The following is a 230686-nucleotide window of genomic DNA, read 5'->3' as shown; positions in this document are numbered from 1 at the left end:
AGCAGCTGATTTGTAGCTTATCAACTTAATTTGCAAGCCTAATGGCACGGCGAAATGCGGCTTTTTAACTTTCTCTTTCCCTCTCACTTATATGAACAAACACTACTCGTTTTTAACAAAGATTGCGCTGCTTTTTGCCGTAGCTACCGTGTTGCTCACTGGATGCGAAAAAGACATGGAAACTCCTGCCGCGAGCAAGACCAAGCTACTGACCAGCGGGCCCTGGCACATCACTGCCTACACCCGCACCACGGGTAACAGTGCCGCGGCCGACTACCTGGCCACGGCCTTCCCTACCGCTTGCGAGCGCGACGACCGGTACACGTTCAATACCAACGGCGTCGAAATCCGCACGGAGGGTCCTACTGCCTGCGGCAATAACAGCTCGCAGACCGTGGTGGGCACCTATCCCTGGAACATGGACGCGGCCCAAACCCAGCTCACCATCGGCGGCACTGCGTTCGACATCGTCCGTCTTACGGCCGATGCCATGCAACTGCGCTCGACGCGCACCAGCAACGGTACCACTATCGTCGACAACGTGACTTATGCCAACTAAGCAGCTACCTGCGCGGCCAAATGCGTGGCAATGAGCTGGGCATGGTGCCGGCCGTTCTCGATGAACCAGCGGCTGGTGGCCCGGCCGCCGCACACGGTACCGGCCACGAACAGGCCGGGCCGGGTGGTTTCGTGGGTGTCAGGGTTGAAGAGCGGGGCGCGGGCCTCGTCTTGGGGGTCAGGCTCCACCCCGAGGCGGCCGAGCAGGGCTTCATCCGGGTGGTAGCCGGTGAGGGCGTATACGAAATTGGTAGGGATGCGCAGAGGGCCATCAGGGGTGAGGGCTTCGATGGCTTCAGGAGTGATGGCGGTGACGGTGGTGTTGAAATGCGCCGTGATGCGGCCCTCAGCAATGCGGTTGACAAGGTCGGGACGAATCCAATATTTGACGGAATTGCTGATTTCGGGGCCGCGCACGATGAGCGTGACGTTGGCGCCGGCGCGGGTCATTTGCAGGGCGGCTTTGGCCGAGGAGTTTTTGGCCCCAACGACTACGACGTTTTGTAGCACGTGCTGGTAAGGCTCTTTGTAGTAATGGCTGACGTGGGGCAGGTCCTCACCGGGCACGCCCAGCGGGTTGGGAATATCGTAGAAGCCGGTAGCAACGACGACGTTGCGGGCGGGGATTTCGCCCCGGCTGGTGGTGATGGTGAAGTTGCCCTGCTCGCCTTCCAGCTTTAGCACTGTTTCGTGCAGGCGGATGTCGAGCTTTTCGGAGCGGGCCACGCGCTGGTAGTAATCGAGGGCATCTTCGCGCAGGGGCTTGTAGTGGGCCGTGGGAAAGGGGTAGCCGCCGATTTCGAGCAGCTCGGGTGTGGAGAAAAATTCCATGTTGGTGGGGTAGCCCACAATGGAATTGACCAAGGTACCTTTTTCTACAATGGCCACTTTGAGGCCTTTGCGCTGGGCTTCGAGGGCACAGGCGAGGCCTACAGGGCCGGCCCCGATAATGAGAACGTCGAGCATAATGGTGTGCCAGCTTTGGGGTGGCGAATCTTGGGCGAAGTAGCGCGAACTTTGTAGCTCGCGTCCTCGCGTTGTTGTGTACGAAATTGACCGTGCGGCAACGCGAACTATAAAGTTCGCGCTACTTCCATGCGTACCTGCGACTTGTGCGGCAGCACCGATTTTAAGAAGCTGCCCTTTTACTACGAATTTGAAGGCCAAAAGCTGCAAGGTACCCAGTGCCGCAGCTGCGCCCTGATGTTTTTGGACCCCCAGCCTACGCCTGCGCAACTGGAACGGCTCTATGGTAAGGACTATTTTACCGAGCGCCCCAACTATGACCGGACCCAGCAGGAGGTCGTGTTCATTGAAGAAGGCCAGAAGCAGGCTGCTTTAAACCAGGTTCGGCCCGACAAGTTCACGAACTATATCCTGGCCAAATATCCCGGCCGCAAGTTCCGCTACCTTGATGTGGGCTGTGGCCCCGGCTACACCCTCAAAAGCCTGGAGGCGCTGGGCTGGGAAGCCCACGGCCTGGAAATATCCGAGCACGCCGCTGACTTTGCCCGCCGCGAGCTGCACCTGCCGGTGGTGACGGGCAACATCGAAACCACCGAGGACTTCCACGAAAACCAGTTCGACCTCGCCTACATGGGCGACGTGCTAGAGCACCTCCTGTCTCCCGCCGCCACGCTGGCTAAGTTCCACCACATTCTGGAGCCGGGCGGGCTATTGGTGCTGGCCCTGCCCGCCACGCTGAACCTGCCCACAGTACGGCTGGGTTTCGCCGCCTACGGTGTGCTGGGCAAGGAGCGCAAGATGGATATTCCACCTTATCACCTCTTCGAATTCACACCTGCCACTATCACCAAAATGCTGAAAAAGCAGGGCTTTGAAGTGGTAGAGCTGCTGAACCCGGTGAAGCCGCCGAAGAACATTCGCCTAGGCGGCAGCGTGGTAGAAAAGGTCAGCAAGCTGGCCGGGCAGTACCCCACGTATTATCTGAACAAGCTGACGGGGCGGTTCGGGGACCGCATGTTTGTGGTGGCGCGGAATGTGAAGTAACGCCCCTAACCACCGTGCCCGGCGGAGCCTCCCTACCCCCTACCCCCTCTCCAAAAGAGCGGGGCCCCACGGCACAAGCGGGGTACAATTTAAAAGATGCAATGAAAAGCCCCGGCTCAAAAATGAGCCGGGGCTTTTCATTACGTGTCGTCAGGCTCCTCTCTTGGAAAGGAGTCGGGGCGAGGTTCTGGCGCTAGAGCTTAATCGTACGCTTGCTTACCACCTGGCCGTTCATGGTGACGGCGGCGATGTAGAGGCCGGCGCTGAGACGGCTGCCATCTACGGTCACGGCGTGGGCGCCGGTGCTGAAGTTCTGGTTCGTAACCACACTTTGTACGCGGCGCCCCATTTCGTCGAACAGCTCGACTGTGACGGCACCCGAAGTGGGCAGTGTGAAGGCTACATCGAACTGGTTGAGGAAAGGCACGGGGCTGAGCTGCACGCCGGTTGCTTCATCGGCTTTGCCGGGAAGGGTGCGCAGCGTGATGGTGTTGAAGAAGCTGGTCAGGCCGAGGAAGTTGGCCATGATGGGCGTGATGGAGGTATTATCCAGCAGGCCCTGGCCAGTGATGGCGGCGGCGTAGGTTGAGGTATTGGTGTTGTCCTCGGCGCCTACCCAAATGTCCTGTGGGGTGTGGTTGCCGGGCGTGCCGCCCTGGTTGGAGCCCACACCGGTGCTGGCGCGGGTGCCGTTGCCGTTGGTGAGGGGGTTTGAGCCGTAGGCCACCACGATGCGCTTGCCCGTGGCTGAAGCCGGCTGTGGGTAGTCCTTGCCCTGAAAGTTATTCATCACATAATCAGGAAACCAGCCGCCCGCGCCGCCATCGCCGCGCACCAGGTTGGTGGGGGTGGCGTAGCCAGCTTCGGCTGCTACCGACTTGCCAATCTGGCCCGAGTAGGTCCGGATTTTGGTACCGTTGGTCTGGGCATCGGCCTCATCGTGCAGGCCAGTCACCGCAAAGCCGCCGCACTCGTGGTCGGAAGTACTAAAAATCAGGGTTTTGCCAGTAGTGGAAGGCGTAGTCAGCAGGGCGCGGCCCTCAGCCACAGCATAGTCGAAAGCCATTACCTCCTTAATCATGTAGTCGGAAGCGTACACGTTGGTGGTGCGGACTGTGGTGGGCGTGGCCACGTAGTTGGCTTCGCCGCCACCCGGCGCGTAGGTGGGCTTGTCAGAATCCACCGTGTACTGGTTGCCGCCGGCGGGGTTGGCTACCACCGAGATACCGCCGGTGTTGGCGTGCTCCAGGTGGTCGATGCGGCCGGCCTCCACCATCAGGAAAAAGCCTTTGCCATTGCTCTTGGCCTTCAGCACTTCGATGGCCATGTGGGTCATTTCGGCCAGCGAGGGCTCCCAGGCGGCGCTGGTCTGGCGGTCTTGCTCGTAGTTGACGTGCGAGGCGTTGAACAGACCGAGCAGCTTCTTCCCACCCACGCCGTACTGGCTGAGGTTAATGTTGTTGAGGGCATCGCGGCTGTTCACGTAGCCGTAGTTGCGCTGGTTCACCGCGTAGCTAACCAGGTCCACATCGTCGGCGCGGTTGCCTTTGAGGGTGGCGGCTACGCCGGTTCCGGGGTCGATAATGGCCGTGCCGTTGCGGTCCACGATGGTTTCGTAGGAGCTGGCCGCTGTGCGGGTGCGGGGCATGAAGTGGCGGGCGCCGCCGCCAAGAATTACGTCCAGCTCCACGCCCACTTTGGGGGTCGGCAACACCCAGTCGCGGGCCGCCGTGTAGCGGTACGAGGTGGTGGGGCTGCTATTGAAAATGGCTTCGTACTGCGGCTGGGTAGAGGCAATGTACTGGGCCGCAATGTAGTCCTCCAGGTCGCGGTACCAGATGTGGCTGGCGAAGGCGGCTGGCGTGGCGTGCGTGATGCGGGCGGTACTCACTAGGCCTACTGCATAACCTTGCTTTTTAGCGTTTTCCAGGATGGTTTCGATGGAAGCGCCGGTGGCGGGGTTCAGCGAAATCACCTCATTGTCTTGCTTGCCGGGCTTGCCGCAGGCGTACACCGATGCACCAGGTGCCGAGTCCGTAATCCAAGAGTTCAGCGAGTGCGTGGTAACGGTAGCATTGTATTTCAACTTATCGAGGTTTAGCACCTGAAATCCGGCATCGGACGGGAAGCGCTTGCCCGTGGTGCCCTGGCCCATGGCCATGCGCGCCGCCGTTTTCGGGGCCAGCCCGAAGCCGTCGCCGATGTAAATGATGACGTTGTTGTTGGCCGCCTGAGCGCGGGCTTCCTGCCCGGCCAGCGCCGCCAGCACCAAGCCGCTGCTGAGTAAAATTTTCGCTTTCATAAAAGCCGGTTAAATATTGATGAGTGGAATGCTAACTAGCCGCAAAATTGAGCAACTGTCATGAGGCCCGGGTTACTCATGCATCAACCCTTTATTAAGAATATAGCACAGACGCTTTTCTTTAGTAATGATTATATAATCAACGCCTTGAGCTCATTATTTTACCTTTGCCAGAACCACTCTATTGGCTCCGGACTATGTCTTTTTCCACCAAAAAACCCTTGATTCGTTCGCTCTTTTCGGCGCTACTGCTCTTGAGTTGGTCGACACTTTTGCCCGCTAAGCCACGCCCACACTACGCCGTACCGGGCAACGAAAAACCGGTGGCGCTGCTTCATTCTGCGAAGTCAACCTACCTCGTCACCGCACACAGCGTCTTCCGGCTCGAAGGCCACGAGTTCGTGCGCAAGCAGCAGTTCAACCAGCTCATTCAGTGCGCCGCCCTGGCAGATACCGCCTTATGGCTGGGCACCCGGACGGGCGTGCAAAACGTGAATACGGTTTCCTTCAAAACGCACACCCTGCGCCTGCCCGGCACCGACGCCGCGCCCAGCATTACGGCCGTTTTTCGGGATGCCCGGGGCGCTATGTGGGTGGGTGCCAATGGTCAGGGCGTGTTCCGCTGGGCCAATAATGTCTTCACGCAAGAGCTGCACACACCCGCTATCAATGGCGGCGTGGCCACTGCCGATAGCTCCGTCTGGATTGCCACGAGTATCGGCCTCAGTCGCAAGCAGGGCACCGAGTGGACGCGCTACAACGAGGAAGGCGTGGCCAACCACGAAATCCCCGATAACATCGTGGAGAAACTGCTGCCCGACAATGCCGGCAACCTCTGGGTCATCATGTCCGATGCCATCTGCGTGTTTGAAAACGGCGGGCAGCGCGGCGCGGCCGAAGAAGAATTGCCTACCGTGAAGTTCATCGGCCGGCCCGGCAACGAGGTAACGGGCGTGGTGGCGGTGTCTGGCGCAGGCCGCCTGTTTGCCACTGCCCAGGGCTTGCTTCTGCTCCCCAACGAACCGGCCGGGTTTGCCAGCTTCACCCCTTCGACCGACAAAGTAGAGCCTAAGCGCCTGCTGCGGCCCGTGACACTGCCCACCAACGCCGGCAACCCCATGCTGCTGGAAGTCGATAAGCAGCAGCGTCTTTGGCTGGCCAGCGAATCAGGCATCACCGTACTGACCAATGCCGAGCTGCGCCACCTGCTGGCCGCACCCGTCACCGGCAAAGCCCTGGCTGGTCCATCCGCCCGTAGCGCGAACTAAAAGTTCGCGCTACATGCCAACGACTCAGCGGGCCGCTGGCTATTCGCAGCTTTTGGAAGAGGAATAGGCAATCCCACGCTTTTCCACGCAACTTGCTGCGCCTTATGCCTCCCGCTCATGCGTAGTGGTCACCTCCAACTCGGCCGTCCTCGACCGGGCCGGGGCCTGGCCCAACCTCGCCGACTTGGCTTTAGCGGCAGAGCCACCGAACTGGCTGCTCGATTTAAGCGAGGATGGCAACATGAACTCGTAGGCGCGTCTTAACTCCACCCGGGTGTCGTTCTGATAACGCGAACTAAAAGTTCGCGCTACGGCCCTTACACGAGCACAAAAAAGCACCCGGAGCTATTGCCCCGGGTGCTTCTCCTTATCTGCGACTGAACAGCTTACAGCAGTTCGGTGCTGCGCTTTACAAACTGCGTCAGCGCTTCCCCTTTCAGCATGCCTTGTGCCAGCAATGCTAGGTCGAAAGCTTGCTTGGCAAGCTTGTCGCCACCGTCGGCAAGCACTTTGCTCACCAGCGGGTGGTTGGCGTTCACGGTCACATCGTACGACTCGGGGAAGGCACCAAACATCTGCATGCCGCCTCCGCCACCGGTGCGCTGCATGTCCTTCATACGGCGCATAAACTCGTTTTGAGTAATGACTACCGGGGCATCCTGCGGGCTGAGGGCGGCTACTTTCACGTGCATGGCCGGGTTGGCAATAGCAGTAGTGAAGGTTTCTTCCAGCTTCTTGGTGTCGTCCTCGCTCAGTACGCTTTCGGTGGTTTCGTCCTTTTCGATGAGCTTGCTCAGGGTGTCGGCGTCCACGCGCTTGAAGCTGGTTTTTTCCAGTTTCTGCTCCAGCTGACCTACGAAGTGCGGGTCGAGCACTTGGTCGAAGTTCAGCACGTCGTAGCCACGCTCCTGGGCGGCCGCCACGAAGCTGTGCTGCTGCTCAGCGTCGTTGGTGTACAGCACGACGGTGTTGTCGTTTTTATCCTTCTGGTTGGCCTGGATGTGTTCGGTGTACTCGTTCAGCGTGAAGAGTTTGCCGTCCACATTCTTCAGCAACACGAAGTCCTTGGCCTTCTCGTAAAACTTCTCATCCGAGAGCATGCCATATTTCACGAACATGCCGATGTCAGACCACTTTTCCTCGTAGCCAGCCCGGTCCTGCTTGAAGAGGCTGCTCAGCTTATCGGCTACTTTCTTGGTGATGTAGGTATTGATTTTGCGGACTGCGGCGTCGGCCTGCAGGAAGCTGCGCGACACGTTCAGTGGGATATCGGGCGAGTCAATTACGCCGTGTAGCAGCATCAGGAACTCGGGCACCACGTCCTTCACCTCGTCGGTGATGAACACCTGACGCGAGTAGAGCTGAATCTTGTTGCGCGAGAATTGCAGCTCGTCCTTCACTTTCGGGAAGTAGAGAATACCAGTCAGGTTGAACGGGTAATCCACGTTCAGGTGAATCCAGAACAGGGGCTCGTCCATGCTCATGGGGTAGAGCTCCTGGTAGAATTTCTTGTAGTCCTCATCGGTCAGCTCGCTCGGCTGCTTGGTCCAAATTGGGGTCGTCTGGTTGATAACCTCGCCCTCAAACTCAATCGGAATAGGCAGGAACTTGCAGTACTTGGTGAGGATGGTGCGCAGGCGGGCCTCTTCCAGAAACTCGTCCGAATCTTCGGCCACGTGCAGCACTACGTCGGTGCCGCGCTCGGCTTTTTCGTGCTCGCCGGTGGGCTCATCAAGGGTAAACTGCGTGCTGCCATCGCACACCCAATGCGCCGTCAGGGTGTCGTCCTTATACGACTTCGACCAGATTTCCACCTCCTTGGCCACCATAAAGGCCGAATAGAAACCCAGGCCAAACTGCCCGATAATCTGGTCTTTGGCATTGGCATCCTTCTCTTTATACTGCTCCACAAACTCGGTGGCGCCGGAGAAGGCAATCTGGTTGATGTATTTCTTGATTTCTTCGGCCGTCATGCCCAAGCCGTGGTCGGAAATCGTGATTTTACGGGCTTCTTTGTCCACGGTCACGCGCACTTTCAGCTCGCCCAACTCGCCTTTGTACTCGCCTAGTTGGGCTAGGCTTTTCAGCTTTTGGGTGGCGTCGACGGCGTTCGAAACCAATTCCCGCAGGAAGATTTCGTGGTCGGAGTACAAGAACTTCTTGATAATCGGGAAGATGTTCTCGGTGTGGATGGAGATGGAACCGGTTTCTTGCATGATGCAGGTATCAGGAAAGGTTGAAAGTCAGACGGAATGGCTGGGCACAGCGGTGCGAGCCACAACTTCCGTAGCTTTCAAAGGGCGTTCCAAGGGTTGATTTTCTGTCAAGTTGACAGCGGCATGAGTTGGAGCTGGACCAATCCCTCATCCCATTCAGCTTGCAAACGCTGCACGGCGGCCGCGTCGCCTTCCGTTAGCCAGTCGAGGGCAGCGGGTACGTCTGCAAACACCTGCATCTCGAAGCGCATGAGGTGGCGGCCTACCCACAGCATGGCCTCGATGGCCATTTGGTTGTGCAGCTGCTCAGGCGTGAAAATAACGGCTACGCAGCGCAACGGCCGCCGGGCCACCTTCGGAAACCAATGCACTGACAGCCATAGTTCATCTTGAATATCAATGAGTGGCATGCCGTGAAAGTCTATCAGCGTATGGGTGGGCTTGTTCGCTACCACCATATCACGGCCGTAGGCCAAGCCAGCGCGCAAAGCATGGTTGGCCGGGCCGCCCACCCACTGAAACCGCATCAGGCGCAAGTCAAGGTCGTGCTGAACCTGCAGATTATGAGCAAGTGGAAACACCATCGGACCGGGGAAGCTACGAGTCGTAGGGCCGGTACTGCGGCGAGCGATACTCGGCCGTACCGGGCGCGGGCAGGACACTAGAGCTGTGCACGGCGTCCCATTCGGCCAGCAGGGCGGGCAGTCGCTCGGAGTGGTCGCTGAGCCAGTGCAGACCAGATGCGGGCTGCGGAAAATACTGAATATCACAGCGAATGAACGGCTGGGCGATGTCAATCAGCGCGTCAATGGCCATCTGGTTGTGCAAACGGTGACGGTTGTTGATAAGCACTACGCGCTCCAAGTGAATATGCTCTACTTCGGGCATCCAGTGCGTGCCCAGCCATACCTGGTCGTACACCGAAATGTCCGGAAAGGTGTTCATGTTCAGCAGCAGGTGCCGCACGCTCAGCTGCAGACTTAGCTGCAACAGCTGCTCGGCACTGCTTCGAAAGGTTCGCATGTCGGCTCCGGAAGCCCACTCAACGCGCAATAGGCCGAGTACCTCGTCATATTGCAAAGAAAGGTCGGAAATATTACTAATTATCACAGAAATATAGCGCTTTAACCGCCAAGGGCGAATATACGGTAGGCGCTACGATAAAACTCAACCGCCCAGATTTCGTTCAACGCCGGAATCCGGAATTTTATTCTGCGGCGCAGCTTTTAATTGCTGTGCCCCATCTTTGCACCCGTGTCCGCCCTGCGCTCCCATATTGCCCTCGTCCTGCTGCTCTGCCTCGTGCGGACGCTGCTGCCCGAGGCGTGGGTGCTGGCCTTGCACAGCCACGAACACACCACCGAAGAGCCGGCCCAGGCCCCCGCCTTCCGGCACAAGGGCAAAGCCTTGGTGAGTAAAGAGCATAAGCACTGCCAGGTAGAGGACTTCTACAACGTGCCGTTTGTGGCAAGTGCCCCCGTGGTGGTGCCGGTGCCGGTGGCGCGGCCGTGCTTTGCTACCATGCCCGTGCCCACCGTGGCCACCGCGCCCTGGATTGCGCGGGAACCGGCTCAACTGCGCGGGCCGCCCACCGCCTAAGCGGCACCCCGGCTTTTCGTAATTTAAGCTACGCCCTGCCCCGACTGCGCCGCGGTCTGGGGGCCGGCTTGCGCTTATGCCGCCTGCGGGCGGCCCTCCCTTTTGTTTCATGTTTGCTTTCTTCTCGAAGTCTGGTTTCTCACTAAAAGCCCCTTCTACTTCGCTCACTGTGTTGGGCTTAATTAGCGGTTCACTTACCGTTGCTACTGCCCAGGGCCTGCAGAATGCGGGCATTCCGGCCCCAGCTGCCGCTCGCAGCCGGGCAGCCGCCCCACCCTTCACGGGCCGCGTGACCGATGCCGCCACCGGCGAAGCATTGCCGGGGGCCAACATTCTCTTCACCGACCTAAAGCAGGGCGCGGCAGCCGGGGCCGATGGCAGCTTTAGCTTCAGCAGCCTCCCGCGGGGGCGGTTTACAGTGCAGGTGCGCTCGCTGGGCTACAACACCGTGACGCAGACCGTGGACACCGGTAGCGGCCAGCCACTGGAGTTCAAGCTGACGGTGGCCGCCACCGAGATTGGGCAGGTGGTGGTGACAGGGGTATCCCAGGCCACGCAGCTGCGCCGCTCGCCCATCCCCACCACCGTGATTGACCGCACACGGCTGAACCAGACCTCATCGACCAACATTGTGGACGCCATCGCCCACACGCCGGGCGTGAGCCAGATTACGACCGGCGCGGCCATTAGCAAGCCTGTGGTGCGCGGGTTGGGCTATAACCGCGTCATTACGTTAAACAACGGAGCCAAACAGGAAGGCCAGCAATGGGGCGACGAGCACGGCATTGAGATTGATGAGTTTAGCGTGGACCGCGCCGAGATTATCAAAGGTCCTGGCTCGCTACTTTACGGCTCCGATGCCATGGCAGGCGTCATCAACTTTCTGGCGCCCGAACCCATTGCCGAAGGCCACATTACGGGCCTGGCTACGGCCAGCTATCAGACCAACAACCACCAGCAGGGCTACTCCTTCCAGAATGCAGGCAACCTCAACGGCTTCAACTGGCTGGCACGGGGCACCCGCAAGGTGGCCGGCAACTACCAGAACCGCTACGACCGCCGGGTGTACAACTCGGGCTTTAATGAGTGGGATGCCAACGGCTACGTGGGCTTGAACAAAAGCTGGGGCTACTCCCACCTGACTTTCAGCACCTTCAACCAGCGTCTGGGGCTGACCGAGGGCGCCCGCGACCCGCAAACCGGCCGCTTTCTGAAAGACGTGGCCAGCGGCGACTCGACCCTGAGCGTACCCGTGACCGACGGCGACTTGCGCGGCTACGGCCTGGCCGTGCCCCAGCAGCAGATTAACCACCTGCGCCTGGGCGTCGACAATAGCTTCATTCTGGGCTCGAACGGGGCCCGGCTGGGCCTGCAGGTGAACTACCAGCAGAACCTGCGCCGCGAATACGGCAATGTGCTCGACCCCGCCGAAACCTCGCTCTACTTCCAGCTGCGCACCGTGGACTACGCTCTGCGCTACTTCCTGGCTGAGCACAACGGCTGGAACCTAACCCTGGGCACCAGCGGCTTGCACCAACAAAACCGCAACCTGGGCGTGGAATTCCTGATTCCGGCCTACAAGCTGAACGAAGCTGGCGTGTTTGCGGTAGCCAAGAAAACCATTGGCGCACTGGATATCAGCGGTGGGCTGCGCTACGACGTGCGGCAGATTTCGGCTGATAAGCTGCTGCTCAACGAGAACGAGCAGCCCACCAGCAACCCCGAAGCGGAACTCAAGTTTCCGGGTTTCATCAGCACCTTTCGCAACTACAGCGGCAGCGTGGGCGGGGCATATAACCTGAACGAGAAGCTGACGGTGAAGGCCAACCTCTCGCGCGGCTTCCGAGCTCCGAACATTGCCGAGCTGGGCTCGAATGGCGAGCACGAGGGCACTATTCGCTACGAAATCGGCAACGACAACCTGCTGGCCGAAACCAGCCTGCAACTCGATGCTGGCGTGAGCTACGTGACCGACCACGTCCGCTTCAGCGTCGACGCCTTTGAGAACAGCATTGACAACTACATCTTTACGCGCCGCCTGCTCACGGCCAGCGGGGCTGACTCGCTGCGCGGCGACAACACCAGCGCCTATAAGTACGAGCAGGGCCAGGCCCGCCTGCTGGGTGGTGAAGTCAGCCTTGACCTACACCCCCACCCACTCGACTGGCTGCACTTCGAAAATTCGTTCTCGATGGTGCGCGCCCGGCAGCTGAACGTGGCCGAAGCCGAACGCTACCTGCCCTTCATCCCCGGCGACCGGCTGCAGTCGGAGTTGCGGGCCAACTTCCGCCGCCAGGGCAAGCGCATCACCAACCCCTACGCCCGCGTGCAGCTGGAACACACCTTCGACCAGAACCGCTACTTCTCCGCCTTCGATACGGAGACGGCCACGCCGGGCTACACGCTGATTAACGCGGGCATCGGGACCGATTTGGCCGATGCGCAGGGCCGAACCTTATTCTCACTCTTCATCACGGCCAACAACCTGTTCGACGTCGGATACCAAAGCCACCTGAGCCGCCTGAAATACGCCGATTTCAACTCCTCGAATGGCCGCACCGGCGTGTTTAACCAAGGGCGGAACGTGAGCGTGAAGCTGGTGGTGCCGCTGGCATTTAAGTAATAAAAGACAGTTGCGGCAGCTTTTAGTCGCCCGCGCTTCTAGCCAGAAGCGTGGGCGACTTTTTTTACAGACGAAGGGTGATAGTTGGGCCGGAAATGGATTAATTAGTACATGGCTGCTCCGATGACTGCTTCTCCTCGCCTTCCGAAAACGCCGCCGGCCTCGGCGACTCTCCGCCACGCCCTGCTCACCAACCGCGAGCAGGCCCTGACCCGGCTCTACCACCAGGCCTTCCCGGCAGTAAGCCGATACATCGGCCGCCACGGTGGTTCGGAGCAGGATGCTCAGGACATTTTTCAGGATGCGCTGGTCATCCTCTATGAGCAAGCCATAGGCGGCACCCTTACGCTCACCGCCGCGCCCCGCACCTATCTGATGGGCATCGGCCGCAACCTGTGGCACCACGAGCAGCGCCGCCGCGCCCGCCTGTCATACGAGGCCCTGCCTGATGACTTGGAGCCACTGGTTGCCGAAGCGCCCGAAGAATCCACCTTTGCCGTGCTCGACTACGTAGAGCGCCTGGGCGAGAAGTGCAAGAGCATGTTACTGGCCTTCTACTACTTTCAGCAGCCGCTCACCCAGATTGCCGCTACCAACGGTTACCGCTCCGTGCGTTCGGCCACGGTACAGAAATTCAAGTGTCTGGAACGGCTGCGTGACTCGGTGCGCCGGGCTTTCAAGGCTGAAACCATCGAATTGTAAGCCATGCGCCCCGAGCTCGAACGCCTGCGCCTAATTGAGCAGCAGTTGCTCAACACTCCCGCCGCCCTCCCAGCCGAGGACTGGAACCTACGCCTGCTGCTGGATGGTGAGCTGGCCGTTGATGCGGAAGCCCAACGCCAGCTGTACCAGGGCCTGCGCCAAGCTGGCCGCCAGCAGCTGCGGCAGGAACTCCGGCAGATTCACGCGCAGCTATATGGTGGCTGGCGGGGCTGGCTGCGCCGTGCCTGGGCCATGTAATTACCTTCTTTTTCATAAGGCTCCTCTCTTCTAGGCAGAGGGACCGGGGGTGAGGGTCCGCCGTTTGCCCCAATTCACATTATCTCACTACGGGCCACCAATCCCGTGCTTTTTCAGCACGGCTGGCCCCGTCATGCCTTTTATAACCCCAATAAACCCCATGCTCAACCAAACCGAATTCCGCAAATTTGCCGTACACGGCCAGGGCCTCAATGGCCTGCGCGTCGACCAATACATGGCCCAAGTCGAAGGCCAGGTCCGGCCTTACATCCACAACATGACCCGCTCCGTCATCGAGGAACGGCCGCAGAACTTCCGTGAAATCGACGTGTTTTCGCGCCTCATCATGGACCGCATCATCTTCCTGGGCCAGGCCGTCGACGACCACATTGCCAACATCATCAACGCCCAGCTGCTGTTCCTGGAATCGGCCGATGCGCGGAAGGACATTCTGCTTTACATTAACTCGCCGGGCGGCTCGGTGTACGCCGGCTTTGGTATGTACGACACCATGCAGTACGTGCAGCCCGATGTGGCCACCATCTGCACCGGCCTAGCCGCTAGTATGGGGGCCTTTCTCCTGTGCGGCGGCGCCATCGGCAAACGCTCGGCCCTGCCCCACGCCCGCGTCATGATTCACCAGCCCAGCGGCGGCGTGCAGGGCCCCTCGGCCGACATCGAAATCACGGCCCGCGAAGTAGTGAAGCTGCGCCAGGAGCTCTACGGCATCTACGCCGAGCGCACTGGCAAAACCTACCAGCAAATCCACGACGACTCCGACCGCGACTACTGGATGCGCGCCGACGAAGCCCAGGCTTATGGTCTGATTGACGAGGTGCTGGAGCGGAAGTAGCGCGAACTTTCAGTTCGCGTCCCCGCGCCATTCCAACGACTTTCGTTCCAGGACGCGAACTGAAAGTTTGCGCTACTGCCCACATACCAAGGCATCTGCGGCAACGTTTCCCGCTTTACTTTTAAGCGTCATCCGCTCTGCCATTCCATGCAAGCCCGCCTTCTCCTCTCGGCCCTGTGGCTGCTGAGCCTGTTACCCGTACCGCGCTCGCAGGCGCAAGGCCGGCTGCTGGGGCCGTGGCGGCTCACGTACACAATGCAGGAGCGCTGGGTACATGGCCCCGATACCGTCGCCAAAGAAATGGTGCGAGGATGGGAGCCGGATTGGTCTTATCACGAAGTCCGCTGGGATGTCGAGCCCGATTCCATTCGCCTGTTCCTCAACTGCGAGAATCCACTCATTGCCCCACCCCAGCCGCGCAAAGGGCAGCTTCCCATCCGCTTCACGGCTACCGGGGCCACGGTGCGGCTCGATGCCAAGACCCACCGGCTGCTCATCGCTCCAACAGCAACGACCGTTACGCTTTGGGCGTACCGGGGGCGAGCATTGGTATTCAAGCATCAGTTCATAGCCATTACACCGCCGCTACCCAAAGTAGAAGGAAGTTATGGGGGTGCTATGCCCTCCGACCTCAGACCTGGCGAGGAATGGTATCGTCAGTTATTTTTAAGGGCAGTTCCTTCTGCTGAGTTTTCTTCATTTATGCCCAATGATGCTCACTATCGGGTGTCACAATATCAGGTTAGTTTCTTGCGTAATGATGTTCTAATTAGGCCTACAACTACTATAAAGAGCCCCAGTGATTTCATAGGACTTAAATATTGCGACCTGATTCAAGTGGATGTGCAACTGGTGCAACGTCAAAATTTCCGAGGAGTAGTTGAAACGTTGCCCTTGCGCAAACGCATCATGATTAAGGTTCAGTAATAAAACCCTGAACCTACTACCCGAGCACGCGCCCAACCGCACCGAAAGCCCAGCCGTTTACGTTCTTCGTATAGCGCCAACCGCTTTCCCTCATGCCCCACGACCACTCCCACGCCGGCCATCAGCACGCCGCGCCGCCCGCCGGCGGCGCGTTCAGCGCCGCCTTCGCCATCGGCATCGGCCTCAACCTGGCCTTCGTTATTGCCGAAACTATCGGCGGCTTCTGGGCCCATTCCAGCGCCCTGCTCTCCGATGCCGGCCACAACCTGAGCGATGTGCTGAGCCTGGCCCTGGCCTGGGGCGCGGCTTGGCTAGCGGGCCGCCCGGCCACGCGGCGCTACACCTTCGGCTACCGCGGGGCCACCATCCAGGCCGCGCTGCTCAACACCGCTTTGCTCTACGCCGCGCTGGGCTTCATCCTCTGGGAAACCATCGACCACCTGCGTCACCCCGAGCCGGTGAACGGCCGCTGGGTGATGATATTGGCCGGAATCGGCATCCTCGTCAATGGTGTCACGGCCTTGCTGTTTCGTAGCGGGCAGAAGTCCGACGTAAACGTACGCGGCGCCTACCTGCACATGCTGACGGACGCGCTGGTGAGTGTGGGCGTGGTGCTGGGCGGTGGCTTGGTTATGTACACCGGCTGGACCTGGCTCGACCCCGCCATCAGCTTTATCATCTTGGGCATCATTGCCTATAGCTCCTGGGGGCTGCTGCGCGACAGCCTGCGCCTGGGCCTGCAAGCCGTGCCCGACGGCATCGACCCCGAAGCCGTGCGTAACTACCTGTTGCAGCAGCCACAAGTGCAGTCCGTGCACGACCTCCACATCTGGAGCCTCAGTAGCTCCGGCCACGACGCCGCCCTCATGGCCCACCTCGTGCGCCCCGGTGGGGCCGATGCCCAGTGGCTCGCCACTCTTACCAAAGGCTTGGAAACCGAATTCCACATCCACCACAGCACCGTGCAGGTCGAGGATGGCCCCATGCCCGGCGGCTGCCACAGCGGCTGCCACGAAACCGAGCACTCCGTAGCGGAGGCGGCTCCCGTTCATCATTGACTGGCTGAGGTCAGGGCCATATAAGAGCTGGGCGAGGCAGGTTCCTTCGCCTGTATATCATGATTCTTTGGCTGCCGGCACAGTATCTTTTACAGGAAGTAGGATTTCTTCCACTACCAGTAGGACTTCGTTGGCCACCAACAGGATATCTGCGGCAGGAAGTAGGATATCTTTTATATCCAGTAATCTGTCTGTTCCCACAAGCAGGATATCTTCTATGAGAAGTAGGATATCGGCGGAGTGAAGGAGAATATCTTCAAGCGTCAGTAGGACATCTGCCGGATAGCGCGGCAAATCCATGGCTAGCGCCCATCTTTCGGGCATATTTCACGCCTCTTGCTAATGCCAGCCTCCCTCCCACCCAAAACCACCGTCTTCACCGCCGCCGTTATCGTGGCGGCGCTAGGCTATTTCGTCGACATCTACGACCTGATTCTCTTCAGCATCGTGCGCGTTGCCAGCCTCAACGAGTTGGGCATTACCGACGCCAAAGCCGTCACCGACCGAGGCCTGTTCCTGATAAACATGCAGATGGGAGGTATGCTACTCGGCGGCATCCTGTGGGGCGTACTCGGCGATAAGAAGGGCCGGCTCTCGGTACTCTTCGGCTCTATTCTGCTGTATTCGCTGGCCAACATCGCCAACGGCTTCGTCACCACCATCGACCAATACGCCTGGCTGCGGCTTATTGCCGGCATCGGACTGGCCGGCGAGTTAGGGGCCGGCATCACCCTCGTGAGTGAAAGCCTGCCCAAGGAAAAGCGCGGCTACGGCACCATGATAGTGGCTACCATTGGCGTGAGCGGGGCCCTGTTGGGCTACTGGGTAGGCAACCGCTTCGGCTGGCGCAATGCTTATTTCGTGGGCGGCGGGCTGGGCCTCGCGCTGCTGCTATTGCGCGTGAGCGTGTTCGAGTCGGGGATGTTCCAGCAGCAGGCCCAGTCCGACGTGGCCCGGGGCAATTTCCTCAGCCTGTTCACCAACGCCGCCCGCTTAAGTAAATATCTGCGCATTTTGCTGATTGGGGTGCCGTTGTGGTTCGTGGTGGGCATCCTGGTCACACTGGCGCCCGAGTTTGGCCGGGCGCTGGGCCTCACGGGCGAGGTCACGGCCGGGCTGGCCGTATTCTGGTGCTACTTCGGGCTGGTGTTCGGCGACTTTTTCAGCGGGGCGCTCAGCCAGATTTGGCACTCTCGCAATAAGGCCCTGCAAGTGTTTCTCGTGTTTTGTGCGGTGTTGGTGGGCACCTATTTATTCGGCGTGAAGGATGCTTCGCCCACGGCCTTCTACACCGTGTGCTTCGTGCTGGGCGTGTCGGTGGGATTCTGGGCCCTGTTCGTGACGGTAGCCGCCGAGCAATTCGGAACCAACCTGCGGGCCACCGTGGCCACCACGGCTCCCAACTTCGCGCGGGGTGCCGTGGTGGGCTTGGTGCCGGCCTTCAAATACCTGAGCGGGGCGTTGGGCGGCATTGTACCAGGCGCTGCAGTGCTAGGTGGGCTCTCCCTCCTGGTGGCCTTCTGGGCCGTGCGTACCCTGCCCGAGAGCTACGGCAAAGACCTGGACTACGTGGAAGAATAAGGCAGTTAGTACGGCCGTGGTTAAAGCAAAAAACTGATTAATAAAAACTTTGCTCTGGCCCCTAGCGTAAAACAGCTCAAACCTAACGGGTTGCCCAACCCACTCCCATGAAAAAATTCTTTGGCCTTGTGGCCATTCTCGCGGCTACGGCCTTCTCGGCCCACGCCCAAACCGCTACCCCCGACCCAGCTCCCCTCACCCCCGAACAGCAGGCGCAACGCGCCACCGATGCCAAAGCCACCTACGAAGCTCAAAAGCAGCAATCCAACAACAACGACCAGGCAGTACGCGACAGTCGCAGCCAGCTGAAAGAAACCGCGAGCCAGGAAAAAGACCTCAAGCGGCAGCTAAAAGAGCAGCACGAAGCCGAAAAAACCCAGAAGGCCCAGCTAAAAGCGCAACGCCACGACGCTAGCGAAGCCAAAAAGCAGGAACGTGCCGCCCGCGACATGGCCAAAGCCGAGAAAAAGCGCGCCAAGGAAATGAAGTAACGGCCAGCTTCTTCCGTCTGTCTACAGAAAACTCCGGCTCCAGCCGGAGTTTTTTATTGCGCTCCTTTTCCCACCGAGCCCTACTTTCACCCCCAATCCCGCTCTTGCTTATGGCTACGCCTACCAAAAACACCACCATGTACTACCCGTGGCACCACTTTGTGCTACTGCCGCTGGCCTTTCTCATGGCCGGCTATGCCATCACCCGCTACACCAAAGTAGCCGGCGATGACGACCAGACTGCCCGGCTCTGGTTCACGGTAGCGGCGCTGGCCGTCATTGGCCTGGGTGTGCTCGTGATGCTACGCCAGCACTATGCCCTGCAACTGCAGGACCGCATCTGCCGGCTCGAAGTGCGCCAGCGCTATTTTGAAGTAAGCGGCCAGCGTTTCGCGCCGCTCGAAAAACAGCTCAGCCTCAGCCAAATCCTAAGCCTGCGCCTGGCCGGCGACGCCGAGCTGCCAGCCCTTGCCCAGGCCGCCGCCGCCGAAAAGCTTTCCCCCAAAGACATTCAGGCCCGTATCACCGACTTTCAATTCGACGCCATGCGCGTGTGATTTTTCCAGTTGTTAGTTGCTCGTTGTTACTTGTCAGGCGGCTTAAGCTCGTCTGCTTTTACCCAGGCCCGCACTAACAACCAGCAATACTAACTGACGACTAACTACATGATTCTCTACAACGTTACCAGCAGCATTGAGCCGGCCATCGCCGACGAATGGCTGGACTATATGCGCTCGACCCACATGCCCGAGGTGATGGAAACCGGCTTCTTCATCAAAAGCCAGCTCCTGCGCTTGCTCAATGAGGAGGACAATGGCATTACCTACGCCGCTCAATACTACTGCATCGGCCTGGAGCAACTGGAAGACTATCAAACTGTTTGCGCCCCGGCCTTGCGCGCCGACATGGAAAAGCACTTCGCCGGCAAGTACGTGTCGTTTCGCACCATCTTGGAAGTGGTCGATTAGGTAGTAACAGCCAGAAAACATTATGCGTCGGCTCCACCCGACATGAAGTTTTCTGGTTACTATCTTCCTCTAGTGCGGGCACGAAAAAGCCCTTTGTGCTGTTAAATCAGCACACTATGAGAACCATCATCTTTTTCGGCGACAGCCTCACGGCTGGCCATGGCTTGCCCGCGGCGGCCAGCTTTCCTACGCTTCTCCAACAGCGTCTCGACGAGCAGCAACTTTCCTACAAAGCCTATAATTATGGCGTGAGCGGCGAAACCAGCGCTGGGGGCCGCCAACGCCTCGCCGCTGTGCTAGCCCGGCATTCGGTCGATGTATTCGTACTGGCGCTGGGCGCTAATGATGGTATCCGTGGTATTCCCGTCCGCGAAACCACCCAGAACCTGCAATTCATTATTGATGCTGTGCGGCGGCAGTACCCACAAGCCCAAATTGTGCTGGCGGGCCTGGAGTTTCCCTTCGACCTTGGCCCTCTCGGCGGCCACCGCCTGGCCCATTACGCCACCGAGTTCAAGGCCTTGTTTCGCACTTTAGCAGAAAAAAATAGCCTGCCATTCGTTCCCTTCCTGTTGCAAGGAGTGCTGGGCCACCGCGAGCTCAACCTCGCCGACGGTGTGCACCCCAACGCGGCGGGCCAGAAAATCTTGGCTGAAAACGTGTGGCAAGTGCTAGGCCCTCTGCTGCAAGTCCACGCCTCGTAGACCGAGTACCGCGAAATTCCATTTCGCGGTACTCGGTCTAGCCAAACAAACTTCCCTGTACCGGCTGCGGAATAATAGCTGGTGGCGGCACATCAATCCCCGTCAGCACTTTCACCTTATTCAGTAGATACTGCGTGAGCAGCGGCGCGTGGCGCACGTCCTTTTGGTGAATGAAGAAGTAGATTTCGTGAATACCCTGGGCTACCCAGGCGGCCATACGCTCGGCCCAGGCATCGGCGCGCTGGTAATCAGTGCTGTGCAGGCCGTGGCCGTTGAAGCGGATAAAAGCCGTGGACGTGGTCAGGCGCATGTGCAGCACGTCGCGCCGGCCGGCCACATCGGTTAGCACCAGGGTTTTGTTGAGAGCTTCAAAAGTGGCAAACACCGCATCAGCCAGGCCGTGGTCCGAAAACCAGCGAGGATGGCGCAGTTCCACAGCCAGCGGCACGGTTTCGGGAAAGTCGAGCAGAAAGCGCTCCAGGCGCGGCAGGTGTTCGGGACCAAAGTGGGGCGGCAACTGCAAAAACGCCCAGCCCAGGTTTTCTCCCAGCGCTTCGAAGGCCCGCGCCGTGGTCACCACCAGGTCATCGGCCTGAAACAGCTCCCGCTCATGGCTGATGCTACGCGGCAGCTTCGGACAGAACTTGAAGCCGGATTCTGGTCCCACGGCTTCGCGCCAACGCCGCACCGTGGCAGCATCAGGAATGCGGTAGTGGGTCGTATTCAGTTCAATGCTATTGAACTGCTGGGCGTAATACCGCAGGTAATCCGGCTCCTTGATGCCCGCCGGGAAGTACGTACCCAGCCATTCTTTGTTCGTCCAGATGGGGCAGCCGATGTAGAGCCGCGCCGATGCCGGCTGCGTGGGGCGGGCACGGGCCAGCACACGAGCCGTTTCGGGGTGGTCGGTCGGCAGGCCGAAATCAACGTAACGCAGGTCGGGCAGGCGGCCAAAATCCATGGGGCAAAGGTACTCTCCGCGCTGCTGGCGCGCTATTCGGCGTATACCATGTCGATGCCAATGGCCGCTGCTACAATCATGATGCGGATGGTGTCCGTGGCACTCACTGTGGGCTCAATGTTGATAACGTAGTTATCGGCCGACGTAAAAAGCTCCTTGCCCAGCCCCATCCATTGCTTGGTGAGTAAGGCAATCTGCTGACCGCCGCGCAGAAACTTGTAGTCAAAGTTTGACCACTTGCCTTCCACCGTACAAATAACCTGGTCGTTGGTGTCCAGCACGTCCAGCTTGCCCCCAATGCTGAATACTTTTTGACGAAACTTCCCCACCAAGTGCTCATTGCCATCGAATACTTGCACCGTGGAGCGAAAAATGGACACGCCTCTTTTCAGGCGGAGGACATTTTGGCCCACGCCATCTTTCACCTCCACATTGAACGGTGTATGGCCTTTATACTTAGTAAAACGCAGTATTTTGGTGAAGAAACCCAAATTGGGCTCCCGGCATTCTAATAGAATTTGCCGGGATTCAAGGTCCAGAACGTCGTAGTTATTAGCGGCTTTGAAAATGCCCAGATGCTCTTTCACAAAGAACTGGTTCCTAGTAAGTGCTGCGTTCATCAATAGTTGTTCAAGAAAAAGGGAGAATAAGCCGCAAGTATAGGCTCTTTCAGCTGCAATACGGCTCTGATAACCCTGCATTCGGGCTTCGGCCGCAGCCTAGTCTTGCGCTATTCCCGCGCCCGTGCAGGAACATGAAGTGGCAGCAGACAGCTCCGCAGCCAGCGGCCGAATTGCTGGCTAGGCCTTTACGAAAAAAACGGGACTTATGCAACCAGGTTTCAAAGACGGCTGGCGAGCCAATGCCGAAATTTTATACCCGTCGCATAATCTAATTTCGGTGTCTGCGCAATGGATTGGACTGATTTCGGCAAAATATAGTTTGAGGCAACGCTACGGCTGCTTTTCCAGCCAACATGAAGATTAATTAAATGCAAGTTTTCTTTGTTTTGGACAATTTTTTACCTAATCCAATTAGCAGCGCTCGTTAAAATTTAGCATTGCTTGGATGAATGAGCCTATGTTTGTTTTGCTCACCATCTGCAAATCGCATGATTTTATTTCGCCGCTCCATAGTACTCGTCCTTTCCAGTTGCTTCTTCTTTTTGCTGACTTTTATGGATGCCTCGGCGCGCACTGCTCCTGGCACTTCCACCGCAGCACCTGCCCCTAGCTCAGCTACCACTGTGCTGCGGGGCCGGGCCTCCTGGTATGGCAGTTACTTTCAGGGCCGGCGCACCAGCAGCGGTGAGCGTTATAACCGCTTCAAGTATACCTGCGCCCACAAAACGCTGCCTTTTGGCACCCGACTGCGGGTAACGAATGTGAAGAATGGAAAATCAGTCGTGGTGCGTGTTTCCGACCGCGGCCCATTTCGCCACCAGCGCATCCTCGATTTATCAGAAGCCGCTGCCCGTCCGCTAGGCGTGGTTGACTGCGGTGCCGCTACGGTCATTGCCGAAGTAGTAGCCGACGATGCCCCCCTGGGCCCCGCTACTACTCCCGAAAACTTCGCCACCCTCTACGCCGCCGACCCCAACCCCGCAGCTGCTTTCACAACTTACTCGGTAGCGCCGGAACCGTCAATTAGCCCGGCCGACTCAACGGCGCGGGTAGCTGCAACGGCCACGCTTCTCGCCGCTTCCACCGCCACCAAGGCAGAAGTAATCACCGCCGTCGAATCGGTAAACTGCCCATCGGGCTTCTTCATCCAGGCAGGCTCATTTATTGATGCCGCTAACGCTACCTCAGTGCAGGCCCGCATTAAGTCGCTGCTACCCGAAATTCAGGTGAATATCTCCCAGGATTTAGTGGATGGCCGCCAGCGCAGCCGCGTGCTTGTGGGCCAGTTCGGTGAGCGCCCCGAGGCCGAAGCTGTGCGCCAGCAGTTGCTGGTGTGGGGCATCGGCGGGCTGGTACGCGAAGTCGCCCTTCGATGACGTTATTATAGTTGTTGGTTCTCAATTATCAGTTGCCAGGCGGTTTCAAAGCTTGTGTGCTGATAACGTATTTATTCTAAAAGGCCAATTGACGATATTGTCGTTAATTGGCCTTTTCTTATGCCAGAAGTCCTGACAACGGACGACTAGCAACTGACAACTACCATGCTTAAAGCGCTACTGGCCCTGGCCGCTACCTGCACCCTTGTCTGGGCACTGAATGTACCGCACGGCACCGTGCCACCATTTGGCAAGCTGCTGAGCCCCTACCGGGGCTTTTGGCAGAACGGAGAGCGGCCCGAAGATTTTCCTGCCCACCAGACATTGGCCCTGCCCGGCCTACTGGCGCCCGTAACGGTACGCTACGACGACCGCCGGGTACCGCACGTCTTCGCCCAAAACGACCACGACTTGTACCTGGCTCAGGGCTACCTCACGGCTCGTGACCGGCTCTGGCAGATGGATTTTGTGGCGCACGTAGCAGCCGGACGCCTGGCCGAAATTGCAGGGCCGGAGCGGCTGGAAACCGACCGTTTTTTCCGACGCATGGGGCTGGGTTTTGGGGCGCAAAAATCGACCGAAGCGGCCCTGGCCGACCCGGTGAGTGGTGCCGTGGTGCGGGCGTATTCCGATGGCATCAATGCTTATATCAACAGCCTCACGCCCGCGACTTATCCATTTGAATACAAGCTACTGGACTACGCACCGGAGCCTTGGGAGCCTTTGAAAAGCGCCCTCATTCTGAAGTACATGGCTTTCGACCTGACGGGACGCTCCGACGACCTGCGCATGAGCAACGCTTTGCGCAAGTACGGCCCGGCAGTGATGCGTGACCTGTTTCCGGACTACCCCACCCGGGAGTCGCCGGTGGTGCCAGCTGGTACGCCGCTCGATTTCAAGCCCCTGGCCGTACCACCCGTACCGCAGGCTTTCGCGGCGGCCGAAGCCCCCTACACACCCAACCAGGAACCTGACCGCGAGTTGGGGTCAAACAACTTCGCGGTGAGCGGGGCCCGGTCGGAAACTGGTTTCCCGCTCCTCGCCAACGACCCGCACTTGCAGCTCAATCTGCCCAGCATCTGGTACCAAGTGCAGTTGTCCGCGCCAGGTGTGAACGTGTATGGAGTGAGCATTCCTGGCACGCCGCTGGCCATTATCGGCTTCAACGAGCAGGTGGCCTGGGGCGTGACCAACACCTACGCCGACGTGCTGGATTGGTACCAGATTCAGTTTCGGGATGCCACGCGACGCGAGTACCTATATAATGGTCAGTGGAAGCCGGTGCGCCGCGTGGTGGAGCACATCAAGGTGCGCGGGAAAACCGACCGGCTCGATACCGTGCTCTACACCCACCACGGTCCGGTGGTGTATGAGCGGCCACAGAGGCCCTTCCTGCCCCAAACGCCCATCGGCTACGCCGCCCGCTGGACGGCCCACGACGCAGCCAACGAATTCCTGACCTTCTACCGCCTCAACCGCGCCCGCACCTACACCGACTACACGGCCGCCTTGGCCAGCTACGGTGCACCGGCTCAGAACTTCATTTTTGCCGATGCGGCGCAGGATATTGCGCTGTGGCCCAATGGCCACTTTCCCCTGAAATGGCGTGAGCAGGGCAAATACCTGCTCGATGGCCGCGACCCAGCGCAGGAATGGCAGGGTTGGATTCCGGCCGCGCAGAACCCGCACGTGAAGAACCCAGCGCGGGGCTTCGTGTCCTCGGCCAACCAATCGTCGGTGCGGCCCGAGGACTACCCGTATTACCTGAACTGGGACTACGGCTCGTCGGAGCGTGGCCGGCGCATCAACCAGCGTCTGGAGCAGATGCCCCGCGTGACGGCCGACAGCCTGCGCCAACTCCAGAACGACAACTTCGGGATGAACGCCCAACTGATGCTGCCGCGCCTGCTGTCCCTAGCTGGCAAGCTGCCGCCCGCTTCGCCCGAGGGCCGGGCCCTGGCTGCCCTACGCACCTGGAACTACCAGTACACCGCCGATGCTATCGGCCCGAGCCTGTTTGAATTGTGGTACGACAACTTGGTGAAGCGCCTTTGGGACGACGACTTCCCCACCGACCCCAAGGGCCTAGCCTACCGCTATCCCGCCCGCGACCGCACCAATAACCTGATTCTGAAGGAAGACAGCAGCCGCTGGATTGACGACCGCCGCACCCGCGCCACCAAAGAAACCCTGCCCCTGCTGGCCCGCCAAAGCCTGAGCTGGGCCGTGGACAGCCTCACCCGTAAGTTCGGCGCCCAAAGTGCCAAATGGCGCTGGGCCAGCCAGAAAGGCACCGATGTCCTGCACCTGCTCAAGCTCCCCGGCTTTGGGGTGATGGACGTGGACTGCGGCGGCGGCGCGGGTATCGTGAACGCTACCACCGAGCGCACGGGCCCCAGCTGGCGCATGGTGGTAGCCCTGGGCCCACAGGTGCGCGCCTACGGCGTGTACCCCGGCGGCCAGAGCGGCAACCCCGGCTCGCGCTACTACAACGACATGCTGGAAACCTGGCGCGTGGGCCAGCTCGACGAACTGGTGTTTCTACGCACCGCACAGGAACCAAATACCCGGGCCGCCACCGCCTGGACACTGCAAGGGAAATAACCCCCTTTCCCTCGTTTTATCCGAAGGCTACTGACCATCTTCTGAACGTCTGCTTTCCTTTCCATGCACACTTACCCGCCATTTAAGACAGCTTGCCTTTTTCGTCAAGCGTTGCTTTTCACTGCCCTGCTATCCCCGGGCCGTGCCTTTGCTCAGAAAGAAATTTCACCAGCAAATAACGACTCTATCAATCTAGCTACGAATACTTTTGATAGAGTATACACCGAAGTTGAGCACATGCCTCAGTTAGCCGGCAAAAGTGGTAAGCGCGCTATTATTGACGCCATATACAAAGAGCTACGATACCCCGAGTATGCAATCCGCCAGGGCATTGATGGCATTGTCATGGTCAATTTTATTGTGGACAAGAAGGGATACGCCCGCAACGCCAGAATCGTCAGAGGCATTGGTGGGGGCTGCGATGAGGAGCTACTGCGGGCTGTCGGGCTATTACCCCGTTTTACCCCGGGCACCCAGTTGGGGAAACCAGTAGACGTGGCCATCACCATATCCATCACGTTCCACCGTGATGATTCCGGCCGCACCAGAGGCGAGATGCTGGACACCCTGCGCCGGGTCTACCCGCTGGTGGATGAAATGCCACGCCTTCCAAATGGAGGCGGCAATCCCGCCATTTTCCAGGCTGTTCAGCGGGCCGTCATCATGCCGCCTGAAGTTGCCAATGACACTCTGCCTCGTAAGGTATTCGTTGGTTTCACCGTTGGGCCCAGCGGTGTCATGCGCGATGTCAAAATCGTCAGAAGCCTGAACGCCAACTGCGACGCCGCCGCTCTGGCAGCCGTGCGGCAACTTCCACGGTTTGTCGGGGGTAAGTTGAATGGCCTGCCGGCATCGGTGAGCTTTACCGTTCCAGTGCTGTTTGGGCGGCTTCCTGCAAAGCGCTGACGAACCTAGCTTTACATTCACCGTTGTGGTATCCGGCCAGCTCGTCAAGATGTGGTGCCGTATACAGCCGCACAGCTTATATAAATCCTCGGTTTTTGGAAAAATCGCGCCTGACCTAGCTTTGCGATATGGACACTCGTTTCGTTCCGCTCAGGCAGCCTGATAGCCGTCATTGCTTCTTTAAAAAACGGGTATCGGTGCTGCTTTTGCTCCTGCTTGGCATTGCCGCGCCTGCCACAGCCCAGCGCTACGGCCAATATGCCACCGACACCACCCAGATTTTTAACTACGTAGACCAGATGCCTGCCCTGCCAAACGGCGGTGGCAACCTGGCGCTGGTGAAGGCTGTGCAGCAGCAGTTGAAGCTGCCCATCGATGTGCGCGAGGGCCGCACCGAAGGCCGCGTATTTGTGCGTGTGGTAGTTGGGGTGAGCGGTGTGGCCCGGCAAGCGGCTATTGTTCAAAGTCTCAGCCCAGCTTGCGATGCGGCAGCCCTGGCCGCCGTGAAAAAGATGCCACGCCTACGTCCGGCCCTCTATCAGGGCCAGCCGGTGGCGGTGCTGCTCACCGTGCCGGTCATGTTTCTGTCGCCGCGTCACGTGTATGCCACCACCGAAGTCGCTCGGCAAGCCCAGTTTCCGGGTGGTGATGCGGCACTGGAGCAGTACCTGCAAAAGAACAAAGTGACACCCGAAGAAGTACGACTGCGCGACCTGAAAGGCCGCGTCACGGTTCGCTACGTCCTGAAAGCCGACGGCCGCATCGGGGCCACCGAAGTCCTCAACTCCCTCTGTCCCAGCTGCGACGATGAGGCCCTTCGCCTCGTGCGCGGCTTTCCCCGCTGGCAACCTGCTCAAGGCTACGATGACCAGCCCGTGGCCGTGTCCCAGGCCGTGAATGTGTGGTTTAGCCCGCCTCCGCCGCCCGCCGGTATCGCCGCACCAGTGCCCGAAAACCAAGTATACAGCCAGGTCGAGCAAATGCCGGAGCTGCCCGGCCGTACCAGTGTCAACAGCCTGCAATCGGCCCTACAGGAGCTTATAATTTACCCAGAGCGCACTACCAACGGCACGGGCCAGGTCAGCTTCGTAGTAGAGCCCGATGGTCGCGTCACGCGGCCCGTCATGCTGCAAAGCATCAGCAGCGAGATGGACGAGGCGGTGCTGGCCGCCGCCCTGCGCCTGCCTCGCTTCACGCCGGGCCAGCATCGGGGCCAGCCGGTAGCGGTGCGGCTGGCCGTACCAGTGGTAGTTGAAATCCGCTAACAACTGCGGTACCTGTCAGTGATTGTGCATCGATAAAAATGCAAAAAGGCGGCTTCCTTGGAGGAAGCCGCCTTTTTCATAGCTGCATCGCGCTATTTTTTGTCTTTACGGTCGCTCACATCGTGGGCTTCACCTTCGTGGTCATCGTCGGTGGCACGGTTGATGAGCACCACTGCCACGGCAGCAATAGCCGCAATGCCGAGCACCATCTGGGTTGGGGTGAACCGCTGGGCCGCTTTGCGGAGTAGCACGCCGCCGTTTTTCAGCAGGTCATCAATACGGTCGTGGTCGCCCTGGAAAACGTGGTAGGCACTTTCAAACGTGCGGGCAAGGTCTTCGGGCAGAATTTTTTCGAGTTGTTGTTCGATTTGCGCTTCCATAGAGCAATGGTATTGAAACGAGGAGGTGAATGAGGAAGAGGCAGCCGCCTCGAAAAGCCTGTACGCAAAAGGGTGCAACCGGGCTGCCTTTTTTCGATATAAACACAAAATAACCGACCACCTAGCTCGCCAGCTATTAGGCAGTTAGCAGAACCGACTACCGCTTATTTCCTGATAGTTAACCTGCTTACTCTACCACCACAATGCGCGAACCTGAGCGCTTGGCCTCGCGCACTTGGCAGTAATAAGCCCCGGCGGCCAAGCCGCTCAGGTCTACCGGCAGGAACTGTGGGCCGGCGGCCAGCACCTGGTCCACGGCGCGGCGTACTTCGCGCCCCAACGCGTCGAGCAGCACTATTTGGACGTGTCCACCGGCGCTCTCGTAAGCCACGACGGTGCGGCCATCGCGCGCCACCGGGTTGGGGTACACCGTAAAACTTGCCACCTCGGCCGCTGTATTGGTGGCTGTGCCGGTGCCCGGACGCAACACCGGCACGTAGGGGAAGCTCTGCCCAAACAGCTGCGTGAGCGTGGCCGGCGTCACCTGGAACAGGTCTTTCAGGATGCTGGTATAGATGCTGCGAAAGTCGAACTGCATGGCCACGTTGTCGTTCACGCCGGCGTTGGCGGGCAGCGTGGGGTTGGGGCCGTGCACCATGGGGTTCACCCGCGAGCCGAACACCAGCAGCGGGGCAGCCGAGCCGTGGTCCGTGCCGTAGCCCGAATTGGCCCTGATGCGCCGGCCAAACTCCGAGAAGGTCATGCCCACTACCCGGTCCTGCACGTTGTGCCGCTGCAGGTCGTCCTGAAAGGCACTTACTGCCTCGGCAATCTTGCCCAGCAGCGTGGCGTGGGTGCCACTAGTGGTGCTGCCCGTGGCAGGCACCTGCAGCGTGTGCGTATCGAAGCCCCCGAGCTGGCACACGTAAATGCGTGTTTGCAAGCCCCCGGCTACGAGTTGGGCCACTATCTTAAGCTGGTCGGCCAACGAGTTCTGGCCGGCCGTGGGGTAGAGCGGGGATAGGTTCTGGGCCCGCCCAGCCGCTGCCTGAATAGCCGTGGTGTACACCTGCGTCTGGCTCACCACCTGCCGGATAAACGTCAGCTCATGGCCGGCCGGCGTGTTTGGGGCCACATCCACCCCACCGCTCAGCAGCTGGTAGAACGACGTAGTGCTGGCAATGGCCATGCCCATGTTCACGCTGGGCCCCTGCGCGCAGTTGCTCACTACCGAACCAATACTGATGGCCAACGGGTCGGGGTTCTGGGTATTGGGGTAGCCGGTGGGGTAGCCAGCGTATTCGCCGTCGAGGTAGCGGCCCGCCCAGCCGGTAGTCCAGGTCACATTAGAAGCCGAGCCCGAGGTCCAGATATCGGTGGCCCGGAAGTGCGAGAAGTTGGGGTTGGGGTAGCCCACGCTCTGCACCACCCCTAGTTTGCCGTTCTGAAACAGGTTGTGAAGCGAGGCCATGGCCGGGTGAATACCGGTGTTAGTAGTCAGGCTCAACACTTGGTTTTGGGGCAAGGCAATGTTGCCGCGCGCTGCCATCAGGGCCGGGTACTGGTCCAGCGGAATTATCATGTTCAGGCCATCATTGCCGCCTTGCAGCTGAATAATGACCAGTACCTTATCCGATTGCGTGGCGGCATTGGTGAGCGCCGCCAACTGGGGCGAGTATCCGTAGGCACCAATGGGCAGCCCACTCAAAAAGGCAGTACCAACGGAGGCCGCAGCCGTGGTTTGTAGAAATTCGCGACGTTTCATATTTAAGCTGCTGGCTATTCGCTGTTAGCTAGTAGCCAGCAGCTTGAATTGACGAATGAATATATTGCGCGGTCTAACGGCTTAAGAAAGATGATACTCCGCCAGTCCCATCAGCGCGCGCAGCATGGCCTGCAGCTTGGTGGTGACGGCCGCTTTTTTGGCCGTATTGGTGGGTGCGGCCAGGTACTGCTGCCACTCCACAGTCCACTCAAAATCGGGCAGTCCAGGCAGCAGGGTATTTTTCAGGAAGTCAACCTGATTAGCCGTCAGGCTGATTGGCAACATCAATCGCACAAACTCGTCGATGAGCAGGTTGCAATCCGAAGCTGTGGCGGCGGGCAAGGACTGCGCCAGCGCCAGCACATCAATCACGATTTTGACGCCGCTGCGCGTGTATCCTGTGCTGATGAACAGGTCCGTTACCTGATTGCGGCGCGGCAGTGTCACGGCATTTATCCAGAGCTCATGGAACTGCGGCGTCTGGTAATAGGCGGCCCAGCCGGCCACATTGGGCGGGTCGCCCAGGGTTTGCTGCTGCACGTTGGCCAGGCCATTGATGTAGTCCCACATCACGTACTGGGCCGTCAGGTTGCCGCTGGTCGGAAACACTACCTGCATCTGCCGCAACATACCCACCGTGAAATCCAACGGGCTCTTAATCAAGCAGCCCACGTTGAGGGTATCAAAGAAATGCTCGGAGCTCAGCAAGGTTCGCAGCACCGGCGCAATGTCGTAGTTGTTCTGAATGAGCAGCGTGGCCAGCGGCTGAATGATATCTGTTTCCACCTGTGCATCAATCAGGTAGTACACAAACCAGCGATAGAGCTTGCGCACAATGAAACGCGCTGTCTCTCCCTGCTGGAAAATTAGGTTGATGAGGTTTTGATATTCCGTAGCACCTGCCGACGTAATACTGGCCCCGCCGAAGGCCGACGAAAATACCTTGGTCGTTGTATCGTGGCGGCTGGCAGTAAAGTAGCTGCCCACGGGCGGCGTACTCAGGTCGCGCCAGCCGGTGAGGACTTTGGCAGCGGCCTGCACATCGGCTTCGGTGTAGTTGGTATAGTTGCCGGTACCAATAAGGGGCCCTTTGCCCACCGTGAAGAGTTCCAGCAGCTCGCGGCCGTAGTTCTCGTTGGGGGCCCCACCCGTGCTCTGGTTGCCATTGAGATAGCGCAGAATGGCCGGTGTCACAGTCACATCCTTGGTCAGCTGCCGGAAGTTACCCAAGGCGTGTTGGCGCAGCAGGCGCACGTACTCGTAGCCCATCCGGGCATCATTAATATCGCCGAACTCAACCACAAAGTGGTTGTGCCAGAACAGCGTCATTTTTTCCACCAGCGTGGTGTTCTGGTTCAATAACAGGCCCAACCACCAGTCCCGCAACGATGCCCGGCGCACGCCCTCAAAGCTTTGGTCAAATACCTGCGCCGTCCAAGTGGTGCCGATGGGCACGCTGGTATCGGTGGCCGATACATTCAGGGGTGGGTCGGGGGCAGTGGCTGGGGCCGTGAGCAGCCCGTTGAGCACCGACGTCAGGGTGGAGCCAGCCGCCGTCAGAATCTCGCTACGGGTGGGCCCAAACAGGCTGCGGCGCAACAGGTGCGCGGCCTGCGCGTAGCCCCAGGTGCCAGTGTAGGGCGCCAGGGTGGTAGTGGTGCGGGCCAAGCCAGTGGGTAGCTTGGTATTGGCATAGCGGCTGATTACCTCAGGAGGGTCCTGTTGGGCCTGGGTTGCGGTTGGCGCATCTGGTTGGGCCACTGCGATAGACGACGCGCTTAAAACGGCTGCGTTTCGCTGGAGGAAATGTCTACGATTCATGAGCAGGCGCGTAAGAATAGAACCAAAAGCAGCAAGTAAAACCTCCTGTCAGCCAGTTAATTTCATCTTCTGACCCAGCAGTTTAGCATAGACTGCCAAACTATTTTCAAGTTTAATTCAATTTTTATATCTGCTAATGAATAACCCATGAATACCCAGCCAGTGGCATCATCTGCAAGGCGAATGGAACAAAAAAACGCCCGGCCATGGGGCCGGGCGTTTCGCCTGATTTTTCTTACTCGGAATGATTATTCAGCCGCCGCGACCAGTGCTTGCTCAACGGCGTTCGCATCGGCTTCGGCAGCGGCGGGCACGCGGCCAGCAGCATAGAAGTTGTGGTGGTAGTAAGGCTGGTTGAGTGAGCTCACCATCACGCCACCATTGGTAGCTGAGTGGGCGAACTTGCCATCTTTCAGGTAAATGCCCACGTGATAAATCGGGCCCTTGCCCCGGCGGAAAAACACCAGGTCGCCGGTTTGCATCTCACTTTTGGCCACGCGTTTGGTATTCGTAAACATAGCGCGAGAGGAGTGTATCAGGTTGATGCCATACACTTCCCGGAACACGCGGGTCACGAAGCCTGAGCAGTCGGTGCCGCGACGCGAGTTGCTGCCGTAGCTATAAGGAGCTCCAATCCAATCGGTTACTGTGCGCAGCAGGTCCTTGTTCTCGTTGAAGGCAAGGTGCAGGCCCAGGGTCTGGGCGTAGTAGTGGTACGTGAGCGAGTCGCGCGAGGCGGCCAGGGCGGCGGGAGTGGGCTTGCCAGCGGGTGGGTCGCCAGCCGCGAGCAGTTCGGTAGCAGGTTCTCCTGTCGTCAGGGCCGGAAGCAGCGATGCTTCGGCTACGACCGGTGCCGAGGTGGCACGGGCCGTTGCCGAAGCATCGGGGGCGCGTTCAAAGAAGAAGGAGAGAGCTAGCGAACCAGCGGCGAGGCAATACAGGAGGCTGTTTTTCATTGTCCGTCGTTAGAGGGTTAGGGGCAAAAATCCGGATTCCTTAAAGGCAAGGAAGCGCCGGGATAGTAGCTTTCTTAGGCGATAGGCAAGGCTGGTAAGAGCCGAGTGAAAAAGGTGAGAAAATAAAGCTGTACCCGATAATTTCTATTGGTCATAGAATGGGTCGCTGGGTAAAGCTAGGTTAAACTTTCCATAACCTCCACACTTTTTCTTAAAAAAAAGCAAATTTTATTATATAAACCATATTTTATCGTAAAATATTATCTTTATGACTTGCAACCATGCTGAATTTTGCTTCGTAATAGCGCCGCCCAAATATTTCCATATCTTGCTCGCATGCAAAAGCTCCAAACCTGGACCAACTCCCCTTTAGCATTCATCGCCCGCCGTGTGCTCAAAGCCCAGCGCGTGGCCATGGTAGTGGGGCAAACCGTGCACCTGAGCGGCGCCACCCGCGAAGAATTCCTGGCTGATGCCGAATGGGTAGCCCACGAAGCCGTGCACCTACGCCAGTATAAAGAGCATGGTCTTCTCCCCTTCCTTTGGAAGTACCTCATCGAGTCGGCCCGCGTGGGTTACTATGCCAATAAGTATGAGGTAGAAGCTCGCGAAGAAGCCCGCCGTGTGGTGCTAGCCGACCCCAACCACATCCTACGCCCCTTGCCGCGCCACGCACAGCCCAACGCCGGAGCACCTCAGCCCGCCAAAGCCCAAAATAAAGTAGGCAAATCGCAACTTCCCGGAAGCTGATTACGAATAATCCCCACGCTTCCGGCGCACTGCTGCCGGCGCAGACATTCGTTCTTTCCACTCCCTTTCCCACTCATAATCATGGACAATCCGCAAAACCAGCCCGGGCCAATGCCTGGCGACGACATTCGCGTACAAAATGCCGGTACTAACACGGGCAGCACCGGCCTGGGCAATGATGCAACTGTTTCGGGTGCGACATCGCGCAAGGGGACTAGTGCCCGCGGTGCGCAGCAAGCCTCTGGTGCTACCGACGCCCAAGCCAACAGCCAAGCTGACCAGGCTACTGCCGGAGGCCAGCCGGAAAGCAACACCAACAGCCAGGAAGGCACCCTGCTCGACACCGCGCTGAACAGCGGCAAGCAGTGGATTGAGGATTCCGGCGTTCTTAACAGTGTAAACCAACTGCCTCAGAGCATCAAAGACCTCGGCAACCGTGCCCTCGATAAAGTGAATGGCCTCAGTACTACTCAGAAAGTAGTAGGTGGTGCTATCCTGGCCGCTGGTATTGGCTGGCTGGCTACCCGTAAAGGCAAGTCTTCTTCCTCTTCATCAGAAAGCAGCCCCTATAACTATGGCCGCCAGCGCGACGCTGGCAGCTACGGTCGCCGCAGCTACGGCTACCAAGCCCCCGACGCCTCTACCAGCCGCCGCCCGGAAGCTGGTAGTGGCCGCTCCGACAGCGGCGCACCTTATGGCAACGGCGGCAGCCGCTACGGCAGCAGCGCCAGCTATGGCACCGATGCCAGTTCTGCTAAATCATCGGCTGGCAACACCGGCATTAAGTCGGGCAGTGGCCGGAGCGACAGCAGCTACGGCGGAGCCTCGGCCAGCACCGACCACGGCGCTCAGCATTCGAGCAACAGCTTCCGCTCAAAGGACGATGGCTTTCGCAGCATCGAATAGCCTTTGATAATGTCGCAACAAAAAGCCCCGCTTCTACCTGAAGCGGGGCTTTTTATTTATAGAGGTATTGGTTGAATAATTATCCTTCTGTAATCAGTAAAGCACTACACATAAAGCGGTAAGAATAGAGACTAGATATTCATGGCCGACTCGCGGCGGCGCATCTTGCCGGCCGGAATGCCGAACATCATTTTGAAGCGGCGGCAGAAATAGGCGGTGTCTTTGTAACCCACTTCTTTGCCGATGTCGCGGATGCTTTTCTTGGTGGTACGCAGCAGGAACACGGCGCGCTCCATGCGCTGGTATTCGATGTAGTCCTGTGGGTTGATGTTGGTCAGCATCTTGAAATACTGGCCCACATAGTCCTCGCTCACGTTGGCCACGCCACTCAGAACTTTGTTTGACAGGTCGCCGCCCAAGTTCTCCTTGATGTAGTTGAACAGGTCAATCAGGCGCGGGTCTTTGAAATAGGTGCTGTTTGTGGCCAGCTGCTCTACAAACATGTTGTTGCGCAGCACATAGCGCACCACTTCCACCACAATGTTTTCGGTGTAGATGTTGATGAGGCGCTCGCGGCCGGGCAGGTCCTGCATGCTCTCTTCCACCACCTTAATCACCAAGTTGGCCAGCTTGCTCTGCCCCGAGATGAGGAAGGCCGGCACATCGAGCGAGGCGAAAAAGTTCACCGAGTCGAACACTTTGGCTTCGAAGCTTACGAAGCTGTGGCTTTCGGGTGCCTCGCCAATGAGGTCGAGGTTATCGTTGGAAGTAAAGAACTTATCCTTATTAGAAATGAGGTCATCATTGGTGATAACGCGGTTTTTCTGGTCCACGCCGTAGCTCACACGAGTGGGCCGGCCACCAGGAATGAACAGCATTTCGCCCTCCTCCACCACCATATCTTCCTCGCCAAAGGTGAGATGGCCTTTGTGCAGCAAAATCAAGTTATTGCCGACATCATAAGAATTGCGCACAGTGAAGGGCTGGTGGAGAACCAGATTCTTCGCTTTGATATATCGAACCCCTAGTGACTCGATGACTTTATTGTAATCTTCCATAATTTATCTAACTAAAACGACCAGTTGGAGGGGCAATTGTGAATAGGCAGCATCAATCGCAGTGCAATATAACAGCTTGAAATTCACAAAAACAAGAAACCCAGCCGAAAGTCGGCTGGGTTTTGTGCAATGAATCTGAATTTTAGGCAATTCTGCCTCTATTTCAGGATTTCCCGAGAAATCACAATTTTCTGAATCTCGGAAGTGCCCTCATAAATCTGGGTAATCTTAGCGTCACGCATGAAGCGTTCGACGTGATATTCCTTCACGAAACCGTAGCCACCGTGAATCTGGACGGCCTCTACGGCTGCGTCCATTGCCACCTTCGAGGCGAAGAGTTTGGCCATGGCACCCGACTTGGCGTAGTCGGCACCATTGTCTTTATCGGCAGCGGCTTGCAGGCACAGCAGACGGGCCGCGTCGATGTTGGTCGCCATGTCGGCTAGCTTGAACTGAATGGCCTGATGCTGCGCGATGGGCACCCCGAAAGCCTTGCGCTCTTTGGCGTATTTCAGGCTGAGCTCCAGCGAGCCGGAGGCAATACCCAGGGCCTGCGAGGCAATGCCAATGCGTCCGCCAGCCAGTACCTGCATGGCGAATTTGAAGCCGAAACCGTCGGCCCCGATGCGGTTCTCCTTGGGCACCTTCACGTCGGTGAACATCAGCGAGCAAGTATCAGAACCACGGATACCGAGCTTGTTTTCCTTGGGTCCCTGGACAAAGCCGGGCATGTCCTTGTCAACGATGAGGACATTGATGCCGCGTGATTTCAGCTCGGGGTTGGTTTGGGCAATAACCAGGTAGACCGAGGCAGTGGTGCCGTTGGTAATCCAGTTCTTGGTGCCATTGAGGAGGTAGTGGTCGCCCATGTCCTCGGCGGTGGTGCGCTGGCTGGTGGCGTCGGAGCCGGCTTCGGGCTCAGAAAGGGCGAAGGCGCCGATGATTTCGCCGGAGCACAGGCGCGGCAGGTACTTCTGCTTCTGCTCTTCGGTGCCGTATTTCTCCAGGCCCCAGCACACCAGCGAGTTGTTTACGCTCATAATGACGGAGCACGAGGCATCGACTTTGCTGATTTCTTCCATGGCCAGCACGTAGCTTACCGTGTCGAGGCCGGAGCCGCCGTATTCGGGGCTCACCATCATACCCATGAAGCCCAGCTCGCCCATCTTTTTGATTTGCTCGGCGGGAAACTTCTGGTGTTCGTCACGCTCGATAACGCCGGCCCACAGCTCGCTCTGAGCGAAGTCGCGGGCAGCATCGCGGACGGCTAATTGCTCTTCGGAGAGCTGGTAAATATTCGAGGACGTGGCGGTTTGCATGGGGTGGTGGGAGTTTTGAGTTAATGCTGCAAAAGTACGGACTTGGCGCGGGATGGGGAAAGGTGAACGCTAGTAGACAACGTGGCAGCGGGAGCAATAACAGCCAAGTAGGTGGGAAAGATTTTGGCATTGGGGGTAGTCTCTGGTAGAATCGACGCGATGGGCCTTCGAGCTTATGCATCGCGGCATAGCGTTGTTTCTCTTATCTGCTCAGCTGGTGGGCTAATCATCCGATAAGCTTTAGCCGAAAAAGGGAGATATTTATTCCATGAAGAAGGCGTGAAGGTTGTATCTTTTGCCCTGATTAACAACCCGTTTTCCCTTGCCACATGAAATACCTGTACCGAATGGCGCTGGCAACAGCGCTGGGACTGCCGGCCCTACCCGGCCTGGCACAGCCCATTGCCCCGGCTACCGAACCCTTCGCCTTACGCCTGGCTGTGGGCGACATGGTGCCGGCCGCCAACGCCGACGCCTGGCTGGCTGCCCCCGCCGCTGTGCCCACCGATGCCTGGCAGGGGCGCGTATTTCGCCTGCTGCAATTCACGCACCTGCCCACGGAGGCTCAAAAGGCGACTCTGCGGCGCGCCGGCGTACAGCTTTTCGACTACCTGCCGTTGAAGGCTTACACCGCCAGCTTACCGGCGGGACTGGCACATAGCCAGTTGGCTGGGCTGGGGCTGCGCAGCATCGGGGCCATGCCGGGCCGCTGGAAACTGGCCGGCACCCTGGCTCAGGGCACCGTGCCGGCCCACGCACGCCGCACTGCCGGCCAGCTGGAAGTAGCGCTGACCTACTACCCGGCCCTGACGCCCGCCCAGGTGCGGACAGCGCTGGCAGGAGCCGAATTCCAGGTGCTGAGCCAGGATGACTTTGCGCACCAAATGCGCGTGGTGCTGGCCGAAACGGCGGTGCTGCGACTGGCCGAGCTGCCGTGGGTGAGTACCGTGGAAGCGGCGCCCGCCCCTGGCCAGCCCGAAAACTTCCGGGGGCGTACCGACCACCGCGCCAATGCCCTGGCCACCGACTACGGCGCCGGCCGCCACTACGATGGCCGGGGAGTGACCGTGGGCCACGGCGACGACGGTGCCATTGGCCCGCACATTGACTTTCAGGGGCGGGTGGACGTGAGCACCGCCGGCGTCAGCCGAGGCGACCACGGCGACCACGTGGCCGGCACCATCATGGGGGCCGGCAACCTGGAGCCGCGCAACCGGGGGCAAGCCGTGGGCGCATTCAACTTCTATCAGGATTACCCCAACAACATCAACCAAGCGCCGGCGAACTACGCCAACTCCGCTCGGCGCGTACGCGTGACCAGCTCCAGCTACAGCGACGGCAACAACGCCGGCTACACCAGCTTCGCCCGCTCCCTCGACCAGCAGATGCGCCAGCTGCCGTTTCTGATTCACGTTTTTTCGTCGGGCAATGCTGGCACTTCGGACTTTGGCTATGGCGCGGGCGCAGGCTGGGGCAACATCACCGGCGGCCAGAAAATGGGCAAGAACGTGCTGACCGTGGGCAACGTGGACTACCGCGACGCCCTGGCCAGCAGCAGCAGCCGCGGCCCGGCCACCGACGGCCGCATCAAGCCCGAAGTGTGCGCCGTGGGCACCAACGTAACCTCGACCTACGGCGGCAACACCTACGCTACCATCTCGGGCACCAGCATGGCCTGCCCGGGCGTGTCGGGCGTGACGGCCCAGCTGGTGGGCGCCTACCGCAGCCTCAACGCCGGGGCCGAAGCGCCGGGCGCGCTGCTCAAGGCCGTGCTCATGAACACGGCCGAAGACCTGGGCAACCCGGGCCCTGACTTCCGCTTTGGCTACGGCCGCATCAACGGCCTGCGGGCGGTGCGTGTGCTGGAAGGACACACTTATTTCCTCGATACCCTCACGCAGGGGCAGAGCCGCACCTTCGTAGTGCCGGCCGTTGCGGGCAAGACGCAGCTGCGCGTGATGCTGCACTGGACCGACTACGAAGGCGCAGCCAACGCCCGCCCGGCCCTCGTCAACAACCTCGACCTGGTGGGTACCGCTGTGGGTACGAGCACTCCCATTCAGCCCTGGATACTGGACCACCGCCCCACCGTGGCCCAGCTGAACACGGCTGCCGTGCGCGGGCGCGACTCTATCAACAACGCCGAGCAAATCACCATCGACAACCCCAGCGCACCCGGCGGCTACAGCTTCACGGTGAGCGGACGGGCCGTGCCCCAGGGCCGCCAGGGTTTTTGGCTGACCTATAGCTACATCGACGAAGGCGTAGAACTGACCTACCCGCTGGGTGGCGAAGGCTTCGTACCTGGCGAAACTGAAACATTGCGCTGGGACGCGGCCGACAGTTCCCTACCCTTTTCCGTGGCGTATACCCTCGACAACGGCCAGACCTACGTGCCCATTGCCAGCAACCTAGTTGGTACGGCCCGCTCCACCGATTGGGTGGTGCCCACTGGCCTTGCTGCCGGCAGCGTGAAAGTGCGCGTGACGCGGGGTAGCACGAGCAGCCAGTCGCCGGCTTTCTTCACGGTGGCCCCGCTGCCTACCAACCTACGCTCCGAATACCGCTGCCTCAGCGAAAGCCGGCTGAGTTGGACGGCCTCAGCCGGCGCTACTTCTTATACGGTGTACAAGCTGGGCACGCTCTACATGGATTCGCTGACGACCGTGACGACGCCCTACGTAGTACTGCCGGGCCTGGGCTCGGGGTCTGACTACTGGTTTGCCGTGCGGGCGCGGGGGGCCAACGGCCTGCTCTCGCGCCGCACGCGGGCCATTTACCAGGCCAGTGGCCTACGCGACTGCCCCGGTCCGCCGCTGGCCGGCTTCGAGCCCAGCCTGAAGGTGCTATGCCCGGGCAGTACGTTGCTGCTGAGCGATAGCAGCCAAAGCGCGCCCACTAGCTGGGCCTGGGTTATCAGCCCGAGCGCGGGCGTGACGTTCGTGAATGGCACCTCGGCCACCTCGCAAAACCCGCAGGTAAGCTTTGCCAATCTGGGTACCTACACGGTGAGCCTCACAGCTACCAACAGCTACGGCCCCGGCTCAGCCACCCGCACCAATCTCATCACGGTGAGCAACGGCATGCCACTGGCCTTCAGCGAAACGTTTTCGACGGCCGCAACGGCCTTTCCGCCGGCTGGCTGGCGGGTCGAAAACCCCAGCTCTACCTATACCTGGGAGCTGAGCCCGACGGCCGTGGTAGGCCCCGATAACGTGAGCCGTCGCCTGCCCATGGTCAACGACTTCGATGATGGCCTGCGCGGGGCCCAAGATTTCCTCATCACTCCGCCCCTGAACCTGGCAGGCAGCACCAGCCCGGAACTGACCTTCGCCGTGGCCCACCGGACTTACAGCAGCACCTTTTCGGATGGCCTGCGGGTAGATATTTCTACGGACTGCGGGGCCACCTTCGTGCCCACCAGCTACCTGAAGCGCGGAACTACCCTGGCTACGGTAGCTACTGCCAGCACCAGCGTGTTTGCGCCCACCAGCGCCGCTCAGTGGCGGCAGGAAACCGTAAACTTGAGTGCCTTCCGCACGCCTGGCCCAGCCGCCCAAACGCAAACCGTCCTCCTGCGTTTTGTGAACCTGAACGACAACGGCAACAACATCTACCTCACCAACGTGCGCGTGGCCGAGCGCGTGGCTACCGCCACCACCGCCAGCCAGCGGCTAACGGATGCCTTCACGGCAGCCCCGGTACCATTTGGCAGCCAGTTGCGGGTGACGGTGGCACCCTCTTTGACGGGTACGGCCACCTTGCAGCTCCTCGATGCGTTGGGCCGCGAAGTGCGTCGCCAGCCCCTCATTCTGCGGCCCAGCCCCCAGCAAGTGGCCTTCGATACCGATACCCTGCCCGCTGGCGTGTACGTGCTGCACCTGAGCACTGCGCAAGGCACCCAGCAGTTGAAGGTACTGAAGTAGCAGCCTCTTCTTCCTTGTCAAAGAAAAGCCCTGGCCAAGCGTTGGCCAGGGCTTTTCTTTGACAACTTGAGCCCCTCTGGCTTTCCCTACTTCCTCTTCCAATGGTTTTACTTAGCCGCTACACACTGGCCCTGCTCTTTATCGGGGCCGGCATCTGGCATTTTGTGCATCCGGCCACTTACCTCGCCATCATGCCGCCGGCGCTGCCCGCCCCACTGGCGCTGGTATATGTGAGTGGCGTGTTCGAAATGCTGGGCGGGGTGGGCCTGCTGCCGGCTCGCACGCGGCGGCTGGCGGGTTGGGGACTGCTGGCATTGCTGGTAGCCGTGTTTCCAGCCAACGTGTACATGGCCCTCATCCACGAACAACTGCACATTCCTGGCTGGGTGGCTTGGGGTCGGCTGCCCTTGCAGCTGCCCCTGCTGTGGTGGGTATGGCAGGTGATGCGGCGGTAGTATGCCTTTTGGCAACGCCTGCCATCCACAGCAAGACTCCGGATGACAGGCGCCTATTCCAACCCGGCCAGTAGGTTCTCTAAAACTTCGGCTTCGCGCTCCAGACCCGCTTGGCGCGCGGTGGCCAGAGCCTGAGGACCGGGGCCACACTCGTCGTGCAGCCCTACGCTGGCTTCGAGCTCGAATAGGGAAAGCCAACGAGCCTCCTGAACGGGGTCGGGCACGGGGTCGGTATAGCCACGCAGGGCAGGCAGCGCGGCCAGGCGGTTGACATAGGCCGTGGCGCGGGCCTGCATGGCTGGTCGCTCACTGGCCAGGCGGGCAGCCTGCATACGGCAAGCGGCTATCCGCCGCCGCAGGGCCTTGGTATTGACCGGCGGGGCGGGCAAGGGGGCCGGGGCCGGCTCAATAATGCCGCTTCCCCGTAGCATCTGGCCCACAGTAGCCAGGGTGAAGCGTAAATGCTGTACTCCTTGTCGTAGGTGGCGGCCTAGGGGCAGGTCACGCAACCCGGCTTCGGCCTGTGCCACAACGACGCGGTGGACGCCCAACCACTCGGCCAGACGCTGTTGGGTAAGCGCAAAATGCGCACGCAGGGAATCGGCCATTCGTCCACCGAACGGCCGCTAATGGCCGGAATGGGTTGCTACAAACGTCGGCACCCGGAAAAAAATGTAGCAACGGAGCTGCTACAAAATTCCTGCATCGTAAAAAATGTAGCAGGTTCGATGCTACAGAATTCCAAAATCGCAGGAAATGTAGCAAATCATCGGTGGCTCAATGGTTCGCCCCTACTCCCAACGCACGTCCAGCAGGCGGAGCTGCACGGCGCGCTGGCCGCGGTATTCGTTCAGCTCCACGGTGTAGCAGGCACTAAAGGGCTGGCCCTGCTCAATCTGGGGCAGGTAGTCGGCCAGGCCGAAGCCGATGGCGTCCACCGCGGGACCCTGCGCGTCGGCCGAGGCGAGGCGCAGCTTGAGGTGCCCCTGACCTACTACACGGGCACTGTGCGGCACGGCAATCAGCCGCTGCGAGGCAAATACCGGGTTGGGGTTGCCGGGGCCGAAGGGCTCCATGCGCCGCAATTCGGCAAAAAATTCCTCCGTGATGCGGCCAATGGGCAGCACGGCTGCAATTTCGACGGGCCGCACCAAGTGCTCGGTGGTGAGGGTGTGGGCTACCACTTCCTCAAAGCGCTTCTGGAAAGCGGGCACGTTTTCCACCTTCAGGGTAAGGCCAGCGGCAGCGCGGTGCCCCCCAAACTGGTCGAGCAGCGGGGCGCAGGCTTCCAGGGCCTCGTGCACGTCGAACCCCGCCACGGAGCGGGCCGAGCCGGTGGCTTTGCCATCGCGCTGCGTCAGGATAACGGTGGGGCGGTAGTATTGGTCGAGGCAGCGCGAGGCCACGATGCCGAGCACGCCCTGATGCCAGTCGGCCTTGTAGAGCACGGTGGCATGGGCGTTTTGCAGGGTGGGGTCGCCGGCAATCATGTCCAGCGCCTCCTGAGTGGTGTGCTGGTCGGAGCCGCGCCGCTGCTGGTTCATCTGGTCCACCACTTCGGCGGTGTAGCGGGCCTCCTGCTGGTCGGGTGCCAGCAGCATGGCCACGGCGCGGCGGGCATCGCCCATGCGGCCGGCGGCGTTGATGCGCGGCGCAAAGCCGAATATCAGGCCGCTGATGCCCATTGGGCCTTCACGCAGGGTAGCCAGCTCGCGCAGGGCGGCCAGGCCGGGGCGCAGCTGGGCAATGTCCTCATTAAACCGCCGCAGGCCGTAGGAAGCCAGAATACGGTTTTCGCCTGTGATGGGCACAATGTCGGCTGCAATGCTAACGGTCACCAAATCCAGCAAGTCGTACAACGGGGCATACGGCAACCCCAAATGCTCGCCCAGCGCCTGCATTAGCTTGAAGCCCACACCGCAGCCCGAGAGTTCCTTATAGGGGTATGGGCAGTCGGCCCGCTTGGGGTCGAGCACGGCCACGGCGGCCGGCAGTTCCTCGCCGGGCAAGTGGTGGTCGCAGATGATAAAATCGACGCCGCGGCTACTAGCATAGGCCACCTGCTCCACAGCCTTGACGCCGCAATCGAGCGCGATGATGAGCGCAAAGCCCTGGTCGGCGGCTACGTCAATGGCCTTCTGCGAGATGCCGTAGCCCTCAGTGTAGCGGTCAGGAATGTAGTCGCGCAGCCGCTCTGCACCGAACAGCGGGGTGAGGTAGCTCATCACCGTGGCCACGGAGGTAATGCCGTCCACGTCGTAATCACCAAGCACGAGCACCTTTTCGTCAGCATCCAGGGCATGAGCGAGGCGGGCCACGGCGCGGTCCATGCTGCGCATCAGCAACGGGTTGGGCAACTGGCGCAGGTCGGGGTGGAAGAAGGCGGCAGCGGCTTCGGGCGTGTCGATGCCACGCTGCACCAGCAAGGCGGCTATTTCGGGGGCAATGAAGAGGGCCTGGGTCAGGGAGTTGACCTGGACAGGGTCAGGGTCGGGGATATAATTCCAGCGCTTACCAGCGGATAGGGTCATTGGATACTTCGTCAAAATGGCTTCAAAAGTACGACCAAACCCTGCCTCGTGCCCGCCGGCCCTACCTTTGGGCCCATCATTTCAGTGCCCCGCCCCATGCGCAAGCTTCAGGATTTTTTCCGCCAATACCGCCAGTACATCGGCACCGAGGCGCTGATGTACGGCACATTTATCGTGATATTGGTAATACTGGTGGTGTTTTTTGGGTAGGAATGTTTGGGCTAAGAAGCACGCGAGATGCTTCGGCTGCGCTCAGCATGACGTGCTGCTTTCATTCCACGAACTCCTACTTATCCCCTACTCTACTGCACTCCATCCCCCCGCAATTTGCGGAAGCGCTTGCGGGCTTCCGCCACGTAGATGCTACCTGGGTACTTCACGATAACCTGATTATACAGCTCCTGCGCTTTCACCTTGTCTTTCACATCTTCCTCCTGGATGCGGGCCAGCAAGAACAGCGCGTCGTCGCTCAACACGTCGTATTTGGGGTTGTTGGTGATGCGCTCCAAGGTGGCAATGGCCCCCGGAAAGTCGCCGATACGGCGCTGGAGCTGGGCCTTTAGGTAGTAGGTATCGTCGGAAAGGGCATGGCCGGGGAACTTCTCCAGCAAGTCATCCAGGCCCTTTATCGCTTCCGGAATCTTGTTCTGAAACACCAACTGCTCCACGCTGGCGTAGGCCTTCAGACCGATGCCGAGGGTGTCTTCTACGGTGTTGTCCTGAATCAGCAGCGAGAGCTGCATGGCATCGTTGGCGATTTCGCGGGTGGTAGCTTCTTTCAGGATGTCGAGGTGACTTTGAGACAGCTTGAAATCGCCGGCGTAGTAGCTCAGGCGGGCATTGCGCAGCTTGGCCTCGTAGCCCAGCGGCGAGTCCTTATGCGATTTCTCCACCTGCGAATACAGCAGCGTGGCCTCCCAGGGCTCCCCTTTTAGGATATACAAATCGCCCTGCGTGATTTTGGCCTCGTCTACCACATCGTCGCTGGCGCGCGGCATATCAATTACCTGCTGAAGCAGCGTCATGGCCTTGGCCCGGTCATTCAGCTGGAAAGCGTAGAGGTTGGCCAGGTTGCGGAGCACAGGCGCAGTTTCGGGCGTGCGCCCCAACTCCGCCAGCAGCTGCTCATATTCCGCGACCAGAGCGCGAACCTTCGTCATGTCTACTGGGTAAGTTTCGCGCACCTGAACCTCGCGGGCTTGTAGCAGACGCTGCCGGGCAGCGTTGTAGTATGGCCCATTGCGATATTCCTTGGCCACGTAGCTGAAGCCGTCGATGGCTGTTTCGTAATCCTTATTCTGCTGCGCAATGGCTGCTACTTCCAGCACCCGCACCCCCTCGCTTCGGCCGCGCCGGTCCAATGCCCGCGCCTGCACCAACGCCCCGCCAAAGTCCCGACGCTGCATCTGCAGCCAGAGCAACAACTCACTGTAGGCGGCTTGCTCGGGGTGTTCCTGCGTGGCGGTAAGCAACTGCTTCTCCAGCGCATCGAAATCCTTTTCCTCGTGCAGGGCGTTCTGCAGCATGTTGCGCACGTAAGGCAGCTGCTTGTCATCCTGGGCAATGAGGCGCAGGGTTTCGGCCAGCACCTGGGGCTGGTTCTGCATCTGGGTGTAAAGCTGAATAAGCTGCGGTGCGTACTCGGTGTCGTTTTTAGCCAGCGCCCGGCCGCGCAGATAGGTTTTCTCTGTCCACTCGGGCAGTTCGCGGCGCTCGAAGTCGGTGGCTACGGGCACCACCTGTGCGGGCGTCAGCTGAGCCAGCACCTTGTTCCACTGCTTCTCAGCGGCGGGCGCATCGCCAGCGGCTTTGTATACCCCGCCCAATGCTACCCCCATGGTGGCATCTTCGGGATGCAGCTTGACAGCTTTTTTGGCTACTTTTTCGGCTTCCTTGTATTTCTTAAGTGCCTGCAGCGAAGTCAGGTATACCGGGAATACTGCCAGACTCGTCTGCTCCTCGGCCGATAGTTTTTCAAAAAGAAAAACCACCTTTTCGTGCTCGCCCCGTCGGGCATAGTCCTGCGCCAACGTCGTGCTGCTTACCGGGGACCACGGTTTCGATGGCTGGGCCTGGGCCGATAATGCCAGCAGCAGCGCGGCAGATGCAAAGAGGGAGGGTGAGCGCATAGTGTAAAAGTCGTTTCTCAGAGCAGCGGCCGAATCCTACTGCATCGGTTGCAGGCCCTAAACGTCGGAATTCCAGTGCTTCGTTCAAAGCAGCTCCGCATGGAAAGAAGCATAAAAAAAAGGGCCGCCCCCGAAGGTACGGCCCTTTTCAAATCGAAGGATTGACGTCCTAGAAAAACTTCGTGCGGTTGTCTTTCACGTTGGCGTGGGCCTTGATAGCCTCGTAAATCTTGCCATCCTGTGCCTGGGCGCGCTGCTGTGCCAGCTGCTGGCGGATGGTTTTCAAATCGTTGGCAACGGCAGGCTGCGACACGGTGACGGGCTCAACCACCAGCACGCCCTGCTCACCCTGAATGGGGGCCGACTTCTGGCCGGGCTTCAGTGCGTAGGCTTTGCCCACAGCCAGCGGCTCGAAGCCGACGTTGGCAATGCTGCCCTGGCCGAGTACTACGTTGTCGGCAGTACCTACCTGAGCGGTAGGACCGTATTTCTGGGCCATTTCTTCCAGGGTGCCAGCCTTGGGCAGCTTGGCCATGATTTGCTTGGCCTTCTCCTCGTTGCGTACCACCGCCGACAGCTCGGGGCGCAGGCTGGCCACGGTAGCCGTGCCTTTGGCGCGCTCGTCGGTGAGGGCAGCAATCACGTACTGGTCGCCGATTTCGTACACTTCCGAAATGTCACCAACCTTGGTTTCGGCGCCAGTTGGGCTGAAGCCGAAGGCCCAGCGCACCAGCTCACGGGCGTTCTGCAGGTTGTTCACGGCGCGAGCACCACGGTCCAGGTTTTTGGCTTCCTGCTTTTGCAGGGTTTTGTCCTTGGTCACCAGCTTGCGGAAGCTTTCTAGGTCGGTAGCCTCGCCTTTCAGCTGCTGGGCCTTGGCATACGCAGCTTCGCGGGTGGCATCGCTCGGAGCGATGGTTTTCTTCACTTCAGCAACTTGATAAGTTTGCTTAGTGGGCACGGCCGTGATTTTGATGATGTGGTAGCCGAACGAAGTTTCTACCACGTTGGGCAGCAGCCCCGTGGAAGTAGCGCCAAAAATGGCTTTCTCAAACTCGGGCACCATGCGGCCCTTGCCGAACCAGCCGAGGTCACCGCCCTGGTCTTTGGTACCGTCGGTTCCGAACTGACGGGCCATGGCAGCAAAGTCAGCGCCGCCTTTGATTTTGTTCAGTAGGTCCTGTGCCTTGGCTTTCGCCGCCGCCTTGGCTTCGGGCGTCGTGCCTTCGGCCTTGATGAGGATGTGGCTGGCGCGGGCGGCGGGCTCTTTGCCCGTGCCAACGGCCGACACTTTGTAGAGCGAGTACGTACCGCCTTCCGCATAAGGGCCGTACACTTTACCCTGGGTCAGGGGCAATTGCTTGCGCAGCTCTTCGGGCAAATCGGCGGGGCTACGGAAAGCATTATTGGGCTGCAATTCCGAGTTCTGCATCACAAACAGCGAATCGACCGGAGCCGAGGCAAACTGCGTAGTTAGCTCCGCAATGGAATTTTTCACCACGGCGCTGTCCTCTTTCGAAGCTACCACCGGAATGGTGATGTATTCCACCGAGCGGCCGTCTTCTACCTTGTATTTGCTCTTGTTCTTGTCGAGATAGGCTTGCAGCTGCTCGTCGGTCACCTTAACTGCCGAGTCCGAGATGCTGCCGTAGGGCACAAACAAGTACTTGAGAGTGGCCTTCGTGTTCTGGCTCACGTCGAAGCGCTTGGCTTCGGCAGCCGTCACGTACACCGAGTTCTTCAGCAGGGCGTTGTACTTGTTGGCAAGGCGCTCGGCGGGCAGGTTGGCTTCGAAGTTGTGCCAGGCGGCCTGGTTTTCGGGGGGCAGCTTGTCGAGGTTTTTCAGGTACTCAATCAAGCGGGCCTTGTCAAACTGACCCGTTTTCTGGTCGGTGAAAGCCTGCTTGATGCCGGGGCTGATGTTGTCGCCTTGCACCATATCCACCAGTTCGTCGTCGCTCACGGTCAGGCCCAGCTTCTCCCACTCCGGCTGGAATGCCATGCGGTAGATGGTCTGGTTCCAGGCCTGGTCGCGTAGGTAGCCAAGCGCCTGGTCGTCGGGCTGGCGCTGCTGCTGAGCCACAAAAGCTTGCTTGGCTTGCTCCAGCGCGTTGTTATAATCGGCGATTTCGACCTTCTGGCCAGCTACTTCGCCCACTGTCTGGTCGTTGCGGTTGAAGAGACGGTTTTTACCGCCTACCAGGTCGCCGCCCACAATGAAGAGCAGCATCCCGACAGCCACGGTGCCTACCGCCCAGCCCGATTTTTCCCGAATCGTGTTAATTAAAGCCATTTACTTGTCAAAAGAATCGAATCCGTGTTAGTCAAAAGAGGCGCAAAATAACCAGAATTTGGCCGGGAATCAAAGTTTTACCCGTTTTAAAGTCTAGTGCTCAGCTACCGAAACCATTGCGGCAATGGCCGCACCCATTTCGGTGGGGTTGGCAATGCCAACGTTAGCGGCGCTTTTTAGCCGATTTGGCGGGCGTTTTGGCGCGGGCCTGCTTGGCCAGTTTGGCTTCCTGCTCGGCAATTTTCTCGGCCAGCCGCTCTTGCTGCCGCCAATACAGCAGCGGCATCCAGCACGTCATCGACACCATGAATAGCCAGTAGTTCCGGGCCAGGTCGTTGTAGAAAACCGTCTGGTAGATGCCGATAACCAGCGCCACCACGCCCACGGAAAAGAGAACGGTGCGCAGCAGGTGTTTGTCGAATGTCATAGAAAGAAGAGGCCGCGCTTAGAGGCCGGCCCCGGTTTTGGCCAAGATGCCCGTGGGCCGCTTGATGCTGTAGAGCGAGAAGTTTTGGTTGGCCTTCAGCCCGTAGCCGTCAATATATTCGGTGGGCGTTTCTACTTTCACAAACATGGCAGTGTCGGTGTAAATCAACTGCTTGTTCTTGTCGAAGAACAACTCCTCGGTGCGCATATTCTGCCGCTCGGGCACGTTCACTACATGCACCTTGCCGCGCATGATGTAGAGGTTCTTCCCCTTGTCGGACTTGCCGTAATTAGCGCGGAGGGTGTTGATAACCGTCTTCTTGCCATCGGCCGAATAAAATGTGACCATCATGCCCTTGGGGTAGATGATGTCGCCATTTTCGAATTGCTGCTCCAGCGGCGCAGTCAGCTGAAACTTCAGCTTGGCCGAGTCGCTGACCAGCGTCAGCACGTTGGTCGTCTCCATAAACGGGCCCTTATACACCATCCGGGGACCCGTGACCTTCTGCTTGTCACAGCTGGCCAAGGCCAGCATTGCCAGCACCCCACTCCCCCACCAGATTTTGAATCCGAACAATTCGCTTGAGCTGTTTTGGGATGAGAATTATTGCAGACGGCGCTTGATGAACCAGCGGTTGTTCAGCGTGATGCCCAACTGGCCGCGGATGTAGTTTTCCTGCACATTGCTGGAACCACTAGCGGTTTGGAGCAGGCTCGTATTGCCGCGCATGCCGTAGGTGAATGCCAGACTGAAGGTGGTGGCCTCCAGCGGCGTGGCCGTGGGCAACGGGAAGGCAAAGCCCCAGCTCACCGACCGGTCGTACAGGGTATTGCCGCCCGGTTGGTAAGGCATCTGAGATACGTTGATACCGGCGCGATAGGTCACGCGCTGGAAGTAGTGCTCTACGGAGCCTGGGTCGGGCGAAATTTCGCCCCCCAGCCCAAAGCGCAGGGTGTTCTTAAGCTCCGGTCCGTTGTTGGTGAAGTTGCGAAACTGCGACCACTGTTGCTGCGACACATCTAGGTTCAGGCTCCAGTTCCGGTCGTTATCGAAGCTAACCCCCACTTGGGTCAGGGCCGGTACGAAGACGCTGCCTCGGCCGTCGCTCAGCAACGTAGAGGTTCCAATGAGTGTCCCGTCGGCATTCTCCCGCTCGCGGGTATTGGTTTGCAACCCGTTGAGCTGGTGCGAAAAGCTGTATACGCCACCCACGTTCATGTTCAGGGTCTTGCCCACTTTTTGGCGGTAGTGCGCCCCGGCCCGGAAGGCAAAGTCCGAGTAGCGGGTGTGCTGGCGGTCAACCGATTTCACGGCAGCTTCACTGCTATTGGCAATTTGCAGAGTGGTACCCGTCGTTTCATCCACCGTTCCGAACACGTAGGAGGCGGTGAAGCCCAGCGTAAAGCCTTTGGCAATGCGCACGCCCTGGCCAAAATAAGCCTCCGAAACACCGCCCGTGCCTTTCAACTGAGTCAACTCAGTATCTTCTGGCTTGTTGGCCACGGCCTGCACTGTATTCGATTCATAGTCGACAGAGCTCAACGGCTTCAGGCCCACGGCCGCGCCCCACCGGGTACTCAGCGGCACCGACAGCGCTAGGTAGCCCAAGGTACCATTGCCGCTACGGCTCGATGCCGTAGCATTTTTCACTGTTTTGAACTGGCCGTTGTATCCCGCCTCAAACGTGGTCCGGCTAGTGTAGTACAGCAACGCCGGATTCAGCTCATTCACATTAACCGCATTAGGCGCCGCCAAGCCCACGCCGCCCATGCCCATTTGGCGTACGCCGCCGGTATTGGCATTGAAATCGCCCAAACCGATACGTGAGTACGGCGAGTTGCCGAGGCCCTGTGCCTGCGCACCAGCCGTCACCAACACGCCACCCAGCACCAGTCCCAGCAAGCGCAACTCCATCTCTTTACTTGTCAACATGATAAACTAAAATCCGATTTAGCCCAAGCAGTACCAGCTCGGGGACAACAAAGATACTATTTGGGAGCCGGGTCGCCAGAAAGGCGGCATCCCCTCCGGTCAGCAGCACCGCCAGGCTGGGGTACTGCTGTTGATATTGAGTTAGTAAGCCCCCGATTTCAGCTACCGTGCCATTCACTACGCCGCTCAGCAGGCTCCCGGTAGTGGAGTCACCCACGAGTGGAATCGTTGCATCAGCTGCCGGCAATTCCAGCAGCGGCAGCCGCCCCGTGAAGGCGTGCAGCGCCCGCAGCCGCATGGCTAGACCTGCCGCGATGCTACCACCATGGTAAGTGCCATCGGCCGTCACCAAGTCAAACTTCAGGGCCGTACCTGCATCAATAATGAGCGTATCGCGGCCCGGCAACAGGGCGGCGGCACCTACAGCCCCCGCCAGCCGGTCGGCCCCGAGCGTGTGTCGCGTGGCATAGGCATTGCGGAGGGGTACCAGCGTGGTACCAGGGCTAAAAGCCAAGATTTCGCCCGGCACCACGTCTCGCAGCTCCTCCACGGTTAGCACCGCCGCCTCGGCCACCGAGGCCACAATTACATGCTGGGGCTCCCAGCGTTTCACTAGCTCATGCACTTCGGCCGCCGTGAGGCCGGCCGCCATTGCCCGTAGCACCGGGCCATCAAAACAACCAGCTTTCACAGCCGTGTTGCCAATATCAAGGGCGAGGGTACGCATGCTTAAATGAAGAATGAGGAACAAAGAATGAGGAATGGAAAACGGCGGACGTGCCAATTCTTCATTCCTCATTCTTTATTCCTCATTCCTACTACAGGAAGTATTTCAGACGAATAACCTCTTGCTCGCTTAGGAAGCGCCATTTGCCACGGGGCAGGTCCTTCTTGGTGAGGCCGGCATACTGCACGCGGTCCAGGGCCACCACTTCGTAGCCGAGGTGCTCGAAAATGCGGCGCACAATGCGGTTGCGGCCAATGTGGATTTCGATGCCCACGAAGTGCGCGTTGCCAGCCACTACAGCCACATCATCGACCACGGCTTTGCCGTCTTCCAGCTCCAGACCTTCCGAAATTTTGCGCAGGTCATCTTCGGTCAGAGGCTGGCTTAGCTCAACCTGGTAGATTTTTTTGTTCTGATGCGAAGGATGCGACAGCTTCTGTGCCACTTCCCCATCGTTGGTGAAAAGCAGTAGGCCGGTTGTATTGCGGTCGAGGCGGCCCACCGGGAAGATGCGTTCCTTCGAAGCACTGGCCACTAAGTCCATCACCGTGCGACGACCTTCGGGGTCTTCCGTGGTCGTAATGAAATCCTTCGGCTTGTTCAGCAGCACGTACACCGACTTCTCCCGGTTGAGGTTGGTTTTGCCGTACTGCACGGTGTCTTCGGGCTGCACTTTGTAGCCCATTTCCGTTACCACTTCGCCGTTCACCCGGATTTCGCCGGCTGCAATTAGTGCATCAGCCTCGCGGCGCGAGCAAATGCCGGCGTTGGCGATGTAGCGGTTCAGGCGCGTTTCGTCCGTGCCAAAGTCCTCTTCTTCGCGGCGGCGCTTGTTGCCCCGATTTTTGTCCTGCTCGTAGTGTTTGAGATTTTTATAGTCGGGAGCTTCGCCGGGCTTCTCACCGTAGCGGGGCTTGTCGGCGCGGTTTTCCTGCACTACCGGACGCGCCGGGCGAGGCTTATCTACAGCGCTGCCGTAGCCCGTGCCCGAGCGGCGTACGCTCCGCTCCTGAGCCTTCAGCAATTCGCGGCGCTCGGCAAAGCTGCCGGGGGCCGGCGCCCATTTCTCTTTGGGACCACGCTTCTCATAGCTGCCGGGGCGCTCGCCAGTGCTGCGGCTGGTGCCCGGAGCACCATCGCGGCGACCAAAAGCACCAGGCGTAAACTTCCGGCCAAAAGCAGCTTGGTCGGCACGGTAATCAGCGTCGCCGGCGTCGGTACGCTCACGGCTATAGGCCGGGCGCTCGCCACGCTCTTCCCGCGGCTGTGGCGGGTTCGCCTCAAATGGGCGGGCCGACCGGATGGGCCGGTTGGGGCCGCGTTCCTCGCCACGCTCAGCGTTACGGTCAAAATTTTCCGGTTCGCGCGGTGTGCTGCGGCCGAAGCTGCCGCCCGTGCGTGGGGTACTGTTTTCGGTCGGCTCGAAGGGGTTTTGCTTCTGAAATTTACGGTTGCGCTCGCCAGGCTCGCCTCGGGGCACGGCCTTCTCGCCGTCGCGACGGTAGGGCTGGCCACTCCAGTTTTCCTTGGGCTGATAGGGACGTATGGGCCGGTCCGAGTTGGCCGAGGGGCCGCGCTGCTCGTTCCGGTTGCTACCGAAGCTGCTACGCTCAGGGCGCGGGGTAGCCGTGCGGCCGTAGCTGGTGCCCGTGCGCTGCTCCTTGCCTACGCTGGGCCGGTCGTCGCGGCGCTCATACGGCCGGTCGTTACCGGGACGGAAACCGCCCTGCTCGCGCTGGCCATATTCTTTGCTTCCGAAGCTCTTGCCGCCAAAGCCGCTACCACCTTCGCGGCTACCGCCACCGTAGCTGCTGCCATACGGGCGCTTCTCCCCATCGCCGAATTTCTTGCCGCCACCAAATGCGCCATTCGAGGGCCGCCCAAAAGCGCCATTGGTAGCCGGACGCCCAAAGGCTCCGTTTGAGGCTGGGCGGCCATTGCCGTAGCTATTGCCACGGTCGCTGCCGCGCTCACCGCCTCGGCTGGCAGCACCGCCGCCAAAGCCACCGGGACCACCGACATTACGGCCGCCGCGACGGTCCGCCTTATCTTCTGAAAAATGTTTCTTGCCCATGGGGAGAAAAGTTGCGTGCCGTATCGCTACGGTACAGGTTAAAAAAAAGTAGTCGGTATTGGGTAATCGATAGTCAGACGGGTTGAACACAGCCAACCAAAAAATCATTCTGACTACTGATTACTCAATACCGACTACGCCAACTACGCCGGTGCTAGTCGCGCCGCGCCATTTTGGCTTCAATCGAATGCTGGGTGTGAGGCACAGCCCGCAGGCGCTCTTTTGGAATGAGCTTGCCGGTGCCGATGCATACACCGTAGGTGCCGTTCTTGATACGAATCTGAGCGTTTTCAAGCTGCTGGATGAACTTCATCTGGCGCGAAGCCAACTGGTTCATGCTTTCTTTCTCAGCAGTGTCAGCGCCGTCTTCCAGCACTTTGGCCGATGAAGCGGTGGTATCCGTGCCCGTGTCGTTGCTACGGTTCAGGGTTTCCTTGATAAAGGACAGTTCCTTGCGGGCCGCCGTCAGCTTTTCCTGGATAATCTGGTCGAACTCATTCAAGTCCTCCCGGGAATAGCGAATGTTGTCGTCGTTCATTGAATGGGTAAAAAAGGGCTGCGAAATGATGTGAAGGAATTGCCCCTTGGCAACGCCGATGCCTGCTAAATGGTTTGGCAGGGTTTAAAAGCTTCTGCTACCTCAGACTAAAGCCGTTGTGTGCTGGTTTTTGCGGGTGCAAAGTTATGGCTTTCGAGCCGCTTTTCCTTTTTTACTAAAAACCTAGCATTTGAATCGCAGCCACAGTCGCTTCCACGCCTTTATTGCCGTGTTTGCCGCCTGCCCGGTCCCAAGCCTGTTCTAGGGTATTGGTGGTCACCAATCCAAAAATGACTGGTTTGTTAAATTTTAAACCCACCTGCGTAATGCCCTGCGCCACGGCGTGGCAGATGTAGTCGTCGTGCTTGGTTTCGCCCTGAATGACTACGCCCAAGCAGATGACGGCGTCAATCTCGTCGTGCTGGGCCAGAAACTGAGCCCCTAGCGTTAATTCGAAGCTACCGGGCACGGTATTGCGGAAGATATTTTCAGCCACGGCTCCGTGCTTCAGTAGCGTGTCGTAGGCGCCGGCGCTTAGCACGTCGGTAATCTCCCGGTTCCATTCGGCGACTACCAGCCCAAAGCGTTTCTCGCTGATGTCAATAAAAGTAGAAGCGTCATACTCGCTCAGATTTTGAAGGGAAGTTGCCATGAATCCTGTTTTTCGCTGTACTAGCCTTGATTGCGCTGATTTGTTTGCGCGGCCCAAAATTACACTTAGGCTTCGTCGCTTTCGATGCTTTCCAATTTCATAATCTTCACGTGACAACACCAAAAAAATTGCGCTCCCCCAGTTGGAGAAGCGCAATTTATTTTCGGTGAGAAGCCGCGAATTATTTTTCGAGCTTGGCTTTGTACTGGCGAGCTTCCGATACTTCCTGGGCCGTGGGGTACTCGTTGATGATGCGGTCGTAGGCTTTCAGCGCCCCTTCGTTGTCCTTAGCCGCTTCACGGGCCACAGCTTCCTTCAGCAGGTAGCCGGGCGAGAAATACTCGTTGGCGTTGTGGTCGGCGGCTTTGGCGTAGAGGTCGGCGGCTTCTTTGGGCTTGTTGAGCTCCATCTGGGCGTCGCCCATCAGCGAGTAGGCACGGCTCTGCACGAGGTAGTCGTCCGAGCTGAATTCTTCGAGGTAATCGAGGGCCGCTTGGTATTTGCCTTGCTTGAGCGAAGCCACACCCGCGTAGAAGTTGGCGAGGTTGCCGGCCTTGGTGTTGCCATACTCATTGGCTACAGTGGTCAAGCCAGGAGCCTTGCCATCGCCTTTGACGGCTTTATTAAGCGAGTCGGCTTCCCAGTTGTTCACGGCACGGAACATGCTGGCCTGCGCTTTTTGGTCCTGCTGGTTGCGCCAGGTGTAGAAGCCGAAGCCGCCTACTACTGCCAGCACCACCACCGCTAGGATGCCCAGCAGGATGTTGCGGTTGTTGCGCACGAAATCCTCCGACTCAGCCAGGCGGGCCGCCAGCGCGTCTGGGTCTTCCAAAAGCGGGTTTTCAGACGGCACAAACTCTTCAGCCGGGGCCAGTGGGTCTACTGGTACGTTCTGGGTTACTTGCTGCCCCTGACGGGCCTGCTGGCTTTTGCCAGTGTATGGAATCTTCGACATTATAGGAGGTATTTCAACAATCAGGACCTGCGCACAAGTTCGGACTGAGCCCAGCGGGCCATATTAAATTAGTCGTGGATGTAGGGATAGTCAGCCTGCACGTACACGTCTTTGTACAGCTCATCAGGCGTCGGGTAAGGCGAGTTCTCTGCAAATTCTACCGACTCGGCTACCTGGGCCTTCACGCGCTCGTCAATGACTTCAAGGTCTGCCTCGGTTGCCATGTTGTTCGTGAGGATGGTGTGGCGTACGCCTTCGATGGCGTCGCGGTGGCGGTAGTCTTCCAGTTCTTCCTTGGTGCGGTACTTGGCCGGGTCGCTCATCGAGTGTCCCTTGTAGCGGTACGTTTTGAATTCGAGCAGCGTGGGGCCTTCGCCGGCACGGGCACGCTCGGCGGCACGGGCTACGGCTTCATGCACGTCTTCAACGCGCATACCGTTCACCGGCTCCGAAGGCATGTCGTAGCTCAGGCCAATCTTGTAGAGGTCCGTCACATTCGAGGTGCGAGCCACCGACGTGCCCATGGCATAGCCGTTGTTCTCAATCACGAAAATCACGGGCAGCTTCCAGAGCATGGCCATGTTGAAGGCTTCGTGCAAAGCACCCTGGCGCACCGCGCCATCGCCCATCGAGCAGATGCAGAGCTTACCGGTCTTGTTATACTTCTCAGCGAAGGCAATACCTGCGCCCATCGGCACCTGGCCGCCCACGATGCCGTGGCCGCCCATGAAACCAACTTCTTTGTCGAACATGTGCATCGAACCGCCTTTGCCTTTTGAGCAGCCGGTGGCTTTGGCAAACAACTCGGCCATCACGGCATTGGGCGAAGTGCCCAGCGCCAGTGGGTGGGCGTGGTCACGGTAAGCAGTAATGTATTTGTCACCTTTTTCCAGTGCCGACACGGCACCGGCTACGCAGGCCTCTTGGCCAATATAGAGGTGGCAGAAACCTTTAATCTTCTGCTGCCCGTAGAGTTGCCCAGCTTTGTCCTCAAACTTGCGCATGAGTTGCATCTGCTCGTACCACTGCAGGTACGTCTCCTTCGGAAACGAGGGCTGCGTAGCCTCAGGCGTGGGCGTGTCGCTGCCCGATGCAGCCGCATTCGGCTTATCGGTACCAGGCAGTACGGGGTCGGGCTGAGCGATGGTTTCTACACCATTGCTTTTTCCTTTGGTCGCTTTGGTTGCTTTCGCAGCCGCGCCAGTGGAAGCCTTTGCGGCCGTCGATTTTTTGGGAGCAGCTTTTACTTTCGTATCCGCCATAGCACGTTAAAGGAAAGAATTATTTCGCGTTGGGAGGGCGAAATTACGTAAAACTGCTGGCAATACCGAACCTTATGACGCTTGACTCCCTACAGTTGCTTTTTTTTAAGAATTATGATGATGCGGCTCTGCGTTTATCACCGGGACTAAATTGCTTCATCGGCGACAATGGGAGCGGTAAAACCAACCTGCTCGACGCCATCCACTACCTGTCGCTCACAAAAAGCGCCATTACATCGTCCGACGCCCTTTGCATAAAGCAAGGAGCTGATTTCTTTGTAGTTAAAGGAAATTTTTCATCAGAATCAGCATCTGAGCGCGAAACCATCCAGGTTAGTCTGCGGCAAGGTCAGAAAAAGACCGTTACCCACGACAAGCAACCTTATGAGCGCATGGCCGACCACATTGGTCGTTACCCCGCCGTGTTGATTTCGCCTTACGACACTGACCTTATTCGCCAGGGCAGCGAGGAGCGACGCAAGTATTTCGATAGCCTTATGGCCCAGCTCGACCACGCATTTCTGGAATTGCTTATTTCTTACAATGCGCTGCTGCGTCAGCGCAACGCTGTGCTCAAGCAAGGCGACCGTCCCTCCCACGGGTTCGACCGCGACTATCTTTTGGCTCTTGATGAGCAGCTTGCTCCACTAGGCGAGCAGCTCACCTTGCTCCGTGCGGCATTTTTGGAGGAATACGTACCCATCTTTCAGCGCCATTACCAGCAACTGGCCGATGGCCGCGAAGAAGTAACGCTCTCCTACAAGACGCAGCTTCTCGGTGCCGACTTTGCCCAACTGCTGCGCATGAACGAGCGACGGGACTTTGCCTTGCAACGTAGCACCACCGGTTCGCACCGCGACGACTTCGTATTCTTGATGGGCGAGCAGCCAGTCAAAACGCATGCTTCGCAAGGCCAGCAAAAGTCTTTTGCTATTGCCCTCAAGCTGGCCCAGTTTGAAATGCTAGCCGCCAAGCAGCAGCACAAGCCCTTGCTCCTGCTCGATGATATTTTCGACCGCCTCGACGATAAGCGTATTGCTCGCCTTCTCGAACTGGTAGCCGATGAAACATTCGGCCAGGTTTTCCTCACCGACACCAACCTGGAACGCACCGACCAAGCCCTTGCTCGGGTAACGGTTCCCATCTCCCGATTCCGGGTTCAGGACGGTACAGTAGCACCTGTTTAGGCAGGCCAGGGATTACCTTTGTATTCTAGAAACAGCCACTTCCTCTGCGTGGTTTTCTGAGTCAACTTCCCTGTGAAAAAGCCCACTACTCCCTCTCGTTCCGGCGACATTATTCCGCTGAAGGAAGGCCTTGAAGCCTTGGTACGCGCCTACCGCCTACAGGGCAAGCTTAATGAGGTCACAGTCGTTTCCAGTTGGGAGCGGGTAATGGGGAAAGCAGTGGCACTAAAAACACAGGAGGTCTATGTCAACAAAGGGCGGCTCTTCGTACGCCTTAGCTCAGCCCCGCTCAAGCATGAGTTGCTAATGGCTAAAACGCGAGTAGCTGAACTCATCAATGCCGAAGTGGGCGAGACGGTAGTTCACGAAGTAATTTTTCTGTAGCACTTATCGGTCCTCTCACTGCCTGCTCATCTGTCCAGCTTGCTGGATAGATAAGCAGGCGAACCTGTGCACTTGCACATCAAGGCGCGGGAATCTTCTGCTTGTTGAGGAAGAAAGTAAGAGGAAGTTTTTACTCTAAGGCCAATCCTCCCTCCTACTCGATTCCACAGAGTTGTTTAGCGATTGGCGCGTACAATACTCGAATACCGTTGCCGACAACCTCTAATGTCATAGATTCGGGCGAAGTCGGCACTGCTAGTCGCTCCAGTTGAGAATACATCTCTTATCATCGGGCAAAATATTTTATGGCAGACCGAAGCGCTTTCACTCGGCGCGCGGTGGGATGGTTGCAATCATACCACTCACCAAGTGTGAATCCATACTCCGGGCTTATGACTCCAAATGCGGAGCTCTATCCATTTTATGCATCTCAATTTAGCATTTCTGCACATCTAATTGAGCTGTCAATTTCAGAGATATAAAGGGAACAAAAATGTTTCACGTGGAACATTTTTGTTACTTAGGGCCATACACTTTTAAGAGAAGGTCATTATAGGCTTCTAGAAGTGCGATGTACTTGGTTTGGAGTACTAACAACTGCTTAGAAGCATCTAAATCAGCATTTAATGGTAATGATACACGTGGTGTAACACTATTTGTAACAACAGGACGAGGCGAAGATGTTACAAACGGAATTGCGGATTGTTGTACAACTGTAAAATCCGTTGAGAAATCATGATTTATTATTTCTCCAACTTTTTTTACAAAACCGTAATCAAGTGTTTCATCTTTAAATTTACGGTATATGGTTGGGCGTGTAATACCGAGCTCCTCCACGATACGCGTAATGGAAATACCGCTGTTTTTGATAGCTTCCTGAAGGATTTCGCCCTGATGTGGCATATATAGAGTGTTGCGTAACGCTGATGCAAATATGTCCGATTAGTATCACTTATACAAACTTTTTCAAATATTATGCTACGCAACAAAACAAGAAACGTAACAGCTTACATGCTAACAAGTGTATCATAACAGAGTGTTACGTTACTTACAATTTCTTGTTACACTACCTTGTTGTAACAAGCGTAGCGTTTATTTATTACACTGCGGATAACTCTTAAAATCCCCTTTTTAAGCAACAGGAGGACTTTTGTACTCACATAGTGTGCAAGGGCCCGAGTACATCAGGATAGTCGGTTGTTATGCCTTCTACCTGCAATGTTATCAGACGTCGCATATCAGCTACTATATTGACCGTCCAGGGGACAATCTTTAAGCCAGGGTAAGCAGTACGGAGATTTTGTACGGCTTCAGCTGTAACAGTGCGAAAATTGGGACCAAGTGTAGTTGGTACAAACCCTAATGCCTGCAAGCTAGGTAACCAGGGCTGCTCCTCTTCTAGCAAGAGGCAGGTGGCAAGGTTGGGTTGGTGGTGGTGCGCAATCTGTAGAATGCGCGCATCGAAGCAAAGCAGTGTGGTTTGAGGAAGAACCTGGGCAGCGTTGAGCTCGGCGAGTACCAAGGACAGAAACCTTGCAGGTTTGGGATGGTAGATGTCATCACCGTCCGACGTGCTTTTTATTTCGATGGAGAAGCGCACAGGTGCACGGCCTAGTCGATTCGTTGCTGCTGCTACCTCACTCAGTACCTCGCTTAGCAAGGGCTTATGTGCAGGCTGTGGCTGTTGGGAAGGGAAGTCGGGATGCAACTGTCCACAATCGCATTGGCGAATGAGATAGTAAGGCATCTGATATAAGTTGAAGCGAGGAGGATTGGCAGGCTCGATTCGATGCCCGGCAGGGTCGAGGCAGATGTTGGGGTTTAGCCAGGGCTCGTGAGATACGACAACCTGATTGTCGGCGGAGATGACAACGTCCATTTCCAGCACATCGACTCCTAAAGCAAGGGCATGCAAAAAAGCTTGGATGGTGTTTTCGGGCAGCAAGCCACGGCAGCCACGGTGCCCATGCACCTCTGGACGGTAAGCAGTGGGGGTTGAATTAGTGGACATAATTACTGAAGTAATCTGGTTGAAGAATTCTGTACAGTCGATGGCAGGGATACTGAGTAGGTGCCGTGCATGAGCAACTGAAAGTCGACGCGAAAACGAGGGTTTAGGGTAATTTTGCAACTCATCTTTTCGCTTACGCCTTCATGAAAAAACTACTCTTACTTGTCGTATTGCTAGCTCTGGGAGTTGGGGGATACTATTACTACCGAAACCTGAAGAATGGCCCCAGTGGTGCACTGGTAGCTGCGGCGGCGGCTGTACAGACGCATGACATGGCCACGTTTGAAAAGTACGTAGATGTGAATAGCGTAACCACCCACCTAGTGGATGATGTAGTGCAGCAGGGTTCGATGCTGACGGCGCTGCTGCCGGGCGGCAGTTTGATGATGGGTGGGGCGATGCGGCTAATCAAACCAACACTGGCGAAGGCAGCACATAAGGAAGTACAGCGCTATGTAGAAACGGGCTCGCTGGAGGAGGCGGCAGCAACAGCACCAAAACGCCTCGTCAACGTTTCGCTGACTGGGTTGGCCAATAAAGTGGTGAGCAAGGACAGCGAGTTTAAGGGCATTAAGTATACCCGTGAGGAAGGCGACAATGCTTTCGTAGGCCTGGAAGTGACGCAGCCGAAGTACGACACAACAATGGTGATAGAAGTAAAGATGCGACGCCAGGGCGACCATTGGCAGATGACGCAAATCACGAACAGCGGCGAGTTGCTTCATAATATTGCAGCTCTTGAAAAGAAGCGGCTGCTGAACTAGCAAAGTCCCGTTTAAAAAGAAAGCCCCGGCCATCCAATGGCCGGGGCTTTCTTTTTAAACGGGACTTTGGCGCTTTACTTCCGACCCGAGAATAGGAAGTAGATAATTGAGCCACCTATGGGGAAGAACCAGATAACGACGCCCCAGATAATCTTTTTGGTTACGTCCCAGTCTTGCTTGAGCAGGCTGATAACAGCAGCAATGGCCAGAATCAGGTACAAGACCCCTGCGATGGAAAGACTGCCATTATCATTATAGCGGCTGCAGGAAGACACAAGCAGCATTAGCGGAAACAAAAGAGCCGCGAATGGCAGGCGAGCAGCAAAGTGGCGAAGCGTATTCATGAGAAGAGAACAAAGTGAAAGAATGGGTTGGTGCTCTCATTACGCAATGTTCTATAAATAGATATGCCAGGCCTCCTTCAATGCATTTAATAATTTGATAATCAGAATTTTGATTGAATATACACCCCTATTTGCTCAAAAAAGGCAACACCGGCAGATGGAACAAACGCCAACATGAGAACGAAACCGAACACAGCTCCATAAAAGTGCGCGTCGTGGTTGATGTTATCGCCCTGGCGGCGGCCCATGTACCAGGAATAAGCCAGGTACAGACCACCCCATAGGAAGCCGGGAATGGCAATGCCTGGGAGCAAAGGGAAGCCAATGCCAATGGTGGGAGCATATAGTACGGCGGCGAAGATGATGGAGGACACGCCCCCCGAAGCTCCCAGACTGTTGTAGTGACGGTCGTCACGGTGCCGGAAATAGGTGGGTAAATCGGAAAGGATGATGCCACCCAGATACAGGAGCAGAAAGGCCGCATTACCCATGACTAAGCCAAACGTGGCCTGCAGAATGGCTAGCACAATGCCTCCGAAAGAGTAAAAGGCAATCATGTTAAAGGCCAGGTGAGCCCAGTCGGCGTGCAGGAAACCGGAGGTGAGGAAGCGGTACCACTGACGCGAATCGCGGGCTACGGCGTAGGGCCGCATGGTCCAAGACTGCATAAGTTGGTCGTTGGACCATGCGTACATGGATATGCCGACGGTGAGGACCGTAAGCAGAAGGACGAGGTTTATTTCAGGCACGGAGTAATTAGCTTTCGCGGTCCATGAGCTGGAGCGCGAGGTGATGTATAGGTTGCTTACGCTCATTTGGCGCCGCTACGCGCTCCAGATGCTGCAGCGCATCCTGGAAGTAAGAGTTGATGAGAGCTTCCGTCTGGGCACGAATTTCGAGCTCATCATAGATGGCGCGCACGGCTTGCACCTTCGCATCAGCATCGGGCACGGGCTGGGCGATGTGTTGGGCCAGGATGGCTTGCTGAGCGGGGCTGGCCTGGGCTTGGGCGGAGAGCAGCAGGAAGGTCTTCTTGTCGGAGATGATGTCGCCGCCGACGCGCTTGCCGAAGGTAGCGGCGTCGCCGTACACGTCGAGCAGGTCGTCGCGCAGCTGGAAGGCCAGGCCGATGTCGGTACCGAACTGGCGGAGGTGCTCGGCATCGGCTTCCGAAGCGCCAGCTAGGCGGGCGCCCAGCTCCAGGCAGAAGCCGAGGAGGACGGCCGTTTTCAGACGAATCATGTCCAGGTACTGGGCGATGCTGACCTGGGGCTCGGTCTCGAAATTCATGTCCCACTGCTGGCCTTCGCAGACCTCGGCGGCCGTCTGGCTGAAGCGGGCGAGGATGCGCGGAAGCAGCGCGGGCGGCACGTCCAGGAACAGCTCGTAGGCGCGCACTAGCATCACGTCGCCGGAGAGGATGGCCACGTTGGGGTTCCACTTTTCGTGCACGGTGGCCTGGCCGCGGCGCAGGGGTGCCTGGTCCATCAGGTCGTCGTGGAGGAGGGTGAAGTTGTGGAAGACTTCGGTGGCCAGGGCAGGCTTGATGATGCCGTTGAGGTCGTCAGTGAACAGGTGGGCGCCGAGCAGCGTGAGCAACGGCCGGATGCGTTTGCCGCCCAGGCCCATGATGTAGCGGATGGGAGCGTAGAGGGTGTCGGGCTGCTCGCCGTAGCTGAGCTGCGCCAGGGCGGCGGTGATGTTAGCGGGGAAGTCGGCTGGGGTCATAGGTGGTGCAAAGAACGGCGTTGGGCGCTGCCGGTTCCAATGGCGCAGGCGGGGGACCTCACCCCCGGCCCCTCTCCCGCAGAGAGGGGAGCCACGGCGGCGTTTGAGGAGTGGACACAGTCATACTAGCATCAACAAAAAAGCCCCGACTCTGGATTGAGTCGAGGCTTAGCTGGGTTTAAAAAGCTGCTAGAATCTCACTGATGCTGCTTAGGCTTCTGCACGAACTGAGGATAGATGCCAGCAATTATGGATGGGTTTTGCAAAGCCAACTCAAAACTGGTGTAGGCAAATGGGTCTTTTTGTCCGTCAGGCCGATTGACTTCGTTTCCTGTTGCAGCACGCATTACTCCACCAAATACTCGGTCCCGTACTAGCGCCGCATCATCTAGAGAAAAACCGAATGCAGAAATCAATTTGCTTTCATTTTCATCATCAGGTGTGCCTTGAAGCGCCTGTTGAATCACAAAGTCGGCAATGCTTTCCACAGTGTGGTTTGGAGGAAGTGGAACCGTCATATCATCTGTCCACCCTTCTGGTATCTCGCTCATATTAGAAGCTGTTTCTGGTTTGAAAGAATATCATATCAGACTCCCCTCTCTTTTGGAGAGGGGCCGGGGGTGAGGTTTCGCCGTTGGGCTTGCCCGGTCTACCGGCGCTTGTTGCCCTTGTGGGCACCCTTCGCCATGCCGCCACCTTTGCCGCCTTTGTCGTAGTCGCGGTAGCCGCGGGGGGCACCGCCGCCACGGTTCTTGCGCTCGTCGGCCTCGCGCTTCTTCACGTAGTCGGGACGGTTGTCCACTAGCTCGAAGTCGATAGTGCGGTCGAGGAGGTTGGCGGATTTCACCACTACTTCCATCACGTCGCCAAACTGGATGATGCGCTTGGTGCGGCGGCCCACGATGCGGTAGTTGTCCTTGTCGAGTTCGAACTCATCGCCGGGAATGTCGGAGAGGCGCACCATGCCTTCGCACTTGTTCTCCTCGATTTCGATGTACATACCACGCTCCGTCAGGCCCGACACCACGCCCTTGAACGTGTTGCCGATTTCGTCCACCATGAACTCGACCTGCTTGAACTTGATGCTGGCGCGCTCGGCGTTCGCAGCCAGTTTCTCGCGGGCTGAGGAGTGCTTGCACTCTTCTTCCACGGGCTCGGCCGGCACGTTCTTGCCGCCCTCCAGGTAGTGCTCCAGCAGGCGGTGCGCCATCATATCCGGGTAGCGTCGGATGGGCGAGGTGAAGTGCGAATAGTGGGCAAAAGCGAGGCCGAAGTGACCCAGCGGCTCGGTGGTGTAAATGGCCTTCGCCATGGTCCGGATGGCCAGGCCCTGCAGCACGTTTTGCTCGGGCTTGCCCACCACCTCGGAGCTGAGGTTGTTGAGCTCGGTGCTGATTTTTTTCGGGTTGTCGAGCTTCAGCTTGTAGCCGAATTTCTGGGCGAAGAGGGCGAAGGTTTGCAGGCGCTCGGGCTCGGGGGCTTCGTGCACGCGGTACACCATGGTGAAGCGCGGCTTGGTCTTTTTGAGGTTGAACACGAACTCGGCCACCTTGCGGTTGGCGAGCAGCATGAACTCCTCAATCATCTTGTGCGCGTCCTTACGCTCCTTCACGTACACGCCGAGCGGCTTGCCATTTTCATCCAGGCGGAACTTCACCTCCTGGGTTTCGAAGGTGATGGCGCCTTGCTTGAAGCGCTGGGCGCAGATTTTATGCGCCATGTCGTTGAGCACATTTATCTCCACGGCGTAGTCGCCCTCCTTGCTTTCGATGCGCTCCTGGGCCTCCTCGTAGCTGAAGCGGCGGTCGGAGTGGATGATGGTTTTGCCGAACCACGACTCGTAGAGCTTGCCGTTTTCATCGAGCTCGAACACGGCCGAGAAAGTCAGCTTGTCCTCGTTGGGGCGCAGCGAGCAGAGGCCGTTGGAGAGGCGCTCGGGCAGCATCGGAATCACGCGGTCGACGAGGTATACCGAGGTGGCGCGGTGCTTGCCTTCTCGTTCCAGCTCGGTGCCGGGGCGTACGTAATGGGTCACGTCGGCGATGTGCACGCCCACTTCCCAGTGTCCGTTTTCGAGCTGCCGGATGCTGAGGGCATCGTCGAAATCCTTGGCGTCGGCGGGGTCGATGGTGAAGGTGGTGATGTTGCGGAAGTCGCGGCGCCGGGCAATCTCGTCTTGCTCGATAACCTCGCTGATGCCTTCCGATTCTTCCTCCACTTCGGAGGGGAATTCGAAGGGCAAGCCGAACTCGGCCATGATGGCGTTTATCTCGGCTTCGTTGCCGCCGGCCTGCCCGAAGTTGCGCACCACCTCGCCCACCGGCTGGCGGTGGTTGTCGGTCGGGAACTCGTTGATGCGGACCAGCACCTTGTCGCCGGTGCGGGCATCGTGCAGCAAATGCGGCGGCACAAACACGTCGAAATACACCTTGCGGTTGTCGGCCTTCACGAAGCCGAGCGTGCCCTGCACCTGAAGCTGCCCCACGATTTCGGGGCGCACCCGCTTGAGGACTTCCACCACGTCGCCCATCGGGCGGCCGTCACGGGAGCCACTGCGTAGGCGCACCCGCACCACGTCGCCCTGCAGGGCAAACTTGAGTTGGTCGGTGAATACCCGGATGTCGTCGCCGTTGTCGGTACCCTCGGGCACCACGAAGGCGAAGCTGGGCGTGGCCAAATCGACGGTACCGATGATGGTGTTCGAGGGGGCACGGTCGGGGCGGTCGTCGCCGTCCACGTAGTCGAAGCCGGCCGAGCGACGGCGGTGCACAATGGGGTCTTGGCCGAACTGGGCCTGCACCGAAAGGTTGCGGGGCGGGGCCACGGCCGACTCGCCTTTCTTACCGCCTTTTTTGGCGCTGGACGGCATCAGTGCTGCCGCCACGGCGTCGGCATCGGCGAGGCGGTATTCGTCGTTTTGGAGCAGCGTAATGAGGCCGTTTTTGCGCAGCACCTTGATGTGGGCAAATATCTCCTCGCGCTGGCCCTTGGTCGTGACGCCGAGGCGGCGCGAGAGCTGGCGGTAGGCCATCACCTTGGTGGGGTTGTCGGCGAAGACGCGCAGGACCTGGTCCTGGGTGATGGCCGCGGGTTCGGGCTTTTCGCGCTTGGCGCGGGGAGCCCGGGAGTTTTCGGGGGTATTCATTTGGGGTAAAAGTGGCCGCCGAAAAGTTGATTGGTCGCAGGCGGCGAGAGCGGAAATTAAATGGCTGGCTGGGCCGCGCCGCTTACTGAAACGCGGGCCGGGCCGGGAGGTTATGGTGCGGGCTTTGGGAGCCCGCGCGGGGTAGCGCCAAGCGTGGTAGCAGCCAGAATCGGGGGCTGCGGCGGTGGCTTCTGGCGGCGCAAGGTAGGAGGCCGGCTGGGATGTAGCGCGGACTTTTAGTCCGCGAGTCAGCAATGCTGGAACACAAAATTCCAGAAACTAACTCCGGGCCTGGGAGCGCAAAGTGTCGTTTCGGCGCGGACTAAAAGTCCGCGCTACGGCAGGCTCTACGCCCGGCTGGCTACGGCGGCTTCGATGTCGGCCAAGCTGTCCTTTGGGATGGCGGCTAGCAGGCCTTGGGTGTACTCGTGTTGGGGAGCGGCATATATGGCCGCCGCCGGGCCGCTTTCCACGATGCGGCCCTGGTGCATGACCAGCAGCCGGTCGCTCATAAACCGGGCCACGGACAGGTCGTGCGTGATGAAAAGATAGGTAATGCCGAACTCGCGTTTGAGGTCGTTGAGCAGGTTCAGGACCTGCGCCTGCACCGAGACGTCGAGGGCCGAAACCGACTCGTCGCAGACAATCAATTTGGGCTGCAAGGCCAGCGCCCGGGCAATGCAGATGCGCTGCCGCTGCCCGCCGCTGAACTCGTGCGGGTAGCGCTGGAAATGCTCGTCGCGCAGCCCCACGGTGCGCAGCAACTCCAGCACCCGGGCCTTCTGCTGCTGGCGCGTGCCGCCCACGTTGTGCACGCGCATCGGCTCCCAGATGGCCTCGCCCACGGTCAGCATCGGGTTGAGGGCCGCGTAGGGGTCCTGAAACACCAACTGCAAATCGCGCCGACGGCGGCGCAACTCCCCGCTCGACAGCTTCGCCAAATCGGTCCCTTCAAACAGGATGCTGCCCGCCGTTGGTTCCGTGAGGCGGAGCAAGGCCCGGCCCAGCGTGGTCTTGCCGCAGCCCGACTCGCCCACGAGGCCGATGGTTTCGCCGGGGTAGAGCGTGAAGCTGACGTTGTCGACGGCCCGCACGTAATCGGTGGCGCGGCGGAAGAAGCCCTTGCGGAGGGGGAAGTACACCTGGAGGTTTTGCACCTGGAGCAGCGGCTCCGAGTCGTTGGGCACGGGGGCTACCACGGGCTCAGAAATGGGTGCCGCGTTAAGCTCGGCAGGGCGTGGAACATCCCCCAAAACGCCATGTTCCACGGGGAACGTTTTGGTGGTTTCAGAATTATCCCGTAACTGGTGGGCCTCGATTTCGGGCGAGGAATCCGTAAGCGCCTCATTTTCGAGCGGAAGCACGGGCTCGGGCTGGGCCAATAATTGGCCGCTGGCGTCTTCCTGCATGAAATCGGCCACCACGGGCAGGCGTTTTTTGCCCACCGAGAGGCGCGGACGGCACGCTAACAGGCCTTTTGTGTACGGATGTTGCGGATTTGAAAAAATATCCAGCACCCTCCCCTGTTCTACGACCCGGCCCCGGTACATCACCAGAATGCGGTCGGCGATTTCGGCCACCACGCCGAGGTCGTGGGTGATGAAGAGGACGGCCGTGTTGTGCTGCCGGCGCAGGTCGTCGATGAGGCGCAGCATGCGGGCCTGCACCGTCACGTCGAGGGCCGTGGTGGGCTCGTCGGCGATGAGCAGGGCCGGGCGGCAGGCCATGGCCATGGCAATCATGACGCGCTGCTTCTGGCCGCCCGAGATTTCGTGCGGGTAGCTGCCAAAGATGCTTTCGGGGCGCGGCAGTTGGGCCTCGGTGAACAGCTCGATGGTGCGGGCCTTGGCGGCGGCCTCGCTGAAGTCGGTGTGGAGGCGCAGGGCTTCCACCACCTGGCTGCCGCAGGTATATACGGGGTTCAGCGAGGTCATCGGCTCCTGAAAAATCATGCCGATGTCGTTGCCGCGCACCTGGCGCAGGTCGGCTTCGGCGAGTTTCAGCAGGTCGGTCTGGCCCAGCTTTTCGGATTGGAAGATGGCCTCGCCGCTGGCAATGCGCCCAGGCGGCATCGGAATGAGCCCCAGCAGCGCCAGCGACGTGACGGACTTGCCCGAGCCCGACTCGCCCACAATGGCCAGCGTCTCGCCCCGATTCAGGTCAAACGACACGCCATCGACGGCCCGCACGTCGCCGCGGTGGCTGGAGAAATCAATGGTGAGGTCGCGGACGGAGAGCAGCGGGTTGGGCACGGAGGGAAATTAGGGTGGCAGTTTAGGTGGATTTGGGCAGTTGCAGGCTGTTTCGAGCGGTTCGGGTACGCAAGAACGTCAATACACCAGAACGTCATGCTGAGCGCAGTCGAAGCATCTCTACCGCTTCGTTGGGTTCAGCCTTCCCAATTATTTAAATCAATAGCTTTCCAAGTCGGATTAAATGCAGTAATCAGCGCGTCTTTCTTCCGGCGTGTCCAGCCTTTCAATTGCTTTTCACGAGCAATAGCCTGCGTAGCATCGGGTAGCGTTTCAAAGTAAACCAGCAAATCAATTTGATATCGGCCAGTAAACTTCTCGGCATCTCCCCTGCCAGTGCTGTGCTCATAGAGTCGCCGCGTGAGGTCATTGGTGACGCCGATGTACAGAGTGGTTTGGGTCTGATTCGTCAGGATGTAGACGTACATGCTAGGGCTTTTAGAACGTCATTCTGAGCTTGTCGAAGCACCTCTACCTTTTCGTTAGATGATGAGGTCGTTCCATCTATCAAGCATAGAGGCGTAAAATGAAGAAAGAGAAGTCATTTCAAAATTGGCTGTGAGCGCACTAACTTCCTTATCGCCAAACATCGAGACGATTATTTCAATGTCTTCAGCTGATAAGTCAATACGGTAGTAGCTGGTGTATTGCTCTTCACTTTTGTCATGATAGACAGGTTTCTCAATCTTGTTATTCACAAGGATTCGAGTAATACTTTGCGCTAGTTGCGAATGCCTAGCCTCGAATAAGCACCTCTCCGTTTCCTTCAGCGTTGCAAAATCAAGAATTTCTCCGCTGCTTTTCAATAACTGGTATTCATTAGCGTCCATCTTCAAAGGGGAATTAATAGCTACTACAACGAAGCGGTAGAGATGCTTCGACTGCGCTCAGCATGACTGTTCCACGATTACCGTTCGACGGCCTGCCTCTCCCCTGCTATGCCAGCTTCTCAGCGTCTGGAGCGATTAAGGGCGCTTTTTCGGGGTGCGGGGCGGTTACCGGCTGCGATTCGTTGAAAAAGCGGCTCTGGTTGAGTAGAATCAGCACCACGCCGATGAAGATGGAAGAATCGGCGATGTTGAAGATGGGGAAGCCGTTGCTGTAGGAGCCGCCGATGAGGGGCCAGGATTTGGGGAAATAACCCACGTACAACGGCACGTAAATCATGTCGATAACCTGGCCGTAGAACCAGCGCGTGGGCGAGCCTACAGGGGCATTATTGTAGAGTACGCCGTAGAAAATCGAGTCGATGAGGTTGCCCACGGCGCCGCCCAGAATCAGGGCCATGCAGGCGATGTAGCCGGCGGCCACGCGCTGGCGGCACAGGCGGATGATGTAGTACACCAAACCCACCACGGCGAGGCTGCGGAAGGCCGTGAGCACCAGCTTGCCGTAGGGCGCGGGCAGCTGCGCGCCGAAGGCCATACCGGGGTTCAGCGTGTAATTCAGCTTGGCAAACTGGCCGAGCACGGGGATTTCGCCGGCCGAACCGGGCTGCATGTAGGTGTGCACGGCCCACTTCGAGAGTTGGTCGAGCACGATGATACTTAGGGCCAGCAGGAAAAATTTGGCGGCGGAATGCTGGCGGGTGGTAAGAGTTGGGTGCATTGCAGGCGGAATGAAGCTGCAAAGAACGGCAAGAAGTATCGCCCTCCGCGTTGACCTCACCCCCTGACCCCCTCTCCAAAAAAGAGGGGGCACCGGCTATGCATCTAGCGAATTTTTAGACGTAAAAAAGAGCCCGACGCGGTGCGCCGGGCTCTTTCATTTTTTGACTCTTTTTCCGAATCGGTGCCCCCTCTTTTTTGGAGAGGGGGTCAGGGGGTGAGGTCAACGGATGCGCAGCTACCCCAGATTCTCCGCGTCTGGAGCAACCAATGCCTTCCCCTCCCCTACCGGCTCATCTTGCTTAAAAAAACGGCTTTGATTGAGCAAAATAATGGCTACGCCGATGAAAATAGAGGAGTCGGCGATGTTGAAGATGGGCCATAGCGAGACGTACTTCCCTCCTATCAGCGGCCAATTCTGGGGCAAAAAGCCTTCGTAGATGTCCACGTACAGCATATCAATGACTTGGCCGTAGAACCAGCGCGTGGGCGAGCCAAACGGCGCGTTGTCGTAGATGATGCCGTAGAAAACCGAGTCAATCAGGTTGCCGACAGCGCCGCCAAGGATGAGGGCCATGCAGGCGATGTAGCCGCCAGCGGCGCGCTGCTTGCAAAGGCGAATAATGTAGTAGCTCAAGCCAAACACGGCCAGCAGGCGGAACCCACTGAGAACCAGCTTGCCATACGGCGCGGGCAGTTCGGCGCCGAAGGCCATGCCGGGGTTTAGCGTGTAGTGCAGCTTGGCCCAGTGGCCGATGAGCGGGATTTCACCCGCCATGCCGGGCTGCATGTAGGTGTGCACGGCCCACTTCGAGAGCTGGTCGATGGCAATGACGAACAGCGCCAGCAGGAAAAATTTAGCCGCGGATTGCTGGCGAGTAGTGAGGGTTGGGTGCATTCAGACGGTGCCAAAAGCGGCGAAAACGACGGCCTGATTTATTACCGTCCTTTTGTACCTTTTACAACTGATTGTCTGAGGTTTTGTGCGACCAAAGACGAGCTTATTGAGTGTTTGTGCGGCCGAGGACTCGCCGGGGTTTCAGGCCCCCGGCGAGTCGTTCAGCATCAGGCAGTTGCGACCTCCAGCCGAACCGGCACGGAGTAGTCATCAAATTCGAGCACCGAGCCGCCGTTCACGTCGGCCGCGAAGTCGAGCGCGAGGGCCTGGGTTTCGGTGCGAATGTAGTCGCCGAACGCGGCCACGGCGGCCGTGAGCTCGGGCTGCTGGTCGGCCAACGTGACGCGGATTTTGTCCTGCACTTCCAGGCCCGAGTCTTTGCGCAGGTTCTGCAGGCGGTTCACCAGCTCGCGGGCGAGGCCCTCCTGGCGCAGCTCGTCAGTCAGGGTCACGTCGAGGGCCACGGTGAGGGGGCCGTCGGTAGCCACGAGCCAGCCGGGCAGGTCGTCGGTGCGGATTTCCACATCGTCCGGGGCAAGGGTGATGGGCTGGCCATCCACTTCCACGGCGAGGCTTCCCTCCTTCTCCAGCTTGCTGATTTCGGCGGCCGTCATCTGCTGAATGCGGGCGCCCACGGCCTTCAGGCGCGGGCCGTATTGCTGGCCGAGGCGCTTGAAATTGGGCTTCACCGACTTCACCAGCACGCCGCTTTCGTCGTCGAGGAATTCGATGTGCTTCACGTTGATTTCGGCGCAAATGAGGTCCTCCACGAGGCCGACTTGCTCCTTGGTCGTGTCGTTCAGGACCGGCACCAGGATGCGCTGCAGGGGCTGGCGCACCTTCAGCACCGACTTTTTGCGCAGCGAGTGGGCCAGCGAGCTGATGCGCTGGGCCAGCTCCATGCGCTCCTCCAGCTTCTGGTCGATGCGGGCCAAATCGGCCTCCACCAGCAGCGTCAGGTGCACCGATTCCGGGGCCAGGGGCGTGTTTTTGGCCACGGCCTCGGCGCGCATGCCATCGGTCATGTTCTTGTAGAGCCACTCGCCGAAAAACGGCGCGATGGGCGACATCAGCTGCGCCACCACCACCAGGCATTCCTGGAGGGTTTCGAAGGCGGCGCGCTTGTCCTGGGTCAGTTCGCCCTTCCAGAAACGGCGGCGCGAGAGGCGCACGTACCAGTTCGAGAGCTGGTCGGTTACGAAATCCTGGATGGCGCGGGCGGCCTTCGTGGGGTCGTAAGCATCCAGATAACCACGCACTTCCACAATCAGCGACTGCAGTTTACTCAACACCCAGCGGTCCAGCTCGCTCAGCTCGGCCAGCGGCACGCGGTCGAACTCGCTGGTCTGAAACTCGTCCAAATTCGCGTACAGCGCATAGAACGAGTAGGTGTTGAACAGCGTGCCGAAGAAGCGGCGCTGCACCTCCGTCACGCCGGCGGGGTCGAACTTGAGGTTGTCCCACGGTGGCGCGTTGGCAATCATGTACCAGCGGGTGGCATCGGGGCCGAACTGCTTGATGGTGGCAAACGGGTCGACGGCGTTGCCGAGGCGCTTGCTCATTTTGTTGCCGTTTTTGTCGAGCACCAAGCCGTTGGCCATCACGTTTTTGAAGGCCACGGAGTCTTCCAGCATCACGGCCAGCGCGTGCAGTGTGAAGAACCAGCCGCGGGTTTGGTCCACGCCTTCAGCAATGAAATCGGCGGGGAAATTCTTCTGGAATTTCGCCTCGTTTTCGATGGGGTAATGCCACTGCGCGTAGGGCATGGCGCCGCTGTCGAACCACACGTCGATGAGGTCGGGCTCGCGGTACATGGGCTGGCCGCTGGGCGACACGAGGAAAATATCGTCCACGTAGGGCCGGTGCAGGTCCACTTTTTCGCCGTTGGCGTAGGGGTTGTGGGTCATGATTTCGGCCGCCACGGCCTTGTCAATCTCCGTTTTCAGCTGCGCGATGCTGCCGATGCACAGCTCCTCGGTGCCGTCTTGGGTGCGCCAGATGGGCAGCGGTGTGCCCCAGTAGCGCGAGCGGCTCAGGTTCCAGTCCACCAGGTTTTCGAGCCAGTTGCCGAAGCGGCCGGTGCCGGTGCTTTCGGGCTTCCAGTTGATGGTTTTGTTGAGCTCGATGAGCCGGTCCTTCACCGCCGTAGTCTTGATGAACCAGGAGTCGAGCGGGTAGTACAGCACGGGCTTGTCGGTGCGCCAGCAGTGCGGGTAGGTGTGCTCGTACTTCTCCACTTTGAAGGCCGTTCCGTCGCCCTTCATCTTGATGACGATGCTCTCGTCCAGCGTCTTATAGTCGGCTCCCGACTCGTCGTGGCCGTCGTAGTTCTTCACCCAGCGGCCCGCAAACTCGCCCATTTGGGACACGTAGCGGCCGGTCCGGTCCACGATGGGGCCGAGCGTGCCTTCGGCATCCGGCACCATGAGTGCCGGGATATCCGCCAGCTGCGCAGCCCGGAAGTCATCGGCGCCAAACGTGGGCGAGATGTGCACGATGCCCGTTCCATCCTCCGTAGTCACGAAGTCGCCGTTGATGACGCGGAAAGCCCGCTCCTCGCCTTCAAACGGCGTAAAATCGAACAGCCGCTCGTACTTGATGTCGATGAGGTCAGCGCCGGTGAATTCGCCTTCTACGCGCCAGGGCAGCACCTTGTGGTCGCCTTCGGCATAGCCTTCCAGCGGCGCGGCGGCACCCTTTTCGTTGAAATAACGGCTCACCAACGCCTTCGCCAGCACCACGTGAATGGGCGCGTAGGTGTAAGGATTGAAGGTGCGGATGAGCTGGTACGGGATGTTCTTGCCCACCGCCAAACCGGTGTTAGCCGGCAGTGTCCAGGGCGTGGTCGTCCAGGCCAGGATGTACACATTGGCATCAGCGCCAGCAAGGGCAAACAGCTTCTCCGAAACCGGGCCGGGCTTCACCTTGAACTGCGCCACCACGGTCGTGTCCTTCACGTCGCGGTAGGTGCCGGGCTGGTTCAGCTCGTGCGAGCTGAGGCCGGTGCCGGCCGCCGGCGAGTAGGGCTGAATGGTGTAGCCCTTGTAGAGCAAGCCCTTGTCGTAAAGCTTCTTGAGCAGCGCCCAGCAGCTTTCGATATACTCCGGCTCGAAGGTCACGTAAGGGTCGTCGAGGTCGACCCAATAACCCATTTTCTCGGTCAGGTCGTCCCACTGCGCCTTGAAGCGCATGACGGTCTCGCGGCAGCGCTGGTTGTATTCCTCAACGCTGATTTTCTTGCCGATGTCCTCCTTGGTGATGCCCAGCTCTTTCTCTACCTGGAGCTCGATGGGCAGGCCGTGGGTGTCCCAGCCGCCTTTGCGGGGCACTTGCTTGCCCAGCAGCGTCTGGTAGCGGCAGAAAATATCCTTCACCGTGCGCGCCATCACGTGGTGGATGCCGGGGGCGCCGTTGGCCGAGGGCGGGCCCTCGTAAAACACGAACGTGGGCTGGCCTTCGCGGCTGCTCACGCTCTTCTCAAAGATGCCGTGCTCCTTCCACCAGGCGAGGATTTCCTCGCCCACCTGGCCGTAATTGAGCGGCTGCTTGTATTCGGGGTATTTCATGAATTGGGTTGTTATCAATTCTTTAGAACGTCATGCTGAGCGCAGCCGAAGCATCTCGCTCGCATCGTTGCAATCGGTTTGATTACTGCTGCGCTCAGCATGACGTGCTATTTTGGTAAGCTTCGTTCTAGATGGTGTAGTCGCCTTCGTAGTCAGCGGCTTTGTGCATTTCTTTCAAGTTCAAATCGGCGTCATCGTCCTCCTCGTGATATGACTCGTCGTAATGCCGAATAAGGGCGTTTTTGTCCATATCGCCGCCCTTGCCGTGCTCGAACGTCACGAGGAGCGAAGGCAACAGAATGAGGTTGGAGAAGTTTGTTATCAACAACGAAGCCGACATGAGCATTCCCAAGGCCTTAGTGCCGCCAAATTCGCTGAAGGCGAAGATGCTGAAACCCACGAACAACACGATGCTGGTGTAAATCATGCTGGTACCGGCCTCACTCAGCGTCACCGATACAGCTTCGCGCACCCGCCCGCCGTTCAGGGCCATTTCCTGCCGGAATTTGGCCAGCAGGTGAATGGAGTTGTCCCCGTCGATACCCAGCGCAATCACGAAAATCAGGGCCGTACTGGGCTTGAGCGCGATGTTGAAATAGCCCATGATGCCGGCCGTGAGGATAAGTGTGACGGCATTGGGGATAAGCGCAAAAAGCACCGTTTTGAACGAGCGGAACAGGAATAGCACTACCAAACCCACTAGCCCAAAGGCCATAAACAGGCTGTCGCGCAGGGTGTGAATGACGTATTCATTGCCCTTGGTGAAGATGATGGTCGTGCCCGTAGGGCGAATATCCATGCCCGTCCCTTTGAAGATGCGGTTCATCTCCGGGATAATTTTCGTATTCATCAGCGTGTCCAGGTTCTGGGAACCTATGTCGGCAATTTTCAGGCTGATGCGGGCCTTCTGGCCGGTGCTATCCGCAAAGGAGCGGAGGAGCTTGCTGTTCATGCCTGCCCCGGCCGCCGCGCTTTTAGAGTTGGCCAAGGCACTGAGAATGAAATTCTTCTCGGAGTTATCCGGCAGACGAAAAAATTTAGGGTCACCGTTGTAGAAAGCCTGGGTACTGGCCTTCAAGAAGGTAACCAAGCTAACGGGCGGCGACAGCTCCGGCTGGGTCCGCAGGAACTTCTCGAACTGGTCGATTTTCTCCAGATTCTTGAGCTTCAGCAAACCCTTTTTCTTGTGGGTGTCGACTTCAAATTCCAGCGGCATCACGCCATTGAAATGGCTTTCGAAGAAGGCCAAGTCAGAATTAACTGAGCTTTTCTTGGGCAAATCATCCACCATGTACGACACAGCATCGATGCGCGAAATGCCGATGGCAGCACCCGCCACCATCACCAGCGCGGCGATGTAGACGGTGGGCCGGCGGTCGAGCACGAGGTGGTCGAAGAACTCCAGCAGCTTGGTGAGGGGCGCGGCGTCGAGGTGCTCCAGTTGCTTGGGCGTGGGCGGCGGCAGGTAGGTGAAGGCGGCCGGAATCAGAATGAAGCTGATGATGAAAGCCGCAAAAATGTTGATGGTGGCCACCAGACCGAACTGGTAGAGAATGGCAATATCGGTGAAGGCAAACACAATGAAGCCCACGGCCGTGGTCGTGTTGTTCATGAGCGTGACGAGGCCGATTTTGCGGATTACCCGCGTCATGGCCAGCATCTGGTTGCCCGACTTGCGGTAGTCGTAGTGGTAGCGCGAGAGCAGGTAGGTGCAATTCGGGATGCCGATTACGATGATGATACTGGGAATCAAACCCGTAAGCAGGTTGATTTTGAAGCCTAGCAGCACAATCGAGCCGATGCACCAGATGACCGTGACGCCCACCACAATGAGCGGAAACACCACCGCCGACCACGTGCGGAAGAACACCAACAGCGTGATGCCGGTCACAATCATAGCCAGAATGGTGAAGAATTTCATCTCCCCGGCCACTTTGCTTGTCATCGTAGAGCGCACGTAGGGCAGGCCGGCGTAGTGCAGCTTGATGCCCGTTTTCTTCTCAAACTGCCCGGCGAAGCCCAGGATGTTGTTCATTACCGCTTGGCGCTTCGAGGAGTTCAGGTACTTCGGGTCCATGGTGAGGGCCAGCAGCGTGGCCCCGGTATTTGGGCTGATTAGTTGCCCCTTGTAGAACTCAACGCTGTTGACGACGCGCATCAGGCTGTCCAATTCCTTCTGGCTACGGGGTGGCGCCTTGAAGATGGGGGCAGCTTTAAAGCTATTATTCGCCGTGTCTTTGCTGATGTTGAGCAGCTTACTCACGCTCAGCACACCGTTCACACCCTGCACTTTGGCCAGCGTATCGGTGAGTTGCCGGAACTCGTTGAAGTTGCCCAGCTTGTAGATAGAGCTGTCCTGCAGGCCGATAACCAGCACGTTGCCATCCTCTCCAAACCGCTGTTTGAACTGTTTGAAGTAAATCATGTCCGGGTCCTGCTCGCTCACCACCTGGGCGAAGTCGTAGGTCATTTCCACATCCTTGGCCTTGTAGGCCATGAACACGGTGATGGCAGCCAGCAGCGCTACCAGCGACAGGCGAAAGCGGATGATGAATACGGCGAGCTTTTCCCACATAAAATCCTTGTAAAGAGGCAAAGTTACGTAAGCGCGGCGCGGGCGCGTTTCAGGCACACCGACTACGCCCAAAAACAAAACCGCTCCCGGTGGTAGACCGGGAGCGGTAAGGCAATCAGGGAAACGTAGAAAGGATTATTTCACCACTTCGAGCCAGCCTTTCCAGCTTTCGCCGCTGGCGCCGTCGAGGCGATAATAGTAGAGGCCGACCGGCGTCGTTTCATCGCCCCAGGTGCCAGCATAATCCTTCTGCTCATACACCAGGCGACCCCAGCGGTTGAAAATCTGGATGTTCACTTTTTCAGTGGTCACGAAAGGACGGAAAGTGTCGTTGAGCTTGTCGCCGTTGGGGGTAATGATGTTGGGATTATCGAAGCCGCGCACAGGCACGGGCACGATGAGCGATGCCTCACAGTTGGGGCCATAGATAGCTGTCAGGCGGGCCTGATAGGGCGTGGTAGCGCTGGGAGCTGTGTATACGTGCGTGGGGTTTACCTCGGTGCTCGTAGGCGTGTTATCGCCAAAATCCCAGCGGTAGCTAGTGGCCCCAGTCGTGGTATTCACGAAGGTTACCGGTTTGCCCACAAGGTTAGGAGTGCTGGCGGTAGCAGCCAGTACGGGAGGCGTGGGAATTGTAAACTGCACCGAGTCGCGGCCCAGGCAACCTGTGGGGTTCACCACACGCACCAGGTAGCGCACATTGGTGGTGGGGCTTACCGTTACGGTCCGGCCGGTGAGCGTGGGCTGACCAGGGGCCGTCCAAGTGTAGGTCGAGCCCGTGCCGAAATCAGCTACAGTCAAGGTAGTGGGCGTACCAGCGCAAATAGTACGGGCTGGGCCAGCCGATACAGTAAGGCGGGGAATCACCTTCACCGTCACAGTATCGGTAGCTGAGCAGCCTCCCACATTGAGTGGAGTGGAAATCGTGATGGTGTATTTGGTAGTCGTAGTAGGGCTAACGGTAATGCTGGGCCCAGTGCGGGCGGGCTGCCCAGGAGCAGTCCAGGTGTAGGTTACGTTGGGAGTAGCCGTGGCCTGGTTGGTGGCTGACAGGGTAACTGACGAGCCCACGCAGATGGTTTGACGCGAGCTGGCGGCTACGCGGGGCTGCGGCACAGCGTACACCGTCACGGTATCGACGGACGATACGCTCTGCAAGCAGTTGTTAGTGTCGAATACCGTGAGGCGCACGGCGTATTTGCCGGGCGTAGTGTAGGTGGTAGTGGCGTTGTTGGCCTGGGTCGAAGTCTGGCCGTTGCCGAAATTCCAGAGTGTACTGGTGCCCGCCGAGTTTGGTCGGTTGAAATAGAACGTGGCCGGGGCGCACAGATTGGCCTGACGGATGGTAGTGCTGGGCGAAATCGTGGGAACGAAATTAGCTGTCAGCTGCAACACGTCGATTTTGAAGGCGGCATTGTTCCAGCTCGAGCCATTGGTCGGCGACCAAGCGTTGGGCGTGGTGGGCAGCACGCCCGAGCCTACGCACATCGACTGGTAAATAACGCCGCGCTTGTCGAAGCGCGAGGTGCCGCCGTCGACGTGGGCCGAGCCATTGCCGAAGAACGTAGCGTACACCAGATTCTGGGCATCGCCCGACAGCTGTGCGATGTAGAAGTAGCCAAAGCTACTCGAACCACCCGTGCTCTGAATGGCATTAGGCGTCACAGGCATACCGGCGTTGTTGCCGCCCCAGCCCGAAATCACAATCTGTCCGCAGTTATCTACCAGAAACGCCGTGGGCGAAATCTGGCCCGCCGTACCGTTGCCAATAACCGTAGAGTATATGCCCGCACTCAACCGGGAATTCAGCTTCTGAATAAACTGACGGCTGTTTGGATTGCCATACAGACCAGTGGTGATGGGGTACACGCCGTCGGTCTGTCCGTAGGCATACACTTCGCCGCGCTTATTGAGCTGCACGAAATAGGTCTGGTCGTAGCTGCTGGTGCCGAGGTAGGTACTTTGCGCCAAATCGTCGCCGTTGGCCGAAATACGGGAAACAAAACCATCGGCCGTGCCTCCGGAATAGAGGGACCTGAAGCCCCCAATGCGGCCTGGGAAGTCCCCGCTCACCGTGCCACCACCCACAAACACGTTGTTTACGCTGTCTAGCTGAATCGAGTAGCCGGCATCGGTGCTCGAGCCACCCAAGTAGTTGCTCCATAATAGGGACGTCAGGCCGGGGTTGAGCTTGGCTACCACAGCATCGGAGGCGCCCCCACCTGAGGTGCGCTGGAAGGCTTGCGACGTGGTAGGAAAGTTGGTCGATTGCGTGATGGAAGCAATGTAGATGTTGTTCAGGCGGTCAGTAGTCACGTCGCCACGGTAGCTGTCGCCATAGTTGTGGTTCAGCGCGCCGGTTACCTGGCCATCGGCCGCACTCCCCCCCAGGAACGTGGAGCCCAGCAGCGTGGAACCTGTCGAGTTCAGCTTGCTCAGAATAATGTCGGAAGTACCGCCGATAACACGGTCATACCCCGTGGTCGAAGTTGGATAGTCAGAGGAGCTAGTCGAACCCAAAATAACCAGGTTATTGGCGCCGTCCACTACCAAGCTGTGGGGGTGGTCATCGGAATTACCTCCGATATAAGTAGCATACAGACGACTGGCCGGACCAGTCGCCGCCGAAGGATTATACTTGATGATGCCAATGTCCTGGCTACCCCGGAAAATAGCGCTGTACGCCCCCACCGTGGTGGGGAAGCCCAGCGAAAACACCACGCCGCCCGCATACAGGTTGCCCAGCGAGTCGTAGGTAGCGGTATAGCCGTAGTTACTCGCCGATGAGCCGCTGAAGCTCGAATACACCAGCACGGGGTCGATGACGAGTGGCAGGGCGTGGTTATAGTCCTGCGGCAGCGAGAATTTCACGGTATTGCCGGCACCCAGAGCATATTCGCAAGTCACGCGCTGCCGCTTGCCGTCCACGAGTTGGTAGGCGTAAGGACGCTGCTCAACCACGGTGCCTACGCTGGTCCCGATGTGCAGGGCACCATTTACTACACTCAGCTTGGTCTGACCAGCGTAGCGAAGAGCAATACGCTTGGCGTCGGCTCCGGCAGCTACTTCGAAATCATATTCCAGCACCCGCTCTTTGCTGTAAAAATGCAGGTCGATGCCTGGGTAAAGGGCCTTGTAACGCACCTCGCCGTAGCCGGGCACATTGCTGGCCCAGCGGCTCTCGTCATTACCCAGAAAGTAGTTACTGAGACCAGGTAGCTGCGCCTCGCCATTTACGGTCGCTGCCATATTCGCTCCCACAAACGTGGTGGAATAAGCATGCGCCCGGATGCGCTCTTTACCCGACGGTGCAGCCGTTTTGTGGTGCAGTTCCTCTACCTGTTTGCCGTCGTACAGCGCCTGCACCAAGCGCCCATGCTCCAGAAACAGCCGGCCCGAAGGCACATCGGCCGCAAACAGAACGGGTTTTTCCCATTGCCGTTGGTTGGCAACGAACTCAATGGCGGTGGCCGGAGCCGGCGCCACCACGGCAGGCGGACCCGCCAAGGCCGGCAGCGAAGCTAGAACAAGCCCAAGCTGCAACGAAGTAGTGGTTAAATTCATAAAACGTGGAAGGTGGAATAATAAAGGTTGGGGGTTCAACCAAAAAAGTCGGTCAATCCGATAAGCAATAAGCTTACCGAATTGACCGACTTTTATACCTTCCTATGAACTTTTTATGAACTTTTTTTTCAAACGAACTTTTTTAGCCCAATTGCTCGAAAATTCGACGGGGACTTACAGCTTCGCCAATGTAGCTGCGGAGCTCCGAAATGGGCATGCGGGTTTGTTCGCGCGTGTCGCGGTGGCGCACAGTTACGGTGTTGTCTTCGAGGGTCTGGCCATCGACTACAATGCAGAACGGTGTGCCGATGAGGTCCTGGCGGGTATAGCGCTTGCCGATGGCGTCGCGCTCTTCCATCACCAGGCGGAAATCGTATTTCAGTGAATCGAAAATTTCCTGGGCCTTCTCGGGCATGCCGTCTTTGCGGACAAGCGGGAAAATGGCGGCTTTCACCGGGGCCACGGCGGGGTGTAGCTTCAGGAAAGTGCGGGTTTTAGTTTGCTGGGCGTCGCCCTCCCCTTCCGTGATGGTTTCTTCTTGGTAGGCGTTGCAGAGCGTGGCCAGGAACAGGCGGTCGGCCCCCACCGAGGTTTCTACCACGAAGGGCACGTAGTTGCCGTAGGCCTTGCCGGTGGCGGGGTCGATGTCGGCGTCGAAGTACTGCTGCTTTTTGCGACTCAGGTTTTGGTGCTGGGTCAGGTCGAAGTCAGAGCGCGAGTGGATGCCTTCGATTTCTTTGAAGCCGAAGGGGAATTCAAACTCGATATCCACAGCCGCTTTGGCGTAGTGGGCCAGCTTGTCGTGGTCATGGAAACGCAGCTTTTCGGCCGGCAGGCCGATAGCCTCGTGAAACTTGCGGCGGGCGGCTTTCCAGGTGTCGTACCACTCGCCTTCGGTGCCGGGGCGCACAAAGAACTGCATCTCCATCTGCTCAAATTCCCGCATGCGGAATATGAATTGCCGGGCCACAATCTCGTTCCGGAAGGCCTTGCCGATTTGCGCGATACCAAATGGAATCTTCATGCGGGCCGACTTCTGCACATTCAGAAAGTTCACGAAAATACCCTGGGCCGTTTCAGGGCGCAGATACACGGGCGGCGCATCCGAATCCACGGCCGAGCCCTGGGTCGAAAACATCAGATTAAACTGGCGTACCTCCGTCCAGTTGCCGGTGCCGGATACCGGGCACTTGATTTTCTCGTCGATGATGAGCTGGCGTACGCCGGCTAGGTCGTTGGCGGTGAGCAGGCGGCCCATTTCGGCGTTGAGCGCGGCACCGCGGGCGGGGTCGCCGGCGTTTTCGTATTCGGCAGCTTTTTCTTCGAGCAGCACGTCGGCCCGGTAGCGCTTTTTGCTGTCGAGGTTGTCAATCAGCGGGTCGTTGAAGCCGGCGATGTGGCCGCTGGCTTCCCAGGTGCGGGGGTCCATAAAAATGGCGGCGTCGAGGCCCACCACGTTGCCGTGCAGCTGGGTCATGGCGTCCCACCAGAGGCGCTTGAGGTTGTTTTTCAGCTCCACGCCGTTGGGGCCGTAGTCGTACACGGCGGCTAGGCCGTCGTAGATTTCCGATGATTGAAATACGAAGCCGTATTCCTTGGCGTGGGCCACTATATCCTTGAGCTGGGTGGTTTCGAGTGCTGGGTTCATGGCCACAAAAGTAGGCCGATGCGGCTCAAGCTGAAACAACTGCGTAGAAGGCGCAAAATTCAGCACCTCGCTGCACAACTAATAGCACAACCATAATGAACGGTCAGGCTGAGCGCAGCCGAAGCATCCCTACTGCAATAGTAAACTCTTCCGGTTGGATTACTTACGCAGTAGGGATGCTTCGGCTGCGCTCAGCCTGACCGTTCCTTTTACCCAGCGTGACCGTTCCCTTTGCATGACGTTCTTTTACCTGTACTTACGACCAGCGTCACAATTCGGTAACATAGCGTCAGAGAGCAACCTGCCTACCTTTGACCCATGATTTCAATCAATTTCCCACAAAACTGCTTTTTATGTTTGGTTTAGAACCTCACGTACTCCTACTTCTCGGCATCTGCCTGCTGGCGGCCTGCGCGTTCGAGTTCGTGAATGGCTTCCACGACACGGCTAACGCCGTGGCCACTGTTATTTACACCAACGCGCTACGGCCCTGGGTAGCCGTTATCTGGTCGGCTTTTTGGAATTTCATCGGCGTGTTTGCCGGCGGCATCGGGGTGGCTATGGGCATTATCTACCTGCTGCCCGTCGAAACGCTGGTCGACCAGAACGTGTACCACGGTATTGCCATGGTGGGCGCACTCATCCTAGCCGCCATCATCTGGAACGTGGGCACCTGGTACTACGGCATTCCGGCGTCCAGCTCACACGCTCTCATCGGCTCGATTCTGGGTGTGGGGATTGCCTTCTCGCTGCTGCCGGGCTCCAAGGGCGCGGCCGTGAACTGGAGCAAGGCTGGCGAAACCGGTATCGCGCTGCTGGTAGGGCCGCTGCTGGGCTTCGCGCTCACCATTGGCATGATGTTCCTGTTTAAGCGCTTCGTGCCCAGCAAGGCTATTTTTAAAGAGCCGCACAAGCGCAAGCCCCCACCCCTCTGGATTCGCCTCACCCTCATTACCACTTGTACACTGGTTAGCTTCTTCCACGGCTCGAACGACGGCCAGAAGGGCGTGGGCCTCGTGATGCTGATTCTGATTGGTATTGTGCCCTTCCGTTTCGCGTTGGATGAAACCAAAAATCCGCTCGACCTGCGCGAGTCGCTGACCAAAGTGGAATACGTGATGGGCCGCATCAACCCCGCCGAGCTCAGCCCCAACGACCAGCAAAGCCTGACCGAAATCAAGGCCGAAACCGCCGACCTAGACCGCATTTTCGAAGGCAAAACCGACATCAAACAGCTGCCCCCGCAAACCCGCTTCGAAATCCGCCGCGATGTGCTGCTGCTCACCAACCGCGCCAAAAAACTCCTCGGCTCCGAGAAAGTGAGCCTGAGCACTGCCGACCGTAAATCATACGACGATGCCACCAAGGAGATGAAAACCTTCACCGACTACGCTCCTTGGTGGGTGTTGCTGATGGTGAGCCTCTCGCTGGCCGTGGGCACGATGATTGGCTGGCAGCGCATCGTTAAAACCATTGGCGAGCGCATCGGCAAAGAGCATCTGAGCTATGCTCAGGGCGCTAGCTCGGAGTTGGTGGCAGCGGCCATGATTGGCATGAGCACGCAGTTTGGTCTGCCCTCGTCTACTACGCACGTCCTCACCTCGTCCATCGCAGGCAGTATGGTGGCCAGCCGCGGCGTGAAGAACATCAACCCCGGCATGGTGCGCAACATCGCGCTGGCCTGGGTGCTCACGCTGCCCGTCACAATGGTGCTATCAGGTCTGCTATTCCTCTTGTTCCGCACCGTGCTTGGCTAGCAAAGCTGAACCAACCAAAACACAAAAAAGGCTGCCCGATAACGGGCAGCCTTTTTTGTTGATAGCCAAATTTGGAATGAGCTTCCCATTTTGGGGGCTTATCCAAAAGCGGGGATAATACCCCCTATTTCACTTACTTATCCACTTATCCACAGCGAAAACACAGCGAAATGTGGATAAACTCCGACTTATTTCGGCCACTGTACTTCCATGTCATCGTTGATGAACACGCCAAAATTGACGAATTGCAGCTCGCCTTCTTCAAAGTATAAGTCAATCATTGACTTCTCATAGGACAACCGGACCGCGCCTTCTTCCATCGTTTCGAGCTCAGGCGTGGGCTGGTTGTGGCGGGCCATGATGGCCTTCACCTGGTCCACGCCCAGGCCGTAAATAGCTTCGCCGAAGAGGCGCATGTTGGGGTTATCGGTTTCGATGCAGCTCAGGCGGAAGTCGTCCTCCCGGTCAAAATAGAGCGAGAGCAGGTAATCTTCCTCGTGGTAGTTCCAGGCCTGATGCTCGAAGTCGTCGTCATCGTCCGACTCTTCAATCTCCTCGGGCTCGCCCACGAGGGTTCTTACTTCGTCCATGGTTGCGCCAAAGCGCAGCGGGCCCATGCCGGTGCCCAGAATGATTTCGTTTTCCTCTATGCTGGAGGGTTGGGGGGTGCTCATGGGGTTGGGGAAAAGGGTAGTAAGCAAAGGTAGGGTTGGTGCTTGGTTGTTGGTGCTTGATGCTTGGACTCAGCGTGTTTTCGAGTGGCAATAATGCACCTACCAACAACCAGGCACCAAGCACCTTTTCATTTCCCATATTTTTCCACAAATGCTTCCTTCTGCCGCACGTACTCCGGGTTCCCTTTGGCCTCGTCCCACTTGCGCTTGAAAATAGCGGCGGCTTCTACTTTATCCACATCGGGGTGGGGATTACGTGGCAATTCGGCTCGGCCGTGCGCGCCGCTTTGGCCTTTCTTGTCGTCGGGCACGGGGCCGGCGTACTTCTTGCCACCGGCGTGGTTGGCATAGCGCCGAGCCCGGGTGAAGCCCATTTGAATAAATTTCCGGGCCATATCGGCACCCACAAAATCATGGGCCTTCAAATATGCTTCAAACAGGCCGTAAATCGTCTCCGACGACTCCCGGGCCGCTACAGCGTCTTTGAAGCGCCAGTGAGGCAAAATCTCGCCCTTGTAGGGCTGTACGAGCAGCACGCCCTGCTCGCCTCGCCCCACGCGGTAGAGTTCAGGGTGCTGGCGGAAATCCGTGGTCTGGAAATCGAGGGTATAATCGAATGGCATTTTGGCGAGCGAAAAAGCAGAAACGACCTTTTTACGCACTTTTCCACAAAGCGGCAGGGATAAGTCCCGTTTTGCGCCGGATTCTTACTGACGATGCAAAAGTTTAGTGCAGGCGTTTAGCTAAACAGAATTCTGAAAAGCCTGAAGCGCCAATTCAAATTGAAGAGGAGACTTGACCAAGACTCAAATCCCTGAGCTGGGACAAAAGCTTTTCCCCTTCAGTTTTCCCCACTTTTATTTTTTGATTAAATTTTTTTCTATAAAAACTCTTTTTGTTTCCACTCATTAGGTCGGTTGATAAGTGGAAAAGCCCGGGAGGTTATCCCCATCGTGGATAACGTGGGGGAAATAGTTGTCTTATCCACGCGCTATACACCGGCATTGTGGAAAATAAAGCGCTGATTATCTAGTTGATGATTCGCTTTTCAACATGTCCACCACGTTTCCACATTATTCTATCCCCACAAAAAATGGCGGTGTGGGAAGGCGTTTTGGTGGGGGAAAGTTATCCCCGCTTATCCCCGCCTATTTTCCCCTGTGCAGGCTGTGGGTTTGCCAAAAAAACTTCTACCCCATTTATCCCCGGGTACTGCTCATGTTTCCCCCGGGTTATCCCCTAAATCATCCTCATGCCGAAACCGATGTGGAAAACCTCGTGGAAAAGCGGTGGAATAACCCGAAAAACTAGCCTCAGCAACTGGAAATAACGTTGAGTTATCCACTAATGTGGACAAAAGAGCAGATTTGGGCGTATTGCTGAATCCGAAAACGAAAGGAGTAATCCACAGGTGTGGAAACCGGGCTGTAGCAGAAAGACGAAGATGCAACGGCCAGCCGAACCGTTTCTGAATGATTCCCGGCTTTTAGATGATGCTAGGAATATTAGCAAATGGTCAGGAACAAGCGAACCTCAGCTTGCCGCGCTGCCCATCACCCTGAAATGGCGAAGGGCCTTATCACCATTGGAGCAGTTTGTGTCAAATAGCCATGCAGGAATAAGCTTGGAGAATTCGGCCATAATTCAGAGCACGACTACAATATCAAGTTTGATTACCACCACAGCAAGGATGCTTCGCTATGCTTAGCATCCTTGCTGTGGTAGCTGCTTAATTCAACCGGTTCGAACGTAACTAGGCTCTTCGCGAGCTCAGGATGAGAGGTGATGCAGGTTTTTAGAAGCTGATTGACCTTTCAATATCAAACCCGGCGCGAATTTTCTGGGGTTGGGGGTCGAGGTACACGGGCTCCGGGGCAAGCAGGAGATTGGGGTCGCCGCCGCGCCAATGGCCGTCGCCGTCGGCGTCGATGAGGACACGCAGGCGGTAGGTGCCGGGCGGCATATCCGAAAACAGGTACTTGCCTTTGGGTGAATTCAAGCTGGCTATCACGTCGAACTTTTCGCTGAGCAGCTGCAATTCGAAATTCTTTGCTTTGGTGGTGATGGTGCCCGAGAGGCTGGTCGAAACGTCTTGCTCGCTGATGCCGAGGCGTAGCGGTTTCAGGCGCAGGTTCTGGCCAGTGATGGTGGTAATAGCCGTGCTGTCGAGCGCGATTTCAATGCGGGTTTTGGCCTTGGAGTTGAAGCGAACGGCCAGCTTGGTTCGGTTGTCGTCGAGGGTGCCATCGGCGGGCAGGCGCAGGGGGCGATGCTTCACGGAATCCTCGATGAGCGTGCCAAAAGGCCGGTCTTTGGCTACGCGGACGGGCACATTGAAAGTGAATTTCACCTGGCCTTCGGGAAATACGGCCCGCGGACTGCCCTCCACGGAGTAGAGGGGTGGATTGATGGTTTTTTTGGCCGTGGCGGGTGGCACCGGAAACTTGACGTTGAGTGTGTCGTGAGCCACATTGCCGGTGCTGTCAGTAGCAGTGAGAAGATAGCGGCCATCGCCTACTTCGGGCGTTTTAAATACCACTACGGTGCGGCCTCGCTCCTCTAGCTGCACGGCTTCGGCCACGGCGGCGGGGGTAGTAGCGGTGCCCAGGGGAGCCAGCACGGCGGTGCGTAAGCCTTCGTTGAAAGCCAGACGCAGCTGCGTGGGGCTGGGCGTGCGGGTGGTGAGCAGCGGCGGGCGCTTATCGGGCTGCGTGAGGATAAGAGTGAAGGGTGCGCTGCTGCTGCCCGCAATAGTGATGGGCTCGGGCAGGTAGGCTATTTTTTCGCCTTCGTCATAGCGGCCGTTGTTGTTTTTGTCGGCCACAGCGTAAAGGTTGTAGCGGCCATCCTTGAGGAAGTTGAGACTGAATTTACCATCCTTATCGGTGAGTACGGTGTAGTACGGGCGGCCCTTGCGCACGCCCAGCGTGTCGCCCTCGCGGTAGAGGCCGATGCTGGCCTCGGCCACCGGTCGTTGCGAAAGCACATCGGTGAGGGCGCCGCTCACTTTACCCGAATCAAGCACGGCGCCGGTACTGAAAGTGAGGCGAGCATTCTTGGCCGGCAGGGCCTCGGTGATGTCCACCACGCCGTCGCGGAAATTAAAAGTGTAGGTAGTATTGGGGTCGAGGGGCTTATCGAAAAGCAGGCTGATGGAGTTACGGTCTTCGCGCAGCTTGTATGGATTATCGGCCGGCAGTTGCGGAGTGATAAGCAGGTTTTTGCTCAGGTCTTTGGTCACGACGGGCTCCGAAAAGGTGAGCCGGATTAGCTGCAGGCTCACGTTGCGCGCCGCACTATCGGGCGAGCTGCTAATGCGGCGCGGCGGCGTACGGTCGCGCGGGCCGCCCAGGGGTGGGGCCACGGCGGCGCAGCTTTCAAGCAAGGCAACCAGCGCCAGCAAAGCCAGCAATTCAGCGCGAACGGACATTATACAGAAGCAGCGTGGTAAGGGTAAGAACAACAATGACCACCCCAATGCGCAGCCCCGTGCGGCGCGTCACGGCATCGGTCGGCTCGGTGGTGGTAACGACCACAACGCGCCGGGTGGTATCGACCACAAAGGTCGGCTGCGCAGTTTTGGCGGAATCAGGCTGGGGCGCAGCAGCGGGCGCGGCCGGCGGGGGCACGGTTTGGGCACGGGAAGTGGCCGCGAGCACGCTCACGGCTACTACCAGTTGCCAGGGCGCCGCCCGCCGCATCAGGCCGCTGGCGTACGCCGCCCGGCCACGTACAGCAGGCTCGAATACTGGCCGCCGTGCTCGGCAGCATATTGGTTCGACTTGTAGCCGGCCTTCAGCACCGTGAGCAGACCGCCGGCCCGCTCGGCCTTGTGCTTCTCGCTGAGCATGCTCACATAATAGGCATCAAGCGGCATGGGCAGCGTTTGGCGAATGGCCAGCTTGTGCTTTTTCAGCAGCTGGGCCATGGTTTTGGGGGCAAAGTGGTAGAGGTGGCGCGGCACGTCGTAGGCGGCCCACAACTCGCGGTAGTGCTGAGCATCGAGGCTTTCCACGTTGGGCACGGCAATCAGAATCACGCCGTCTGGCTTCAGCAAAGCCACCAACTGGGCCAGGGTTTCATTGAGCGTGTGCACGTGTTCGAGCACGTGCCAGAGCGTAATCGCATCGAATGTGCCAGGCTGAAACTGCGCCAGACTTTCCTGCCCGATGGGCTGCCCTAGGCGCTTGCTGGCTTCGTCGCGGGCGCGGGCGTTGGGTTCCAGCCCGGCCACCTGCCAGCGGGCTGCTTTGGCCGCTGCCAGAAAATGCCCCGTGCCGCAGCCGTAATCCAGCAATTTACCCCGGCGCGGCGCAAGCTTATTCAGCAAGCTCACTTTGCGGCGCATGGTAAAAAACCGCGCCACCTTGTAGGCCTGATTTACCAGTCCCGCCGCTGCGCTGTTGTGCGACACATAGGCATCGGACTCATAATACTTGCCAATTTCAGCCTCATTGGGCCGCGGGTTGGTAAACTGAAAACTACACGTTGCGCACTGCACAATGGCGAAGCTTTCGTGGCTCACCGTCCGGTCTTCCACCACCAGCTTGTTGCGAAACTCGGATTTGCCGCAAACCGGGCAATTATCTAAACGTTCGTACGACACAGAATCTTCTGAATAGCGAAAGCCAGCCGAAATGGATGCGGCACGGCGTATTGGGTAGCCCGGCAAAGTTAGGTAGCACAGACTTTCAGTTCACGAGTGCGCTAACCGTTGACACGGACCACTCTTGGACTGAAAGTCTGTGCTACTTCCTAACGACCTAGATACACCATCAGTACCGACACATCCGCCGGCGAGATGCCACTGATGCGTGAGGCTTGCCCAATGGTTTCGGGCTGAATGCGCAGGAGTTTTTCGCGCGCTTCGTGGCTGAGGGCTGGCATGGCGCGGTAGTCGAGCCGGCCCTGGATGACGAAGTTCTCCAACTCCTGCATGCGCTCGGCCTGCTGCTGCTCCTTGAGCAGGTAGGTTTCGTATTTGATGTTGATGATGGCTTGCTCGAGCGCTTCGGCGTCGAAGGCAGCGAGGGCTTCGTCTAGCGCCGGCAGGGTGCGGCGCAGGTCAGCCAGGTCCACGTTGGGGCGGCGCAGCAGATTTACAGCACGCGTTTTTTCGTGGATTTCGGCCGAGCCCAACTCCACCAGCAGCGGGTTGATTTCGGCTGGTTCGATGGCGAACTTCTGGAACAGCACACCAACTTCGGCCGTCTGGGCTTCCTTCATTCGCACCCGCTCCAAACGCTCATCCGAGGCCAGACCCAACTCGTGGCCCAGCGGCGTGAGGCGCAGGTCGGCGTTATCCTGGCGCAGCAGAATGCGATGCTCGGCGCGGCTCGTGAACATGCGGTAGGGCTCGTCGGTGCCTTTGTTCACCAGGTCGTCGATGAGCACCCCGATGTATGCCTCGCTCCTTTTCAACACAAACGGCGCTTTGCCGTGCACCTTGTTGTGCGCGTTGATACCAGCCATCAGGCCCTGGCAGGCGGCTTCCTCATAGCCCGTCGTGCCATTGATTTGGCCCGCGAAATAGAGGCCCGCAATCAGCTTGGTTTCGAGCGTGAGGGCAAGCTGGGTCGGCGGGAAAAAATCGTACTCGATGGCGTAGCCGGGGCGGAACATCTTGGCGTTCTCAAAGCCCTCAATTTCGCGCAGGGCGCGATATTGCACGTCCTCCGGCAGCGAGCTGCTGAAGCCGTTCACGTAACATTCCACAGTGCTCCAACCTTCGGGCTCCACAAAAATCTGGTGGCGGTCCTTATCGGCAAAGCGGTTGATTTTGTCCTCCACGCTGGGGCAGTAGCGCGGTCCCAAGCCCTTGATGCGGCCCTGGAACATGGGCGATTTCTCGAATCCCTCGCGCAGGATGTCGTGCACCCGCTCGTTGGTGTAGGTGATGTAGCAGGGGCGCTGTTGCGTGAGGCGCGGCGTATCGAGGTAGGAGAATTTACTGGGCACTTCATCGCCGCCCTGCGCTTCCATCTTGGAGTAGTCGAGGCTGCGGCCGTCCACACGAGGCGGAGTGCCGGTTTTCATGCGGCCGGCTTCAAAGCCCAACTCCACCAACTGCTCGGTAATGCCGCGGCTGCCCTTCTCGGCCGCCCGGCCCCCACCAAAATTCTTCTCGCCGATGTGAATAAGGCCGTTTAGGAACGTGCCATTCGTGAGCACCACCGACTTGCCGCGGAACTCGATGCCAAGGGCCGTTTTCACGCCTACCACGGTATCGTTTTCCACCACGATGCCGGTCACGGCTTCCTGCCAAAAGTCTACGTTGGCGATGCTTTCCAGCGTCAGGCGCCAGGCTTCGGCAAAGCGCATGCGGTCACTTTGCGCGCGCGGGCTCCACATGGCGGGACCTTTAGAGCGGTTCAGCATCCGAAACTGAATCATGGTTTGGTCAGTGATGATGCCCGACTGGCCACCCAGCGCGTCGATTTCGCGCACAATCTGGCCCTTGGCCACGCCGCCCATGGCGGGGTTGCACGACATCTGGGCGATGGTGTTCATGTTCATCGTCACCAGCAGCACTTTCGAGCCGAGGTTAGCAGCTGCCGCAGCGGCTTCGCAGCCAGCGTGGCCCGCGCCCACTACAATGACGTCGTATTCGGAGGTTTGAAACATGGTATAAAGTTGCTTAGATGTCGGTAACAGATAAGGTCGGGTGAATTGTGCCCAGCTGCACGTTATTGTAGAATTTGAGCCGTAGCCCCGATAATATTTAAATCAATCAGCTCTTGCCGGAGTTTGAATTGATTGGAAATCAGCAAACCGAAATTGTCCGTGTTGAATTTCCGAAGCATCTCAACCCCGCTAACATGCAGGACCACCTCACTGCCAAAATCTAGGCGATAACCGATTTCAATCTGACCTTTTACTGCACCGGTCAGCACCCATCCGCGGCCGGTGATTCGAAAGGCATCGTCTACTAAGAAAGAACCAATAGAATTTTCCACAGCTACAAAATTACACAATCAAAAACCCGCAGCCAGTTTCACGTGAAACGAGTTGCGGGTTTCGGAATTTAGAAGTATTTGCCAGTAGCAAGGAATAAGCGAATGCTATTCCTCAATATTGCGCAGGCTTTCCGGCAACCAATCGGCAAATAGTTCGGCTGAGTGGGCGTCCACTGCCTCCCAGGAGAAAGGTTGCCAACGTCCCCTGATGCTATCGAATACCTCCGTAGCTGCAACGCAGGCAAACAGCTTGTAATCGAACTTGGGGTAGTTGTGCACAAGGTAGCCGGGGTAATAGTAGTCGAGCCGGAGCCGGCGCCCGTAGTCCATTTTCAACAGCATGAGGTACTTGCCAAGGCTGAATTTATGGTAGGTGGGGTCGTAGAAATTGAGAATGCCCGCCAGGGTACGTTCGCCAAGGTCGAAAATACCAGCCGCTATCAGCTGTCCATTGTCGCGCAGCTCGATGACGTAGGTGTTGAATACGCTGTGCGCCTCACCGCCCAATAAAACGTCATCAATGGTTGGCGCGGCGTCGAAGGTGATGGCGTCGCGGTAGCGGGCGTATAGCTCCTCGTATTCATCGGTAGGGCGAAAAGGCCGCACCGTGGCGGCGAACCGGGCATTGCGGCGCAGCAGGCGGCGCTGCTCGGGACCCCATTGCACGCGGGCCAGCGTCAGGCGTAGCCAGTGGGCGGTGTAGGGGCGGCCGGCGAAGGGTACAAACTGGCAGGTAAACAGGTCCTGCTGCATCCGGTAGTAGCCCTGCGCCAGGTAAAAATCCAGCGCATCGCCCCTGATGATGGGTAACTCAGAAGAAGAGGCAGACATAAAAAACAGTCAGACAACGACGCTCCAGCGTCGGTTTCATTCATTCCGAAGCTGTACAGCGCCTACTTCTTGATAAGTGGCTTGAGGGTTTTGCGGTACAGGTTGCGCAGGTAGTAGTCCGACGTATCCACCAAAGCACGGGCCCGCTTGATAACGCCGCCAAACGGCACTTTGGAATAGTAGAAATCTTGGAAGAAATGCAGAATGTCGGGCCGGGTCATGGCATCGAGGTAGGGAATGCGCAGCACGCCAGCCCAGTGAATGACGTAGGGATACTCCTTGCCTTCTTTGAGCTTTTCCAGGTCTAGGGTTTTGGTCTTGGCCTCGTCGCTCCAAAGCATGAAATTAACCGGCGCAATCTTGATTTTACCCTCCCTCTGCAGCTTAGGCAACAAGTAGTTCAGTAGCGATTGGTCAGCTTGGGGCAGAATGTCGCGGCGCTTGTAATATGGGAAAGTAGTAACGTCGAAGAACGGGGCTAGCAGCTCCTTGGTCACCTTGCCAGTCGTCACAATGGACTGCCCGCCGTTGAAAGCAAAGCCCGGGTATTCAAAATCCGGGTCCATTTTCTTGATGACGTCGAAGGTATAATAATGCTTCCTGAACTCTTCGCTGTTGATGTCGGCCGTGTAATCGGGGTCGACCACGAAGTCGGCGCCTTCGGTCTTCTGGTACAAATCGTCCAGAAAGCGGCCGGCCAATACAATGTCGCAATCGATGCTGAGCACGCGCTGGCCCTTAAACTTGTCCGAAGCCAGCAGGTGCACTTTGGCGGCCGACCAACCATATTTATCGGTGCCCAAGTCCAGCAGCTTCACGTTGAGTGCCTGCTCCATTTCCGTGGTGCTGAACTCGCCCGCCAGGTTGTCCTTAACAATGTAGATATCGGCGTCGGGGTAGAAATACCGGACGCTGGCGCAGCAGATTCTGGTGAAAAAATAAAGTGTCTTGTAAGTGATGACAACTATTATTTTCTTTTCCATCAGGCTGTTTTTTCAACTTTAGACTAGATAATTGCCAAAGCTGAAGGGCACAAATTTTGGAACCTCGCGCAGCTAAAAAGCCCGCAAAGATAGACAGTAGTCCTCCTTCTTGCGCATGGCGGTCTGACTGAGGAGGTCCTTATCCTGATAACCGAGCAGGTGCAGCACACCGTGAATCATCACGCGGTGCAGCTCATCGCGGAAGGGAATGCCCATGTCCTGAGCATTCTCGCGCACCCGCTCCACGCTGATGAAAATATCGCCCTCGAGGATGTCGGCGTCGTCGGAGTTATCGAACGTAATGACATCCGTCAGCGTGTCGTGGTCGAGGTATTCGACGTTGAGCTGGTGCAGGTAATCATCGGAGCAGAAGATGTAGGTGAGCTGCACAATGCGGTGCTCGTGCACCTTTGCCACACGCTCAATCCAGTTAATCACACCTTCGGCATCGGACAGCTCGAAATCGGGCGCATCCTCCACCATAAACTCGATGCCGGGGGCCTCGTGGTGCAGCTCGCCGGGTGGGAACGACTCGTGGTGGGGCGGGCCCACCGGCGGGGTGCTATTCATGCGAAGCTAGGCAGCGATTTGGTCGGCGGGTGAGGTTTCGTCGGTGGGTGCGGGCGCCAGCTGAAAGGTTAGCAGCACGCGGCGGCCTTCCTTGCTGAACTCCACCTCATCGGCCAAGTGGCGGATGAGAAAGATGCCGCGGCCACCCGGATTTTCCAGGTTTTCGGGCGCCGTAGGGTCGTCCAGGTTGTCGTAGTTGAAGCCCGTACCCTCGTCCTCAATCTCAAATTTGAGTTGCTGGGGCTCTACATACAACGACAAATAGACGTTCTTGTCCTTATCGAACTTGTTGCCGTGCCGAATGGCGTTGTTTACCGCTTCGGTCACGGCCACCATGATGTTGCCGTAGATATCGTCCTCAATCTGAAAGGTATCCTTGGAGTTGTCGATGAAACTCTCGACCACGCGGATATTCTCAACGAGCGACGGAATCTGAATTTTTACCTGCTTCATAAGGCGGTTTTATAGGAAGGACGGCGGCTACTTAGGGGCGGCAAAAATAGTCTTTTGGCAGCAAAGCGCCACAACAATTTCGCCGCCTCTTAAAGGGGTGGTTATAACAGTGGACTAAATGGTTAACGAAACTGCGGCCCCTGTGGATGGATTGCCGTCCCGATTTACTTCATTTTTTGAAAATACTCGCCCACTTCCCGTTGGTAATACGGAGTGAGGTTGGGCGGTGTACTACGTAGTAATTCAGTCTGGCGTTCTTTGCTGACCTTATATTTATCGAAAGCTGGCGGAAAAACCGGCGGCTTGTTCTGGGCAGCCTGGGCTTCGCGCTTGGTATCTTGGTCGCGCTCGCGGGCCGATTTCTCCACTTCCAGCAGTCGGGTCAGGATTTGCTGCTGGCGCATCATTGTTTCCTCGGTCAGGCGCTTGTTCACAAGTTCGGTTTCGGTTTGCTCCATCATCTTTTTGAGGTCGCCGGTGCCGCCCATGCCTTGGTCGCCCTTGCCTTTGCCATACTTGCCGTTGGGGTCGCCACCTTCTTTGCCGTCTTTCCCATTCTTGCTTTGACCCTGGCCGGCCTGGCCTTCGCCTCCCTGGCCACTTTGGCCCTGCGAGCCGCCGGGCTTGCCGCCCTGCTGCATTTTGTCGAGCTGCTGCATGGCCTGGCGCAGCATCTGCTGCTGGGCGGCCAGCTTGGCTAGCTCTTCCGACATGGCACGGCCGGTTTTGCCGCTCTGCGAGAGCTTCTGAATCTGCTCGTTAAGTTGCTTCTGCATCTGGCCCATGTTGCCGGGGCCGGGCTTGCTGCCCTGGCCCTGCCCTTTGCCCTTGCCCTTTTTCTTACCGGGCTTGCCCTGGCCGTCCTTGGGCGCGCCTTTGCCTTCCTGGGCCTCCTGCTGCATTTGCTGCAGGGAGCTTTGGAGCATCAGGGCGAGATTGTTCATGCTGGTCATGGCCTGCTGCTCGGTGGCGGTGGCGCGGCCCAAATCGCGCTGCTGAATGTGGGTGAGCGACTCGTCCATGCGGCCGTTCATCTCGCCCACCTCGCGGGTCACGAAGCTCTGAATTTTGGGCTCCTTCTTGGCCAGCGCGTAGAGCGAATCCTGGATAATCTTGGCATCGTCGCGCAGCTTGCGCTGGGTTTGGCCCAGTTGCACGAAGCGCGGGTCCGACTGGTCCACCTTGCGGAAATCCTTCATCAGTTGCTCCTGGTCGAAGCTCAGGGTGAGCAGGTTTTCGAGGATGTCGCGCAGGTCATCGATGTTCTGCTGGGCCTGGTCGCTCTCCTCCTCGCTCATCTGGTCGCGCATTTTCTGCGCCATTTTTTTCATGCGCGAGGCGGCACTTTTCTGGTTGACGGAAGCCTTTTTGTTCTGGTTTTTGCTTAGGCTTTGCTGGCTTTCCTGCATGTCCTGGTCGGTCTGCTCCTGCTCGGGCTTCTGCTCGTCCATGCCGTTCTGGTCGCCCAGCTCCTTGTCCATCTGCTTCAGCTCCTGTAGCTCCTTTTTCAAGTCTTCGAACTCCTTTTGGTTTTCGGCCTGCTCCTGCTTCAGCTGCTCCTGTTTGGCTTTCTGCTCCTGGTTCGAGAGCTGGTTGTCGGGGTTGTCCTTGTCGTTTTGCTGGGTTTTTTCAGCTAGCTTTTCTTCCTGCTTGGCCAGCTCCTCCAGCTTATTGGCGGTTTCCTCGGCCTTCTGCTCCAGTTGCATCTGCTTGAACATTTCGAGCGCGCGGTCAAGCTCCTTTTGCAGGGTGTCTTCCTTGTTTTCGAGCTGTTGGAGCAGCTTCTGCATCTCAGCGTCGGGCTGCTTCTTTTCTTCCAGCAGTTTTTGCAGCTTATCGTAGAGCTTCTTGGTTTCGGGGTCGAGCAGGTCGGCCATCAGCTTTTTGAGCTCCTCGGCTTTCTTGGCCAGCTCTTCGCTTTTGGGGCTGTTCTGTTCCTGTTTCTGCTGCAGCTGGTCGAACATCTTTTGCATCTGCTCCATCTGCTGGTTGAGCTGGTTTTTCTGTTCCAGCATGTTTTCCAGCTGCTTGCGGTCCTGGAAGCTTAGGTCGCGCTTGGTTTTGAGCTTGTCCTGGGCTTTGGCCAGCTCGCGTTCCAGCTTCTCGCTTTGCTTGGCGGCCTGGCTCATCTGGCTGGCCACCGATTGCGCCTGGGCCTGCATTTCCTGGCGCAGCTCGCGCCGGCTGGGCAGGCGGAACTCGGCCGGACGGGTGCGGGTGGCTTTGGGGCCGTGCACGCCGTCGTTGTCCCAGGCCTCCACGTAGTATTCGAGGCGGTCGCCGGGCCGCATGTTCAGTGTGCCCAGGTTCCAGGTGTAGGCGTAGGTGCCAGCGCTTTCGCGAGGGAGGCCCAGCGGCGTAGCCCCCACCCGGCTCGGAGCCGAGTTGGGACCCTGGCCGTCGCGGCGCAGGGCGTAGTGCAGTTCCAGGCGGGTCAGGCCGTAGTCGTCGCGCACAGTGCCACCCAGCGCCAGGAAGCGGCGCGTCACGGTATCAGAAAAAGCTTCCAGCGTGAGCGTAGGCGCCAAATCAGGCACGGCTGTGAGCTGGTAGGAAATGGGGTCGCGGTTGAGGCTGGCCGGGTTTTTCAGGCGCAGTAAATATGGCTGCGAGCGCATGATGCGCCGCTCAGCCACGAAGGTGCCGTCGTCGCCGGTGGCGGCCAGCGTCTCGTCCGGGTTCTGGAACACCAGCGCCAGCTCGTCGGTGGCGGCGGTGGCAAATTCCCAGCGCACCGTGCTGCCCTCCGGCACCGTCAGGTTGCCGCCGTTTTCGATAGTTTCGGCATTCTTGCCAGTGTAGGCTGGATAGGTGATGCGGACCTTGAAATCGCGAAGACTGGGCCGTTCCAGCACCGTGAGCTGGTATTCGGGCGAGGCAAACCCGGCGCCCTTTAGCTGAAAAGTAACGTCGCCCTGCGGCTGCTCAAACGTGTAGCGGAACTGGTCGCCCAGGCCCGCCACTTTGCTCAGTTTCCGTTCGCCTTCGTCAAAGGCAATGCTCACGTCAGCTGGCAAGGCATTGCCCGCCACGCTCACATCCAGCGTAAAATCCTCGCCCCGAAACGCCGTCAGCTTCGGGTTTTTAATCACAAACTGAAACGGTGCTGGCGGCGAATAAGCCCGCTTGTAGTGCCAAATCCGGTCGGTGCCCTGCACCAGAAAGCTGGGATAAAACGCCAGCAACAGCAGCAACACGGCCGCCGGAATAGCTGCGTATTTCCACAATGGCCTGCTCTGCTGCTGAATGTCGATGCCCTTGGCAAAGGAAATGTCGCCCATCTGGGCGGCGCGCTGCTCCAGGCTGGCGGCAATAAGGGCGTTGTCGCGGGCCTGGCCTTGCAACTGCAGAGCGTTCAGCAGGCGGTCCTGCACTTCTGGGAATAGCTCCCCTACCCGGCGGGCTGCTTGTTCGTCGCTCAGCAGCCGGCGCAGGTTGGTAAGAGCCGCCAGTGGCGTCCAAATCCAGCGGGCAAAGCTGTAAATCGTAAGGCCGATAAAGCCGAATAGCAGTCCGGCCCGCACTACTGTGGGCAGGTAGAGAAAGTATTCGAGGCCGTTGAATACCACGAAGAACGTGAGCAGTAGCCCGCCTGCCACCAGCCCGCCCCGCACCAGCAGGTTGAGGTAAAATTTGCGCTTGAAGGCTTCCAGCTCCGTCCGCACCCGCGCCAGCGCAGGGTACTCGGCCGCCGTAGCGCCTTGCTTTATCATCACCGCCATAAATCAGGTCTTAGTCGGGAAAGATACATCAGGATGGAGCGCTTGGTTCGATGTAGCGTGGACTCTGCCAGTCTGCGTCTCGCTCGAACGACTGGACCATGCGCGGACTCGCAGAGTCCACACTACAAGACTTCCATCCAAGCCGGGCAATGGTCCGAATGCACCACGTCGGGCAACAGACCCGCGCCGGTCAGGCGCGGTTGCAGCGTAGAATCGGCCAGCCAGTGGTCGAGGCGCCAGCCCACGTTACGGCCGCGCGAACCAGCGCGATAGCTCCACCAGGAGTAATGGCCTGTAGCATCGCCGTGGTGATGGCGGAAAGTGTCCACCAAACCGTCGGCCAGGAAATCGGCAAACCACTGTCGCTCCTCGGGCGTGTAGCCGGGGCTATTCTGGTTGGCCTTGGGGTTATGCAGGTCGATGGCCGTCTGGCAGCAATTGAAGTCCCCGCCGATGAGCAGCGGCGGCGTGCTGCCGTCGGCCCGCAGCTTGGCCACGTAGTCGCGGAAAAAGTGCAGCCACTCGACCTTGAAGGCCTGCCGTTCCAGCCCGCTCGTGCCTGAGGGCATGTAGGTGTTCAGTACCGATACCTCCTCAAAATCGAGCCGCAATACCCGGCCTTCATCGTCGTAGCAGCTCTGGCCGCAGCCGTGGACGACGGCTTTCGGCTCCACTTTTGTGAACGTGGCCACGCCGCTGTAGCCGGGCTTTTGGGCCGGGTGGAGGTAAGCATGGTAACCCAACTTTTCAAAACCCGAGACATCCATCGCCTCCCGGCTGGCTTTGATTTCCTGGAGGCACAGCACATCGGGTTGGGCTTCAGCTACCCAGTCAAGTAGACCTTTGCTTAGGGCCGAGCGAAGGCCGTTGACGTTGTAAGAAACAATTTTCATCTTTTATGTTTGAAAAATAGAACGCCATGCTGAGCGTGGCCCAAGCATCTCGCGTGCAGCAATAATCAATTCCGTATTCAACGATTGAGTTGCTGTTGCACGCGAGATGCTTCGGTTACGCTCAGCATGACGGCCAAGTATCGACGGCCTAATGGGCCTATAAATCGTCGCCTGGGTCCAGTGCGAAATACTCCAAGATGTGCCACTTCAGCATACGCTCCTGCTCCTTCAGATTTGCGAAGGGTACGGGGCGGAGTAGCTTGTAGTGGGGCCAGCCGTCCTCGTCCACATGCGTCTGCTCGTAGTGGCCGCTGAGGCTGAAGAGGCGGCAGGTGGCGATGTGCATCAGGTCTTGCTTCTGCTCCTTGGTGAAGACGGTGAGGCCCTGGTTCAGCTCCTGAATGCCGATGAGCAGCAGCAGCGCATTGAGGTCCGGCCGCTTGCTGAAGCGGGCTTCCATCTCCAACATCAGGGTTTCCCAACGGGCGTCGAAGTCGGCCTCATCCTCGTGCTGCTCGGCGGACGCGGGGTGGTTGATGTCCTCGCTCATACGCTGGGCTGGCCGTCGTGTTCGGCTTTGTGGGCGGCTAGGCCTGCGCCATCGTGGGCACCAAGGCCAGCTTCTGACTTTAGGATTTCCCAGTACTCCACCGCCCGGCGGAAGTGCGGAATCACGATGCTGCCACCGATGATGTTTGCAATGGCAAACACCTCATAAATCTCCTCATCGGTCAGCTTTTCCTCGAAGCATTTGCCCACGTGGTACTTGATACAGTCATCGCAGCGCAGCACCATGGAGCAGGCCAAGCCGAGCATTTCCTTGGTTTTTACGTCGAGCGCACCGGCCGCGTAGGTATTAGTATCAAGGTTGAAGAACCGCTTGATGACTTTGTTATCGGCCGCCATAATGGTGGCGTTCATCCGCTGGCGGTACTCGTTAAATTCGGTTACTTGAGACATTTTGAATTAGATAAGCGAGGGAAAAAGAACGGTCATACTTCGACTGCGCGCAGCATGACCGTTCTGACTGAGCAGGGTAGCAGATAATCGGCTACATTGCTTCTCCAAAATTACCCCAAAAACCACTCTCCCATTTCTACCGTCATGCTCCGCACCCTGGCCTCCGATTTTATCGGCCTGATTTTCCCTCGTCTCTGCCTGGCCTGCCAGGAGCCGCTGGTAACCGGCGAAAACCACCTCTGCACCGGCTGCCGGGCCGAACTACCCTACACCGATTTCCACCTCCTGCCCTCCGACCAAAACCCGCTGGGCCGCCGCTTCTGGGGCAAGCTGCCCATTCGTCACGCCCTGAGCTACCTGCGCTTCGTGCGCCACGGCCGGGTGCAGCACCTGCTTCATGAGCTCAAATACCAAGGCCAGCGCGACGTAGGTACCGCCCTCGGCCAACTCTACGGAGCCGAGCTTCACGCTGTTGGGATAGCTGCCGATTTCGACCTCATCGTGCCCGTACCGCTGCACCCACGTAAGCTGGCCAAGCGCGGTTACAACCAAGCCGCTGCCTTCGCCACCGGCCTCTCCGACGGCTTGAAAGTGCCCGCCAGCAATACCGTCCTGCGCCGCACCACCAACACCAAAACGCAAACCAAGAAAAACCGCGCTCAGCGCTGGGAAAATGTAGCCACCGTCTTCGAAATCGAAAATCCAGTACACATTACTGGCCGCCGCATTTTGGTTGTCGATGACGTGCTAACTACTGGTGCCACCCTCGAAGCCTGCGGCGCAGTGCTACTGGCAGCCGGCGCAATTGAGGTCAGTATAGCCACCATTGCGTGTGCTGATAGATAGAATTCTTAAACTGCTAGAAATAAGAAGAGGCCGCTCCTGATTCAGGAGCGGCCTCTTTTTATTTGTATTAAACCGATTACTTGTTCGAGCCAGCGTTAATCATGGCGCAACGGAAACCGATAGTAGCCGTCGAAGAATCTTCGGCCATGAAACGGCGCGTACCGGGCGACAGCCAGTAGGCTACATCGCGCCACGAACCACCTTTGTACACGCGAACGTGGTCATCAATCAGCGACTGGTAGCCCTTCTTGTCATATTTCGACTCGGGGTCACCCACGCCATTGCGACGGAAAGGGTTCAGGTCTTCCACGTCCTGGAACGACAGGGGACGGTACACGTCCTGCACCCATTCGTTCACGTTGCCGGCCATATTGTAGAGGCCGTAGTCGTTCGGGGGGTAAGCATATACCTGCTCGGTAATCATAGCGCCGTCGTTCAGGCTACCTGCAATACCAGCGTAGTCACCACGGCCACGCTTGAAGTTGGCCAGGAATTGGCCCATTTTCTTGCCGTAGGCATTGCGGGTCGATTTGCCATCCCAAGGATAGATGCGCTTCTCTTCCTGGTTCTCATTGCCCACTTCCTGGGTACCTACGAGGGCCTGAGCGGCGTATTCCCACTCTGCCTCGGTGGGAAGGCGGTAGTTCGGCAGCGTGTTGCCGTTCTCGATAGAAGTTGTGCTCTTGCCATTGCCGAGTGCGCCGGCAGCACCCATCGTGCCTTCAGCGCCGCCTTCAGCCGCTTTCGATTTTTTCTTGCCAAACAGGCCACCTTTGCCGGATTTGCTGTCGCCGCCAGCAGCCAGACGCTCGTTTACTTTCGAGGTACGCCAGGTGCAGTAGTCATCGGCTTGCAGCCAGCTTACACCCACCACGGGGAAATAGCGGAAACCGGGATAGCGCAGGTAATAAGTTACATAAGGGTCGTTGAACGACAGGTCGCGGGCCCACACGGTAGTGTCGGGCAGAGCCGAACGGTAGAACTCTTCGGCCGAGTCGGTGCGGATGAAGTGCAGGTATTCGAGCCAGTGGATGTTGGCTACTTCGGCTTCGTCCATGTAGAAGGAAGCGATGGTTACCGTGCGCTCAATGTTGTCGTGCGTCTGGGTCACGTCCTCTTCCTGCGAGCCCAGTACCGTACGGCCACCTTCGATAAATACGAGCCCGGGACCTTCGGGAATTTTCTTGAAATCTGCCACCGACATACCTTTTTCGGTGTTGTATTCGATACCCGTAGTGGAGGAATACTTGCCTGGTTTAGAGGCCGTGGGCTGCCCGTTCTTACCACAGCTGGATAAGCCCACGAGGCCCACAGCGGCCAAGCACAAATAATTTGTAAATTTCATAACAAAGTTAAAATGAAGATGGGGTCGGAGGATTTAGCAAGCGCAATGAGAACGCAATAATACAATAAATTAAAACGCTGGGCAAGGGGCTGCCGGGTAAACACGTCTTTTTAAGCGACGGTGGGCATTTTCTAATCGGTCGAATGCACTCAGCGAAAGCGTAAGTTCATGAGCACCCCCCAAGTCGGCACTCAAGCGGCTCAGGCCCACATCGTAGCTGTAGCCCACGCGCAGGCCACCAGCCTGTATTCCGGCTATCACGGCCAAAACGTGCTGCGGGCTAACGCTGCTGGGCAACGAAATATTGCGATACACGGCTCCCAGCGTCACGGGTGAGGCAGTGAAATACAATCCGGTTTCGATGCGATGGGAGCCGCCTTGCTGTGTGTAAGCCGCTACGGGAGTGTAGCTTACTTCGCGGGTGGCAATGCCAGGGCCGGGCTTTATGGCGAAAAACTTATAACCGCCTGAGATATTTAGCAGCAGCGGTAATTCGCTTTGAGTGCGGAAGCCAAGGTTGGGCTGGTTGAGGTGCTGGCCGGCCAGACTAAGCCAAGCTTGGTCGGTGTAAAGCACCGCGCCCGTGCCCAGACTGAGGTAGTTGGCAGGCGGAAAACCCAGCGATTCGGCTGAGGGACCGACCACGCTGCCGTCTTCCTGAATCTGGTCGCCAAACACGAAATTATCATATCCGACGCGCTGCCGACCGTAGCTGGCGCGCAGGCCACCACTCAAGGCCAGCTTCTCGTTGAGGCGGGTGTGATAGGCATAGAGCCCACCAATTTCGAGGCGGGTGTAACCCACGGCCCCGCTACGGTCCTGGTTGACGAGCAGGCCCAAGGCGTGGTGCTGCCCAGGCTGGTTGAGGCGAATATCGGCAGCGGTTTGAGCCGATACGAAGGAGCCGGCGATGCTCGGAAACTGGTTGCGGTAGCTTAGCGTAACGCTATAATCATCGACCAGACCAGTAAAAGCTGGATTAGTATGCAGGCGAGTTGCAAAAGGTTGAGAGAAGTAAACGTCCTGCGCCCTTGCCGCTGACAGCGAGCCCAGCAGGACCCCAGCCAGTAGGGCACGCCGAAGCAAACGAGCAGAGAACGCAGAATAAGTTTTTAGCATAGCGACCGGGATAACGCCACCGAAACATGGTTTAGTGCGCACGTCTGCGAAGGTAAGGCCCTGGCGGGGCGTCAGACCACGTTTTGTGTCATTTTTGCAGCACTTTCACGCTGAGACGGCGGTTCATAGCCCGGCCTTCTTCGGTGGCATTGGAAGAGACAGAATAGTTGGGGCCGTACCCCCGGGCATCGACCCGGCTGGGGCTGATGCCCATTTCGACCAGACTGGCCCAGGCAGTGCGGGCACGGGCTTCACTTAGCGCTTTATTGACTTTGTAAGTCCCGGTATCGTCGGTGTAGCCCCCCAGCTTGATGCGAGCCGTAGGATAGGCGCGTAGCAGAGTGGCTACGTTGCGCAGTTGATTAAGGGAAGCAGCTGTCAGGGTTGCTTTGCCGGCCTCAAAGTACACACGGTCAAAGTTGTACCAGCCCCGTGTGAGGTCTACGGTGTCGACCTGCATCTGGGCGTCGCTCAAAAAGCGGTAGAGGTTGCTTTCGGTAGAGTTGATGCCCACACCTGTGATGCTAGCTCCATTGTTTAGCTTCAGGGTGGTAGCAGTGCCGGTTTCGTACACATAGTTGCCAGTTTTGGCATCGTAATGCCCCGGCACAATGGGGTCGGAGACGCGGACGGGGCCCGTGCGGTGGGGGTAGCGGGCTGTACGAGCCGGAAGAGGCTCGGCCGTCACTAGCGTAGTGGGCACTGAAGCGGCTACGGATGCGGCCGGGGGTGTCGTTGGAGTTGGTGTGGCTGATTGGTGTTGCCCGCTGAGGGTCGTAAGCAGAACTGGACCGCCCACTTTGGCTTCGGGAGCCAAGGCCAGGGTGCCGTTGCTGGCCGGAGCTGCGGGGGAGTGGTTACGGTTGCTGGTAGTTGCTTTGCCGTTACCTAGCCTGTTGAGCGTGACGGTGAAGCTGGCCGTTTTTCCATTTTCCAGAAAAACGTTTTCAACTGTCTGAGACCGATAGCCGCCTTCACCAACTTGGATGATGTAGGGGCCACCCATGGTCAGATTGGGTACCGCGAAGTGCCCACTGCCATCGGAGGCTGCCGCGTGCCGAACTCCCGTTGGCATGTGAATAACTGTGATAGCTGCGCCAGGCAGAGGCTGTTGGCTTTCAGACTGCACGCTGCCAATGAGGCTCATGCCCGCATTCTGAGCGAGTGCGGGAGCTGCCATCGAGCTAATTAATAGACCAATGGGTAGAAGAAGCTTCATGTTAAGCAGGGTGAGATAATTGGGTGGGAGAATGGATAGGGATTGGGAAAACAGAGTATTTAGGGTGACAAGCCTGCTAATCTGGAACGGAGAATAGTTGATGAGAATGAGCTTGAAAGAGGCCATTCCCATCGTGCAGACAAAGCAACTGCAAATGATTAGTTGACAAATATAAAACAAATAATCCTTGTGAAAATTAAGCAATAATATATGATTTATCCGATAAAAATAGCAGTGTTAAGGGATTTGATTTTTGGGTGGCTCCATCACTTTACAAGTAGGCGTAGCCTGTAGAAGTAATCCAGAAAATGCTCTTTTTAAGCGAAATGCAACTATAAAAGCATAGGGGTGTTCCAAGCCGCGTATAAAAGGCGATACTACTGTGGCACGACCGTAGCTGTACTTTTGTTAGAAGTAACGTATCAAAACATCTGCTATGAGAAAGATTCTGTTGGGGTTAGTTGTTTTTGTGGTTGTGCTGGTGGTAGCGCTGGCGGCAGCCCCGTTCTTATTTAAAGATAAGCTGCGGGCACTGGCCGATAAGCAGATAGCCCAGCGCGTGCGGGCCAAGGTGCAGTACAATCCGGCCGACATTGACGTGAGCTTGCTCCACTCCTTCCCGGATTTAACATTGGATATCAAGAACCTGCGGGTGATTGGCTTGGACTCCTTCAGCCGCGATACGCTGGCCTATCTGCCTGACCTGCGTGTGGGCCTGGACGTGATGACGGTGATTAAAGGCCAGGAAATCAAGATTAACACTGTGGAACTGGAGCGGCCTGCCCTTAGCCTACGCCGCCTGAAAAGTGGGCTGGCCAACTGGGACGTGATGATTTCGGACTCGGCAGCCGCGGCCAAAGGCCAGGATACTAGCCAGGTGAGCCTCGCTATTAAGGGTTGGAAACTGACCGACGCGCACCTGCGCTACGAGGACCTGACGCTGCCCATGCGCATGGAAGCCCGCGGGGTGAACCACAGCGGCAGCGGTGACTTCGCCAGCAACGTGTTCGACATGAAATCGCAGACCACGGCAGCCGATATGGACGTGACCTACGGCGGCGTGGCCTACCTCACCGATAAGCAGCTGGATGCCGACGTGACCCTGAACATGGATTTGAACAAGAGCCTGTACACGTTCAAGGACAACAAGATTAAGCTCAACGACTTTCCGTTCAGCTTCGCGGGCGCCATCGGGCTGCCCAATGCCACAGACATTACTTACGATATCACCTTCAAGGCGCTGGAAACGGACTTTAAGAACCTGCTGAGTCTGGTGCCAGGCGTATTTACCGAGAAGTTCAAGAACATTGAAACCAGCGGCAAGGTGGCTTTCGATGGTTACGCCAAGGGCACGCAGACAGCCACCACGCTGCCCGGCTACGGTGTGAACCTGACCGTGACCAACGGCCGCTTCAAGTACCCGGACCTGCCGCGGGAGGCCAAGAACATCAACCTCACAATGAAGGTGGACAATCCCTCGGGCGTGACCAATAACGTGAAGGTCAACATTCCCAAGTTTCATCTCGACCTGGGCCCCGACCCGGTGGACGGTAACGTGGCCATCGACGGACTGGAGCCGATGAAGGTGGATGGCCGCGTGAAAGCCAACGTGAACCTGGCCGAAGCGCTGAAAGTGTACCCGGTGAAAGACCTGAACATGCGTGGGCAGTTTTTCGTGGACGGCACGGCCAAGGGTACCTACTCCAAAACCCAGATGCCGGTGGTGAATGCGGCTATTAAGCTGACCAACGGCTACGTGAAATCGGCCCAGTTCCCGGCCCCGATTGAGAACATCAACCTGAGCGGGACGGTGGTGAACACCACGGGCCAGGTGAATGACACGCAGATTAACCTGCCGCAGTTCAAGATGGTGCTGGAAGGCGAGCCACTGGAAGGCCGCTTGAGCGCGCACAACATTGACAAGCCGGTGTTTGACGCCAACGTGCGCGGCACGGTGGACTTGACTAAGATTACCAAGATTTTCCCGCTGAAAGGCATGACCGTGACGGGCCGCGTGGCCGGCGACATTGCTGCTAAGGGCAACATGGCTGACGTAGAAGCTGGCCGCTACCAGAACGTAGTGGCCAGCGGCACGGTGAAGGCCAGCAACGTGACCTATAAGAGCGCCGACCTGCCGCAGGGCGTAAAAATCAGCAACGGCACGGCCACCTTCAACAACAACCAGATTGTGGTGCAGAGTCTGAACGGCACGGCTGGTAGCTCCGACTTCGCGGCCTCGGGCACGGTGAGCAACTACCTAGGCTACCTGTTCACACCGGGGCAGTCGCTGAAAGGCAACATGACGGTGAATTCGCGCAACTTCAACGTGAACGAGTGGATGGTGGACGAGGTATCGGCCAAGCCCACGGCCACCGGCGCGAAGGCCCCAGCGGCGGCTAACGGTGTGCTTCAGATTCCGAAATTCTTCGATTTGGTACTGAACAGCCACGTCGATAATGTGACGTATGATAACCTGAAGCTGAGTAATGCCACCGGTGTGGTGACGGTGAACGACCAGACGGCCACGCTTAAAAATCTTAAGTTCAACACACTGGGCGCGAGCTTTGGTACTACGGGTAGCTACAGCAGCAAGGATTTGTCGCACCCCAAGTTCAACTTCGGGCTGAACATCGACAATTTGAACTTCCAGAAAGCCTTTTCGGCCTTCAACACCATCAAAACGCTGGTGCCGCTGGCCAGCCAAGTGGAGGGTGTGTTCGGCACCAACTTCAACGTGAGCGGCGAAATGGGCCCGGACATGATGCCGAACCTAGCTACGCTGAGCGGCAAGGGCATTTTCGACGTGGTGAAGGCGGCCATCAACCAGTCGGAGGTGATGACCAAGATTGCGAGCCTGACCACCCTGCCCGAACTGAAAACCCTGCTGGTAGTTGATAAGAAAATCCAGGCTAACATCGTGAACGGCAACCTCGTGGTGCAGCCCTTCGACCTGACTATTGGCGACGTGAAGATGAACATCGGCGGCTCAAATAGCCTAGCTGGTGTGCTTTCCTATGTCACGGCCCTGAACGTGCCCACCGGCAAGCTTGGCTCGGCTATGAGCAGCCAGTTGACCAAGCTCACGGGCGTGAGCAATATCCAGGGTACTGACCGCGTGACGCTGGGCCTGAACATCGGCGGCACGGTGAAGGCCCCGCAGGTGAAGCTGACCAGCGGCAGCGTGAAAGACCAGGGCAAGGCGCTGGTGCAAAACGTGGCCAAGCAAAAAGCTCTCGACCTGCTGGGTGTGAAGCCCCGGGTCATCAGCAAGGAGGACAGCATCAAGCGCGCCGGCCAGACGCCGGAAGAAGCGGCCCGCCAAGCTGAGAAGGACAAGCAGCAAGCCCGCATCGATGCCGCTAACAAGGCCAAGGAGCAGATATCTAAAGGCTTCAATAGCCTCTTCAACAAACCCAAGCCGAAGCCCAAACCGGTGGAGCCGGATACAACCAAGTAGTTGTTGCAGAAGCCGAATAAAAGACCCGGTGAGGTCGTGCCCAAGCGACTTTGCTGGGGCTTTGGCATTTTAGTGGCGGGAAATTAATCGTTAGCTATTGAATTGATTTTGGGATAAATAGGACTGTGGCGTAAGGCAAATTTTCAATAAATGGCATTATCTGAGCCAGAATTGGGACACTGTCTATAAAGCACCAGTGAAACAGGAAAGCGACAGAATCATGGCAGTATTATTGGCTACACTGGCCCGGCAACTTCTTGGTCGGTCGGGCCGTTTCATGCCCCATTGTTAACCTCCACTACTGCCTAGTTTATGAAAATTACTCGCCTCTTGCCCTTCGGCTGCGCCGCCCTGCTGGGCTTGGCTAGCTGCTCCAAAAACTCTTCGGATGATGCTTCTTCGGCTGGCATGTCGAAGTTTGAAGTGCGCCTGACCGATGCCCCCGGCGATTACCGCGCCGTAAACCTAGACGTACAGCAAGTGCAGGTGCACGTGAGCGACGACGATAATGCCAACGGCTGGCAGAGCCTCACTCTTATCCGCCCGGGTATCTACAATGTGATGGACTACACCAACGGCAACTCGGCCCTGCTCACCAGCGCTGATTTTCCGGCTGGTAAAATCTCCCAAATCCGCCTCATCCTCGGCAGCAATAATACCCTGACCTTGCGCGATGGCACCGTCGTGCCACTCAACACACCCAGCGCCCAGCAGTCGGGCCTGAAGCTGAAGATTGACGCCGTGCTGGTGCGCGATGTGACCTACCAATTGGTACTCGATTTCGACGTGGCCAAGTCTATTGTGGCCCGCGGCAATGGAGCCTACAACCTCAAGCCCGTTATCCGAACCGTGACTACGGCTGTGGCCGGCGGCATTCGCGGTGTGGCTACCCCCGCGGCGGCCCGGCCGCTGGTACTGGCCATCCGCACGTCGGTGGCGCCCAACGATACCTTGAGCACCACGGCCGATGCCACCGGCGGCTTCCTGCTGCGTGGCGTGCCCGCTGGCACCTACCGCGTGGAACTGCTGACGGCCTCGCCCTACCGCAACGCCACCCGTACCGGCGTGGTGGTTGCCAACGACCAAATTACCGACCTCGGTGCGGTGAGCGTGCAGTAATGCACCAGCCGCCGGACAAGCGGCGGCTTACTGCGTCTGAATCAGTTGAAAGCCGCCTGGCACTGTGCGCCGGGCGGCTTTTTTATGCCTATAGTCGGCATTAAAATGAAATTAATGACTGATTAAAAGGGGGTTAATTCGGAAAAGGGGTGTAACAAATGGGTGGGTTTGGCCGGTTAATTTGTGGATTTAGCAGCGTAAATACTGCTGCTGTCTTCTGTATTAACCTCTTTTTTACCACACATTAATGGCTTCATACGCTAGTACTTTGCCGCCGCCCACCCCGTGGCAACGACTGACGCGGATGCTCGACACCGAGCGCAAAACGATTCGTCACATTATCTGGTACGCCGTAGTGGCGGGCATCGTCAGTCTGTCGCTGCCGCTGGGCACGCAGGCAGTTTTTAACCTGGTATCGACGGGGGCCGTGTTCGGCTCCACTTACCTGCTGATTGGCGTGGTGGTGGGCGGTGTGCTGCTGGCCAGCATCCTGCTCATTGGGCAGCTCACGATGGTGGAAGCCATCGAGCAGCGCCTGTTTGCCAAGGCCGCCATCGAGTTTGCCTACCGCCTGCCGCGCATCAAGCCCGAAGCCCTGGAAGGCCAGAATCCGCAGGAGCTGGTGAACCGCTTTTTCGACGTGCTCACCGTGCAGAAGGGCCTCACCAAGCTGCTGATTGATTTGATGTTTGCGGGCATGCAAATCCTGTTCGGGGTGCTGGTGCTGGCCTTCTACCACCCCATTTTCATTGCGTTGGGCCTGTTCACCATCATCGCCCTGATACTGATTTACGCCGTGAACTACCAGCGGGCGCTGCGCACCAGCATCGAGGAATCGGCTTATAAATACGAGTTGGTGGATTGGCTGGAGCAGGTGGCCGACCGCCTGCCCGAAGTGCGCACCAACAATGCGCAGGCCGACGAAGCCCTGACCCGCACCGACGAGTTGACCGCCGGCTACCTGCACGCCCGCAATGGCCACTTTCAGGTGCTGAAAACCTACTACGGCTACGCCACGGCCCTGCGCACGCTGCTCACGGCTGGCCTGCTGATTGCGGGCACGCTGTTCGTGGTATCGCGCCAAATGACTTTGGGGCAATTCGTTGCTGCCGAAGTGCTTATCGTGCAAATCAGCGCTTCTATCGAGAAGCTGATGACGGGCGTGAGCACCATCTTCGACATTCTTACCGGGGTGGAAAAAATGGCCGCCGTTACTGACCTTCCCCTCGACCCTCACCACGCTGCCATCAGTCATGCTTAACCTCTCGAACCAACACGTAGCCGAGGGGGTGTGGGAAAAAGTGCCCCGCAAATCGCGCCCCGAACTCTTGCGCATCCAGGGCAGCCGCCGGCTGGGCCGCATCCTGCTGGTGGTGGGCATTCTGTTTTTGATTGCGCTGTTTCTGCCCTGGCGCCAAACCATTTCCGGCACCGGCACCCTCACGGCTCTCACCCCGCAAGACCGGCCCCAGACCGTGCAGAACCAGATTGCCGGCCGCATCGAGCACTGGAACGTGCGCGAAGGCCAGCTGGTGCGCAAGGGCGATACGCTTCTGACCATCTCCGAAATCAAGGATGAGTATTTCGACCCCAACCTGCCCGAACGCCTGCGCGAGCAGTTGGCCGCCAAGCGCGCCAACGTGGACGCCTACGGAGCCAAAATTGTGGCCACCGACCAGCAAATAGCCGCGCTAGGCACCACGCTGCAAGTGCAGCTGGAATCGGCCCGCAATAAGGTGGAGCAAGCCGCCAATTACCTCAACATCGACCGCGCCGACTTGGTGGCGGCTCAAAATTTCTACGAAACGACTCGCGCCCGGCTGGCCCGCTACGAGGAAGGCTACAAAAACGGCCTATTCTCACTCACCGACATCGAAACCCGACGCCTCAAGCTGCAGGAGGACCTGGCTAAAGTAACGTCGGTTCGCAACAAAGTGGCCAGCAGCGAGCAAGCCCTTGCCAACGCCCGCATCGAGCTGAGCAACCTGCGCGCCAAGTACGCGCAGGACCTGGCCAAGGCCCAATCGGACCGAAGCACGGCCGTGTCGAGCCGCGCCAGTTCGCAAGGAGAAGTGGCCGCTACCCGCAATAAAATCAGCAACGTAGAGGTGCGACGCGGCCTGTACGTGGTGCGCGCGCCCCAGACCGGCTACGTGGTGCGGGCCCTCAAGGCCGGCATCGGCGAAACCATCAAGGAGGGCGAATCCATTGCCACGCTGCAGCCCGAGGCGCCATTACTAGCGGCTGAGGTGTACGTGCGGGCCATGGACGTGCCACTCATTCAGCGTGGGCGGCAGGTGAGGCTGCAGTTCGATGGCTGGCCCGCCATCCAGTTTTCGGGCTGGCCTTCGGCGGCAGTGGGCACGTTTGGTGGTTTCGTGTCGGTGATTGATGTGGTGAGCAGCAGTGGTGGCAAATACCGCCTATTGGTGCGTCCATCCCAGCCACAGCCTGGCGACAAGCCCTGGCCCCGACAGCTCCGCCTGGGTTCGGGCGTGCAGGGCTGGGTTATTCTGGATTCGGTGCCGGTGTGGTATGAAATATGGCGGCAACTCAACGGCTTCCCCCCCACCCTGCAAGCCGAGCCCGACGACGCTCCTGTGAAAGGCAAGTAAGCCAACTAGTGACGCAGGTGTAATTGCTGTCATGCTGAGCGTAGTCGAAGCATCTCTACCGCTTCGTTGAGCAGGTATTGATATTACTGCGGTAGAGATGCTTCGACCAACGCTGTTTGGCGAACAAAATGAAATGCATTATAAATCAAGATGTCATCCATCATAATTAATACATTCTTCCAACCCAACCGCAGTAGCTACTGGCCGCTGCTGTGGTTGTTATTCGTGGCCCTGGCGCACCCCGCATTGGCGCAGGACCCCAACCTGCCGACTCGTCGCTCCGGCCTCGAAAAGGCGCCACTCCAAACCACGCAGTTGAATGGTGTTCAGCCCGGTGATACGGCTAAGGTATTCTCCCTGCAAAACCTTGCCGATATCGTATTTGCCAACCACCCCATTGTGAAGCAAGCCGACCTGCTCAGCGACGAGGCCCGCAGCCAGGTGCTGCAAGCCCGCGGCGGCTTCGATCCCAAAATCGGCTCCGACTTCCACCGCAAGCAGTTCGGCGGTACCGATTATTACAATAACTGGGGTAACGAGCTGAAAATCCCCATCTGGCTCGGCGGCATTGACCTGAAAGCCATCTACGACCGCAACGTGGGCACTTACGTGAACCCCGAAGGCCGCACCCCTAGCAACGGATTGGCGGGCGTGGGTATATCGGTGCCCATTGGGGCGGGGCTGCTGATTGACGCCCGCCGCAGTACCCTGCGCCAAGCGCGCGTGATGCAAAACGCTGCCGAAGCCGACCGCGTGAAGCAAATAAACGAAGTGTGGTTGCAGGCCGTGAAAGACTATTGGACCTGGTACTACTCGGTGCAGCAAGCCGCCCTCATCCAGGAAGGCGTGGCGCTGGCCGACCGCCGTTTCCAGGGTACCGCCCGCCGCGCCCAAATCGGCGACCAGGCTCCCATCGACTCGGTGGAGGCCCAAATCACGGTACAGGACCGGCAGGTGCAGGCCACGCAACTTGATGTGGACCTGCTAAACGCCCGCCTCCTGCTCTCTAATCACCTCTGGACCAAGGATGGCCAGCCCGCCGAGCTGCCCGCCTACGCTGTGCCCCAATCGCCCGCCCTCGACACCGTCAGCCGCGCCGAACTGCAGCGCCTCACCGATTTTGCCGCCGCTCAGCACCCTACCTTGCGCAAGTTGGAAGCCAAAATCAGCCAGCTCGGCATTGAAGAGCGGTACCGGCGCGAAATGCTCAAGCCCAAGCTCAACGTGAGCGGCGTACTGCTCAGCCAGGGCGACTTTTACCGCTCGGAAGTGCCTTCCTACTACAATTTCGGGATGGATAACTACAAGGTCGGCGTTGATTTTTCCTTCCCGCTGTTCCTGCGGGCCGAGCGTGGCAAGCTGCAATACACCCGCATCCAAGTGAAGGAAACTACGCTGGAGCGCCAGCAAAGTCAGCGCACCATCGTGACGCGGGTAAACTCTGTGTATAACACCCTGCGCGCCTACGAGCGCCAACTCGCCCTGCAAGCCCAAACCATCACCAACCAGCGCATTCTGCTCCAGGCCGAACTGCAAAAGTTTGAACTAGGCGAAAGCACCATCTTCCTCATCAACGCCCGCGAAACCAAGCTCATCGACCTGCGCATCAAGCAGGAGAGCTTGCGCTCGAGCTACGAGAAGTCGCGGGCCGAACTGTATTACTACGCTGGCACGCGGTCGGTGGATGGGGCGCAGAAGTAGTGTAGCTGGGGCATCTTGTTTCGTTCACGCGAAACCTTACCCCCTGACCCCCTCTCCAAAAAAGAGGGGGCACCGGAAATGCGTAGTAAGGATTTATGAAAAAGAAAAAGCCTGCTTTTAAGCAGGCTTTTTCTTAGGGTTTCTTTAAAAATGTCGTTTGTTCAAATCCGGTGCCCCCTCTTTTCTGGAGAGGGGGTCAGGGGGTGAGGTTTACGCAGAGGTTGGTTACTTCCCTAGTCCCTCTATAAGCGCCAGCAACTCCTGCTGCGTAGTGCGGGTGGCATTCTGCGCGTACCAGCCGTGGAGCTGGGCGGCCAATTCAGCAAAAGGCACCTCGCGGGCTTTCAAATCCTGAAACAAAGCTTGAGCTGGCGCCGGGCGCGGGCCCCACACGGCGGTTTCGGTCAGGGAATCGGCGTGTAGCAGCACCGTCATTGGAATGGCGCGGCCGCCGTTGGTGAGGTAGCGGTCGATGAGCTCGGAGTTTGAATCACGCAGGAAGTAGCGGGTTTCGAGGTGGCCGTTGCTAACCTGGGCTACGGCTTCGATGATGGGCACGAGCTGGGCTGCGTCGCCGCACCAGCCTTCTGTGATGACTACCCAGATGTATTGTTGTGTGAGTTGTTGCGCGGCGGCTTGCAGTTCGGGCAATACCGTAATGGTAGGCTCTAGCTGGTCCATACGCTCCTCGTTTTCGCGGTAATAGGGCAGCATTTTAGCCAAGCGCGGGTCGGGCTCGCTGGCTAGCAGGTCGGCATTTTGTTGGCGGTAGGCGGCGTAGGTGAGGCCAGTAGCCACTTGGTAAGAGGTGAGTACGGGGGCGGAAGTAGTGGACATGTCGTTGGAATAGGCTTATAACGGACCTATAACAAATGGATTGGCGAAAGTTGCGATTGGCCAGCAACATAGTTGATGTCTGCGGTGAGCGCCGTCTGCCATCCTGAGCATAGCAGAGGACCCTGTCGCCGCTGAACGAGTCGTTGCAACGTGATAAGGTCCTTCGCTGCGCTCAAGATGACAGACGGCACTCGATGTGACGTTCTAAAGAGTTCGCGCTATTGCCAGCCGCCCCCTAACGCCCGGTACAGATTTACGCTCTGCAGCAGTAGCGCCTGGCGTGATTCTGCGAGGCTCAATTCTGCTTCGAGCACGCTACGTTGCGCGGTGATAACTTCGAGGTAAGAGGCGTAGCCGGCCACAAACAGGTCGTTGGAGGTGGCCACGGCGCTGGTGAGCTGCTCTACTTCGCGGGCGCGCAGGTCGGCGACGGCCTGGAAGTTTTCAAGCCCTTGGAGGCCCACCACCACTTCGCGGAAACCAGTTTGCAGCGCCTGCTGGTAGCGGTAGTAGCCCTCGTAGTTGTTGGCCACGGCCTCGCGGAAATCGGCTCGGTACTGGGCGCGGTTGAGGATGGGGCCGGCGAGGCCTGCCACGGCACCGAACACCACCGAGCCAGGGTCGAGCAGGAGGTTGGCGCGGAAGGCGTTGAGGCCCACGTAGGGCGTGAGGGTGAGGCTGGGCAAAAAGGCGGCGCGGGCGGCGTCCACCTCGGCGCGTCCGGCCTGGAGTTGCAACTCGGCCTGGCGCACGTCGGGGCGGCGCAGCAGGGCGCTGGCGGGCAGGCCCGCCGAAAGCTTGGTGGGCAGGCCCGACTGGTTGGGCAGCGCCGGCCCGCGCCGGATGGGCTGCGGGTAGCGCCCCAGCAGCTGGTTGAGTTGGGTTTCGGTTTCGGTGATACGCTGGCGGGTCTCGTAGGCAAGACTTTCAGTGCGGAGGGCCTGGGCGGCAAACTGCTGCACGGCCAGTTGGGTGACGCGACCGGCTTCTTTCTGTACCTTAATCAGCCGCAGGCCTTCCTGCTGGAAGCGGGCATTGCGTTCCAAAATGACTAATTGGTTGTCCAACGTCAGCAGTTCGTAGTAGGCGCGGGCCACGTCGGCCACCAGGTTGGTCACTACCAGGTTGCGGCCTTGTTCTGAGGCCAGCACGCGCAGGTAGGCAGCCTTGCGGCGGCTGCGTAGCTTGCCCCATAGGTCGATTTCCCAGGAGCTGCGCAGGCCCACGAACAGGTCGGGCGTGAGGTTGGTGGGTACCCGCTGGTTGTTGACAATGTTCTGCGAGAGGTTGGTGTCGTAGTTGCCCACGCCCGTCATTGTGTACTTTCCATAACGGTCGAGCGCGCCTGTGCCCGTGGCCGAAACCGTGGGAAACAGCGCCCCGCGCCGGGCCAGGTACTGCGCCTGGAATACCTCTACGCGCTGCATAGTCACCCGCAAATCTAGGTTCTGACGCAGGGCCGTATCAATGAGGCCGGCCAGCGCGGGGTCCTGGAAAAACTGCCGCCACGGCGTGCTGCCTACGCTTAGGGTATCGGTGGCGGGCGTGGTCGGGTTAAAAGCCTTTGGGGCGGCTGGGCTAGCAGCCGGGCCGTCGGGTGCGGATACGCGGCAGCCGGCGGCGAGTATTAAGACAAGGGCAGCGGTTAGAAAGCGCATGAGATTGGTTGTTCTGGCGGTTCGCATTACCCGCGACTCATTTCTTTGGAGAGGTGAGCCGTGGCGTGGGCGATGTAGCGCGGACTTTTAGTCCGCGCGTGGATTATCTATTCGGGTGACTCGCGGACTGAAAGTCCGCGCTACAATTCTGATGGTCGCACTTAATGCGCCACCAACTCCTTTTCCTCCACTACTTCCGTATCCGCCTCCAGATTCTTCGGTTTCTCGAAGCTGGCAAACAGCACATACAGGCCCGGAATCAGCACCATGCCGAACACGGTGCCGATGAGCATGCCGCCCGCTGCGGCTGTGCCGATGGAGCGGTTGCCCAGGGCGCCGGCGCCGCTAGCTACTACCAGCGGAATCAGGCCGGCGATGAAGGCGAAGGAGGTCATCAGGATTGGGCGCAGGCGGGAAACGGCGCCCTGCACGGCGGCGTCCAGTACGGTGGCCCCGGCGCGGCGGCGCTGCTCAGCAAACTCGATGACAAGGATGGCGTTTTTGCCCAGCAGACCGATGAGCATTACCAGCGCTACTTGGGCGTAGATGTTATTTTCGAGGCCCAAGAGCTTGAGGCTGACAAAGGCGCCGAATATGCCGGTGGGCAAGCTTAGCAGCACCGGTAGCGGCAGCAGCAGGCTTTCGTACTGGGCAGCCAGCAGCAGGTACACGAAAATCAGCACAATGCCGAAGACGTAGAGGGCTTGGTTGCCGCTCAGGATTTGCTCGCGGGTCATGCCGCTCCACTCGTAGCTGAAGCCTTTGGGGAGCACCTTGGCCGCTACTTTTTCGATGGCCGAAATAGCGTCGCCAGAGCTGTGGCCGGCGGCGGCGTCGCCGTTAATCATGGCCGAAGTGTACATGTTGTAGCGCGTGAGCTGGTCGGGGCCGAACACGCGCTCCAGCTTCACGAAGGTGGAGAAGGGCACCATCTCGCCGCGGTTGTTTTTCACGTGCAGGGCCAGCAGGTCGTCGGGGCGGCCGCGGTACTCGGGGCTGGCCTGCACCATCACCTTGTACATCTGGCCGAAACGGATGAAGTTGGAGGCGTAGTAGCTGCCCAGCAGCGTTTGCAGCGTGCTCATGGCGCGGTCCACGGTCACGCCTTTTTTGGCGGCCATGTCCTGGTCGACGTGGATGAGGTACTGCGGGAAGTTGGGGTCGAAGCCGGTGAAAGCGCCGTTGATGGCCGGTTCCTTTTGCAGCGCCGCCAGGAAGGTTTTGGAGGCCTGGGCTGTCTTCTGCAGGTCGCCGCTGCCCGTCTTGTCCAGCAGGCGGAACTCGAAGCCGCTGCTGTTGCCAAAGCCCGGCACCGTGGGCGGCGGCAGAAACTGAATCTCGGCATCGGCAATGCCTTTGGTTTTGTCTTCCAGTTCCTTAATGAACTCGGCCACCGACTGCTCCCGCTCGTCCCAGGCCTTGAGGTTAATCATGCCCATGCCGTAGCTGGAGCCTGCCACCTCGTTCACGAGGCTGTAGCCGGCCAGGGTCGAAACGGATTCTACCGGCTTGAGCTTCTGTGCAATGCGCTGCACCTGGGCCAGCACGGCCTCGGTGCGCTCCACGGTGGCCCCGGCAGGCGTGGTCACGTTGATGTACACCATGCCCTGGTCCTCGGTCGGGATAAAGCCCGAGGGCAGCACCTTGCTGATTCCCCAGGTGGCCCCGAAAAACAGCAGCAGCACTCCAATGGTCACCACGCGGCGGCCGGCAATGCCGCCCAGCAGGCGCTGGTAGCCGCCGGCCAGGCCTTCGTACTTGTTGTTGAAGCCCTTGAAGAAACGGCCTAGCAGGCCCGTGCGCTCGCCCTCGTGCGTCTTGAGCATGAGCGCGCACAGGGCTGGTGTGAGCGTCACAGCATTCACGCCCGAAATGACGATGGCAATGGCCAGCGTGAGCGAAAACTGCCGGTAGAACACGCCCACCGGCCCGTCCATAAACGACACCGGAATAAACACCGCCGACATCACCAGGGTAATGGCAATCAGCGAGCTGCTGATTTCGTGCATGGCCTCGTAGGTGGCGCTGCGGGCGTCCATGTGCTTCTCCTCCATCTTGGCGTGCACGGCTTCCACCACCACAATGGCGTTATCGACCACAATGCCAATGGCCAGCACCAGCGCGAAGAGCGTGAGCAGGTTAATCGAGAAGCCCAGCATCTGCATGAAGGCAAGCGTGCCGATGAGGGCCACCGGCACCGCCAGCGCCGGAATCAGCGTAGAGCGCCAGTCCTGCAAAAACAAGTACACAATAATGAACACCAGCAGGAAAGCCTCCACCAGCGTGCGCAGCACCTCGTGAATACTGGCGTCGAGGAAGCGCGATACGTCGTAGGCAATGCTGTACTTCATGCCGGGCGGGAAGCTGGTTTTTTGCAGCTCGGCCATGCGGTTTTTCACGTTCTCGATGACCTCGCTGGCGTTAGAGCCCGGCCGCTGCTTCAGCATAATGGCCGCCGAGGGCTGCCCGTCGTTCTTCGACGACATGCCGTAGGTGAGCGTGCCAAATTCCACGTCGGCCACCGCCTTCAGGCGCAACACCGAACCGTCGGGGTTCGAGCGAATGACGATGTTGCGGTACTGCTCGGGCTCGAAAAACTTGCCGGTGTAACGCAGCACGTACTGTAACTGCTGGGCCTTGCCACCCGAGCTTTCGCCCGATTTGCCGGGTGCCGCTTCCACGTTCTGGGCCCGGATGGCGTCCACAATTTCGTCGGTGCCCACCTCGTAGGCCGCCATGCGGTCGGGCTTCAGCCACACCCGCATCGAGTACTCCCGCGAACCCATAATCTCCGCGAAGCCCACGCCGTTGATGCGCTTGAGCTCCTGCAATACGTTGATATCAGCGAAGTTGTAAATGAATTGCTCACCCGCGCCCTTGTCGTCGCTCGTGATGTTGAGGTAGAGCAGCATGGAGTTTACCTCCTTCTCCGTCGTTACGCCCGCCTTGATAACTTCCTCCGGCAGCTCATCAATCACTGTCGTCACGCGGTTCTGCACGCCCACGGCGGCCAGGTCGGGGTCGGTGCCGACTTCGAAGAACACCGTGATGAGCGTCACGCCGTTGTTGGAGCTTACCGAGTTCATGTAGGTCATGCCCGGCACGCCGTTGATGGCGCGCTCCAGCGGCGTGGCCACGGCCTTGGCGCACACCTCGGCGTTGGCCCCGGTGTACTTGGCCGTCACGGTCACCGACGGCGGCACGATGTCGGGAAACTGCGTGATGGGCAGCGTGAACAGCGCCAGCGCCCCCAGCAACACCAAAAAAACGGAAATCACCAGCGAGAGAATCGGCCGGCGGATGAAGATGTCGAACATAAGCAGTAGCGTGGACTCTGCGAGTCCGCGTTTAGGCGGATTAATGAGGTTTGCCTTGATTAGGCCGAAGGCTGATGGGGAGCGTCGTGCAGAGCGTAGCGAGGCATCTCGCGTCGATTGGCAATCAGGGCCAGGGCAACAGGGCAGGCGAGCTGCCTCACTGCGCTCTGTAGGACGTTCTTGTGGGCGCGGACTCGCAGAGTCCACGCTACGGGGGTTACTGCGCCGCTACCGCTGCGGTATCCAGCAGCACGGTTTTGACGTTGATTTTCTGTTGGTCGTGCAGCTCCGGCGCGCCTTCGTACACCACTTGCTCGCCGGATTTCAGACCTTCCTTCACCACGTAGAAATCGCCGAGGCGCGTGTAGGGTTTGAAGCTGCGGGTGTGCGTCACGCCGGCCTGGTCCACCACATACACGAAGTTTTGGTCCTGAATCTCGAACACCGCTTTTTGGGGCAGCAGCAGCGCCGTGGGCAGCTGGTCGGTCAGGCGCACCTTGCCTGAAGCGCCGTGCTTGAGCAGGCGGTCGGGGTTAGGGAATCGGGCGCGTAGGGCGATGGAGCCGGTGTTGGGATTGAACTCGCTTTCAGCGGTTTCGATGTGGCCTGTGAGCGGGTATAGCTCGCCGTTGGCCAGCGTTAGGCGCACCGAATCGGAATGCAGCTCGGGGTGCTCGCGGCGGGCCTTGGTGTAGTTCATGTAGCTCCCCTCGGCCACGTCGAAGTAGGCAAACACGGCACTCAAGTCCGATACCGTAGTAAGCAGCGTGCCTTCTTCTACCACGCTGCCCATTTTGAGCGGAATGCGGTCAATCACGCCATCGAAGGGGGCGCGTACCAGCGTGTAGCTCAGGCTGAGACGGGCGGCAGCCTCGCCGGCACGGGCATCGGCCACGCGGGCGTCAGCTTCGCGTATCTTACTGTTAGTGAGCTTTAATTCCGTTTTGGCGATGACATTCTTGTCGACCAGCAGCTTCACCCGCTCGCTTTCCACGCGCACGGCGGCGGCTTGGGCCTGGGCGCTGGCCACGGCGGCCTGGGCCTGGCTCAGCTTGTTGCGGTAGGCGCTGGCGTTGATGCGGAACAGGGGCTGGCCTTTCTTCACGGGCTTGCCCTCATCCACATAAATGTGTTCGAGGAAGCCCGCCACCTGAGCCCGCACTTCCACGTTGCGCACGGCCTGAATATCGGTCACGTAGTCGCGGTGTAGCGACTGGCTGGAGGTTTTCAGCGTCACCACCGGCACTTCGGGTGGCGCCTCAGCGGTATCTTTTTCGGCTTTGGCCGAGCAGCCGCTGAGGCTAGCCGCCAGCAAACCGGCTGCGGCAGTCAGCGCATAAGAGTGAAGGAAAGAACGGCGCAAAAAGGAGTTCATGGGGAAGAGAATGAGCAAGCAGATGCCGCGGCCCTTTATTGGGCCGTGGCGGTAGCCGTGGGCACGGCGTTAGAATTAGAAAGTGTGGGGCGTAGGGCCAGCAGGCTGTCCTGCTGCTGGTGTGAGGCCTGGCAGCGCGCCAGCAGCCGCTGCGTCAGGCGCAGGTCGGCTTCGGTTTCCTGCAGGTCTTCGTAGTCAACTGCCAGCGCGGGCTGGTTATACAATAGAAAGCCATTGAGCCCCAACGACAACGCCAGGGCCCCTGCCAGAAGCAGAACCAGAAAATTTAAGGGCCGATGGTTGTTAGACATTGTCGTTTGCGGTAGTGGCAACTGCCCGCAAAGGACCCCCGACGACATTAAAACGGTATGAGAACCGTATTAGAATACATGAAAACGGTGTCCGGGATGGATAGCGCGGAGCTGTGTCCCGTGTCAATTATGCGCAGGCCTCCGGTCTGCAATCGATGAACGCATGTCTGAGTGGCGCGGACGCCTGCGGGCCAGAGGCCCGCTAATAGTCAGCACGGGGCACAGCCCCGCGCTATCATTTAATGCTTGGTTCCCACCGCCGGGTCTTTCGCCAATGCCGCCACAATCTGGTCCACCAGCTCCTCTGGCGTGTACTCAATGGAAAGCTGCAGGGCATAGGCTGGTTTCTCCAGCGTCGCCAGCTGTGAATCGAGCATGTTGGAGTGCATGTAGTGCCCTTTGCGGTTGCCCATGCGCTCCAGCAGCAACTCCTTAGGGCCGTCGAGGAATACCCAGTGCAGTGGCTCCTGCGACTTGCTTTGGAGTGTGTCACGGTATTTCTCTTTCAGGGCCGAGCAGGCGAGGATGGCCCCACCTTCTTTTTCCCATTCGCCCAGCTTGGCAGCCAGGGTTTCGAGCCACTCGCGCCGGTCGTCGTCCGTAAGGGGAGTGCCGTGGGCCATCTTGTCGATGTTGGCCTGCGAGTGAAAGTCGTCGCCATCGTGAAAAGGCAGATTGAGCTTAGGAGCCAATTGCTCCCCTACCGTCGATTTGCCGCAGCCCGAAACTCCCATGACGACGAAATTCATACGTACTTGTTTTTTAGAAAAGGTTGGTCTGAAGACAATGCTGCACCAAAAAGGTTGAAACGCCCGGCACTGCCTGCGGCTACTGCTTTACGAAATGCTGAGCTTAACAGCTACGCAAAAGTTCTAGGCAGCTGGCAGCCATACGGTGGCTGTAGTCCCCTGCCCCACCACCGAAGCCAGTTCCAGCCGCCCGCCGTGGCGCTGCACGATGCGCTGCGTGAGCGGCAGCCCCAGGCCGTAGCCGGGCCGCCCCACCGCGCCGGCCGCCCGATACAGCGGCTCGTAAATCCGGCTAAGCTCCTCAGCGCTAAGGCCGGGGCCGGCATCCACCACCCGCACGCGCAACGTGGTTGGGCCCTCGTACCCCAACTCGGCCTGCACCGGCCCGGCCGAGTATTTGCCCGCATTATCCAACAAATTCAGCAGCGCGGTAGTGAGCAGTTCGGCATTGCCGTCTACCATGAAAACGTCGGTTTCGGTTTCCTCCGGTAAATCCCCAAAGCTCAGGCGAAACTCCCGCCCCATGTACTTGGCGCGCGCAAAGCTCAACGCCTGGTTCAGGCACTCATCCAGCCGTACAGCCTCGAATTTTGGTAAGCTGCCATCCACCTTTGCTAACGATAGCAGGCTGCTGGTGAGCGCATTTAGGTGCCGCGAGGCTTCCAGCGCCTGCGTCATGCTCTGGCGGGCCTCGGGCAGCGAGGTATCGTAGGCCAAAGCCGTTTCGAGGGTTCCCGTGAGGGTGGTGAGTGGCGTGCGCAGCTCGTGCGAGGCGTGGGCCAGGAAGCTTTTCTGCGCCTCAAAAGCCTGTTCCAAACCCGCCAGCATGTTATTGAACACGTAGGCTAGCTGGGCTAACTCATCGCGCCCGTTGCCTTCCGAGAGCCGCCGGCCCAGGTTGGTGGCCGAAATCCGCCCCGCCTGCCGGCTGATGCGCGCCACCGGCTTCAGCGCCGCGCCCGCAAAATACCAGCCCGCCAAAATGGTGAATGCCAGTGCTCCCACGTTGCCCACCAGCAGTAGCAGGCCCAGCTGATGCAGCCGCACCCAGCCCGGCACATCCTCCGCTGATACGAAAATGTGGTACGGCTCGCCCTCGTGTCGGTACACCGTGCCTACCGCTTCGCGCCGTCCCGCGCCAGTGAAGGTCACCGAGTTTTTGGCCTGTAGCTCTCCCAGGCGCGTCCGGTTGGGCTCCTGGTCGATATTATCGGCACTGCTGAAACGTAGCGCTCCATCGGGCCCGTAGATGCTGATTTGCTCATCCGGCAACGTTAGGAGGTCGTTCCGCCGCAGGCTGCCGAGCTGCCCGGTTTCGAGCTTACCAGTGCGCACCAGCAAGCGCGAAGCTAGGGCTGCGCTGGTACTCAGCCGGTGCTCAAACCGCTGTGCGCGCGTGCTGGCGTTGAAGTAGTAGATGAACGCCGAGAAGCTGACTTGAATCGCCAGCACCAGCAGCGTAAAGCGAAGCATCAGCTTGTTGCGAATCAGCATGTTATGCGTAGGTAATGTCAGGATGACGGACGGAATAAGTCGCCCAATAAAATTATCCCTCCCGCATCACATAGCCCATGCCCACTACGGTATGAATGAGCTTGGGCGTAAAATCCCGGTCCAGCTTCTTGCGCAAGTAGCTTACGTACACGTCAATCACGTTCGTTGTGGTATCAAAATCCAGGTCCCAGACCCGTTCGGCAATATCCACCCGGGATATTACCCGGCCGCGGTTGCGCAGCAGGTGCTCCAGTAGCGAGTACTCGCGGGTCGTCAGGTCGATGCGCTGGCCGGCGCGGGTTACGGTTTTGGCGTCGAGGTCGAGCACAAGGTCGGCCATGCGCAGCTCTTGGCGCTGGCCGGCCGCGGCAGCGTAGCGCTGGGTGAGGGCGCGGGCTCGCATCAGCAGCTCGCGGAATTCGAATGGCTTGACCAGGTAGTCATCTGCTCCGGCGGCAAAGCCGGCTTCTTTGTCGTCGAGGCTATCCAAAGCAGTGAGTAGCAGGATAGGTACCAGCCGGCTGTGGGCCCGGATGCGCTGGCACAGCTCCACGCCGTTGATGTAAGGCAGGTTGATGTCGAGGATAACGAGGTCGCGGGGCTGCTGCTCGTAGAGCGACCAGCCGGTGCGGCCGTCGTAGGCCACGGTCACGTCGTAGCCTTCGTGCTCGAAGCCTTTTTTTACGAATGAAGCCAGCGGAGGCTCGTCTTCAACCAGCAAAATTTTCATAAGTGCACCAGATTTCTTCTGCTATACGGCAACGGCCCGAAACCAGAACAGGCAGCCCAAAGCTACTCGCCGGGCTGCCTGTTCCGAAGTTTGTCGAGACGCGGCATTTCACGTCTGAGCGTTGTGTCAGCGATTTTTATAGCTGTGGCTGCACCTGGCCGCTTTGTTCGCGGCAGTAGGTGATGAAGTCAGAATTAATGGGCTCCAAGCCGCCTTCGCGCATTTTGGTAGCTACCTGGCCGCGGTGGTAGCTGGCGTGCATCACAGCATGAGTCAGGATGTCGCTTACCTGAGAGTCGAAAGCGTCGCCCTGCGAGTTGGTGTAGTGGATGTGGCGGGTCAGTTCGGCTTCGTCGTGCTGGGCTTCGGCGCAGAGGTCGGCCAAGCGTTGCGAGGTTTGCTTGTGCCAGTGGTGCAGGCCGGCTAGGTCGTGCTCCTGCCACACTTTGAGTGGGCTTTGGGTGCCGGTGAGGCGGGCAATCCAGATGGCTTGGGCGTTGATGAGGTGGCTGAAAATGCGCAGAGCAGGCTGAGGAGCTTCTTTGCCGGCGGCCACCGACGAATCGAGACGGCGCAGCAGGGTTTCGTTGGCCCAGACGTTGAAAGCGCCGAGCTTGGCAATGGTATCAATCATTTTTAAGTATAAATTATGAGTTGTGAATTATGAGCTCAGACCGCGACTTACCAACAGGGTAATTCATCATTTATCCCTCATAATTCATAACTCTTATCTCGGGTCTTGCCAGACCAATTTCTCATTGGTTTTGTTTTTCTCGAAGTCCGGGCATTTGCCGTCGCCCTTGCCGGTGATGCCGCCATCGGGCTGGCAAATGAGGGTGCCTTTGGTGTCAAACACCTGCGAAAACTGGTCGCAGCACGGGGCCGACTGGTAATACACGGTTTTGCCTTCGTACTGGTATTTCAAGATGCGGGTGATGGGGTTACGCTTGCGCTCCGACAGTACCGCTGCGATGCGCGCCTTCAGCCACTGCGGGCGGGCCGTAGTGTCAGATTCCGCCACGCGGGCAGCTACCGGGTCTATGGTGTTGGCGCTGGTGGGCGCGGGAGTGGAAGTGCCGGCCACGTTGGGGCCTTCGGGCGGCGTGGTGGGGGTAGTCACGCTCACTTGGTTGTGAGCGCAGGCCGTGGTGAGCAGTAAAGAAGCAGCGAAAACAAGAAGTCGCATGGGTTTCCGAAAGAAAAAGCAGCGGCTCGCCAGCCGGCGCGCCAGCTATGGGTACGCCCGGCACGGGCAATGGTTCAGATTTGACCAAGCACTAGAGTGTAAAAATCTTCGGGATGAACACCAAGCCACCTACCACCAGTGCCCCAATGGCGGCCAGCAGCACGGCCCCGGCCGCCACATCCTTGGCCTTGCCGGCCAGTGGGTGGAAGCCCGGCGAGGCCAAATCCGTGAGCGCCTCAATGGCCGTATTCATCAACTCAGCCGACCACACGCAGGCTACTGAAATAGCCACCAAGGCCCATTCCACCCGCGAAATACTGTAATAAAGCCCCAGCCCGATAACCACCACCGTCGCAATAGCATGGAAGCGCAGGTGCACCTCTGAGCCCAGCGCGGCCCACACGCCCCGAAAGGCGTGGCCGAAGCTGGCCACGCGCCGCCGCCACAGCCCTTCGGGCGGCCGCAGGCGCTCCGGTGCGGGTGGGATGGGTTCAGCCACGGGCTTCGTATTCCTGAAAAACAGTTTGGCGCAGTCCCGACCATTCGCTTCTAATAATGCTGAAGATGACCGTGTCGCGCCGGATGCCGCCCTGCGTGATGCGGTGGCTGCGGAGCGTGCCCTCCTCGGTGGCGCCCATGCGGGCCATGGCCGTGCGCGACTTGTGGTTGCGCGAGTCGGTTTCCAGTTCCACCCGCTCGTAGCGCAGCTGGCAGAAGGCGTGGCTGAGCAGCAGGTGCTTACAGGCCCGGTTCAGGCCAGAGCGCTGAAACTTGGTGCCGACCCAGGTGTAGCCGATGCTCAGGCGCTGGTCGGCTTCTACATCGTTGTAGTAGCTGGTGCTGCCAGCCAGCTCGCCGGTTTCGCGGTCGATGATGGCGAACGGGTAGCGCCGGCCCTGCTGTCGGTCTTCCACCGCCTGACGGATGTAGGCGGCGAGGCTCACCGCGTCGTCGCCCCGCGTGAGGGTGTATTTCCAGAGCTCGGCATCGAAGGCGACGGCTTTGAGGGCTTCAAAATCGGAGAGTTCCAGCGGGCGCAGGCGCACGCGGCTGTTTTCGATGACGATGGGGGCGGAGAAATCCATGCGAAGCAACAGGAGAGCGGGGGCGGGATTGGGGCCGCAAAGTTGCCTTGAAAAAACCAAACCACCTCTCAAAAACCCGTTGGCCCGGGCGGGCAGTGCTGGGCCACGTAGCGGCGGTAATCAGCGTAGGCCGGCTCTTGCACCAAGCTTTGGAGGGCGCGCACATGCGGGTCGGCCAGGTTGCTGGATTGGCTGCGCAGCAGCATGAACCGCAGGCCGGCTTGTAGCGGGCCGCAGTCGCCCGCATCGGCTAGGTGCTGGGTCATTTGCAGCGAGTAGTCGAAGGCGGCGCGCTCGTTGGCATCGGCTGTGCGCCGGGCCACCGGCACCGTGCGGAAGTAGTGCAAGTGCCCGATTTCGTGGTAGAACACCACTACCATCCGGTTGTCGTCGAAGCCAGGTTGGGGACTTTCCAAGTAGCGCACATCGAGCCGCACCACGCCGTTGGGGAAGGCAGCGGCCGGGCCATCGTTGCGGCCGTTGCGCACCAGCACCAGCTTGCGGAGCAGCGTATGCTGCTGCTGCACCGTGCAGAGGGCCCGATAAAACTTTGGATACTGCCGAGTGCTGGCTAGTAACGCCGCCCGCGCCGTGACCGTATCGACGGGGGTAGCCTGAGCCAGCTGGGCGGAGGCGGCCAGCGGCGCGGCGCTAGTAGCCAACGCCAGAAGAGTCGAGAAAAGAGGTTTCATGAAAAAAGCAAAGCGCAGTCCCAAACAGGACTGCGCTTTGACGGTGCCGCGGGGGCAAGGTTCAACAGGCAGGGGCTTACATGCCCACCATTTCTTCGGGCTTCAGCCACTCGTCAAACTCGGCTTCGGTCACGTAGCCTAGTTTGAGGGCCGTTTCCTTCAGCGTCGAGCCGTTTTTGTGAGCTGTTTGGGCAATTTCAGCGGCTTTGTAGTAGCCAATGTGGGGGTTGAGGGCAGTCACGAGCATCAAGGACGAATCGACGTGCTTCTTGATGTTAGGCAGGATGGCCGTGATGCCCACAGCGCACTTGTCAGTAAAGCTCACGCACACGTCGCCGATGAGGCGGGCCGAGTGCAGGAAGTTGTAAATCATGACGGGTTTGAACACGTTCAGCTCAAAGTGACCCATCGAGCCGCCCACGGTAATGGCCACGTCGTTGCCCATCACCTGCGCCGCTACCATGGTCATGGCCTCGCACTGGGTGGGGTTCACCTTGCCGGGCATGATGCTGGAACCGGGCTCATTGTCAGGAATGTCGATTTCGCCAATGCCGGCGCGGGGGCCAGAGCTGAGCATGCGGATGTCGTTGGCAATTTTCATCAGGCTCACGGCCACGGTTTTGAGCGCGCCGTGGGCTTCCACGATGGCATCGTGGGCAGCCAAGGCCTCAAACTTGTTTTCGGCTGTCACGAAGGGCAGGCCGGTGAGGTCGGCAATGTGCTTGGCCACGTTTACCGAGTAGTTGGGCGGCGTGTTGATGCCCGTGCCCACGGCCGTGCCGCCGAGGGCCAGCTCGCTCAGGTGGGCCAGCGTGTTTTTGATGGCGCGCAGGCCGTGGTCGAGCTGCGACACGTAGCCCGAAAACTCCTGGCCCAGCGTAAGCGGCGTGGCGTCCATGAAGTGGGTGCGCCCGATTTTCACGATGTGCATAAACTCCTGCGACTTGGCTTTCAGCGCGTCGCGCAGCTTCTCGATGCCAGGAACGGTGGTTTCAACCAGGATTTTATAGGCCGCGATGTGCATGGCCGTCGGAAACGTGTCGTTCGAGCTTTGGCTCTTGTTCACGTCATCGTTGGGAGCCAGTATCTTCTTTTCGTCGGTGAGCTGGCCGCCATTCAGCACGTGGCCACGGTAGGCAATTACCTCATTCACATTCATGTTAGACTGCGTGCCCGAGCCAGTTTGCCACACCACGAGCGGGAACGAGTCGGCTAGCTGGCCAGCCAGGATTTCATCGGCCACTTTGCCAATCAACTCGGCTTTTTCGGCCGGCAAAATGCCTGCGTCGCGGTTGGTCAGGGCAGCGGCTTTCTTCAGGTAAGCGAAGGCGGCGATGATTTCCTTGGGCATCTTGTTGATGTCCTGCGCGATGGGGAAGTTTTCGATAGAGCGCTGCGTTTGAGCGCCCCAGTAGGCAGTAGCAGGCACTTGCACGGTGCCCATGGTGTCCTTTTCGGTGCGGAAAGCCATTCTTTCTTAATGTGAAAATGGGAGAATGTGAAGAAGTGCAGAATTAAGGGTCAGCAGGCTACAAAAGTACACCGCGCCGCAAACCCGCCGCCGGTTGCACCTAGAATGGCTGAAAAAGCGCTGGCAGCGTACACCAGCAAAGAAAACGGCAGAGCATTCTCTTCATTTTCACATTTCCTCATTCCTTCATTTTCAAATCAAGCAAGAATGTCCTCCATCAAACAAGTCATTGAAATCCTGGCCTCGTCCGATAAAAGCTTCGAAGATGCCTTGCAGCGCGCGGTAGAGTCGCTGAGCACCTCGGTGCCCAACATTTCGTCCATCTACGTGAAAGACCAAAGCTGCAAAGTGCAGGGTAACCACATTGTGGAATACCGCATTACGGCCAAAGTGAGCTTTGGCACGCCCACAGAAGCATTCGACCTTTCCGAGCTGGAACGCACCTTTGACGAAGCCCCGGCTCCTGGCGGCAACGGGGCGCCCGATTACCACGGCCTCGACCTTGATAAGTTCATGGAGCCTACGCCGCCCCATGAGTCCAAGCCCGGCGGCAGCGCCACCGAACCAGAAAGTGGCGGCGGCTACAGCGGCTAGAAAGTTGCTAAGAGATGCCTGGTGCCGCGTTTCCACTACCGGGAGGCGCGGCGCTTTTGTGAGCGGGTGACGGGCAGGATGACCAGACCTGTTTTTTCGTTACATTTCGCTGCTCAGCCTCTTTTTCCTGTCGAATGAAACCTTCCTTTTTTCAGCGCTTAGCCGTTGCCGCTCTAGCTGCCTTGCCTCTGTTCACGGCCTGCAACCAGCCTGAAAAACCTGAAGAAACGGCTGCGTCAGCTACATTGGCCCGCTACTTTGCCCCCACCGAAACCGGCGTGCAGGACGGCGGCGTGCGGGTGATTCCGATAACGACACCCAAGGGCACGTTCAACATCTGGACCAAGCGCTTCGGCAACAACCCCAAGGTGAAAGTGCTGCTGCTCAATGGAGGGCCCGGCGCCACGCACGAGTACTTCGAGTGCTTTGAAAACTTCCTGCCCAAGGAAGGCATTGAGTTCATCTATTACGACCAGCTGGGCTGCGGCAATTCCGATAACCCCAAGGACACTGCCATGTGGAGCCTGCCGCGCTACGTGGAAGAAGTGGAACAGGTGCGTCAGGCCCTAAAGCTCGACCACACTAATTTCTACCTGCTGGGCCACTCCTGGGGCGGTATCCTGGCCGCCGAATACGCCTTCAAGTACCAGCAAAACCTTAAGGGCCTTGTCATTTCAAATATGATGATGAGCTGCCCGGCGTATGTTAAGTACGCCAATGAGGTACTAGCCAAGCAGCTAAAGCCCGAAGTGCTGGCCGAAATCCGGCAGATTGAAGCCAAAAAGGATTTCAACAACCCCCGCTACATGGGCTTGCTCGAACCCAACTTCTACGCCGAGCACCTGTGTCGCATTGTACCCAACCCGGAGCCCATTACCCGCTCGATGGGCAAGTTGAATCAGTCGTTCTACGTGACGATGCAGGGACCCAGCGAGTTTGGTCTTTCGGGCAAGCTCGTGCACTGGGACCGAGTGCCCGACCTGTCCAAACTCGCCGTGCCCGTCCTCAGCATCGGCGGCAAGTACGACACCATGGACCCTGCTCACATGCGCATGATTGCCACCAAGGTGCAGAAAGGCAACTCCCTCATCTGCCCCCAAGGCAGCCACATGAGCATGTATGATGACCAGCAAACCTATTTCAAAGGGTTGATTACATTCCTGAAATCGGTGGACGCGGGCACGGTGAAGCCCGGCGCAGAACTGTAGCGCGAACTTTTAGTTCGCGTACCAGAACGAGGTTTGAACGGCGCGGGGACGCGAACTAAAAGCTCATGCTACTAAAATGGCACCGTCACTTCCATTGGTAGCGGAGCACGCTTGCCACCGGCGATGCCGGGCTGCCAGGCCGGGCCTTCGCATACCAGGCGCAGGGCTTCGTCGTCGTAGTCCTTGCGCATGCCGCGAGCTACTTTGATGTTGCTGAGCTTGCCATCAGCTTCCACAATAAACCGGATGCGTACCGTGCCGCTGATGCGAAGGTTGTTGATTTCGGGCACGAACTGCGAGGCTTCGCGGCGCAGGTAGTCGCGCAGGGCTGGGGTGCCGCCTACTGGTGCCGGGCTGAGGGTTGGCGCAGCGGGCATGGGCGTATTGGGTACTACAGCGGGCGCGGCATCATCAGCGGCCGTTTTGGCTTTCGCTTTCATGGCCCGGCTGGCCATCAAAAGGTTCTTGTTCAGCCCTGTGCTGTCGGCGGCAATGCGGCCAGAAAGTGCCTCGCTTTTCCGCGCCGGCGCCGCTGCGATGGCGCCGGAAGCGGAGGCGCTGCTGGCGGGCGGCGCGCTGGCCGTAGGAGCTTCGGCCTCGACAGCAACAGGGGCATCTGCGGTGGCCTTCTTCTCAGATAAAACTGCGTAGTCGGCTGATTCTTCCTCCGAACGATTCGCCTGAATGGGGGGACTGGCAAGTCCGCGCCGCGTTTGCCGGGGCAGTGTGACGGCCGCGTAATCAGCCGTGGGCTTCGGTGCTGGCTTGGCTTGCGGCACGGCTGCTACCTCGGCCGGAACTGGCGGGGCTGGCTCGGGGGTGGGTGCAGGAGCCGTAGCGGGCGCTGGCACTGGTGCCACTACTTCCTGACGAGCGATGGTGGGTGGCGGGGTGGTTGGGGGCTGCTCCAGCATCCAGATGCCGCCGCCTACGGCCGCAACCAAGGCTGCGGCGGCAGCAATGCGCGGCCAAGCCCATCCCCCGGCAACTGGTGCGGGTTCTTCCTGGCCAATGCGAGCTTGCAGGCGGGTGCGCAGCTCAGCCACGGCCTGGTCGGTGGTAGCAGCGTCGCTCATCGAAAAGCCGTCCACAAGGTCGGCGCAGCGCTCGCAGTCCAGTATATGGGCCTCAATACGGTGCTCGTGGCCGGGCGCCAGGGTGCCGGCCGCGTAGGCGCGCAGCTCCGCCGTGGCCGGGTGCGGGCCGGGTGCGGGCAGCGGGGCAAAAGGCGAATCAGCGGGCGACATGGAGCGGATTGTTGGAGTCGGAGGCGGGAAGTGGAGGGCGTGTACCGGACGCTTTGGGCGGCGCGGGCGGTTCAAGCTGGCGGCGCAGCATCCGCTTCCCGTTTTGCAAGTGGCTGCGTACCAGGTTCAGCTCAAGGCCGGTTTCGAGGGTGATTTCGCGGTAGCTTTTCTTTTCGAGGTAAAACAATTCAAGGCAGCGACGCTGGGCCGGTGGCAGCTGGGCAAGGGCGGCTTCCATGCTTTGCAGGCGGATTTCGGTTTCTTCGGCGTCCTCATTGGCCGCGTCTTCGTCCAGCAGATGCCGGCCGGTGGCCAATTCCACATCCGTCGCATCAGGAAAGCTGAGCACGAGCGGGCCGGAACTGGGGCCGGCCCGCTTGCGGGACCGCAGCTGCATCAGGCAATGGTTGCGGGCAGTGGTGTGTAGCCAGGCCGGAAAATTATCCGGCGCGTGGGTGCGCAGCACCTTCACCAGGTGCTCAAAAAGCTGCATCACGGCGTCCTGGGCGTCCTCATCGGGCGGGGCCAGGTAGCGGCGGCACACGGCAAAGGCTTCGGGCAGATAGCGGTCGTAGAGCAAGCCGAGGTCGGCTACCACGCCGCGTGTGCGGTAACGAGCCAGCAGCTCCTGGTCGGAGAGCGGTGCAGCAGCAGAGGGTTTGGCACGGCGGAAGAACATGGCGCTGGGAAGTTAGGGCAATTTCGGCGGGCCTGCCAAGCGCGGCCGTTCAACCTTGCCCCTGGTCCTTTCATTTGGAGAGGGCCGGGGCAAGGTTGAACGGCCGCGCGTGACGGTTTTTTCTCTGACTCGTATGCAATCCGCGAACGCCCCGCATCAAATCAGCAAGTTTCACCCCAAACCTCTTGATGCCATGCGAAACCTGTTGCTGCTGCCCCTGCTCACCGCTGCGCTGAGCGCGCCGCCCGTTGCGGCCCAAACCGTTGCCCAGCCCGCCCCAGCACCGCTGGAAAACACCGCCAAAAGCTGGGTTGTGTCCGGGCAGATTACCGACCAGGCCAACCAGCCTCTACCTGGTATCACGGTCACGATAAAAGGCACGACCACCGGGGCCAGCACCGATGCGCAAGGGCGCTATTCGCTGCTCGTGCCCAATGCTGCAAAGGCGGTGCTGCGGTTCAGCGCCATTGGGTACGTGACGGTGGAGAAGCCCGTGGGCAAGCTGCACACCCTCAACCTGAGCTTGCGGGCCGACACCAAAACGCTGAACGAAGTGGCGGTGACGGCCTACGGCGTTCAGACGCGCCGCGGCGTGACCGGCTCCGTTTCGCAGGTGCAGGGGCTGGAAGGGAAGGTGCCGGGCGTTCGGATACGCGGCGCGGCCAGCCCCAGTAAAGCCAAGCGTGACGACCGCAAAGCAAGCTACGGCCAAGTCGAATACGAGCTAGCCGACAGCACATATCCTCTGGCTGCACCCATGGCTACGATGCCGGCCCGTGAGGAGGCCGGAGCCGGCGATACTTACGCCCACGTCAAGGAAAATGCCTTTTTCTCGGCGAAAAGCGCGCCGCTTAGCACCTTCTCGCTCGATGTGGACAATGCGAGCTACACCAACGTACGCCGCTTTCTGAACGAAGGACAGCTGCCCCCACGCGACGCCGTGCGGGTGGAAGAAATGCTGAACTACTTCCGCTACGACTACGCCGCGCCGCCCGCCACCTCGCCCGACCCCGTGCGCATGAGCACCGAATTGGCCGTGTGCCCCTGGAACCCCGCCCACCAACTGGCCCGCATCGGCATTCAGGCCCGTAAAGTAGAAACCGCCAAGCTGCCGCCTGCCAACCTCGTATTCCTGGTTGATGTATCGGGCTCGATGAGCGGCCCCGACCGCCTGCCGCTGGTGCAGGCCGGCCTGAAGCTGCTGGTGCAACAGCTGCGGCCCCAGGACCACGTGGCACTGGTGGTGTACGCCGGTGCCGCCGGCCTCGTGCTGCCGCCCACGCCCGGCTCGCAGCCGCAGGTCATCCTTGATGCCATCGACCGCTTGCAGGCCGGCGGCTCTACGGCGGGCGGTGCGGGCCTGCGCCTGGCCTACTCCACGGCCCGTCAATATTTTCAGAAAGAAGGTAATAACCGCGTAATTCTGGCTTCCGATGGAGATTTTAACGTGGGCGAAAGCTCCGATGAAGCCATGGAAAAACTGATTGTGGACCAGCGCGAAAGCGGCGTGTTCCTGACCATGTTGGGCTGCGGGCGCGGCAACCTACGCGATGCCCGCATGGAAACCCTGGCCGATAAAGGCAACGGCAATTACGCCTACCTCGACAACCTCGATGAGGCTGGCCGGGTGCTGGTGGCGCAATTCGGCGGCACACTCTTCACCGTGGCCAAAGACGTGAAGCTGCAAATTGAATTCAACCCCGCCCGCGTGGCCAACTACCGCCTGGTGGGCTACGAAAACCGCTTGCTCGAAGCTGAGGACTTCAACAACGACCGCAAAGACGCCGGCGAGCTGGGCGCGGGCCACACTGTCACGGCGCTCTACGAAATAGTGCCCGTGGGCAGCGCCCAGCCCCTAATTGACGACCTCAAGTACCAGCCCACCAAAGCCACACCGGCCAGCATGCAGCAATTCCTCACCAACGATGTGCTGACCGTGAAGCTGCGTTACAAAGAGCCGCAGGGCAGCACCAGCAAGCTGCTGGCCCAGCCACTGGTGGGCACGCCCGTGGCCATCGAGAAAGCCTCGCCCGACTTCCGCTTTGCTGCTGCTGTAGCGCAGTTTGGCATGCTGCTGCGCCAGAGCGAACAGCGCGGCACCGCCACCTGGGCCGCCACCGAGAAGCTGGCCAACGACGCCCGCGGCACCGACGCGGACGGCTACCGCGCCGAACTGGTACGCCTCGTGCGTCTGGCCGAGGGCCTGAGCGGCAGCGGCACCGTGGGCGCCCGGTAGTGTAGTGGTAGAGCGCGGCCTTTGATGAGTTCGTGCGGGAAAAGCAGGTGATGAGAGTCCGCTCGAAAGCCGGGTATTACGTGGAAATCAATTGACCACATAATACCCGGCTTTCCTCTGCGTTGCTTGCTTCCCTCTCACTTTTACCCTGCCACACTGTGTTTAAACTGTTATCCGTTGGCTGGCTAGCGCTGGCCGGGCGGCTACTCGTGCTAAGCTGCCTGCTTGCGCAAGCCGCCGCTGCCCAAACCGCGCCCACCTTCGACATGGCCGCGCGTGTGCTAGCTCCTGGGGCCAACAGTAGGCCCTTTTCGCACGACATTGCCGTGGATGCGGCGGGCAACAGCTACGTTAGCGGCCAGTTTAGCGGCTCAGTGCGTTTGGGCAGTACCACTGTTTCATCGGCGGGTGCGGGCAGCACCTACATTGCCAAAATCGACGCTACGGGCAGCTACCGCTGGATTGTGACCATCAATACAAATGGCAATAATGGGGCCCTTGGAATGGGCGTCAACAGCGTTAACTTAGCCGTGGATGCTGCCGGCAACCTGCGGGTGGCAGGCAGCTTTTCGGGGCCCACGCTCACGCTGGGCAACATTACGCTCACCAATGCTGGTGGCAGCGACCTATTTGTGGGCCGACTTGACACCAATGGCAATTGGCTGTCGGCCGTGCGGGCGGGCGGGGCCAGCAACGAAACGGTGAGCCGCATAACCCTCGACGGCAGTGGCAACGCTTACCTCACCGGCGCGTTTAGTGATGCCGCTACGTTTGGCAGCTCTGTTTTGACGACTGCCGGGGCCGAGGACTTGTTTGTGGCCCGCCTTGACGCCAACAATATTTGGCGCTGGGCCGTGCGCGGGGGCAGCAACGGCTACGATTTAGCCACCGATGTGGCCCTCGATGCCGCGGGGCATGCCTACATCGCCGGAATGGTGTCGGGTACTGGTGGCCAGCTTGGGGTGTTTGCAGTGCCCAGGGCCATGGTGGTGGCCCAACTCGATGCGGCTACGGGGGCCTACCAACGGGTCACGTCGGTGCTGCCCGGTTCCGCTACCAGTTTAACAAGCGGCTTTTTTATTGGCCGTCTGGCCGTAGATGCTGCGGGCGTGTGCTACCTCGCCGGCAGGTACCTTGGCAGCCTCACTTTTGGGGCGTACACCGTCAGCAGCATTGGCACCACGGTTTCGCTCGATGACGTTTTTGTGGCCAAGCTCGATGCAGCGGGTACCTGGCAGTGGGCTCGCACCGCGGGCGGCACTTACGGCGCTTCGTGTGCCGGCATCGCTGTTGATGACCGTGACGGCATCTACATTTCTGGCAGCTTTCGGGGGCTTACGCAGTTTGGCTCAATAACCTTGGTGTCACAGAATATCAGCTTGTTGTTCGACGACATCTACGTGGCCAAGCTTGATGCGACTGGCAACTGGCTGTGGGCCGTGCCAGCCGGGGGCCAGCAAGACGATAGAGAAACGAGTTTTGCCCTTGGTCCCTTCGCTACGCCCTACGTTGTTGGCGAGTATTTCAGCCCGGCGATGAATTTCGGGCCTCTTGCTGTGCCGGGCGACCCCACGCTTTTGACTTCCACCTTCGTGGCCCGCATGCAGCCCAACCGGTTGCGCATCGCCGGCGACTCGGTGCTGTGCAGCGGCGGCGGCACGCTGCTCACGGCCAGCACCCTTGGCACCGGCATGCGCTGGCGCTGGAATACGGGCGCCGCCACGGCTTCTATCACCGTGACGCAGCCAGGCACCTATACCGTCACAGCTACTTTTCCCAACGGTTATAGCTTGTCCGAAACGTACCGGGTGCGGGGCATTCCGCCGCCCACCGTGGCCATAACGGGCAATGCCGGCTACCTCTGCCCTGGCACTCCACGCCAACTCACGGCCGTAGCAGCCGGGGCAGTGGCCTGGGGCTGGAGCACGGGCGAAACCACGCCCAGTATTACTATCACGCAGCCCGGTACCTACAGCGTCACGGCTGCTTTCAGCACAGCCTGCACGGCCACGGCGCAGGCCGTGGTGGTGGGCAATGAGGTTCGCATCAGCGGCCGGTTGCAGTTGTGTCCGGGGCAAAGCACCACGCTCACGGCCACCGCCACCGGCGCGGCCGTGACGGGCTACCGCTGGGATACGGGCGCCACCACGCCCACACTGCTGGTGAGGCAGGCCGGCACCTACCGGGTCACCGCCACCTTTGCCGACGGCTGCCAACTCACGGCCACGCATACCGTAGGCCCGCCCGTGGCCAAAGTCGCTTCCGTGAGCGGCGATACCATTTTGTGCCGGGGCACTACCCTTACGCTAACGGCCCTCAACCCCGATGCCCTCTCCTACCGCTGGAACACCGGTGCCACCACACCCACCGTCGCCATAGCGCAGCCCGGTACTTACGGCGTAGTGCTTACCTACGCTGGCGGCTGCACCAGCCGCGACTCACTACGGGTGCTGCCCGCATACGTCATCCCAACGGGCCTCACCCTCGGGGCCGACACGACGATGTGCCTAGAAGAGCCCCTGCTGCTCCGGGCGCCCGCGGTAGCCGGTCCGGGCGTGTCGCTTAGCTGGTCCGATGGCAGCCACGGTCCCACCCTGACCGTGCGCGAAAACGGAGTTTATTCTCTCCGAATCAGCACATCTTGCGAAAGCATCACGCTGCGGCGCGGGGTGTCGTACACCAGTTGCCTGCTCATTCCCAACGTTATCACACCCAACGAAGACCAGCAGAACGACCGGTTTTTTGTGCGAAACATGACCGGAGGCGACTGGGACCTGACGCTCTACAACCGCTGGGGCCGCCAGGTATATCATACCACCGCCTACCACCAGGAATGGGGCAGGGATGCCGCGCCCGGCCTGTACTACTACATCCTGCGCCGGCCCATAGTCAACGTGCTCTATAAGGGATGGCTGGAAGTGATTCGATAGCAGTTTCTACTAACCTGCGCCCGCCAATGTGTGCTGTGCAAGGGCAGTACACACCGACGGGCATATAACTAGAAAGGCCCAGCTGAGCTACCAGCGGGGCCTTTTTTATAACCTATTTCGAATGTTTACCCGAGCAATAAACCGGAGCGAATATGTGGGATAGAATGGCGGTTAATCCGCTTTAGAAGGAGTAATTCAGGCCGACTTTGATGACGCGGTTCTGGGCGTCGAAGCGGTTGCCGGTGTCGAGCGACGTGAGGCCGTAGTCGTAGCCGGCGCTTAGGCCCAGGCCGTTTTCGAACTGGTAGCCCAAGCCGCCCACGGCGGCAAAATCAACCTTACGCAGCTGGCTGGAGATGTCGAAATCCTGCTTGTAGGCCGTGAAGCCCAGGGCCCCGGCTTCCACGCGGGCCTTGCCGCTGACCAGGAATGAGGCTTGGGGGCCGGCGTAGAGGTAGAAGCCCGGCGTAACAAACACTTTGGCCAGCACCGGCACATCCACATACGCCAGGCGGGCGGTACCAGTCACGTTGGCGTTCAGGAAATCGAGGGCGGGAAAGGGTAGGGTGCCGCGCAGCACGGTGCCTTTCTCAGAATAAGTAACGCCGGGCTCGATGGCGAAATTAGGGGTGATGGGCAGTGTGGCGTAGAGCCCGGCGTAGAAGCCAGGACGCATTTCCTTGGTCACGGCACCGTCGGGGGCGTAGCCGGCTAGGTCGGTGAAGGTTTTTACGGCATCACCCTGCACATCAGCCACGTTGAGGCCGGCCCGCACACCGATTTTTACGCCGGAAGTGCTGCTGGAAGAAGGGGCCGAATATGTTGGCTTGCTGCTGTAGGTACGGCGCGGGGCACTGCCCATGGGCCGGGGCGAAGGCGCCGCTTTGGGGTTGCCGTAGGCATCGCGGGCCCCTTGGGCCGAAGCGTTGGTGAACGTTGCAGAAATCAATAGGCAAGCCACGGCCAGGCCGCCCGAAAGGCGTGAAATTTTCATAACCAAGAATAGTTGGAGTGAGAAAGAAACCGGCTGCTAGAGGCCGGAATCCCCGGCCCGGCTACTGGGCCGATGAAAGGGTACATTGCAAAACCGTGCCAAACTGGCTCCGACGCAGTGGCCCCCAAGCAGCCGCCCGTGCCGCACCCCGACCAACGCCCTGGTTTTCCAGACGGCCCGGCCTCAAAACCAGACCAATTCCTGTTTCCCTAAAACGCAAAAAAAGCCGGACCACCTGTGGGGCGGTCCGGCTTTTAAGCAACTGGAAAGGAAAGAAAATGGAAAGTGGAGGAAGAAAAAGCTAGTTGAGCACCACCTGACGGCTACTAGCCGGGCCGGTAGGCGGCGTGAGGCGCAGTACGTACACGCCGGCCGCGAGGCCCTGCAGGTTCAGGGCTTGGCGTAGCGGGCCGGCCGGCGCCGTGAAGCTTTGCTGGCGCACGGGGCGGCCCAGCACATCGAGCAACTCTACGCGCACCGGGCCGGCGGTGGCTAGGTCGGCCGCAATGGTTACGACATTGGTAGCGGGGTTGGGGTAGGCATCCCAGGCAGCGGCATCGCGGTGGCCCAGAGCGGCCGTAACCACGAATACCGTGGTAGTGGCCGTATTAGTAATCACCGCCGAGTTGTAGTCGAATACGATGCCGGCGTGGTTGGGAATGATTTCGCCCACCGCCAGCGTAGGCCGCGCCCGCACCCGGAACCGGACAAAGCCCTGCGACCGGATAACGTCCACGTTGCGCTCGGGCAGGTTGATACCGAGGAAACGCACCGTGAGCAAGCCCGTATTGGGCCCGATGCTGGTAAGGCTCCAGATGCAGTTGTGCGACTGCGTTATCCACTGCAAAGAGGCTGGGTTGAGCTTATCGTAATCCAGCGTATCGCTCAGAATCACGTTGACGGCCGCCGCCGTGCCCAGATTCTGGAAGTGAATGGTGTATTCGAGCCACTGCTGGGCCGCCACCTGCGTGGGCGTGATGCGCTCGTAGTTCACCTCCATGCTGTTGGGGTCGTAGGAGGCCACCACGGTTTGGGCCAGGGTGCTGGTGTTGTCGGTGGGCTCTACGTCGCCCGTAAGCAATGCGGTGGCGGTGGACGACAAGGCCGTGCCTACTACCGTATTGGTGGGCAGGCTCACCAGCACATCGTAGCTGAGCTGGCCAAAGGGTGCTAGGTTGGCGTAGTTCCACGTCAGCGTCTGGCCCGTGCGACTGGCGCTGGGCGAACTGCTAATGTAGGTAAAATGGCTGTCGAGCACCACAGTGGCCGTGCCGCTAGTCACGGTAGTCGTTCCTGTATTCTCTATTGAGACGCGGTAGCTGGTGGTGAAGCCTGGCCGTGCGGTGCTGTAAGGCGTGAGCGTGATGCGGATATCGGCTTGGTTGGCAATGGGCGCAACGCCAAAGTTCTGGCCGGTCACCAACTGGTTGCTGCTGAAAGTGCCTGTGTAGCTGCCGCTGCTGGGCTGCGACACCGTGTAGCGAGCCGGTACCTGGGCCAGCGCCAAAGTGTAGGCACCCGAACCGGCGTAAGCCTGTAGGATACCATCGGTGCCTGTTGCCGAGTAGATAGTGGCTCCGCCCTGGGTCAGAACAGCGGTAAGCGGTCGCGGAAATATACCCTCGCCGGTATCCTGCTGGCCGTTGCCGTTCTGGTCAAGGTAAACCTGGCCACGCAAGGTGTTGGCGTAGGCATTGAGGCGGGCCACAATGGTTCCTTTGCCCACAGTGGTTTGGGCCCCGAGCTGAATGGCCGAGAAATTATTAAACAGGTCGCTGGGACGTCCGACGGTATATAGATTATCCTGCCCGTCGATGCCCAGGCCGCTGGGTAAAAAATAGGGTCCGATTCTATTGGGCCAGGTATCGCCCACGGCCCATTGAGGCATGCCCTGGTCGTTGAAGTGCACAAACGAGTATAACGACCGCAGAGCCAGTGTGCCCACATTTAGCGAGGCTGAGCCGCTCACAGGCGCATATACTACTGCCGTTGGGCCGCTGGTGCCCACTACCAGCTGGGAAACGTTCGAGGAACTGTTGGGTGTTTGAGCGTCGCGTACCCACAGCACGGCTCCGGTAGCATCGTATTTAGCTAAGTAAAAGCCGCTATTCAGTGTTACGCCACCTATCTGCAAAGCGCCGGTGGTAGAGCCGCCAGCGTAGCAGTTGCCGTTGGCGTCGGCAGCCACGGCGGAAGGCGCCGCAAAGCCTGTACCTGTCGAGGTGACTGTTCCCATAGCTTGGCTCCACTGGTGAGCACCGGCCGCGTCGAAGGTGGTTAAAAAGCCGTAGGGCCCAGCCCGGTTGGGAATCAGGAGTGTGCCCGAGCCCGAACCCAGGTAAAGAGCCATGCCGCTGATGATGCCACCTATCAGACAGCCGCCCGCTGGCTTCGCTACCACGTTGAACATCGTCATGGGAAACGACGCGGTGGTCATGTGCATCGTTCGTACCCACTGGAAGGCCCCTGTCCCGTCAGTTTTGAGGACGTAGTTTTCGGCCATGAATATCACCGTACCACCCACCGTAGCATTGGCTGATGCCGCTCCGGCGATGTAGAGATTGCCCGCATTATCGGCTCCCATCGAAGAGGTGCCGATGCCTGCTGGCAACGCGTAAGCCCATTGCAGCGTCCCGTTGGGCGTGCATTTGGCATAGAAACTCAAGAAATTGCCGATGGGCACTGCCACGCCGCCCCAGGTAGGGGTGCTGGAGTTGCGGATGGCCACAACGAATACGCCACCTGCTGAGCTGTTATCGGCGGTCAGCTTTATGTTCTGGATATAGTTCAAGGCCTTGGCCCACAGTACGGCACCCGTTGCGTCGTATTTGAGCAGCGCCTGAGAAAAATTGCGCGGGCCGACCAGCCGGATATTGCCCACCCGTAGGCTGTCTTTGTAGCTAACGGCCACGTACGTGTTGCCGGCTGCATCGGTGGTGCTGGCCTGGGGCTGCGCAAAAGTGGTGTCGACGGCGCCCCGCACTAAGTGAGCCCAAGCGAACGACTGAGCTTGCGCCGACCGTAATCCGGCCGCAAAAAGAAGCATGACCAAAAGGCCGCAATGACGTAGAAATTTCATTTTCATTGAGAAAAGAAGGGCCAAAAGCGTGGCCGCGCTAGCAGGAAACCCCGCCGTGCCGCCCCGGCCGGAGCGCGGCGCAGCAGGTTTCTGGAAGCCAGACCACCCGCCCCAGAAAAAAGCTGCCGGCCCCGTAAAAAATATTACAGCTTGAACCGCACGCCCAACTGCAAGCCCGTGGCTGTGGGCTGCTGAATGAGACCGGTTTCGGTTTTGTACACCGATAGCGCCTGCCAGCGCATGCTCGGAGCCACGCTCAAACTGAGGCGGTTGGTGAGGGCGTAGTTCAGGGCCAGGGAGCCGGAAAGCGCCACGTTGAGGGCGCGGAAGGGCCCGTTGCCGGCCGTGATGGTTTGGGTGCGGAAGGTTTCGCCGTCGTCCGTCACTATTTGCGTGCCGCCCAGGAAAAACTGGAGCTGGGCGCCCGCCGCCACATCGGCCCACCAACGGCCCGGCCCCAGGCTGAGGCGGTAGCGCAGCAGTACCGGTACCGTGAAGAAGCGGTAGGTGGGCTGCAATTGCTTGGTGGTGAGGGTTTCCTTTTTGCTGATGAGGGGCGTGAGCACCTTGCGGGTAGTATGCACAGTATCGTGCTGCACAATGGTGCTGAACACGGTGTCCTGGCGCGGCACGTACACCGTGTCGTAGCGGATAACCTGGCCGCTGGCGTTGAAGATAGGGGAGAGCTGCGGCACTTGCACAATGCGGATGGAGTGCGTCTGGTTGGTAGACGTGTAGACGTTGGTGGTGCGCGTGGTGGTGCTGTCGTAGAGCACACTGATGGCCGTGGTCTTATTGGTGATGCGCAGGTCGGCTCCGAAGGCTGTGTAGCCCAAGCCGCCGCCCACACTCAGGCGGGGCGAGAGTTGGTACTCGGCCAGCGCGGCAGCGCTGAAGCCAGCGCGGCCCGTTTCGTGGTTGCGGCGTAGGGCCGTGAGCGGGTCGTTTTCGGGCCCTTGCAGCGTCAGGGTGTTTTGCTCGGGAGTAGCCGTGAGCAGCACGCTCCAGCGGTGTTTGATGACGGGTTTTTTTGTGGAATCTGCGGCGGGCGCGGCGGCTACTGCTTGGGCTGCCGGTGCGGCACCAGGCAGGTCGCCGAGGGCCAGGAGCAAGCTGTCGGTGCGGCGCTGGAGGCGCAGTAGCTCGGCCCGCTCGGTACGTAGCGTGCCTATTAAGGAGGTGCGGTCGGCTGCTTCCAGCGGGCCGGCGGCCAGCGTGGCAATGCTGGGTAGCTGCCCCAGCGTCTGGCGCTCCAAGGCTACCAGCGGGCGTAGGGTGGTCGGGAGTGAATCAACTACTGTCGGGACTATAATGCCACCGCTAGCCGCCCCATCCACCGGGTGCGCCCCCACCGCCACTTGCGAGCCGGCCGCTGCCGTTTCCAGATGCGGGCTGAGCAATTCAGCGCTCAACGGCTGCTTCTTGGTGGTGCGGGTTGCCGGTAGGGAAGTCAGGTTTGCCATTCCTGAACTCAGGTTCGCCGTTCCTGGACTCGGGTTTGCCGTTGCCGAGTTCGGGTTCGCCGTTCCTGAACTCAGGTTTGCCATTGCCGAGTTCGGGTTTGTCATCTTTGGGTTCAAGTTTGCCGTTCCTGAGTTTGGGTTCGATAAATCTGAGGTTAGGTTTGCCGTTTTTGGGTTCGGGTTCGCCTTTTCTGAGTTCGAGTTTGCCAAGCCTGACTTCGGGTTTGCCCTCTCCGACTTCTGCCGCGCTTCTACACGCACCACTTCTACCGAGGCCGCATATTTGGCCGGGCCATGCGGCAGCAGCCAGCCGCCCAGCCCGGCCAGTAGGGCCGTCAGGCCAAACAGAAACGGCAGCGGCAAGGGCCGCCGTCGGCGCCGGGGCAGGGGTGGCGGGCCAATGTGCGGCGAGATGCCCGGCCACACCTTGGCCGTGGGCGGCGGGGCAAACTGCTCAAACTTGCTGCGCAACGATTGGTCCAGGCGGTCGTCTTCGGATTCGGGTATCATAATCGGTAATAGCTGGTCTGCCGCTGGTGCAGCAGGTGAAGTTGTTTGCGCGCCTTGCTGAGCTGGGCCTTTGAAGTGCTCTCCTGGATGCCCAGCATCTCCGCGATTTCGCCGTGGGTATAGCCATCTACAGCGTAGAGGTTGAGCACCATGCGGCAGCCGTCGGGCAGCTGTTCCATCAGGGCCAGCACCTCGGCCACGCCCAGGCGGTCGAAGGCGTCGGCGTCGGGGGCGAAGGGCTCGGGCACGTCGTCAAGCAGCATCTGCTGGCGCCGGTGCTGTCCGCTCTGCCAGTGGTTGAGGGCGGTATTTACCACAATGCGCCGCATCCAGCCCTCAAAAGAACCCTCGCCCCGAAACTCAGTAAGTCGGGTAAAGACCTTGATGAAGGCATCCTGGAGGATGTCTTCGGCCTCGTCCTGCGAACGGGTGTAGCGCCGCGCAATGCCCAGCATGAGTGCTGCGTAGCGGGCATAAAGCTTCCGCTGCGCCGCTGGTTCGTAGCGACGGCAGGCGGCAATAAGCTCGTCCAGTTCCGTGGAAACAGGCATTCAATCGGGAAAGCAGCGGCAACCCGGCCGGGCGCTGCCCGGCAGACAAGTTACCTCCCGAAAAGGCTGCCGGGGCGACTGAAATTATTTTGATGCCGATGGTGCGGCCCTGCGGCCCGTGCCGACTATTAGCAGGACTCCGGCCTGCGGCACCAGAACGACTGGCCCTTGAATCGTTCCAACTAGTACAGGCCAGAGGCCTACCCAGTAGTCGACACGGGCCGCAAGCCCGTGCCATCAGGGACGCGAACGAAAAGTTCGCGCTACTGCTCCTTATTCAGCAGCCGCAGCAGCACCCCATTGGTCCACCCAAATCCATCCTGCAAGGGGTACTCGCCGCCGCCGGCGGGCCGGTTGATGTTCACCACATCGTACTTCTCTAGCAGCTTGCCGGTTTGCTGAAACACGCGGCTGTTCAGGCGCACCCAGCGGTGAACAATGGTATCGGCAAGCGGCTGTTGCTTGTAGCGTGTGAGGCCCTCCACGGCCAGGTATTGCAGTGGGGCCCAGCCGTTGGGGGCATCCCACTGCTGGCCGGTGGTGCTGAGGGTGGTCACCAGCCCGCCAGGTTTGAGGAAGCTGGCTTGTAGCCCCGCTCCCACCCGCCGGGCCTGCTCCGCCGTGGCCAGCCCAAACGCCAGCGGAAACACGCCCGCCAGCGAGCGCACCTGCGAGCGTTGGCGCAGCCGCCAGTTGTAGTCCTGAAACCAGCCGGCCTTAGCATCCCAGCTGATGGCCAGCAAAGCCGCTTTGCGTTGCTGCGCCTTTGCCAGGTAGCTGCGCGACTGCGCTGGCTGGTTGGCCACGCGGGCCGCCTCGGCCAGCGCATTTTCCAGGTTATAAAGTAAGCAATTCAGGTCAACGGGGACCAAATCGGTGGTTTGAATGCTGGCCAGCCCGCCCCCGGCTTTGAACCAGCGGCTGCTGAAATCCCAGCCCGAGGCGGCGCCGGCCCGCAGGTTGCGGTAGAGTTGGGCGGGCGGCTGTTTGCTTTTCTTGGCGGCGGCTACGTCCTCGGCATACGATTCTTCGCGGGGCTGGTCGCTCTCGTCCCAATAGCGATTTAGCACCGCGCCGCTGGGCAGGCGCACCACGCGGCGGCTGGCTGTGCCAGGCTTCAGGGTTTCGGCGCCGCGCATCCAGTAGCGGTACTCGGCCTCCAGGGCGGCGCGGTAGCGGAGCAGTTCGGCATTGCCGCGCTCCCGCACTAGCAGCTGCACCATGCTGGCAAAAAACGGCGGCTGCGAGCGAGTTAGGTAGTAGGTCCGGTTGCCGTTGGGCACGAAGCCGAAGCGCCCGATGAGGTAGGCAAAATTATCGGTGATGTCGCGTAACAGCTCCCCTTTGCCGGCCTCCGCCAGCCCAAGCATCGTGAAGTACGAATCCCAGTAATACACCTCCCGAAACCGCCCGCCCGGCACCAGGTAGGGCTTGGGCAGCGGCACAAGGGAGCGGAAAGCAGCCAGCGAATCGGCTGGGTCCACGGCGGGTGCGGAGGGCCGGGCCAGCACTGTCCACAGCGTATCCAGGTGGTGGCGCAGCCCCGCGTTCACGTCGCTTCGGAAGGGCACGAAATTATCCGTCGGCAGCTCAAAATACTTCGCCACGAAAGCTTTCAGCTTAAAGCCCGGTATACTCTTCTCGCGGCGCCAGGCCGCCATAATAAGGGCTGGTCGCTGCTTCGGAGCAGCATCCACAAACGTCTTGTTATCCGGAAAAATGTGACCCAGCTGCACCGCTTCAAACAAGCCGGGAAAAAGCTGCCGGGGCGAGGCCGGGCGAACAGCAGCTGGCTTGGCAGGGCTGGCGGTGGGCGCTTCAGTCAGGGGTTTGGAGACGGTTGGGGCGGCGTTTTCCGTTTGGGCCCAGCCAGGCCCGGCGCTTAGCAGCCCCAGCAATCCACAGAATAGTAGTCTCAACATGTGCGATAAGATGACGTTTCGAAGCCGGACTGCCCATAAGCGGGCCGCCTGCCTGTGGCCTTACGTGTTGGGTGGGCTTTTCGCTTCGTTGGCAGGTTAGAACTGCTAGCGCCACGTGGCCTCAGTACCTCCAAAGCTGTACTTCGACCCGTCAGCACGTGCCTTTGAACGCAAGGCGAGGCAGTGCTTGGGGACTAGTGCTAGCTGATATCGCATCACAACTAAGAAAATAGTTTTTAAACTAAAATTTTAGTTATACGTTTGCATTATCTTAATTACTTGCGCTAACACCTTATGCCTATGGACCCTTCTTCCTTCCCCGAACTCACCCGTGCTGAAGAACAAGTCATGCAAGTGCTCTGGCGCCAAGGCCCTGCCTTCGTGAAAGACGTGCTGGCCGAGCTACCCGCCCCGCAGCCAGCCTACAACACCGTGTCCACCATCATCCGCATCCTCGAGACCAAGGGTTTTGTGGGGCACGAAGCTTTCGGGCGCACGCACCGCTACTTCGTGCTGGTAGCTCAAGACGACTACCGTCGCTTCTCGCTACGCAAGCTGCTGGGCGGCCACTTCGGCAACTCATTCAGCCGTCTGGTTTCCTTCTTCGCCAAGGAAGAAAACCTCGATGCCGCCCAACTCGACGAACTGCTCCGCCACGCCACGCACCCCCAAAACCCCACCGACGATGAACCAGCTCAGCCTGTTTAACTGGATGCTGCTCAGTACCGTGCTGCTGGGCTTGTGGTGGGCGTGCTACCGCCTCGCCCTGCGCCAAGAGCGCAGCTTTGCCTATAACCGGGGCTTTCTGGTGCTGGGAGCGGTGCTGGCGGCGGGCCTGCCTCTGCTGCCGCTGGCCTGGCCAGCCAGCTGGTGGGGTACCGGGCCAGCCGGGCTGTCGGGGATGGTGTCTGTGGTGCTGCCAGCGGCCGAAGTTTCGGCAGGCAATATGCCCGTTGGCGCGGCCATTAACTGGGGCTTCTGGCTGCGAATAGGTTACCTGACCGGCGTCGTCCTGATGTTGGTGCGCTTAGCATCGGAGCTAGCCCGCTTATGGCTCGCTGCCCGCCGGCTGCCCCGCACCCTGCATCCGGGCTACACGCTGGTCGAAACCCACGGCCGGCTGCCCACCAGCTCCTTCGGCTCAGTTATTTTTTGGGACGAAACCTTGCCTTTGAGTGCGTCCGAAGCCCGACAGGTGCTGCACCACGAGCTGGCGCACGTGCGCCAGGGCCACACCTACGACCGCCTGCTGCTGGAGCTGCTACGCGCCGCGCTGTGGTTCAATCCCTTTGTGCACCTGTGCAGCCGGGCCCTGACCCTCACCCACGAGTACCTGGCCGACGCAGCCGCGTTGCTCCCGGAGCAGTCCACGCCGGCCCTTTCCGCTTCCTACACCCATCTGCTGGCCCGGCAAGTGGCCAGCCGCCTCGGTTTCTCGGTTCCGCTTGCGCACTCCTTTTCCCATTCCCAAACCCTCCGTCGCATTGCCATGATTCAGAAAACCACTCCCATCCGCCGCTGGAAACAGTGGCTCGCCCTGCCCTTGCTGGGCGTGCTGCTCGTTGCCGTAGCCTGCGAGAAAGCCGCCCCGCCCGCCGCGCCTGCCGTTGCAGCTACTTCCCCGCCCCCGCCGCCCGCAGTTTATGAATCTGTGGAGCAAATGCCCGAGCTACCCGGCGGTGGAGGCCCGGAAGCCATCGTTAATGAAATTCAGCAACACCTGGCTTACCCGGATGTGCCCCCAGGCTCCCGCACAGATGGTAACACCTTCGTTTCCTTTATCGTGACTGAAAAAGGCGAAGTCCAGGCCGTGAAAGTACTGAAAAGCCTGGGGCCGCAATATGATGCGGCCGTAGTTGCCGCCATCCAGAAACTGCCTGCGTTCGTTCCCGGCCGCAAAGGTGGCAAGCCGGTGGCGGTGAGCTACACCGTGCCCATCCGGTTTCTGTGGAAACCAACGGTGCGTGCTGCCAATGGGCTGCCGCTCAGCTGGCACGGCTGGACCATGGAGTCGCCCGGCGCGGGCTGCTAGTAGCTTCTTTTGGGTTGGTAGGTACAATGCAGAGACGTTAGAATGCGTTTTTTATCGTGCCTGCCGATAGTTTAATTCGACCTGGAAACCGCTCGAAAAGCTCCGGCTCGCGCCGGGGCCTTTCTGCGTTTCATTGGGCAGCGGTGATATCAGGCGCTCTGGTTGTAGTTGCTTTGTAGTTGAGGTGCCAGTGCTTCGTTGCCAGTTGGCTGGATATAGCAAAGCCTAACAACTGACAACGAAGCACTGACAACCGAAACCCAGATTCGACAATTAGCTAATGTCCCGCCTTTCCGTTGCCCTGCAGGCCCTGCGCAGCCTGGCCCGCACCCCTTCGCTGCTCAACCACGTGATAACCGGCGACGTGGCCCGCTGGCAGCAGCAGGCCCTTGCCCACGCCGGTCGCAGCCTCACTGCCAAGGGCTTGCCTATGGTGGCACTAGCTCATTTCCTGAGCCCAGCCGATATCGTGGTGCGTCCCTTTGCCTTCCGCGAAGGGGGGTCGCTGCCAACGGATTTGCTGCTGCTGCGCGCAATGGCCCGCCGCGTGCCCGGCTGCCGCTACCTCGAAATTGGCACCTGGCGCGGCGAGAGCGCCGCCAACGTAGCCGAAGTAGCCGCCGAAGTCCTCACCTTGAATCTGTCGGACGAAGAAATCCGGGCCCTTGGCCTGCCCGAGCGCTACATCAGCCTGCACGGCTTCTTTTCAAAGCCGCTACCCAACGTGCGTCACCTGCACGGCAATTCTGCCACCTATGATTTTGCAAGCTTGAACGGCCCGTTCGATGTTATTTTCATCGACGGCGACCACCGCTACGAAGCCGTGCTCACCGACACGCGTCGGGTCTTCGAGCACTTGGTGGGCCCCGCTACCACCGTGGTGTGGCACGATGCCAGCCGGCAGCCCGGCGAGCCCCGCTGGGAAGTGTTGGCCGGGCTGCTCGACGGGTTGCCTGCCGCCGCCACCGGTCAGCTGGTGCAGGTAGAGAATACACTGTGCGCGCTGTATTCGCCCATGCCCCTGCCCGCCCAGGTGCCCGACCCGTTGGCTGACCCAACGACGTGGTTTGAAGTGACCTTGAAGCCGGTTTCGCGCTAGCTAATGCGCGTAGGCCGGATTTAAGCCGGTTTTAATGGCTTGAGCACTTCCGACCCATCGGAAAGCGCTACCTTTGAGCCATCTATTGCCGTTTTGTCCCCACTTGTCAGTGTTCTTAAAAGCCACCCCCAGCGCCTTTGTCGCTGCCTTGGGCCTGTTTGCCGCCCTTGCCCTGCCCGCCTGTAAAACCAACCCCAACGAGGGTGAAAATGGCGGTAATGCCGCCAACGACAGCGTCGCCAACAAGCCCGCTCCCGTTGACACCATCAAACTCAAGGCCATGGCCATGCGCCGCGATTCGCTCAAGGCCGACTCCATTGCCCGGAAAAATGGTCAATTGCCGGGTGCCATCCTGCCGGGCCACCGCATCGTGGCGTTTTATGGCAACATCCGCTCGAAAGGCATGGGTATTTTGGGTCGTGAGCCCAAGGACCAGATGTTCCGCAAGTTTGAGGGCGTGCTGAAGGAGTGGCAGGCCGCCGACCCCAGCATTCCGGTGCAGCCCGCTCTGCACAACGTGACCATCACGGCCCAAGGCACGGCCGGCAAAGACGGCAAATGGCGCCTGATGAACTCCAGCGCTACAATTGACGAAGTTATTTCCTGGGCCCGGGAGCACAAATGCATCCTCTTTCTGGACGTGCAGCCCGGCCACAGCACCCTGCAAGCGGAGCTCCCCAAGCTGGAGAAATACCTGAAGCAGCCTGACATCCACCTGGGCATCGACCCCGAGTTTTCGCTGGCCACCATGCCCGGCGTGCGCCCCAACCAGCGCATCGGCACCCTCGATGCCAAGGATGTGAACTTCACGGTCAACTTCCTGGCGCGCATCGTGAGCGAGAACCACCTGCCCCCCAAGGTGCTCACCGTACACCGCTTCACCCGGAAGATGATTTCCAACTACAAAAACATCAAGCTTGACCCCCGCGTGCAGATTGTAATGCACATGGACGGCCACGGCGACCCCACCCTGAAAAAGGATTCGTACGATGCCTACATCAAAGCGGAGCCGGTGCAGTACACGGGTTTCAAGCTGTTCTACGAGTACGATGCCCGGCCCAAGCCCCACCACATCATGACTCCCAGCGAGGTTATCGCCCTCAAACCTTCTCCACTTTATATTCAGTATCAGTAAGGTCCAGTGGTTATTGTGAGGGGAGCGCGCCAATCCGCCCTGCCCTTCAACGAACCATCACCATCGAAAAAGCCCCGGCTCTGCGTAGAGTCGGGGCTTTTTCGATGGTGATATCACAAATCAGGGCTCATCATATTGGGAGGACGAATTGCTATGCTCTCCTCGCAACGATGGGCACGTGCTTAGTGCGCGGCGTTCAGGTCTATTTTCTCGGCGGTATTGGCGCGCTTGATGAGCAACACCAGCGGCAGGCATACCACGAAGAATAGGCCAATCATGGCGAACACCTGTGAGTAAGTGATAATGGATACCTGCTTCATCAGAATGCCTTCGAGGGCCGCGTAGGCCTGCCGCTGGGCTTGCTCCATGGTGAAGCCGTGCGACATGAAGTTCTGCGTGAAAGCTTGGATGCGCTGCACCGTGGCGTTGTCGTAGAGCGAAATGTGGGCCAGCGGGCTGATGCGGTTCTGGGCAATGCTACGCTCCAGGTACGTGCCCACAATGGCCACGCCGAACGAGCCACCGAGCTGGCGAATCATGCCGGTGAGGCCGGCGGCCTGGCCAGCGTCTTTGCCTTTGAGGCCCGCCAGGCTCATGGTGGTGATGGGTAGGAAGATGAGGCCCATGCCCAACCCGCGCACCATCAGGGGCCAGAAGAAGTCAGATTCGCCGGCGGTGGGCGAAATGACGTTGGCCATCCAGAACGTGAAACCGAAGAAAATGAGGAAGCCCACCGGAATCATCACCTTTTGCGGCACGCCGGCCTGTAGCATCTTGCCAATAACGGGCATCATGAAGCCGGAAGCCAGGGCGCCGGGCAGCAGCATATAGCCCGTTTGGGCGGCTGTGAAGCCCAGAATACGCTGGGTGAAAATAGGAAGGATAAACACCGAGGCAAACATGCCGAAGCCCAGCACGAACGACAACACCGAGCCCACGGCCAGGTTGCGGCTCTTGCCCAGCACACGCAGGTCTACGATGGGTGCCTTGGCCGTGAGTTCGCGAACGATGAAGCCAATGAGGCCGATGGCCGCCAGCAGCGCGAAGCTGTTGATGTAAGCGCTTTCAAACCAGTCCTCGGTTTCGCCCTGCTCCAGCACCAGCTGCAGCGAGCCAACACCCAGAATCAGCAGGAAAATGCCGGCCCAGTCAATCTCGCTCAGCGGGCGAGGAATGGCGTTTTTGATGCGCTCGGGGTCGCGGATGAACAAGGCCGTGAAAATGGCGGCCAGAATGCCCACTGGTACGTTCACGTAGAAAATCCAGGGCCAGTCGTAGTTGTCCACGATGTAGCCGCCGAGCGTGGGGCCGATGGTGGGGCCAATAATTACACCCATGCCAAACAGGGCCTGGCCCAGCGGCAGCTGCTTAGGCGGGAAGGTGTCAATCAGGATGGCCTGCGAAGTGGCCATGAGTGCACCGCCACCGATGCCCTGGATAAAGCGGAAGGCCACCAGCTCCCACAGGTTGGTGCTCTGGCCGCAAGCCATCGAGGAAAGCGTGAACAACACCACGGAGAAGAAGAAGTAGTTCTTGCGTCCGAACTGCTCGGCCAGGAAGCCGGTCATCGGAATCACAATCACGTTGGCGATGCCGTAGGCGGCCACCACCCAAGTCACTTCCTGCTGCGTGGCCGAGAGGTTGCCCATCATCTGGGTCAGGGCCACGTTCACGATGCTGGTATCAATCAGCTCGAGCAACACGCAGAGGACCACCGTTACAACGATAATCCACTTGGTAAATCCGGTTTCCATTAACTAAATGTTTAAGAGTTAAAAAGGCCGTCATGCTAAGCAAAGTCGAAGCATCTCCATCGCGTAACTAATCTTAATCTGATTGAATTACGACTGCGGTAGAGATGCTTCGACTTTGCTTAGCATGACGGCCGCTTGGCCCGTTGCCTTCAACTATTTCACCTGCACCACCGCATTCACGCTCATGCCGGCGCGCAGGGGGTGCTGGGGGTCTACTTTATCCAGGGCAATGCGCACCGGAATCCGCTGGGTCACTTTCACGAAGTTGCCGCTGGCGTTGTCGGGGGGCAGCAAGGCGAAGCGGGCGCCGGTAGCGGCCGACAGCGACTCGATGTGGCCGTTGAATTCCTCGTTGGGATAGGCATCTACTTCCAGTTTCACCGGCTGGCCCACTTTCATGTCTTCCAGCTGAGTTTCCTTAAAGTTGGCCACCACCCAGGTGCGGGCGCTGCCCACGATACCGAAGAGCTGCTGGCCGGGCCCTACTACTTGGCCAGGCTGCACGTTCTTCTTGCTGATGATGCCATCCTGCGGCGCGGCGATGGTGGTGTAGCTCAGCTGGAGCTTGGCGTTGTCGAGGTCAGCTTGGCGCTGTTTCACCACGGCTTGAGCCACGGCAATCTGCTGCTCGGCGGCAGCTACCTGCTGGCGGGCTACGTTCACCTGGTCGGTGGCGGTGGCGCGCTGGGCGGCGGTGGATTTCAAGTTGGCCTGCACGGCATCGTACTCACTCTGCGGAATGATGTCCTGCTGGCGCAGGAAGGTGCTGCGCTTCAAGTCTTTCTGCAGCCGCTCCTGGTTAGCCTGGCTCACGCCGATGCCGGTTTGAGCAGTGCGCACGTTGGCTTGGGCGGTGGCTACACCGGCGCGGGCGGCCGTTACCTGGGCCTGGGCGGCGAAGAGGGCGGCTTCAGCAGCATTCACGCGCTGCTGGTAGTCGGCGGGGTCAATAGTCACGAGAACCTGGCCCTTTTTCACGGGAATGTTGTCGTCCACTTTCACATCCAGCACCGGGCCGCCCACGCGGGGCAGCACTGGGTACACGTCGCCTTCTACTTGAGCGTCGTCGGTGCTTTCGTGGGCTTTGGCAAACTGGTAGCGGGTGAAGCCATAATAGCCGCCAACCAGCAGCACCAGGGCCAGGATGATAAAGACAAGCGGGTTACGCTTCTTGGGCTCCTCAATCGGCTCGGTTTCAGTCGAGGCCGCGTTTGGGTAGGGAGCGGGGGTATTTTGAACGTCGGGGGCGGTTTGGGTCTGGGCCATCTTAACTTAGAATTAAGAATGAGGAATTAAGAATGAAGAATTACGAAGGGAAAGGGGAGAACGGAGACATATCAGAGTGAAGCAACACAGATGGTTAACTCTTCACTCCTCATTCTTCATTCCTCATTAAGCAGTAGGGAGCGGGGCCCGGACCAGCAGCGTAGCGCACTGTGCGGTGCGCAATACGATTTCGGCGGTGGTACCCATTAGGAAGCGCGTGAGGCCCGTTTGACCGTGTGCGCCAATAACAATTAAATCAGCTTGTTGGCGGCTGGCTTCGGCCACAATTTCGGGGGCTGCTTCGCCCCGCACCATGCCGGTGTGCACATGGGCCACGCCGGCGTCTTCGGCCGAGGCACGCAGGGCCTGCATCCGGTCTTTACAGGGCGCAAAAACCGTGGCATCGGGCTGCTGGCCGGTGGGGTCCTCCTGGGGCTCGCACACATGCAGCAGCCGCAGCTCGGCGCCCATTGCCACGGCCAGCGCCGCAGCGTAGGCCACCAGCTCTGCCGATGCGGCCGAGAAATCAAGCGGACAAAGAATGGTCATTTTTTTAGAGTTAATGGGTAGTGGTTAGTGATTAATGGACGGTGGAATAATTCGAATTAACAGAATTAATGCATTGATAATAAATGATTAAATACTAACAGATAATCACTAACCACTAAAAAACTTATTGCCATATCTGCTCGCCGGTAGCGCGCTTCAGCTGATACTGGCCGAGGGTATAGTTGTACATGGCTTGCGCACGGGCTAGGCGGGCCTGCGACAGCTGGGTTTCGGCGTCGAGCACGTCAAGGTTCTGGCCCACGCCGTAGCGGTAGCGGCCCTGGGCGCGGGTGAGGGCGTCGGAGGCCTGGGCTACTTGCTGCTCGGCGTTGCTGAGGCGGGCCTGGCTGAATTCCATGTTGTTGACCGCCTGGCGCACGTCGGCACGGATTTGCTCCTGCGTATCGGCGGTGCGGGCCACGGCGGCGCGGGCATTGGCGGCGGCTTCTACCCGCTGCTTCTTATTCTTGTTGCCGTCGTAAATCGGTACCGACAATTGCAGCACACCCACCGTGTTAAATCGAATCCGGTCGATGTCGGGCAAGATGTAGCCGTTTTTGCCGCCGGCCTGCACGCCCGCACCAAGGCTGGGCATGTTGCTCTTCTCGATGAGGCGGGCTTGCAGCGCGGCCGTGTTTTCGGCGTCGCGGGCCAGCTTCACTTCGGGGCGGTTGTTGCTGGCTTTGGTCAGCTCGGCCTGCATGTCTACGGGCTGGGGCTCGTAAGCCAGGCGGCCTTTCACCGGAATATCGGCCTGCTCGGGCTTATGCAACAGGCGGGCCAGCTGCACCTGCTGGTTGCGGAGCTGGTTTTGCAGGTCGAGCTTGGTGTTTTCAGCCTGCGTGATGCGCACATCGGTAGTTGTCACGTCGAATTTGGTGCTTACGCCGCCTTCCACACGCTTCTGCATTTCGTTGCGGTGGGCTTGTAGGGAAGCAATTTGCTGGTCTTGCACCCGAATGCTCTCGCGCATGAACAGGATGTTGTAGTACACCTGCGCCGCGTTGAAGGCCAGGTCGCGCCGGGCCACCGTGATGTTGTCCTGCGCCGTTTGCACCTGCGATTCGGCCACGCGTACTGTGGCGTCGTTCTTGCCGAAATCGAGCAGCAGGTACTGTGCCGTGACGTGGAAATCGTAGTTATTATTGGGGGCAAACTGCAGCGTCTCACCGTTGAAGGGCAGCTTCACCACCGGGTCGATGCGAGTGTAAGTGGCCGTACCGGTTATCTGGGGCAGGAAGCCGGCTCGCGTCTGGCTCAGGCGGCTGGTGGCTGCATTCGACAGCTCGGTGAGGTTGGTGATGCCGGGGTTGGCATCGAGAACAGCTTGTACGGTTGCGCCAAGGTTCAGAGAGTCGCTGGCCAGGCCAATGGCCTGAGCGGCAGCCGGCACGCCGGGTTGGTTTTGCGCCAGCGCCGGCTGAGCCAGCACTAGGCCGCCGAAGAGCGACAAACCGGCAAAACCTTTCAGTGATTGAGAAGAAAACATAAGGCCAAGTGGCATAGGGTGTGCGCAGCCTTTACCGAAAGCCATGCCAGCACCATCGCGGAATAAGTTTTTCACGTATATTCATTGAATACTAGATAATTAAAAATAAGTTTCGCTGGTTTATGATGTACCGGCATGAATAGCTCGACCGAGTATATTCCTTAAATAGTAGGAATTGCCTTATTTTTGCTCCTGTTATTTAAGGAGATTTTAATGTGCGGCGAACTTTAAGTCGCCGTAAGAAGCTAGCTTTTCAACAAGCCCGGCCCGGCGGTGCCAGCGAAAGCTTACCGCACTGCACATGCCCACGACCGACGAAACCCTTTTGCTCCACCTCAACGAAGCCATCGCAACTATCCGCGATAAGGATTCGTTGTTCAAAGTGGTGACGACCAAGCTGCGGCTCATCTTTCCATTCGACCTCATCGGCATCAACGTCTTCGATGAGACATTGCAGTACAAGCGCTTGTTCCTACGCGACTACTACGGCGTGGACGAAGCCCCGGCCGTGCCCCCCGGCATGGAGCAGTTTTCGCCCATTGCCGGCACGCCCATCGAATTGCTGGTGGCCGACCCGCGCGTGCGGCAGTTCACGCCCCAGGAGTACATGTGCAACTACCCGGACTACGCGCCTTACAATAAGTTTGAAAAGCTGGGCGTGACGCACCTCACGGCCGTGCCGTTGCACCTTGGCGGGCGCCTCACGGGCTTTCTCACCCTGGCCTCGCGCCGTAACCCCAACCTGACGCCTGCCGACGAAAGGCTGTTGGAAAAAATTGGCTCCCTCATCGCGGTGGCTGTTACCAACACGCTGGCCTTTGAGGAGGTAGCCCGCCGCGAGCAGGAACGTACGCTGCAGCTCAACATCACCAACGCCCTGCTCAGCATCAAGCAGCGCGAGCCCCTGTTCCGGGCCGTAGCCGAAGCCCTGAGCCAAGTAGTGGCCTTCGAATACTTCGGCCTGCGGGTGCAGCGGGCCGGCAAGCAGGAGGCCTTTGAGGGCTTTGCTGAGTTTTCGCGGCTGAGCGAGGAGCCCGGCACCCCACTCCAGGCCCTCGACCCCAACCGCCAGAATGGCCTCAATCAGCTCGATACCTCGAACATGTATCAGCAAATGAACGAGCTGCTGCAAGAGGCCGGCCTGTACGCCGCCAATGATTTCCGGGCCCTGGCGCAGCGCTACCCGCTGCTGCGCCGCGTGTACGAGGAATACGGTACGCGCGCCATGCTCATCGCGCCCATCTGGGAGCGGGCCGATGGCGCAGCCGTGCTCATCCTGGCCTCACCCAACCCCCTGGCGTTCCGGCCCGATGACCTGTCTACCGTGCTGGCCCTCACGCCCCAGATTGCGCTGGCCCTGGAAAACCTGTTCGCTTTCGAGCAGATTGAGGCCCTCAAAGCCCAGGTAGAGGAGGAGCGCACCTACCTGGTGGATGAAATCAATACCTCTGCCCGTTTCGGAGCCGATTCGGGCGCTTTTGTTGGCAGCGGCCCGGCCTTGCAGCTGGTGCAGCGCCGCATTGGCCTGGTGGCTCCCACCGATACCACCGTGCTGATATCCGGTGAAACCGGCACGGGCAAGGAGTTGGTAGCCCGTGAGTTGCACAACGCCTCGCCTCGCCACGCCCGCGCCCTTATCAAGCTCAACTGCGCCGCCCTGCCCGCCCAGCTTATTGAAAGCGAGTTGTTCGGCCACGAAAAAGGGGCCTTTACCGGAGCCGTGGAGCGCCGCATCGGCAAATTCGAGCTGGCCAACGGCGGCAGCATCTTCCTCGATGAAATCGGGGAGCTGCCCCTCGACCTGCAAGCCAAGCTGCTGCGGGTGTTGCAGGAAAAAGAGTTCGAGCGCCTGGGTGGCACCAAAGTGCTGCACTCCGATGCCCGCGTCATCGCCGCTACCAACCGCGTGCTGGCCGACGAGGTGGCCGCTGGGCGCTTCCGGGCCGATTTATATTATCGCCTCAACGTATTTCCCATCGAGCTGGCCCCGTTGCGCGAGCGTCGCGAAGACATTGAGCCGCTGCTGCGCCATTTCATCCAACGCCTGAGCAAACGCCTGGGCAAGCCCATCCGACAGGTCCGCCCCGATGATTTGGCCGCCCTGCAAGCCTACTCCTGGCCCGGTAATATCCGCGAACTGGAACACGTGCTGGAGCAGTCCATCATTGTGAGCCAGGGCCAGTTTCTGGAGTTTGCCGGCTTTGCCGGGGCCCCGCTGATGCTGGCGAACCCTGCCATATCAGCCGCTCCTTCTGCCGCGCCCATCAAAACGCTGAAGGAGCAGGAGCGCGACCACATTCTGGCCGCCTTGCAGTGCACCGGCGGCCGCGTGAGCGGTCCGCAAGGAGCCGCTTTGCTGCTGGATATCAATCCGAAAACCTTGGAGGCCCGCATGAAGAAGCTGGGCATCCGGCGCATGGTGGGTGTGTAGGGGCGGGGCTTGCGCTCGCGCCGATGTAATGATTTCGTTCAACCATGGGCGGGGCTGCGGGTACGACTCCGCTCCTACACCGTATTTCTACCCCAAATCCGCAGAATTACGCAGGGCAAAATCAGTAGTATTCCAAGCATAGCTTTCGAGGCATCGTCGTACTAAAGAGGACTTTCCACTTTACTGCTACGCTATGGAGCCTCAGGTGCTACCGCTCTACGCAATGATTCCGGCCACTACCACTAGCATGCCGACCAGCTACCCTTCCGGCGCCCGCCGCTTGGTGCACTGGCTGGCGGCGCTGCTGCTAACGAGCTGCTGCCTGAGCAGCTGCGCCACAGCTAAGTTGGGCGCAGCGGGCCGGAAGAAAGTACAGGGCAAAACCTACGTCATCATTGGCGCATCCAGTGGGTTCGGGCGGGGCATGGCCGAGCAGCTGGGCAGCTTCAAGGCTAATGTGGTACTGGCCGCTCGCCGCGCCGACGCACTGGAAGAAGTTGCCACGAAAATTCGGGCCGCCGGCGGTACGGCGCTGGTGGTACCCACCGACATCAGCAAGCCTGAGGAAGTACAGCATCTGGCTGAGGCCGCTGTGAAGCAGTTCGGCCGGGTCGATGTGTGGGTGAACGACGTGGGCGTGGGCGGCATCGGCAAGTTCTGGGACCTGCCCCTGGCCGACTACTCGCGCATGATTGACGTCAACCTGAAAGGCATCGTGTACGGCAGCCAGGTGGCCATCAAGCTATTCCAGGGCCAGGGCAGCGGCACGCTTATGAACCTGGGCTCGGTGGAAAGCCACGTGCCACTGGCCTACCACGCCGTGTACGCCGCCACCAAAGGGGCTGTTCGCAACCTCGACCAGGCCCTGCACCACGAGCTGCGCCTGCAGGGTTATAAGAATATCGAAGTGGTAACTATTGAGCCCTGGGCGGTGGACAGCCCTTTCTGGGGCCACGCGGCAAACTACAGCGGCGGCACGCCCCGCATGGCTGCCATGGACCCGCCGGCCAAGGTGGTGAATGCCATGGTGCGTGCCTCGGTGCGGCCCCGACAGGAGCTGCCGGTGGGCTGGAAGGCCAAAGGAGCGGTGTTTTCGCACCGGGTTGCGCCGCGTTTCACCGACCGCATTTCGGCCAATATCGACCACCACTATCAGCTGGAAACGGCCCCACCCGCCCCCGCCACGCCGGGCAGCCTCTACCAGCCCGTATCTAGTGGCCGGGGCATCGACGATGGTGTGCGCAAGCGGATGAAGGAGGAAAAGCGCCAGCGCAAAGCTGGTAAGGTGGCAGCCGCAGAGTAGGTTCTGAAGGTTGTATGAGTGGCTGAGCGCTTTAGCCTATCATGCTTCGGCTCCGCTTAGCATGATGCTTCTTTATAATCATCCGATTTACTCTGGCATGAAGCCATTCTGCCAGCTTCTAAGTTAGCGTAACCCCAGCTCGCAATATGAAGTTGAATGGGTTCCCTTTCCATCTTCCTGCTTCATGCGCCTCCTTCCATCCTTTGTCATTGCGGTTACCTTGCTGACCGGTGCTTCCGCCGCTGCTCAAAACGTGCCGCCGCCCGCCACGCCCTTCCGCATGACGGGCAACATCTACCTGCCCAACAAACTGCCTGCTACCGACGCCCGCGTGGCGGCCCTGAAAGTACCCGCCGGCTTCACCATCACCAAATATGCCGAGGGCCTCGACCTGCCCCGTATGCTGGCCCAGGCTCCCAACGGCGACCTCTACGTGAGCAACCGCGTGAAGGGCACCATCACCTTGCTGCGCGATGCCAATAAGGACGGCAAGGCTGAAGTAGTGCGCCAGGTTGCCCAAAAGCCCCATTTGCACGGCCTGGCCCTGAAAGATGGTAAGCTTTACCTCAGTGCCATTCGGGAGGTTTACGTGGCGGATGTGCTGCCTGACGGCGGGCTGAGTGAGCCCAAAATCCTCTATAAAGACCTGCCCGATGCTGGCCAGCACGCCAACCGCGTCCTGCACTTTGGCCCCGATGGCCAGCTTTACCTGTCAGTGGGCAGTACCTGCAATGCCTGCGACGAGGACAACCCCGAAAACGCGACCATTCTAGTGCTGAAAACCGATGGCTCGGGTCGTAGCGTGTACGCCCATGGCTTGCGCAATACTATTGGATTCGACTGGCACCCGGCCACCGGCCAGCTCTTCGGCATGGACCACGGCATCGACTGGCTCGGCGATGAGGACCAGATGGAGGAGCTCAACCTAATAAAGCAGGACGCGGGCTACGGCTGGCCATCCATCATCGCCGACGGCAAGCACTACCCCGCCAACAAACCCAAGAGCGGCGAAACCTACGAGCAGTTCGACGCTAAAAACCAGCGCCCCCTGCTACTCTACAAAGCCCATTCAGCGCCATTAGGCCTGGTTTTCAATAAGGGGGCGCAGTTTCCTGCCGCCTATAAAAACGATGCCTTCGTAACCATGCACGGCTCCTGGAACCGCGCCCAGCCCTCAGGCTACAAAATCGTGCGCGTGCACTTCGACGCGCAGGGCAAGCCTGAGAAGTTCGAGGATTTTATCACCGGTTTCCTGGTCGAAAATGACAAGTCGGAGTTTGGCAGGCCCTGCGGCCTCATCCAAGCCAACGATGGCTCGCTGCTGATGAGCGACGATGATAACGGCGTGATTTACCGCGTGGCCTACAAGAAATAGAGTCAATAATTGGGTCTTGCCTTGCTTTCAGGGCTGGCGGTAGAGCACACCGCCTTTCATCACGAGGCGTACTTGGCGCAGAGCGGCTACGTCCTGGGTTGGGTCGCCAGCCACTGCCACCAAGTCGGCTAGTAGGCCAGGGGCGAGGTGGCCCCGGTCGGCGAGGTGGAAAATGCGGGCGTTGCCGCTAGTAGCCTGTCGCAGCACTTGCAGCGGCGAGAGTTGATAATCACTCACCAGCAACTCCATTTCCCGGGCATTGTCGCCGTGGGCAAATACGCCCACGTCACCACCCATTGCCAACGCCACGCCTACTTTTACGGCAGCGGCCATGCTCGTGTGCTTTTGCTGAATGCGCAGTGGTACCGAGTCGATGCCCTTGTGCCAGCCCTTGTATTGGGCAGAAGCATCGCCAGCGGCCACGGTGGGACACAGCGCGATGCCGTGCTGCTTCATCAGCGCGAAGATTTCGGGAGTGCCGCCGTCGCCGTGCTCAATGGTTTCGACGCCAGCCAGGATGGCGCGGCGCATGCCTTCCGGCGTGACGGCGTGGGCCACTACACCCCGGCCGGCGGAGCGCGCCGTCTGCACAATCAGGGACAGCTCTTCCTGCGAAAAGGTGGGCTGCGTGGTCCCATTCGGGCCCCAATGGTAGTCGGCGTACACTTTAATGAGGTCGGCTCCCTTGCCCATCTGTTCGCGTACCGCCCGGATGATGCCGTCGACACCATCGGCTTCCTGGGCGCCCTGGGGCACGTCTTCATCCACCGAAAGCTTAGGCCCGTAGCTGCCGGTGGCCACCAGGGCACGGGTGGCTACTAATAGGCGCGGCCCCGGGATGATGCCCTGGTCGATGGCGGATTTCAGCCCCACGTCCGCGTAGTCCGCGCCTTCGGTGCCGAGGTCACGGGCCGTGGTGAACCCCGCCAGCAGCGTGCGCTCGGCGTGAACAGTGGCGCGGGCCACCCGCAACGCCTGCGATTCCAGTAGGACTTGGTCGTTCCAGCTGGTTTCGTTGTACGGGTGCAGTAGCAGATGCGAATGTCCTTCAATCAGCCCGGGGAGCAGGGTGAGGCCGGGCAGGTCGAGAATACGAACTCCCGGCGGGGCTGTGACCTGTGCTACAGGGCCCACAGCCGTGAGCTTGCTGTTTTCAACCAGCACCGCCCACCCTTCGTGGCGGTCCTGACCATCGAACACCGCGGCCGGGCGCAGCAATATTGTGGTAGGGCCCGGAGCCTGGGACTGGGCATGCCCAAATGGCCCGGTTAGTAACGCCAGTACCAGCAGAGTCAGTTTCTTCATAGCAACCGGCAAGGTAGCGCGGCGCGCTCAATGCATTTCTTGCTAATGAAGTGCCTTATTTCCAGGCGTGCAGCAGCCGTCGCACCAAGATGATTTCGCCGGTGTGGTAGGCGTTGTGGTCGCCGATGAGCAGGGCTTCGCGTAGGATGGTTTGGCCTGTGCCGTGGGGCAGGGGTGTGAGCAAGTCGGTGGCCGGGTTTTGCAGCAGTTCGATGAAGCGCCGGCGGTCGGCCTGGATTTGGTCCAGGGTGCGCTGCCAAAGGGCTTCGTCGGCGGTAGCGTCTTTAGCGGGCCAGTAGCCAGCCGGCCACTCCGGCGATTCGTGCTCCTCGCCAAGCGAAAATTCAAGAATGTCCCACTGCGCGATGCGCACGTGCTCCACCAATTGCCAGATGGTGTAGGGCACATCGGGTACGTGCTGGTTCCAGATTTCGGGTGAGAGGCCAGCCGTGGCTTCTTCGAAAGTGGCGTGGGCGTTGCCCTTCGTGAGCAGGCTGACTAATTCGGCTACGAGGGGTTCGCGGGTGGACTTCTCCATAGAAAAGAATTGCTACAATTTTGAAAAGAGTGAGGTTTATGTAGCAAACCCTTTGCTACACAATTGGCAGGGTCCTGATTCTTGTAGCAATTAGCAGGGTTATTTTTTCCGGCGCAAGGTCTGCAAGGCGCCGGTCGAATACAGCGCTGCGCCCATCAGCACGGGCTGGAAGAATAGCCGGGCCAGCCGCTTGGCATCGGTGTCGAGGCCAAAGGCCGAAATGTGGTGCGTATACTGGTGCACGTTGCCCGGAAACACCGCCGCATAGAACGCCGCCAGTCCAATGCCCATGCGGCGCCGGTTTTTGCCTTTCAGCAAGAGCAAGGCCAGCCCCAGCGCAATTTCAACCACTCCCGATTGCAGCACCACGGTGTCCTTGTCCAGCGGCACAAAATCCGGCACCTGCGCCTGGAATTCCTGCCGCACGAAGGTGAGGTGGCCAGTGCCGGCAAAGACCATAAAGGTGCCCAGCACGCCGCGGGCTACGTTTTGCAGAGTGGTGGTGTGGAGTTGGTGCGGCATGGCTTGCGGGTGGGCTGGCTGAAAGCCTGAGTATACGGCGGGCCGGCGGCTGGGATACGCCGGAGGGTGTCGGCAGCCGGGCTACTGCAATGATGGGGTGTTGGTAGAGTCGGGGGCTAACAATCCGTGCTTCAGCGCATAGAGTGCCAGGGTAACGGCATTGGGCGTGTTGGTTTTTTCCAACAAGCTTTTGCGATGGCCCTCCACGGTACGGTCACTAATGAAAAGCTGCTCCGCAATTTTATTAGTAGAGTAGCCTTTGCATATCAGGGCCAGCACTTCTATTTCGCGGGGAGTGAGCGCAATAGCAGCCGACTGAAACGACGGTTGTTTGGGGCTGCTGGCGTGCAGGCCGCGCGCCATTGCCTTGGAAATACTGTCAGTGAAATAGTATCCGTCGGTCATCACCGCTCCAATAGCCGTGCTGAGCAGCTGCTTATCTACGTCCTTGGGCAGGTAGCTGCGCACGCCCAGCTTAAACATATGGGAGATAAAATCATCAGTCGAGTGCATGGAAAGCACGATGATTTTCAGGCTGGGATGCGCTTCCAGCAGGCGCTTGGTGGCCTCTATGCCGTTGATGTCGGGCATTTGCAGGTCCAGCAGCAAGATGTCGGGTACCTGCTGGGCAAACTGGTCCAGTAGCTCGCCAAAAGTGGCTGCCTCCTGTACCTTCGTATCAAAATATAGACTTTGTAGGATGTACATGATGCCCTGGCGGAACAGCCGGTGGTCATCAAGAATCGAAATAGAGATGGGAGGTAGAGCAGCCATGGCCGTAAAGCTAGCAGCTTAGCCCAAAAGAGGCACTTCTACGCGCACACTCGTTCCTGTAAGCGCAGCCGATTCCAGGTGCAGCGACGCGTCGAGCAGGCTTACCCGGGCGGCCAGGCTTTTCAGGCCCAGCCCACCTTGGCCGCCCGCCTGCACGCGGGCGTAGTCGAAGCCGCGGCCATCGTCTGCCACTGTTAGGACCAGGCTGTGTGGCAGCTGCCGCAGCTCCACCGTAACCCGGGAAGCCCGGGCATGCTTCAACGCGTTGTTGAGAAGCTCCTGCACAATGCGGTAGAGCGCCAGCTCGTGTGCGTAGGACAGGGGCGCCGCCAGCTCAACGTGTACCGCCACCCCGTTGGGGAAGGCATCGGCACATACCAGCCCTAAGTTGTGCAGGGCTTTGCCCAAGCCAAACTGTGCCAGTACGGCAGGATGTAGGTTTTGGGAAATATTGCGAATATCCTGCAACGAGTTACCGATAATTCCCTTGATAAGCGCAACTACCTCTTGTTCTTTGTCAGTAGCCGAAGTAGCGTCTTCCAGCTGGGCCATCAATACTTTGGCGGCCGAGAGCGATGAGCCAATTTCGTCGTGCAAGTCACTGCCGATGCGCTCCCGCTCCCGCTCCTCGGCCTGAATAGCCGCTGCAAACACTTCCTTTTGGTAAGCCCCCTGAATGGTTTGCAGGGCCAGCTGCTGGCTCACCAGCTTTTTCTGGTAAATCAGAAAAAAAGCCACTAGCGCCAGCGCCAGCAGTAGCATCACCACCACGCCCCCATACAGCAGCCCTACTTCTTGTTCGATGGACTTATCCACAGTGCCCACGCATATAATCCATAAAGCACCATGTACAGCCAGGCGTGAATATCCCACATTTTCAGGCTCAGTGCCTTCGAATACTGGATAATATAATTACTTGAAATAAAGATAAACACATTGCCTGAAAAGTATAGCAGCAGGCCCACCGAAATCCAAAACAAGGGCTCGCGCTCGAGGTGCAGAATAGTCAGCTCCCGGATGACTTTGTAGAAGTACAGCAGCACGAGACCCAGCACCAGCAGGCTCTCGGCGAAGCGCTGCCCGGTATTGAACCGGGCCAGCCCCGCCGGCTCCGCATAAGAAAGGAGGGCCACCAGCGAAAAAACGCCGACCACAGCCGGTACCCAGCGGCTCACGGCCGAAGGCCACAGCGCCTGCCGGTAAACCCAGGCCAGCAGACCGAACTCCACCAACGTGTCGAAGGGCAGCACAAACAGGTTGGACTGTTGCTGCACGGCTCGCACCCGCGTCAGGATTTCGATAAGTAACGTGAACCACACCAGAACAGCCAAATAGCGCAACGGCGGGCTTAGGTGTCGGAAGCGCACCGCCGCCATTGCGCTGGCAACCACCACGGGCGCCAGCGAGGCCTTGAGCACGGGATATAGGATGGTGCCTGCCATAGCTGCAAGGGCGTCAGCCGGTAGCTTTTGCTGCTAAAGCGGGTGAGGAATTACGACAAAAATTATTCATCCTTTGATGGTTATCTTAAAAAAAATGCCGCTTGTAGGGCAGGCCACCCCGTAGCGTACCCGCTCCCCTCTGAAACCACGTTCATGATTTGTTCTGCACAAGCTGCGAATGGCTGCTGCTAAGCTCTGTCGATTATCCCACAGGCGGGTGGGCAGGGGTTCGCAACGTCGTAGTAGACCCGGTCAGCAGTCAGTGTAATGGCGCCCGGAGCATCTGCATCCGGTTCTACGTGCCGGGTCAACACGGTGTCAAAGAGTCGCTTGTTGGGTTCTTCAGCTCCTCGCTCGGGATGAAGGGAGAAGATGAGCCACAGGGCGGCAGGGGCTGGAGACGCTATCGCATCTTCGAAATCTGCTACGTCGTGCGTGTAGCCCCTCAGCGGTTCGTCCATCGTTTTGAAAAAGCCAATTTCCAGGCCGTTTGCTGGCAATTCACCCCACCCATTTATGTTGTCACAAGCCTTTTCAAAGCAGATAGGAGATACTATCGTTGCGCAGCCTGTTATAGCGGCGGCCTCCCCCGCTGTCCCACTCAGCTGATAGCCGGAAGCAGGGATGTCGTTGGCGTCGTCGCTGTAGAATACCAGGGCAACGCTTTGTCCCGTGCCCGACTCACGGGGGACGAGGGCAAATCTTGCGCAAATCTTCTTCGGCTTAGACTCCACCAGTTTTACAACTTGCTCATGGCGCAGGTACACGTAGTTCAGGCGGGTGTCATTGCTCACGAAGCAGGCGTGGAGCGCGTCGACAGCATCTGCAGCTACTAGCTCCCGCCAGCTTGCGGTGTAGGCGGAGAATGCATCCGGGGAAATCTCACAGGGGAGAACGGCGTGTGGCATGATGAAAAAGGGAATGGTTAAGGGCCTAAATGTAGGCTGCCCTTTCCCAGTCGTCAAACAGCTCCGTTCCTCTTACATGCGTGTATGCCAGGGCGCTTCCGGCGAAAAACGCTCTGTGGTTTCGCCAGGCCGCCTCCCCCGTGAAACTACGCGGTAGCAAAATCAGGTAGTTTCCACGGGGTATATCAGGGATACCACCTGATTGTAAAAGTCAAGGGATTTCACGCTAGAAAAGACGGCTGACAGATGCTCCCTTTGCATTGTCTATTTCGGGCATCAAACCGCTTTAACACCTTTTTTCTCACCTTTTTTCTGCGCGTAATGATTACTTCTTCCTCATCACCCGGCAGCGTCGTTCTCGCCTGGAATAACATTTACCTTGATGTCGTGCGGCGCATCGGCGGGGCCCCCGGCCCATTGGCTCGCATTGGCGGCCTGATGCATCTGGCCATGTACGAAGCAGTAAACCGACTAACGCCGGCAGCGCATTACCCAGCATTGATTGACGACAACCTGCTGTCGCTGCCCACTGCCGGCATGCCCGACCCGGCTACCAGTGCGGCTTACGCCGCCTGCTATGCCCTGACGACGGCAGTTGAGGACTATGTGACAACGACCAAGCAAATGCAGGGTGGTGTCCTCAATCCCTTCGACCCGTTCCAGGTGCACCCGGCGGCCGACCCGCACACGCTGGGTTTAGCCGTAAATACTGGTGCGGTTACCACGATTGATACCGCCGCCTCGGAAGCATACGGCAAGGCCATTGCCGAGGGGGTGCTCAAAGCCTACCCGGCCGATACCGGGCTGAGCATGGACGTCGACCCACCGCTTGACCCGACCCCCGGCGAGTGGCGCGAAACCGGCTCCGGCCCGGCGCTGACGCCTCAATGGGGCACGGTGCCGCTGTTTTTGCTGGCCTCGCAACCGGCCACCGACTACCTGCCCACAACAATACCCAATAACCTGCTTTCCTATCCGGCCCTGCTGGCTTCTCCCCTGTACGCGGAGCAGGTGGCCGAAGTAAAGCTGCTTGGCGAAGCCCATGCCGCCGCACGCACACCTGAGCAAACAGAAATCGCCTTTTTCTGGGCCAATGACCTGAACGGTACGTCCAAGCCGCCGGGCCAGCTCTACACCATTGCGCAGGACGTGGCCAAGCAACAGGGCACTCCTCAAAACCTCCTCAACACGGCCCGGCTTTTTGCCATGGTGGGCACGGCAATGGTCAATGCATCCATCGTGGCCTGGCAGGCCAAGTATTTTAATCCTTCGGCTCAAAGCCCCCTGCGCCTGTGGCGGCCCGAAACGGCTATTCAGTTGGCCGACACCGATGGTAACCCCAGCACAGCTGCCGACCCAACCTGGCAGCCCCTCTCGGCAACGGTGAGTGGCACCCGCTTTTCCCCGAATTTTCCGGCCTACGTCTCGGGGCATTCCACATTCGGGGCGGCGTGGGCCGTAGTGATGCAGGCGTTTTATGGCCGCGATGACATCTCCTTCACGGCCACAACTGAAGACCCGCACGCCTTCCGCGACGAAAATGGCATCCGCCGTACCCGTCATTTCAGCTCCTTCACCCAGGCGGCGCTCGAGAACGGCCGGAGCCGCGTGTACCTGGGCGTGCATTACCAGTTTGATGCGAACGGGGGCTATGAGATTGGGACGAAAGTAGGGGAAGATACCGCCAAGGTATTTGCCGACGTGCCGCGCCAGGGGTAACCCGATGCCCGAGTTGGGGCATCATTCGCCTGCCTGGTCAATCCGCTCAACATTTTCTTTCTCTGCATCATGGAACCTCTTCCTACTCCTGTGCCGATTGCCGAAAGCCGCAGCCGGTACGCACTCATTATAGCCCTGATAGGACTGCTGATTTCCGGCATCCTCACGGCTTACCTCGCTCATGCCAGCACTACTGTGTGGACGGCTGCCGAAATCACTTCCCTGGTGGGGCAGTTTATCGGCATTGTGGGCACGCTGGTTGGGGCTTTTCTGGGTGTGCAGGCGGCCACGGCTGGCCAGCAGCAGGCCCAGGCCCAAACCGAAGCGGCTACCCAGCGCGCCGCTGCTTTGAAAAGCCGGGTTGACAACATGGATGCCCTGCTAACCCAAGCTCAGCGGGAAACCCTGCGGTAGGCAACGGTTGCTTTTCGTTTAACTTTTAAACTTCCTCCAACATGAAAAAGATAAGCTACTACTACCTGTACTATACCCCCAAAGGCACAGGATTGGTCGTTTTCCGGCTAGAAAATGACGCCACCGATTACTCAACGGGGCCTCTCTCATCGAATGAGCTTGCTGCTGTAGCAGCCGTGCTGGCCCAAAGCAATATCAGCTATGACCCTACCCAAAAGACATTTGGGGCATTTGACCGGGATGATGAAGAACACCCGTTAACAAAATTTATGCGGCCTGCTTGATTTCAGCTATTTCACTATGAAATACTTCTTGATATTTGGCGCGTTGTGCTGCTTCCTGTCTTCTTGTGTTAACACCAAGTACATATACCGCAGCAATAGGCTATACAGTCTGAATGTCACCTTTCCAGCCGGTGCACCACCGCCCCCGCCAGCAGGAACGGTTCCTACGTTGAGTCAGAATTTGGTCACTTATTCGCCTGCTGCAGGGTTTAAGGCATCTATCACGGAGAAGGCCGATGGCTTAATCATAACCCCTCAAGGTGCAGCACCATCCGTCGGAAGCACCACCGCTATTCCAACCTATTCTATTCAGGGATTCAAAGCAGAGAACCTTGGCAAAATCTATTTTCCCGAAACAACCCTTGATGTCAGTGCTACAGGAATACCGAGCTATACAAAATTGAAGTACTTCGATTCAAAGCCCGTGCTACAGGCACTCTCTGTTCCGCTTCGCATCCGGCCCAAACTCAATAGCTCCGCGCTGGCCGACTCCTTTCCCCAGCAAGCCGAAACCAGTGTGAACGTGGGCATTGCAGCGGGGTGGAAATTTACTCACAATGTATATAGTGCTACTCAAGGCCTGTTTGGGCAAACGACCAATCATTACTCTCTCTCTCCAGGGTATTTTATTGGCTTAGGTGCTACCGACCTGAAAAAGACCAATACCAGAGGTCCCAAAATCCCGTTTGAGCGGAAAGCAGCCATGTTCACCAATGGGTTTTACCTGATGCTAGGGATTAACACCATCAACATTGGTGGAGCCATCGGATGGGACCATGTGCTGGGCTCGTATGACGAGCGACAGAGCTGGGTCTACCAAAACAAGACTTGGTATGGGTTGATTGTAGCGCTTGATATATTGAAATAAGCTGCCCTGCTTAGACCCGGTTTTAGGTTGGTATATGGATGGAATTGGCCGTTCCGGTCCAACTGTGGAGCCGTCTGGTTGATGGACGCGTTGCCTGTGCCGCTGCAACGTCGTTCAACATCGTCGTTCAACATCGTCGTTCAACGACCACTGGTCGGACGGCTGCGCCGTCGAACCGGGCAACGGACGCCAACCTAAAAACCGCTCTCATTTGTATAGTGACTTGTGTCCTGCTGCCGGGCGTCAAATACCAGCGTCTTGTGCACACAGAAGCAGGCGGGTCTGAGCTAGTATCAATACCGGCGGCTTCTCAGAAATACAACTGCTTACGAATGTGTAGAAGCTACATGTCAGGGCAGCCTTTCACGCCAGAGGATTCCCCCGGGTTCGCCGGATTGTGGGCCGACGACGAAGCTCAAGAGGGAATCGGAGTTAGCCAGCTTGCCATACACCGTCCTACGTTGAAATTGTCATGGGCTTGATATATGCCTTGATTTATAAGGAGATACATTGAATTATTGCTCGTGTCCTGACTATCAGCGTGCTCTATTGATTAGGGCCCATTGCTAATGGGCGGCCGACCCAATACAAAGGCCTGCATTCAGTTGAATGCAGGCCTTTGTATTGGGTCGGGCTTACGCAGAGGCTTTCTCGTAGTGTTTTAGCGTGCCGTGCAGCAGGTGCCTTTCCCCGGTTTACAAGCTTGGCTGGTGTAGTCTGATGGCGGCACTGTCCGACCGGAGAATGCATACTGACCCAGGAACTATCCTAGTGCGCCTCTAGCCAGTTGCGCCCGGTGCCCACCTCCACTTCCAGCGGCACGCCGTGGGGCAGCAGCAGCGCCGTGGTCATCAGTTCCTTGATTTTGGGGGTGATGTAGGTCACTTCCTCCTGCACGGCGTCGAACACCAGTTCGTCGTGTACCTGCAGAATCATGCGGGTCTGAAGCTTCTCCTCGCGCAGCCAGTGGTAGATGTTAATCATGGCCATCTTAATGATATCGGCGGCCGTGCCCTGGATGGGAGCGTTGATGGCGTTTCGCTCGGTGTAGCCGCGCAGCGTGGCATTGCGGGAGTTGATGTCGCGCAGGTAGCGGCGGCGCTTGAGCAGCGTTTCGGCGTATTCCAGCTCGCGGGCGCGGTTGATGCTGCCGTCCATGAAGGCCTTCACCGACGGGAATTCCTGGAAATAAGTCTCGATGATGTCGGTGGCTTCCTTGCGGCCGATGCCGATGCGCTGGGCCAGCCCGAAGGCCGAAATGCCGTAGATGATGCCGAAGTTGACCGTTTTGGCCTTGCGGCGCATCTCGCTGTCCACGTCTTCGATGGGCACTTTGAACACCTTGCTGGCGGTGCTGGCGTGCACGTCGAGGCCCTGACGAAAGGCTTCAATCATGGTTTTATCACCCGAGAAATCAGCCATGATGCGCAGCTCTACCTGCGAATAGTCGGCCGCCAGCAGCACGTGGTTTTCGTCGCGCGGTACGAAGGCTTTGCGGATTTCGCGGCCCTTTTCGGTGCGGATGGGGATGTTCTGGAGGTTGGGGTTGGTGCTGCTGAGGCGCCCGGTTGCGGCCACTGCCTGATTGAAGTTGGTGTGCACGCGGCCGTCGACGGGGCTCACCAGTTGGGGCAGGGCTTCCACATAAGTACTGCGCAGCTTGGTGAGTTGGCGGTATTCCAGAATGAGGGCGGCAATGGGGTTGTCGGCCGCGAGCTGGCTCAGGATTTCCTCCCCGGTGGCGTACTGGCCGGTTTTGGTCTTCTTGATTTTGCCCTTGCCGATGTCCATCTTGTCGAACAGCACCTCGCCTAGCTGCTTCGGCGAGCCGATGTTGAACTCCTGCCCAGCCTCGCGGAAAATCTGGGTTTCCAGTTCTTTAATGTACCCTTGCAGCTCAGCCGAATACTCGTTCATGGCCCCAGAATCAATCCGAATGCCCTCGTACTCGATGCTGCTGAGCACCGGCACCAGCGGGTTTTCCACGTCGTTCAGCAGGCCCAGCAAGCCCAGGTCCTTCAACATGGGCTCGAAGACGTGCTTGAGCTGCAGGGTCACGTCGGCGTCTTCGCAGGCGTAGTCTTTCACCCGGGCGGGCGGCACGTCCGCCATCGTGATTTGCTTCTTGCCTTTGGGGCCGATAAGCTCTATAATGGACACCGGCGAATAGTGCAGGTAGGTTTCGGCCAGCACGTCCATGTTGTGGCGCATGTCGGGCTCGATGAGGTAGTGGGCCAGCATGGTATCGAAGAGCGGCCCGCTGATTTCCACGTTGTAGTGGCGCAGAATGGTGAGGTCGTACTTGATGTTCTGGCCGATTTTCAAAATATTCTCCGCCTCGAAGAAGGGACAGAACTCATCCACAATGGCTTGGGTAGCGGCTTGGTCGTCGGCCAGCACGGGCACGTAATAGGCCTCGCCCGGCAGCCAGCAAAAACTCAGGCCCACCAGCCGCGCCGTCATGGTGTCGAGCCCGGTGGTTTCGGTGTCGAAGCTGACTTCAGCCTGTTGCAACAGGAAGCCAAGCAGCGACTTGCGCAGCTCGGGTGTGTCCATCAAGTGGTACTGGTAGGGCACATCTTCCAGCCGTTTGCGCGGGCCAGAGGGGGCGCCGTAGCCCGCCGTTTCGCCTTCTTCCGCGCCAATGGCCACGGCCTCATCGCCGGGGTTGCCAAAGAGCGAGGCCTGACCGCCGGGTACCAGTTTGGGCCGGCGCGTGGGTGTGCTGCCGGGCGCGGCCACGCTGGCCGGCGTGCGCTGCGGGCCCCCACCGTTCAGGATGCGCGCGGCCAGCTGGCGGAATTCCAGCTCGTCGAACAGCTCGCGCAAGGTGGCTTCATCGGGGGCATCGAGCACCAGCTTTTCCGGTTCAAACTCCAGCGGGACGTTGACGTGGATGGTGGCCAGTTCCTTGCTCATCAGGCCCTGCTCGGCAAAGTTGCGTACGTTTTCCTGCTGCTTGCCCTTGAGCTGGTCCGAGTTGGCAATCAGGTTTTCGACCGTGCCGTACTGCTTAATCAGCGCCTTGGCCGTCTTCTCGCCGATGCCAGGGATGCCGGGAATGTTGTCGCTCGCGTCGCCCTGCAGGCCCAGGATGTCAATCACCTGCTCCACGCGCTCAATCTCGAAGCGGGCCAGCACGTGGGCCACGTCCAGAATCTCGGCCGCGTTGCCCATAAAGGCCGGGCGGTAGATTTTGATGTGGTCCGTTACCAACTGGCAGTAGTCCTTATCGGGCGTCATCATAAACACCTCGAAGCCGTCCTTTTCCGCCTTCTGAGCCAGCGTGCCAATCACGTCATCGGCTTCAAAGCCATCCAGCATGAGGATGGGGATGTGGAAGCCCTGGATAATTTTCTTGATGTAGGGAATGGCGATGCCAATGTCCTCGGGCATGGCTTGGCGCTGGGCCTTGTAGGCGGCAAACTGTTCGTGGCGGAAGGTCTTTTTCGGACCGTCGAAGCACACGCCAATGTGGGTGGGCTTCTCCTTTTGCAGCACCTCCACCAGCGTATTGGTGAAGCCGAGCACGGCGCCCGTGTTCATGCCCTTAGAGTTGATGCGCGGGTTTTTGCTGAACGCGAAGTGCGAGCGGTAGATAAGGGCAAAAGCGTCGAGCAGAAAGAGCTTTTTGGGGGCGGCGGTGGCGGTATCAGACATAGAACGAAGGTACGGAACCGGCCAATCGTATGGCTGATATCGGCGCAGCTTTATTATGCAAAAAGGTCCTGATTGCGTCGAAAAGCGCAATCAGGACCTTCGGTATGAGCCAGTGCTGCTATAGTGCCGGTTTCACTTCCAGCACAAAGCTGTGACTGCCCGAGAGCCCATTGGCCGCCAGCCCCTGTAGCACCACGAGGTAGCGCCCGGCCTGGTCGCCGGTGTAAAAATCCACGGTTTTGGCGTCGGGGCCGGTGCTGATATTGGGGTTCCAGTAGAGCAGGTTGCGTAGGTCGGGCAGGCGGCTTTGCTGGGCCTGCGGCGTGTCGTAGCGCGGCGCGTAGAACTCGCGCTGGCGTTGCACGCCCTCATAGCGCTCCACCAGCACGCGCGGGTCGAGCGGGAAGTCTTCCAGGTCGCCCTTATAGGTGGTGAAGCTCACAATGCCGTTGTAGATGGCCGAGCCGTGGAAGTAGCGGCTGTCGACCACGTCCAGCTTGCGAATCTTCAGCGGGTTCATGGCCATTATTTTATTGATGTTGAACACCGGCACGCCATCCAGCAGCACCATGGGGTTTTCCTGGAGCACGGTTTTGTTGATTTTGTCCACCACCAACAAATGGAAGCCGTCTTTGCGAATGCGGACCACCACGCCCGGCACGTATTCCCGCAACACTTCCTCCAGCACCTTAAAGCGGGTGTACTTGTCGAGCAGATACGTTTCGTCGGGCTTGCCAAAAAAAGCCATGCTATCTACTGGCTCCAGCGCATACCGGCTGCGGGACGTGCCTGCGAATACCGTTTGCACCTGGGCCTGAAAATGCCGCTTGGCGTAGTCCGTCTGAAAGCGCGAATTCAAGCCAAAAGGCATTGGCGAGGGTGTCGAATACCGGGCTGAAAACGGGTCGAGTACCGTTATCTGCACTGTGCTGTCCTGCATCGGGTCGGTTTGCAGCATGACTTCCCGGGGCCCGGCGAGCGGACCCAACTCGAAGCGTACCACACCTTGCGCATCACCTGTCGAATTGGTGAGATGGGTGAGGCGGCTGGGCGATGCGAGATATGTAATGACGTTGGTGCGCGGCTGGCGGGTACCGGCCCGCGTCAGCTGCGCCTGGAGCACCGGGCCATACGGCTCGGGCAGGTACGCAAACGGCTTGGGGGCCGCCAGCACCTCTTCCCACCGAAAGCGGCTCCAGCCCTGCGTCAGCATCAGGTTGTCGGCAGCTTCGGTGGCCTCCGGGCCGGTTGCGGTGAAATAATAATTGGGGTTTTCAACGGCCCCCTGCAGTTCGGAGGTAAGGTGTAGGTAGCGGTCGATGCCCACCGGGGCCACCCGGCTGAGGGAATCGAGGCGGTACACGGCCATCGATAGTTGGGCCGCCAGCGGTGTTTGGGGGCTGGTAGTGCTCACCTGCACCGTCACTTTTTCGCGGGTTGTGTACTGCAGCTTGTCGGCGCGGGCCACAATGGCAAGGGCTTGCGGCGCAGGTCGGAAATACAGCCGCTCGCACACCGGCTGCTGCTCGGCATTGAACAGCGTGAAGTGCGAAACGCCATCCAGCAGGGCCCGTTTGCTCACCACCAGCTGGCCCTGGCCTTCCACCAGCTGCAGGCGCGTGGCCAGCGCTACCTGCTGGCGGGAGTGGCCCAGCAGGTACACCGTGGCGGGCTGGGTGCCGGTGGCATTTACCGTCAGGGTCAGTTGCTCAGGTCCGGAGTCTTCCAGTCGCAGCACATAGCCTTGCTCAAAAACTGCGGGTAGCTTATGGCTGACGGTTTGATGGTTGGCGAGCGTGACGATGGCCGTGTACGTATCCGGACCCGCCGCTGGGGTGAAGGCAAAGCTGCCCATACCCAGCCGAGCGGTGCGAAACGTAGCTACCACCGTCCCGCTTTGGTTAAGAACCTTGCCTTCAGCCGCCGCGCCATGCCCAGCCTTATCGGTGATTTTGAATGCCACCCGACTGCGCAGGCCGCGCACCAGGTTACCGCCTTCGGGGAAAAACCGGGCATCCGCGGCGGCCGAGTCTTTGCTGCTCGCTCCAGAAGCCGCCGCGGCGTTAATCACCGTTACCGTAGTGTGGAAGTAGGCCTCGGGGCTGAAGTTTTTCATCCAACTGGTGTAGGCGCGCACGGTATAGTTGCCCGCTGGCAAAGAGGCCGGCAGCACAAACGAGCCCTGTCCCGTAGCCTTAGCCAAGGCCACTTTGCCTTGCAGTACGGGGCGCTGGCTGGCATCCAGCACTTCCACATAAGCCACGCTGCTAAGGGTCAGCGGACGGGAATAAGTGGCATCTACAGCATAAGCCTTGAACCACATCGTTTCCCCGCTCAGGTACAAGGGCCGGTCAAGGTGCAGAAACAGCTTTTCCTGGGGCCCGCGCCGGTTGTAGCGCAGCAGCTTGCCCGTAATACCACCCAACGAATCAAGCGGCGCGGTCTGGGCCACGGCCGGTCCGGCTATGGCCAGGCTCAGCAGCAGGGCCGCACAGGTGCCAATACTCAGCGGGTGCTTGCAAATGGTTGGTTCCATAGCAAAGAGTGCAGGGATGTAAGTTGTTGCCAATTTGCCGGGAAAAATCAGGGCCAGAAGCTGGGCTTGACGGAAGTGCCGCGGGTACGGCAGTCGATGCAGTCCTTGGACTTAGCAGTGTAGCCAATGAGGACCCCCCGCTGGCTGTAAAGCTCTTCAATTGGTAAAAAAGCCCCGCCGGCGAAGGCGCCTTGTAGAATAAAGGCTGGGTTTGGCGGTGGAGGAGCCGGCCGGTCGATGAAAACACTGTCCGGTGGCATGCAGCTTTCGTAGCCAGTGCGTGGCCGCCAGTTAGCGGGCAAATCTTGCCGACGAATGAAAATCCGCCGCTGCGACAGGGAATGCGCCCCGATAAAACCCAGCGTAATCTCATCCGGGCTGCTGATGCAGTGCACATTGCCGGTTAGCTGGGCCGGTTGAGGGTCAAAAAGAGAGCCGATGCTTTCAGTGTTTTTACGCAGCAGTTCCCAATAGGCATACTCTTCCCGAGTAAGAGCATATTGCTGGACTAAAATGCTGTACTGGCTGTTGAGCAGGTCCGAATTGATGGGCAATAGCCGGAGCCGGAAATCCGATACGATATCCTGGGTCAGTGCCGTGGTTTTGTCAATCTGGATGATAGTCGATGCAGCATTACCCCAACAAATGCTGGGGTACGGTACCACAATGTCGCGCATGCGGTTATTAACGTACTCGACGCTAGGCCGGTAAATGGGGTTAATCTCCCAGGTCTCGACATATTCCCAACGGTAGTACTGCGTGGCGTTGGTGGCATCATGGGCATTGACATAGATGCTCAGCCCGTTGTTATCAGTTCGCCAAGGCAGGGAGTCAATGGGCGGGGTGGTCTTGACAGGTACATAATCCGAAACGTACTCCCTGCCTGCTAAGGTGTTGATGTGCAGTCGATATTTCCTCGCGGTGTTTAGTGTGTGCGCAACCGAAGCATAAGTGCCCTTCACGCTGCTTTCGGTCAGAAGCTGGCGGGTGCCGGCTTCGTCCTCGATGTACACGGTGGCTCGGGTTTCAACTGGTACGGCCGCTTTCGATGCCACCGCATACGTTCGTGAGAGCTTGATAGTGGTCACCCCCTGGCTGTTAATAAAGCCATCAACCACCAGATAGCTTGGCGGTGAGGTAATGACGTCGGGCATGTAGGGGTCGGTACACCCGGCCAGCCACAGCGCCAAGACGCTCAGGAAAGCCCAACGGACCGGAAAAGTGAACGTGCGCATAAGCTAGAACTTAAAATTGTAGGTGACGGTCGGGATGGGATTGCCGAAAATCGACAGCTGATAGCCCTTGATTTGCCCATTCACCGATTTGAAATAGACCGAATAAGGATTGCGGCGGCCAGTCAGGTTGTACACGCCTACCGTCCAGGAGCTATGGGCCAGCTTTTTCACCTTATGACTGCCCTCTATGTTGATGGCTAGGTCGAGGCGCAAGTAGTCGGGCACCCGGTAGGCGTTGCGGTCGGAGTACAGCACGCGCAGCGAATTGCCGATGTAATACTTGGCCAGTGGCAGCGTGATGGGGCGGCCCGTGCTGTAGTTAAAGTTCAGCGAAGTGCTGAAGCGGCGGCTGAAGCGGTAGTTGCCCACCAGGTTGAAATCGTGCGGCTTGTCGAAGTTGCTGGGGTAGTAAGTGCCGCCGTTCACCATGTCCTCGGTCACGGCAGCGTTCACCTGCACCAGGGAGCGGGAGTAGGTATAGCCCACCCAGCCGTTGAGCTTGCCGGTGAGCTTCTTCACGAAAACCTCTACGCCATACGCTTTGCCCTGGGCGTTGATGATGTCTGTTTCAATGTGGTGGTTGAGTACCAGCGTGGCCCCGCTCTTGTAGTCCACAAAGTCATTGAGGGTCTTGTAGTACGTCTCAACAGATGTCTCAATGGTGTTATTCTTAAAGTTGCGGTAGTAGCCCACCGAATACTGGTCGCCCACCTGCGGCCGGATGTTGTTGTCGCTCAGCTTCCATACATCCGTTGGCGATACCGAAGCCGTGTTCGACAGCTGATGGATGTACTGCCGGGTGCGCGTATAGCTGGCCTTCACCGATGAATGGTCGTTCAGCGAGTACCGCGCCGAGAGGCGATACTCTGGCCCGTGGTAGGTGGCCAGCACTTTATTAGAACCATAGCTAACCGTATCGGTAATAGAGGCTTCGGAGCGCGACTCGCCTGGTGCGTATTGGTACACCGAACGTGGCCCTAGCGCCTGAAACAGCGAGTAGCGCAGGCCTGCCGACACCGAAAAGCGGGGCGTAATATCGAACCGGTCCGATACATAAAGGGCACTTTCCAAGCCGCGCTCCTGGCCCAGCACATCGGGCCGTATCAGCGAGGCCTCGCCCCGGGGCAGCAGGCTGCCAGGGTCGATGACGTAGAGCTGCGAGCTTACTCCAAAGTCCACCGTGTGCCGCGAATTGGGGAAGTAGCTAAAATCGGCCCGCAGCCCGCCCTGGTTGATGGCGTACTTCAGCTGCGAGGCCGTGACGGGGTTATTCTGACTTGTTACATCGTAGTCGTAGTGGCTGTAAGTGCCCGTCAGGACGCCGTAAAGCTGGTTGGTGAAGTTGTGACGCCACTTCAGGGTCGCGGTTTGGTTGGTGTAGTGGTAGGAGGTGTCGCTGGCCAGCCGGAACCGGTCGGAGCTGAAATAGCCCGTGGCGTAAATGGAATTCTTGTCGTTGATTTCATGGCTGATGTGAGCCGTGATATCATAAAATGCGGCCGAGCTTTGGGCAAAGTTCTTGTCATCCAGCTGTTTCAAAATCCAGTCCGAATAGCTGGCCCGGCCACTGACGATGAAGGAGCTTTTGTCTTTCACCAGTGGCCCTTCCAGCGTGAGACGGCTGGTGAGCGGCCCGATGCCGCCCGAACCGCCTATCTTTTTCTTGTTGCCCTCGCGCGTCGTAATGTCCAGTACCGACGACAGCCGCCCACCATATTTGGCCGGAATGGCGCTTTTGTATAGCTCCACGCCCTGCAAAATATCGGGATTGAAGGCTGAGAAAAAGCCGAATAAGTGCGACGGGTTGTAGATGGTCGCATCGTTGAACAGAATCAGGTTCTGGTCGGTAGCACCGCCGCGCACGTTGAGGCCAGTGCTGCCTTCGCCCACTGTCTTCACGCCGGGCAGCGTCATCACCACCCGCAGAATGTCGGTTTCGCCGAAAGCGGTGGGTACCTGGCGCATGGTTTTGATATCTAGCTTCTCCACGCCCATCTGCATGCCCGAAACGTTCTTGTCCTTTTCGGCCTCCACCACCACTTCCTTCAGGGTCACAATGTCTTCCTCCACCTCAATCTCCAGCTTGCCGTTGCCTTGCAACACCACTTGGCGCTTGGTGTTCTTGATGCCCACACCCCGAATTTTCAGGTCGTAGCGGCCCGGTGGCATAGTGAGCGAAAAGGAACCAAACTGGTCGGTACTGGCGCCGATGTTGGGCGATTCGGAATAAATGGATGCTCCAATCACCGGCTCGCCCGATTTCTGGTCGCGGATGTGGCCGGCCAGGGTCACACGGCTGGCCCCGCTGCCGCCAGTGCCAATGGTGTACACTTTGTACTCCGAGACGCTCACCAAGTGCGAGCGGCCGCTGGGGCCAGTTGGTTCAGTTTCCTCTGCTGCCACTGCGGCGGTGGTGCGGGTCTGGTAAAAATCGTCGGCCAGTGCCGGGTTGATGGCGACGTCTTTGGTCACAAACACGCGGTGCTCATCATCGATGGCGAATTTGAATACTGTGTTTTGCAGAGCTTGGTAAAATACCGCCTGCACCGGCCAGGCGCGGGCATCAAGCGTCACGAACAGGCTATCAACTACAGCCGGGTCGAAATAAACTTTGTAGCTGGTCTGGGCCTCTACCTGCCGAACCAACTGCTCAAAAGGCAGGTGAGTGAAGGTGCCGGTTACGGTTTTTTCGGCTTGCTGCCCGTAGCTGGCAAAGCCAAAGAACAGGGAAAATAGCGCCAAAAGCGCAGGGTACACGTGCTTCATTACAACGGCAAAAAACGACGGAAAGGAAACCTGGGCATGCAGAAAGCAGGTGCCTACTGCTTGGGAAGACTGCAGTAGTAAGTTGCTAGCGCCACAATAGAAGCTTCACGCTGGGCCTTGTTGAAACGCAGTTTGTGGTCCTGCAAGTACTTCTGCATCTCCTTACTGCGGTCCGCAAACAAACCCAGAACAGAAGACTTACTGGCCACTGGGTAATAGTGTCCCGCTTTCTGCATAAACAGCTTGTTGGTCTGGGTAAACTCAACGTTGATATAGTTTTGGCTGATGCGTTCCTGCATGCGCTTGCTGCGTCGGGCCAGCACTTGCACGGTACTGTCGAGTAATACCTCGTAGTAGCCCGTCCGGATGACGCTTTGTGTTGCGCTATCGGCAACCAGCCGCGTGAAGCGATGGGTACCAATGGTAAATTCCTGCACCTTTTCGTTGACAAGGCGTAGCGTGAGCGGGCTCTGTGGTGGCGAGACAACTACTTGGTCGCGCACAATATCATAGTTCAGCGGGATGCTATTGAACACATGCTTATTGTAGGCCACGCGGCCCAGCTGGCTCTCGGTGGAGAGGAGAAACTGATGGCCCGTGCGCTCATGGTATGGTTTGGCATAGTCCAGGTATTCGGGGCCGTTATATAGCTCGGGATGCACCACGAAAGCACTGGTATACTGCTGCTGAGCAACGACTACAGCGGTGGCCATATCAACTGGTAGCGTAGTCGTTTGAGCCTTTGCCAGTTGGCCAGATGCCAACAGACCAAGCAAAACCAGTGGGGTAAACAAGTAGGTTTTCATAGAATGAACAGAAGCACAGTGCAGGCGAATACGCTAAGCTATGACGTAAGCTCAAATTCAACTCAGTATCAAGAGTTTCATATATGATGCACAGCCCGTATCACAAGCGGTTAAGCCAGCGCAGGATGCTGGTGAACTGGCCGTTTATTCATGGTGGAGCAAGCCGAAATCGGGCCAAAAGCCCCATTAAGTTAACCGATGAATGTGGCCCCTCGGTCGCGGCAGGCAACATGATAGTCGATAAAGTTACCTGCGGCCAGAAGGCTGCGGCTAGGTTTGCATGGGTTGGCCCCGTGTTTGCCTACCTGCTACCGTGGCTTGAGCCACTGCTTTTCTATATCCTTTGCGTTGTTCCCTATGATTAAGCACATTGCCCTCACACTGTTGGCCCTGACGGCCCTTTCTTTCTCCGCCGCAGCTCAGTTCACCCTGCCCAAAATTGGCAACGTGAAGCTGCCCACGCTGGGCAAAAGCACCACCGGTACCACTGCTCCCAGCGGCGTAAGCAACACCGAAGCTGCCAATGGCCTCAAGGAAGCCCTCATCCAGGGCATCAGCAAAGGGGCCGACCAGGCGTCGCAAAAAGACGGATTCAACTTGAATTCCTTCATTCACATTCCTTTTCCGCCCGATGCTCAGAAAGTGGCTACTACGCTACGCAGCATCGGACTGGGCAGTCAGGTTGATGCCTTTGAACTGTCGTTGAACCGCGGCGCGGAGGATGCGGCCAAGAGTGCCAAGCCCATTTTTCTGAACGCTATCAAAAGTCTGACCTTCACAGATGTGTGGAATATTCTGACCGGTCAGAAGGATGCTGCCACCCAATACCTCAAGCGCACCACCACGAGCCAGCTTAGCACGGCCTTCCAGCCCATCATTCAGCAAAGCCTGGACAAAGTTGGGGCCACCAGATACTATACTCAGCTAAGCACCTCCTATAATAAGATTCCGCTGGTGCAGCCCGTGCAAACCGACCTCAACCAATACGCTACCGGTAAAGCCATTGATGGCATGTTCACGCTCATTGCCCAGGAGGAGGCCAACATCCGCGAAAACCCCGTGGCCCGCACCACCGAGCTGCTGAAAAAGGTGTTTGGCGGCTGAACCGGAGCCGAAACCTGGCGGCTTCGGGCGCGGGGCCGTACACTTGGGGTATGCGCTACGTTTCCCTCGACCTTGAAACCTCCGGCTCTAACCCCGCCCGCCACCAGGTGCTGGAGTTGGCTGCCGTGATTGAAGACAGCCGCTACCCATTGCCCCTGACCGAACTGCCGGCCTTCCGCAGGGTGGTGCGCCACCCGGAGTATGTGGGTACGGCCGGGGCCATTGCCCTCAACGCTCGGCTGTTTGAGGAACTGGCCCGCAAAGAGCCCAACCCTGAACGCTGTACGCCCGCCGAACTGCTGCCGCAGCTACGGGACTTTCTGCTGCACCACGGCTTTCGGCCCGATAAAAACGACTGCGTGGCCGTGACCATGGCCGGCAAGAACATTGCCGTGTTCGACCTGGGCTTTCTCAAAGAACTGCCCGGCTACGGCACCCTCGTGCGGGCCGAGCCGGCTATGCTCGACCCGGCCGCATTTTATCTCAACTGGCACAAAGACTCGCGCCTGCCCAGTATGAGCATTTGCAAGGCCCGCGCTGGTCATGGACGCGATGTGGCCCACGAGGCCCTAGCCGATGCCCTGGATGTGGTACGCCTGCTCCGGCCGTTTTACGAATTGCCGGTGTACAAGCAAGTTGGTAGGAGCGAGGGCGGGCCTGAAACGCCTGCTTCGGACTAGCGGCAGCTGGTTTTTTGCACCGATGTGGGAACCCGCATTTCCCGTTGCGGTATGCACAAAATGGCTTGACAGGTTAATGGCTGCTGTCTCGTCACATGGGATTTACCAGTGTCGATGGCTGTGTGCGGCGCTGCCCGGCCGCTGCCCAATGACTATCCGTCGACAACGAAGGTCATGCCCAGGTCCACTGTATTTTAATAACGTAGTGCCGCTGGGTGAGAGCCAGCAGCCGGCTTAAATCCGCTGCAGGCTCTTGTAAAACCCTTCCTGGTACGACTTGCCGATGGGCACATAATGGCCGCCTTGCAGGTTGGCCGTGTTATCCTCAATGGACTCAATGTGCTGGGTATTGAGCAGGTAGCTGCGGTGTACGCGCACAAAGCTGGGGAACTGGCTAAGCCGGTTTTCCAGAGCCTTTAGCGTAGTGTAAACAATGTATTTATGCTTGGGCGTCACAATGTTGACGTAGTCCGAAAGGGCTTCCACGTACAGTACCTCATCGAAGTTGATGCGCACCATACGGCTGTTTACTTTCACAAACAGGTCGGCATTGGTGGGGGCTTCTACTGCCGGTGCGCCAGAGGTGGGGGCTGCAGCCTGCGCCGGTTGCACACGCTGCACGGCCTGCGTGAAGCGAGCAAAGTCGAACGGCTTCACCAGGTAGTCGGTCACCCGCAAATCGAAGGCGTCGACGGCAAAGTCCTGGCGGGCCGTGGTGATAATAACTGCTGGCGGGTCGGTGAGCACCCGCAGCAGCTCCAAGCCGGTGAGGTGAGGCATCTCAATATCCAGAAACAAGACATCGACCCGATTGCCTTCGCGGAAAAATGTCAGCCCGGCAATGCCGTCGGCCAGCGAGGCCACCAGTTTTAAGTTGGGCGTGAGTTCCACGTAGTGTTCGAGAGTCAGGCGGTTAATCTCGTCGTCGTCGATAATGGCGCAAGTCATCATAGGTAAAGAAGGGCGTAAGGAGCTAATGAAATCAGGCGAGTTAATCATTCGCCGGTATAAAGTAACCACTCAACTGGCAAAACACGGTGATAGCCCAGTTGTTGGAGCCGGCAGTAGAGGGCAGAAGTAGTTTTGGCGCTCATAAAATTCACATTATTAATACTTGCAAGAGTGTAGCTCTTCTGCTTTTGTTTCCTGCTCCCATGTCTTTGCTTCGTTTTGTACTGTCGCTTTTGCTTATCGCCCACACTTTCGCTGTGCAGGCCGGCCACGGTGCCAAGCCACTAACGGTGGCCCAAAAAGAGGCTCGCAACGAAGCCGCCGACCCCAGCTTCTCGGCGCAGCTACACGATGCCCAGCGTATCACCGGTTTCCTTGTCGATGCGCTGATGCTCAGCAATCTGCAGCATCATGCCTTGCAATCGTACACCCTAGCCAGGCATAAATCGTTGCTGCTAGCTGTAACCCCTGCTGATGTAGCCCAGGCGCAGCTGGAATACCAGCTGGCTGTTCAGCGGGTTCTGACTACCAGCCAACTGGTTGCCTACGCCACGCTGTGCCGCCGCCAAAACGGTACCATGCTCCCCCTCGATGCCGTAGAAATAGCTGCCCGCTAGCCGCTGCTACCTACGGCTTTTTGCTCATTTCCTGCTGCACCAGCGTTTGCACATCTGGCTGGTCAAAATCAGCTTCGGACTGAATGTGAGGCATTAGCCGGGCCATGATGGCATCCTGGTGCTGTCCAGCGGACCAGGCTTCGGCGTAAGGCGTGTGCGAAAACGTAACCTGCGAGTACAGCGGCGTCCAGCGGCCTGGGTATTGGGCTGATATTCGGGCCTCAATCTTCTTTTGCAGCAGGAAGCGCGGGTCGGCAACCCGGTCGCGCATCTCCACAAAGTTGTATACAGCTAGGTCGGCCATGGCGTCGGTATTGGGCTTGCGCTGCTGCTGAAATTCGGCAAAAATGGTGGGCCAGGCAGCGTCGCCGTGCTGGTCGAGTAGCTCATTGAGCACGCTGCAATCCTCAAAGCCGGCATTCATGCCCTGTCCGTAGAAGGGCACAATGGCGTGCGAGGCGTCGCCGAGCAGCAACACGTCATCGTTGAACTTCCACGGGAAGCAACGGATGGTAACCAGCGAGCCCGTAGGATGCGCGAAGAACTCCTCTTCCAGGGCCGGCATCAGGGGCACAGCGTCGGGGAAAACGCGGGTGAAAAAGGCCGTGACATCTGCTGGCGTTTGTAGCGCGGCAAAGCTCTCGGGGCCTTCGTAGGGAAAAAACAAAGTGCAGTTGAATGAACCGTCGAGATTGGGCAGTGCAATCATCAGATACTGCCCGCGCGGCCAGATATGCAGCGCATTTTTCTCTATCGCCCAGCTACCGTTGGGGCCGGCTGCAATGGTTAGCTCCTTATAGCCGTATTCAAGATAGTCCTGCGAATAGTCGTACCGGTCAGTCTTTTGCAATGCGCTACGCACCGCCGAAAACGCGCCGTCGGTGCCAAATAAACGGGTGTAGGACGCCGTGTGCTCCTGCTTGGTGGCCGTGTCGAGCAGGTGCAGCTCTTGCTGCTTTAGGTCGATGCTGAGGCATTGCTGGCTGAAATGCAGCCGTACATTGGGCTGGGCCTCGGCCAGGTCGAGCAGGCGGCGGTTGAGGTGGCCGCGATTAACTGAGTAAATGGCCTGGTCTGCCACGCCGTAGGGCTGGTGGGTGAGGTTGCCGTGCACATCGTGCATCACGCGGCCGGTCATGGGAATGCCCACCTGGCGAATGTCATCAGCCACACCTACGCCTTCGAGGGCCCGCCACCCACGGTCCGACAAAGCCAGATTGATGGAGCGCCCTTCCTGAAAGCCAGCGCGTCGCGGGTCGGCCCGCCGCTCAAATACTTCTACCGGATGCCCACGCCGGGCCAGGTATAAGGAGAGCAAGGAGCCTACCAAGCCGGCACCCATCACGGTGAGCGGCTCGGTAGCGGGAACGGATGAAGTTGGGGAGGGCATACAGCACAAGGTTGGGGTGGAGCGACGAAACTACTACCCCGCAGCCATTCAAGCCGTGAAACGTGCCAAGCAATGGTACTGACTGGCTAAGTAGAATAATTCGTCGCGTAAAGAATCCAGTTTGTCGTAAAATGCGTGCTACAAGCAACGCCTAGTGGACCTTTGACGAATTAGAACAAAAACGGTTTCTGCTATGACTCATTTTCGTTTTCGGTACAAGCGTGTAGGGTATATGCGGTGGCGCTGTCGCTCGGCCAGTCGTCGGGTGGCGTTGCTGGCATTTCCGGTAGCCTCGGTAGTGCCGTTTGCCCCCGCTACTGCTTCCTGGCGGCGCACGGTGCCTAAGCTTGCGCCAGCAACTGAACCACAGCCGGTATTAAAAATTGGAGATTTTGTGGTAGGAGAGGAAGGCGACCCAAAATTGATGGGTCATCCGGATATCCGTTATTAACTGATTATTTATCAATGGATTTAATTAAATAGTGAAAAAAATGTAATGACTGGATATTTAGGCAATAAAGGATGAAAAATATAGTAGGTTTGCAAACTATTTTTAAAAATCCTACTCGATGCGTCATTATTACTTTTTAATTATGTGGTGCCTGTTGCTGCCCTTCAGCAGCCGAGCACAGGTTCCCCAAACCATTAGCGGCACTGTGCAAACGGAGGCCGGAATGCCCCTACCAGGGGCCACTGTTTTCTTCAAAGGCACCTACAATGGTGGCAGCACGAACGAGGAAGGACAGTTCCAGGTAAAAGCGGATTTTTCCAAGGGGCCGCTCGCGCTTTCGGTGTCTTTTATTGGGTACGAAACGCAAACGCTGACGCTTAACCAGCCCGATAATACGCTGCTCGTAACCCTGCGGCCCAGCGCCGTGCTCGACCAAGTAGTGGTAGCCGCCTCGCGCGTGGAGGAAAACATTGGCCAAGTGCCGGTTACGGTAGAAAAAATCAGCCAGCGGCAAGTAGAGCAAATCACAACCCCCGACCTAGTGGCCGGCCTGGCACGCTTCAAGGGCATCGATGTGAGCAGCTCCAGCTTGCTGACCACCAGCTTCAGCACGCGGGGCTTCAACTCCTCCCGCTCGGAGCGCGTTATCCAGCTGTCTGATTACATGGATACGCAGCTCCCCAGCTTGAGCAGCTACTTTGGCAACCTGCTGGGCACGCCCGTGCTCGATGTAGCCAGCGTGGAAATTGTGCACGGCCCGGCGTCGGCCCTCTACGGGGCCAATGCCTTCAACGGTGTGTTGCTCACCAACTCGAAGGACCCTTTCAAAGACCCTGGCCTGACGGTACGCCTGCGCGGCGGCAACCGTAACCTGCTGGACGGCCAGTTGCGCTACGCCGTGAAAATCGGCGAGCGAGTAGCCTTTAAAATCGCGGGTGGAGCCACCATTGCCGACGATTTTATTGCCGATAACCAGGATGCAACCTCCACCCTGATTGAAGCAGGTAACAACCCGGCCGGCTCGAACCTGGGCTACGACGCGGTGAGCCGCTACGGCGACCTTGGCAACACTTTCACTACCGGCGCATTGGCTGGCAAAACGGTGTTTCTGCCCGGCTACACGGAGGGCGAGCTGATTGCGGGTGACAACAAGACCCGTTCCTACAAGATTGCGCCAAGCCTGTCGGTGCTGCTCACCAACAGCATCAGGGCCACGGTCGACTACAAGTTTACGCAGGCTAATACCACATACCAGAGCGCCAGCCGCTACCGTTTCGTGAATAGCGGGGCCCACCAGGGCCGGGTGCAACTCGATGGGCGCAACTGGTTTGTGCGGGGCTTTACGACGCACGACTACTCCGGTGGGCGCGACCCGCAAACCAATGGCTCGTATAACCTCGGCTTTCTAGGGGCCTTTCTGCAAACGCGCCTGGTGCCTAATACCTACGCCGGAGCCCCGGGCCAACCCGCCCAGTTGCCTTACGCACAGAATTATTTCCAGGTGTACGCCAAAAATTACGGCGACCGGCTAGCTGTCAATGGCCAGAATGCCGATGAGGCCGCCGCCTATGCCCGGACCGAAGCCAACCGCCTCGCTCCGCAGCTGCAGCCCGGAACAGCGGATTTCGATGTGGCCCGGGACCAGATTATTCACAACCCAACGCCGGGCCAGGGTGCCCGCCTGGTGCTGCGCTCGGTGCTGAACGAGGGCAGCGGGCAGTACACTTTAAACAACAGCTTTGCCGATGTGACCGTGGGCGGAGCTTACCGTCAGTTCTTGCTGGGCTCTGATGGCAGCCTTTTCGAAGATACCAAAGACGGTGACCGCATCCGGAACTACGAATATGGCGCCTACGCCCAAGCTAGTAAGACCTTGCTCGACAGTCACCTGAAACTGGCCGCCGCGGGTCGGGTCGACCGGTTTCAGAACTTTGGAACGGCGTTTTCGCCCCGCGCCTCGGCGGTGTACTCGCTGGGCACTGATAAGCTCCAGAACTTCCGGGCAAGCTTTAGCCGGGCCTTCCGGGCCCCCACGCAGAACGACCAGTATATCAAGCTGGACGTGGGCCGGGCCGTGCTGCTGGGCAACGTACGCAACGGTTTCCTGGGCTACACAACGGCGCTGGGCAGCCGTTTGGTAACCGACCCAACCATTCTGACCCCGGGCCGGGCCTCCGAGCTGGCTTCGTACGAATACAGCGGCCCCGCGCTCAAGCTGGAAGAAGTGAACAGCTACGAAGTCGGTTACCGGGCCCAGTTTTTTAAGAAGCTGTACGTGGACGTGGACTACTTCTACAACAGCTATAACAACTTCATTGCCACGCAGAACTTCATTGGCAACCTAGACGGCAGCCGGCCCAGTACCACCCAGCTTGGCGCTGGTGCCGGAGTGCGCTTCCAGAGCCCTGTGCTGGCTAATGGTACGGCCAACAGCACCCGCATTATTCAGGTTGCGGCCAACGTAGACCAAGAGGTACAAAGCCAGGGCGCCGGCCTCACGCTGAGCTACGCCTTCGCGCCGGCCCTGACCGTGAACGGCAACTATAGCTATAATGCCCTGCTGACGAAAACCTTCAAAGAAGGCACGCAGTCGTTCTTCAACACGCCGCGCCACAAGTTCAACCTGGGCGTTGATGGCCAGGCCCTGGGCCGCGCCCTGAGCTATAACGTGAACTACCGCTGGGTCGAGAGCTTCCTCTATGAATCCACCTTCGCCACCGGCACCGTGCCCATGGCCCAGACCGTGGATGCGCAGGTTGGCTACACGGTGAAGAGCCTGCGCACCACGCTCCAAGTAGGCGCCACAAACGTCTTCGATGCGCCCAACCTGCAGGTATACGGCGCGCCAAGCTACGGCCGCATCGGCTACTTCGGACTGTTGTTCGACATTAAATAAACCGGGAAATTGCGTTTGAAAAACCCCCGCCTCGACAGGTTGGGGCTTTTTCGTTATCAGCCAGCCGGGTGCACCCACCGAAACGTCAGGTTGAGCCGGGGGCCGACGGGGCGGGCCGTTTTGGGCAGGGCATGCTGCCAGTGCTGTTGCGTAGTGCCACACATAAGCAGGAGGCTGCCATTAGGCAGGTCGAGACTGAGAGGCACGTGCGCCAGCCCAGCGCGAGGGCGCATGCGGAAGCGCCGCGTGGCCCCAAGGCTGAGCGAGGCAATAGCCGGCTCAGGGCCCAACTCGGGCTCATCATCAGCGTGCCAGCCCATGCTGTCCTGGCCAGTGCGGTAAAGGTTCAGAAGCACGCTGTTGAATTGGTGGCCGGTGGCAGCTTCCACGCGCTGGCGCAAGGCTGCCAGGGCGGGCGTCCAGTTGCGGGGTTCCCAATGCAGGCCGGAGTAGGCGTAGCGTGCCGCCGGGTCGCCATACCAGGCGGTGAGGCGGGGCTGCGGAATCTCCTGCCCAAAAATGCGAATAGCCCGCTGCTCCCAAGCCACTTCGGCACTCAACCGAGCCAGTAGGTTATCGGCCTCAGGACCAGTTAGGAAAGCGTGGTCGTATAACAGGCTGGCCTGGGGCAGCAGCAAGGGTAAAAGAGGCATTTCAGGGTAGTTACTCCTTGGGCATCATTTGCTCAAATTGCTGCTGTACTTCTTTGGGCTGCTGCTTCAACATGTAGGTATTGAAGCGCTGGGCGCCGTAGGCCAGCGCAAAGCACACCAGCAAGGGGGGCAGCCAGCTACGGCTTCGGTAGCTGAGGCTACCGAAGTTGCGCGGCCAGAACCACAGTACATAAGCCAGGATGGGCGGCAAGTTGAAAAGCGGCCCGTACCAAGAGTTGAGGCCATAAATGGGCAAAGCCCATTCCAGTAGCTTTATTATCGCAAAAATATAGGCGACGAGAAACAGCACTAAGCCAAGCAAAGCTCGTTTGCGGTCGATGCGCCACAGGTTCAGGCCCAGCAAAACTCCGCCGGCCAGAAAGGTGAAAGGCACGGAAAACAGCACCACGGTAACGGGTGAGTACAGCGCAGGGCCGGTTTCGGCTTCTTCTGCCTCCGGGGTAGCTACGCGGCTGATTTGGGGGCGCGCGGCTTCCGCGGCTTCATCAAGGCGGCGCTGGTCAGCCGCAGCGGCTTCCAAGCCGGGGCGCAGGGCCTCTTCTTCGGGCGCGGGCTGACCCCGACGGCGCAGCTCATCGAGGGCTGCGAGCACAGCGGCCTCTCGGTATTGGACATGGCTGGTCACGTACTCGCGCAGGGCCGCGTCGGTTTTGAGCAGCATCTTGGCGGCGTAATCTTCCATAAAACTAAATGAGAAATGAAGAATGAGAAAAGAGGAATGAATACGAGGGCAGTCGAAATAATTCTTCGCTCCTCATTCTTCATTTCTCATTGAAAGAAGCGCGTCAGCGCGTGGCCCACCCGCTCCACATCGTCAAACGAATTATAGAGCGGCACGGGTGCCAGGCGGATAACATTTGGCTCGCGCCAATCTGCGATGATACCCTGAGCGGCCAGGAAATCAAACAGCTCGCGCCCGCGTTCGTGCACCAGCACCGAGAGCTGGCAGCCACGCTGAGCGGGGTCGGTAGGCGTGATGATTTCGAGCTTGTTGATGGGCAAGCCAAGGTTGTGGATGAGGCGTTCGAGGTGAGCGGTGAGCTGCTCGCTTTTGCGCCGGAGCACGGCCATACCGCCGGCCCGGTCCACGATGTCGAGGCTGGCTCGGTGAATGGCCATCGGGAAAATCTGGGCGTTGGAAAGCTGCCACCCGGCCGCGCCAGGCATGGGCCGGAAGCCTTTTTTCATTTGGAAGCGCACGGTAGCATCGTGGCCCCACCAGCCCGCCAGGCGCACGAGGTCGGGCCGGTTGGCGAACCGCTCGTGCACGAACACACCCGAGGTGCCGCCAGGGCCGGAGTTCAGGTATTTATAAGTACACCAGCAGGCGAAGTCCACGTCCCAATCGTGCAGCTGCAGGTGCAGGTTGCCCGCGGCATGGGCCAGGTCGAAGCCCACGTAGGCCCCCACGGCGTGACCAGCTTTGGCAATGGCGGCCATGTCGAAGGCCTGCCCGGTGTAGTAGTTCACCCCACCAATGAGAACGGTGGCCAGCGAGTCGCCCAGCTCTGCAATTTTGGCCTCAATATCTTCGGTGCGCAGGGTGTGCTCGCCGGGGCGCGGCACCAGCTCCACAATGGCATCATCGGGGTTGAGGTTGTGCAGGCGGGCCTGGCTTTCGATGGCGTACTGGTCCGAAGGGAAAGCGCCACCTTCCATCAGAATCTTGTAGCGCGTAGCCGTGGGGCGGTAAAATGATACCAGCAGCAGGTGCAGGTTCACCGTCAGGTTGTTCATCACCACCACCTCCAAAGGCTTGGCCCCTACCAGCCGGGCCGTGGCCTCGGTGAGGGTGTCATGGAAGTGCATCCAGAACGAGGGCGCGTGAAAATGGCCTTCAACGCCCAGACGCTCCCAGGTCTCAAATTCCTGCTCGGCGGCGGCGCGGGCAGCCTTGGGCATTAGGCCCAGCGAATTGCCGCAGAAGTAGGCGCAGGGCTGGCCGTTGGGGCCGGGCGGCAGGTGAAATTCCTGGCGGAAAGTGGCTAAGGGGTCGGTCGCGTCGAGGTGGGCGGCGGAAGTGGCAGTAGCGGTGGCAGTCATGGCCGCAAAGGTCGGGGAAAGGCCCTGCCGATGCTAACAAAAGGTTATGGCCTCCTGCACCGAAACAGCAGGCAGAAGTTCATCTATCAGTGTCCGGCATCGGGCGGAAGAAGTTGCGCTTGTACTGCTCGCCTGTGGTTCTGTCGGGCCAGAGAGCACCCGTTGCAAACTGCCAGGTTTGCCACAAGTTCAGGGCAATGCACAGCAAGAAAACCATTTGGAGCAGCCGCTTGCGCGGCCATTGCCAGTGCCACGCCTCCGCCAGCAGTGCCGCCAGTGACAGGGCCAGCAGCGGGTAGAGGCTGACCAAAGCCCGGGCACTGAAGCCGCCCCCGTACCACCACGCTTCCCAACTGAAGGTGACGTAGAGCAGCACTGGCAGCAGCAATACGGTAGGGGCCACGGCTGCCGGTATCTGCCGTAGCGCCGTGCCCAGCCCCAGCAGCATCAGGCCTGCTAGTGGCGTATAAAGCAGCCAGCCTTTTCGAAAGCTAAAGAGGCCCTCCAGGAGGTGAGGATGGGCGAAATCGAATTGCTCGCCGGCATAGCTGTCCAGCAGCCACTGCCCGCTGGCGGCATGCCAAAAAAACAGTTGAACGGCTACTACCGCCGCGCCAAGGCCTACCGCCAGCAACAAGTGGCCGGCGTGTGCCCGCCACATAGTGCCACGTTCCCGCAGGCTGTCCCAAGATGTCAACCCCCAAGCCAGTGGAACGAGAACATAAAGTATTTCCGGAGGCCGGCAGAGCACCGCCATTCCCAGAAAAAAGCCCATGCCGCCCGCCCAACGCCAGGTTGGGCTTTGGTACCACCGGGCCGTGCAATACAACGTGGCTGCCTGCCACATAAATAGCGCCGAATGGGCCATCGCAGCTTCGTAGCTGGTATACACCAAGAAATTGGTGCCCAGGCCCACACCGGCCAAGGTCCAGGCCGTTGTACCATCAATGAAATAGCGGAGTAGTAGCTTGCGTACTATCCATAGGCCCAGTAGCCCATATACCAACCCGGCCAGCATAATACTCTGCTGATAAGGCTGGGAAAAACCGTTGGCTGGGTCGCCGTGCCGGCTTGCATAAAGATGGGCACCCATAAACCAGGGTAGTTCACCCGCGGCTACCCCTAGGGTATATTTTGTGATGACATTGCCATTGGGAAGCGGCTGAAGGCCGATGTTGCGCACCTTGCTGGGTCTGTTGGCTTCGGCAAGTTGATAGAGCGAATCGGCTCGGCCTACGTGCTGGTAGAGCAACAGGGAGGGCAGGTAAGTATAGTAGCCACCCGGGTCCGAATCGAACACTTCCAAAGGCTTCCACCGCCGGTCCTGAAACACCGCCAGCGTGGCCAGGGTTGCTACCAGCAACCAGACATATAGCGAGTACCGATGGGACTGATTAGCGGGTTGGGGCATTCCGGCGTTGGATGGCTTCAGTTCAGTAGCCGCATTATCGGCGTAGCTATCGTCGATTGTATTGGCTGGGCTCATGCCGGCTATCGGTCTCAAATCCCTGCTCGGCGGCGCGGGTGGCCTTGGGCACTAGGCCCAGCGAATTGCCGCAGAAGTAGGCGCAGGGCTGGCTGTCGGGGTCTGGTAGTAGGTAAAATTCCTGACGGAAAGCGGTTAATGGACGTTTGCGTCGAGGTGGGTAGCAAAATTTTAGTAAATCAAGCAGGAAATCCCGAAAGAGAAAGCAAGTACTGTTCGACACGCAGCATCATTGTACATCATCTTGGCGGGCTATCCAGTACAAATACTAACCCAGCCAGGCCGCCAGCAAAAACAGATTAAGCAATACCATCTGGTACATCACATTGACGACGTATAGACCGGTGCGCACTTCACGACTATAGCGCCAAGTGCTGAAAGCGGCGAGATAGAGCCAGACATAAACGGCCCACATGAGGAAGTAAAAGATGGTTTCGCCCGGGAAAAAGCCAGGAAAGCGCAGAGGCCAGCCGCACCAAACGGCTAAGGCCAACATGAGGCTGCTCACCACACCAATCAATTGCCAGCGCGTAGTACGTCGCAGGTGTTGCCAGTGAGGCAACTGGGCTACTAATACTCCAAAAAAAGGCGTCGCAAGTACATAGCGGCTACTATTAGCAAGGTCGCCAGCCTGATAGAGCCCCAAAAATGCCAGAATGCCTACGCAGTAGCCCAGCGAAAAAACGACGGCTCGCGAAGGCGCTACCTCAGCCGGACTAGGTCGCAGCCAACCCCGCAGCCAGCGAATACATAGCCCCAATGCCGCCCCTGTTGCCAGCGTTACCGTGAGTAAGGCCAGCAGGTCTAGCCCTAGCATGGGTGCCCCGGCCGAGCTGTGCAGTTGCTTTGGTAGCAGCCAGGTTATTTCGTGGCCCCAGTGCTGGTAGGATTCGAGAAGCGCAAAGGCATTGCCGGTGGCTTTCCAGTGCAGGTACATCACCATACCTAGTGCGGCGGCTATTGTAGCCAAGCCGGCACTTAGGCGCAGGGCCAGCCGGGGCAGGTCGGCCCGGCTGGTGCAGGCCAGCACTTCGGCCAATACTAGGGCTGGGACGAAGAGCGTGGCAGCCGAACGGGTGAGGCAGCAGCCCAATAGCCCCAGCAAGGTGAGACCCAGATGCTGGCGATGCAGGCCACGTAATAAAATGACGCCGAAAAAGAAGAACAGTGCCTCAGCATAGGGCACTAGGCAAAACATAATCGATGGTAGCGACAACAACAATAAGACCTGGTGTCGCCGTAAGCCAAAGGTGCGGCCTAGCCACGCCCCGCTCAGCAGTAATAGCCCCGCATTAAAGATGCTAATGCCCAATGCATCAAGTCCCAGCAAGCGCCATAGGTAAGGAAAAAGTGGGAAAAAGGGTATATTGCTTTGGCCTTCGTTAGCAATGTAACCATTCAAATGGACACCATAAAACCAACCTGCGTCCCAGCAAATAAGCTGCGTGGAATTGGGGGCGTAGTCAAACAGCCCAAAATTATAGAAAGCAGCGTATAAGGCTACCACCAGCAATCCGTGTATGGCCAAAACCAGCAGCCACGCTGGCCCTGATATTTTAGTGGCCATTATCAGCGGATTGGACGGAGTTGCTGTCTTCATTTTCAAGGGTAACATCATCAATATAAACAGCGTTGTTCTCGCCAACATTAGGTCCCCACAAGCATACTGCTATCTCATCAGTGGGGCGGAGGTCGCGCGGCAGACGGGTAAACAGTGTGGTCGGTTTCCATTGTCGACGCTGGCGTACGGCTTCGTTCAAGACCATCTGCTGGAAGTGAAGCAGACCTGCCGTTTTGCCAGAATCAGGCCGTTGCACGAGCAAGGTTAAGTTGGCAGAGTTTTGACGAATTCCAGATTGCCACATCCACAGCCGCAGCCGCAGGTGGCGGGGACGACCCAATGCTTCCCAAGTAGTGCCGCACAGCAGAGCTGTGTTATGGCTCTGGTCTAGCTTAACTGCAAATTGTCCGGAATGGACTTGTTCAGAGCTAAGGCTAGGGGCTGCAATGTCCGCTACTACGGGACCACTAGGACTAATGGGCTGCTCAAAATCTTGGCTGAATATTACCTGACCCAAGTCGGGCGGAGTGCAGCCTGCCAGCAGCACTAATCCTGGCAGCGCAAGCCAAGTTGCCAATTGCCTAAGCCGGATTGGGCCTGAAACCATTCGGAATTTTTTTACTAAAAAATAATGGGCTAAAGTTAATACTAGATAAACCGTCTTGCCGATAGCCCCAGCCAGTCCAGCGCATTCTGGCCCAGCATGCGGGCCTTAATATCGTCCGCAAAGGGCATGGACTTGATGAGCTGACCCGGTTCCAACTCACCCAGCGGAAATGGGTAGTCGGTGCCAAGTGTGATTTTGTCGGCGCCGAGCGTCTTCATCAGGTAGTCCAGCATCAGCGGGTCGTGCACCAGAGAGTCGACCCAGAACTTGCCAAGGTACTTGCGGGGGTTGTGTGGGTTATCAATGGCGCACAAATCCGGTCGCACCTGCCAGCCATGCTCGATGCGACCGATGGTGCTGGCGAAGGAGCCCCCACCGTGGGCTACTGCTACGCGCAGGTTGGGCAGCCGCTCCAGCACCCCGCCAAAGATGAGTGAGCACAACGCCAGCGTGCTTTCGGCGGGCATGCCCACCAGCCAAGGGAGCCAGTACTTGGGCATTTTTTGTTGGGCCATCATGTCCCAGGGGTGCACAAATACGCAAGCACCCAGCTCTTCGGCAGCGGCGAATACTTCGAACAGCTCCGGCGCGTCTAGGTTCCAGTCGTTGATGTGCGAGCCAATCTGCACGCCAGCCAGGCCAATTTTCATGCAGCGCTCCAGTTCCCGAATAGCCAGGTCGGGGGCCTGCATCGGGATGGTGCCTAAGCCCACAAAGCGGGTGGGATAACGGCGCACCACATCAGCAATGTGGTCGTTCAGCAGTTGGCTCAAATCGAAGCAATCCAGTGGCTGGGCCCAGTAGCTGAACATCACGGGTACCGTGCTCAGCACCTGCACCTGCACGCCAAACTGGTCGTACTCGCGCATCCGCACGGCGGGGTCCCAACAGTTGTCCTGCACTTCGCGGAAGAACTTGTCGTCCTGCATCATGCGGGCGCAACAGGGCTTATGGTGGTCGAGCCGGATGAAGCCGCCGTAGCCGTACCGTTCGCGCAGGTCGGGCCAGCGCTCGGGCAAAATGTGGGTGTGAATATCGATGGAAAGCAACGGGCAGGGTGGTGGGCGAGGGGAGTGGGGGATTGGGTAGCGCAGAACGGCTACTAGGCAACCGGAGCGGGGGCTTCCATGTAAGTGCCGCACACTTTGCAGGTGCGCTTGTTGTCGTCTTGCCAAAAGGCGTTCATGATGGGCGGCAGCTGAGCTACTATATCTGTGATTTCAGCAAATTCTTCGTAGAGCTTGTTGCCGCAGTTTTCGCAGTACCACTGGAAGCCATCGGGCTCGTCGGTGGTGCGGTAGCGTTCCAGCACCAGGCCTACCGTGCCGGCCGGCCGCCGCGGGGAGTGCGGCACGTAGGGCGGGAGCAGGAACATCTCGCCGGGCCCGATGGTGATGTCGACGGGCTTGCCATCCTCAATGATTTTCACGGTCATCGTACCCTCAATTTGCCAGAACAGCTCCTCGCCGGCATCTACGTGGTAGTCTTTGCGGGCGTTGGGGCCACCCACCACCATCACGATAAAATCTTTATTGTCTTTGAACACCTGCTGGTTGCCCACCGGGGGCTTTAACAGGTGGCGGTGTTCGTCAATCCATTTTTGGAAGTTGAAGGGGCGCGTTATCATGGGCAGGAAATTAAGGGGGAGTGGCATCAAAAATAGCCATGCAACAGTCAGTGCTGCGCTGAGCAGAAGCGAAAGCCTTGCAATCGACCGCCCGCAACTGCTTTTAAAGTGCCAAATAATACTTTGAATTGCCGTTCGGGCTTCGCAAAAAGGTTGCGCTACTTTTGTCCAATGGCCGGGCCACGTCATTATTCCTTTCAGCGGCTCCTATGGCACTATGAAAAACGGGTTGCGCATCATTCTTCTGCTAGCCTTCTACGGCCTGTTGTTCGTAGTCTTTACCTGGCCGCTGGCGGCAAATTTCAAGATATCTTTTTTAGCTGTATCAGGCGGTGACTCCTGTGGATACATCTGGGATGCCTGGCATTTTCGCAAGCTGGCGCTCAGTGGGCATAACCCATATGTTACGGATTGGCTGTTCTTTCCTCAGGGCACCGGACTTATTATGCACGGCTACCTGCCCGTGCTGGGCCTGCTCAACTTGGGTCTGAATAACCCTATTCTGGCCGTGAATTTGGGATTGCTACTGAGCGCTGCTGCATCAGGCGCGGGGGCTTATCTGCTGGCGCGGCGTTGGGTGCAAAGTCCGGTTTTAGGTTTGTTGGCGGGCTTTGTTTTTACGTATTCGCCTTTCAAGCTGCAGCGCCTCACCCAGCATTTCAACCTGCAGCTTACGGCTACCATCCCGTTCTACATTCTGCTATTTTTGAGGGCCTTTGAGTTTACGGAAGGAAAGTTTCTGCCACGGGTGCGTAGTTGGGGTGCGGTAGTGGGGTGTTTTGGGCTGGGGGTGCTCACGCTGCTCAGCGACTATTACGTGCTATTTGGGCTACTGTATTTTTCGCTGGCGTATGCGGCGTGGTTCTGGTTTCGCATCGGGCGCATCAATTGGCGGGCATGGCGTACCTGGGCATGGCTCGTGGTTATTCTGGTAGCCGGGCACATCATTGTCAGGCTGTTGCGCTTGTCGGGCCTGCCCGAATTCAGCCTCTGGTGGGCCGGCGATTTGGTGGCTTTCCTGATGCCACCGCCAACCAGCCGGTTCCTCTACAGCGACTGGGCGGCGCGGCTTTACAACAACGCCAAGGTATTCAACGCACCTGGCTCGCTCGAAAACACGCTCTTCATTGGCTACGCGCTGCCTCTGCTGGCACTGGTGCTTTGGCTGATGCGTCTGGCCCGGCAACGGCCGTTGTCACAACGCTTTCAGAGTGAAAAGGGCCGGCCACTGGCTTGGGTGTTGGTCATTTTTTTGCTCTTCACCGTGCCAACCATGCGCATTTATGGGCACGACCGGCTAAATCTGCCCACTGCTATTATCCATTTTATTCCCTTTTTTAACAATATTCGGTGCCCCACCCGCTGGATTCTGATGGTGGGCCTGTTGCTGCCCATTGTTTCCTTCAGTGCCCTAGAAGCTGCTTGGACCACCCGGCTGGCACCGGCCATGCGTCTGGGGTTGAGCCTGCTGCTGGCAGGTCTGGTGCTGGTGGAATTCTGGCCAACGCCCTACCAGCGAATGTCGCAGGCTGCTATACCCCGTGTGTTTCGGGAAGTAGCTAAGCTGCCAGGTACGTCGCTGGTGCCCATTCCGTTGGGCATTCTGGACGGCACCCGCCAGGTAGGGTTGATGCAGCCGGAGCATATGTTCTACCAAACGGAGCACGCGAAGAAACTACCCATCGGCTACTTGTCGCGGGTGTCGCCTGAGCTGTTTGCATCGCTCGACCAGCAGCCCGTGCTACACGCTTTGCTCCAATCCCAGACCCATCCGGACTCCTTGCTTCCCGCGCCGCCCACGGCCCAGCAGATGCAGGATTTCCTGCGCACCTACGACCCTGCGGCTTTCGTTATCCATCCCGACTTCCGTGACAAACCGGTGCATGCCTATTTACGTCAGCTGCTACAGCCATACGGCTACCAGGAGCAGTTGGTGGATGGATACGTGCTGCTGGCGCTGCCGTCCCGGAGCAAAGATGCTTCCGTCTCGCCCCGTAAGCCGTAATTCGTGAAGGAATACGCTGGTGAGAAAAGGAGCATGCTGGTCCGTTGTCAGGCCGGCGTGTTTATTCGGATATTTGCGGAGCCTTCCTCACTTTTCTGGTCCCTCATTGCCTAATTCCCTACCTGCTTCGGCATTTGCGCTCGTGCTGCCTTGCTACAAGCCACCGAAAGGCTGGGCGGCTAATATCCTGACCAGCCTGGACCGATTGCAAGCACTTCTGCCGGCCGATGTAAGTGTGCATTTATACCTCATCAACGACGGTTCAGTTGGTTTAGCTGAGGCTGATTTAGCGCTGCTGCGGGCGCACTTGCCCCAGTTCACCTACCTGCACTACCCCGTCAACCACGGCAAGGGCTATGCCCTGCGCACCGGTGTTACCCAGGTTCAGGAGGAGTTGTGCCTGTTCACCGATATCGATTTTCCTTACGAAGAAGCCAGCGTAGCGGCGGTATTCGAAACCCTGCGCACCGGCCGGGCCGACGTGGCTGTGGGAACCCGTGATGAGTCCTACTATGCGCACGTTCCCCAGGCCCGGGTTTTGATATCAAAAACCTTGCGCCGCAGCACCCGCCTGCTGTTGGGGTTGGCCGTTTCGGACACGCAATGTGGCCTGAAGGGCTTCAACCAGCGCGGCCGGGCGGTGTTCCTACATGGTCAAATTGACCGCTACCTGTTCGATTTGGAATTTATTTTTCTGGCTTCGCGGCCGGCCGCCGGCCTACGGGTGGAGCCAGTAGCCGTGCGCCTGAAGCCGGGTGTCATCTTCTCGCGGATGAGCCCCAAAATCCTGCTCGCCGAAAGTGGGAGCTTCCTTAAAATCCTTTTAACCCGCTTCACATGAGTGCCCGCTTGTCTCCTCGGGCAGTGGCATTGCTCACCCACGGCGTAGTGCTGCTTGTATTGGTGCTTGTGCTTGCGGGGCTGTTCGGCCCCGTGTTGTGGCACCCCGGCCGCTACCTGTTCAGCTCGGCCGAAGACGGCCTGAAGAACTATTACACGTCCCTCTGGTACGTCCGCCATGATGCTGGTCTGTGGTTCACGGGTATGAGTTACCCATTTGGTGAGCACGTAGTCTTCACCGACAACCAGCCGCTGCTCTCTTTCGTACTGGCGGCGCTTCAGCGTCGGGGCGTAGCCGTAAACACGGTTGCTGTGTTCAATAGCTGCATGTTGGGCGCGCAATTGCTGAGCGCTCCGCCGCTGTTGGCGCTGCTGCGACGCTGCCGCCTGCCAGCTTGGTACGCCGGCACAGTTACCGTCCTGATAGTGCTGCTAGCCCCACAGATGGAGCGGCTGCTCGGTCACTATGCACTGTCTTACTCCTGCGTTATCCCTATTCTGTGGTACGTGGTGGTGCGCGCTACCGAGGCCCGGCGGCGCTGGGGCTGGTATGGCACCTACGCGGCAGTCACGCTTTTTTTCGGCTGTCTGCACCCGTACTATTTCCCTGTCAGCGCCCTGCTGCTGCTGGCCCACAGCGCCGTGGAGTGGTGGCAGACCTCCGGCAAAGCCCTCTGGCCCCAGCGCATCACTTACTGGCTGCCCGTGCTGCTTACACTGGCAGTACCCGTAGTGTTGTTTCAAGTCACACTGGCCCTGACCGACCCCTATGCGGCCGGCCGACCGAGTAACCCCTACGGATTCTTCGCCTATAGCTCTTCGATTTGGAGTGTGTTTTTTCCGGTCGAACAACCCGTGCTTGGGTGGTGGCAAAGCATTTTCCATACCCCCGACCCCAGTTGGGAAGGCCAGGCTTACGTGGGCTTGGCAGGCACTGTGGTAGTCATTGGCACACTGGTGCGTGTGGGATGGCACCTGCGGCGGCGGCACTGGCAGCGGCTGCGGCGGCCGGCGCTGCCGCCGGTGCTACGCATCAGTTTATGGGCAGGCTTTTTGATTTTGTTGTTTGCCATGGGATGGCCGTTTCGGTGGGGATTGGAGGGCCTGCTGCCATTCCTGGGGCCACTTCGTCAGTTCCGTTCCATCGGACGCTTCGCTTGGATTTTTTACTACTTCTACTCCGCATACGGCGCTTATGCGCTGTACCAGGCTTTTCGCTGGCTGCGCCAGCACCACCATGCGCTGCCGGGAGCGATAATGCTGACGACAGCCCTGCTGTTGTGGGCCGCCGAAAGCGTATTCAGCACCGGGCACAAAGCCTTCCAGATTCGGCACCCACACTACCCCACCCGCGTGCTGACGACAGCCCCTGGTCAGCAGCCCGTTTACCAGCGCCGCCTCGCTATTGCCGGTCGGCGCGTTGCGGATTTTCAGGCCATCCTGCCTATTCCGTATTATGCGCTTGGGAGCGAGGTTTTTGCCACTTTCAATAGCGACAAAAGCTCGTACGAAAGCATGCGGGCTTCCCTCGAAACCGGCCTGCCCATCGCGGCTACCATGCTGTCGCGCACGCCGCTCCACGAGGCACAGGCATTGATACAGGTGCTTAGTAACCCGGCCATCGACAAAACGCTGCTAACGTATTTGCCCGACCAACGTCCATTGCTGCTGGTCGTGTCAGCCACTGCCCCGCGCGATTCGGCCGAAGCTTCCTTATTGGCTCGTGCCCAGGTTTTCTACCGCGACTCGGCAGTGTGGTTGGCTGCGCTGCCGCTCAATAGGCTGGAAGCACGTGCACCCTTGGTCGCGGAGTTCAGGCAGCGGCAGGCCGCGCTCCGGGCGTATCCGGGCTACTGGTCTTCGGCAGACTCGCCGCAAGTTGTGCACCGCAGCTTCGATACGGCCAAGCCCGTGGGTAAATTTTCGGTTACGGCCGCGCCATTATTGGGCATGGGCGCCCAGGTCGTACGCAAGGGTCTGTTCCTGCTAGCCGACCAGCCGTTAACCCAGGCCGGCTCGTACGAAGCCTCGGTATGGGCCTACGTGCGCACCGACGACTTACCCAGCCTGCACTGGCGCCTAACCGATGCTCAAGGGGTGGCGGGAGACAGCAGCGTAGTTGAAACCAAGTTTGGTATCGATGTGCTGGGTGATTGGGTGCGCTTGACGGCTCATATCCATAGCCGCCGGCCTGGCCAGCAGCTACGCATTTGGATGAAGGGCCGCAAGTATGTCTTCGATGAGTTTGAGCTGCGACCCGAATCTGCTGCCATCTGGCGTTATGACTCCCTGCACACTACTTTGATTCACAACAACTACCCACTCATGCCCGCGCCCAGGCGGTCCAGCCATCACTAAATTAGCGCCCTCACTGCCATCAAGGGACCATCCTCACACTCTTCACTGTTTTCGAATTTTTTACTTTTCTATGGACTTTGCTCCTTACCGCGCCTTGGTGGGCGGCAGTACCCAAGGCATCGGCCGCGCCGTAGCTCAGCTGCTGGCCGAGCGTGGCTGCGCTGTCACGCTATTGGCTCGCAACGAAGAGCGACTGCGCGAAGTCGCCGCCGCCCTGCCCACACCCGGCGAAGCCCGCCACACCTATCTGGTGGCCGATTTCGATGACCCCAGCCACCTCGAGACCGTGGTGCAGGACTACCTGGCTGAGCACCCCGAAGGCTTCCATATTTTGGTAAATAACACCGGCGGCCCTCCCGGTGGCCCCTTGCTGGATGCTCCAGTCGATGCCTTACGCATTGCGTTCAACCAGCACATTGTGTGCAACCACCTGCTGGCCCAGGCCGTGGTGCCGGGCATGCAAGTAGCAGGGTATGGGCGCATCATCAACGTTATCAGCACGTCAGTAAAAGTGCCATTGGCGGGCCTGGGGGTAAGCAACACCATTCGTGGAGCCGTGGCCAGTTGGGCCAAAACCCTTGCCAACGAGCTGGGTCCGGATGGCATCACCGTCAACAACGTGCTTCCCGGCGCCACCGTAACCCATCGCCATACTTCGCTCATCGAAAAGAAAATGGCGGAGACTGGCAAACCCACCGAAGCCATCGAAGCCGACATGTTGAAGACAATTCCGGCCCGGCGCTTCGGGCAGGCCGAGGAAGTGGCTGCCGCCGTGGTTTTCCTTGCCTCGCCAGCAGCAAGCTACGTCAACGGCACCAGCGTACCCGTAGATGGCGGCCGTACCGGCGCACTTTGACGCTTCGCTTCATTCCTCATTCTTCGTTAAGTGAAGCGTTTACCTTTGTTGCTTTCCAGTTGTCTTCAACCGCTATTCAGTGATAAAATTCGACACCTTATCCATCGTTATTCCGGTTTATAACGAGGCCCGTACCATTCACCAGATTCTTGATTTGCTGCGCGAACTTAAGCTGGTCAATAATATTAGTAAGGAAATTATCCTTGTCAATGACTGCTCCACTGATGCCTCAGCCGAGACCATCCGCGCCTACGCAGCTCGCTACCCCGAATTAGGCCTGCGCCTGCTTGAACACGCCGTGAATAAGGGTAAGGGCGCCGCGCTGCACACCGGCATTCGCGAAGCCACCGGCGATTATGTTATCATCCAGGACGCTGACTTAGAGTACGATCCAGAAGAATATAACTTGTTGATTAGGCCGGTGTTGAAAGGCTTTGCCGACGTGGTATTCGGCTCGCGCTTCATGGGCGGCAACCCGCACCGTATCCTGTTCTTCTGGCACAGCATCGGCAATTATTGGCTCACCCTGCTCTCAAATATGGTGACCGACCTGAACCTGACCGATATGGAAACCTGCTATAAGATGTTCCGGCGCGACATCATTCAGGGCCTCACGCTGGTGGAAAACCGCTTCGGTTTCGAGCCCGAAGTAACCGCCAAAGTATCCCGTGTAAAGGATGCTCGCATCTACGAAGTAGGCATTAGCTATTACGGTCGCACCTACGCCGAGGGCAAGAAAATTGGCTGGCGCGACGGTTTCCGTGCTATTTACTGCATTCTAAAGTACGGCCTGCTAGGGCAATAGCTGTGAACGTAGGTGTTGGAATTATTTCCAGATGCTAAGGCTTTATCACGCTCACTGTCAAGTCGTCAATAAATAAGGCTTTGTCAGACTGGTCATTCCGAACGTAAACAGCCAATTGGTCACCGGGTTGCGCATCGGTTGGAATCTGAGAGGTGAAGGCGACAGTGTCCCATACACCAGCAGTGCCACCATACACAGTGCTTACCGGACCAACCTTGTTGGTGATACGTACCGACTGCCACTTGAGGGGTTGTCCCCCACGCTGCCATTCAATCACGAGCCCTGGCATCTGATTAATATTATATTCCTTATCTGGAAAAAAGGCCTGTACGCTGGCCTGTACCCATTGGCCGGGTGCTGCTGACATCCCACCTAATGTGGACCGAAATGCCGGACTGTAGCGGTTCTGTCCATCCAAGCGAAAACCAGGCGCTTGACCAGCGCTCAGATGGTCTGCCGTGTACCCAGTGCCCGTACCCTTGTCAAAATGGTCGACGAATACAGGCGCAAAGCCCTTAGAGGCCTGTGGTGGATCAGGCTCATTGGTATCAAACTTAGCTAAAATGTCCTTCGTTAGCTGAGTCCTACCAAGAATACCTAGATAGTAACGCTGTGTCATGTATTCCGAAACAAAGATGCCATTTTGCAACTGCCAGAACTGAAAACAGTTGAGTCCGACAAAGCCAGCCAAGAGTACCGCAGTAACCATTGTTATGACGCGGCCCTGCTGGAACATTTCCCGTAGCAAATATCCCAGTGGCAGGCATAATAGTGGATAGGTTTGCACCATGGCCCGCGAGCCAAAGCTGTCCATATACCACCAGCACCACCAACTGAACGAAATCCACAGATGCAGAGCCAAATAGCTGCACATAAGCCAAAAGGTGTCGCGGCGCCGCCACCAGAGCACAGCTATGCCAATGAGAGATAACCCCATTACCGGAGTGTAGGTTAGCCAGCCATTGTTAAAGCTATAGATGCCCGATTTCAGCTTGGGATGCTTGAAGTTGAAGCTCTCGCCAGGGTAGGAGTCGTAGAACCAATGGCCTGACATATGATGCCAGTATAAAAGTTGAGGCAACCAAATTAGACCAACGCCAAACCCAAACAACAATAACTGCCCACGCTGCTGCCACAACAGTTGTAACCGAGTGCGCAGGCCGGCTAGGGAAGCTACGCCGAGCAGTAGCGGCACAAGGCCAATAATGATTTCGGTAGGACGGATGAGAATGGCTAAGCCAATGGACACGGACAAGCCCAGGGCATAACGCTGTCGTGGCTGTTGTACCCAAAGATGGGTGAGCAACAGGGTGGTAGCATGGAGCGCAAACAGAAAGTTGTGTGAATACAAGCCCCTGAAACTGGAGTAGCACAAGTAGTTAGTGCCACAATAGGCAATTATCAGCAACGCGGCCGTTAGCCCGTCTGAGAAATAATAGCGCAGAAACCGTCGTAGTACCAGCAGGCCCACCAGGGCATATACCAGCCCGGCGAGGTAGGCCGCTATCTGATAAGGCGGCGAGTACCCATCAGGTGAGTAATGGCTAAAGTTGGTGGTATAGAGATGAGCTGTTTCAAAAAAAGGGAAATATAGGATGGCTAGGCCCATGGTGTACTTAATGACGTAGCGGTCAGGCTCAGTGCGAGCCCGCGATACCTCAAAATTGCCTAGCGGGTGAGCCGGGTTGCCTCGGTTAGTAAGCTGATATTGGTCGATAATAGCGGGTACAAATGACAAGCCAGCTAAGTCGTGGTAAATGAACTTAGCTGGCAAGTATAGGTAATAGCCGAAGACATCATACTTGGTCACCCGATACTCCTGCCAGTTATCTACACTCACAAATAGCCGGAGTAGCACCACGGTCACCAAGCCCACGGCCAGCTTGCTCCAAGGCCACGGACGGCGGGTTGAGGCTGCAGGTTGGCTGCTGCTAGTCTTCTGATATGAGCTCAACATCGTCTAGGTAAGTAGGGGCGGAGGATTGGTCGCGCCAGAGGTATATTTTAATTACATTGCCAGCTGCTGCCGTAGTAGGCAAGGTGAAAGGGAAAGAAACTACCGTCCACTTATCAAATTCCCGCACGACATCGGCCATGGGCAGGGCACCATAAAATACTTTAGCCGTATCGGTCGGGCTGGCATTTACCTGTACTACCAGTTTGGCGGTGCTGCCCGAGTTGGCGCGTAGAGCCCAGCCTTGCAACTGCATCTTACGCGGGAGTTGCGGGGCTATGCGGCCTAGTATGCGTTCGTAAGTAAACCCGAAATTCACCTCTGGATTTACTTGTACCGCCCAATGGCCACCATGCGCTTTGCTATCAGTAAGAGAGCCCTCAGCAGTACCGCCCCAGCCAACACTTTGCTCAAAATCATTGTGCATGAGCTGCTTGGTATTGTCAGCCGCCGGTGTATTCGGCTGGCAGGCGCCTACAACCAGAGTGCAGCTGGCCCACAGGGCAAGGTTTGGATAAGTCATTGAAATGGCTGGTATAATGGAAACAACTGCAAACAGCAGCTGTGAAGTAGAAGTAATCTAAGTAAAGATTGCGATGTAACGCTGAAAGTAATATCGGAAAGTAAGACCTACCAGTCAGCTTTCGGTGCCATAAATTCAGCTTGTAAATCATCAATGTAGCAACTCGAAGCATTATCACTCAGCACGTAAATCCGAAGTCGGTCGTTGGGCAATGCATTGGGTGGCAGCGGTGCGTCAAAATGCACCAAGCTCCAGCCATGCGCCACGCTAAGGTTGTTTTGTAGCCGGACAGCATCCCAGACAATAGATTTGCCATCGCGCTCTACCGTCATAACCAAACGATTGCCCCAAGCACCGTAGTCAGAAAATACTCGGCAGGAAGCGCGTACATAACTGCCTGGAACCAAGTTTGCCTCACCAAGTCTGATATTTAGCTCTGGGCTATATGGATGCGCGGCATCGCCATGGAATGATTGCCGGCTGTTGTATCCGTGTTCAGCTGATATCCCCTTGCCCTCATCGAGCGGCAGATTTTCAAAGTCTAGCTTGGCCAACGAGCGAGGCTGGTAATTGTGCTCGGCCTGTGGCAGGTGTGTTTTTACGTCCAGCATGGCGTAGTCGGCCTGCGAGGGTTTTGTCTTGTTAAAGATGGCAAAATAATAGCGCCGGTTCATCTCATCTGGGTTGATGATAGATTGCATGAACTGCCAATGCTGAAATAGATTCAAGTCGACAAGTAGGACCGCAACCACTACCGCTATGGCGCGCAGGCTTGGTCGGCGTGCTGGTTGCAATAGCCAAGCCATGGCCGCCCCCCAAGGCAGTGTAAGTACTGCGTAGCTCTGCACCAGCGCCCGTTGCCCAATACTGCCGCCGTACCACCAGATATCCCAAGCCGATACTACCCACAAATTGAGTACAAAAAATGCCAGTGCGGGCACGGCCACGCTGCGGTGAGTACGCCACAGCACCACCAGCCCCGCCAGCGGCAGCAGCAGCATCGGCGAGTAAAGTAGCCAGCCCTTTCGGAAGCTGAAAAGTACCTCCCACAGGTGCGGCTTGAAAAAGCTGAAGTGCTGGTCACCATAGCTGTAGAAGATATAATGGCCGGTAGCCCAATGCCAGTATAGCGGCTGTGGTAGCACGCCCAATACGCCGCCTATCACAAGTAGCCCCACATCGACCCAACGGGCGCGCAACATTAACAGTTTAGCCCTTCCATCAGCCACCGACCCAATACCCCATAGTAGTGGAATAACTGCCGCCACGGCCTCAGAAGGCCTTATTAGAACTAGAACTCCCAGCGTAAGGCCAATAAGAAAAGCGCGAAGCCGAGTGGGCTGCTCATGCCACTGCAAGGTGAGCCACAATAGCAGCGCATATCCCGTAAACAGGTAATTGTGCGCCATCGCCGCATCGAATACTGCATATTGAAAGTAGTTGGACCCCAATACCAGCAACACGAGTACCAGTGTGGTAACAATATCAGAGAAGTAATGCAGTAATAGGCGGCGTATGATGCCCAAGCCCAACAGTGCAAACAGCAGCCCTCCAAAAGCAATAGCTATCTGATAAGGTGCCGAGAAGCCGTCTTGCGGGTAGCCTAGCCACTCAGCGGCCCAGTGCCCTATGAAAAAAAAAGGAGTCCATAGAAAGGCCAAGCCACAAGTATATTTTGCCACAAGCTGTCCGTCAGGTGCACCAGGTACCTGAAATGCCTGATAGAACGAACTGCTGGGGTTGTACTCGCGCATGATGTCGGCCGAAAATGCCATATGCCCGAGGTCGTGATAGATGAACCGCGCTGGCAGGTAGATATAATATCCCATGGCATCCCAAGTGAGGATGCCCTGCATACTATGCGTATCCCAGTAAGGGGCCCATAGCCGGGCCTGCACCATCAGCAGGAATAAAATGAGTATAGCAAGTAGCGAATACGGGTATGGAAAACGAGACTTCATAAACAATGATGAGCGTCGCGGCAGAATTTTGCTACGGGAAGGAAGTAAAGCCGTAAAATAAAGGCGTTATAAGGTAGATAGATGATTTGAGCGAATGTTCTACATGCTATTCATTATTGTTGCCACCTTTTTATTAAGCCCCAACCTCATGCAGTCGCGTCTCTTTAGCATAGGGGGGACCAGCTGGATGAGCAGCGTCGCTAGTGACAACCGCCAGAGCCTGCCAAGATAGTTTCCTAACCCTGTCATGGGTTCTGAGCGATTTTATTTGGATTACCAGTAGGGTACCATCTTGCTTGCTGAGTCGCAATGCTCAGACTTGAACTGAGGATTTATATAATTATCCATCACATATCAGGTTTGGGGAACCGTCAGCCAGTAAAACTATCAATAGTCCTATAAAGCTATTCTAGTATGAGCCCAAACGACCAGCCATATATTCCTAGCATATGGTAATTATCTTCCAAAACTACAGCCAAAGTAGCGATTTCAGCATTGATGCAATCTTATAGGGCGTGAGTGCACCTCTGGCTTGGCGAACTATAGCCTCGGATGTTTTGATTCGGCCGGAACATTCCAGGAAACACGATTTGTGCATCGTACGCTACTACTTTTGTGGTTTGCCAATTATCCGCAGACTAATTCTGCATTGCTATGCTTTATAGATTGCGGATATCTTTTACTTAACATTTCAATAGAACAAAGCGCACTTGCTCCAATCTATAAAATCGACCTGTTAATTATTGCTGCTTTCTTATGCGAGAAAATATCCTTTATAAGTCATTACTAAACTCTAGTTGGGTTCGTCAACATCTCTTATGGCTTGGCGTTGGCCTGTTGGTCAGCATTGGAATGACGCATTATTATGAATGGCTGCTACTTGAGATGGCTGCTAATTCAGATGTAAGCGAGCATGTTGGTTATATTGTTAAAGTGTGCAATGAAGGTTGTGTCTGGCCTGCTAATCCCGGATTTTATTGGCTTACGTGGGTAGTGTCCGGAGTGCAATGCACTAAGGATGAATTGATGAACACCGCAACCATTGTGCTTGGTGCATGCTGGGGAGTTTCCGCTTACTTAGCTTGCTGGGTCGGAAGTCACATCCGTATACAAGTAGTTTCACAGACGCAGTTCGTCAGATTCTGGCCAGCTCTTGGCGGAGTGTTAGCAGCCGTTGCTGGGTGCTTTTTGTACCCGGCACCGGTCAATATGATTATCGAATCATCCTATAATTACTTGGGATTGCTGCCGCCCAACGTATACCACAATTCAACATGGCTGGCCGCATTGCCGTTTTCGGTAGCAGCATTCGGACTGGGTATCCGTCAGTTGCGGGCCGGTGGCCGAGGGAGCTTTGTTTTCGATGCGCTGCTGGGGCTAGTGCTAGTGTGTGGGGCGCTGTGCAAGCCTAGCTATGCTTTTGCATTTGTGCCCACTTACGGGCTGTTATGGCTGTTGAATATTCGTCGCCCGGCCATTGGTCGTTTGCTGCTGGGTTTTGCACTGGCTATACTCCCCGTGTTACTGCTTATTGTGGGACAAGCAAAGTGGATTGCTCTGCATCCGGAAGTGAGTGTTGATGATAAATCGCACTTTGTGTTTGGTTTTCCAGCTGGGTGGAAGATTTTTATGCCCCAACTGAGTTCCTTGGAGAGCTTCAAATTAGGCATCACCTCTTTTGCTTTGCCCTTGGTGGTATATGCGTTGCGGCCCCAGCTATTGCGCCAGCTAACGCATCAGTGTGCACTCATTAGCACCGTGGTAGCCTTTGCTCAGTTTATGCTCGTATATGAATCGGGGATAAGGGCGTCGCATGGAAATTTCACTTGGCAAGTGATTGCCACCAACCATCTGCTCTATTGGCTGGTCACCCTAGATGTGTTGTGCTGGCGGCCCAACACAAAAGCCGATTGGGCAAAGCAAATAGTGTTGCTCACAGCCATCGTATTGAGCGTGATTAGCGGCCTGCATTATATGGACAATATTGGCATCATTGGCCATTATATATAGGGCCTGCTATCCAGTACCTATACTTTCACGCGGTATGCAGTGGCGGCTACCTCGCTATGACACCTCCGCATCTTTCACAAAAGCGCTTTGTAGTGGAGTAGCTTCAGCCGATTCCATTACTGCCGGCCCCACCGCTATTACCACTAGGTATAAGGAAATGAAGAAACCTACTATCGCCAGATAGGTATAAGGTACCTGAAGCAAGGCGTAGAAAGTAGTGAGGTAAAGCTTCAGTACGATTACGGCGTAGAGTCGGTAGTTGATACGGGGTAGGCGCTGACGCCAATAAACCAAGGCTGCGCCGATGACTATTGCCACAACTGACAGCAAATGAACAGCTTTAGCAAGTTTGAGCCGGGTTAGCAGGTCACCGGAGCCGAAGTGATAGAACAAATTGGTTAACCCAATGCCGTTATACAAATGGTAAGGCCGACCGTCTTCTCCTGAATTCCTCCATTCGCCCAGAGTGGTTTCAGTATAAACCTTCTGGACTCGCATAAAGAGACCCCAGTCGTGCGAAAGTACCGGCACCACATAAAAGGCGAGTACGCCAGCTGCTGCTAAGCCTACTATCGTCCAAGCCCACTGCCGGGATTCGTTCACGTAAACTAACCCCACATAGAGCGGAACCCAGAATACCAGCGAATATCGAGATAGCAGGCATAGCACTAGGGCAATGATAAAAAGCGGGCGTGAAGGCAGCAAGACCCCAGCTACCAGCAGCAGATAATAGCCTATAATAAGTGGCTCAACCGTTAGAGAGAAAATATCTGCGTTAGCGCGAAGGACTGCGTCATCGGTGGGACGTAGCACATAATACGTGAAAACGAATGGCAGCATGCCCAGCCCAAAGGTGAGCAACGGTCCGCGACGCAAGCGTACTACAGTTATCAGATAGCTTACTATTCCTAGAAGCATGATAAAGGTGCTCATCCAGCGATAATCAAACCGAAAGTATTCGGATACTACAAATGGGAACCATGTAGCAGGCAAGTATCCTGGCTCCAGAAAGTAGCCCAAATCTTCTGTTAAGGGGCGGTGTACAACTTCACCGTTTAGAAACCGTTGGCAGTATACCGTGAGAGCCGGAATAATATCGGAATAATCCTGCGCAAGCGTTCCTTCGATGCGTGATTTGAGCAGCGGTAAACATAGTGCCAAGCCGACAGTTAGTGCCAAAGCACCCGGCCACCAAGAGCCACCACGCACCGCCACTGGCAAAAGTGTTGGCAGTGGCTTGTGACGCACTGACCAAGCAGTAACTAGGCAAAGGGCCACTGCCGTGAAATACAATACAATGGGACTGATATAGTCACCTAGCTGATTACGGAAGTAGGTAAACTGTGCCGCTTCTAGAATAGCAAGCGTCAACACGGCCCATGGAAGGATGTGCGGGGTAGAGCGGCTGTTTGAGATTGACATACTGGGCAGATACTGAACAGAAAACTTTTTATTTAGGTAGATAGCCGCATTCAGAAAGCAGAGGCATTTTTTTTCAATAGATTGTATTGAAGCTGAACATTAAACAGCCCGCAGACATGCAAAACAAGTTAACTTGTTATCACGTCTGCGGGCTGTCTAATAAATAAGAAAGTGCCTTACCCTTTGGTAATCTCAACATCATCAAGATAAGTGGTGTCATCCGGACCTGTCCGCCACATGTATAGCTTCAGCTCCTGATTAGAACTAATGGTATCCGGTAAGTCAAAATCCTTTTCGATTTGCGTCCAGTGGTTAATAGTTTTTACTTCAGCCCGAATATTTAGTGCCTGCCAATATATTTGAGCTCCTCCTTTCGCCGGGTCTGTTATCTGTAGCACGAGTACAGCTTTAACTTTGGGGCTGCTCAGCATAGCCCAGCCACTTACATGTAGCTTTTTGATTTTGGTGCTGGACATCTTTCCCAGGGTATTTGCATAGCCAATACTATACTCAATACCTGGGTCTACCTTAATTGAATAGCGGCCGGAATGAGCCTTTGCGCTTGTTAGGGATGTAGAAGTCACCCCCCAACCTTCACACGCTTCAAAATCATTTTTTGATACCAGATTGGCAGGAGCTGCGCCTTCTTTAGAATCCGATGAACAGGAGGCAACTCCCAGTAGCAGGGCGCTGCCAGCTACTACACGAAAGCACGAACGCTTTACCGACGCAAAAATAGAAAGTAACATCAAGAATGCAGAGTTGAATAAAAAGTGAAGATTGGTTTTTGAACAGTCAAAATTAGGGCATAATTCGTCAACCTTTTCAAGGTTGGCAGCTATTACCTCTAGTTTAGCGCTGCCTAGTATTAAGAATTATATACCCGACTTTAGAATGGGGTATTGACAAGGATGTACGTTGGTCGCCTTGATTCCATTTTTTTAGTTGGTTGATAGTAAATGCGATGTCGAAATAAGCTGATTTACAAGGTCAGTGATTTTATAGGCAAGTGAATCATATGGCACCATGCAGAGTGAGTTGGCATGGGATATCAAAGCCGTAGCGGCTGAGGCTGGTGGCCCGGCACCCGTTTAAGAAGTATTTTTTCATGCTAGCCGCTACTTTTGGTTCGGCCTTCAGCCGCCTCATTATGCTCGTAATCCAGAACTACCTCAACGGCCAGCTTGTGCCGCCCCTTACCGGCTGCTACCTCGACAATGTTGAGCCTGCTACCGGCCAGGTATACGGCCAGATTCCCGATTCTGGCCCTGATGATGTGGCTGCTGCGGTGATGGCCGCCGAAGCCGCCTTGCCCGCCTGGCGTGCCCTGCCCGCCGAGGACCGGGGCCGTCTGCTCGTCAAAATCGCCGACCTGATTGACGCTAACCTAGAGCGCCTGGCCCTTGCCGAAAGCCAGGACAATGGCAAGCCCTTAAGCCTGGCCCGCGTAATGGATATTCCCCGCGCGGCCAGCAACTTTCACTTTTTCGGCACCGTCGCGGGCCACTTCGCCACCGAGGCCCACGTGCAGGAAGGCGTGGCCGTGAACTACACCGTGCGCCATCCGGTAGGAGTGGTGGGCTGCATCTCACCCTGGAACCTGCCGCTCTACCTCTTTACCTGGAAGATTGCACCGGCCCTAGCCGTGGGATGCTGCGTGGTGGCTAAGCCCTCGGAAATCACGCCGGCCACCGCTTTTTTGCTGAGCGAGTTGTGCATTGAGGCTGGCCTGCCAGCGGGGGTGCTCAACATCATTCATGGCAACGGCCCAAGCTGTGGGCAGGCCATTGTGGAGCACCCGGGCATTAAGGCCATTAGCTTCACAGGTGGCACGGCCACGGGGCGGCACCTGGCCCGCACCGCCGCGCCGATGTTCAAGAAGCTCAGCCTGGAACTGGGTGGCAAAAACCCCAACCTCGTTTTCGCCGACTGTGACCTAGCCACCGCCGTGGCGACCAGCATCCGCAGCAGCTTCGCCAACCAAGGCCAGATTTGCCTGTGCGGTTCCCGCATCTTCATCGAGCGACCCTTATATGAGGATTTCAAAACCGAGTTTTTGAAGCAGCTGGAAGCTCAGAAAATTGGTGACCCGCTCGAACCGGATACTAAGCAGGGCGCGTTAGTTAGCGAAGGCCATTTGAATAAGGTGCTGGGCTATATAAAGCTGGCGCACGAAGAAGGCGGCGTTCTGCTCGCCGGCGGCCATCGGGCTACCGTGCCGGGCCGTTGCGAAAACGGCTATTTCCTCGAACCCACAGTATTCGAAAACCTGCCCTTCGACTGCCGCACCAATCAGGAGGAAATTTTCGGTCCCGTCGTTACGCTCACGCCCTTCGATACCGATGAGGAGGCGCTAATGATGGCCAACAGCACCGACTATGGCCTCTCTGCCACTATCTGGACGCGCGACTTGCAGCGGGCACACCGTGTGGCCCACCAGCTACACAGCGGCATCGTTTGGGTAAATACCTGGCTGCACCGCGACCTGCGCACGCCTTTTGGCGGCATGAAGAATTCTGGTGTTGGCCGCGAGGGTGGGCTAGAGGCGTTACGGTTCTTTACTGAAGCACAGAATGTGTGCGTGAAGCTTTGACCGCAGATGCGGTATATGCAGCGGATTAATGGGATTTATGCTTAACGGTGGTTTGCTATAAGAGCTAGTTGGGCCATAATGCAAGCACAATAAGCGAATTACGCAAAAGTGCGAAGCCAACACCGCCCTTCTCCTTACCTTTGCGGGCCGAAACATCTCTGTGTCCTATATGCCCCACGCTACCCCCGATTTCTATGCCCATCCCACGGCCGTCCTCGACGAGGGCTGCCAGATAGGCCGGGGTAGCCGCATCTGGCACTTCAGCCACGTATGTGCCGGGGCCGAAATTGGTGACGACTGCAACTTGGGCCAGAACGTATTCGTGGCCGACGGTGTGACGCTGGGCCGCAACGTGAAGGTGCAGAACAACGTGAGCCTCTATGGTGGTGTGGTCTGTGAGGACGACGTCTTCCTTGGCCCGTCGGTGGTGTTTACCAATGTGAAGAACCCCCGCAGTGCCGTGCCCCGGAAAGGCCTCGGCCAATACCAAACCACCTATCTGGAGCAGGGTGTGACCGTCGGTGCCAACGCCACCATTGTGTGCGGCACGCGGCTGGGCCGTTATGCTTTTGTCGGCGCGGGCAGCGTAGTAACGCACAATGTGCCGGCCTATGCTCTTGTATTTGGTACCCCCGCCCGGCCACAAGGGTGGATGAGTGCCTACGGCCATCGCCTCAGCTTTGATAAAAAAGGCCGCGCTACCTGCCCCGAAAGCGGCGAGCAATACCGATTGAGTGACGATAAAAAATCAGTGACCGTTATGAATGAGAACGTTATGACGACGACTCATAATTCATAACTCATAATCTCCTAGAATGTACGAACAATTATTGCGCAAAGAGGCCACGCTGGCCGTTATCGGCCTCGGCTACGTGGGCCTGCCCATCGCCCTCGAATTTGCGAAGCAGCTTAAGGTCATCGGCTTCGACATCAACGCCGGCCGTGTGGCGCAGATGAAGCAGGGCATCGACCCAAGTGGTGAGCTGGAAAAAGACGCCTTCGAAGGCTGTGACATCACTTTCACCGACTCGCTGGAGGTGTTGCGCCAGGCGCAGTTCTACATCGTAGCCGTGCCTACACCCATTGATGAGCACGCCCAACCCGACCTCAAGCCGCTACTTGGCGCTTCCGGCTCGGTGGGCAAGGTGCTGAAAAAAGGTGATTATGTGGTGTTTGAAAGCACTGTGTACCCTGGCTGCACCGAAGAAGACTGCATCCCCGTGATGGAACGCCTGTCGGGCCTGAAATTCCCAGTTGATTTCAAGGTAGGCTACTCGCCCGAGCGCATCAACCCCGGCGATAAGGAGCATACCCTCACGAGCATTGTAAAAGTGGTGGCTGGCTGCGACGATGAAAGCCTCGATGTCATTGCCAAAGTCTACGAACTGGTAGTGAAGGCTGGCGTACACCGCGCCAGCAGCATCCGCGTAGCCGAAGCCGCCAAAATTATCGAAAATACCCAGCGCGACGTCAACATCGCCCTGATGAACGAGCTGTCGATGATTTTCGACCGCATGAGCATCAACACCTACGAAGTGCTCGAAGCTGCCGGCACGAAGTGGAACTTCCTGAAGTTCTCGCCGGGTCTGGTAGGCGGCCACTGCATTGGCGTGGACCCTTACTATCTGACTTATAAAGCTAAGGAGCTGGGCTACGATGCCAAGGTTATTTTAAGCGGACGCACCACCAACGATAATATGGGTGCCTACATCGCCCGCAAAACGGTGCAGATGATGATTAAGAAAGGCAAGGACGTGGCCAGAAGCCGCGTGCTGGTGATGGGTGCCACCTTCAAGGAAAATGTGGAAGATATCCGCAACTCGAAAGTGGCCGACGTGATTCAGGAACTGAAGAACTTCTCGGTGAATGTCGACATCATCGACCCGCATGCCGATTCCAACGAGCTGCACCACGAGTACGGCTTCCGTCTGACCCACAACGACGACGTGCGCACCGATTACGACGCCGTAATTGTGGCCGTGAGCCACACTCCCTACGCCGAAAAGGATGAAGCCTACTTCCAGTCCATCACCTCCGATAATGCTGTGTTGGTCGACATCAAAGGCTTGTACCGCGGCAAAATGAAGGACCTGCAATACTGGAGCCTGTAGGCTCAGCGGTTAGCTATTCATTGAATATAACCTAACGCGCTATTAGCTAAGGACTAATAGCTAGTAGCTTAAAATATGAACAAGATTCTCGTCACTGGCGGTGCCGGCTACATCGGGTCGCATACTGTAGTTGAACTGTCCCAAGCTGGCTACCAGCCGATAATTGTCGATAATTTCAGCAATTCGGAAGAGTCAGCGCTGGCTGGCATTGAGGCTATCCTGGGCCATAAGGTGCCAACGCACCGCATCGATTGCGCCGATGCGACGGCGTTGCGCGGTGTGTTTCAGGCCGAGCCGGATATTGCGGGTGTCATTCATTTTGCGGCTTACAAAGCCGTGGGCGAATCGGTGCAGAAGCCGCTGGCTTACTTCCAAAACAACGTGGGCTCGCTGTTGACGCTCCTAGCCGTAATGAACGAGTTCAACGTTGAAAGCCTGGTGTTTTCATCGTCGTGCACTGTGTATGGCATTCCCGATGCGCTGCCCGTGACCGAGGCCACGCCCACCAAGCCGGCTTCGTCGCCCTACGGCCGCACCAAGCAGATGTGCGAGGACATTGTGAACGATGTATCGGCCGCGCCCACCAACAAGCTGCACACCATTCTGCTGCGCTACTTCAACCCAATTGGCGCGCATGAGTCGGCCAAAATCGGCGAGCTGCCCTTAGGCGTGCCGAATAACCTAGTGCCCTTCATCACCCAAACGGCAGCGGGCATCCGCGAGAAGTTGACCATTAACGGCGGCGACTATGACACGCCCGATGGCACCAACATCCGCGACTACATCCACGTGGTGGATTTGGCCAAAGCACACATTGTGGCCGTGCAACGCCTGCTCGACCGCAAGGCCAGCGACGTGGTGGAAACTTTCAACGTGGGTACGGGCAACGGTAATTCGGTGCTTGAAGTAGTGCAAACTTTCGAGCAAGCCACCAGCCAGAAGCTGAACTACAGCATCGGTCCGCGTCGCCCTGGCGACGTACCCGCCATCTATGCCGATGCTACGAAGGCTGAGCAGGTGCTGGGTTTCAAAACCGAAACGTCCTTGGCTGACTCCCTGGCCAGCGCTTGGAAATGGCAGCAAACACTTAAATAAATGCGAGAAAAGAGAAAGAATGGGGATTTGCTGGATAATCAGCTTTTACCCTCATTTCCACATCTCCACACCAGATACATTTACACATCTGCAAAATGAAAATCCTCATCACCGGCGGCGCCGGCTTCATTGGCTCCCACGTAGTTCGGCTGTTCGTTACGAAGTATCCCGACTATCAGATTCTCAATCTCGACGCGCTGACGTATGCTGGCAACCTGGAAAACCTGCGCGATGTTGAGAATGCGTCGAACTACAAGTTCATCAAAGGTGACATTGCTGACCAGAACTTCATCGACCAGCTTTTTGCCCATGAACAGCCTGATGCGGTGATTCACCTTGCAGCCGAGTCACACGTGGACCGTAGCATTACCGACCCAATGGCGTTTGTGAAAACCAACGTCATTGGCACAGTGAATTTGCTGAATGCAGCCCGCAGCCTGTGGCAGCCAGGCGGCTATGAGGGCCACGTGTTCTACCACGTAAGTACTGACGAAGTGTACGGCTCGCTGGACTTCGGCCCCGAGATGTTCACCGAGGAAACGGCTTACGACCCCCGCTCGCCCTACTCGGCTTCTAAAGCCAGCTCCGACCACTTTGTGCGTGCCTGGCACCACACCTACGGTCTGCCCATCAAGCTGAGCAACTGCTCGAACAACTATGGCCCGAACCATTTCCCCGAGAAGCTGATTCCGCTGGCCATCCACCGCCTGCGTACCGGCCAGCCGGTCCCCGTGTACGGCAAAGGTGAAAACGTGCGCGACTGGCTCTTTGTAAAAGACCACGCCACGGCTATCGACGCGGTGTTCCATAAGGGCAAAGAGGGCGATACCTACAACATTGGCGGCGTAAACGAGTGGCAGAACCTTAAGCTCATCGAGCTGCTCTGCGACGTGGTGGATGAGAAAACCGGCCAGGAGGTGGGCACCTCGCGCAAGCTCATCAAGTTTGTGACCGACCGCGCCGGCCACGACATGCGCTATGCCATCGACTCCTCGAAAATCATGAACGAGCTGGGCTGGAAGCCTTCTGTGACTTTCGAGCAAGGCCTCGCCCAAACCGTAGACTGGTACCTCGCCAACGAAGAATGGCTGAACAGCGTAACGAGCGGCGCTTACCAGGACTACAACCAAAAGCAGTACGCGGGCCGCTAATATCTTAGTTAACAGTTATCAGTGAGCAGTGAACAGATGTTTGACGGCCCTTTGACCAACTGTTAACTGCTTACTGATAACTGTTAACTGACCTCATGTACGAAAACCCCTTCCACGAGCAGCCGCTCGACAATCTGACTTTTCTTGTTACTGGCGGCGCGGGCTTTATTGGCTCCAACATCGTGGAGTATTTGCTGAAATACGGCGTGAAGAAAGTGCGGACCTTGGATAACTATTCCAACGGCTTCCGCAAAAACCTGGCGCTGTTTGCGGGAGATAGCCGGCTGGAAATCCTTGATGGTGACATCCGCGACGCTGCTACCTGTGCCGCCGCCTGCGAGGGCGTGGACGTGGTGCTGCACGAAGCGGCGCTCGGCTCGGTTCCTCGCTCCATTAAGGACCCGGTGCTGACCAATGACGTGAACGTGGGTGGCTTCGTGCAGATGCTGACGGCGGCCAAGAATGCGGGCGTAAAGCGCTTCGTGTACGCCGCTTCCAGCTCGACCTACGGCGACCACCCCGGCCTGCCCAAAGTGGAGGACCGTATTGGCAAGCCGCTCTCGCCCTATGCCGTGACCAAGTATGCGAATGAGCTGTACGCCGACGTATTTGCCCGTACCTACGGCATGGAAATCGTGGGCCTGCGCTACTTCAACATCTTCGGCCCGCGCCAGGACCCGGGCGGGGCATACGCAGCGGTAATTCCGTTGTTTATTGACGCCATTCTGCGCAACGAGCCGCCTACGCTGAACGGCGACGGCGGCCAGACTCGTGACTTCACCTTTGTAGAGAACTGCGTCGAAGCCAACATCCGTGCTGCCTTGGTGACAAATCCTGAGGCGCTGGGCCAGGTCTACAACATCGCCGTGGGCGACCGCACCTCTCTGGTGCAGATGTACGACATTCTGCGGGAGGAAGCCGGCTCGAATCTGGCGCCGAAATTCGGCCCAGACCGCGCCGGTGATATTCGTGACTCGCTGGCCGACATTTCCAAGGCTAACCGTTTGCTGGGCTATCAGCCCCAGGTGCGTATTCGCGAAGGCCTGCGCCAGACGCTGGAGTGGTTTAAAGCAAATCAGTCGTTTATTCAGGAGCGTAACTAAGCCAATACCATGGGCACTTGGGGGAGCGGTAATTTCGACAGCGATAAGGCGTTGGACTACTTGGCCAGCGTGGCGGACCCGTTGGTTGCGCAGCTTCAAGCCGTTGTCGACACCCCTTCGCTGGCAGAGGCCGACGAAGACGGTGGAACCCAATGCCTGGTTGCTGCCGAAATTCTGATTGGTTTAAAGTACTATACCAGCCCCAAGCTCACCCCGCAACTGGTAACAGACTGCCGCGATGTGGTGCTTGCCAAATGGGAAGCAACCATTGATGAGCTTGACCCGGACGAAGATTACAAAACCGAGCGCCGCGCAATCATGCAGCAAACTTTTGCGCAACTGCTAACAGCCGTCCAACGCTGGCAGCGCCATAACAGCAACTAAAACCGCCTTTTTACTTTAACTCTCGCACATTTCCATGAAAGGAATTATCCTTGCCGGCGGCTCCGGCACTCGCCTGCACCCGCTCACCCTGGCTGTATCGAAGCAGTTGATGCCGGTGTACGACAAGCCGATGATTTATTATCCGCTGTCCATTCTGCTGTCGGCTGGTATCCGGGAGGTGCTGATTATTACCACTCCCCACGACCAGGCGCAGTTCAAAAAACTGCTCGGCGATGGCAAAAGCCTGGGCTGTGATTTCCAGTACGTAGTACAGGAAATTCCCAATGGCCTAGCCCAAGCCTTCGTGCTGGGTGCCGACTTTATTGGCACCGATAGCGTTGCCTTGGTGCTGGGTGATAACATTTTCTACGGTGAAGGCCTGGAGGAACTGCTGAAGGCCAACAACAATCCCCAAGGCGGCGTGGTATTCGCTTACCACGTGCACGACCCCGAGCGCTACGGTGTGGTGGAGTTCGATACCAACAAAAAAGCCCTCAGCATTGAGGAAAAACCGGCCAAGCCCAAGAGCAATTACGCGGTGCCTGGCCTGTATTTCTACGACAACGACGTGGTAGAAATAGCCAAAAATCTGGAAATCAGCCCCCGCGGCGAGTACGAAATTACCGACGTAAATAAGGAATACCTGCGCCGTGGCACCCTGAAAGTGGGCATTCTCGGCCGCGGTACCGCCTGGCTCGACACGGGCACGTTTGAAAGCCTGATGCAGGCCGGCGAATTCGTGAAAGTAATTGAGCAGCGCCAGGGCCTGAAAGTGGGCTCAATTGAAGAAGCCGCCTATCGCCAGGGTTTCATCGATGCTGACCAGCTGCGGGCCATTGCCGCTCCCCTCCGCAAAAGCGGTTACGGTGACTACCTGATGAACCTGCCCGACCAGCTAATGCTGGAGGAATAAGCATTGCCAATATGATGAAGGAGGACAGTTTAACAAGTCTTCTATTCGTCCATAAAAGGTATTAATGCAACAAGCCCTGGCTCTACGCGGTGCCGGGGCTTGTTGCGTTATACGACGTTAGTAGGTTGGGTGAGGAAAGCAGCTCAGCGTGGTTTTCGGGTAACGTTATTCGGGTGGCAGCACATTAGCCTAGCATCGCAAATAGACTGTATCAGGCATTATGTAAACCTCGCCCTTAACAAAAAAGACCCCGGCTGGCCAGCCGGGGTCTTTTTTGTTAAGGGCATTGTCAGTTGCTGGCAGCAAGTCTTTGCCGCTAGTAAGTGACAATGATAAGGTTACTCAACCGTAAAGCGTTTGGTGGTCGAGGCCGAGCCGGCCTTGACGTGTAATGCGTACACACCAGAGGCCAGCCCTGCCAGGTTGAGCTCAATTCGGGTTCCGTTAGCGGGCAGGGCTACCAACCGGGTTTGAGCCACGCGACCCAGCGCATCCAACACGGTTAAAGTAGCCGTGGTAGCGCCGCTGACGGCAGGCAACTGCACAGTGGCCGTACCGTGCGCCGGATTAGGATAAAGATGCAGGTCGAGCAGAGCAGTAGTCTGAGTAGAGGCCGTAACAACCACCTGTACGCCAGCTGAAGTCGGCGATACGCAGCCTGCGGCGGAGGTTACCACTACGGTATACAGGCCTTGCTGAGCTGTAGTGGCTACGGCATATGTAGCGCCCGTAGCGCCTACCACGGCTACTCCGTTCAGATACCACTGATTGCCAGTGGCGCTGCTGCTGGTCAATACATTGCCTGCACCGAGGGTGATGGTCGGTTGTGCCGGAATTGCATTAACCGTTACTGCGGTTGCGGGCGACGTCATCGAGCAGCCGGCTGCTGTGGTCGTACCCACCACAGAGTAACTGCCGCCACTTGCTACGGTGATGCTGGCCGTGGTTTGGCCTGTGCTCCACTGATAGGTATCGGCACCGCTGGCGGTTAGCACCACACTACCGCCTTGGCAGAAGCTCAGCGGACCGCTTGCTGCTACCGTCACTATGGGCACGGTGTTGATGATTGCCACTACCGCAGTGCGAGGACCTTCGCAGCCGCCAGCCGTAAGCGCACTGACGTAGTAGGAAGTAGTAGCCGTGAGGGCGGGTGTAGTAAACGTCGCGCCGGTATTGCCCGGCAGGGCCGTGCCACCCGTAGCAGCCGAATACCAAGCGTAGCTGCCACTAGCGGGCGCTCCGGTTGCGCTCAGCGTTACCGAGCCGCTGCCGCAGCGGCTGGCGGGTGTGGCTACAGGAGCGGCTGGCAGCGGTGTTATGGTAACGGCCGTGGCGGCCGAGGTAGCTGCGCAGCCCGCAGCACTCAGCCCCGTCACGCTATAGGAACCCGCCGTGCTGACTGTGATGCTGGTCGTGGTTTGCCCGTTGCTCCACTGGTAGGTATCGGCACCGCTGGCGGTCAGCACTACGCTACTACCGGCGCACAGATTGAGCGGGCCACCGGCGACTACTGTCACCACCGGCAGGGCGTTGATAGTGGCTGTAACGGCCGTGCGAGGACCTTCGCAGGCACCTGCCCCGTTGCCTGTGCTGATGCCAACATAATAAGTGGTCGTGCCCGTAAGCACCCCAGTGGTGTAGCTGGTGCCTGTGGCCAGCGACGTGCCTCCATTGGCCTGGCCATACCAGGTGTAAATGCCGCCTGTAGGCACGCCGCTGGCGGTGAGGGTGAGAGAGCCGGCTCCGCAGCGGGTGGCAGCTGGCGCTATTGCCACATACTGCACACAGAAAGAGCCGCTGCTCGTGGCCGTGCCGCCGGCAGTCGTTACGGTGAGCGGGCCAGCGGTTGCCCCCGCCGGCACGGTAAACGTGATGGTAGTACCCCCGTTGCTCACCGTTACCCCGGTCACAGCGGTACCATTAAGCGTAACTATGTTGCCCGCGCTAAAGCCGCTACCGTTGATGGTGACCACCGTGCCCACTGGCCCGCTGGCCGGCGAAAATCCACTGATAACAGGCACTGGAATCGTACCCGTGCCGGTCAGGTTAACTACATAAGTGCCCAATGCCGACGTAAGGCGTAGGGTGCCCGTCTGGGTGCCTGCCGTGGTGGGGGTGAAGGTGACGGCTACCGTGGCGGTGCCACCGGCTGGTACCGTCACCGAGCTGAGTGGGCCAGCATTGAAGGGACCCGTGGTGCTGCTGCCGGTGATGATGAGCGGCGCGCTGCCAGGATTGGTAAGCGTGAACGTAACTGGAGCCGACGTTACCCCCAACGTTTGTGGGCCGAAGCTGTACGCTTGGCCATTGCTGGGATATGCTGTATTACCTTGGCTAACTGTCAACTGGGCTGCTGTTACCGTGAAAGGTGTTGCGCTAACAGCCGTGCCCCCCGGCGTTGTAACTGCAAGCAGGCCACTGCTAGCCCCGGCTGGTATAGTAAAGGTGATGGTGGTGCCGCCATTGCCCACCACAAAGCCCGTCACGGTTGCGCCATTGAGTTGCAAATTGGTAGCGCCGGTCAGGTTGGTACCTGTAATAGTAACGCTGGTGCCCACCGGTCCATTGGCCGGGGTAAAGCTTGTGATGGTGGGTGCGCCCACGCCCAAAAGAATAGCCACCGTTTGATCAGTCGAGTTCAGGGCCGCCACGTCGAGGCGGCCGTCGCCGTTCACATCAGCCAGCGCGGTGCTCACAGTGCTGTTGCCGGCCGCGAAGTTGGATGCCGTCCCGAACGAGCCCGTGCCTGTGTTTAGCAGCACCGAGATATTGCCCGTGCCTTGGTTAGCCGTAATAATGTCGAGCCAGCCATCACCGTTTACGTCGCCTAGGTCGGTATCCTGCGGCGTAGAGCCGGTAGTATAATCGGTCCGGGTGCCCAGGGTGCCAGTGCCGTTACCTAAGCGCACGGTCACGGTGCTGCTCAGGTTGTTGCCGCTCACGGCATCGAGGTTGCCGTCGCCGTTCACATCGCCCAGCGTCCCAATGAAGGGGCCAGTACCAGTGGTGTAATCCGTTTTGAGCCCGAAGCTGCCTGTACCCGTTCCCAAGAGTACGCTAACGGTATTGTCGTTTTGATTAGTCGTGAACATATCCAGCCGGCCGTCGTTGTTCAGGTCACCCAGCGTTACGCTAATGGGCGAATTGCCCGTGAGGTAAGTGATAGGGGTGCTGAAAACGCCACTGCCCAGGTTCAGCAACACCGCGGCGGTATTACCGACTGCTGCTGTTGTGCCTTGGCTCGTTACTACCATATCGAGGCGACCATCGCCGTTGAGGTCGCCCAGCGCTATCCCCGAGGGCCCAGTCGGTACGGCATAGGTGGTGTTGGTGCCAAGCCCACCAGCCGCCGTGGCGAGCAGCACCGAAACCGTGGCTTCCTGCGAATTAGATGTCACCACATCAAGGCGCCCATCGTTGTTCACATCGCCCAGCGCGAGTAGGGTTGGCGTGCCTGTGATAGCATATACCTGCCGCGAGCCGAAAGTACCGTTGGCCAGGCCCGGCAGTACTGAAATGGTGAAATCGCCGCCGTCGCCAGAGATGATGTCCGGCAGGCCATCTCCCGTTACATCGCCCATCACCATGTCATGGGGCTGGTTTCCGGTTGCATACACGTTGCGGAAGCCGAAACGGCCCGAGGCCACGCTTGCAGCTGTGGTAAACTGGTACACGTAGGGAACAGCCGAGGAGCCGCTGCTGCTACGCACCGTGGCGGGCACCACTACCTGCACCGTCTCGCCGGGCTTGAACGCGCTGCCTGCCACGCTCACCGTGGCCGTGTTGCCACTCACAGTAGCCGCGTTTAGCGCCCGCCGGCCACCGGCCAGCCCCCCAAATACGGTAATACCGCTGGCCGAAGCTGCCGTTGGCGACTCGCTGAAGCTGATGTTCAGCGGTGAAGTCGGGGCCACGTTAGTGCTATTGCTAGCCGGGGTGCGCGCCGTAACCGTGAAAGTCGGGCCCCCACCAATGCAGGAAATAGCCGCTGCAAAGCCCGCACCAGCCACCGAAACATCCGACGTGAAGCGCAGGGTGAGTTGGCCGGTGGTATTGGATGCTGTGACTGTACCCGGTCCTACTGTGCCGGTATACTGACCAATAACGGGTGCACTGGTGCTGCTGCCGTTGTAAATCGTTAAGAAATCATAGCCGGATTCCAGGTCGAAGCTGCTGAATACTAATCGCAACTGGGCCCCGGCCGTTGCCGGTGTCAGGACTTTGGTAAAGGTTTCGGCGTTGCTATAGGGCAGCGTGGCGCCCCCCGAATCGTAGAGAGTGCCCGAGCAGGTAGTAGCTGGGGTGTTACTCATGGTATAGGCCTGCCCCTGGGCCCGGCTTGCCATGCCCAAAGCCAGTAGCATGGTGCATAAACCCACTACTGTTCGCAAAGGCCTCAAAAAGAACAAAAATTGGTAATTTTTAATCATAAACAAGGAAAAAAGATGAATGTGTAGGGTAAAACTACTGCCCACATGCCTGTCTGCCAGCAACAGACATACTAAAATTCATAGCTTTTTTTCTTGCTAACCAGGATATACGCTGATGCTACTAGGTGATTAAAGAATAATAAATGACTTGTGTATGGTATATCATTGCTGTTCAAGTGCTTCAAAGCCCGTGCAGTGGGTTGTCTAGCACACTGCACGGGCTTCCCAGATGGACACACGGTACCCACTGCCGAAGAGCAGAGCCCGCCGCGCCCTTTTCTGGCGTGCTGCATTCAGAGCAAGCCTGCGTTGGACTATTCGTCCAGGTACTGGTGCACGAACTTGATAGCCATGCTGCCTTCTCCCACGGCAGAAGCCACGCGGGCCATGGCGCCGGCGCGGCTATCGCCGGCCGAGAAGATGCCCGGCACGCAGGTTTCGAGCAGGTAGGGCTCCCGGTCTTTTTTCCAAACCTGGCTGTAGCGTGGGTCCGTCACCAAGTCGCGTCCGGTGAGGACGAAGCCTTTGCCATCGCAGATAACCTGTTCGCAAACCCATTCGGTACTGGGCTTGGCCCCGATGAAGACGAACAGGGCGCGGGCCGGCCGCTTTTCTACCACACCATTGATATCGACCATCACGGCTTCGAGGTGGTCGCCGCCGCATACTTCCTTGATTTGAGAATGCGGTAACAGCTCAATGTTGGGCGTATTGCGAATCTGCTCAATTAGATAAGCCGACATGCTGGCGGCCAGGTTGGCCCCGCGAATGACGATGAACACCTTGCGGGCATACGTGGCCAAGTACATGGCCGCCTGTCCAGCCGAGTTGCCGCCGCCCACAATGTACACGTCCTGCTCATCGCAGCTGCGGGCTTCGGTGCGCGCTGCACCGTAATACACGCCCGCGCCACTTAGGCGGTCCATGCCCGGCACATCCAGGGTGCGGTAGCTTACGCCGGTGGTTAGGATGACGGCTTTGGTGCTGATTTCGCTGCCGTTAGTAAGTGTGAGCACCTTATAGCCGTCCTGAATGCACAGGTTGGTTACTTCCTGCGGTGCGATGAACTCGGCCCCGAGGCGCACGGCCTGGGTCCAGGCGCGGAAAGCCAGGTCGGCGCCGCTCAGGCCGGTGGGGAAGCCCAGGTAGTTTTCGATGCGTGAGCTAGTGCCAGCCTGCCCACCGGGCGTCTGGCGCTCCACTATGAGTGTTTTGAGGCCTTCGCTGGCACCATACACAGCAGCGGCCAGACCGCTGGGGCCGGCGCCTACTACCACCACATCGTATATATCCTGCTGCGGCTTATTGGCAATGCCTAGGTGCTCGGCCAGGTCATTCTTGCTGGGATTGGGCACAGCTTTGCCATCGACGCAGATGACCAGCGGCAAGTCCGTCGGCTCAAAGCCCTTGGCTTTTACCAGCTCCTGGGCCTCGGGGCTGGTTTCGTAGTCCAGCCACTGGTAGCCCACCATGAAGCCGCTGAGGAAATCCTTGAGCTCGTGCGAAAGCGGCGACCATTGAAAACCAATGAGCCGGATGCCATCATACTTGGGCTTGTGCGAGGCTTGCCAAGCCGCGAGCAAGTCGTGCAGCGTGGGGTAAAGCAGGTTTTCGGGTGGGTCCCAAGGCTTCATCAGGTAATGGTCGAGTCGGGCCGAGTTGATGGCGCGCACAGCGGCCTCGGTATCGGCGTAGGCCGTGAGCAGCACGCGCTTGGCATCGGGAAAAAGCTCGCGGGATGCCGTAAGCAGCTCCACACCTTCGAGGTCAGGCATGCGCTGGTCGGCGATGATGAGGGCCAGCGGCTCTTCCTTGGTCTTCAGCTCCTTGATGGTGGTCAGAGCTTCGGGGCCGGAGTTGACGCGCAGAATACGGTAGTCCTGGCTGAATTCCTGACGCAGGTCGCGGGCAATGGCGGCCAGCACTTGCGGGTCGTCATCGACGGCGAGAATGATGGGTTTCTTGGCGGCCATGTTGGTCTGTCAGAAAGATGTTTAAATAGTCTAAGTAAAGAACGGTCATGCTAAGCGAAGCCGAAGCATCTCTATCGGGCAAGTAAATAATTACTTCCGTGGTAGAGATGCTTCGGCTTCGCTCAGCATGATATTTTAGAATAGGTTCTGCTTTACGCCCGCGGCACAGCTACCGGCAACCAGGCACAAAACTCAGTATGGCCCGGCTGGGAGCTGACTTCCAGCCGCCCATCGTGCTGCCGAATGATGCGCTGCGCAATATCGAGCCCCAGGCCGGAGCCAGAACCGGCTTGCTTGGTGGTGTAAAACGGCTCAAAAATATGCGGCAGCACGTTGGCCGGAATGCCCGAACCATTATCAATTAAAAACACACGCACAAAATCGCCTTCGAGGCGGGTGCGCAGCGTGATTTCGCCTCCCTGGTCGGGTAGGGCATCAATGGCATTGTCCAGCAGGTTGGTCCATATCTGGTTGAGGCTGCTGACCTGGCCGCGAATCTGGGGCAGGTCGGGCGCGTAGTCGCGGGTGAGGTTTACGCTTTTCTGGCGCAGCTGGTATTTCAGCATGTTCAGGGTGCTGTCGAGGCCTTCGGTGACGTTGAGCAGCTCGAAGCCGCCGTCACGGTCCATGTGCGAGTAGGTTTTCACATCGGCCACCAGCTTGCTGATGCGGCTGCCGGCCTCCTGCACCTCCCGGATGAGCTGCAAGGTGCTTTGCTGACCTTCGAGCCAGGCAAAGGCGGCAGGGCGGGCCGCGAGTGGCATTACCTGGGCGGCAGCAGCCAGCTTCGTTTCATCAAGGCCCATTTCCAGCAACCCCGGGGCGAGGCGGTAGCCGTCGGGTACGCCATGGTCAGCGAGCCAGTCGGCCAGTTCGTCTTCCCGCTCCGACTGTTCTAAGGCCGACGGCTTGGGCGCGGCGGGGTCGGCGGCGGGCATGGGGGCGGCCAGGCAGGCGAAGGTGCACAGGGCCGCTGGGTCGGGACTAAGCTCCAGTAGCTTGCTTAGCAGTTCGGGCTGGGTGGCGGCTCGCGCTTCCAGGGCCTGGGCGGCGCGGGCAATGGCGGCGGCGGGGTTGTTCAGTTCGTGGGCCAGCCCGGCGGAGAGCTTGCCGAGGGCCCGCAGTTTGTCGTCGCGCTCCTGCACTCGGACCTGGTCGCGGCTGCGGTCGTTCATGATGCCCACCAGACGCTGCACCAGCTCGGGACTAGCCTGCTCCAGGGCCGGAAAATGGTCGCGGTGCAGCAGGTATAGCAACGTGTCGCCAGTGGCTACACCTAGTCCTTTCACTTCGCGCAGCCGCGAATAGGGCAGCACGCCCGATACCTGGCCAGCTTCGACGCGAAATACTGGCGTGCGCTGGCTGCCTTGCAGGGCATAGAACTGGATACCGCCGTGAATAACCGCCATCATAAACTCGGCAGCAGAGCCGGGCTCGTTGATGGTTTCGTTGGGGGCGTAGGCGCGGGGCTCGCCGTGGGTCAGGAGCCAGGCGAGCGTGTCGTCGGGCAGGCCTTGGAAGGCGGTGATGGTGGCCAGGTCGGCGGGGGCGAGGGCAGTAGGAATAGCCATAGCTGCATAACCCGCAGCGGGGCGCAATGTTGAGAACGTTGGGCCGGGACGCCAGCGCCGCGGGAGCAGAGCGCTTACAGGAAAAATTGTTGAAAGGATGTCCAAGGAAATTTTTAGTCGCAACGAGGCAAAAATGCTGGGTGCCGCTAGGGCGAAGTCATGAACTTATATTCAAGACTCACTTTACATAAAAAAACCTTATGAAAAAGCGCATTCGATTTTGGGTGTGTGTGGGTAGTTGGCGGGCTCCTAATAGCCGTGGGGTGCCGCAGCCAGCAGACAGTTATTCTATCCCGGTCTATTGCTGCTTCGCAGCCCAGCCCCGTATCTCCGCCGGAGTACGAGCTGATGCGTTTCCGGCGCAAAGACACGACCAAGCAGGCCATCGTGGCTGGGCATATTGACATGCTACAAAATGGTCGGATATTCGAAACAGAAGCAGTTAGTGTGTGCGTCGACCAGGAATGCGCTATCAAAGGAGCTATTACTATTTCTAACTCAGGCGGCTATTACCTCCGCGAACTGCCGCCGGGTCCGCACCAGATATTGGCTACATTCATTGGCTTGCTGCCCAGCGTTGCGAAACTCCAATTGGCGCAGGGCGATTCCGTCCGCCTCAATTTTCACCTGCGGACTGATATGCGGCCAACAACTAATTAACTCAGGTTGTAAAGTGCTCTGACCGGCCCCAGTGGAGATAATGACGACTCTTCCACAAAACCCGTTCATGCCTCGGCGGGAACGGGTTTTTATGTTTAAGGAAGGGTTGCTCGCCGTACCTTGCCGCGTGGTTTTTGAGGCAACTTTTTTGCCGTTGTTAGCCTTATAAAACCCTCCCCTCACCAGCTCGAAATCCCCTTAATCTATGGCCAAAGCCAGAACCGTCTTTTTCTGCCAGAGCTGCGGCGCGCAGTCGGCCAAATGGATAGGCCGCTGCCCCGTGTGCGGCGAGTGGAACACCTATGTTGAAGAAGTAGTCCAGAAAGAAACTGTGGCCACCACCACGGGGCAGTGGAAACCCGCCAGCACCGTACCCGGGGGCAACGTGGCCAAAGCCGCCAAGTCGGTTCCGCTCAACAGCATCCTGGCCGAAGACGAGCCCCGCATCATCACCCCCGACGGCGAGTTGAACCGCGTACTGGGCGGCGGGTTGGTGCCGGGCTCCATCATCCTCATTGGTGGCGAGCCCGGCATTGGCAAGAGCACGCTCATGCTTCAGATTGCTCTCAGCCTGCGCAAGATGAAGGTGCTCTACGTGAGCGGCGAGGAAAGCGAAGCCCAGATAAAGATGCGCGCCGAGCGCATGGCCGATGGCCAACACCCCGGATGCTACATTCTTACCGAAACCAACACCCAGAACATCTTCCGGCAGATTGACCAGGTGCAGCCCAATATTCTGGTTGTCGACTCCATTCAGACCATGCACTCCACGCTGGTGGAAAGCGGCGCGGGCAGCGTGAGTCAGGTGCGCGAATGCACTGCCGAGTTCCTGAAATTTGCCAAGGAAACCAGCACCCCGGTGCTGCTCATCGGCCACATCACGAAAGACGGCAGCATTGCCGGCCCCAAAATCCTGGAACACATGGTGGACACGGTGCTGCAGTTTGAAGGCGACCGGCACATGAGCTACCGCATCCTGCGCACCACCAAAAACCGATTTGGCAGTACTTCTGAGCTGGGCATCTACGAGATGCAGGGCGACGGCCTGCGCCAGGTGAGCAATCCCAGCGAAATCCTGCTTTCGCAGCGGGGCGAAAGCTTGAGCGGCATGGCCATTGGCGCCACGCTGGAGGGCAACCGCCCGCTGCTGGTGGAAGTGCAGGCTCTGGTTTCGCCTACGTCTTACGGCACCCCTCAACGCAGTAGCACCGGCTTCGATGCCAAGCGCCTGCAAATGCTGCTGGCTGTACTCGAAAAACGCGCCGGCTTGCGCCTCGGTCAGCACGATGTTTTTTTGAACATTGCCGGGGGGCTACGCCTTGACGACCCGGCGCTTGACATGGCAGTGTGCGCCGCCGTGGTTTCCTCTCTTAATGACTTGCCCATCCCCGGCGACGTGTGTCTGGCAGCTGAAGTGGGCTTGAGTGGTGAAATTCGGGCTGTGAGCCGGCTTGACCAACGCTTGGCAGAAGCAGAAAAATTAGGATTTCGTGAAATGTACGTGTCGCAATTCAATGGAAAGGGATTGGACTTAGCCAGGTTTGGTTTGAAAGTGCATGCCGTCAGTCGGCTCGACGAAGTGCTTCAGGGCTTATTTGGCTAAGAAAAAGCGGATTGATTATCAGCAGGTGGCTGCAATGGATTGGGGTAATTGGCCGGTGGCCTACCATGAAATTGAACCGAAGCCGAAAAATTGATTTGGACTTTATAAATCAAAAAGCCTTATCTTCGGAGTGCTGATAGGCTTTTAC

General features: G+C 58.3%; 185 protein-coding genes. 70 read left to right on the top strand and 115 right to left on the bottom strand.

What is annotated here, in order from left to right; all coding sequences use genetic code 11:
- The first annotated feature begins 91 nt into the window (after positions 1-91).
- On the top strand, positions 92-559 hold the full coding sequence (locus J4E00_RS05425; protein WP_208174037.1) for a lipocalin family protein: 468 nt from the start codon (positions 92-94) through the stop codon (positions 557-559).
- Here the strand turns inward: J4E00_RS05425 and J4E00_RS05420 are convergent.
- Positions 556-1524 carry a YpdA family putative bacillithiol disulfide reductase gene (locus J4E00_RS05420; RefSeq protein ID WP_208174035.1) on the bottom strand — a complete coding sequence of 323 codons (969 nt, stop codon included), beginning with the start codon at positions 1522-1524 and terminating at the stop codon, positions 556-558. The genes J4E00_RS05425 and J4E00_RS05420 overlap by 4 nt on opposite strands.
- A 129-nt stretch (positions 1525-1653) precedes the next feature.
- Between J4E00_RS05420 and J4E00_RS05415 the strand changes: the two genes are divergently transcribed.
- Positions 1654-2568 (top strand): class I SAM-dependent methyltransferase, encoded by a 915-nt coding sequence (locus J4E00_RS05415; RefSeq protein WP_208174033.1) that lies wholly within the window; start codon positions 1654-1656, stop codon positions 2566-2568.
- Positions 2569-2761: 193 nt separating this feature from the next.
- Here J4E00_RS05415 and J4E00_RS29980 read toward each other — a convergent pair whose 3' ends face one another.
- On the bottom strand, positions 2762-4870 hold the full coding sequence (locus J4E00_RS29980) for an alkaline phosphatase (protein WP_208174032.1): 2109 nt from the start codon (positions 4868-4870) through the stop codon (positions 2762-2764).
- Positions 4871-5091: 221 nt separating this feature from the next.
- Here J4E00_RS29980 and J4E00_RS05405 point away from each other — a divergent pair, with 221 nt between their 5' ends.
- Positions 5092-6138, top strand: coding sequence for a hypothetical protein (locus J4E00_RS05405; RefSeq protein ID WP_208174030.1), 1047 nt, complete (start codon positions 5092-5094; stop codon positions 6136-6138).
- Between the two features lie 124 nt (positions 6139-6262).
- Positions 6263-6391 carry a hypothetical protein gene (locus J4E00_RS29790; protein WP_262898386.1) on the top strand — a complete coding sequence of 43 codons (129 nt, stop codon included), beginning with the start codon at positions 6263-6265 and terminating at the stop codon, positions 6389-6391.
- Positions 6392-6524: 133 nt separating this feature from the next.
- Here the strand turns inward: J4E00_RS29790 and htpG are convergent, their stop codons facing one another.
- From htpG to J4E00_RS05390, 3 genes are all read right to left on the bottom strand, one after another.
- Positions 6525-8354: a molecular chaperone HtpG gene (htpG, locus tag J4E00_RS05400; protein ID WP_208174028.1), complete on the bottom strand. Its 1830-nt coding sequence runs from the start codon at positions 8352-8354 to the stop codon at positions 6525-6527.
- Positions 8355-8461: 107 nt separating this feature from the next.
- Positions 8462-8938, bottom strand: a complete 477-nt coding sequence (locus tag J4E00_RS05395) for a hypothetical protein (protein ID WP_208174026.1) — start codon at positions 8936-8938, stop codon at positions 8462-8464.
- Between the two features lie 13 nt (positions 8939-8951).
- Positions 8952-9377 carry a hypothetical protein gene (locus tag J4E00_RS05390; RefSeq protein ID WP_208174024.1) on the bottom strand — a complete coding sequence of 142 codons (426 nt, stop codon included), beginning with the start codon at positions 9375-9377 and terminating at the stop codon, positions 8952-8954.
- Positions 9378-9608: 231 nt separating this feature from the next.
- Here J4E00_RS05390 and J4E00_RS05385 point away from each other — a divergent pair, with 231 nt between their 5' ends.
- From J4E00_RS05385 to J4E00_RS05355, 7 genes are all read left to right on the top strand, one after another.
- Positions 9609-9953 (top strand): hypothetical protein, encoded by a 345-nt coding sequence (locus J4E00_RS05385; protein ID WP_208174022.1) that lies wholly within the window; start codon positions 9609-9611, stop codon positions 9951-9953.
- A 109-nt stretch (positions 9954-10062) separates the two neighbouring features.
- Positions 10063-12576 carry a TonB-dependent receptor gene (locus tag J4E00_RS05380; RefSeq protein WP_208174020.1) on the top strand — a complete coding sequence of 838 codons (2514 nt, stop codon included), beginning with the start codon at positions 10063-10065 and terminating at the stop codon, positions 12574-12576.
- Between the two features lie 123 nt (positions 12577-12699).
- Positions 12700-13278: an RNA polymerase sigma factor gene (locus J4E00_RS05375; RefSeq protein ID WP_208174018.1), complete on the top strand. Its 579-nt coding sequence runs from the start codon at positions 12700-12702 to the stop codon at positions 13276-13278.
- A gap of 3 nt (positions 13279-13281) precedes the next feature.
- Entirely contained in the window at positions 13282-13536 is a 255-nt protein-coding gene (locus tag J4E00_RS05370; protein ID WP_208174017.1) for a hypothetical protein, read from the top strand.
- Between the two features lie 160 nt (positions 13537-13696).
- The gene (locus J4E00_RS05365; RefSeq protein ID WP_208174016.1) at positions 13697-14389 is read left to right on the top strand and encodes a ClpP family protease; all 693 of its coding nucleotides are present in this window, start codon (positions 13697-13699) and stop codon (positions 14387-14389) included.
- A gap of 147 nt (positions 14390-14536) precedes the next feature.
- Positions 14537-15316: a hypothetical protein gene (locus tag J4E00_RS05360; protein WP_208174014.1), complete on the top strand. Its 780-nt coding sequence runs from the start codon at positions 14537-14539 to the stop codon at positions 15314-15316.
- 92 nt (positions 15317-15408) lie between these two features.
- Positions 15409-16374, top strand: coding sequence for a cation diffusion facilitator family transporter (locus J4E00_RS05355; RefSeq protein WP_208174013.1), 966 nt, complete (start codon positions 15409-15411; stop codon positions 16372-16374).
- A gap of 57 nt (positions 16375-16431) precedes the next feature.
- Here J4E00_RS05355 and J4E00_RS05350 read toward each other — a convergent pair whose 3' ends face one another.
- Positions 16432-16674, bottom strand: coding sequence for a hypothetical protein (locus J4E00_RS05350; protein ID WP_208174011.1), 243 nt, complete (start codon positions 16672-16674; stop codon positions 16432-16434).
- A gap of 42 nt (positions 16675-16716) precedes the next feature.
- On the opposite strand from J4E00_RS05350, the gene J4E00_RS05345 reads away from it, so the two are divergent.
- The 5 genes from J4E00_RS05345 (at position 16717) to J4E00_RS05325 (ending at position 20118) form a co-directional block, all read left to right on the top strand.
- Entirely contained in the window at positions 16717-17955 is a 1239-nt protein-coding gene (locus J4E00_RS05345; protein WP_208174009.1) for an MFS transporter, read from the top strand.
- Between the two features lie 107 nt (positions 17956-18062).
- Positions 18063-18446, top strand: coding sequence for a hypothetical protein (locus J4E00_RS05340; protein WP_208174007.1), 384 nt, complete (start codon positions 18063-18065; stop codon positions 18444-18446).
- A gap of 110 nt (positions 18447-18556) precedes the next feature.
- The gene (locus J4E00_RS05335) at positions 18557-19003 is read left to right on the top strand and encodes a DUF6526 family protein (protein ID WP_208174005.1); all 447 of its coding nucleotides are present in this window, start codon (positions 18557-18559) and stop codon (positions 19001-19003) included.
- A 108-nt stretch (positions 19004-19111) separates the two neighbouring features.
- A complete protein-coding gene (locus J4E00_RS05330) occupies positions 19112-19414 on the top strand; it encodes a DUF4286 family protein (protein ID WP_208174003.1) in 303 nt (100 codons plus the stop codon).
- A gap of 116 nt (positions 19415-19530) precedes the next feature.
- A complete protein-coding gene (locus J4E00_RS05325) occupies positions 19531-20118 on the top strand; it encodes an arylesterase (RefSeq protein WP_208174001.1) in 588 nt (195 codons plus the stop codon).
- A gap of 37 nt (positions 20119-20155) precedes the next feature.
- On the opposite strand, the gene J4E00_RS05320 is transcribed toward J4E00_RS05325, so the two are convergent.
- Entirely contained in the window at positions 20156-21079 is a 924-nt protein-coding gene (locus J4E00_RS05320; RefSeq protein ID WP_208173999.1) for a DUF72 domain-containing protein, read from the bottom strand.
- Positions 21080-21111: 32 nt separating this feature from the next.
- Positions 21112-21666: a phospholipid scramblase-related protein gene (locus J4E00_RS05315; protein ID WP_317196594.1), complete on the bottom strand. Its 555-nt coding sequence runs from the start codon at positions 21664-21666 to the stop codon at positions 21112-21114.
- 524 nt (positions 21667-22190) lie between these two features.
- Here J4E00_RS05315 and J4E00_RS05310 point away from each other — a divergent pair.
- From J4E00_RS05310 to J4E00_RS05295, 4 genes are all read left to right on the top strand, one after another.
- Positions 22191-23078, top strand: a complete 888-nt coding sequence (locus tag J4E00_RS05310) for a septal ring lytic transglycosylase RlpA family protein (RefSeq protein WP_208173986.1) — start codon at positions 22191-22193, stop codon at positions 23076-23078.
- 165 nt (positions 23079-23243) lie between these two features.
- Entirely contained in the window at positions 23244-25682 is a 2439-nt protein-coding gene (locus J4E00_RS05305; protein ID WP_208173985.1) for a penicillin acylase family protein, read from the top strand.
- A gap of 63 nt (positions 25683-25745) precedes the next feature.
- On the top strand, positions 25746-26588 hold the full coding sequence (locus tag J4E00_RS05300) for a TonB family protein (RefSeq protein ID WP_208173984.1): 843 nt from the start codon (positions 25746-25748) through the stop codon (positions 26586-26588).
- A gap of 128 nt (positions 26589-26716) precedes the next feature.
- The gene (locus J4E00_RS05295) at positions 26717-27853 is read left to right on the top strand and encodes an energy transducer TonB (RefSeq protein WP_208173983.1); all 1137 of its coding nucleotides are present in this window, start codon (positions 26717-26719) and stop codon (positions 27851-27853) included.
- 92 nt (positions 27854-27945) lie between these two features.
- On the opposite strand, the gene J4E00_RS05290 is transcribed toward J4E00_RS05295, so the two are convergent.
- The 4 genes from J4E00_RS05290 to J4E00_RS05275 form a co-directional block, all read right to left on the bottom strand.
- Positions 27946-28233, bottom strand: a complete 288-nt coding sequence (locus tag J4E00_RS05290) for a hypothetical protein (RefSeq protein ID WP_208173982.1) — start codon at positions 28231-28233, stop codon at positions 27946-27948.
- A gap of 187 nt (positions 28234-28420) precedes the next feature.
- The gene (locus J4E00_RS05285) at positions 28421-29998 is read right to left on the bottom strand and encodes a DUF1501 domain-containing protein (RefSeq protein ID WP_208173981.1); all 1578 of its coding nucleotides are present in this window, start codon (positions 29996-29998) and stop codon (positions 28421-28423) included.
- An 81-nt stretch (positions 29999-30079) separates the two neighbouring features.
- Complete coding sequence (locus J4E00_RS05280; RefSeq protein WP_208173980.1) at positions 30080-31819, bottom strand: DUF1800 family protein; 1740 nt, start codon at positions 31817-31819, stop codon at positions 30080-30082.
- A gap of 248 nt (positions 31820-32067) precedes the next feature.
- Positions 32068-32775, bottom strand: a complete 708-nt coding sequence (locus J4E00_RS05275) for a C40 family peptidase (protein WP_208173979.1) — start codon at positions 32773-32775, stop codon at positions 32068-32070.
- A 336-nt stretch (positions 32776-33111) separates the two neighbouring features.
- Between J4E00_RS05275 and J4E00_RS05270 the strand changes: the two genes are divergently transcribed.
- Together J4E00_RS05270 and J4E00_RS05265 are read left to right on the top strand one after the other, a co-directional pair.
- Positions 33112-33525: a hypothetical protein gene (locus tag J4E00_RS05270; protein ID WP_208173978.1), complete on the top strand. Its 414-nt coding sequence runs from the start codon at positions 33112-33114 to the stop codon at positions 33523-33525.
- Between the two features lie 81 nt (positions 33526-33606).
- Positions 33607-34431 carry a hypothetical protein gene (locus J4E00_RS05265; RefSeq protein WP_208173977.1) on the top strand — a complete coding sequence of 275 codons (825 nt, stop codon included), beginning with the start codon at positions 33607-33609 and terminating at the stop codon, positions 34429-34431.
- Between the two features lie 131 nt (positions 34432-34562).
- Here J4E00_RS05265 and J4E00_RS05260 read toward each other — a convergent pair whose 3' ends face one another.
- Positions 34563-35489: a helix-turn-helix domain-containing protein gene (locus tag J4E00_RS05260; RefSeq protein ID WP_208173976.1), complete on the bottom strand. Its 927-nt coding sequence runs from the start codon at positions 35487-35489 to the stop codon at positions 34563-34565.
- Positions 35490-35647: 158 nt separating this feature from the next.
- Complete coding sequence (locus J4E00_RS05255) at positions 35648-36808, bottom strand: acyl-CoA dehydrogenase (RefSeq protein ID WP_208173975.1); 1161 nt, start codon at positions 36806-36808, stop codon at positions 35648-35650.
- Positions 36809-37137: 329 nt separating this feature from the next.
- Here J4E00_RS05255 and J4E00_RS05250 point away from each other — a divergent pair, with 329 nt between their 5' ends.
- Positions 37138-40734, top strand: a complete 3597-nt coding sequence (locus J4E00_RS05250; protein WP_208173974.1) for a S8 family serine peptidase — start codon at positions 37138-37140, stop codon at positions 40732-40734.
- A gap of 101 nt (positions 40735-40835) precedes the next feature.
- A complete protein-coding gene (locus tag J4E00_RS05245) occupies positions 40836-41189 on the top strand; it encodes a DoxX family protein (protein WP_208173973.1) in 354 nt (117 codons plus the stop codon).
- Between the two features lie 53 nt (positions 41190-41242).
- Here the strand turns inward: J4E00_RS05245 and J4E00_RS05240 are convergent, their stop codons facing one another.
- Positions 41243-41797: a hypothetical protein gene (locus J4E00_RS05240; protein WP_208173972.1), complete on the bottom strand. Its 555-nt coding sequence runs from the start codon at positions 41795-41797 to the stop codon at positions 41243-41245.
- Between the two features lie 183 nt (positions 41798-41980).
- Complete coding sequence (recJ, locus tag J4E00_RS05235) at positions 41981-43720, bottom strand: single-stranded-DNA-specific exonuclease RecJ (protein ID WP_208173971.1); 1740 nt, start codon at positions 43718-43720, stop codon at positions 41981-41983.
- 48 nt (positions 43721-43768) lie between these two features.
- Here recJ and J4E00_RS05230 point away from each other — a divergent pair, with 48 nt between their 5' ends.
- Positions 43769-43930, top strand: a complete 162-nt coding sequence (locus tag J4E00_RS05230) for a hypothetical protein (RefSeq protein ID WP_208173970.1) — start codon at positions 43769-43771, stop codon at positions 43928-43930.
- Positions 43931-44022: 92 nt separating this feature from the next.
- Here J4E00_RS05230 and J4E00_RS05225 read toward each other — a convergent pair whose 3' ends face one another.
- From J4E00_RS05225 to pdhA, 11 genes are all read right to left on the bottom strand, one after another.
- Entirely contained in the window at positions 44023-45849 is a 1827-nt protein-coding gene (locus tag J4E00_RS05225; protein WP_208173969.1) for a tetratricopeptide repeat protein, read from the bottom strand.
- Between the two features lie 169 nt (positions 45850-46018).
- Positions 46019-48142, bottom strand: coding sequence for a SurA N-terminal domain-containing protein (locus tag J4E00_RS05220; protein ID WP_208173968.1), 2124 nt, complete (start codon positions 48140-48142; stop codon positions 46019-46021).
- A 163-nt stretch (positions 48143-48305) separates the two neighbouring features.
- Complete coding sequence (locus J4E00_RS05215) at positions 48306-48569, bottom strand: hypothetical protein (RefSeq protein ID WP_208173967.1); 264 nt, start codon at positions 48567-48569, stop codon at positions 48306-48308.
- Positions 48570-48587: 18 nt separating this feature from the next.
- Positions 48588-49145 (bottom strand): LPS export ABC transporter periplasmic protein LptC, encoded by a 558-nt coding sequence (lptC, locus tag J4E00_RS05210; RefSeq protein ID WP_236049506.1) that lies wholly within the window; start codon positions 49143-49145, stop codon positions 48588-48590.
- A 27-nt stretch (positions 49146-49172) separates the two neighbouring features.
- Positions 49173-50501, bottom strand: a complete 1329-nt coding sequence (locus J4E00_RS05205) for a hypothetical protein (protein ID WP_208173966.1) — start codon at positions 50499-50501, stop codon at positions 49173-49175.
- Positions 50488-51228, bottom strand: a complete 741-nt coding sequence (locus J4E00_RS05200; protein ID WP_208173965.1) for a type III pantothenate kinase — start codon at positions 51226-51228, stop codon at positions 50488-50490. The genes J4E00_RS05205 and J4E00_RS05200 overlap by 14 nt, the downstream gene beginning before the upstream one ends.
- A 91-nt stretch (positions 51229-51319) precedes the next feature.
- Positions 51320-53302, bottom strand: a complete 1983-nt coding sequence (locus tag J4E00_RS05195) for a pseudouridine synthase (protein WP_208173964.1) — start codon at positions 53300-53302, stop codon at positions 51320-51322.
- Between the two features lie 154 nt (positions 53303-53456).
- Positions 53457-53840, bottom strand: a complete 384-nt coding sequence (locus J4E00_RS05190; protein ID WP_208173963.1) for a TraR/DksA family transcriptional regulator — start codon at positions 53838-53840, stop codon at positions 53457-53459.
- 175 nt (positions 53841-54015) lie between these two features.
- On the bottom strand, positions 54016-54492 hold the full coding sequence (gene ribH, locus J4E00_RS05185) for a 6,7-dimethyl-8-ribityllumazine synthase (RefSeq protein ID WP_208173962.1): 477 nt from the start codon (positions 54490-54492) through the stop codon (positions 54016-54018).
- A gap of 181 nt (positions 54493-54673) precedes the next feature.
- Complete coding sequence (locus J4E00_RS05180) at positions 54674-55447, bottom strand: tetratricopeptide repeat protein (RefSeq protein WP_236049505.1); 774 nt, start codon at positions 55445-55447, stop codon at positions 54674-54676.
- Between the two features lie 68 nt (positions 55448-55515).
- Positions 55516-56709, bottom strand: a complete 1194-nt coding sequence (gene pdhA, locus J4E00_RS05175; RefSeq protein WP_208173961.1) for a pyruvate dehydrogenase (acetyl-transferring) E1 component subunit alpha — start codon at positions 56707-56709, stop codon at positions 55516-55518.
- A 74-nt stretch (positions 56710-56783) separates the two neighbouring features.
- Between pdhA and recF the strand changes: the two genes are divergently transcribed.
- Both recF and J4E00_RS05165 read left to right on the top strand, forming a co-directional pair.
- Complete coding sequence (gene recF, locus J4E00_RS05170) at positions 56784-57896, top strand: DNA replication/repair protein RecF (protein WP_208173960.1); 1113 nt, start codon at positions 56784-56786, stop codon at positions 57894-57896.
- A 72-nt stretch (positions 57897-57968) separates the two neighbouring features.
- Entirely contained in the window at positions 57969-58280 is a 312-nt protein-coding gene (locus J4E00_RS05165; protein WP_208173959.1) for a DUF721 domain-containing protein, read from the top strand.
- 516 nt (positions 58281-58796) lie between these two features.
- Here the strand turns inward: J4E00_RS05165 and J4E00_RS05160 are convergent.
- Positions 58797-59183, bottom strand: coding sequence for a helix-turn-helix domain-containing protein (locus tag J4E00_RS05160; RefSeq protein ID WP_208173958.1), 387 nt, complete (start codon positions 59181-59183; stop codon positions 58797-58799).
- A gap of 253 nt (positions 59184-59436) precedes the next feature.
- Complete coding sequence (locus J4E00_RS05155) at positions 59437-60291, bottom strand: glycerophosphodiester phosphodiesterase family protein (protein ID WP_208173957.1); 855 nt, start codon at positions 60289-60291, stop codon at positions 59437-59439.
- A 143-nt stretch (positions 60292-60434) separates the two neighbouring features.
- Between J4E00_RS05155 and J4E00_RS05150 the strand changes: the two genes are divergently transcribed.
- Complete coding sequence (locus J4E00_RS05150) at positions 60435-61055, top strand: hypothetical protein (RefSeq protein WP_208173956.1); 621 nt, start codon at positions 60435-60437, stop codon at positions 61053-61055.
- A 74-nt stretch (positions 61056-61129) separates the two neighbouring features.
- Here the strand turns inward: J4E00_RS05150 and J4E00_RS05145 are convergent, their stop codons facing one another.
- The 14 genes from J4E00_RS05145 to J4E00_RS05080 form a co-directional block, all read right to left on the bottom strand.
- Positions 61130-61399 carry a PLD nuclease N-terminal domain-containing protein gene (locus J4E00_RS05145; RefSeq protein WP_236049504.1) on the bottom strand — a complete coding sequence of 90 codons (270 nt, stop codon included), beginning with the start codon at positions 61397-61399 and terminating at the stop codon, positions 61130-61132.
- A 101-nt stretch (positions 61400-61500) separates the two neighbouring features.
- On the bottom strand, positions 61501-62094 hold the full coding sequence (locus J4E00_RS05140) for a rhomboid family intramembrane serine protease (protein ID WP_236049496.1): 594 nt from the start codon (positions 62092-62094) through the stop codon (positions 61501-61503).
- A gap of 61 nt (positions 62095-62155) precedes the next feature.
- The gene (locus J4E00_RS05135) at positions 62156-63127 is read right to left on the bottom strand and encodes a polyprenyl synthetase family protein (RefSeq protein ID WP_208173955.1); all 972 of its coding nucleotides are present in this window, start codon (positions 63125-63127) and stop codon (positions 62156-62158) included.
- Between the two features lie 197 nt (positions 63128-63324).
- Positions 63325-63615 (bottom strand): hypothetical protein, encoded by a 291-nt coding sequence (locus J4E00_RS05130; RefSeq protein ID WP_208173954.1) that lies wholly within the window; start codon positions 63613-63615, stop codon positions 63325-63327.
- Between the two features lie 161 nt (positions 63616-63776).
- Entirely contained in the window at positions 63777-66272 is a 2496-nt protein-coding gene (gene rnr, locus J4E00_RS05125) for a ribonuclease R (RefSeq protein ID WP_236049494.1), read from the bottom strand.
- 347 nt (positions 66273-66619) lie between these two features.
- A complete protein-coding gene (locus J4E00_RS05120) occupies positions 66620-68524 on the bottom strand; it encodes an ABC transporter ATP-binding protein (protein WP_208173953.1) in 1905 nt (634 codons plus the stop codon).
- Between the two features lie 137 nt (positions 68525-68661).
- Positions 68662-68952 carry a GIY-YIG nuclease family protein gene (locus tag J4E00_RS05115; protein WP_208173952.1) on the bottom strand — a complete coding sequence of 97 codons (291 nt, stop codon included), beginning with the start codon at positions 68950-68952 and terminating at the stop codon, positions 68662-68664.
- 54 nt (positions 68953-69006) lie between these two features.
- Complete coding sequence (locus J4E00_RS05110; RefSeq protein ID WP_208173951.1) at positions 69007-69354, bottom strand: hypothetical protein; 348 nt, start codon at positions 69352-69354, stop codon at positions 69007-69009.
- Between the two features lie 106 nt (positions 69355-69460).
- Positions 69461-70132 (bottom strand): lipoprotein signal peptidase, encoded by a 672-nt coding sequence (locus J4E00_RS05105; protein ID WP_208173950.1) that lies wholly within the window; start codon positions 70130-70132, stop codon positions 69461-69463.
- A 237-nt stretch (positions 70133-70369) separates the two neighbouring features.
- Positions 70370-71029, bottom strand: coding sequence for a lipoprotein signal peptidase (locus tag J4E00_RS05100; RefSeq protein ID WP_208173949.1), 660 nt, complete (start codon positions 71027-71029; stop codon positions 70370-70372).
- Between the two features lie 167 nt (positions 71030-71196).
- Positions 71197-74595 (bottom strand): isoleucine--tRNA ligase, encoded by a 3399-nt coding sequence (gene ileS, locus J4E00_RS05095; protein WP_208173948.1) that lies wholly within the window; start codon positions 74593-74595, stop codon positions 71197-71199.
- 127 nt (positions 74596-74722) lie between these two features.
- Complete coding sequence (locus J4E00_RS05090) at positions 74723-77170, bottom strand: efflux RND transporter permease subunit (RefSeq protein ID WP_208173947.1); 2448 nt, start codon at positions 77168-77170, stop codon at positions 74723-74725.
- Positions 77171-77305: 135 nt separating this feature from the next.
- Positions 77306-80734: a PKD domain-containing protein gene (locus J4E00_RS29975; RefSeq protein ID WP_208173946.1), complete on the bottom strand. Its 3429-nt coding sequence runs from the start codon at positions 80732-80734 to the stop codon at positions 77306-77308.
- Positions 80735-80876: 142 nt separating this feature from the next.
- On the bottom strand, positions 80877-82382 hold the full coding sequence (locus tag J4E00_RS05080; RefSeq protein ID WP_208173945.1) for a glycine--tRNA ligase: 1506 nt from the start codon (positions 82380-82382) through the stop codon (positions 80877-80879).
- Between the two features lie 353 nt (positions 82383-82735).
- Between J4E00_RS05080 and J4E00_RS05075 the strand changes: the two genes are divergently transcribed.
- Positions 82736-84139 (top strand): inorganic phosphate transporter, encoded by a 1404-nt coding sequence (locus J4E00_RS05075; RefSeq protein WP_208173944.1) that lies wholly within the window; start codon positions 82736-82738, stop codon positions 84137-84139.
- A 188-nt stretch (positions 84140-84327) separates the two neighbouring features.
- Here the strand turns inward: J4E00_RS05075 and J4E00_RS05070 are convergent, their stop codons facing one another.
- The 15 genes from J4E00_RS05070 to J4E00_RS05000 all read right to left on the bottom strand — a co-directional run bounded on the left by J4E00_RS05070 (position 84328) and on the right by J4E00_RS05000 (position 100181).
- Positions 84328-84813 (bottom strand): hypothetical protein, encoded by a 486-nt coding sequence (locus J4E00_RS05070; RefSeq protein WP_213017916.1) that lies wholly within the window; start codon positions 84811-84813, stop codon positions 84328-84330.
- A gap of 128 nt (positions 84814-84941) precedes the next feature.
- A complete protein-coding gene (locus J4E00_RS05065) occupies positions 84942-85436 on the bottom strand; it encodes a DUF4385 domain-containing protein (protein ID WP_208173943.1) in 495 nt (164 codons plus the stop codon).
- Between the two features lie 1172 nt (positions 85437-86608).
- On the bottom strand, positions 86609-88243 hold the full coding sequence (locus tag J4E00_RS05060; protein WP_208173942.1) for an Ig-like domain-containing domain: 1635 nt from the start codon (positions 88241-88243) through the stop codon (positions 86609-86611).
- The gene (locus tag J4E00_RS05055) at positions 88227-88514 is read right to left on the bottom strand and encodes a hypothetical protein (RefSeq protein ID WP_208173941.1); all 288 of its coding nucleotides are present in this window, start codon (positions 88512-88514) and stop codon (positions 88227-88229) included. Before J4E00_RS05055 ends, J4E00_RS05060 begins: the two co-directional genes overlap by 17 nt.
- Positions 88514-89419 carry a class I SAM-dependent methyltransferase gene (locus J4E00_RS05050; protein ID WP_208173940.1) on the bottom strand — a complete coding sequence of 302 codons (906 nt, stop codon included), beginning with the start codon at positions 89417-89419 and terminating at the stop codon, positions 88514-88516. Before J4E00_RS05050 ends, J4E00_RS05055 begins: the two co-directional genes overlap by 1 nt.
- Before the next feature lie 149 nt (positions 89420-89568).
- Positions 89569-91437 carry a tRNA uridine-5-carboxymethylaminomethyl(34) synthesis enzyme MnmG gene (gene mnmG, locus J4E00_RS05045; protein ID WP_208173939.1) on the bottom strand — a complete coding sequence of 623 codons (1869 nt, stop codon included), beginning with the start codon at positions 91435-91437 and terminating at the stop codon, positions 89569-89571.
- A gap of 62 nt (positions 91438-91499) precedes the next feature.
- On the bottom strand, positions 91500-91769 hold the full coding sequence (locus J4E00_RS05040; RefSeq protein ID WP_208173938.1) for a hypothetical protein: 270 nt from the start codon (positions 91767-91769) through the stop codon (positions 91500-91502).
- Between the two features lie 105 nt (positions 91770-91874).
- On the bottom strand, positions 91875-92600 hold the full coding sequence (locus J4E00_RS05035; RefSeq protein WP_213017914.1) for an arginine-tRNA-protein transferase: 726 nt from the start codon (positions 92598-92600) through the stop codon (positions 91875-91877).
- 62 nt (positions 92601-92662) lie between these two features.
- On the bottom strand, positions 92663-93583 hold the full coding sequence (locus J4E00_RS05030; protein WP_208173937.1) for a hypothetical protein: 921 nt from the start codon (positions 93581-93583) through the stop codon (positions 92663-92665).
- A gap of 72 nt (positions 93584-93655) precedes the next feature.
- Entirely contained in the window at positions 93656-94153 is a 498-nt protein-coding gene (ybeY, locus tag J4E00_RS05025) for an rRNA maturation RNase YbeY (protein ID WP_208173936.1), read from the bottom strand.
- A gap of 6 nt (positions 94154-94159) precedes the next feature.
- Positions 94160-94606: an ATP-binding protein gene (locus tag J4E00_RS05020; protein WP_208173935.1), complete on the bottom strand. Its 447-nt coding sequence runs from the start codon at positions 94604-94606 to the stop codon at positions 94160-94162.
- 164 nt (positions 94607-94770) lie between these two features.
- Positions 94771-98319, bottom strand: a complete 3549-nt coding sequence (locus tag J4E00_RS05015) for a DUF4175 family protein (RefSeq protein WP_208173934.1) — start codon at positions 98317-98319, stop codon at positions 94771-94773.
- A gap of 131 nt (positions 98320-98450) precedes the next feature.
- Entirely contained in the window at positions 98451-99221 is a 771-nt protein-coding gene (locus J4E00_RS05010; protein WP_208173933.1) for an exodeoxyribonuclease III, read from the bottom strand.
- Positions 99222-99378: 157 nt separating this feature from the next.
- Positions 99379-99771 (bottom strand): hypothetical protein, encoded by a 393-nt coding sequence (locus J4E00_RS05005; RefSeq protein ID WP_236049492.1) that lies wholly within the window; start codon positions 99769-99771, stop codon positions 99379-99381.
- Positions 99768-100181, bottom strand: coding sequence for a carboxymuconolactone decarboxylase family protein (locus tag J4E00_RS05000; RefSeq protein WP_208173932.1), 414 nt, complete (start codon positions 100179-100181; stop codon positions 99768-99770). Before J4E00_RS05000 ends, J4E00_RS05005 begins: the two co-directional genes overlap by 4 nt.
- Before the next feature lie 144 nt (positions 100182-100325).
- Between J4E00_RS05000 and J4E00_RS04995 the strand changes: the two genes are divergently transcribed.
- A complete protein-coding gene (locus tag J4E00_RS04995) occupies positions 100326-101027 on the top strand; it encodes a ComF family protein (protein ID WP_208173931.1) in 702 nt (233 codons plus the stop codon).
- Between the two features lie 76 nt (positions 101028-101103).
- Here the strand turns inward: J4E00_RS04995 and J4E00_RS04990 are convergent, their stop codons facing one another.
- The 3 genes from J4E00_RS04990 to J4E00_RS04980 form a co-directional block, all read right to left on the bottom strand.
- Positions 101104-102372, bottom strand: a complete 1269-nt coding sequence (locus tag J4E00_RS04990; protein ID WP_208173930.1) for an SUMF1/EgtB/PvdO family nonheme iron enzyme — start codon at positions 102370-102372, stop codon at positions 101104-101106.
- 69 nt (positions 102373-102441) lie between these two features.
- Positions 102442-103458, bottom strand: coding sequence for a PorP/SprF family type IX secretion system membrane protein (locus J4E00_RS04985; protein WP_208173929.1), 1017 nt, complete (start codon positions 103456-103458; stop codon positions 102442-102444).
- A gap of 121 nt (positions 103459-103579) precedes the next feature.
- Complete coding sequence (locus J4E00_RS04980; RefSeq protein WP_208173928.1) at positions 103580-104710, bottom strand: OmpA family protein; 1131 nt, start codon at positions 104708-104710, stop codon at positions 103580-103582.
- Positions 104711-105146: 436 nt separating this feature from the next.
- Here J4E00_RS04980 and J4E00_RS04975 point away from each other — a divergent pair, with 436 nt between their 5' ends.
- The 5 genes from J4E00_RS04975 (at position 105147) to J4E00_RS04955 (ending at position 113602) form a co-directional block, all read left to right on the top strand.
- Positions 105147-108167, top strand: coding sequence for an AsmA-like C-terminal region-containing protein (locus tag J4E00_RS04975; protein ID WP_208173927.1), 3021 nt, complete (start codon positions 105147-105149; stop codon positions 108165-108167).
- Positions 108168-108479: 312 nt separating this feature from the next.
- A complete protein-coding gene (locus J4E00_RS04970; RefSeq protein ID WP_208173926.1) occupies positions 108480-109286 on the top strand; it encodes a DUF4382 domain-containing protein in 807 nt (268 codons plus the stop codon).
- A 247-nt stretch (positions 109287-109533) separates the two neighbouring features.
- A complete protein-coding gene (locus J4E00_RS04965) occupies positions 109534-110547 on the top strand; it encodes an ABC transporter transmembrane domain-containing protein (protein ID WP_236049490.1) in 1014 nt (337 codons plus the stop codon).
- The gene (locus J4E00_RS04960) at positions 110540-111901 is read left to right on the top strand and encodes an HlyD family secretion protein (protein WP_208173925.1); all 1362 of its coding nucleotides are present in this window, start codon (positions 110540-110542) and stop codon (positions 111899-111901) included. The genes J4E00_RS04965 and J4E00_RS04960 overlap by 8 nt, the downstream gene beginning before the upstream one ends.
- 150 nt (positions 111902-112051) lie before the next feature.
- Complete coding sequence (locus J4E00_RS04955; protein ID WP_208173924.1) at positions 112052-113602, top strand: TolC family protein; 1551 nt, start codon at positions 112052-112054, stop codon at positions 113600-113602.
- 225 nt (positions 113603-113827) lie between these two features.
- Here the strand turns inward: J4E00_RS04955 and J4E00_RS04950 are convergent, their stop codons facing one another.
- The 14 genes from J4E00_RS04950 to fumC form a co-directional block, all read right to left on the bottom strand.
- Entirely contained in the window at positions 113828-114439 is a 612-nt protein-coding gene (locus J4E00_RS04950; protein WP_208173923.1) for a thioredoxin family protein, read from the bottom strand.
- A gap of 218 nt (positions 114440-114657) precedes the next feature.
- Positions 114658-116097, bottom strand: coding sequence for an efflux transporter outer membrane subunit (locus tag J4E00_RS04945; protein ID WP_236049488.1), 1440 nt, complete (start codon positions 116095-116097; stop codon positions 114658-114660).
- Between the two features lie 161 nt (positions 116098-116258).
- Complete coding sequence (locus tag J4E00_RS04940; RefSeq protein WP_208173921.1) at positions 116259-119414, bottom strand: efflux RND transporter permease subunit; 3156 nt, start codon at positions 119412-119414, stop codon at positions 116259-116261.
- Positions 119415-119631: 217 nt separating this feature from the next.
- The gene (locus tag J4E00_RS04935) at positions 119632-120789 is read right to left on the bottom strand and encodes an efflux RND transporter periplasmic adaptor subunit (protein ID WP_208173920.1); all 1158 of its coding nucleotides are present in this window, start codon (positions 120787-120789) and stop codon (positions 119632-119634) included.
- Between the two features lie 35 nt (positions 120790-120824).
- Entirely contained in the window at positions 120825-121100 is a 276-nt protein-coding gene (locus tag J4E00_RS04930) for a hypothetical protein (protein ID WP_208173919.1), read from the bottom strand.
- Between the two features lie 239 nt (positions 121101-121339).
- Positions 121340-121849 carry a gluconokinase gene (locus J4E00_RS04925; protein WP_208173918.1) on the bottom strand — a complete coding sequence of 170 codons (510 nt, stop codon included), beginning with the start codon at positions 121847-121849 and terminating at the stop codon, positions 121340-121342.
- Positions 121850-121972: 123 nt separating this feature from the next.
- Positions 121973-123343 (bottom strand): sensor histidine kinase, encoded by a 1371-nt coding sequence (locus J4E00_RS04920; protein ID WP_208173917.1) that lies wholly within the window; start codon positions 123341-123343, stop codon positions 121973-121975.
- Positions 123344-123395: 52 nt separating this feature from the next.
- Positions 123396-124073 carry a response regulator transcription factor gene (locus tag J4E00_RS04915; RefSeq protein WP_208173916.1) on the bottom strand — a complete coding sequence of 226 codons (678 nt, stop codon included), beginning with the start codon at positions 124071-124073 and terminating at the stop codon, positions 123396-123398.
- 136 nt (positions 124074-124209) lie between these two features.
- The gene (locus J4E00_RS04910) at positions 124210-124707 is read right to left on the bottom strand and encodes a DinB family protein (protein WP_208173915.1); all 498 of its coding nucleotides are present in this window, start codon (positions 124705-124707) and stop codon (positions 124210-124212) included.
- A gap of 93 nt (positions 124708-124800) precedes the next feature.
- Positions 124801-125259, bottom strand: coding sequence for a DUF6970 domain-containing protein (locus tag J4E00_RS04905; RefSeq protein ID WP_208173914.1), 459 nt, complete (start codon positions 125257-125259; stop codon positions 124801-124803).
- Positions 125260-125350: 91 nt separating this feature from the next.
- The gene (locus J4E00_RS04900) at positions 125351-125758 is read right to left on the bottom strand and encodes a diacylglycerol kinase family protein (RefSeq protein WP_317196593.1); all 408 of its coding nucleotides are present in this window, start codon (positions 125756-125758) and stop codon (positions 125351-125353) included.
- The gene (locus tag J4E00_RS04895; protein ID WP_208173913.1) at positions 125751-126344 is read right to left on the bottom strand and encodes a GNAT family N-acetyltransferase; all 594 of its coding nucleotides are present in this window, start codon (positions 126342-126344) and stop codon (positions 125751-125753) included. Before J4E00_RS04895 ends, J4E00_RS04900 begins: the two co-directional genes overlap by 8 nt.
- Before the next feature lie 68 nt (positions 126345-126412).
- Positions 126413-127036: a hypothetical protein gene (locus J4E00_RS04890; RefSeq protein ID WP_208173912.1), complete on the bottom strand. Its 624-nt coding sequence runs from the start codon at positions 127034-127036 to the stop codon at positions 126413-126415.
- 76 nt (positions 127037-127112) lie between these two features.
- Positions 127113-128507: a class II fumarate hydratase gene (fumC, locus tag J4E00_RS04885; protein ID WP_208173911.1), complete on the bottom strand. Its 1395-nt coding sequence runs from the start codon at positions 128505-128507 to the stop codon at positions 127113-127115.
- Positions 128508-128714: 207 nt separating this feature from the next.
- On the opposite strand from fumC, the gene J4E00_RS04880 reads away from it, so the two are divergent.
- Together J4E00_RS04880 and J4E00_RS04875 are read left to right on the top strand one after the other, a co-directional pair.
- Positions 128715-129101, top strand: a complete 387-nt coding sequence (locus tag J4E00_RS04880) for a dodecin family protein (protein WP_208173910.1) — start codon at positions 128715-128717, stop codon at positions 129099-129101.
- Positions 129102-129235: 134 nt separating this feature from the next.
- The gene (locus J4E00_RS04875) at positions 129236-130309 is read left to right on the top strand and encodes a proline iminopeptidase-family hydrolase (protein WP_208173909.1); all 1074 of its coding nucleotides are present in this window, start codon (positions 129236-129238) and stop codon (positions 130307-130309) included.
- Positions 130310-130380: 71 nt separating this feature from the next.
- Here J4E00_RS04875 and J4E00_RS04870 read toward each other — a convergent pair whose 3' ends face one another.
- Complete coding sequence (locus J4E00_RS04870; RefSeq protein WP_208173908.1) at positions 130381-131556, bottom strand: TonB family protein; 1176 nt, start codon at positions 131554-131556, stop codon at positions 130381-130383.
- A complete protein-coding gene (locus tag J4E00_RS04865) occupies positions 131543-132235 on the bottom strand; it encodes an RNA polymerase sigma factor (protein ID WP_208173907.1) in 693 nt (230 codons plus the stop codon). Before J4E00_RS04865 ends, J4E00_RS04870 begins: the two co-directional genes overlap by 14 nt.
- Positions 132236-132428: 193 nt before the next feature.
- Here J4E00_RS04865 and J4E00_RS04860 point away from each other — a divergent pair, with 193 nt between their 5' ends.
- Positions 132429-134471 (top strand): vWA domain-containing protein, encoded by a 2043-nt coding sequence (locus J4E00_RS04860; RefSeq protein WP_208173906.1) that lies wholly within the window; start codon positions 132429-132431, stop codon positions 134469-134471.
- 158 nt (positions 134472-134629) lie between these two features.
- Positions 134630-137401, top strand: a complete 2772-nt coding sequence (locus J4E00_RS04855; protein WP_208173905.1) for a gliding motility-associated C-terminal domain-containing protein — start codon at positions 134630-134632, stop codon at positions 137399-137401.
- Between the two features lie 181 nt (positions 137402-137582).
- Here J4E00_RS04855 and J4E00_RS04850 read toward each other — a convergent pair whose 3' ends face one another.
- The 5 genes from J4E00_RS04850 to treF all read right to left on the bottom strand — a co-directional run bounded on the left by J4E00_RS04850 (position 137583) and on the right by treF (position 145920).
- Complete coding sequence (locus J4E00_RS04850) at positions 137583-138395, bottom strand: porin family protein (RefSeq protein WP_236049487.1); 813 nt, start codon at positions 138393-138395, stop codon at positions 137583-137585.
- Positions 138396-138696: 301 nt separating this feature from the next.
- Complete coding sequence (locus J4E00_RS29970) at positions 138697-141378, bottom strand: T9SS type A sorting domain-containing protein (protein ID WP_208173904.1); 2682 nt, start codon at positions 141376-141378, stop codon at positions 138697-138699.
- A gap of 239 nt (positions 141379-141617) precedes the next feature.
- Positions 141618-143447 carry a hypothetical protein gene (locus J4E00_RS04840; protein ID WP_208173903.1) on the bottom strand — a complete coding sequence of 610 codons (1830 nt, stop codon included), beginning with the start codon at positions 143445-143447 and terminating at the stop codon, positions 141618-141620.
- Positions 143444-143998, bottom strand: coding sequence for an RNA polymerase sigma factor (locus J4E00_RS04835; RefSeq protein ID WP_208173902.1), 555 nt, complete (start codon positions 143996-143998; stop codon positions 143444-143446). Before J4E00_RS04835 ends, J4E00_RS04840 begins: the two co-directional genes overlap by 4 nt.
- A gap of 263 nt (positions 143999-144261) precedes the next feature.
- Positions 144262-145920: an alpha,alpha-trehalase TreF gene (gene treF, locus J4E00_RS04830; RefSeq protein WP_208173901.1), complete on the bottom strand. Its 1659-nt coding sequence runs from the start codon at positions 145918-145920 to the stop codon at positions 144262-144264.
- A 300-nt stretch (positions 145921-146220) separates the two neighbouring features.
- Here treF and J4E00_RS04825 point away from each other — a divergent pair, with 300 nt between their 5' ends.
- From J4E00_RS04825 to J4E00_RS04810, 4 genes are all read left to right on the top strand, one after another.
- Positions 146221-146628, top strand: coding sequence for a BlaI/MecI/CopY family transcriptional regulator (locus J4E00_RS04825; protein ID WP_208173900.1), 408 nt, complete (start codon positions 146221-146223; stop codon positions 146626-146628).
- Complete coding sequence (locus tag J4E00_RS04820) at positions 146606-147952, top strand: TonB family protein (protein WP_208173899.1); 1347 nt, start codon at positions 146606-146608, stop codon at positions 147950-147952. Before J4E00_RS04825 ends, J4E00_RS04820 begins: the two co-directional genes overlap by 23 nt.
- A 280-nt stretch (positions 147953-148232) precedes the next feature.
- The gene (locus tag J4E00_RS04815; protein ID WP_208173898.1) at positions 148233-149051 is read left to right on the top strand and encodes a class I SAM-dependent methyltransferase; all 819 of its coding nucleotides are present in this window, start codon (positions 148233-148235) and stop codon (positions 149049-149051) included.
- 109 nt (positions 149052-149160) lie between these two features.
- Entirely contained in the window at positions 149161-150186 is a 1026-nt protein-coding gene (locus J4E00_RS04810) for a hypothetical protein (RefSeq protein WP_317196597.1), read from the top strand.
- Positions 150187-150368: 182 nt separating this feature from the next.
- Here the strand turns inward: J4E00_RS04810 and J4E00_RS04805 are convergent, their stop codons facing one another.
- The 4 genes from J4E00_RS04805 to J4E00_RS04790 all read right to left on the bottom strand — a co-directional run bounded on the left by J4E00_RS04805 (position 150369) and on the right by J4E00_RS04790 (position 155244).
- Positions 150369-151940, bottom strand: coding sequence for a DHA2 family efflux MFS transporter permease subunit (locus J4E00_RS04805; RefSeq protein ID WP_208173897.1), 1572 nt, complete (start codon positions 151938-151940; stop codon positions 150369-150371).
- Between the two features lie 153 nt (positions 151941-152093).
- Positions 152094-153206 (bottom strand): HlyD family secretion protein, encoded by a 1113-nt coding sequence (locus tag J4E00_RS04800; RefSeq protein ID WP_208173896.1) that lies wholly within the window; start codon positions 153204-153206, stop codon positions 152094-152096.
- A 126-nt stretch (positions 153207-153332) separates the two neighbouring features.
- Positions 153333-153755: a universal stress protein gene (locus J4E00_RS04795; RefSeq protein ID WP_208173895.1), complete on the bottom strand. Its 423-nt coding sequence runs from the start codon at positions 153753-153755 to the stop codon at positions 153333-153335.
- A 124-nt stretch (positions 153756-153879) separates the two neighbouring features.
- Positions 153880-155244 (bottom strand): TolC family protein, encoded by a 1365-nt coding sequence (locus J4E00_RS04790; protein WP_208173894.1) that lies wholly within the window; start codon positions 155242-155244, stop codon positions 153880-153882.
- Between the two features lie 301 nt (positions 155245-155545).
- Here J4E00_RS04790 and J4E00_RS04785 point away from each other — a divergent pair, with 301 nt between their 5' ends.
- The 3 genes from J4E00_RS04785 to J4E00_RS04775 all read left to right on the top strand — a co-directional run bounded on the left by J4E00_RS04785 (position 155546) and on the right by J4E00_RS04775 (position 160353).
- Entirely contained in the window at positions 155546-157675 is a 2130-nt protein-coding gene (locus J4E00_RS04785; RefSeq protein WP_208173893.1) for a sigma 54-interacting transcriptional regulator, read from the top strand.
- Between the two features lie 193 nt (positions 157676-157868).
- On the top strand, positions 157869-158978 hold the full coding sequence (locus J4E00_RS04780) for an SDR family NAD(P)-dependent oxidoreductase (protein WP_236049483.1): 1110 nt from the start codon (positions 157869-157871) through the stop codon (positions 158976-158978).
- A 184-nt stretch (positions 158979-159162) separates the two neighbouring features.
- Positions 159163-160353: a PQQ-dependent sugar dehydrogenase gene (locus tag J4E00_RS04775; RefSeq protein WP_208173892.1), complete on the top strand. Its 1191-nt coding sequence runs from the start codon at positions 159163-159165 to the stop codon at positions 160351-160353.
- Positions 160354-160380: 27 nt separating this feature from the next.
- Here J4E00_RS04775 and J4E00_RS04770 read toward each other — a convergent pair whose 3' ends face one another.
- The 7 genes from J4E00_RS04770 to J4E00_RS04740 form a co-directional block, all read right to left on the bottom strand.
- Entirely contained in the window at positions 160381-161658 is a 1278-nt protein-coding gene (locus J4E00_RS04770; protein ID WP_208173891.1) for a metal-dependent hydrolase family protein, read from the bottom strand.
- 55 nt (positions 161659-161713) lie between these two features.
- Positions 161714-162196, bottom strand: a complete 483-nt coding sequence (locus J4E00_RS04765) for a DinB family protein (protein WP_208173890.1) — start codon at positions 162194-162196, stop codon at positions 161714-161716.
- Positions 162197-162295: 99 nt separating this feature from the next.
- Positions 162296-162718, bottom strand: a complete 423-nt coding sequence (locus tag J4E00_RS04760; RefSeq protein WP_208173889.1) for a hypothetical protein — start codon at positions 162716-162718, stop codon at positions 162296-162298.
- An 81-nt stretch (positions 162719-162799) separates the two neighbouring features.
- Positions 162800-163492, bottom strand: coding sequence for a response regulator transcription factor (locus J4E00_RS04755; protein ID WP_208173888.1), 693 nt, complete (start codon positions 163490-163492; stop codon positions 162800-162802).
- An 18-nt stretch (positions 163493-163510) separates the two neighbouring features.
- Positions 163511-164308 (bottom strand): sensor histidine kinase, encoded by a 798-nt coding sequence (locus J4E00_RS04750; protein WP_208173887.1) that lies wholly within the window; start codon positions 164306-164308, stop codon positions 163511-163513.
- Positions 164281-164934: a hypothetical protein gene (locus J4E00_RS04745; RefSeq protein WP_208173886.1), complete on the bottom strand. Its 654-nt coding sequence runs from the start codon at positions 164932-164934 to the stop codon at positions 164281-164283. Before J4E00_RS04745 ends, J4E00_RS04750 begins: the two co-directional genes overlap by 28 nt.
- A 188-nt stretch (positions 164935-165122) precedes the next feature.
- Positions 165123-165842, bottom strand: coding sequence for a hypothetical protein (locus J4E00_RS04740; RefSeq protein WP_208173885.1), 720 nt, complete (start codon positions 165840-165842; stop codon positions 165123-165125).
- 321 nt (positions 165843-166163) lie between these two features.
- On the opposite strand from J4E00_RS04740, the gene J4E00_RS04735 reads away from it, so the two are divergent.
- From J4E00_RS04735 to J4E00_RS04720, 4 genes are all read left to right on the top strand, one after another.
- Entirely contained in the window at positions 166164-167561 is a 1398-nt protein-coding gene (locus J4E00_RS04735; RefSeq protein WP_208173884.1) for a vanadium-dependent haloperoxidase, read from the top strand.
- A 69-nt stretch (positions 167562-167630) separates the two neighbouring features.
- Positions 167631-167975, top strand: coding sequence for a hypothetical protein (locus J4E00_RS04730; RefSeq protein WP_208173883.1), 345 nt, complete (start codon positions 167631-167633; stop codon positions 167973-167975).
- 41 nt (positions 167976-168016) lie between these two features.
- The gene (locus J4E00_RS04725) at positions 168017-168259 is read left to right on the top strand and encodes a hypothetical protein (protein WP_208173882.1); all 243 of its coding nucleotides are present in this window, start codon (positions 168017-168019) and stop codon (positions 168257-168259) included.
- Positions 168260-168275: 16 nt separating this feature from the next.
- A complete protein-coding gene (locus J4E00_RS04720; RefSeq protein ID WP_208173881.1) occupies positions 168276-169127 on the top strand; it encodes a hypothetical protein in 852 nt (283 codons plus the stop codon).
- Between the two features lie 768 nt (positions 169128-169895).
- Here J4E00_RS04720 and polA read toward each other — a convergent pair.
- The 5 genes from polA to J4E00_RS04695 form a co-directional block, all read right to left on the bottom strand.
- A complete protein-coding gene (polA, locus tag J4E00_RS04715) occupies positions 169896-172787 on the bottom strand; it encodes a DNA polymerase I (RefSeq protein ID WP_208173880.1) in 2892 nt (963 codons plus the stop codon).
- Positions 172788-172905: 118 nt separating this feature from the next.
- Positions 172906-175323 (bottom strand): MG2 domain-containing protein, encoded by a 2418-nt coding sequence (locus J4E00_RS04710; protein ID WP_208173879.1) that lies wholly within the window; start codon positions 175321-175323, stop codon positions 172906-172908.
- 47 nt (positions 175324-175370) lie between these two features.
- Entirely contained in the window at positions 175371-176558 is a 1188-nt protein-coding gene (locus J4E00_RS04705) for a DUF4249 domain-containing protein (protein ID WP_208173878.1), read from the bottom strand.
- Between the two features lie 3 nt (positions 176559-176561).
- Entirely contained in the window at positions 176562-179324 is a 2763-nt protein-coding gene (locus J4E00_RS04700; RefSeq protein WP_208173877.1) for a TonB-dependent receptor, read from the bottom strand.
- Between the two features lie 53 nt (positions 179325-179377).
- Positions 179378-180130 carry a hypothetical protein gene (locus J4E00_RS04695; RefSeq protein ID WP_208173876.1) on the bottom strand — a complete coding sequence of 251 codons (753 nt, stop codon included), beginning with the start codon at positions 180128-180130 and terminating at the stop codon, positions 179378-179380.
- Positions 180131-180487: 357 nt separating this feature from the next.
- Between J4E00_RS04695 and J4E00_RS04690 the strand changes: the two genes are divergently transcribed.
- Together J4E00_RS04690 and J4E00_RS04685 are read left to right on the top strand one after the other, a co-directional pair.
- Positions 180488-181234, top strand: a complete 747-nt coding sequence (locus J4E00_RS04690; protein ID WP_208173875.1) for a DUF4197 domain-containing protein — start codon at positions 180488-180490, stop codon at positions 181232-181234.
- 50 nt (positions 181235-181284) lie between these two features.
- On the top strand, positions 181285-181914 hold the full coding sequence (locus tag J4E00_RS04685; protein WP_208173874.1) for a hypothetical protein: 630 nt from the start codon (positions 181285-181287) through the stop codon (positions 181912-181914).
- A gap of 234 nt (positions 181915-182148) precedes the next feature.
- Here J4E00_RS04685 and J4E00_RS04680 read toward each other — a convergent pair whose 3' ends face one another.
- Positions 182149-182865, bottom strand: coding sequence for a LytR/AlgR family response regulator transcription factor (locus J4E00_RS04680; RefSeq protein ID WP_208173873.1), 717 nt, complete (start codon positions 182863-182865; stop codon positions 182149-182151).
- Between the two features lie 203 nt (positions 182866-183068).
- Between J4E00_RS04680 and J4E00_RS04675 the strand changes: the two genes are divergently transcribed.
- Positions 183069-183482 (top strand): hypothetical protein, encoded by a 414-nt coding sequence (locus J4E00_RS04675; RefSeq protein WP_208173872.1) that lies wholly within the window; start codon positions 183069-183071, stop codon positions 183480-183482.
- 10 nt (positions 183483-183492) lie between these two features.
- Here the strand turns inward: J4E00_RS04675 and J4E00_RS04670 are convergent, their stop codons facing one another.
- Positions 183493-184872 carry an FAD-dependent oxidoreductase gene (locus tag J4E00_RS04670; protein ID WP_208173871.1) on the bottom strand — a complete coding sequence of 460 codons (1380 nt, stop codon included), beginning with the start codon at positions 184870-184872 and terminating at the stop codon, positions 183493-183495.
- A 593-nt stretch (positions 184873-185465) separates the two neighbouring features.
- Between J4E00_RS04670 and J4E00_RS04665 the strand changes: the two genes are divergently transcribed.
- Positions 185466-188219, top strand: a complete 2754-nt coding sequence (locus J4E00_RS04665; RefSeq protein ID WP_208173870.1) for a TonB-dependent receptor — start codon at positions 185466-185468, stop codon at positions 188217-188219.
- A gap of 56 nt (positions 188220-188275) precedes the next feature.
- Here the strand turns inward: J4E00_RS04665 and J4E00_RS04660 are convergent, their stop codons facing one another.
- The 5 genes from J4E00_RS04660 to J4E00_RS04640 form a co-directional block, all read right to left on the bottom strand.
- Positions 188276-188872, bottom strand: a complete 597-nt coding sequence (locus J4E00_RS04660) for an alpha-ketoglutarate-dependent dioxygenase AlkB family protein (RefSeq protein ID WP_208173869.1) — start codon at positions 188870-188872, stop codon at positions 188276-188278.
- Between the two features lie 10 nt (positions 188873-188882).
- On the bottom strand, positions 188883-189575 hold the full coding sequence (locus J4E00_RS04655) for a hypothetical protein (protein WP_208173868.1): 693 nt from the start codon (positions 189573-189575) through the stop codon (positions 188883-188885).
- Between the two features lie 86 nt (positions 189576-189661).
- Positions 189662-190936: a kynureninase gene (gene kynU / locus J4E00_RS04650; protein ID WP_208173867.1), complete on the bottom strand. Its 1275-nt coding sequence runs from the start codon at positions 190934-190936 to the stop codon at positions 189662-189664.
- A 79-nt stretch (positions 190937-191015) separates the two neighbouring features.
- Positions 191016-192422 (bottom strand): ArnT family glycosyltransferase, encoded by a 1407-nt coding sequence (locus J4E00_RS04645; RefSeq protein WP_208173866.1) that lies wholly within the window; start codon positions 192420-192422, stop codon positions 191016-191018.
- A 268-nt stretch (positions 192423-192690) separates the two neighbouring features.
- A complete protein-coding gene (locus J4E00_RS04640; RefSeq protein WP_208173865.1) occupies positions 192691-193620 on the bottom strand; it encodes a hypothetical protein in 930 nt (309 codons plus the stop codon).
- Positions 193621-193942: 322 nt separating this feature from the next.
- Between J4E00_RS04640 and J4E00_RS04635 the strand changes: the two genes are divergently transcribed.
- Positions 193943-194251: a hypothetical protein gene (locus J4E00_RS04635; protein WP_208173864.1), complete on the top strand. Its 309-nt coding sequence runs from the start codon at positions 193943-193945 to the stop codon at positions 194249-194251.
- A 380-nt stretch (positions 194252-194631) separates the two neighbouring features.
- On the opposite strand, the gene J4E00_RS04630 is transcribed toward J4E00_RS04635, so the two are convergent.
- Positions 194632-195639 carry an amidohydrolase family protein gene (locus tag J4E00_RS04630; RefSeq protein ID WP_236049481.1) on the bottom strand — a complete coding sequence of 336 codons (1008 nt, stop codon included), beginning with the start codon at positions 195637-195639 and terminating at the stop codon, positions 194632-194634.
- 53 nt (positions 195640-195692) lie between these two features.
- Positions 195693-196217, bottom strand: a complete 525-nt coding sequence (locus J4E00_RS04625; protein WP_410779743.1) for a 3-hydroxyanthranilate 3,4-dioxygenase — start codon at positions 196215-196217, stop codon at positions 195693-195695.
- A 217-nt stretch (positions 196218-196434) separates the two neighbouring features.
- Between J4E00_RS04625 and J4E00_RS04620 the strand changes: the two genes are divergently transcribed.
- From J4E00_RS04620 to J4E00_RS04600, 5 genes are all read left to right on the top strand, one after another.
- Positions 196435-198222 (top strand): hypothetical protein, encoded by a 1788-nt coding sequence (locus tag J4E00_RS04620; protein WP_208173863.1) that lies wholly within the window; start codon positions 196435-196437, stop codon positions 198220-198222.
- Between the two features lie 106 nt (positions 198223-198328).
- Positions 198329-199063 (top strand): glycosyltransferase, encoded by a 735-nt coding sequence (locus J4E00_RS04615; protein WP_208173862.1) that lies wholly within the window; start codon positions 198329-198331, stop codon positions 199061-199063.
- A complete protein-coding gene (locus J4E00_RS04610) occupies positions 199060-201420 on the top strand; it encodes a hypothetical protein (protein ID WP_208173861.1) in 2361 nt (786 codons plus the stop codon). Before J4E00_RS04615 ends, J4E00_RS04610 begins: the two co-directional genes overlap by 4 nt.
- A gap of 70 nt (positions 201421-201490) precedes the next feature.
- Complete coding sequence (locus tag J4E00_RS04605; RefSeq protein ID WP_208173860.1) at positions 201491-202276, top strand: SDR family oxidoreductase; 786 nt, start codon at positions 201491-201493, stop codon at positions 202274-202276.
- An 82-nt stretch (positions 202277-202358) separates the two neighbouring features.
- The gene (locus J4E00_RS04600) at positions 202359-203081 is read left to right on the top strand and encodes a glycosyltransferase family 2 protein (protein WP_208174396.1); all 723 of its coding nucleotides are present in this window, start codon (positions 202359-202361) and stop codon (positions 203079-203081) included.
- A gap of 34 nt (positions 203082-203115) precedes the next feature.
- On the opposite strand, the gene J4E00_RS04595 is transcribed toward J4E00_RS04600, so the two are convergent.
- The 3 genes from J4E00_RS04595 to J4E00_RS04585 form a co-directional block, all read right to left on the bottom strand.
- On the bottom strand, positions 203116-205038 hold the full coding sequence (locus J4E00_RS04595) for a hypothetical protein (RefSeq protein WP_208173859.1): 1923 nt from the start codon (positions 205036-205038) through the stop codon (positions 203116-203118).
- Positions 205013-205558, bottom strand: a complete 546-nt coding sequence (locus J4E00_RS04590) for a hypothetical protein (RefSeq protein WP_208173858.1) — start codon at positions 205556-205558, stop codon at positions 205013-205015. The genes J4E00_RS04595 and J4E00_RS04590 overlap by 26 nt, the downstream gene beginning before the upstream one ends.
- A 107-nt stretch (positions 205559-205665) precedes the next feature.
- A complete protein-coding gene (locus tag J4E00_RS04585) occupies positions 205666-207519 on the bottom strand; it encodes a hypothetical protein (RefSeq protein WP_208173857.1) in 1854 nt (617 codons plus the stop codon).
- Positions 207520-208275: 756 nt separating this feature from the next.
- Here J4E00_RS04585 and J4E00_RS04580 point away from each other — a divergent pair.
- Positions 208276-209529 (top strand): hypothetical protein, encoded by a 1254-nt coding sequence (locus tag J4E00_RS04580; protein WP_208173856.1) that lies wholly within the window; start codon positions 208276-208278, stop codon positions 209527-209529.
- Between the two features lie 54 nt (positions 209530-209583).
- Here the strand turns inward: J4E00_RS04580 and J4E00_RS04575 are convergent, their stop codons facing one another.
- Positions 209584-210951, bottom strand: a complete 1368-nt coding sequence (locus tag J4E00_RS04575; RefSeq protein ID WP_208173855.1) for a hypothetical protein — start codon at positions 210949-210951, stop codon at positions 209584-209586.
- 176 nt (positions 210952-211127) lie between these two features.
- Positions 211128-211700, bottom strand: a complete 573-nt coding sequence (locus tag J4E00_RS04570) for a carbohydrate binding domain-containing protein (RefSeq protein ID WP_208173854.1) — start codon at positions 211698-211700, stop codon at positions 211128-211130.
- 359 nt (positions 211701-212059) lie between these two features.
- Here J4E00_RS04570 and J4E00_RS04565 point away from each other — a divergent pair, with 359 nt between their 5' ends.
- The 8 genes from J4E00_RS04565 to rfbA all read left to right on the top strand — a co-directional run bounded on the left by J4E00_RS04565 (position 212060) and on the right by rfbA (position 220301).
- Positions 212060-213544: an aldehyde dehydrogenase gene (locus J4E00_RS04565; RefSeq protein WP_236049480.1), complete on the top strand. Its 1485-nt coding sequence runs from the start codon at positions 212060-212062 to the stop codon at positions 213542-213544.
- A 169-nt stretch (positions 213545-213713) separates the two neighbouring features.
- Positions 213714-214343 carry an acyltransferase gene (locus J4E00_RS04560; protein WP_208173853.1) on the top strand — a complete coding sequence of 210 codons (630 nt, stop codon included), beginning with the start codon at positions 213714-213716 and terminating at the stop codon, positions 214341-214343.
- 16 nt (positions 214344-214359) lie between these two features.
- Entirely contained in the window at positions 214360-215655 is a 1296-nt protein-coding gene (locus J4E00_RS04555) for a nucleotide sugar dehydrogenase (protein WP_208173852.1), read from the top strand.
- Positions 215656-215730: 75 nt separating this feature from the next.
- Positions 215731-216750: a UDP-glucose 4-epimerase GalE gene (gene galE, locus J4E00_RS04550; protein ID WP_208173851.1), complete on the top strand. Its 1020-nt coding sequence runs from the start codon at positions 215731-215733 to the stop codon at positions 216748-216750.
- Between the two features lie 95 nt (positions 216751-216845).
- The gene (rfbB, locus tag J4E00_RS04545) at positions 216846-217901 is read left to right on the top strand and encodes a dTDP-glucose 4,6-dehydratase (protein ID WP_208173850.1); all 1056 of its coding nucleotides are present in this window, start codon (positions 216846-216848) and stop codon (positions 217899-217901) included.
- Between the two features lie 95 nt (positions 217902-217996).
- On the top strand, positions 217997-219004 hold the full coding sequence (locus tag J4E00_RS04540; RefSeq protein WP_208173849.1) for an SDR family oxidoreductase: 1008 nt from the start codon (positions 217997-217999) through the stop codon (positions 219002-219004).
- 9 nt (positions 219005-219013) lie between these two features.
- Positions 219014-219388, top strand: coding sequence for a DUF4259 domain-containing protein (locus J4E00_RS04535; RefSeq protein ID WP_208173848.1), 375 nt, complete (start codon positions 219014-219016; stop codon positions 219386-219388).
- A gap of 34 nt (positions 219389-219422) precedes the next feature.
- A complete protein-coding gene (gene rfbA, locus J4E00_RS04530; protein WP_208173847.1) occupies positions 219423-220301 on the top strand; it encodes a glucose-1-phosphate thymidylyltransferase RfbA in 879 nt (292 codons plus the stop codon).
- A gap of 338 nt (positions 220302-220639) precedes the next feature.
- On the opposite strand, the gene J4E00_RS04525 is transcribed toward rfbA, so the two are convergent.
- The 3 genes from J4E00_RS04525 to J4E00_RS04515 all read right to left on the bottom strand — a co-directional run bounded on the left by J4E00_RS04525 (position 220640) and on the right by J4E00_RS04515 (position 228275).
- Positions 220640-224614 carry a beta strand repeat-containing protein gene (locus J4E00_RS04525; RefSeq protein WP_208173846.1) on the bottom strand — a complete coding sequence of 1325 codons (3975 nt, stop codon included), beginning with the start codon at positions 224612-224614 and terminating at the stop codon, positions 220640-220642.
- A 431-nt stretch (positions 224615-225045) separates the two neighbouring features.
- Positions 225046-226704: an FAD-dependent oxidoreductase gene (locus J4E00_RS04520; protein ID WP_208173845.1), complete on the bottom strand. Its 1659-nt coding sequence runs from the start codon at positions 226702-226704 to the stop codon at positions 225046-225048.
- A gap of 152 nt (positions 226705-226856) precedes the next feature.
- Positions 226857-228275 carry an ATP-binding protein gene (locus J4E00_RS04515; protein ID WP_208173844.1) on the bottom strand — a complete coding sequence of 473 codons (1419 nt, stop codon included), beginning with the start codon at positions 228273-228275 and terminating at the stop codon, positions 226857-226859.
- Between the two features lie 865 nt (positions 228276-229140).
- On the opposite strand from J4E00_RS04515, the gene radA reads away from it, so the two are divergent.
- Complete coding sequence (gene radA / locus J4E00_RS04510) at positions 229141-230538, top strand: DNA repair protein RadA (RefSeq protein WP_208173843.1); 1398 nt, start codon at positions 229141-229143, stop codon at positions 230536-230538.
- Positions 230539-230686 lie beyond the last annotated feature (148 nt).

The sequence above is a fragment of the Hymenobacter negativus genome (assembly GCF_017571495.1).
Classification (GTDB): domain Bacteria; phylum Bacteroidota; class Bacteroidia; order Cytophagales; family Hymenobacteraceae; genus Hymenobacter; species Hymenobacter negativus.
The sequence above is the reverse complement of the archived record's forward strand: the minus strand, read 5'-3'. Positions and strand labels throughout refer to the sequence as shown.

What these genes read in the sequence shown, in the direction of transcription:
- J4E00_RS05220 (WP_208173968.1), bottom strand. Translation starts at nt 48,142, where the DNA reads ATGGCTTTAATTAACACGATTCGGGAAAAATCGGGCTGGGCGGTAGGC.
- J4E00_RS04685 (WP_208173874.1), top strand. Translation starts at nt 181,285, where the DNA reads ATGCGCTACGTTTCCCTCGACCTTGAAACCTCCGGCTCTAACCCCGCC.
- J4E00_RS05325 (WP_208174001.1), top strand. Translation starts at nt 19,531, where the DNA reads ATGAGAACCATCATCTTTTTCGGCGACAGCCTCACGGCTGGCCATGGC.
- J4E00_RS04565 (WP_236049480.1), top strand. Translation starts at nt 212,060, where the DNA reads ATGCTAGCCGCTACTTTTGGTTCGGCCTTCAGCCGCCTCATTATGCTC.
- J4E00_RS04840 (WP_208173903.1), bottom strand. Translation starts at nt 143,447, where the DNA reads ATGATACCCGAATCCGAAGACGACCGCCTGGACCAATCGTTGCGCAGC.
- J4E00_RS04625 (WP_410779743.1), bottom strand. Translation starts at nt 196,217, where the DNA reads ATGATAACGCGCCCCTTCAACTTCCAAAAATGGATTGACGAACACCGC.
- J4E00_RS04965 (WP_236049490.1), top strand. Translation starts at nt 109,534, where the DNA reads ATGGCTTCATACGCTAGTACTTTGCCGCCGCCCACCCCGTGGCAACGA.
- J4E00_RS05075 (WP_208173944.1), top strand. Translation starts at nt 82,736, where the DNA reads ATGTTTGGTTTAGAACCTCACGTACTCCTACTTCTCGGCATCTGCCTG.
- J4E00_RS04520 (WP_208173845.1), bottom strand. Translation starts at nt 226,704, where the DNA reads ATGGCCGCCAAGAAACCCATCATTCTCGCCGTCGATGACGACCCGCAA.
- J4E00_RS04640 (WP_208173865.1), bottom strand. Translation starts at nt 193,620, where the DNA reads ATGTTTTGCCTAGTGCCCTATGCTGAGGCACTGTTCTTCTTTTTCGGC.
- J4E00_RS04815 (WP_208173898.1), top strand. Translation starts at nt 148,233, where the DNA reads ATGTCCCGCCTTTCCGTTGCCCTGCAGGCCCTGCGCAGCCTGGCCCGC.
- J4E00_RS04540 (WP_208173849.1), top strand. Translation starts at nt 217,997, where the DNA reads ATGTACGAAAACCCCTTCCACGAGCAGCCGCTCGACAATCTGACTTTT.
- J4E00_RS05305 (WP_208173985.1), top strand. Translation starts at nt 23,244, where the DNA reads ATGCTTAAAGCGCTACTGGCCCTGGCCGCTACCTGCACCCTTGTCTGG.
- J4E00_RS04525 (WP_208173846.1), bottom strand. Translation starts at nt 224,614, where the DNA reads ATGAGTAACACCCCAGCTACTACCTGCTCGGGCACTCTCTACGATTCG.
- J4E00_RS05180 (WP_236049505.1), bottom strand. Translation starts at nt 55,447, where the DNA reads ATGTCGAAGATTCCATACACTGGCAAAAGCCAGCAGGCCCGTCAGGGG.
- J4E00_RS05190 (WP_208173963.1), bottom strand. Translation starts at nt 53,840, where the DNA reads ATGAACGACGACAACATTCGCTATTCCCGGGAGGACTTGAATGAGTTC.
- J4E00_RS04970 (WP_208173926.1), top strand. Translation starts at nt 108,480, where the DNA reads ATGAAAATTACTCGCCTCTTGCCCTTCGGCTGCGCCGCCCTGCTGGGC.
- fumC (WP_208173911.1), bottom strand. Translation starts at nt 128,507, where the DNA reads ATGGCTTTCCGCACCGAAAAGGACACCATGGGCACCGTGCAAGTGCCT.
- J4E00_RS04865 (WP_208173907.1), bottom strand. Translation starts at nt 132,235, where the DNA reads ATGTTCTTCCGCCGTGCCAAACCCTCTGCTGCTGCACCGCTCTCCGAC.
- J4E00_RS05205 (WP_208173966.1), bottom strand. Translation starts at nt 50,501, where the DNA reads ATGTTGACAAGTAAAGAGATGGAGTTGCGCTTGCTGGGACTGGTGCTG.
- J4E00_RS05110 (WP_208173951.1), bottom strand. Translation starts at nt 69,354, where the DNA reads ATGGACGCTAATGAATACCAGTTATTGAAAAGCAGCGGAGAAATTCTT.
- J4E00_RS05200 (WP_208173965.1), bottom strand. Translation starts at nt 51,228, where the DNA reads ATGCGTACCCTCGCCCTTGATATTGGCAACACGGCTGTGAAAGCTGGT.
- mnmG (WP_208173939.1), bottom strand. Translation starts at nt 91,437, where the DNA reads ATGTTTCAAACCTCCGAATACGACGTCATTGTAGTGGGCGCGGGCCAC.
- pdhA (WP_208173961.1), bottom strand. Translation starts at nt 56,709, where the DNA reads ATGGCGGATACGAAAGTAAAAGCTGCTCCCAAAAAATCGACGGCCGCA.
- J4E00_RS04835 (WP_208173902.1), bottom strand. Translation starts at nt 143,998, where the DNA reads ATGCCTGTTTCCACGGAACTGGACGAGCTTATTGCCGCCTGCCGTCGC.
- J4E00_RS04960 (WP_208173925.1), top strand. Translation starts at nt 110,540, where the DNA reads ATGCTTAACCTCTCGAACCAACACGTAGCCGAGGGGGTGTGGGAAAAA.
- J4E00_RS05375 (WP_208174018.1), top strand. Translation starts at nt 12,700, where the DNA reads ATGACTGCTTCTCCTCGCCTTCCGAAAACGCCGCCGGCCTCGGCGACT.
- J4E00_RS05145 (WP_236049504.1), bottom strand. Translation starts at nt 61,399, where the DNA reads ATGAATACGCTTCGCCACTTTGCTGCTCGCCTGCCATTCGCGGCTCTT.
- J4E00_RS05335 (WP_208174005.1), top strand. Translation starts at nt 18,557, where the DNA reads ATGGCTACGCCTACCAAAAACACCACCATGTACTACCCGTGGCACCAC.
- J4E00_RS04850 (WP_236049487.1), bottom strand. Translation starts at nt 138,395, where the DNA reads ATGAAAATTTCACGCCTTTCGGGCGGCCTGGCCGTGGCTTGCCTATTG.
- J4E00_RS04870 (WP_208173908.1), bottom strand. Translation starts at nt 131,556, where the DNA reads ATGTCGCCCGCTGATTCGCCTTTTGCCCCGCTGCCCGCACCCGGCCCG.
- J4E00_RS04800 (WP_208173896.1), bottom strand. Translation starts at nt 153,206, where the DNA reads ATGGCCCAGACCCAAACCGCCCCCGACGTTCAAAATACCCCCGCTCCC.
- J4E00_RS29975 (WP_208173946.1), bottom strand. Translation starts at nt 80,734, where the DNA reads ATGAATTTAACCACTACTTCGTTGCAGCTTGGGCTTGTTCTAGCTTCG.
- J4E00_RS04780 (WP_236049483.1), top strand. Translation starts at nt 157,869, where the DNA reads ATGGAGCCTCAGGTGCTACCGCTCTACGCAATGATTCCGGCCACTACC.
- J4E00_RS05285 (WP_208173981.1), bottom strand. Translation starts at nt 29,998, where the DNA reads ATGAAACGTCGCGAATTTCTACAAACCACGGCTGCGGCCTCCGTTGGT.
- J4E00_RS04790 (WP_208173894.1), bottom strand. Translation starts at nt 155,244, where the DNA reads ATGTTTTCTTCTCAATCACTGAAAGGTTTTGCCGGTTTGTCGCTCTTC.
- J4E00_RS04605 (WP_208173860.1), top strand. Translation starts at nt 201,491, where the DNA reads ATGGACTTTGCTCCTTACCGCGCCTTGGTGGGCGGCAGTACCCAAGGC.
- J4E00_RS05380 (WP_208174020.1), top strand. Translation starts at nt 10,063, where the DNA reads ATGTTTGCTTTCTTCTCGAAGTCTGGTTTCTCACTAAAAGCCCCTTCT.
- radA (WP_208173843.1), top strand. Translation starts at nt 229,141, where the DNA reads ATGGCCAAAGCCAGAACCGTCTTTTTCTGCCAGAGCTGCGGCGCGCAG.
- J4E00_RS05300 (WP_208173984.1), top strand. Translation starts at nt 25,746, where the DNA reads ATGCACACTTACCCGCCATTTAAGACAGCTTGCCTTTTTCGTCAAGCG.
- J4E00_RS04955 (WP_208173924.1), top strand. Translation starts at nt 112,052, where the DNA reads ATGTCATCCATCATAATTAATACATTCTTCCAACCCAACCGCAGTAGC.
- J4E00_RS04890 (WP_208173912.1), bottom strand. Translation starts at nt 127,036, where the DNA reads ATGAAACCTCTTTTCTCGACTCTTCTGGCGTTGGCTACTAGCGCCGCG.
- J4E00_RS05245 (WP_208173973.1), top strand. Translation starts at nt 40,836, where the DNA reads ATGGTTTTACTTAGCCGCTACACACTGGCCCTGCTCTTTATCGGGGCC.
- J4E00_RS04930 (WP_208173919.1), bottom strand. Translation starts at nt 121,100, where the DNA reads ATGTCTAACAACCATCGGCCCTTAAATTTTCTGGTTCTGCTTCTGGCA.
- J4E00_RS05135 (WP_208173955.1), bottom strand. Translation starts at nt 63,127, where the DNA reads ATGACCCCAGCCGACTTCCCCGCTAACATCACCGCCGCCCTGGCGCAG.
- J4E00_RS04775 (WP_208173892.1), top strand. Translation starts at nt 159,163, where the DNA reads ATGCGCCTCCTTCCATCCTTTGTCATTGCGGTTACCTTGCTGACCGGT.
- J4E00_RS04770 (WP_208173891.1), bottom strand. Translation starts at nt 161,658, where the DNA reads ATGAAGAAACTGACTCTGCTGGTACTGGCGTTACTAACCGGGCCATTT.
- J4E00_RS04660 (WP_208173869.1), bottom strand. Translation starts at nt 188,872, where the DNA reads ATGCCTCTTTTACCCTTGCTGCTGCCCCAGGCCAGCCTGTTATACGAC.
- J4E00_RS05225 (WP_208173969.1), bottom strand. Translation starts at nt 45,849, where the DNA reads ATGCGCTCACCCTCCCTCTTTGCATCTGCCGCGCTGCTGCTGGCATTA.
- ybeY (WP_208173936.1), bottom strand. Translation starts at nt 94,153, where the DNA reads ATGAATAGCACCCCGCCGGTGGGCCCGCCCCACCACGAGTCGTTCCCA.
- J4E00_RS04940 (WP_208173921.1), bottom strand. Translation starts at nt 119,414, where the DNA reads ATGTTCGACATCTTCATCCGCCGGCCGATTCTCTCGCTGGTGATTTCC.
- ileS (WP_208173948.1), bottom strand. Translation starts at nt 74,595, where the DNA reads ATGAAATACCCCGAATACAAGCAGCCGCTCAATTACGGCCAGGTGGGC.
- J4E00_RS04990 (WP_208173930.1), bottom strand. Translation starts at nt 102,372, where the DNA reads ATGAAATTTACAAATTATTTGTGCTTGGCCGCTGTGGGCCTCGTGGGC.
- J4E00_RS04950 (WP_208173923.1), bottom strand. Translation starts at nt 114,439, where the DNA reads ATGTCCACTACTTCCGCCCCCGTACTCACCTCTTACCAAGTGGCTACT.
- J4E00_RS04880 (WP_208173910.1), top strand. Translation starts at nt 128,715, where the DNA reads ATGTCCTCCATCAAACAAGTCATTGAAATCCTGGCCTCGTCCGATAAA.
- J4E00_RS05005 (WP_236049492.1), bottom strand. Translation starts at nt 99,771, where the DNA reads ATGAGCGAGGACATCAACCACCCCGCGTCCGCCGAGCAGCACGAGGAT.
- J4E00_RS04675 (WP_208173872.1), top strand. Translation starts at nt 183,069, where the DNA reads ATGTCTTTGCTTCGTTTTGTACTGTCGCTTTTGCTTATCGCCCACACT.
- kynU (WP_208173867.1), bottom strand. Translation starts at nt 190,936, where the DNA reads ATGACTGCCACCGCTACTGCCACTTCCGCCGCCCACCTCGACGCGACC.
- J4E00_RS04655 (WP_208173868.1), bottom strand. Translation starts at nt 189,575, where the DNA reads ATGGAAGATTACGCCGCCAAGATGCTGCTCAAAACCGACGCGGCCCTG.
- J4E00_RS04925 (WP_208173918.1), bottom strand. Translation starts at nt 121,849, where the DNA reads ATGAATTTCGTCGTCATGGGAGTTTCGGGCTGCGGCAAATCGACGGTA.
- J4E00_RS05010 (WP_208173933.1), bottom strand. Translation starts at nt 99,221, where the DNA reads ATGAAAATTGTTTCTTACAACGTCAACGGCCTTCGCTCGGCCCTAAGC.
- J4E00_RS04895 (WP_208173913.1), bottom strand. Translation starts at nt 126,344, where the DNA reads ATGGATTTCTCCGCCCCCATCGTCATCGAAAACAGCCGCGTGCGCCTG.
- J4E00_RS05295 (WP_208173983.1), top strand. Translation starts at nt 26,717, where the DNA reads ATGGACACTCGTTTCGTTCCGCTCAGGCAGCCTGATAGCCGTCATTGC.
- J4E00_RS05340 (WP_208174007.1), top strand. Translation starts at nt 18,063, where the DNA reads ATGAAAAAATTCTTTGGCCTTGTGGCCATTCTCGCGGCTACGGCCTTC.
- J4E00_RS04910 (WP_208173915.1), bottom strand. Translation starts at nt 124,707, where the DNA reads ATGATTGATACCATTGCCAAGCTCGGCGCTTTCAACGTCTGGGCCAAC.
- ribH (WP_208173962.1), bottom strand. Translation starts at nt 54,492, where the DNA reads ATGGCAACTTCCCTTCAAAATCTGAGCGAGTATGACGCTTCTACTTTT.
- J4E00_RS05215 (WP_208173967.1), bottom strand. Translation starts at nt 48,569, where the DNA reads ATGACATTCGACAAACACCTGCTGCGCACCGTTCTCTTTTCCGTGGGC.
- rnr (WP_236049494.1), bottom strand. Translation starts at nt 66,272, where the DNA reads ATGAATACCCCCGAAAACTCCCGGGCTCCCCGCGCCAAGCGCGAAAAG.
- J4E00_RS05015 (WP_208173934.1), bottom strand. Translation starts at nt 98,319, where the DNA reads ATGATAAAGCAAGGCGCTACGGCGGCCGAGTACCCTGCGCTGGCGCGG.
- J4E00_RS04585 (WP_208173857.1), bottom strand. Translation starts at nt 207,519, where the DNA reads ATGAAGTCTCGTTTTCCATACCCGTATTCGCTACTTGCTATACTCATT.
- J4E00_RS04555 (WP_208173852.1), top strand. Translation starts at nt 214,360, where the DNA reads ATGTACGAACAATTATTGCGCAAAGAGGCCACGCTGGCCGTTATCGGC.
- J4E00_RS04980 (WP_208173928.1), bottom strand. Translation starts at nt 104,710, where the DNA reads ATGAAGCTTCTTCTACCCATTGGTCTATTAATTAGCTCGATGGCAGCT.
- J4E00_RS05140 (WP_236049496.1), bottom strand. Translation starts at nt 62,094, where the DNA reads ATGTACGCATGGTCCAACGACCAACTTATGCAGTCTTGGACCATGCGG.
- J4E00_RS04875 (WP_208173909.1), top strand. Translation starts at nt 129,236, where the DNA reads ATGAAACCTTCCTTTTTTCAGCGCTTAGCCGTTGCCGCTCTAGCTGCC.
- J4E00_RS04670 (WP_208173871.1), bottom strand. Translation starts at nt 184,872, where the DNA reads ATGCCCTCCCCAACTTCATCCGTTCCCGCTACCGAGCCGCTCACCGTG.
- J4E00_RS05350 (WP_208174011.1), bottom strand. Translation starts at nt 16,674, where the DNA reads ATGGATTTGCCGCGCTATCCGGCAGATGTCCTACTGACGCTTGAAGAT.
- J4E00_RS04645 (WP_208173866.1), bottom strand. Translation starts at nt 192,422, where the DNA reads ATGAGCCCAGCCAATACAATCGACGATAGCTACGCCGATAATGCGGCT.
- J4E00_RS05030 (WP_208173937.1), bottom strand. Translation starts at nt 93,583, where the DNA reads ATGGAAAAGAAAATAATAGTTGTCATCACTTACAAGACACTTTATTTT.
- J4E00_RS04760 (WP_208173889.1), bottom strand. Translation starts at nt 162,718, where the DNA reads ATGCCGCACCAACTCCACACCACCACTCTGCAAAACGTAGCCCGCGGC.
- J4E00_RS05150 (WP_208173956.1), top strand. Translation starts at nt 60,435, where the DNA reads ATGAAAAAACTACTCTTACTTGTCGTATTGCTAGCTCTGGGAGTTGGG.
- J4E00_RS29980 (WP_208174032.1), bottom strand. Translation starts at nt 4,870, where the DNA reads ATGAAAGCGAAAATTTTACTCAGCAGCGGCTTGGTGCTGGCGGCGCTG.
- galE (WP_208173851.1), top strand. Translation starts at nt 215,731, where the DNA reads ATGAACAAGATTCTCGTCACTGGCGGTGCCGGCTACATCGGGTCGCAT.
- J4E00_RS04560 (WP_208173853.1), top strand. Translation starts at nt 213,714, where the DNA reads ATGCCCCACGCTACCCCCGATTTCTATGCCCATCCCACGGCCGTCCTC.
- J4E00_RS05055 (WP_208173941.1), bottom strand. Translation starts at nt 88,514, where the DNA reads ATGCGGCGGGCGGCGCCCTGGCAACTGGTAGTAGCCGTGAGCGTGCTC.
- J4E00_RS04740 (WP_208173885.1), bottom strand. Translation starts at nt 165,842, where the DNA reads ATGCCACACGCCGTTCTCCCCTGTGAGATTTCCCCGGATGCATTCTCC.
- J4E00_RS04705 (WP_208173878.1), bottom strand. Translation starts at nt 176,558, where the DNA reads ATGCGCACGTTCACTTTTCCGGTCCGTTGGGCTTTCCTGAGCGTCTTG.
- J4E00_RS05060 (WP_208173942.1), bottom strand. Translation starts at nt 88,243, where the DNA reads ATGTCCGTTCGCGCTGAATTGCTGGCTTTGCTGGCGCTGGTTGCCTTG.
- J4E00_RS04735 (WP_208173884.1), top strand. Translation starts at nt 166,164, where the DNA reads ATGATTACTTCTTCCTCATCACCCGGCAGCGTCGTTCTCGCCTGGAAT.
- J4E00_RS04945 (WP_236049488.1), bottom strand. Translation starts at nt 116,097, where the DNA reads ATGCGCTTTCTAACCGCTGCCCTTGTCTTAATACTCGCCGCCGGCTGC.
- J4E00_RS05415 (WP_208174033.1), top strand. Translation starts at nt 1,654, where the DNA reads ATGCGTACCTGCGACTTGTGCGGCAGCACCGATTTTAAGAAGCTGCCC.
- J4E00_RS04805 (WP_208173897.1), bottom strand. Translation starts at nt 151,940, where the DNA reads ATGGAAACCGGATTTACCAAGTGGATTATCGTTGTAACGGTGGTCCTC.
- J4E00_RS04820 (WP_208173899.1), top strand. Translation starts at nt 146,606, where the DNA reads ATGAACCAGCTCAGCCTGTTTAACTGGATGCTGCTCAGTACCGTGCTG.
- J4E00_RS04595 (WP_208173859.1), bottom strand. Translation starts at nt 205,038, where the DNA reads ATGTTGAGCTCATATCAGAAGACTAGCAGCAGCCAACCTGCAGCCTCA.
- J4E00_RS04915 (WP_208173916.1), bottom strand. Translation starts at nt 124,073, where the DNA reads ATGAAAATTTTGCTGGTTGAAGACGAGCCTCCGCTGGCTTCATTCGTA.
- J4E00_RS05105 (WP_208173950.1), bottom strand. Translation starts at nt 70,132, where the DNA reads ATGCACCCAACTCTTACCACCCGCCAGCATTCCGCCGCCAAATTTTTC.
- J4E00_RS05240 (WP_208173972.1), bottom strand. Translation starts at nt 41,797, where the DNA reads ATGGCCGATTCCCTGCGTGCGCATTTTGCGCTTACCCAACAGCGTCTG.
- J4E00_RS05420 (WP_208174035.1), bottom strand. Translation starts at nt 1,524, where the DNA reads ATGCTCGACGTTCTCATTATCGGGGCCGGCCCTGTAGGCCTCGCCTGT.
- treF (WP_208173901.1), bottom strand. Translation starts at nt 145,920, where the DNA reads ATGTTGAGACTACTATTCTGTGGATTGCTGGGGCTGCTAAGCGCCGGG.
- rfbB (WP_208173850.1), top strand. Translation starts at nt 216,846, where the DNA reads ATGAAAATCCTCATCACCGGCGGCGCCGGCTTCATTGGCTCCCACGTA.
- J4E00_RS04665 (WP_208173870.1), top strand. Translation starts at nt 185,466, where the DNA reads ATGTGGTGCCTGTTGCTGCCCTTCAGCAGCCGAGCACAGGTTCCCCAA.
- J4E00_RS04785 (WP_208173893.1), top strand. Translation starts at nt 155,546, where the DNA reads ATGCCCACGACCGACGAAACCCTTTTGCTCCACCTCAACGAAGCCATC.
- J4E00_RS04720 (WP_208173881.1), top strand. Translation starts at nt 168,276, where the DNA reads ATGAAATACTTCTTGATATTTGGCGCGTTGTGCTGCTTCCTGTCTTCT.
- J4E00_RS05035 (WP_213017914.1), bottom strand. Translation starts at nt 92,600, where the DNA reads ATGTCTGCCTCTTCTTCTGAGTTACCCATCATCAGGGGCGATGCGCTG.
- J4E00_RS05115 (WP_208173952.1), bottom strand. Translation starts at nt 68,952, where the DNA reads ATGTACGTCTACATCCTGACGAATCAGACCCAAACCACTCTGTACATC.
- J4E00_RS04535 (WP_208173848.1), top strand. Translation starts at nt 219,014, where the DNA reads ATGGGCACTTGGGGGAGCGGTAATTTCGACAGCGATAAGGCGTTGGAC.
- J4E00_RS04725 (WP_208173882.1), top strand. Translation starts at nt 168,017, where the DNA reads ATGAAAAAGATAAGCTACTACTACCTGTACTATACCCCCAAAGGCACA.
- J4E00_RS04905 (WP_208173914.1), bottom strand. Translation starts at nt 125,259, where the DNA reads ATGCGACTTCTTGTTTTCGCTGCTTCTTTACTGCTCACCACGGCCTGC.
- J4E00_RS04920 (WP_208173917.1), bottom strand. Translation starts at nt 123,343, where the DNA reads ATGCTGATTCGCAACAAGCTGATGCTTCGCTTTACGCTGCTGGTGCTG.
- J4E00_RS05320 (WP_208173999.1), bottom strand. Translation starts at nt 21,079, where the DNA reads ATGGATTTTGGCCGCCTGCCCGACCTGCGTTACGTTGATTTCGGCCTG.
- J4E00_RS05365 (WP_208174016.1), top strand. Translation starts at nt 13,697, where the DNA reads ATGCTCAACCAAACCGAATTCCGCAAATTTGCCGTACACGGCCAGGGC.
- J4E00_RS04695 (WP_208173876.1), bottom strand. Translation starts at nt 180,130, where the DNA reads ATGAAAACCTACTTGTTTACCCCACTGGTTTTGCTTGGTCTGTTGGCA.
- J4E00_RS05370 (WP_208174017.1), top strand. Translation starts at nt 13,282, where the DNA reads ATGCGCCCCGAGCTCGAACGCCTGCGCCTAATTGAGCAGCAGTTGCTC.
- J4E00_RS04570 (WP_208173854.1), bottom strand. Translation starts at nt 211,700, where the DNA reads ATGTTACTTTCTATTTTTGCGTCGGTAAAGCGTTCGTGCTTTCGTGTA.
- J4E00_RS05390 (WP_208174024.1), bottom strand. Translation starts at nt 9,377, where the DNA reads ATGCGAACCTTTCGAAGCAGTGCCGAGCAGCTGTTGCAGCTAAGTCTG.
- J4E00_RS04755 (WP_208173888.1), bottom strand. Translation starts at nt 163,492, where the DNA reads ATGGCTGCTCTACCTCCCATCTCTATTTCGATTCTTGATGACCACCGG.
- J4E00_RS04680 (WP_208173873.1), bottom strand. Translation starts at nt 182,865, where the DNA reads ATGATGACTTGCGCCATTATCGACGACGACGAGATTAACCGCCTGACT.
- J4E00_RS05020 (WP_208173935.1), bottom strand. Translation starts at nt 94,606, where the DNA reads ATGAAGCAGGTAAAAATTCAGATTCCGTCGCTCGTTGAGAATATCCGC.
- recJ (WP_208173971.1), bottom strand. Translation starts at nt 43,720, where the DNA reads ATGACCCTATCCGCTGGTAAGCGCTGGAATTATATCCCCGACCCTGAC.
- J4E00_RS04765 (WP_208173890.1), bottom strand. Translation starts at nt 162,196, where the DNA reads ATGGAGAAGTCCACCCGCGAACCCCTCGTAGCCGAATTAGTCAGCCTG.
- J4E00_RS04975 (WP_208173927.1), top strand. Translation starts at nt 105,147, where the DNA reads ATGAGAAAGATTCTGTTGGGGTTAGTTGTTTTTGTGGTTGTGCTGGTG.
- J4E00_RS04620 (WP_208173863.1), top strand. Translation starts at nt 196,435, where the DNA reads ATGAAAAACGGGTTGCGCATCATTCTTCTGCTAGCCTTCTACGGCCTG.
- J4E00_RS04515 (WP_208173844.1), bottom strand. Translation starts at nt 228,275, where the DNA reads ATGGCTATTCCTACTGCCCTCGCCCCCGCCGACCTGGCCACCATCACC.
- J4E00_RS04995 (WP_208173931.1), top strand. Translation starts at nt 100,326, where the DNA reads ATGCTCCGCACCCTGGCCTCCGATTTTATCGGCCTGATTTTCCCTCGT.
- htpG (WP_208174028.1), bottom strand. Translation starts at nt 8,354, where the DNA reads ATGCAAGAAACCGGTTCCATCTCCATCCACACCGAGAACATCTTCCCG.
- J4E00_RS05065 (WP_208173943.1), bottom strand. Translation starts at nt 85,436, where the DNA reads ATGCCATTCGATTATACCCTCGATTTCCAGACCACGGATTTCCGCCAG.
- J4E00_RS04635 (WP_208173864.1), top strand. Translation starts at nt 193,943, where the DNA reads ATGGCCAAAACCAGCAGCCACGCTGGCCCTGATATTTTAGTGGCCATT.
- J4E00_RS05360 (WP_208174014.1), top strand. Translation starts at nt 14,537, where the DNA reads ATGCAAGCCCGCCTTCTCCTCTCGGCCCTGTGGCTGCTGAGCCTGTTA.
- rfbA (WP_208173847.1), top strand. Translation starts at nt 219,423, where the DNA reads ATGAAAGGAATTATCCTTGCCGGCGGCTCCGGCACTCGCCTGCACCCG.
- J4E00_RS05265 (WP_208173977.1), top strand. Translation starts at nt 33,607, where the DNA reads ATGGACAATCCGCAAAACCAGCCCGGGCCAATGCCTGGCGACGACATT.
- J4E00_RS05080 (WP_208173945.1), bottom strand. Translation starts at nt 82,382, where the DNA reads ATGAACCCAGCACTCGAAACCACCCAGCTCAAGGATATAGTGGCCCAC.
- J4E00_RS04580 (WP_208173856.1), top strand. Translation starts at nt 208,276, where the DNA reads ATGCGAGAAAATATCCTTTATAAGTCATTACTAAACTCTAGTTGGGTT.
- J4E00_RS04590 (WP_208173858.1), bottom strand. Translation starts at nt 205,558, where the DNA reads ATGACTTATCCAAACCTTGCCCTGTGGGCCAGCTGCACTCTGGTTGTA.
- J4E00_RS04730 (WP_208173883.1), top strand. Translation starts at nt 167,631, where the DNA reads ATGGAACCTCTTCCTACTCCTGTGCCGATTGCCGAAAGCCGCAGCCGG.
- J4E00_RS05310 (WP_208173986.1), top strand. Translation starts at nt 22,191, where the DNA reads ATGATTTTATTTCGCCGCTCCATAGTACTCGTCCTTTCCAGTTGCTTC.
- J4E00_RS05330 (WP_208174003.1), top strand. Translation starts at nt 19,112, where the DNA reads ATGATTCTCTACAACGTTACCAGCAGCATTGAGCCGGCCATCGCCGAC.
- J4E00_RS05290 (WP_208173982.1), bottom strand. Translation starts at nt 28,233, where the DNA reads ATGGAAGCGCAAATCGAACAACAACTCGAAAAAATTCTGCCCGAAGAC.
- J4E00_RS05250 (WP_208173974.1), top strand. Translation starts at nt 37,138, where the DNA reads ATGAAATACCTGTACCGAATGGCGCTGGCAACAGCGCTGGGACTGCCG.
- J4E00_RS05155 (WP_208173957.1), bottom strand. Translation starts at nt 60,291, where the DNA reads ATGTCCACTAATTCAACCCCCACTGCTTACCGTCCAGAGGTGCATGGG.
- J4E00_RS04700 (WP_208173877.1), bottom strand. Translation starts at nt 179,324, where the DNA reads ATGAAGCACGTGTACCCTGCGCTTTTGGCGCTATTTTCCCTGTTCTTT.
- J4E00_RS05195 (WP_208173964.1), bottom strand. Translation starts at nt 53,302, where the DNA reads ATGGGCAAGAAACATTTTTCAGAAGATAAGGCGGACCGTCGCGGCGGC.
- J4E00_RS05070 (WP_213017916.1), bottom strand. Translation starts at nt 84,813, where the DNA reads ATGAGCACCCCCCAACCCTCCAGCATAGAGGAAAACGAAATCATTCTG.
- J4E00_RS05270 (WP_208173978.1), top strand. Translation starts at nt 33,112, where the DNA reads ATGCAAAAGCTCCAAACCTGGACCAACTCCCCTTTAGCATTCATCGCC.
- J4E00_RS04710 (WP_208173879.1), bottom strand. Translation starts at nt 175,323, where the DNA reads ATGGAACCAACCATTTGCAAGCACCCGCTGAGTATTGGCACCTGTGCG.
- J4E00_RS04935 (WP_208173920.1), bottom strand. Translation starts at nt 120,789, where the DNA reads ATGAACTCCTTTTTGCGCCGTTCTTTCCTTCACTCTTATGCGCTGACT.
- J4E00_RS04825 (WP_208173900.1), top strand. Translation starts at nt 146,221, where the DNA reads ATGGACCCTTCTTCCTTCCCCGAACTCACCCGTGCTGAAGAACAAGTC.
- recF (WP_208173960.1), top strand. Translation starts at nt 56,784, where the DNA reads ATGACGCTTGACTCCCTACAGTTGCTTTTTTTTAAGAATTATGATGAT.
- J4E00_RS04690 (WP_208173875.1), top strand. Translation starts at nt 180,488, where the DNA reads ATGATTAAGCACATTGCCCTCACACTGTTGGCCCTGACGGCCCTTTCT.
- J4E00_RS05100 (WP_208173949.1), bottom strand. Translation starts at nt 71,029, where the DNA reads ATGCACCCAACCCTCACTACTCGCCAGCAATCCGCGGCTAAATTTTTC.
- J4E00_RS04860 (WP_208173906.1), top strand. Translation starts at nt 132,429, where the DNA reads ATGCGAAACCTGTTGCTGCTGCCCCTGCTCACCGCTGCGCTGAGCGCG.
- J4E00_RS05395 (WP_208174026.1), bottom strand. Translation starts at nt 8,938, where the DNA reads ATGGTGTTTCCACTTGCTCATAATCTGCAGGTTCAGCACGACCTTGAC.
- J4E00_RS05260 (WP_208173976.1), bottom strand. Translation starts at nt 35,489, where the DNA reads ATGGAAGATTACAATAAAGTCATCGAGTCACTAGGGGTTCGATATATC.
- J4E00_RS05255 (WP_208173975.1), bottom strand. Translation starts at nt 36,808, where the DNA reads ATGCAAACCGCCACGTCCTCGAATATTTACCAGCTCTCCGAAGAGCAA.
- J4E00_RS05275 (WP_208173979.1), bottom strand. Translation starts at nt 32,775, where the DNA reads ATGAAAAACAGCCTCCTGTATTGCCTCGCCGCTGGTTCGCTAGCTCTC.
- J4E00_RS04575 (WP_208173855.1), bottom strand. Translation starts at nt 210,951, where the DNA reads ATGTCAATCTCAAACAGCCGCTCTACCCCGCACATCCTTCCATGGGCC.
- J4E00_RS05160 (WP_208173958.1), bottom strand. Translation starts at nt 59,183, where the DNA reads ATGCCACATCAGGGCGAAATCCTTCAGGAAGCTATCAAAAACAGCGGT.
- J4E00_RS04795 (WP_208173895.1), bottom strand. Translation starts at nt 153,755, where the DNA reads ATGACCATTCTTTGTCCGCTTGATTTCTCGGCCGCATCGGCAGAGCTG.
- J4E00_RS04610 (WP_208173861.1), top strand. Translation starts at nt 199,060, where the DNA reads ATGAGTGCCCGCTTGTCTCCTCGGGCAGTGGCATTGCTCACCCACGGC.
- J4E00_RS05345 (WP_208174009.1), top strand. Translation starts at nt 16,717, where the DNA reads ATGCCAGCCTCCCTCCCACCCAAAACCACCGTCTTCACCGCCGCCGTT.
- polA (WP_208173880.1), bottom strand. Translation starts at nt 172,787, where the DNA reads ATGTCTGATACCGCCACCGCCGCCCCCAAAAAGCTCTTTCTGCTCGAC.
- J4E00_RS05090 (WP_208173947.1), bottom strand. Translation starts at nt 77,170, where the DNA reads ATGTGGGAAAAGCTCGCCGTATTCATCATCCGCTTTCGCCTGTCGCTG.
- J4E00_RS05425 (WP_208174037.1), top strand. Translation starts at nt 92, where the DNA reads ATGAACAAACACTACTCGTTTTTAACAAAGATTGCGCTGCTTTTTGCC.
- J4E00_RS05280 (WP_208173980.1), bottom strand. Translation starts at nt 31,819, where the DNA reads ATGAATCGTAGACATTTCCTCCAGCGAAACGCAGCCGTTTTAAGCGCG.
- J4E00_RS05000 (WP_208173932.1), bottom strand. Translation starts at nt 100,181, where the DNA reads ATGTCTCAAGTAACCGAATTTAACGAGTACCGCCAGCGGATGAACGCC.
- J4E00_RS04745 (WP_208173886.1), bottom strand. Translation starts at nt 164,934, where the DNA reads ATGGCAGGCACCATCCTATATCCCGTGCTCAAGGCCTCGCTGGCGCCC.
- J4E00_RS05355 (WP_208174013.1), top strand. Translation starts at nt 15,409, where the DNA reads ATGCCCCACGACCACTCCCACGCCGGCCATCAGCACGCCGCGCCGCCC.